This window comes from Pararhizobium sp. A13, assembly GCF_040126305.1.
In the GTDB taxonomy this organism is placed as follows: domain Bacteria; phylum Pseudomonadota; class Alphaproteobacteria; order Rhizobiales; family Rhizobiaceae; genus Pararhizobium.
In genome coordinates, this window is record NZ_CP149510.1 from 2652555 (window position 1) to 2877491 (window position 224937).

At 60.4% G+C, this 224937-nt stretch carries 231 protein-coding genes, 8 tRNA genes and 3 pseudogenes (2 of these 242 running past the window's edge); 164 read left to right on the plus strand and 78 right to left on the minus strand.

Annotated elements, in window-relative coordinates:
* On the minus strand, positions 1-628 hold the 5' portion of the coding sequence (locus WI754_RS13035) for an EamA family transporter (RefSeq protein WP_349433864.1). 209 nt of this gene lie to the left of the window's left edge; the window shows 628 of its 837 coding nt (coding positions 1-628); the start codon lies at positions 626-628; its stop codon lies off the left edge, out of view.
* A 213-nt stretch (positions 629-841) separates the two neighbouring features.
* On the opposite strand from WI754_RS13035, the gene WI754_RS13040 reads away from it, so the two are divergent.
* The 3 genes from WI754_RS13040 (at position 842) to WI754_RS13050 (ending at position 3078) form a co-directional block, all read left to right on the plus strand.
* Positions 842-1270 (plus strand): CoA-binding protein, encoded by a 429-nt coding sequence (locus tag WI754_RS13040; RefSeq protein ID WP_349433865.1) that lies wholly within the window; start codon positions 842-844, stop codon positions 1268-1270.
* Between the two features lie 132 nt (positions 1271-1402).
* The gene (locus WI754_RS13045; RefSeq protein ID WP_349433867.1) at positions 1403-2683 is read left to right on the plus strand and encodes an O-acetylhomoserine aminocarboxypropyltransferase; all 1281 of its coding nucleotides are present in this window, start codon (positions 1403-1405) and stop codon (positions 2681-2683) included.
* Between the two features lie 50 nt (positions 2684-2733).
* Entirely contained in the window at positions 2734-3078 is a 345-nt protein-coding gene (locus tag WI754_RS13050) for a cupin domain-containing protein (RefSeq protein ID WP_349433868.1), read from the plus strand.
* A gap of 64 nt (positions 3079-3142) precedes the next feature.
* Here WI754_RS13050 and WI754_RS13055 read toward each other — a convergent pair whose 3' ends face one another.
* Positions 3143-3436: a hypothetical protein gene (locus WI754_RS13055; protein WP_349433870.1), complete on the minus strand. Its 294-nt coding sequence runs from the start codon at positions 3434-3436 to the stop codon at positions 3143-3145.
* Positions 3437-3767: 331 nt separating this feature from the next.
* On the minus strand, positions 3768-5015 hold the full coding sequence (locus tag WI754_RS13060; protein ID WP_349433871.1) for a cytochrome P450: 1248 nt from the start codon (positions 5013-5015) through the stop codon (positions 3768-3770).
* 211 nt (positions 5016-5226) lie between these two features.
* Here WI754_RS13060 and WI754_RS13065 point away from each other — a divergent pair, with 211 nt between their 5' ends.
* From WI754_RS13065 to WI754_RS13105, 9 genes and pseudogenes are all read left to right on the plus strand, one after another.
* Positions 5227-6081: an endonuclease/exonuclease/phosphatase family protein gene (locus tag WI754_RS13065; RefSeq protein WP_349433873.1), complete on the plus strand. Its 855-nt coding sequence runs from the start codon at positions 5227-5229 to the stop codon at positions 6079-6081.
* 18 nt (positions 6082-6099) lie between these two features.
* Positions 6100-7659, plus strand: a complete 1560-nt coding sequence (locus tag WI754_RS13070) for a phospholipase D family protein (protein ID WP_349433874.1) — start codon at positions 6100-6102, stop codon at positions 7657-7659.
* A gap of 272 nt (positions 7660-7931) precedes the next feature.
* On the plus strand, positions 7932-8564 hold the full coding sequence (clpP, locus tag WI754_RS13075; RefSeq protein ID WP_349433875.1) for an ATP-dependent Clp endopeptidase proteolytic subunit ClpP: 633 nt from the start codon (positions 7932-7934) through the stop codon (positions 8562-8564).
* 302 nt (positions 8565-8866) lie between these two features.
* Positions 8867-10144 carry an ATP-dependent Clp protease ATP-binding subunit ClpX gene (gene clpX / locus WI754_RS13080; protein ID WP_018325989.1) on the plus strand — a complete coding sequence of 426 codons (1278 nt, stop codon included), beginning with the start codon at positions 8867-8869 and terminating at the stop codon, positions 10142-10144.
* Positions 10145-10232: 88 nt separating this feature from the next.
* Positions 10233-10505, plus strand: a complete 273-nt coding sequence (locus tag WI754_RS13085; protein ID WP_349433876.1) for a hypothetical protein — start codon at positions 10233-10235, stop codon at positions 10503-10505.
* Between the two features lie 105 nt (positions 10506-10610).
* Positions 10611-13031, plus strand: a complete 2421-nt coding sequence (lon, locus tag WI754_RS13090) for an endopeptidase La (RefSeq protein ID WP_349433878.1) — start codon at positions 10611-10613, stop codon at positions 13029-13031.
* 230 nt (positions 13032-13261) lie between these two features.
* The gene (gene hupB, locus WI754_RS13095; protein ID WP_037121853.1) at positions 13262-13534 is read left to right on the plus strand and encodes a DNA-binding protein HupB; all 273 of its coding nucleotides are present in this window, start codon (positions 13262-13264) and stop codon (positions 13532-13534) included.
* 209 nt (positions 13535-13743) lie between these two features.
* A pseudogene (tnpA, locus tag WI754_RS13100) lies at positions 13744-14169 on the plus strand (IS200/IS605 family transposase).
* 200 nt (positions 14170-14369) lie between these two features.
* Positions 14370-16562, plus strand: coding sequence for an esterase-like activity of phytase family protein (locus WI754_RS13105; protein ID WP_349433879.1), 2193 nt, complete (start codon positions 14370-14372; stop codon positions 16560-16562).
* 88 nt (positions 16563-16650) lie between these two features.
* Here WI754_RS13105 and WI754_RS13110 read toward each other — a convergent pair whose 3' ends face one another.
* Complete coding sequence (locus WI754_RS13110) at positions 16651-17118, minus strand: MarR family transcriptional regulator (protein WP_349433881.1); 468 nt, start codon at positions 17116-17118, stop codon at positions 16651-16653.
* 196 nt (positions 17119-17314) lie between these two features.
* Between WI754_RS13110 and WI754_RS13115 the strand changes: the two genes are divergently transcribed.
* The 4 genes from WI754_RS13115 to WI754_RS13130 all read left to right on the plus strand — a co-directional run bounded on the left by WI754_RS13115 (position 17315) and on the right by WI754_RS13130 (position 23191).
* Positions 17315-18592 carry an exonuclease SbcCD subunit D gene (locus WI754_RS13115; RefSeq protein WP_349433882.1) on the plus strand — a complete coding sequence of 426 codons (1278 nt, stop codon included), beginning with the start codon at positions 17315-17317 and terminating at the stop codon, positions 18590-18592.
* Positions 18592-22068, plus strand: coding sequence for an AAA family ATPase (locus tag WI754_RS13120; RefSeq protein ID WP_349433883.1), 3477 nt, complete (start codon positions 18592-18594; stop codon positions 22066-22068). Before WI754_RS13115 ends, WI754_RS13120 begins: the two co-directional genes overlap by 1 nt.
* A 142-nt stretch (positions 22069-22210) precedes the next feature.
* Complete coding sequence (locus WI754_RS13125; protein ID WP_349433884.1) at positions 22211-22609, plus strand: cupin domain-containing protein; 399 nt, start codon at positions 22211-22213, stop codon at positions 22607-22609.
* Between the two features lie 204 nt (positions 22610-22813).
* Positions 22814-23191 carry a CAP-Gly domain protein gene (locus WI754_RS13130; protein WP_349433885.1) on the plus strand — a complete coding sequence of 126 codons (378 nt, stop codon included), beginning with the start codon at positions 22814-22816 and terminating at the stop codon, positions 23189-23191.
* 116 nt (positions 23192-23307) lie between these two features.
* Here WI754_RS13130 and WI754_RS13135 read toward each other — a convergent pair whose 3' ends face one another.
* Both WI754_RS13135 and WI754_RS13140 read right to left on the minus strand, forming a co-directional pair.
* Positions 23308-23565: a hypothetical protein gene (locus WI754_RS13135; RefSeq protein ID WP_349433886.1), complete on the minus strand. Its 258-nt coding sequence runs from the start codon at positions 23563-23565 to the stop codon at positions 23308-23310.
* A 197-nt stretch (positions 23566-23762) separates the two neighbouring features.
* Positions 23763-23838: transfer RNA gene (locus WI754_RS13140), tRNA-Val, on the minus strand.
* 45 nt (positions 23839-23883) lie between these two features.
* On the opposite strand from WI754_RS13140, the gene WI754_RS13145 reads away from it, so the two are divergent.
* The 26 genes from WI754_RS13145 to WI754_RS13270 all read left to right on the plus strand — a co-directional run bounded on the left by WI754_RS13145 (position 23884) and on the right by WI754_RS13270 (position 48505).
* On the plus strand, positions 23884-24171 hold the full coding sequence (locus tag WI754_RS13145) for a hypothetical protein (RefSeq protein ID WP_349433887.1): 288 nt from the start codon (positions 23884-23886) through the stop codon (positions 24169-24171).
* 71 nt (positions 24172-24242) lie between these two features.
* A tRNA-Asp gene (locus WI754_RS13150) sits at positions 24243-24319 on the plus strand.
* Positions 24320-24368: 49 nt separating this feature from the next.
* Positions 24369-24445, plus strand: a tRNA-Asp gene (locus tag WI754_RS13155).
* Positions 24446-25052: 607 nt separating this feature from the next.
* The gene (locus WI754_RS13160) at positions 25053-25418 is read left to right on the plus strand and encodes an NADH-quinone oxidoreductase subunit A (protein ID WP_026203374.1); all 366 of its coding nucleotides are present in this window, start codon (positions 25053-25055) and stop codon (positions 25416-25418) included.
* Complete coding sequence (locus WI754_RS13165; RefSeq protein WP_037121869.1) at positions 25409-25987, plus strand: NADH-quinone oxidoreductase subunit B; 579 nt, start codon at positions 25409-25411, stop codon at positions 25985-25987. Before WI754_RS13160 ends, WI754_RS13165 begins: the two co-directional genes overlap by 10 nt.
* A 17-nt stretch (positions 25988-26004) precedes the next feature.
* On the plus strand, positions 26005-26610 hold the full coding sequence (locus tag WI754_RS13170) for an NADH-quinone oxidoreductase subunit C (protein ID WP_349433888.1): 606 nt from the start codon (positions 26005-26007) through the stop codon (positions 26608-26610).
* A 57-nt stretch (positions 26611-26667) separates the two neighbouring features.
* A complete protein-coding gene (locus tag WI754_RS13175; protein ID WP_349433889.1) occupies positions 26668-27858 on the plus strand; it encodes an NADH-quinone oxidoreductase subunit D in 1191 nt (396 codons plus the stop codon).
* Positions 27858-28121, plus strand: coding sequence for a hypothetical protein (locus WI754_RS13180; RefSeq protein WP_349433890.1), 264 nt, complete (start codon positions 27858-27860; stop codon positions 28119-28121). The genes WI754_RS13175 and WI754_RS13180 overlap by 1 nt, the downstream gene beginning before the upstream one ends.
* Before the next feature lie 15 nt (positions 28122-28136).
* The gene (locus tag WI754_RS13185; protein ID WP_349433891.1) at positions 28137-29261 is read left to right on the plus strand and encodes an NADH-quinone oxidoreductase subunit E; all 1125 of its coding nucleotides are present in this window, start codon (positions 28137-28139) and stop codon (positions 29259-29261) included.
* Positions 29262-29273: 12 nt separating this feature from the next.
* The gene (gene nuoF / locus WI754_RS13190; protein WP_349433892.1) at positions 29274-30578 is read left to right on the plus strand and encodes an NADH-quinone oxidoreductase subunit NuoF; all 1305 of its coding nucleotides are present in this window, start codon (positions 29274-29276) and stop codon (positions 30576-30578) included.
* Positions 30579-30583: 5 nt separating this feature from the next.
* The gene (locus tag WI754_RS13195) at positions 30584-31309 is read left to right on the plus strand and encodes an NADH:ubiquinone oxidoreductase (protein WP_349433894.1); all 726 of its coding nucleotides are present in this window, start codon (positions 30584-30586) and stop codon (positions 31307-31309) included.
* 113 nt (positions 31310-31422) lie between these two features.
* Positions 31423-33504: an NADH-quinone oxidoreductase subunit NuoG gene (nuoG, locus tag WI754_RS13200; protein ID WP_349433896.1), complete on the plus strand. Its 2082-nt coding sequence runs from the start codon at positions 31423-31425 to the stop codon at positions 33502-33504.
* A 21-nt stretch (positions 33505-33525) separates the two neighbouring features.
* On the plus strand, positions 33526-34569 hold the full coding sequence (gene nuoH, locus WI754_RS13205) for an NADH-quinone oxidoreductase subunit NuoH (protein WP_349433897.1): 1044 nt from the start codon (positions 33526-33528) through the stop codon (positions 34567-34569).
* 64 nt (positions 34570-34633) lie between these two features.
* Positions 34634-35125 carry an NADH-quinone oxidoreductase subunit NuoI gene (nuoI, locus tag WI754_RS13210; protein WP_037212686.1) on the plus strand — a complete coding sequence of 164 codons (492 nt, stop codon included), beginning with the start codon at positions 34634-34636 and terminating at the stop codon, positions 35123-35125.
* Between the two features lie 137 nt (positions 35126-35262).
* Complete coding sequence (locus WI754_RS13215; protein ID WP_349433898.1) at positions 35263-35877, plus strand: NADH-quinone oxidoreductase subunit J; 615 nt, start codon at positions 35263-35265, stop codon at positions 35875-35877.
* A 27-nt stretch (positions 35878-35904) separates the two neighbouring features.
* Positions 35905-36213: an NADH-quinone oxidoreductase subunit NuoK gene (nuoK, locus tag WI754_RS13220; protein ID WP_037121883.1), complete on the plus strand. Its 309-nt coding sequence runs from the start codon at positions 35905-35907 to the stop codon at positions 36211-36213.
* A gap of 7 nt (positions 36214-36220) precedes the next feature.
* Positions 36221-38218, plus strand: a complete 1998-nt coding sequence (gene nuoL / locus WI754_RS13225) for an NADH-quinone oxidoreductase subunit L (RefSeq protein ID WP_349433899.1) — start codon at positions 36221-36223, stop codon at positions 38216-38218.
* Entirely contained in the window at positions 38218-39729 is a 1512-nt protein-coding gene (locus WI754_RS13230) for an NADH-quinone oxidoreductase subunit M (protein ID WP_349433900.1), read from the plus strand. The genes nuoL and WI754_RS13230 overlap by 1 nt, the downstream gene beginning before the upstream one ends.
* Before the next feature lie 18 nt (positions 39730-39747).
* Positions 39748-41190 carry an NADH-quinone oxidoreductase subunit NuoN gene (nuoN, locus tag WI754_RS13235; protein ID WP_349433902.1) on the plus strand — a complete coding sequence of 481 codons (1443 nt, stop codon included), beginning with the start codon at positions 39748-39750 and terminating at the stop codon, positions 41188-41190.
* A complete protein-coding gene (locus WI754_RS13240; RefSeq protein WP_349433903.1) occupies positions 41187-41954 on the plus strand; it encodes a biotin--[acetyl-CoA-carboxylase] ligase in 768 nt (255 codons plus the stop codon). Before nuoN ends, WI754_RS13240 begins: the two co-directional genes overlap by 4 nt.
* 19 nt (positions 41955-41973) lie before the next feature.
* The gene (locus WI754_RS13245) at positions 41974-43641 is read left to right on the plus strand and encodes a ribonuclease J (RefSeq protein ID WP_349433904.1); all 1668 of its coding nucleotides are present in this window, start codon (positions 41974-41976) and stop codon (positions 43639-43641) included.
* 31 nt (positions 43642-43672) lie between these two features.
* Positions 43673-44077: a methylmalonyl-CoA epimerase gene (gene mce / locus WI754_RS13250; RefSeq protein ID WP_349433905.1), complete on the plus strand. Its 405-nt coding sequence runs from the start codon at positions 43673-43675 to the stop codon at positions 44075-44077.
* Positions 44078-44182: 105 nt separating this feature from the next.
* Complete coding sequence (locus WI754_RS13255; RefSeq protein ID WP_113005666.1) at positions 44183-44452, plus strand: DUF1467 family protein; 270 nt, start codon at positions 44183-44185, stop codon at positions 44450-44452.
* A 701-nt stretch (positions 44453-45153) separates the two neighbouring features.
* On the plus strand, positions 45154-46482 hold the full coding sequence (gene proS, locus WI754_RS13260; protein ID WP_349433906.1) for a proline--tRNA ligase: 1329 nt from the start codon (positions 45154-45156) through the stop codon (positions 46480-46482).
* A 10-nt stretch (positions 46483-46492) separates the two neighbouring features.
* Positions 46493-47803, plus strand: a complete 1311-nt coding sequence (locus WI754_RS13265; RefSeq protein WP_349433907.1) for a lipoprotein-releasing ABC transporter permease subunit — start codon at positions 46493-46495, stop codon at positions 47801-47803.
* An 18-nt stretch (positions 47804-47821) separates the two neighbouring features.
* The gene (locus WI754_RS13270; RefSeq protein WP_037121900.1) at positions 47822-48505 is read left to right on the plus strand and encodes an ABC transporter ATP-binding protein; all 684 of its coding nucleotides are present in this window, start codon (positions 47822-47824) and stop codon (positions 48503-48505) included.
* Between the two features lie 30 nt (positions 48506-48535).
* Here WI754_RS13270 and WI754_RS13275 read toward each other — a convergent pair whose 3' ends face one another.
* Complete coding sequence (locus WI754_RS13275) at positions 48536-49114, minus strand: hypothetical protein (RefSeq protein WP_349433909.1); 579 nt, start codon at positions 49112-49114, stop codon at positions 48536-48538.
* A gap of 420 nt (positions 49115-49534) precedes the next feature.
* On the opposite strand from WI754_RS13275, the gene dnaE reads away from it, so the two are divergent.
* Positions 49535-53041 carry a DNA polymerase III subunit alpha gene (gene dnaE / locus WI754_RS13280; protein ID WP_349433910.1) on the plus strand — a complete coding sequence of 1169 codons (3507 nt, stop codon included), beginning with the start codon at positions 49535-49537 and terminating at the stop codon, positions 53039-53041.
* Positions 53042-53060: 19 nt separating this feature from the next.
* Here dnaE and WI754_RS13285 read toward each other — a convergent pair whose 3' ends face one another.
* Positions 53061-54293, minus strand: coding sequence for a L,D-transpeptidase family protein (locus WI754_RS13285; protein WP_349433911.1), 1233 nt, complete (start codon positions 54291-54293; stop codon positions 53061-53063).
* 97 nt (positions 54294-54390) lie between these two features.
* Entirely contained in the window at positions 54391-55680 is a 1290-nt protein-coding gene (locus WI754_RS13290; RefSeq protein WP_349433912.1) for a DNA polymerase IV, read from the minus strand.
* A gap of 73 nt (positions 55681-55753) precedes the next feature.
* On the opposite strand from WI754_RS13290, the gene WI754_RS13295 reads away from it, so the two are divergent.
* On the plus strand, positions 55754-56341 hold the full coding sequence (locus WI754_RS13295; protein ID WP_349433913.1) for a GNAT family N-acetyltransferase: 588 nt from the start codon (positions 55754-55756) through the stop codon (positions 56339-56341).
* 17 nt (positions 56342-56358) lie between these two features.
* On the opposite strand, the gene WI754_RS13300 is transcribed toward WI754_RS13295, so the two are convergent.
* Both WI754_RS13300 and WI754_RS13305 read right to left on the minus strand, forming a co-directional pair.
* A complete protein-coding gene (locus WI754_RS13300; protein WP_349433914.1) occupies positions 56359-57000 on the minus strand; it encodes a hypothetical protein in 642 nt (213 codons plus the stop codon).
* 2 nt (positions 57001-57002) lie between these two features.
* On the minus strand, positions 57003-57275 hold the full coding sequence (locus WI754_RS13305; RefSeq protein WP_349433915.1) for a DUF3572 domain-containing protein: 273 nt from the start codon (positions 57273-57275) through the stop codon (positions 57003-57005).
* Positions 57276-57442: 167 nt separating this feature from the next.
* Here WI754_RS13305 and WI754_RS13310 point away from each other — a divergent pair, with 167 nt between their 5' ends.
* Together WI754_RS13310 and WI754_RS13315 are read left to right on the plus strand one after the other, a co-directional pair.
* Entirely contained in the window at positions 57443-57814 is a 372-nt protein-coding gene (locus tag WI754_RS13310; RefSeq protein ID WP_003547430.1) for a response regulator, read from the plus strand.
* Between the two features lie 85 nt (positions 57815-57899).
* A complete protein-coding gene (locus WI754_RS13315) occupies positions 57900-59267 on the plus strand; it encodes a PleD family two-component system response regulator (protein WP_349433918.1) in 1368 nt (455 codons plus the stop codon).
* Between the two features lie 718 nt (positions 59268-59985).
* Here WI754_RS13315 and rpmG read toward each other — a convergent pair.
* The 10 genes and pseudogenes from rpmG to WI754_RS13365 form a co-directional block, all read right to left on the minus strand.
* Positions 59986-60153, minus strand: coding sequence for a 50S ribosomal protein L33 (rpmG, locus tag WI754_RS13320; RefSeq protein ID WP_018325943.1), 168 nt, complete (start codon positions 60151-60153; stop codon positions 59986-59988).
* Between the two features lie 91 nt (positions 60154-60244).
* Positions 60245-61429 (minus strand): MFS transporter, encoded by a 1185-nt coding sequence (locus WI754_RS13325; RefSeq protein ID WP_349433920.1) that lies wholly within the window; start codon positions 61427-61429, stop codon positions 60245-60247.
* 13 nt (positions 61430-61442) lie between these two features.
* Positions 61443-62063 carry a hydrolase gene (locus WI754_RS13330; protein ID WP_349437808.1) on the minus strand — a complete coding sequence of 207 codons (621 nt, stop codon included), beginning with the start codon at positions 62061-62063 and terminating at the stop codon, positions 61443-61445.
* Positions 62064-62149: 86 nt separating this feature from the next.
* Complete coding sequence (locus WI754_RS13335; protein ID WP_349433922.1) at positions 62150-62611, minus strand: DUF983 domain-containing protein; 462 nt, start codon at positions 62609-62611, stop codon at positions 62150-62152.
* Positions 62612-62656: 45 nt separating this feature from the next.
* Positions 62657-65032 (minus strand): ribonuclease R, encoded by a 2376-nt coding sequence (rnr, locus tag WI754_RS13340; RefSeq protein WP_349433924.1) that lies wholly within the window; start codon positions 65030-65032, stop codon positions 62657-62659.
* Between the two features lie 2 nt (positions 65033-65034).
* On the minus strand, positions 65035-67716 hold the full coding sequence (gene topA, locus WI754_RS13345; protein ID WP_349433925.1) for a type I DNA topoisomerase: 2682 nt from the start codon (positions 67714-67716) through the stop codon (positions 65035-65037).
* A gap of 542 nt (positions 67717-68258) precedes the next feature.
* Positions 68259-69404: pseudogene (locus WI754_RS13350) on the minus strand (DNA-processing protein DprA).
* Positions 69405-69410: 6 nt separating this feature from the next.
* A complete protein-coding gene (gene plsY, locus WI754_RS13355) occupies positions 69411-70022 on the minus strand; it encodes a glycerol-3-phosphate 1-O-acyltransferase PlsY (RefSeq protein WP_349433926.1) in 612 nt (203 codons plus the stop codon).
* A 27-nt stretch (positions 70023-70049) separates the two neighbouring features.
* On the minus strand, positions 70050-71333 hold the full coding sequence (locus tag WI754_RS13360) for a dihydroorotase (RefSeq protein ID WP_349433928.1): 1284 nt from the start codon (positions 71331-71333) through the stop codon (positions 70050-70052).
* On the minus strand, positions 71330-72271 hold the full coding sequence (locus WI754_RS13365; RefSeq protein WP_037121922.1) for an aspartate carbamoyltransferase catalytic subunit: 942 nt from the start codon (positions 72269-72271) through the stop codon (positions 71330-71332). Before WI754_RS13365 ends, WI754_RS13360 begins: the two co-directional genes overlap by 4 nt.
* A gap of 200 nt (positions 72272-72471) precedes the next feature.
* Between WI754_RS13365 and WI754_RS13370 the strand changes: the two genes are divergently transcribed.
* The gene (locus WI754_RS13370; RefSeq protein ID WP_349433930.1) at positions 72472-74121 is read left to right on the plus strand and encodes an acyl-CoA dehydrogenase family protein; all 1650 of its coding nucleotides are present in this window, start codon (positions 72472-72474) and stop codon (positions 74119-74121) included.
* Here WI754_RS13370 and WI754_RS13375 read toward each other — a convergent pair.
* Positions 74103-75038, minus strand: a complete 936-nt coding sequence (locus WI754_RS13375; protein ID WP_349433932.1) for an AEC family transporter — start codon at positions 75036-75038, stop codon at positions 74103-74105. The two genes, WI754_RS13370 and WI754_RS13375, sit on opposite strands and share 19 nt — an antisense overlap.
* Positions 75039-75209: 171 nt before the next feature.
* Between WI754_RS13375 and WI754_RS13380 the strand changes: the two genes are divergently transcribed.
* Both WI754_RS13380 and WI754_RS13385 read left to right on the plus strand, forming a co-directional pair.
* On the plus strand, positions 75210-75365 hold the full coding sequence (locus tag WI754_RS13380; protein WP_349433934.1) for a hypothetical protein: 156 nt from the start codon (positions 75210-75212) through the stop codon (positions 75363-75365).
* Positions 75362-75706: a DUF6105 family protein gene (locus WI754_RS13385; protein WP_349433936.1), complete on the plus strand. Its 345-nt coding sequence runs from the start codon at positions 75362-75364 to the stop codon at positions 75704-75706. Before WI754_RS13380 ends, WI754_RS13385 begins: the two co-directional genes overlap by 4 nt.
* Here the strand turns inward: WI754_RS13385 and ruvX are convergent.
* A complete protein-coding gene (gene ruvX / locus WI754_RS13390) occupies positions 75643-76137 on the minus strand; it encodes a Holliday junction resolvase RuvX (protein WP_349433937.1) in 495 nt (164 codons plus the stop codon). The two genes, WI754_RS13385 and ruvX, sit on opposite strands and share 64 nt — an antisense overlap.
* A gap of 82 nt (positions 76138-76219) precedes the next feature.
* On the opposite strand from ruvX, the gene WI754_RS13395 reads away from it, so the two are divergent.
* The 5 genes from WI754_RS13395 to WI754_RS13415 all read left to right on the plus strand — a co-directional run bounded on the left by WI754_RS13395 (position 76220) and on the right by WI754_RS13415 (position 79906).
* Complete coding sequence (locus WI754_RS13395) at positions 76220-76924, plus strand: metal-dependent hydrolase (protein WP_349433939.1); 705 nt, start codon at positions 76220-76222, stop codon at positions 76922-76924.
* A gap of 115 nt (positions 76925-77039) precedes the next feature.
* Complete coding sequence (gene gatC / locus WI754_RS13400; protein WP_349433941.1) at positions 77040-77327, plus strand: Asp-tRNA(Asn)/Glu-tRNA(Gln) amidotransferase subunit GatC; 288 nt, start codon at positions 77040-77042, stop codon at positions 77325-77327.
* A gap of 44 nt (positions 77328-77371) precedes the next feature.
* A complete protein-coding gene (gene gatA / locus WI754_RS13405) occupies positions 77372-78853 on the plus strand; it encodes an Asp-tRNA(Asn)/Glu-tRNA(Gln) amidotransferase subunit GatA (RefSeq protein WP_349433942.1) in 1482 nt (493 codons plus the stop codon).
* Between the two features lie 23 nt (positions 78854-78876).
* Entirely contained in the window at positions 78877-79365 is a 489-nt protein-coding gene (locus WI754_RS13410; RefSeq protein ID WP_349433943.1) for a GNAT family N-acetyltransferase, read from the plus strand.
* 31 nt (positions 79366-79396) lie between these two features.
* The gene (locus WI754_RS13415; protein ID WP_349433944.1) at positions 79397-79906 is read left to right on the plus strand and encodes a GNAT family N-acetyltransferase; all 510 of its coding nucleotides are present in this window, start codon (positions 79397-79399) and stop codon (positions 79904-79906) included.
* Between the two features lie 73 nt (positions 79907-79979).
* On the opposite strand, the gene WI754_RS13420 is transcribed toward WI754_RS13415, so the two are convergent.
* From WI754_RS13420 to WI754_RS13435, 4 genes are all read right to left on the minus strand, one after another.
* Entirely contained in the window at positions 79980-80237 is a 258-nt protein-coding gene (locus WI754_RS13420; protein WP_349433945.1) for a YjhX family toxin, read from the minus strand.
* A gap of 194 nt (positions 80238-80431) precedes the next feature.
* Positions 80432-81340 carry an NAD(P)/FAD-dependent oxidoreductase gene (locus tag WI754_RS13425; protein ID WP_349433947.1) on the minus strand — a complete coding sequence of 303 codons (909 nt, stop codon included), beginning with the start codon at positions 81338-81340 and terminating at the stop codon, positions 80432-80434.
* Between the two features lie 78 nt (positions 81341-81418).
* The gene (locus tag WI754_RS13430) at positions 81419-81871 is read right to left on the minus strand and encodes an Rrf2 family transcriptional regulator (protein ID WP_349437809.1); all 453 of its coding nucleotides are present in this window, start codon (positions 81869-81871) and stop codon (positions 81419-81421) included.
* 75 nt (positions 81872-81946) lie between these two features.
* A complete protein-coding gene (locus tag WI754_RS13435) occupies positions 81947-82255 on the minus strand; it encodes a DUF1294 domain-containing protein (protein ID WP_349433948.1) in 309 nt (102 codons plus the stop codon).
* A 149-nt stretch (positions 82256-82404) separates the two neighbouring features.
* Between WI754_RS13435 and gatB the strand changes: the two genes are divergently transcribed.
* The 5 genes from gatB (at position 82405) to WI754_RS13460 (ending at position 85996) form a co-directional block, all read left to right on the plus strand.
* Positions 82405-83907 (plus strand): Asp-tRNA(Asn)/Glu-tRNA(Gln) amidotransferase subunit GatB, encoded by a 1503-nt coding sequence (gene gatB, locus WI754_RS13440; protein ID WP_349433949.1) that lies wholly within the window; start codon positions 82405-82407, stop codon positions 83905-83907.
* A gap of 3 nt (positions 83908-83910) precedes the next feature.
* The gene (locus WI754_RS13445; RefSeq protein WP_349433950.1) at positions 83911-84408 is read left to right on the plus strand and encodes a GNAT family N-acetyltransferase; all 498 of its coding nucleotides are present in this window, start codon (positions 83911-83913) and stop codon (positions 84406-84408) included.
* 30 nt (positions 84409-84438) lie between these two features.
* A complete protein-coding gene (locus tag WI754_RS13450) occupies positions 84439-84912 on the plus strand; it encodes a GNAT family N-acetyltransferase (protein WP_349433952.1) in 474 nt (157 codons plus the stop codon).
* 107 nt (positions 84913-85019) lie between these two features.
* Positions 85020-85415, plus strand: coding sequence for an NADH:ubiquinone oxidoreductase subunit NDUFA12 (locus WI754_RS13455; RefSeq protein WP_349433953.1), 396 nt, complete (start codon positions 85020-85022; stop codon positions 85413-85415).
* Between the two features lie 128 nt (positions 85416-85543).
* Complete coding sequence (locus tag WI754_RS13460; RefSeq protein ID WP_349433954.1) at positions 85544-85996, plus strand: DUF2155 domain-containing protein; 453 nt, start codon at positions 85544-85546, stop codon at positions 85994-85996.
* Positions 85997-86011: 15 nt separating this feature from the next.
* Here the strand turns inward: WI754_RS13460 and aat are convergent, their stop codons facing one another.
* The 5 genes from aat to WI754_RS13485 all read right to left on the minus strand — a co-directional run bounded on the left by aat (position 86012) and on the right by WI754_RS13485 (position 89818).
* Positions 86012-86626, minus strand: coding sequence for a leucyl/phenylalanyl-tRNA--protein transferase (gene aat / locus WI754_RS13465; RefSeq protein WP_349433955.1), 615 nt, complete (start codon positions 86624-86626; stop codon positions 86012-86014).
* Between the two features lie 8 nt (positions 86627-86634).
* The gene (accC, locus tag WI754_RS13470) at positions 86635-87978 is read right to left on the minus strand and encodes an acetyl-CoA carboxylase biotin carboxylase subunit (RefSeq protein ID WP_349433956.1); all 1344 of its coding nucleotides are present in this window, start codon (positions 87976-87978) and stop codon (positions 86635-86637) included.
* A 10-nt stretch (positions 87979-87988) separates the two neighbouring features.
* Positions 87989-88456: an acetyl-CoA carboxylase biotin carboxyl carrier protein gene (gene accB / locus WI754_RS13475; RefSeq protein WP_349433957.1), complete on the minus strand. Its 468-nt coding sequence runs from the start codon at positions 88454-88456 to the stop codon at positions 87989-87991.
* A 22-nt stretch (positions 88457-88478) separates the two neighbouring features.
* Positions 88479-88925, minus strand: a complete 447-nt coding sequence (gene aroQ / locus WI754_RS13480; protein WP_349433958.1) for a type II 3-dehydroquinate dehydratase — start codon at positions 88923-88925, stop codon at positions 88479-88481.
* A gap of 125 nt (positions 88926-89050) precedes the next feature.
* Positions 89051-89818 carry a DsbA family protein gene (locus WI754_RS13485; RefSeq protein WP_349433959.1) on the minus strand — a complete coding sequence of 256 codons (768 nt, stop codon included), beginning with the start codon at positions 89816-89818 and terminating at the stop codon, positions 89051-89053.
* Positions 89819-90041: 223 nt separating this feature from the next.
* Here WI754_RS13485 and WI754_RS13490 point away from each other — a divergent pair, with 223 nt between their 5' ends.
* Positions 90042-91199 (plus strand): aminotransferase class I/II-fold pyridoxal phosphate-dependent enzyme, encoded by a 1158-nt coding sequence (locus WI754_RS13490; protein WP_349433961.1) that lies wholly within the window; start codon positions 90042-90044, stop codon positions 91197-91199.
* Positions 91200-91368: 169 nt separating this feature from the next.
* On the opposite strand, the gene WI754_RS13495 is transcribed toward WI754_RS13490, so the two are convergent.
* Positions 91369-91584, minus strand: a complete 216-nt coding sequence (locus WI754_RS13495) for a hypothetical protein (RefSeq protein ID WP_349433962.1) — start codon at positions 91582-91584, stop codon at positions 91369-91371.
* A 161-nt stretch (positions 91585-91745) separates the two neighbouring features.
* Entirely contained in the window at positions 91746-94610 is a 2865-nt protein-coding gene (locus WI754_RS13500) for a ribonuclease E/G (protein ID WP_349433964.1), read from the minus strand.
* 808 nt (positions 94611-95418) lie between these two features.
* Here WI754_RS13500 and WI754_RS13505 point away from each other — a divergent pair.
* The 3 genes from WI754_RS13505 to prfB all read left to right on the plus strand — a co-directional run bounded on the left by WI754_RS13505 (position 95419) and on the right by prfB (position 100669).
* Positions 95419-96618 (plus strand): N-acetylmuramoyl-L-alanine amidase, encoded by a 1200-nt coding sequence (locus tag WI754_RS13505; protein WP_349437811.1) that lies wholly within the window; start codon positions 95419-95421, stop codon positions 96616-96618.
* 366 nt (positions 96619-96984) lie between these two features.
* Positions 96985-99438 carry a penicillin-binding protein 1A gene (locus WI754_RS13510; RefSeq protein ID WP_349433966.1) on the plus strand — a complete coding sequence of 818 codons (2454 nt, stop codon included), beginning with the start codon at positions 96985-96987 and terminating at the stop codon, positions 99436-99438.
* 99 nt (positions 99439-99537) lie between these two features.
* Positions 99538-100669, plus strand: a protein-coding gene (gene prfB / locus WI754_RS13515; protein WP_349433968.1) for a peptide chain release factor 2 whose coding sequence is annotated in 2 segments (ribosomal slippage) — positions 99538-99606 and positions 99608-100669 — 1131 coding nt in all. Because the reading frame shifts where the segments join, the coding sequence is not laid out codon by codon here.
* A 72-nt stretch (positions 100670-100741) separates the two neighbouring features.
* On the opposite strand, the gene WI754_RS13520 is transcribed toward prfB, so the two are convergent.
* The 5 genes from WI754_RS13520 to WI754_RS13540 form a co-directional block, all read right to left on the minus strand.
* Positions 100742-101281 (minus strand): hypothetical protein, encoded by a 540-nt coding sequence (locus tag WI754_RS13520; RefSeq protein WP_349433970.1) that lies wholly within the window; start codon positions 101279-101281, stop codon positions 100742-100744.
* A 147-nt stretch (positions 101282-101428) separates the two neighbouring features.
* On the minus strand, positions 101429-102202 hold the full coding sequence (locus WI754_RS13525; RefSeq protein WP_349433971.1) for an NAD kinase: 774 nt from the start codon (positions 102200-102202) through the stop codon (positions 101429-101431).
* Positions 102203-102421: 219 nt separating this feature from the next.
* Positions 102422-102497: transfer RNA gene (locus tag WI754_RS13530), tRNA-Thr, on the minus strand.
* A gap of 124 nt (positions 102498-102621) precedes the next feature.
* Positions 102622-103350 carry a YoaK family protein gene (locus WI754_RS13535; RefSeq protein ID WP_349433973.1) on the minus strand — a complete coding sequence of 243 codons (729 nt, stop codon included), beginning with the start codon at positions 103348-103350 and terminating at the stop codon, positions 102622-102624.
* 94 nt (positions 103351-103444) lie between these two features.
* Positions 103445-104389 (minus strand): LysR family transcriptional regulator, encoded by a 945-nt coding sequence (locus WI754_RS13540; protein ID WP_349433974.1) that lies wholly within the window; start codon positions 104387-104389, stop codon positions 103445-103447.
* Between the two features lie 145 nt (positions 104390-104534).
* Here WI754_RS13540 and WI754_RS13545 point away from each other — a divergent pair, with 145 nt between their 5' ends.
* The 3 genes from WI754_RS13545 to WI754_RS13555 all read left to right on the plus strand — a co-directional run bounded on the left by WI754_RS13545 (position 104535) and on the right by WI754_RS13555 (position 105929).
* Complete coding sequence (locus WI754_RS13545; RefSeq protein WP_349433975.1) at positions 104535-105161, plus strand: FMN-dependent NADH-azoreductase; 627 nt, start codon at positions 104535-104537, stop codon at positions 105159-105161.
* 200 nt (positions 105162-105361) lie between these two features.
* A complete protein-coding gene (locus WI754_RS13550; RefSeq protein WP_349433977.1) occupies positions 105362-105574 on the plus strand; it encodes an alkylphosphonate utilization protein in 213 nt (70 codons plus the stop codon).
* Positions 105575-105719: 145 nt separating this feature from the next.
* Positions 105720-105929 carry a hypothetical protein gene (locus WI754_RS13555; RefSeq protein ID WP_349437813.1) on the plus strand — a complete coding sequence of 70 codons (210 nt, stop codon included), beginning with the start codon at positions 105720-105722 and terminating at the stop codon, positions 105927-105929.
* 6 nt (positions 105930-105935) lie between these two features.
* Here WI754_RS13555 and rlmB read toward each other — a convergent pair whose 3' ends face one another.
* Positions 105936-106817: a 23S rRNA (guanosine(2251)-2'-O)-methyltransferase RlmB gene (gene rlmB, locus WI754_RS13560; RefSeq protein WP_349433978.1), complete on the minus strand. Its 882-nt coding sequence runs from the start codon at positions 106815-106817 to the stop codon at positions 105936-105938.
* A 216-nt stretch (positions 106818-107033) separates the two neighbouring features.
* On the opposite strand from rlmB, the gene WI754_RS13565 reads away from it, so the two are divergent.
* The 3 genes from WI754_RS13565 (at position 107034) to tuf (WI754_RS13575) (ending at position 108654) form a co-directional block, all read left to right on the plus strand.
* Positions 107034-107118, plus strand: a tRNA-Tyr gene (locus WI754_RS13565).
* Positions 107119-107141: 23 nt separating this feature from the next.
* Positions 107142-107215, plus strand: a tRNA-Gly gene (locus WI754_RS13570).
* A 263-nt stretch (positions 107216-107478) separates the two neighbouring features.
* Positions 107479-108654 carry an elongation factor Tu gene (tuf, locus tag WI754_RS13575; RefSeq protein ID WP_349433979.1) on the plus strand — a complete coding sequence of 392 codons (1176 nt, stop codon included), beginning with the start codon at positions 107479-107481 and terminating at the stop codon, positions 108652-108654.
* A 182-nt stretch (positions 108655-108836) separates the two neighbouring features.
* On the opposite strand, the gene WI754_RS13580 is transcribed toward tuf (WI754_RS13575), so the two are convergent.
* The gene (locus WI754_RS13580) at positions 108837-109637 is read right to left on the minus strand and encodes a hypothetical protein (protein ID WP_349433980.1); all 801 of its coding nucleotides are present in this window, start codon (positions 109635-109637) and stop codon (positions 108837-108839) included.
* A 180-nt stretch (positions 109638-109817) separates the two neighbouring features.
* Between WI754_RS13580 and WI754_RS13585 the strand changes: the two genes are divergently transcribed.
* The 9 genes from WI754_RS13585 (at position 109818) to rpoB (ending at position 119000) form a co-directional block, all read left to right on the plus strand.
* Positions 109818-110711, plus strand: a complete 894-nt coding sequence (locus WI754_RS13585; protein WP_349433981.1) for an NAD(P)-dependent oxidoreductase — start codon at positions 109818-109820, stop codon at positions 110709-110711.
* Between the two features lie 153 nt (positions 110712-110864).
* Positions 110865-110940: transfer RNA gene (locus WI754_RS13590), tRNA-Trp, on the plus strand.
* A 213-nt stretch (positions 110941-111153) separates the two neighbouring features.
* Complete coding sequence (gene secE, locus WI754_RS13595) at positions 111154-111354, plus strand: preprotein translocase subunit SecE (protein ID WP_037133855.1); 201 nt, start codon at positions 111154-111156, stop codon at positions 111352-111354.
* A 16-nt stretch (positions 111355-111370) separates the two neighbouring features.
* Positions 111371-111901 (plus strand): transcription termination/antitermination protein NusG, encoded by a 531-nt coding sequence (gene nusG, locus WI754_RS13600; protein WP_018325892.1) that lies wholly within the window; start codon positions 111371-111373, stop codon positions 111899-111901.
* Between the two features lie 268 nt (positions 111902-112169).
* On the plus strand, positions 112170-112601 hold the full coding sequence (gene rplK / locus WI754_RS13605) for a 50S ribosomal protein L11 (protein ID WP_349433983.1): 432 nt from the start codon (positions 112170-112172) through the stop codon (positions 112599-112601).
* A 4-nt stretch (positions 112602-112605) separates the two neighbouring features.
* Entirely contained in the window at positions 112606-113304 is a 699-nt protein-coding gene (gene rplA, locus WI754_RS13610) for a 50S ribosomal protein L1 (protein WP_349433984.1), read from the plus strand.
* A 333-nt stretch (positions 113305-113637) separates the two neighbouring features.
* Entirely contained in the window at positions 113638-114159 is a 522-nt protein-coding gene (gene rplJ / locus WI754_RS13615; RefSeq protein WP_349433985.1) for a 50S ribosomal protein L10, read from the plus strand.
* Between the two features lie 58 nt (positions 114160-114217).
* Positions 114218-114595 carry a 50S ribosomal protein L7/L12 gene (gene rplL, locus WI754_RS13620; protein ID WP_349433986.1) on the plus strand — a complete coding sequence of 126 codons (378 nt, stop codon included), beginning with the start codon at positions 114218-114220 and terminating at the stop codon, positions 114593-114595.
* 265 nt (positions 114596-114860) lie between these two features.
* Positions 114861-119000 carry a DNA-directed RNA polymerase subunit beta gene (gene rpoB, locus WI754_RS13625; RefSeq protein WP_349433987.1) on the plus strand — a complete coding sequence of 1380 codons (4140 nt, stop codon included), beginning with the start codon at positions 114861-114863 and terminating at the stop codon, positions 118998-119000.
* A 62-nt stretch (positions 119001-119062) separates the two neighbouring features.
* On the opposite strand, the gene WI754_RS13630 is transcribed toward rpoB, so the two are convergent.
* Entirely contained in the window at positions 119063-119212 is a 150-nt protein-coding gene (locus WI754_RS13630) for a hypothetical protein (protein WP_349433989.1), read from the minus strand.
* On the opposite strand from WI754_RS13630, the gene rpoC reads away from it, so the two are divergent.
* Positions 119196-123404 carry a DNA-directed RNA polymerase subunit beta' gene (gene rpoC, locus WI754_RS13635; protein WP_349433990.1) on the plus strand — a complete coding sequence of 1403 codons (4209 nt, stop codon included), beginning with the start codon at positions 119196-119198 and terminating at the stop codon, positions 123402-123404. The two genes, WI754_RS13630 and rpoC, sit on opposite strands and share 17 nt — an antisense overlap.
* Positions 123405-123485: 81 nt before the next feature.
* On the opposite strand, the gene WI754_RS13640 is transcribed toward rpoC, so the two are convergent.
* Both WI754_RS13640 and WI754_RS13645 read right to left on the minus strand, forming a co-directional pair.
* The gene (locus tag WI754_RS13640) at positions 123486-123929 is read right to left on the minus strand and encodes an NUDIX domain-containing protein (RefSeq protein ID WP_349433991.1); all 444 of its coding nucleotides are present in this window, start codon (positions 123927-123929) and stop codon (positions 123486-123488) included.
* Between the two features lie 10 nt (positions 123930-123939).
* Entirely contained in the window at positions 123940-124233 is a 294-nt protein-coding gene (locus tag WI754_RS13645) for a transcriptional regulator (protein ID WP_349433992.1), read from the minus strand.
* 573 nt (positions 124234-124806) lie between these two features.
* Between WI754_RS13645 and rpsL the strand changes: the two genes are divergently transcribed.
* The 35 genes and pseudogenes from rpsL to sugE all read left to right on the plus strand — a co-directional run bounded on the left by rpsL (position 124807) and on the right by sugE (position 147567).
* On the plus strand, positions 124807-125178 hold the full coding sequence (rpsL, locus tag WI754_RS13650) for a 30S ribosomal protein S12 (protein WP_003507760.1): 372 nt from the start codon (positions 124807-124809) through the stop codon (positions 125176-125178).
* An 80-nt stretch (positions 125179-125258) separates the two neighbouring features.
* Complete coding sequence (gene rpsG, locus WI754_RS13655) at positions 125259-125729, plus strand: 30S ribosomal protein S7 (protein ID WP_018325882.1); 471 nt, start codon at positions 125259-125261, stop codon at positions 125727-125729.
* Positions 125730-125804: 75 nt separating this feature from the next.
* Positions 125805-127500 (plus strand): annotated as a pseudogene (gene fusA, locus WI754_RS13660) (elongation factor G); the annotation flags it as partial.
* A gap of 84 nt (positions 127501-127584) precedes the next feature.
* Complete coding sequence (locus WI754_RS13665; protein WP_349437815.1) at positions 127585-127857, plus strand: hypothetical protein; 273 nt, start codon at positions 127585-127587, stop codon at positions 127855-127857.
* A 72-nt stretch (positions 127858-127929) separates the two neighbouring features.
* Positions 127930-129105 (plus strand): elongation factor Tu, encoded by a 1176-nt coding sequence (gene tuf / locus WI754_RS13670; protein WP_349433979.1) that lies wholly within the window; start codon positions 127930-127932, stop codon positions 129103-129105.
* A gap of 144 nt (positions 129106-129249) precedes the next feature.
* Positions 129250-129558 (plus strand): 30S ribosomal protein S10, encoded by a 309-nt coding sequence (rpsJ, locus tag WI754_RS13675; protein WP_003507767.1) that lies wholly within the window; start codon positions 129250-129252, stop codon positions 129556-129558.
* Between the two features lie 138 nt (positions 129559-129696).
* Positions 129697-130377 (plus strand): 50S ribosomal protein L3, encoded by a 681-nt coding sequence (gene rplC, locus WI754_RS13680; protein WP_349433993.1) that lies wholly within the window; start codon positions 129697-129699, stop codon positions 130375-130377.
* Between the two features lie 12 nt (positions 130378-130389).
* Complete coding sequence (gene rplD / locus WI754_RS13685; protein WP_018328284.1) at positions 130390-131010, plus strand: 50S ribosomal protein L4; 621 nt, start codon at positions 130390-130392, stop codon at positions 131008-131010.
* A complete protein-coding gene (locus tag WI754_RS13690; protein WP_018328283.1) occupies positions 131007-131300 on the plus strand; it encodes a 50S ribosomal protein L23 in 294 nt (97 codons plus the stop codon). The genes rplD and WI754_RS13690 overlap by 4 nt, the downstream gene beginning before the upstream one ends.
* 11 nt (positions 131301-131311) lie before the next feature.
* Positions 131312-132148: a 50S ribosomal protein L2 gene (rplB, locus tag WI754_RS13695; protein ID WP_018328282.1), complete on the plus strand. Its 837-nt coding sequence runs from the start codon at positions 131312-131314 to the stop codon at positions 132146-132148.
* A 15-nt stretch (positions 132149-132163) separates the two neighbouring features.
* On the plus strand, positions 132164-132442 hold the full coding sequence (gene rpsS, locus WI754_RS13700) for a 30S ribosomal protein S19 (RefSeq protein ID WP_018328281.1): 279 nt from the start codon (positions 132164-132166) through the stop codon (positions 132440-132442).
* A 2-nt stretch (positions 132443-132444) separates the two neighbouring features.
* Positions 132445-132834: a 50S ribosomal protein L22 gene (rplV, locus tag WI754_RS13705; protein ID WP_018328280.1), complete on the plus strand. Its 390-nt coding sequence runs from the start codon at positions 132445-132447 to the stop codon at positions 132832-132834.
* Positions 132834-133547 carry a 30S ribosomal protein S3 gene (gene rpsC / locus WI754_RS13710; RefSeq protein ID WP_349433995.1) on the plus strand — a complete coding sequence of 238 codons (714 nt, stop codon included), beginning with the start codon at positions 132834-132836 and terminating at the stop codon, positions 133545-133547. The genes rplV and rpsC overlap by 1 nt, the downstream gene beginning before the upstream one ends.
* 38 nt (positions 133548-133585) lie before the next feature.
* A complete protein-coding gene (rplP, locus tag WI754_RS13715) occupies positions 133586-133999 on the plus strand; it encodes a 50S ribosomal protein L16 (RefSeq protein ID WP_018239489.1) in 414 nt (137 codons plus the stop codon).
* 12 nt (positions 134000-134011) lie between these two features.
* The gene (rpmC, locus tag WI754_RS13720; RefSeq protein ID WP_018328278.1) at positions 134012-134212 is read left to right on the plus strand and encodes a 50S ribosomal protein L29; all 201 of its coding nucleotides are present in this window, start codon (positions 134012-134014) and stop codon (positions 134210-134212) included.
* Positions 134213-134224: 12 nt separating this feature from the next.
* Complete coding sequence (gene rpsQ / locus WI754_RS13725) at positions 134225-134461, plus strand: 30S ribosomal protein S17 (protein ID WP_018328277.1); 237 nt, start codon at positions 134225-134227, stop codon at positions 134459-134461.
* Positions 134462-134785: 324 nt separating this feature from the next.
* Complete coding sequence (gene rplN / locus WI754_RS13730) at positions 134786-135154, plus strand: 50S ribosomal protein L14 (protein ID WP_018328276.1); 369 nt, start codon at positions 134786-134788, stop codon at positions 135152-135154.
* A gap of 12 nt (positions 135155-135166) precedes the next feature.
* Positions 135167-135475: a 50S ribosomal protein L24 gene (gene rplX, locus WI754_RS13735; protein ID WP_018328275.1), complete on the plus strand. Its 309-nt coding sequence runs from the start codon at positions 135167-135169 to the stop codon at positions 135473-135475.
* Entirely contained in the window at positions 135468-136028 is a 561-nt protein-coding gene (gene rplE, locus WI754_RS13740; protein WP_018328274.1) for a 50S ribosomal protein L5, read from the plus strand. Before rplX ends, rplE begins: the two co-directional genes overlap by 8 nt.
* 31 nt (positions 136029-136059) lie before the next feature.
* Positions 136060-136365 (plus strand): 30S ribosomal protein S14, encoded by a 306-nt coding sequence (rpsN, locus tag WI754_RS13745; protein WP_018328273.1) that lies wholly within the window; start codon positions 136060-136062, stop codon positions 136363-136365.
* Positions 136366-136377: 12 nt separating this feature from the next.
* Positions 136378-136776, plus strand: coding sequence for a 30S ribosomal protein S8 (gene rpsH, locus WI754_RS13750; RefSeq protein WP_018328272.1), 399 nt, complete (start codon positions 136378-136380; stop codon positions 136774-136776).
* 43 nt (positions 136777-136819) lie between these two features.
* Positions 136820-137356 (plus strand): 50S ribosomal protein L6, encoded by a 537-nt coding sequence (gene rplF, locus WI754_RS13755; RefSeq protein WP_018328271.1) that lies wholly within the window; start codon positions 136820-136822, stop codon positions 137354-137356.
* Positions 137357-137368: 12 nt separating this feature from the next.
* Positions 137369-137731 (plus strand): 50S ribosomal protein L18, encoded by a 363-nt coding sequence (gene rplR, locus WI754_RS13760; protein WP_349433996.1) that lies wholly within the window; start codon positions 137369-137371, stop codon positions 137729-137731.
* Between the two features lie 134 nt (positions 137732-137865).
* Positions 137866-138435 (plus strand): 30S ribosomal protein S5, encoded by a 570-nt coding sequence (rpsE, locus tag WI754_RS13765; RefSeq protein WP_062582484.1) that lies wholly within the window; start codon positions 137866-137868, stop codon positions 138433-138435.
* A 13-nt stretch (positions 138436-138448) separates the two neighbouring features.
* Entirely contained in the window at positions 138449-138652 is a 204-nt protein-coding gene (gene rpmD / locus WI754_RS13770) for a 50S ribosomal protein L30 (protein ID WP_112850761.1), read from the plus strand.
* 13 nt (positions 138653-138665) lie between these two features.
* The gene (rplO, locus tag WI754_RS13775; protein WP_349433998.1) at positions 138666-139136 is read left to right on the plus strand and encodes a 50S ribosomal protein L15; all 471 of its coding nucleotides are present in this window, start codon (positions 138666-138668) and stop codon (positions 139134-139136) included.
* A gap of 236 nt (positions 139137-139372) precedes the next feature.
* Positions 139373-140713, plus strand: coding sequence for a preprotein translocase subunit SecY (gene secY / locus WI754_RS13780; protein ID WP_349434000.1), 1341 nt, complete (start codon positions 139373-139375; stop codon positions 140711-140713).
* A complete protein-coding gene (locus WI754_RS13785) occupies positions 140710-141306 on the plus strand; it encodes an adenylate kinase (RefSeq protein WP_349434001.1) in 597 nt (198 codons plus the stop codon). The genes secY and WI754_RS13785 overlap by 4 nt, the downstream gene beginning before the upstream one ends.
* A gap of 213 nt (positions 141307-141519) precedes the next feature.
* Positions 141520-141888, plus strand: a complete 369-nt coding sequence (rpsM, locus tag WI754_RS13790; protein WP_220369858.1) for a 30S ribosomal protein S13 — start codon at positions 141520-141522, stop codon at positions 141886-141888.
* A 234-nt stretch (positions 141889-142122) separates the two neighbouring features.
* Entirely contained in the window at positions 142123-142512 is a 390-nt protein-coding gene (gene rpsK / locus WI754_RS13795; protein WP_018328263.1) for a 30S ribosomal protein S11, read from the plus strand.
* A 100-nt stretch (positions 142513-142612) separates the two neighbouring features.
* Positions 142613-143623, plus strand: coding sequence for a DNA-directed RNA polymerase subunit alpha (locus WI754_RS13800; protein WP_018328262.1), 1011 nt, complete (start codon positions 142613-142615; stop codon positions 143621-143623).
* A gap of 121 nt (positions 143624-143744) precedes the next feature.
* Positions 143745-144170: a 50S ribosomal protein L17 gene (gene rplQ / locus WI754_RS13805; RefSeq protein ID WP_037133554.1), complete on the plus strand. Its 426-nt coding sequence runs from the start codon at positions 143745-143747 to the stop codon at positions 144168-144170.
* 268 nt (positions 144171-144438) lie between these two features.
* Positions 144439-145797 (plus strand): DegQ family serine endoprotease, encoded by a 1359-nt coding sequence (locus WI754_RS13810; protein WP_349437816.1) that lies wholly within the window; start codon positions 144439-144441, stop codon positions 145795-145797.
* Positions 145794-147104: a replication-associated recombination protein A gene (locus WI754_RS13815; RefSeq protein ID WP_349434002.1), complete on the plus strand. Its 1311-nt coding sequence runs from the start codon at positions 145794-145796 to the stop codon at positions 147102-147104. Before WI754_RS13810 ends, WI754_RS13815 begins: the two co-directional genes overlap by 4 nt.
* 148 nt (positions 147105-147252) lie before the next feature.
* On the plus strand, positions 147253-147567 hold the full coding sequence (gene sugE, locus WI754_RS13820; protein WP_349434003.1) for a quaternary ammonium compound efflux SMR transporter SugE: 315 nt from the start codon (positions 147253-147255) through the stop codon (positions 147565-147567).
* A gap of 90 nt (positions 147568-147657) precedes the next feature.
* Here the strand turns inward: sugE and WI754_RS13825 are convergent, their stop codons facing one another.
* From WI754_RS13825 to crcB, 4 genes are all read right to left on the minus strand, one after another.
* Positions 147658-148443: an ATP12 family chaperone protein gene (locus WI754_RS13825; RefSeq protein ID WP_349434004.1), complete on the minus strand. Its 786-nt coding sequence runs from the start codon at positions 148441-148443 to the stop codon at positions 147658-147660.
* Entirely contained in the window at positions 148436-149101 is a 666-nt protein-coding gene (locus WI754_RS13830) for an HAD-IA family hydrolase (protein WP_349434005.1), read from the minus strand. Before WI754_RS13830 ends, WI754_RS13825 begins: the two co-directional genes overlap by 8 nt.
* Positions 149101-150093, minus strand: a complete 993-nt coding sequence (locus WI754_RS13835; RefSeq protein ID WP_349434006.1) for an RluA family pseudouridine synthase — start codon at positions 150091-150093, stop codon at positions 149101-149103. The genes WI754_RS13830 and WI754_RS13835 overlap by 1 nt, the downstream gene beginning before the upstream one ends.
* A 125-nt stretch (positions 150094-150218) precedes the next feature.
* Entirely contained in the window at positions 150219-150596 is a 378-nt protein-coding gene (gene crcB / locus WI754_RS13840; RefSeq protein ID WP_349434007.1) for a fluoride efflux transporter CrcB, read from the minus strand.
* A gap of 167 nt (positions 150597-150763) precedes the next feature.
* Between crcB and WI754_RS13845 the strand changes: the two genes are divergently transcribed.
* Positions 150764-151075: a DUF1883 domain-containing protein gene (locus WI754_RS13845; RefSeq protein WP_349434008.1), complete on the plus strand. Its 312-nt coding sequence runs from the start codon at positions 150764-150766 to the stop codon at positions 151073-151075.
* Positions 151076-151134: 59 nt separating this feature from the next.
* On the opposite strand, the gene fghA is transcribed toward WI754_RS13845, so the two are convergent.
* The 5 genes from fghA to WI754_RS13870 form a co-directional block, all read right to left on the minus strand.
* Positions 151135-151968: an S-formylglutathione hydrolase gene (gene fghA / locus WI754_RS13850; protein WP_349434009.1), complete on the minus strand. Its 834-nt coding sequence runs from the start codon at positions 151966-151968 to the stop codon at positions 151135-151137.
* 29 nt (positions 151969-151997) lie between these two features.
* Positions 151998-152651, minus strand: coding sequence for a DUF1345 domain-containing protein (locus tag WI754_RS13855; RefSeq protein ID WP_349434010.1), 654 nt, complete (start codon positions 152649-152651; stop codon positions 151998-152000).
* Positions 152652-152679: 28 nt separating this feature from the next.
* Entirely contained in the window at positions 152680-153150 is a 471-nt protein-coding gene (locus WI754_RS13860; RefSeq protein ID WP_349434011.1) for a YaiI/YqxD family protein, read from the minus strand.
* 188 nt (positions 153151-153338) lie between these two features.
* Positions 153339-154466 carry an S-(hydroxymethyl)glutathione dehydrogenase/class III alcohol dehydrogenase gene (locus WI754_RS13865; protein WP_349434012.1) on the minus strand — a complete coding sequence of 376 codons (1128 nt, stop codon included), beginning with the start codon at positions 154464-154466 and terminating at the stop codon, positions 153339-153341.
* 84 nt (positions 154467-154550) lie between these two features.
* Entirely contained in the window at positions 154551-154949 is a 399-nt protein-coding gene (locus tag WI754_RS13870; protein WP_349434013.1) for a helix-turn-helix domain-containing protein, read from the minus strand.
* 232 nt (positions 154950-155181) lie between these two features.
* Here WI754_RS13870 and WI754_RS13875 point away from each other — a divergent pair, with 232 nt between their 5' ends.
* The 3 genes from WI754_RS13875 to WI754_RS13885 all read left to right on the plus strand — a co-directional run bounded on the left by WI754_RS13875 (position 155182) and on the right by WI754_RS13885 (position 158231).
* Entirely contained in the window at positions 155182-156093 is a 912-nt protein-coding gene (locus tag WI754_RS13875; protein WP_349437817.1) for a DMT family transporter, read from the plus strand.
* A gap of 180 nt (positions 156094-156273) precedes the next feature.
* Positions 156274-156876 carry a hypothetical protein gene (locus WI754_RS13880; protein WP_349434014.1) on the plus strand — a complete coding sequence of 201 codons (603 nt, stop codon included), beginning with the start codon at positions 156274-156276 and terminating at the stop codon, positions 156874-156876.
* A gap of 95 nt (positions 156877-156971) precedes the next feature.
* A complete protein-coding gene (locus tag WI754_RS13885; RefSeq protein ID WP_349434015.1) occupies positions 156972-158231 on the plus strand; it encodes a hypothetical protein in 1260 nt (419 codons plus the stop codon).
* Here WI754_RS13885 and lipB read toward each other — a convergent pair.
* The gene (gene lipB / locus WI754_RS13890; protein ID WP_349434016.1) at positions 158204-158947 is read right to left on the minus strand and encodes a lipoyl(octanoyl) transferase LipB; all 744 of its coding nucleotides are present in this window, start codon (positions 158945-158947) and stop codon (positions 158204-158206) included. The genes WI754_RS13885 and lipB overlap by 28 nt on opposite strands.
* Before the next feature lie 196 nt (positions 158948-159143).
* Between lipB and WI754_RS13895 the strand changes: the two genes are divergently transcribed.
* Positions 159144-159228: transfer RNA gene (locus WI754_RS13895), tRNA-Leu, on the plus strand.
* Positions 159229-159292: 64 nt separating this feature from the next.
* Here the strand turns inward: WI754_RS13895 and WI754_RS13900 are convergent.
* A complete protein-coding gene (locus WI754_RS13900; protein WP_349434017.1) occupies positions 159293-159793 on the minus strand; it encodes a peptide deformylase in 501 nt (166 codons plus the stop codon).
* 257 nt (positions 159794-160050) lie between these two features.
* On the opposite strand from WI754_RS13900, the gene mgtE reads away from it, so the two are divergent.
* Together mgtE and WI754_RS13910 are read left to right on the plus strand one after the other, a co-directional pair.
* Positions 160051-161478 carry a magnesium transporter gene (mgtE, locus tag WI754_RS13905; RefSeq protein WP_349434018.1) on the plus strand — a complete coding sequence of 476 codons (1428 nt, stop codon included), beginning with the start codon at positions 160051-160053 and terminating at the stop codon, positions 161476-161478.
* 166 nt (positions 161479-161644) lie between these two features.
* Positions 161645-162031 (plus strand): MerR family DNA-binding transcriptional regulator, encoded by a 387-nt coding sequence (locus WI754_RS13910; protein ID WP_349434019.1) that lies wholly within the window; start codon positions 161645-161647, stop codon positions 162029-162031.
* A 28-nt stretch (positions 162032-162059) separates the two neighbouring features.
* Here the strand turns inward: WI754_RS13910 and WI754_RS13915 are convergent, their stop codons facing one another.
* The 3 genes from WI754_RS13915 to WI754_RS13925 all read right to left on the minus strand — a co-directional run bounded on the left by WI754_RS13915 (position 162060) and on the right by WI754_RS13925 (position 164316).
* Positions 162060-162533, minus strand: a complete 474-nt coding sequence (locus WI754_RS13915) for an isoprenylcysteine carboxylmethyltransferase family protein (RefSeq protein WP_349434020.1) — start codon at positions 162531-162533, stop codon at positions 162060-162062.
* Between the two features lie 2 nt (positions 162534-162535).
* Positions 162536-163543, minus strand: a complete 1008-nt coding sequence (locus WI754_RS13920) for a DUF1624 domain-containing protein (RefSeq protein WP_349434021.1) — start codon at positions 163541-163543, stop codon at positions 162536-162538.
* 80 nt (positions 163544-163623) lie between these two features.
* Positions 163624-164316, minus strand: a complete 693-nt coding sequence (locus WI754_RS13925; protein WP_349434022.1) for a DUF599 domain-containing protein — start codon at positions 164314-164316, stop codon at positions 163624-163626.
* 257 nt (positions 164317-164573) lie between these two features.
* Here WI754_RS13925 and WI754_RS13930 point away from each other — a divergent pair, with 257 nt between their 5' ends.
* Positions 164574-165974, plus strand: coding sequence for an L-serine ammonia-lyase (locus WI754_RS13930; protein WP_349434023.1), 1401 nt, complete (start codon positions 164574-164576; stop codon positions 165972-165974).
* A gap of 71 nt (positions 165975-166045) precedes the next feature.
* Positions 166046-166483 carry a DUF1489 family protein gene (locus tag WI754_RS13935; protein ID WP_349434024.1) on the plus strand — a complete coding sequence of 146 codons (438 nt, stop codon included), beginning with the start codon at positions 166046-166048 and terminating at the stop codon, positions 166481-166483.
* Positions 166484-166550: 67 nt separating this feature from the next.
* Here WI754_RS13935 and WI754_RS13940 read toward each other — a convergent pair whose 3' ends face one another.
* From WI754_RS13940 to WI754_RS13950, 3 genes are all read right to left on the minus strand, one after another.
* Positions 166551-166817 (minus strand): hypothetical protein, encoded by a 267-nt coding sequence (locus WI754_RS13940; protein ID WP_349434026.1) that lies wholly within the window; start codon positions 166815-166817, stop codon positions 166551-166553.
* Between the two features lie 79 nt (positions 166818-166896).
* A complete protein-coding gene (locus tag WI754_RS13945) occupies positions 166897-168378 on the minus strand; it encodes a D-alanyl-D-alanine carboxypeptidase (RefSeq protein WP_349434027.1) in 1482 nt (493 codons plus the stop codon).
* Between the two features lie 196 nt (positions 168379-168574).
* The gene (locus tag WI754_RS13950; RefSeq protein ID WP_349434029.1) at positions 168575-169306 is read right to left on the minus strand and encodes a hypothetical protein; all 732 of its coding nucleotides are present in this window, start codon (positions 169304-169306) and stop codon (positions 168575-168577) included.
* 140 nt (positions 169307-169446) lie between these two features.
* Between WI754_RS13950 and WI754_RS13955 the strand changes: the two genes are divergently transcribed.
* Positions 169447-169770 carry a hypothetical protein gene (locus WI754_RS13955; RefSeq protein WP_349434030.1) on the plus strand — a complete coding sequence of 108 codons (324 nt, stop codon included), beginning with the start codon at positions 169447-169449 and terminating at the stop codon, positions 169768-169770.
* A 167-nt stretch (positions 169771-169937) separates the two neighbouring features.
* On the opposite strand, the gene WI754_RS13960 is transcribed toward WI754_RS13955, so the two are convergent.
* The 3 genes from WI754_RS13960 to WI754_RS13970 form a co-directional block, all read right to left on the minus strand.
* A complete protein-coding gene (locus WI754_RS13960; RefSeq protein ID WP_349434031.1) occupies positions 169938-170546 on the minus strand; it encodes a transglutaminase-like cysteine peptidase in 609 nt (202 codons plus the stop codon).
* Between the two features lie 642 nt (positions 170547-171188).
* Positions 171189-171797: a PilZ domain-containing protein gene (locus WI754_RS13965; RefSeq protein ID WP_349434032.1), complete on the minus strand. Its 609-nt coding sequence runs from the start codon at positions 171795-171797 to the stop codon at positions 171189-171191.
* Positions 171798-171962: 165 nt separating this feature from the next.
* The gene (locus WI754_RS13970) at positions 171963-172592 is read right to left on the minus strand and encodes a PAS domain-containing protein (RefSeq protein WP_349434033.1); all 630 of its coding nucleotides are present in this window, start codon (positions 172590-172592) and stop codon (positions 171963-171965) included.
* A gap of 421 nt (positions 172593-173013) precedes the next feature.
* Between WI754_RS13970 and WI754_RS13975 the strand changes: the two genes are divergently transcribed.
* Positions 173014-173748, plus strand: coding sequence for a rhomboid family intramembrane serine protease (locus WI754_RS13975; protein ID WP_349434034.1), 735 nt, complete (start codon positions 173014-173016; stop codon positions 173746-173748).
* A gap of 236 nt (positions 173749-173984) precedes the next feature.
* Positions 173985-174437 carry a CBS domain-containing protein gene (locus WI754_RS13980; RefSeq protein ID WP_349434035.1) on the plus strand — a complete coding sequence of 151 codons (453 nt, stop codon included), beginning with the start codon at positions 173985-173987 and terminating at the stop codon, positions 174435-174437.
* A 71-nt stretch (positions 174438-174508) separates the two neighbouring features.
* On the opposite strand, the gene WI754_RS13985 is transcribed toward WI754_RS13980, so the two are convergent.
* From WI754_RS13985 to folE, 3 genes are all read right to left on the minus strand, one after another.
* A complete protein-coding gene (locus tag WI754_RS13985; RefSeq protein ID WP_349434036.1) occupies positions 174509-175477 on the minus strand; it encodes a patatin-like phospholipase family protein in 969 nt (322 codons plus the stop codon).
* A gap of 209 nt (positions 175478-175686) precedes the next feature.
* Positions 175687-176139 (minus strand): phosphoribosyl-AMP cyclohydrolase, encoded by a 453-nt coding sequence (hisI, locus tag WI754_RS13990; RefSeq protein WP_349434037.1) that lies wholly within the window; start codon positions 176137-176139, stop codon positions 175687-175689.
* 24 nt (positions 176140-176163) lie between these two features.
* On the minus strand, positions 176164-176781 hold the full coding sequence (gene folE, locus WI754_RS13995) for a GTP cyclohydrolase I FolE (protein WP_349434038.1): 618 nt from the start codon (positions 176779-176781) through the stop codon (positions 176164-176166).
* A gap of 341 nt (positions 176782-177122) precedes the next feature.
* Here folE and WI754_RS14000 point away from each other — a divergent pair, with 341 nt between their 5' ends.
* The 5 genes from WI754_RS14000 to WI754_RS14020 all read left to right on the plus strand — a co-directional run bounded on the left by WI754_RS14000 (position 177123) and on the right by WI754_RS14020 (position 181661).
* Positions 177123-177572, plus strand: coding sequence for an iron-sulfur cluster assembly scaffold protein (locus tag WI754_RS14000; protein ID WP_349434039.1), 450 nt, complete (start codon positions 177123-177125; stop codon positions 177570-177572).
* Position 177573: 1 nt separating this feature from the next.
* Positions 177574-177963, plus strand: coding sequence for a membrane protein insertion efficiency factor YidD (gene yidD, locus WI754_RS14005; protein WP_349434040.1), 390 nt, complete (start codon positions 177574-177576; stop codon positions 177961-177963).
* Positions 177960-178499, plus strand: a complete 540-nt coding sequence (locus tag WI754_RS14010; protein ID WP_349434041.1) for a DUF1697 domain-containing protein — start codon at positions 177960-177962, stop codon at positions 178497-178499. The genes yidD and WI754_RS14010 overlap by 4 nt, the downstream gene beginning before the upstream one ends.
* Positions 178500-178617: 118 nt before the next feature.
* Complete coding sequence (thrS, locus tag WI754_RS14015) at positions 178618-180606, plus strand: threonine--tRNA ligase (protein WP_349434042.1); 1989 nt, start codon at positions 178618-178620, stop codon at positions 180604-180606.
* Positions 180607-180818: 212 nt separating this feature from the next.
* Positions 180819-181661, plus strand: coding sequence for a lysophospholipid acyltransferase family protein (locus WI754_RS14020; protein WP_349434043.1), 843 nt, complete (start codon positions 180819-180821; stop codon positions 181659-181661).
* A 9-nt stretch (positions 181662-181670) separates the two neighbouring features.
* Here WI754_RS14020 and WI754_RS14025 read toward each other — a convergent pair whose 3' ends face one another.
* Positions 181671-182669 (minus strand): hypothetical protein, encoded by a 999-nt coding sequence (locus WI754_RS14025; protein WP_349434044.1) that lies wholly within the window; start codon positions 182667-182669, stop codon positions 181671-181673.
* 112 nt (positions 182670-182781) lie between these two features.
* On the opposite strand from WI754_RS14025, the gene WI754_RS14030 reads away from it, so the two are divergent.
* Positions 182782-183366: a nitroreductase gene (locus WI754_RS14030; RefSeq protein ID WP_349434045.1), complete on the plus strand. Its 585-nt coding sequence runs from the start codon at positions 182782-182784 to the stop codon at positions 183364-183366.
* On the plus strand, positions 183366-183968 hold the full coding sequence (locus tag WI754_RS14035; RefSeq protein WP_349434046.1) for a flavin reductase family protein: 603 nt from the start codon (positions 183366-183368) through the stop codon (positions 183966-183968). Before WI754_RS14030 ends, WI754_RS14035 begins: the two co-directional genes overlap by 1 nt.
* Before the next feature lie 11 nt (positions 183969-183979).
* Here the strand turns inward: WI754_RS14035 and WI754_RS14040 are convergent, their stop codons facing one another.
* Complete coding sequence (locus tag WI754_RS14040) at positions 183980-184642, minus strand: aldolase (protein ID WP_349434047.1); 663 nt, start codon at positions 184640-184642, stop codon at positions 183980-183982.
* A gap of 138 nt (positions 184643-184780) precedes the next feature.
* Here WI754_RS14040 and WI754_RS14045 point away from each other — a divergent pair, with 138 nt between their 5' ends.
* Complete coding sequence (locus tag WI754_RS14045) at positions 184781-185920, plus strand: DUF2336 domain-containing protein (protein ID WP_349434048.1); 1140 nt, start codon at positions 184781-184783, stop codon at positions 185918-185920.
* Between the two features lie 2 nt (positions 185921-185922).
* Here WI754_RS14045 and WI754_RS14050 read toward each other — a convergent pair whose 3' ends face one another.
* Positions 185923-186468, minus strand: coding sequence for a helix-turn-helix domain-containing protein (locus WI754_RS14050; protein WP_349434049.1), 546 nt, complete (start codon positions 186466-186468; stop codon positions 185923-185925).
* A 117-nt stretch (positions 186469-186585) separates the two neighbouring features.
* On the opposite strand from WI754_RS14050, the gene WI754_RS14055 reads away from it, so the two are divergent.
* Positions 186586-187605 (plus strand): NAD-dependent epimerase/dehydratase family protein, encoded by a 1020-nt coding sequence (locus WI754_RS14055; RefSeq protein WP_349434050.1) that lies wholly within the window; start codon positions 186586-186588, stop codon positions 187603-187605.
* 9 nt (positions 187606-187614) lie between these two features.
* On the opposite strand, the gene WI754_RS14060 is transcribed toward WI754_RS14055, so the two are convergent.
* Positions 187615-188061 carry a hypothetical protein gene (locus WI754_RS14060; RefSeq protein ID WP_349434051.1) on the minus strand — a complete coding sequence of 149 codons (447 nt, stop codon included), beginning with the start codon at positions 188059-188061 and terminating at the stop codon, positions 187615-187617.
* A gap of 249 nt (positions 188062-188310) precedes the next feature.
* Between WI754_RS14060 and WI754_RS14065 the strand changes: the two genes are divergently transcribed.
* On the plus strand, positions 188311-188769 hold the full coding sequence (locus WI754_RS14065) for a GNAT family N-acetyltransferase (RefSeq protein WP_349434052.1): 459 nt from the start codon (positions 188311-188313) through the stop codon (positions 188767-188769).
* Between the two features lie 105 nt (positions 188770-188874).
* Here WI754_RS14065 and parE read toward each other — a convergent pair whose 3' ends face one another.
* Positions 188875-190950, minus strand: coding sequence for a DNA topoisomerase IV subunit B (parE, locus tag WI754_RS14070; protein WP_349434053.1), 2076 nt, complete (start codon positions 190948-190950; stop codon positions 188875-188877).
* A gap of 243 nt (positions 190951-191193) precedes the next feature.
* Here parE and WI754_RS14075 point away from each other — a divergent pair, with 243 nt between their 5' ends.
* The 6 genes from WI754_RS14075 to WI754_RS14100 all read left to right on the plus strand — a co-directional run bounded on the left by WI754_RS14075 (position 191194) and on the right by WI754_RS14100 (position 198009).
* A complete protein-coding gene (locus WI754_RS14075) occupies positions 191194-192078 on the plus strand; it encodes an alpha/beta fold hydrolase (RefSeq protein WP_349434054.1) in 885 nt (294 codons plus the stop codon).
* 128 nt (positions 192079-192206) lie between these two features.
* Positions 192207-193649, plus strand: coding sequence for a UbiA family prenyltransferase (locus tag WI754_RS14080; protein ID WP_349434055.1), 1443 nt, complete (start codon positions 192207-192209; stop codon positions 193647-193649).
* A complete protein-coding gene (locus WI754_RS14085) occupies positions 193646-194968 on the plus strand; it encodes an FAD-binding oxidoreductase (protein ID WP_349434056.1) in 1323 nt (440 codons plus the stop codon). Before WI754_RS14080 ends, WI754_RS14085 begins: the two co-directional genes overlap by 4 nt.
* Before the next feature lie 94 nt (positions 194969-195062).
* Entirely contained in the window at positions 195063-195518 is a 456-nt protein-coding gene (locus WI754_RS14090; RefSeq protein WP_349434057.1) for a transporter, read from the plus strand.
* Entirely contained in the window at positions 195515-196525 is a 1011-nt protein-coding gene (locus tag WI754_RS14095) for an NAD(P)-dependent oxidoreductase (protein WP_349434058.1), read from the plus strand. Before WI754_RS14090 ends, WI754_RS14095 begins: the two co-directional genes overlap by 4 nt.
* Positions 196526-196542: 17 nt before the next feature.
* Complete coding sequence (locus tag WI754_RS14100; protein WP_349434059.1) at positions 196543-198009, plus strand: aspartate aminotransferase family protein; 1467 nt, start codon at positions 196543-196545, stop codon at positions 198007-198009.
* A gap of 54 nt (positions 198010-198063) precedes the next feature.
* Here WI754_RS14100 and WI754_RS14105 read toward each other — a convergent pair whose 3' ends face one another.
* From WI754_RS14105 to WI754_RS14115, 3 genes are all read right to left on the minus strand, one after another.
* A complete protein-coding gene (locus tag WI754_RS14105; RefSeq protein ID WP_349434060.1) occupies positions 198064-198585 on the minus strand; it encodes an OmpA family protein in 522 nt (173 codons plus the stop codon).
* A 233-nt stretch (positions 198586-198818) separates the two neighbouring features.
* The gene (locus WI754_RS14110) at positions 198819-199400 is read right to left on the minus strand and encodes a YceI family protein (protein WP_349434061.1); all 582 of its coding nucleotides are present in this window, start codon (positions 199398-199400) and stop codon (positions 198819-198821) included.
* Positions 199397-200002, minus strand: a complete 606-nt coding sequence (locus WI754_RS14115) for a cytochrome b (protein ID WP_349434062.1) — start codon at positions 200000-200002, stop codon at positions 199397-199399. Before WI754_RS14115 ends, WI754_RS14110 begins: the two co-directional genes overlap by 4 nt.
* Positions 200003-200190: 188 nt before the next feature.
* Between WI754_RS14115 and tpiA the strand changes: the two genes are divergently transcribed.
* From tpiA to WI754_RS14130, 3 genes are all read left to right on the plus strand, one after another.
* A complete protein-coding gene (gene tpiA / locus WI754_RS14120; RefSeq protein ID WP_349434063.1) occupies positions 200191-200961 on the plus strand; it encodes a triose-phosphate isomerase in 771 nt (256 codons plus the stop codon).
* A gap of 203 nt (positions 200962-201164) precedes the next feature.
* Positions 201165-201608: a preprotein translocase subunit SecG gene (secG, locus tag WI754_RS14125; RefSeq protein ID WP_349434064.1), complete on the plus strand. Its 444-nt coding sequence runs from the start codon at positions 201165-201167 to the stop codon at positions 201606-201608.
* 144 nt (positions 201609-201752) lie between these two features.
* Positions 201753-203390 carry a CTP synthase gene (locus WI754_RS14130; RefSeq protein WP_349437818.1) on the plus strand — a complete coding sequence of 546 codons (1638 nt, stop codon included), beginning with the start codon at positions 201753-201755 and terminating at the stop codon, positions 203388-203390.
* A 225-nt stretch (positions 203391-203615) separates the two neighbouring features.
* On the opposite strand, the gene WI754_RS14135 is transcribed toward WI754_RS14130, so the two are convergent.
* A complete protein-coding gene (locus tag WI754_RS14135) occupies positions 203616-204311 on the minus strand; it encodes a TetR/AcrR family transcriptional regulator C-terminal domain-containing protein (RefSeq protein WP_349434065.1) in 696 nt (231 codons plus the stop codon).
* Positions 204312-204507: 196 nt separating this feature from the next.
* On the opposite strand from WI754_RS14135, the gene WI754_RS14140 reads away from it, so the two are divergent.
* On the plus strand, positions 204508-204996 hold the full coding sequence (locus WI754_RS14140; protein ID WP_349434066.1) for a RidA family protein: 489 nt from the start codon (positions 204508-204510) through the stop codon (positions 204994-204996).
* Between the two features lie 342 nt (positions 204997-205338).
* Positions 205339-206034 carry an alpha/beta hydrolase gene (locus tag WI754_RS14145; RefSeq protein ID WP_349434067.1) on the plus strand — a complete coding sequence of 232 codons (696 nt, stop codon included), beginning with the start codon at positions 205339-205341 and terminating at the stop codon, positions 206032-206034.
* Here WI754_RS14145 and WI754_RS14150 read toward each other — a convergent pair.
* Complete coding sequence (locus WI754_RS14150) at positions 206019-206891, minus strand: LysR substrate-binding domain-containing protein (protein WP_349434068.1); 873 nt, start codon at positions 206889-206891, stop codon at positions 206019-206021. The genes WI754_RS14145 and WI754_RS14150 overlap by 16 nt on opposite strands.
* Positions 206892-206989: 98 nt before the next feature.
* On the opposite strand from WI754_RS14150, the gene WI754_RS14155 reads away from it, so the two are divergent.
* The 5 genes from WI754_RS14155 (at position 206990) to WI754_RS14175 (ending at position 212881) form a co-directional block, all read left to right on the plus strand.
* Positions 206990-207886, plus strand: a complete 897-nt coding sequence (locus WI754_RS14155; RefSeq protein ID WP_349434069.1) for a DMT family transporter — start codon at positions 206990-206992, stop codon at positions 207884-207886.
* A 93-nt stretch (positions 207887-207979) separates the two neighbouring features.
* Positions 207980-208567 (plus strand): LysE family translocator, encoded by a 588-nt coding sequence (locus tag WI754_RS14160; RefSeq protein ID WP_349434071.1) that lies wholly within the window; start codon positions 207980-207982, stop codon positions 208565-208567.
* Positions 208568-208831: 264 nt separating this feature from the next.
* Positions 208832-209536 carry an amino acid racemase gene (locus WI754_RS14165; protein WP_349434072.1) on the plus strand — a complete coding sequence of 235 codons (705 nt, stop codon included), beginning with the start codon at positions 208832-208834 and terminating at the stop codon, positions 209534-209536.
* Positions 209537-210493: 957 nt separating this feature from the next.
* A complete protein-coding gene (locus WI754_RS14170; protein ID WP_349434073.1) occupies positions 210494-212215 on the plus strand; it encodes a GH32 C-terminal domain-containing protein in 1722 nt (573 codons plus the stop codon).
* Positions 212216-212308: 93 nt separating this feature from the next.
* Positions 212309-212881: a transglycosylase SLT domain-containing protein gene (locus tag WI754_RS14175; protein ID WP_349434074.1), complete on the plus strand. Its 573-nt coding sequence runs from the start codon at positions 212309-212311 to the stop codon at positions 212879-212881.
* A gap of 10 nt (positions 212882-212891) precedes the next feature.
* Here WI754_RS14175 and WI754_RS14180 read toward each other — a convergent pair whose 3' ends face one another.
* The gene (locus WI754_RS14180) at positions 212892-213803 is read right to left on the minus strand and encodes a LysR family transcriptional regulator (RefSeq protein ID WP_349434075.1); all 912 of its coding nucleotides are present in this window, start codon (positions 213801-213803) and stop codon (positions 212892-212894) included.
* Positions 213804-213942: 139 nt separating this feature from the next.
* On the opposite strand from WI754_RS14180, the gene WI754_RS14185 reads away from it, so the two are divergent.
* The 12 genes from WI754_RS14185 to lpdA form a co-directional block, all read left to right on the plus strand.
* On the plus strand, positions 213943-214707 hold the full coding sequence (locus tag WI754_RS14185; RefSeq protein ID WP_349434076.1) for an SDR family oxidoreductase: 765 nt from the start codon (positions 213943-213945) through the stop codon (positions 214705-214707).
* A 36-nt stretch (positions 214708-214743) separates the two neighbouring features.
* Positions 214744-215484 carry an SDR family oxidoreductase gene (locus WI754_RS14190; protein WP_349434077.1) on the plus strand — a complete coding sequence of 247 codons (741 nt, stop codon included), beginning with the start codon at positions 214744-214746 and terminating at the stop codon, positions 215482-215484.
* A 138-nt stretch (positions 215485-215622) separates the two neighbouring features.
* On the plus strand, positions 215623-216516 hold the full coding sequence (locus WI754_RS14195; protein WP_349434079.1) for a VOC family protein: 894 nt from the start codon (positions 215623-215625) through the stop codon (positions 216514-216516).
* Positions 216516-217358 carry a 3-deoxy-8-phosphooctulonate synthase gene (gene kdsA / locus WI754_RS14200; protein ID WP_349437820.1) on the plus strand — a complete coding sequence of 281 codons (843 nt, stop codon included), beginning with the start codon at positions 216516-216518 and terminating at the stop codon, positions 217356-217358. Before WI754_RS14195 ends, kdsA begins: the two co-directional genes overlap by 1 nt.
* Before the next feature lie 135 nt (positions 217359-217493).
* Positions 217494-218768 carry a phosphopyruvate hydratase gene (eno, locus tag WI754_RS14205; RefSeq protein ID WP_349434080.1) on the plus strand — a complete coding sequence of 425 codons (1275 nt, stop codon included), beginning with the start codon at positions 217494-217496 and terminating at the stop codon, positions 218766-218768.
* Positions 218769-218902: 134 nt separating this feature from the next.
* Complete coding sequence (locus WI754_RS14210; RefSeq protein WP_349434082.1) at positions 218903-219211, plus strand: septum formation initiator family protein; 309 nt, start codon at positions 218903-218905, stop codon at positions 219209-219211.
* Positions 219212-219360: 149 nt separating this feature from the next.
* Positions 219361-220407 carry a pyruvate dehydrogenase (acetyl-transferring) E1 component subunit alpha gene (pdhA, locus tag WI754_RS14215; RefSeq protein ID WP_349434083.1) on the plus strand — a complete coding sequence of 349 codons (1047 nt, stop codon included), beginning with the start codon at positions 219361-219363 and terminating at the stop codon, positions 220405-220407.
* Between the two features lie 21 nt (positions 220408-220428).
* Positions 220429-221799: a pyruvate dehydrogenase complex E1 component subunit beta gene (locus WI754_RS14220; RefSeq protein WP_349434084.1), complete on the plus strand. Its 1371-nt coding sequence runs from the start codon at positions 220429-220431 to the stop codon at positions 221797-221799.
* Between the two features lie 15 nt (positions 221800-221814).
* Positions 221815-223149 carry a pyruvate dehydrogenase complex dihydrolipoamide acetyltransferase gene (locus tag WI754_RS14225; RefSeq protein ID WP_349434085.1) on the plus strand — a complete coding sequence of 445 codons (1335 nt, stop codon included), beginning with the start codon at positions 221815-221817 and terminating at the stop codon, positions 223147-223149.
* A 75-nt stretch (positions 223150-223224) separates the two neighbouring features.
* The gene (locus WI754_RS14230) at positions 223225-223866 is read left to right on the plus strand and encodes an SGNH/GDSL hydrolase family protein (protein WP_349437821.1); all 642 of its coding nucleotides are present in this window, start codon (positions 223225-223227) and stop codon (positions 223864-223866) included.
* Positions 223867-224448: a GNAT family N-acetyltransferase gene (locus tag WI754_RS14235; RefSeq protein ID WP_349434087.1), complete on the plus strand. Its 582-nt coding sequence runs from the start codon at positions 223867-223869 to the stop codon at positions 224446-224448.
* A 20-nt stretch (positions 224449-224468) separates the two neighbouring features.
* Positions 224469-224937, plus strand: the start of a protein-coding gene (gene lpdA, locus WI754_RS14240) for a dihydrolipoyl dehydrogenase (protein ID WP_349434088.1). It continues 977 nt past the right edge of the window; 469 of the gene's 1446 nt are visible here — the first part of the coding sequence; it begins with the start codon at positions 224469-224471; the stop codon falls past the right edge of the window.

The following is a 224937-nucleotide window of genomic DNA, read 5'->3' on the forward strand; positions in this document are numbered from 1 at the left end:
TCAGCCCACGCCACCATTGATGACGGACATGGCGCAGGACGGGCTTGACGCCGCGCGTGACGAAGGCCCAGGCAAACAACAGGACTGGCGGCAGCAAGGCCATCCACAGCGTGTAGGAGATCGGATTGAGCGCGATGCGGGCGCCGATGCCGTCGACATAGGTATAGCTGGCGATGACCACGGCATTGGCGAGCGCCAGGAGGATGGCATGTTTGCCGCCCTTGCGCGCTTCGAAGGCGAGCGTCAGCACGCCGGTCGAGATCGTCAGGACGCCGGCCAAAGCGCCACTCGAAAGGTTCTCGCCGATCAGCGCGCCGCTTGTTGCCGCCACCAGCAAGGGCGCGACGCCGCGCATCAGCGGATAGACGAGACCGATATCGCCGGCGCGGTAGGAGGCGGCCACAAGCTGGAAATAGGAGAATTGGAACAATGCCGACACGAGAATGAACGGCCAGGCATCCGGATGCGGCAGCGGCATGAAGGGAAGGAAGGGCAGGGCAACGACCGCCGCGCCGAGCGCAACCATCGCCGCATCCAGGGATTTCTCCGATCCCGCCTTGACCAGCGCATTCCAGGTCGCGTGCAGTAACGCCCCGAACAGAACGAGAGCGATGACGTCGAGGGGCAAGATGAACCTTCGGGGACGCGAGGAAGATCGGATACCCGCATTTTCTGAAGGCGAGCATCGGGAAAAGCAACCCGATTCTGACGGATAGCCAGATTTGGCGACGCCGCGGACGCTGTCGCCTTTGGATTCGCATGCAAAGCGCCGCCGATTGGTTGACAGTGGAGGAGGCTATCCCAATTATCGCGCGACGATTGCTTTGGGCGGACTTCGACGATGAACCATGATGCGTATCCGGATTTTTACATCTCCGACATTCTTAAATCGACGAAGACGATTGCGCTCGTTGGCGCGTCGCCGAACCCCGAGCGACCGAGCCATCGCGTGATGGCGTTCCTGCTGCGCAAGGGCTATACGGTTTTTCCGGTCAATCCGGGCCAGGCCGGCAAGGAAATCCAGGGGCAGAAGGTCTATGCCCGGCTTGCCGATATTCCCACTCCCATCGACATGGTTGATGTCTTCCGCGCCGCCCACGCCCTTCCGGCGCTGGTCGATGAAATCCTTGCGCTGGAAGGGCGGCCGAAGGTGATCTGGGGGCAGTTATCGGTGCGCGACGATCGGGCGGCGGCAAAAGCGGAAGAGCAGGGCATAAAGGTCGTTATGGACCGTTGCCCGGCGATCGAATATCCGCGTCTTGTCGGCTGACCCCGCTCGCTGCTGACAATCCAGATTGGAAATCCTTGCTCGCGCAGCGTGCAAATCGGGCAAAACAGTCTTTGACCGAAAGGCGCAGCCTCTGAAATAGTGCGCCGAACTTGATCAAAGGGGGATACGTCCGTGAAGAACAATCCAGGTTTCAGTACGCTTGCCATTCACGCCGGCGCCCAGCCCGATCCGACCACCGGGGCCCGCGCGACGCCGATCTACCAGACGACGAGCTTTGTCTTCGACGACGCCGATCATGCCGCCTCACTGTTCGGTCTGCAGGCCTTCGGCAATATCTATACCCGCATCATGAACCCGACGCAGGCGGTGCTGGAAGAGCGTGTCGCGGCACTGGAAGGCGGTACCGCTGCGCTCGCCGTCGCTTCTGGCCATGCAGCTCAGCTGCTGATCTTCCACGCCCTCATGAGCCCGGGCGACAATTTCCTGGCCGCGCGCCAGCTCTACGGCGGCTCCGTCAACCAGTTCGGCAATGCCTTCAAATCCTTCGACTGGCGGGTGCGGTGGGTCGATACGGCCGATATCGCCTCCTTCGAAAGCCAGATCGACGAGCGCACCAAGGCGATCTTCATCGAGAGCCTTGCCAATCCCGGCGGCACCTTCGTCGATATTGCGGCGATCTCGGAGGTTGCAAAGAAGCATGGTCTGCCGCTGATCGTCGACAACACGATGGCGACGCCCTACCTCATCCAGCCGATCGAGCATGGCGCTGACATCGTCGTGCATTCGCTCACCAAGTTCATGGGCGGTCATGGCAATTCGATGGGCGGCGTGATCGTCGATGGCGGCACGTTCGACTGGTCGAAATCGGGCAAATATCCAATCCTCTCCGAGCCGCGCCCGGAATATGCCGGCATGGTGCTGCATGCGACCTTCGGCAATTTCGCCTTCGCCATCGCCTGCCGCGTCTTGGGTCTGCGCGACTTCGGGCCGGCAATCTCGCCATTCAACGCTTTCCTGCTTTTGACGGGCATCGAGACGCTGCCGCTTCGGATGCAGCGCCATTGCGACAATGCGCTTGCAGTCGCCACCTGGCTCAGCACGCATGACAAGGTCGCCTGGGTCAACTATGCCGGTCTGGAGGGCGACGCCAACTACGCGCTCCAGCAGACATATTCGCCGAAAGGGGCGGGAGCGGTGTTCACCTTCGGCATGAAGGATGGCTATGAGGCGGGAAAACGCTTCGTCGAAGGGCTGGAGATGTTCTCCCACCTCGCCAATATCGGCGACACCCGGTCCCTCGTCATCCATCCGGCGTCCACGACCCACCGGCAGTTGACGGCGGAACAGCAGACGGCGGCCGGAGCCGGCCCGGAAGTCGTGCGCCTGTCGGTCGGCATCGAGGACGTTGCCGACATCATCGCCGACCTCGACCAATCGCTTGCCAAGGTTTGATACCGTTTAAAATGGCCGGGAAACCGGCCGTTTCCTCCAGGGAGCCCATTATGACACTCGCCCTGATATTCGATCCGTCGTCGCTTGAACCGGAGATCGGCGCACCTGCGCCGGATCGCCTGATCTCCGGCAATCCGCAGTTCCGCACCTGGAATTTCGAGGAAGCCGAAGGCGGCATCTATGCCGGCATCTGGGAGGCGACGCCGGGAAAGTGGCGTATCGTTTATGAGGAGTGGGAATATTTCCACATTCTCTCCGGTCATTCCGTCGTCACCGAAGAGGGCGGCGCCGCGACGCATCTCAAAACCGGGGACAGCATGATCCTCAGACCCGGCTTCAAGGGAAGCTGGGAAGTCATTGAAACGACTCGCAAGGACTATGTGATCAGGGTTTAATTCGGCTTTGACTACCACCTTACGATGACCCCGAATTGAATCTGGCCGTCAATGGACAACAGGGTCATGTTCTCGAGGATCGCCCAGGCGGCAAGCATGCGGTCGAAAGGATCCAGGTGGTCTCCAGGTAAAAGCACGCTATGCACCATATGCTCGCTTCTGCGATCACACCTGAAAAATCTGGCAAAATCAAATTTCCCGTAGGTAATTTTCCTTTGTCGCTATCTCCCCAGGCCGAAGCGGCGCTGACGTAGATTTCGTGGGAGGGGTCCGCGATGATTTCGCGAGCGGTCTGCGAGAGAAGGGGATCGTCACTCAACCACCACAACAAAGCATGCGTATCGAGCAGAAATTTCATTCGCCCGTCAGTTCCCTGACGTCCTCTTGAGACAACGGCTCGAAGAATTCCGGGCCAACCACAAGTTTACCCTGAACCTTCTCGCCGACCTGCGAAATTTGGTTTCTTCAAGGGGAGGCTCAGAAGCAGTCGTGTTGCCAGCCTGTCTTTGATCGTTTCCCAAAATTTGACGAAGCTGCTCGAAAATCATTTCGATGTCTTCGGACGCTTGCGGTGTCGCTGCGTCGCTTTGCGTCTGTTGCGGGTTTTTGCGCTTCGCTCTGGTCACGGAAAGCCATCCTCCGACTATGACGATGACAATTGGCCCACGTCACGACGACGACAATATAGCTCACCACGCCAGCTCCAGCCGTTCCAGCCCGTGGAAATGATAGCTGTCCTTCACCTGCGGCTCGCTTTTGAGGCGCAGGTTTGGCAAACGCTCAAACAGGATCGGCAACGACAGCTTCAGTTCCAGCCGAGCAAGAGGCGCGCCGATGCAGAAATGTAGGCCTGCGCCGAAGGAGACGTGCGGACCTTCATTGCGGTCGGGGCGGAAGGTGAGGGCATCGGAGAATTTTGTCGAATCGACATTGGCGGCGGCGAGCAGCAGGCCGATCTTGTCGCCCTTTTTGAGCTGGATGCCATCCGCGATCTCGATGTCGGAAAGGGCATAGCGCTGGAATATATGAAGCGGCGCGGCATAGCGCATGCATTCCTCGATTGTCCGCTCGGTGGCGGTGTCGTCTGCAAAAGCCTGTTCCGCGTGCGTGCCTGTTTCGAGCAGGACGCGCACGGCGTTGCCGAGCTGGTGCACGGTCGCCTCGTGGCCGGCATTGAGCAGAAGAACCGCCGTCGAGATGAGTTCGTCATCGGACAGTCGCTCGCCGTCCTTCTCGGTGGTGATCATATGCGTGAGGAGGTCATCGGCCGGATTGTCGCGTTTCCAGTCGATGATGCCCTTTAGATAGGCACTGAACTCGGCGGATGCCTGGTTGGCGTCGAGCTCGGTCTCAAGCGTCGGATTGAACATGTACATGCGCACCATGCGGTGCGACCAGTCGAGCAGTTCCGGCGCCATGTCCACCGGCACGCCGAGCATGCGGGCGATCACCGTCACCGGAATGATCTCGGCATAGGTCTTCAGCAGCTCGACTTCGCCGTCCTTTTCGAAACCGTCAATGATCGAGTGTGCGAGTGCGGCGATTTCCGGCCGCAGCTGTTCGATCTGGCGCGAGACGAAGGCGCGGTTGACGAGGGTGCGAAGCCGTGTGTGGGCCGGCGGCTCCAGTTCGAGCAGCGAGTAGCTTTCCAGCCGGTCGAAATCCTTGAGATGGGGCTTCGGCTCCGACAGCCCGAGTTCCTCGCGGGTTGCCACGTGCAGGATCTGGCGGCCGAAGCGGCGATCTCGCAAAAGGCCGTTCACCTGATCGTAGCCCGCAAAATACCATTGCTGCTGCTCTTCCCAGAAGAAGGCGGGACAGTGCGCATGCAATGCGGCGTAGGCGGACAGCGGGTCCTGATAGAAGGCAGGATTGCGCACGTCGATGCTGACATGCCGGCTCGCGGGGTTGATGGAAAGTGCTGAAGGCGCAGACATGGGGCATTCTCGCTGGATGGAACGGGCGTTTGACCTGATCTATGTTTCAAGCGGTGTCCTCGGCAAGAAAATTGTCGGGGCGATGCCCAGATATCGCCTCTCGAAAGTTGGGGCATAGATGTTCAAAAGTTCGCATTTGCCGGATACCGGCTTGCCTTGCTGCGCGGCATGTCTATTTTGCACGATGAACGGCAAGGACCAGAGAGAGACTATGGCTTCGTCGCACAGCAGTCTGTCAGCGGGCATCTTGGCCGCGATCCGCGGAAAGCGCGTCTCGCTTGCGGGTCGGGATCCGGCCGGCGAGCGCGGCGACACCGTCATAGCCTCCTACAACATCCACAAATGCGTCGGCACCGACAATCGCTTCGACCCCGGGCGGACCACAGAAGTGATCGGCGAGATCGGCGCCGATATCATCGCACTGCAGGAAGTCGATCAGCGGTTCGGCGAGCGGGCAGGGCTTCTGGACCTGGAACGGCTGCATCGGGAGTGTCACCTCATTTCGGTGCCGATCGCCGCCTTTTCCTCCAAGGGGCATGGCTGGCATGGCAACGTGCTGCTGTTGCGCGAGGGCGCGGTCGCCAAGGTTCATCAACTGAACCTGCCCGGCGTCGAGCCGCGCGGCGCGCTCGTCGTCGACCTCGATCTCAAGCACGGGCCGCTCAGGATCATCGCCGCCCATTTCGGTCTGCTCAGGCATTCCCGTGCCCGGCAGGCGGAGGCGATCCTGGCCGCCATCAGCGAGGCGGAGGAGCGGCCGACGCTTTTGATTGGTGATCTCAACGAATGGCGGCTGGGGCCTCGCTCGGCGCTGCGCTTCCTCAGTCCTGTTTTCGATCACGCTGCGACTGCGGTGCCGAGCTTTCCCTCGCGTTTTCCTCTTTTGGCGCTCGATCGGGTGATGGGCAGCCCGCACAATCTGGTCACGGCCGTCGAGGTGCATAATACGCCGCTTTCGCGCGTGGCATCTGATCATCTGCCCATCAAGGCCTATATTGATCTGAAGGCCGCGCTCGCCGGCAACGGTACGACTGCAGCCGAAGCGGTTTCTGCGGCTCAATCCTGACAGACAGGTCGTCGTCTCATGCGTGCCGCCATCGTTGCTCTCTCTGTTTTCGCGTCCGGCCTGCTGGCTTTGATCCTGGTCTATGCCTATGGCCGTTTTGGGCGGCGACTGCATGGGCCGGCGTCGAGCGCGCTGAAGCCGGGAGGCGCGCAGACCAAGCTGGACCGGTTGGCGGCCCCGCTACTCGACCGTCATCCCGGGTTGAACGGTGTCGCGCTGATCGCCGACAATATGTCGGCCTTCGCGCTGCGGGCGCTGTCTGCCCGCAAGGCAGGCCGCAGTCTCGATCTGCAGTATTACTACTGGAAGAACGATCTTACCGGGCGGTTGTTGAGCCGCGAGGTGCTCGCAGCTGCCGACCGCGGCGTTCGGGTGCGCCTGCTGCTCGACGACATCAATGCCGGCCTGCACGACCGCATGTGCATGTCTCTCGACGCCCACCCGAACATCGAGGTTCGCCTGTTCAATCCGAGCCGGGCGCGGACCGATCGGTTCAAGCGCGGTTTCGAGATGATGCTGCGACCCCTTCGCACCTCACGACGCATGCACAACAAGCAATGGATCGCCGATGGCCACCTGGTGATCGCTGGCGGCCGCAACATTGGCGACGCCTATTTCGATGCGGCCGAGCAGGCGAACTTCCGCGATCTCGATGTCTGGATGCTCGGCCCCGTGGCCATGGAAGCAGCCACGGTCTTCGACGGTTATTGGAATAGCCCTGTCGTGCTGCCGATTGGATCGTTGCGCACGCTGCGCAAGCACTATCTGCCGGCGTTCAGGGCGAAGCTCGAAAGGATAGCTGCGACATCCGGCGGTCAGCACTATTTGACGCATGTTGATGCGGCGATGAAGCACGGCGGTGGGATGCCGGCAACCGAGGCTCTTCATTGGACGGGCGACGCCAGGCTCGTCTCCGATCCCCCCGAGAAGGCATTTCTGCAGAAGCACAACAACTGGATCATGCGGGAACTGATGCCGGTCCTCACCTCCGCTCAACAGGACGTGAAGATCATTTCCCCCTATTTTATTCCCGGCAGCCAGGGTATCGCCGAAATTGCGAGGCTCGTCGAGCGGCGGGTCAAGGTGGCGGTCCTGACGAACTCGCTTGCCGCCACCGATGTCGCAGCGGTTCACGGAGCCTACGCCAATTATCGCAAGGCGCTGCTGAAGAGCGGTACGACGCTGTTCGAATTGAAGGCGATCCATGAATTCGGCGATCCCAGACGCATGTCGCTGTTCGGATCGCGGGGGGCCAGCCTGCACACCAAGGCTTTCACGGTCGATGGCAAGACGGCCTTCGTCGGATCGCTGAACTTCGATCCGCGCTCGGCGTCTCTCAATACGGAAATGGGCGTGCTGTTCACCCATCCCGGGCTTGTCGATGAAGTCGAGGCGGTTTTCGAAGAAGAGACACGCCCGGCGAACAGCTTTCGGCTGACCCTCGAGAATGGCCGCCTGCACTGGCACGACAGCGAGGACAACAGGTCTCGTGTGCTTCACCGCGAGCCGGAGGCCGGTTTCTTGCGCCGCCTGACTGCAGGGGTCATCAGCATCCTGCCGATCGAATCCCAGCTTTGACCTCAATTTACCCATTTTTCACCCTGAAAGCCCGAATGCCTGTGTGAAAAGGTTTAAAAAGCGACCGAGGCCGTATCGCGCTCCTTAGGAATCACTAAAGGATCACGCATGAATGTGCCGTGGCGGGAATGTTGGGCCGCGCCGGGTATTAACGTTATGCAGAGTTCGCGACTTGAAGTGGGGTAGTTGGACACTCTATGTATGAAGTGAGATATTCCCGATGATTCCCGGCGCGCAGGAGAGTTTGCGCGCCAGCTAGACAAAGGTTTGACATGAGAAATCCCGTTGATACCGCCATGGCTCTGGTGCCGATGGTCGTTGAACAGACCAATCGCGGCGAACGTTCCTACGACATCTTCTCGCGCCTTCTGAAAGAGCGCATCATCTTTTTGACGGGCCCTGTGGAAGACCAGATGGCAACGCTGATCTGCGCCCAGCTGCTGTTCCTCGAGGCCGAAAACCCCAAGAAGGAAATCGCGCTTTACATCAATTCGCCGGGCGGCGTCGTCACTGCCGGCATGGCGATCTACGATACGATGCAGTTCATCAAGCCTGCCGTTTCGACGCTGTGCATCGGCCAGGCAGCCTCGATGGGCTCGCTGCTTCTGGCCGCCGGTCACAAGGACATGCGCTTTGCGACGCCGAACGCCCGCATCATGGTTCACCAGCCTTCCGGCGGCTTCCAGGGCCAGGCATCCGACATCGAACGGCATGCCCGCGACATCCTGAAAATGAAGCGCCGCCTGAACGAGGTCTACGTCAAGCATACCGGCCGGACCTATGAAGAGGTTGAACAGACGCTTGACCGCGACCACTTCATGAGCGCGGACGAGGCGCTGAGCTGGGGTGTCGTCGACAAGGTCATCACCTCGCGTGAGGCCATGGAATCGGCCCAGGAGGGTTGATTTTCAAGCTTTTGTGTGCGGATAGATGCATTTGTGACACATTTGTATCTCTCTTAGGGCTTTATCCGCAGGCCAAAGCCGTTAATATTGACCGTTAATGCTATGTTGAAGTTTGAGGTCCTAGCATTCGGTATTCGGTGGGAGATTCGTTGCTGCCGGACATCAAACGTGATTGTTTGAAGCCGGTTCGTACTCCCGAAAGTGCCGCATTTTCGCGCATGAAGGCGGAAAGAATTGCGGAGCGCGTTGAGTAGTCCGTTTCACCTTTCAGGAGGTGTCCGGCGTGCTGGAAGGAAAGTGATATGAGCAAAGTCAGCGGTAGCAACGGCGGTGACTCGAAGAATACCCTATATTGTTCCTTCTGCGGCAAGAGCCAGCATGAGGTCCGCAAGCTGATTGCCGGACCGACTGTGTTCATCTGCGATGAATGCGTCGAGCTCTGCATGGACATCATCCGCGAAGAGAACAAGACCTCGATGGTCAAATCCCGTGACGGCGTTCCGACGCCGCAGGAGATCATCAAGGTCCTCGACGAATATGTGATCGGCCAGCAGCAGGCCAAGCGTATCCTGTCGGTCGCGGTCCACAACCACTACAAGCGTCTGGCGCATGCGGCCAAGGGCACCGACGTCGAGTTGGCGAAGTCCAACATCATGCTCGTCGGCCCCACCGGCTGCGGCAAGACCTATCTGGCCCAGACGCTGGCGCGCATCATCGACGTACCGTTCACGATGGCCGACGCGACGACGCTGACGGAAGCCGGTTATGTCGGTGAAGACGTCGAAAACATCATCCTGAAGCTTCTCCAGGCTGCCGATTATAACGTCGAGCGGGCGCAGCGCGGTATCGTCTATATCGACGAAGTCGACAAGATCTCGCGCAAGTCCGACAACCCGTCGATCACCCGTGACGTTTCGGGCGAGGGCGTGCAGCAGGCGCTTCTGAAGATCATGGAAGGCACGGTCGCTTCGGTTCCGCCACAGGGCGGCCGCAAGCATCCGCAGCAGGAATTCCTGCAGGTGGATACGACCAACATCCTGTTCATCTGCGGCGGCGCTTTTGCCGGCCTCGACAAGATCATCTCGGCACGTGGCGAAAAGACCTCGATCGGCTTCGGTGCTGCGGTGCGCGCACCGGAAGATCGCCGCGTCGGCGAAGTCCTGAGGGAACTGGAGCCGGAAGACTTGGTGAAGTTCGGCCTCATCCCGGAATTCATCGGCCGTCTGCCGGTGCTGGCGACACTCGAAGACCTCGACGAACCGGCCCTGATCCAGATCCTGTCCGAGCCGAAGAACGCGCTGATCAAGCAGTACCAGCGCCTGTTCGAGATGGAAGACGTCGAACTGACCTTCCACGAGGATGCTCTGCGCGAAATCGCCCGCAAGGCGATCGTGCGCAAGACCGGCGCTCGCGGCCTGCGCTCGATCATGGAAAAGATCCTGCTCGACACCATGTTCGAGCTGCCGACGCTGGAAGGCGTGCGTGAAGTGGTCATCTCCGACGAGGTGGTCAAGGGCTCCGCCCGTCCGCTCTACATCTATTCGGAGCGCTCGGAAGAGAAGGCCAACGTTTCGGCCTGATCCGCACCCGACTTAAGTTGAAGAGGCCCGCCATGTGCGGGCCTTTTTTATGCGGCATGGTGCGCGGGGGAGCAGAAGAACCCCGCCGATGGCACAAAGCCGAAGCGGTCTCGCGAGCCTTGCATGGATTGCAGGGCTTGGATGCACAGAAATCGTGGCGCGGATATCGCCAACAGACCAGCAATGGGTAGAATCGACGATTGCTAAACGTGGCCAACAACGCAATTATGCTATGATTCCGTATCGGCTTATCCTGATGCGAATCGTGTGCAATCAGGACCGCGGCAAGGTCCGCGACAGGAAGATGCCATTTAATATCCGGCTGCGGCGCCCCCGCAAGCCGATCGTCGGCAAGGGTTGAAAACAGGCGTCACATACTCCACCTGACAGTGGAAAGAATGAGGACCCGAAGCGCCCTTGAACGCTTCGGGTAACGGGCCCGGAAACGGGACGGAAAGGAAATGACATGACGAACAAAACGTCTCCGGCAATTGAGAGCGCGACCTATCCGGTGCTGCCGCTGCGCGACATCGTGGTGTTCCCGCACATGATCGTGCCTCTGTTTGTCGGCCGTGAAAAATCGATCCGCGCGCTGGAAGAGGTCATGGGTACCGACAAGCAGATCATGCTTGCGACCCAGATCAATGCGAGCGACGACGATCCGGAAGCCTCTGCGATCTACCAGATCGGCACGATCGCCAACGTGCTTCAGCTCCTGAAGCTGCCCGATGGCACCGTCAAGGTTCTGGTCGAGGGCCGTTCACGCGCCGAGATCGACGGCTATACCCGTCGCGAAGAGTTCTACGAGGCAATGGCGCATGCGCTGCCGGAGCCTGCAGAAGATCCCGTCGAGATCGAGGCGCTCAGCCGCTCGGTGGTCTCCGAATTCGAGAGCTATGTGAAGCTCAACAAGAAGATTTCTCCGGAAGTCGTCGGCGCTGCCAGCCAGATCGAAGACTATTCGAAGCTCGCCGATACGGTTGCTTCGCATCTCTCCATCAAGATCGTCGAAAAGCAGGAAATGCTCGAGACGACGAGCGTCAAGCTGCGCCTTGAAAAGGCCCTTGGCTTCATGGAAGGCGAAATCTCCGTTCTCCAGGTCGAGAAGCGCATCCGCTCGCGCGTCAAGCGCCAGATGGAGAAGACGCAACGCGAATATTACCTGAACGAACAGATGAAGGCGATCCAGAAGGAACTCGGCGACGGCGAGGAAGGCCGCGACGAGATGGCCGAGCTGGAGGACCGCATCACCAAGACCAAGCTTTCCAAGGAAGCCCGTGAAAAGGCAGACGCGGAAGTCAAGAAGCTGCGCCAGATGAGCCCGATGTCGGCGGAAGCCACCGTCGTGCGCAACTATCTGGATTGGCTGCTCGGCATTCCGTGGGGCAAGAAGTCGAAGGTCAAGACCGACCTAAACCACGCCGAAAAAGTGCTCGAACACGATCATTTCGGCCTCGACAAGGTCAAGGAACGGATCATCGAATATCTTGCCGTGCAGGCGCGTTCTCAGAAGATCAAGGGCCCGATCCTGTGCCTCGTCGGCCCTCCGGGCGTCGGCAAGACCTCGCTTGCCAAGTCGATCGCCAAGGCGACCGGCCGCGAATATATCCGCATGGCACTCGGCGGCGTTCGTGACGAGGCCGAGATCCGCGGTCACCGCCGCACCTATATCGGCTCGATGCCCGGCAAGGTCATCCAGTCGATGAAGAAGGCGAAGAAGTCCAATCCGCTCTTCCTGCTCGACGAAATCGACAAGATGGGCCAGGATTTCCGCGGCGACCCGTCCTCGGCTCTGCTCGAAGTGCTGGATCCGGAACAGAACTCGACCTTCATGGACCACTATCTCGAAGTGGAATATGACCTGTCGAACGTAATGTTCATCACCACGGCCAACACGCTGAATATTCCGGCGCCGCTGATGGACCGCATGGAAGTGATCCGCATCGCCGGTTACACGGAAGAGGAAAAGCTGGAAATCGCCAAGCGGCACCTCTTGCCGAAGGCGATTGCCGATCACGCCTTGCAGGCCAAGGAGTTCTCGGTTACGGACGGCGCCCTGAGGGGAGTCATTCAGACCTACACCCGCGAAGCCGGCGTGCGCAGCCTCGAGCGCGAGCTGATGAAGCTCGCCCGCAAGGCCGTGACGGAAATCCTCAAGGGCAAGACCGACAAGGTCGAGGTGACGGCGGAGAACATCCAGGACTATCTGGGCGTTCCGCGCTATCGCCACGGCGAAGCCGAGCGTACCGATCAGGTGGGTGTCGTCACGGGTCTCGCCTGGACAGAGGTCGGTGGCGAATTGCTGACGATCGAAGGCGTCATGATGCCTGGCAAGGGCCGCATGACGGTGACCGGTAACCTCAGGGACGTGATGAAGGAATCGATCTCGGCGGCGGCCTCCTATGTCCGCTCGCGCGCCATCGATTTCGGTATCGAGCCGCCGTTGTTCGATCGAAGCGATATCCACGTGCACGTGCCGGAAGGTGCGACGCCGAAGGACGGTCCGTCCGCAGGTGTGGCGATGGCAACCGCGATCGTCTCGATCATGACCGGCATTGCGGTCAACAAGGATGTGGCGATGACGGGTGAAATCACCCTGCGCGGCCGCGTCCTGCCGATCGGCGGTTTGAAGGAAAAGCTGCTTGCTGCCCTTCGCGGCGGCATCAAGAAGGTGCTGATCCCGGAAGAAAACGCCAAGGATCTGGCGGATATTCCGGACAACGTGAAGAACAACATGGAGATCATCCCGGTCTCGCATATCGGCGAGGTTCTGAGCCACGCGCTGCTGCGGGTTCCGGTGGCGATCGAGTGGGATCCGTCCAAGCAGGTGGTTCCGATCGCGGCGGCTGATCCGGCCGATGACACCGCAGTGTCGATTGCCCACTAGGCACTTGACGTGAACGTCAAATGATGCCCGCAACCATACGGGGATCGATTTGGAACATAAATAGTGGAAGACCGGCATTTTTGCCGGTCTTTTTTATGTAAAACCTCCCGCAAAGCCTTGCATTCCTAGGGATTCGGAGCGATTGGGTTTGCCAAGGCGAGGGTCTTGCGTATGCTGCCCCCGGCTTAAAATTTGAGTCGTTTCGAACCAGTATTGAAAGGGGTGGAAACATGAACAAGAATGAGCTCGTGTCAGCAGTTGCCGAGAAGGCCGGACTTTCGAAGACGGACGCATCTTCTGCAGTTGATGCAATCTTCGACGCTATCCAGGTGGAACTGAAGAACGGCGGCGACGTTCGTCTCGTCGGCTTCGGTAATTTCTCGGTCAGCCGTCGCGAAGCATCCAAGGGTCGCAACCCGTCCACCGGCGCAGAAGTAGACATCCCGGCACGCAACGTGCCCAAGTTCTCTGCCGGCAAGGGTCTGAAGGACGCCGTAAACTAAGTTTCATGTTTCATCTGCAGCACCGTGGCGGCAACGCCGGCGGTTCGATGGCAGGTTGATTTGAGGCCCGGGTTTTCCCGGGCCTCTTTTCGTTGCATGCAAAGGAAACCTCCACCTACGGCGGAGGACTGGACGAGTTCTACACGATAGTTGAGAGACCTCCTGCTTGAACCATTGGCGTGGCCAAGACATTCAAACATGGAGGTTATATGGATGACCAATCGCTCTCACATGCGACCTGGGACTGCAAATATCATGTGGTCTTTGGCAGCAAATACCGGACGAAAAGACTCTACGGGGACGGACGGCGTGAGTTTGGTGAACTCCGACGTCGGCTGGCGCTGCAAAAGGGCTGCCAGATCGAGCAGGGCCAATTGATGCCCGACCATGTGCACATGCTGATATCGATCCCGCCGAAATACTCAGTGGCGCATATTGTCGGCTTTCTGAAAGGCAAGACCGCTCTTTATGTGCCAACAAATATGCCCGCAAGCGGCGGGTATCACTTTTGGGCACGCGGCTATTTCGTCTCGACGACGGGCTAGAATGAGCAGGTCGTCAGACAATACATCCGTAATCAGGAAAAGGCCGACAAAGCTTCCGACTTTGCCGACCTCTTCAAGCGTAGCTACTAAGCGCTAACAAAACCACTTCTCGTGGTTCAAGCGCAGCGTTTCAAACCTCCACCTCTGGTGGAGGTCATGACTTTGCGGCATCTGCTTTACCCCTGTTCGTCTCGCTTGCCCCGGCACTTCCAATGTGCATCGGCTGTCATGCGCGTGTTACACGGTGCGATCACAACCCCTTCGTATTTAATTTATCTGGAGGGATCCCCATGAAGGCATTTTCACTCACCGCAGCACTTGCCGCCGTGCTTGCCGCCTCGACTGCGTCCAGTGCCAGCGCGGAGCCGGTTTTCAATCGCATCGCCGCGTTTGCCGTCGCCGACAATCTTCCGGCCGACGCCGACAGGAAATCCGTGACCTCCGCTGAAATCATCACCGCGAGCGAAGACGGCAACATGCTCGTCTATTCCGACAGCCCGTTGAAGGCGATCGGCTTCATCGACATCACCGATCCGACGACACCGAAGGCCGGCGGCATTCTGTCTTTCGAAGGCGAGCCGACCTCGGTCGCGATCGCCGGACCAAAGGCGCTGGTCGCCGTCAACACACGCGAAAGTTTCGTCAAGCCGTCGGGCTTCCTCGCCACCGTCGATCTGGCGACGAAGAAGCTGGACGCGAAGTGCGATCTTGGCGGACAGCCGGACTCGGTCGCGATCAACAAGGACAAGACTCTGGCTGTCATCGCCATCGAGAACGAGCGCGACGAGGACGTCAATGATGGCCAAATCCCGCAGATGCCGGCCGGCGACCTTGTGATCGTCTCGCTGAAGGATGGTACTGCCGATTGCGCCTCGATCAAGCACGTGACCCTGACCGGTCTCGCGGACGTCGCAGGTGATGATCCGGAGCCGGAATTCGTCGCCTTCAATGGCCAGAACGAGATCGCGCTGACGCTGCAGGAAAACAACCATATCGTCATCATCGACGGCACGACCGGCACGGTGAAGACACATTTCTCGGCCGGCACGACGAACCTCTCTGGCGTCGATGACAAGCGTGACGGCACCCTCGCTTTCACCGGCGAATTGAAGGACGTTAAGCGCGAGCCGGATGCGGTGAAGTGGCTCGACGACAACCGTCTGGTCGTCGCCAATGAAGGCGACTACGAGGGCGGCTCGCGCGGCTTCACCATCTTCGACAAGTCCGGAAAGGTCGTGTTCGAATCGGGCAGCAGCTTCGAGCATGCGGTGGCCGCGATCGGCCACTATCCGGACAAGCGCTCGTCCGCCAAGGGCATCGAGCCCGAAGGCCTGGAGGCCGCGACCTTCGGCGAAGACAAGCTGTTCTTCGTTCTTGCCGAGCGCGCCTCCGTGGTTGGCGTCTACAAGGACACTGGTGCCGATCCGCAACTCAAGCAGATCCTGCCCTCGGGCGTTTCACCGGAAGGCGGCGTTGCCATTCCCGGCCGCAATCTGCTGGCGACCGCCAATGAGGTTGACCTGGTGGAAGACGGCGGTGCTCGCTCGCACGTCATGATCTATGAGCGGGCCGAAGGCGCCGCTGCCTATCCGCAGATCACGTCGGCCGACAAGGGCGGTTTGCCGATTGGCTTCGGCGCTCTCTCCGGTCTTGCCGCGATCAAGGACAAGCCGGGCATGCTTTATGCCGTTAACGACTCCATCTATTCCGCGCAGCCGCGCATCTTCACGATCGACGCCACGCAGACGCCTGCCGTGATCACCGATGCGCTCACCATCACCCGCGACGGCGCTCCGGCCCAGAAGCTCGACATCGAAGGCATCGTCGCCGATGGTGACGGCTTCTGGCTCGCCTCGGAAGGCAATTCCGACAAGCTCTATTCGCACGCCCTGCTGCAGGTGAATGCCAAGGGCCAGATCAAAAAGGAGATCGCGCTTCCGCAAGAGCTGCGCGCCAACGAAGTCCGCTACGGTTTCGAAGGCATCACCAGCGTCGGCGAAGGCGACGAACAGACGCTGTGGATGGCCGTGCAGCGCGAGTGGAAGGATGACGAGAAGGGCTTCGTCAAGCTCGTCTCCTACAAGCCGGCTTCGGAGGAATGGGGTGCCGTGCGCTATCCGCTCGACAAGTCAGAAGAAGGCTGGGTCGGTCTTTCGGAAATCACCGTCCATGGCGATCACGCCTATATCATCGAGCGCGACAATCTGATCGGCAACGCGGCCAAGCTGAAGAAGATCTACCGCGTGGCGCTCGCCGATCTGAAGCCGGCCAAGCTCGGCGGCGAACTGCCCGTCGTCAAGAAGGAAGAGGTCCGCGACCTCGTTCCTGACCTGAAGGCTCTCGGCGGGTATGTCGTCGACAAGGTCGAAGGCTTCACCGTCGATGCGGCTGGCAATGGCTATGTCGTCACCGACAATGACGGCGTGGACGACTCCTCCGGCGAAACGCTGTTCTTCCAGATCGGTACGATGAACGCGATGTAATCGTGTCTGTACCAGTTACGGAAAAGGCCGGGATATGATGTCCCGGCCTTTTCTGTTTCAGCTGCAATGTGACCTGCGAGATATGGTGCTATTCAGCGGCAATCTCGTCCCCGCCGTCTTCCTTGCGCTTGCGGATTTCGTCGGCCTTGGCGACGAGGCGGCTGACGATGTCGTGCATCTGGTCAAGCTGCTCGTCATCGAGCGCGGAGAAGATTTCCTCGATCAGCTGTTTCCGCGGATGTTCGGCCGCTTCCAGCACGATGCGGCCGACGTCGGTGATCGAGACAATCTTGGCCCGGCGGTCTTCCGGATCGGGTTTGCGCACCACCAGCTTGTCGCGCTCAAGCCCGTCGATCGCTTCCGTTACGGTGCGCGGCGCGAAATTGAGCGCACAGGCTATGTCGGTCGACCGACAGGGGCCGAGCTTGCTCAGAAAAAACAGGAACTTGCTACGTGCCAGCGACACGCCTTCCTCGGTCATCGATTCGTTGATGAGCCGGTGAACCCGGTGATAGAGCTCAAAGAGCTTGTCGGAGACTTCGAAAGTGGATTTCATGGGTTTTATATGGATATTATGAGGTGCCATGTCAAATGACGGCCCTTATGGGTTCATAGTCAAGCGTATTCTCACGCTCCTGGTCTCGGGTCTCATATCTCCCCAAAAATGGCGAGAAGAACGAAAGCGCTGAATAGTCGCGCGGGCAGTGTCGCCCGGCATTGACGCGGCCCCGAGGCCCGGGCCATGGTCGGCCATGCCGTTCCGTTTCGTCCACACCGCCGATCTTCATCTCGATTCCCCCTTGCGCAGTCTGGCGTTGAAAAATCCGGAGCTTGCCGAACTGCTGCGCGGAGCGACGCGGACGGCGCTCGCCAGGATCGTCGATCTGTGCCTGGCGGAAAACGTCGATGCCCTGCTGATTGCCGGTGATCTCTACGACGGCTCGCAGACATCGATGAACACGGCGCTTTATCTGGCGAGCGAACTGCGCCGACTGGAGGCCGCCGGGATCCGCGTCTTCCTGATCCGCGGCAATCACGATTCCCAGTCCACCATCAAAAAAGAACTGACACTTCCCTCAAACGTCCATCTTTTCTCAGGGCGTGTGAAACCGATATTGGCAAAGACGCTCGAGAATGGACGCGAGGTCTACATCCACGGCGTCGGCTTCGACAATCCTCACGCGCCCGAAAGCTTACTTTCGTCCTTTCAGGGGCCGGTAGCCGACGCCGTCAACATCGGCATGCTGCACACCAGCCTGGCGGGCGCCCCGGGGCACGATCCCTACGCGCCATGCAGTGTCGCAGCGCTTGCGCGGCATGGTTTCGACTATTGGGCGCTGGGCCATGTCCACCTGCGGCAGGTGCACTCTGAGACACCTCTGATTGTCATGCCGGGCATGCCACAGGGCCGCGACATCAACGAAGCCGGCCCGAAAACCGTAACGCTGGTGACTGTCGGGGACGACGGCCGGTTCGCGCATCGGCAGCGTGAGATCGGGCAGGCCGTCTTCGAGCGCGTTTTCGTCGATCTCGGCGGCGCGCAGGACTGGCGGCAGATGCTGGAGACGGTGGGGGAAGTGCTGTCGTCGCTGAGAAGCCGCTCAATGGCGGATCATCTCATCCTTCGACTTTCCCTGACGGGCTCAACGCCGCTTGCCTGGAAGCTCAGGCGCGATCCGGATTTCCTGCTGGCTGAACTCTCCAATCTGGCAGCGGGTCTCACCTGCTGCTGGATCGAGAAGATCGATATCGAATGCCGGGGCATCGAGGCGGGTGCGTCCCTGTCCGGTCCCGACCCGGTCGAGGAACTGGCGGCCCTGATCCGTTCCGACGTCCTGCCGTCCCACGCCTTTCGCCGGGAAACGGGCGCCATGTTGGACGAACTCCTGCTGCAGCTGCCGCGTGAGCTGCGCGATAGCCTGGCAGGTGACGAGGAGGCCGCGAAGCGGTTCGCGGAAGCGATTGCGCTTGCCGGCAGTGACGATGTTCTTGCCTATCTGCACGGCGGGGCAGGCGAGGCGGATCGCTGATGCGTCTCAGTCGTCTCGATCTCGTCCGCTATGGCAAGTTCACCGGACGCAGCCTGGAGTTCGGCGTTGCACCTCCCAGGCGCCCGGATTTTCACCTCGTCTACGGCCCGAACGAGGCGGGAAAATCAACGCTGTTTTCTGCCTTTCTCGACCTGCTGTTCGGCATCGAACGGTTGAGCGGCTACGGTTTCCTGCATCCCTACCAGACAATGCGCGTTGGCGGTGTGATCGAGACCGGCGGCAAGGTGCATTCTGTCTCAAGGTTGAAGCGCAATCAGAACTCGCTTCTGGGGCCGGACGACCAGCCCTTGCCGGACAACCTGTTTTCGGCGGCCCTTGGCTCGATCGATCGGGCAACCTACCAGATGATGTTTTCGCTTGACGACGACAGCATCGAGAAGGGCGGCGAAAGCATCCTGAAAAGCGAAGGAGAGCTCGGTGCCCTTTTGTTTTCCGCCAGTTCCGGCCTGCCGGATAGCAGCGCCATCCTCTCCGGTCTGAGGGCGCAGGCCGATGCCTTCTACAAGCCGCGAGGGCAAAAACATCTACTGGGCGAGTTGAAGACGGAACTGGACGCACTGAAGGAGGAAAAGAGCAAAATCGACGTCAATGCGCGTGAATTCGCCGGCCTGCGCAAGACGCGGGATGTGGCCGCGGAACGACACGAGGCTGCGGTAAAAGCGCGGGCGGAACTGCGCGTTTCCCTCGATCATGCCCGCGACCGCATCGAGGGACTGCCGCTTCTGGTCCGGCTGCGAGGCTTGCGCGCCGAGCTTGGCGCTTTCGGCGACGGGCCCGAGCCCCCTTCGGCCTGGTACACCATGCTGCCGGCGTTGCAGCGCGAGGAAGCCGAAATCGGCGCTCGGCTGGAACAGCTGGAAAGCGATATCGACCGGCGGGCAGCCGAGATCGCAGCGATCGAGCGGGACGATGCCGTGCTCGCCCTTGCGGCAGACATCCGCGACCTGGAGCGCTCAGGGCTGGAAGCGCGCCACCGGACTGCTGCGAGCGACATGCCAAATCGCCTCGATGAGCGCGGCAAGATCGATGCCGACATCTTTGTGTGTCTTGCGCGCCTGGACCGTACCGATGAGCCAGACCCGGCCGCACTCATTTTGTCGGCGGCCGTCACCGGGCGTATTCAGGATCTGGCGCAGAAGCACTCCGCCGTGAACGAGCGTCTGATCACTGCTGCACGCGAACGGCAACTTGCCGCGGAAGCAAGCGGCGAGGCCGTGAAGATCCAGGCAGCGCTGACGGAATCGGATCCTGCTGCAGGTTCCGGCGACCCGGCGCATCTTGTCGATATTCTGCAAACTCTCCGACAGAATGATTGCCTGCTGCGGCAGCAGGCGGCGAACCGGCAGATTGCCGCGCTCGCGGACCAATTGGCCGACAAGCTTGCAGCGCTCGCACCCTTCCCAATGGATGCGGACAACCTGGCGGCTCTGGCCCCCCCCGAGGATGCCGATATCGCCGAGTGGACGGCGCGGCGATCGACATTGACGGAACAGCTGAAGCGCCTCGATGACCGGGTTGCTGACGAGACTGCGCTGGCCGCTGCGGAGGAGGCCAGGCTGGCGGAACTGACCCGTACCGGGGGTTTTGCGGCCGATGATGCGGCGTTGACGCTTCGGCGGGAGAGGGATCATGCCTGGCAGGCGCATGCCGGGCGATTGGATGGCGAAACGGCGCGTGCTTTCGAAACTGCACTCAGGAAAGACGACGAGGCGGCGGCGCTGCGGCTGGCGCGATCGGAAGACCTTGCCCAGGCAAGGGCCCTTTCGCTGTCGATTGCCGAGCGCAACGGCAAGCTTGCGGCATGGCGGCAGCAGCATCAGGCCGCTCTTGGCGCGATTGCGGATCTAAGGACGGAGATTTCGACAGCAGCCCGCCGCTGTGGCCTTCCGGAGGATACGAAACTGAACCAGCTTGTGGCGTGGCTTGCCCGGCGGGCAGCCGCGCTGGACGCGCGCAATCAGCTTCGCGGGGCGCAGCAGGATTTGCGTCTTGCAGTGGCGGACGAGGAAAAGGCGCTGGTGCGTTTGACCCGGACGTTTGAAGAACGTGGCGTGAAAAATGACATGCCGAAGCGCCTGGAGGACGCGATCGCTTTCGCCGAGCGCACCATGACCGCTCTGCAGTCGGCTCATCGCGCTCATGCCGCCGCCGCCGAGACGGTGGAGCGGACGCAAGCGGCTCTGCGTGCGCGAGATGCCGCATGGTCCTCGGCCGACGCTGAAATGTCAGACTGGACAGCGCGGTGGGATGAAACGATTGGCGCAACATGGCTGGCCGGGGGCGGCCGGACTTTGTCTCCACAGGAGATCGTTCCGGTGCTTGCCGTCCTCCGGGATCTGGACAGGCTCATCCAGCGCAAGGCGGATCTGGACCATCGTATCGATGGCATGCGCAGGGATCAGGTGGTCTTTGCAGCCACCGTCGGCGCGCTCGCCAAACGGCTTTCATTGCCGACATCCGAGGAGCCATTGGTTGTTTTTCAGGCGATACGCGAACGGCTTGCCGGTGCCGACAGGCAGGAGGCTTACTTCAGGCGGCTTTCTGACGAGAATGGTGCGCGCGCAGCCGAGCGGAGTGCTTTGATCGAAACGCGGCAGCGTCATGACGTGCACAAGCGCAGCATGCTCGATCTGTTCGATTGCGCTACGCTGGTCGACGTTGGCGTGCATCTGGAGGCGGCCAAGGCGCGCGGGCGGATTCGGGAGCGGATTGCGGAAGCTGAAGCCGATCTTGCCGCCCGTCTGGGCGTCGGATTCGCCGACGAGGCAGAAATGATCTTGAGTTCGGTCGATAAGGACTGCCTGCAGCTGGAGATGGCGGAGTTGCAGTCGCGGTGGGAGCAATGCGACCGGGACGCAAGTGAACTGCATGCCGAGCGCCGAGATGCGGAAAAGGCGCTTGCTGCCATCGGCGGAGGCGATGCGGCAGCCCATATCGACGAACGCCGCCGTACGGTGCTTGCCGAAATCGAGGACCGCGCGACGGCCTATCTGCGGCTGCGCGTCGGCATCCTTGCCGGTGAAACGGCGCTCAGGCTCTATCGCGAGCGCCATCGCAGCGCGATGATGCAGCGAGCATCTGCGGCCTTCAGCGCCATCAGCGGCGGCGACTACGAGGGGTTGACGACGCAGGCGGAGAAGGGCGAAGAATTCCTGATCGCCAATGCTGCCGGTGGCGGGTCGAAAATGGCTCGGGATCTTTCCAAGGGCACGCGGTTCCAACTCTACCTGGCGCTGCGCATCGCCGGCTATCACGAGGTTGCCGCAACGCGCGAATCTCTGCCCTTCATTGCCGACGACATCATGGAAACCTTCGATGACGGCCGCGCGCAGCATGCCTTCGGACTGATGGCGGACATGGCGCAGGTCGGGCAGGTGATCTACCTGACCCACCATCAGCATTTGTGCGATATTGCCCGCGCGGCCTGCCCGGATGTGACGATCCACACGCTTTGATTGCTGATTCCCGTTTTTCCCGCTCGGTGACGGGCTCGATTCGGCGGCAGCGATATGCAAGGTATGGTCGATTGTAACGCCGCTTCCATTCCCGAAGCGGCGATGGGCATGACAGATTTGTCGAACCAAGGAGCCATTTGCCATGGAGATCAAACCCTCCGGATCCCGGCCGTCGGTCAAGCCGTCACCGGACTATTTTACCGGCAGCGTCCGGCAGGACCCGATCATGGATGCGCCGGAACCGGCCCGCATGCGCAGCGTGTCCGTCACCTTCGAACCGGGCGCACGCACGGCCTGGCACACCCATCCGCTCGGCCAGACCTTGATCGTCACCTCCGGAAGCGGGCTTGCGCAGGTGTGGGGCGAACCGATCCGCGAGATCAGCGCAGGGGACGTCGTCTGGTTTCCGCCGGGCGAAAAGCACTGGCACGGCGCGGCAGTCACGACGGCCATGACCCATATCGCCATCCAGGAGGCGCTTGATGGAAAGGCGGTGGACTGGATGGAGCCCGTGACGGACAGCCAGTATCAGGGAAAATGAGGTTTTCGGCATCGCGGCTGGTTGGCGTTGCCGAGGCGGCAGGCGTTTTCGCTTGAGGTTGATTGCATGCCAGTTCGGTGAGGCGTGCGGAGCCGGCTGTCATCACGGCGCTTTGTTCGTTGCAATGCGAGGCCGACCAGAGTTATTTGATCGTCAAGACCTTGCCGGCCGCATTCGCTTGGAGAGGCCGGGCAGAAGGATTTCGTGATGTATAATTTTCATGTCGGACAGAAGGTCGTCTGCATCAACGACACGTTCAAGCATGTTTCGATCGATCAGGGCATTCGCAAGGGCCAGATCTATACAATCCGGTGGGTTGGTCCCTACAAGCACTATATCGATGGCGAGTTCATCGGCGTCAAGCTGGCGGAAATCCACCGCGGCAACGACGACGGTCCGGAAGGCTACGGCGCGGCTGACATGCCCTATCGCGCGACGCGGTTCCGGCCGCTGCTGAAGGACCGGCTGTCGGCGTTGAAGAACCTGCTTGCGCCTATGCCGAAAGGGGAAAAGCCGTATTTGCCCGAGGCGCCGGAAGAGCCGAAGCGCAAGACGCCGGTGCGAAAGAAGGAAACCGTTTGACGGGATTCTCGCGTCTTCTCGAAGTCAGACGCGAATCGCTGAACAGCTTTTCCCCTGGAAATCATGTCTTCCTGCTGGCACACCCGTGGGCGTCGCTCAAAACGATGTTTTCCCGTTCACAGGTCGTCGAAAACTCTGTCCCTGCGCACGAGCCTCAGCGACCGGTCAGGCTGTATGACATAGGTCTCTTCGGAGGGCTGGCCGTATTCGTCGTTCAGCCGGTGGCGCACCACACTGCCAACCGGCGCCTTGGCCAGTTTTGTTGCCGGCTGGCCATTATAGGTGATGCTGCCGGGAATCGGCGCAAGTTCCGGCATGGCAGTGCAGGCGGCAAGCCCCGCGGCAAGCGCTACGGTCAAAATCGCATTCCTCATGGGCATCCCCTGTTATTTGTAACCCCGTCAACCATGACGCACCGGCGGACGGAACGCGATCGCCCCCACCTTTTCATCCGCCAACACATGGCGATGTCGCCGTCTATTGGCAAGGGCGACGAGCACCGCTCACAAGAAAGCTTTTGCGACCATGCGTCGTGTCGTGATGAAAACCAGTGATGTGCTTAGGGGATAAATGGTGGGCGATGAGAGACTCGAACTCCCGACATCCTCGGTGTAAACGAGGCGCTCTACCAACTGAGCTAATCGCCCTTCGCGAAGCAGGACCAGTGTCCGCCGCGTCGGTGGCCGTGATCTATGCGTATCGGCGAAAAACCGCAAGAGTGTTTGCAAAGATTTTTTGATTTTTTTGCAGGCGGCCGCGAACAAACCCGGCAACAAGGCGATGAACGCGTTGTGGAAAACGGCAGGGACTTCGATACGGCGAAAGGCGGCGCGCCGGTCGATGAACGCGTCAGGGAGAGGAGCGGCTCCCCAGTCTCTGGCGCAATTTCCATTGCGCTTTTTCGCCCCTGTGGAAACAATTCGCCGGCTGTCATCGTTTTGTCTCCAAACCTGCTTGACACTAAAAGACGAACCCCGTAGTTAGCCGCTCATCGAAACGGCCAGTCCGGTTCGAGCGGATGCGAAAGCATTCGGATTGCTTGAAATGAAGTGCGGGTGTAGCTCAGTCGGTTAGAGTGCCGGCCTGTCACGCCGGAGGTCGCGGGTTCGAGCCCCGTCACTCGCGCCATTTCAAGGAAAGCGCTTTTGCGCCAATCCGGGTTTTCCATCCACAGTGCGCGGGTGTAGCTCAGTCGGTTAGAGTGCCGGCCTGTCACGCCGGAGGTCGCGGGTTCGAGCCCCGTCACTCGCGCCATTTTTCTCTTTAAAATCAAAAAATTCACGATACGGAAAACAGCGAAGCGGCTCTGCCGCGCGCAGCCGCTCGGACCGATCTTTCAGATGTCGATCGATCGTGGTTTGAGGTGGATGCAAAGCTCTATGGCCGCTGCGATGATTTTCTGCCGCACGGTTTCCGCGGGTGAGTCTTCGATGTGCGGCGCGCGCTCGCGGGAAGGCAGATGCCTTGCGCCTATGCAAATCCAGGATAGTGGCTATGCGGTATTGCGGCATCTCCAAGGTCGTAAGGCAGCGCCATCGGCTCACCCCCATTTTTGCGTCCAGCCCACGATTTCAATCGATTTTACCGCGCGCGACCATATGTCTCTGGGTTGTCGGGCAAGGCGGTTGCGGTCTGTGGTGCCTCCTTCCGTGGAGGTTTTGCGGGATTTGCGCGTGCCTGCGCGGGATGCTAGCTTTTGGCCGGCCTTCATTCCGCCCGTAGAAGGGGATGAAAACCGTTCTGAAGGCTTGCACAGCGGCGCTGGCTGCGCTAACGACGGTGGCGTTGCAACATAATTTTTCGGCCTGTGAGCTTTGTTTTTGCGCTTCTCCAGCGCGCCTCGCAGGCAGGGACGGATACAATGACAGACCTTCTCGGCTCCTATATTCCGATTGCGATTTTCATCGGCATTTCGTTGGTTATCGGCCTGGCGCTGCTGATTGCGCCGTTTGCCGTTGCCTACAAGGCGCCCGACGATGAAAAGCTGTCGGCCTACGAATGCGGCTTCAACGCATTCGACGACGCCCGCATGAAGTTCGACATCCGATTCTATCTCGTGTCGATTCTCTTCATCATCTTCGATCTTGAAGTGGCGTTCCTGTTCCCCTGGGCCGTTTCGTTCAAGGAGATGGGCTGGTTCGGTTTCTGGTCGATGATGGTCTTCCTCGGTGTCCTCACCATCGGCTTTATCTATGAATGGAAGAAGGGAGCGCTGGAATGGAACTGACCTCCGGCACCACGCTCGTTGCGCCAAAGCCGAAAGGGATCGTCGATCCCTCGACCGGCAAGCCGATCGGCAGCAATGACAAATTCTTCGGCGAGATCAACAATGAGCTCGCCGACAAGGGTTTTCTGGTTACCTCGACGGACGAGCTGATCAATTGGGCCCGCACCGGCTCGCTGATGTGGATGACCTTCGGTCTGGCCTGTTGCGCGGTCGAAATGATGCAGATGTCGATGCCGCGTTACGACGCCGAGCGCTTCGGCTTTGCGCCGCGCGCCTCGCCGCGCCAGTCCGACGTGATGATCGTCGCCGGCACGCTGACCAACAAGATGGCACCCGCTCTGCGCAAGGTCTACGACCAGATGCCCGAGCCGCGCTACGTCATCTCGATGGGCTCCTGTGCCAATGGCGGCGGCTATTATCATTATTCCTATTCGGTGGTGCGCGGCTGTGATCGCGTCGTGCCGGTCGATATCTATGTGCCAGGCTGTCCTCCCACGGCGGAGGCTCTCCTCTACGGGGTGCTTCTGCTGCAGAAGAAGATCCGCCGCACAGGCACGATCGAACGGTAAGGGCAGGGGACCTGATCATGAGTGAAGCCCTGAACGCACTGGCGACCTACATCCGCGAAACCCGCGGCGCGCTGATTTCCGACGCCACCATCACCTTCGGCGAACTGACGCTGACGGCGACCTCGGACAATCTGATTGCGCTTTTGACCTTCCTGCGTGACGACGCCCGCTGCGGTTTCGTCAATTTTACCGATATCTGCGGTGTGGACTGGCCGCAGCGCCCCGACCGTTTCGATGTCGTCTATCATCTCCTGTCGCCGAAGCAGAACCTGCGCATCCGCATCAAGGTCGCGACCGGCGAAGACCAGCCGGTCCCGTCCGCCTGCGCCGTCTATCCGGGCGCCGACTGGTTCGAGCGGGAAGCCTACGACATGTACGGCATCCTCTTCACCGGCCATCCGGACCTGCGCCGTATCCTCACCGACTACGGTTTCGAGGGGTATCCGTTGCGCAAGGACTTTCCGACGACCGGTTTCGTCGAAGTGCGCTACGACGACGAAGCCAAGCGGGTCGTCTACGAGCCGGTCGAACTGAAGCAGGAATTCCGCAACTTTGACTTCATGTCACCTTGGGAAGGGACGGACTACGTTCTGCCCGGTGACGAAAAAGCAAACGCGAAGTGACAAGGAAGGCCGGCGGTCCCGCAAGAGCGAGGGCCTTTCCGGCTTGGAGCAAGCGGCATGAACGAACATAACGTCCGTAATTTTAATATCAATTTCGGACCGCAGCATCCGGCGGCGCACGGCGTGCTGCGTCTCGTGCTGGAGCTCGATGGCGAAATCGTCGAGCGTGTCGATCCGCATATCGGCCTGCTGCACCGCGGCACCGAGAAGCTGATCGAGACCAAGACCTACCTGCAGGCCGTGCCCTATTTCGATCGGCTCGACTATGTCGCGCCGATGAACCAGGAACATGCCTTTGCGCTGGCGGTCGAGAAGCTGACCGGCACCGAAGTGCCGATCCGCGGCCAGCTGATCCGTGTTCTCTATTCGGAAATCGGCCGTATCCTGTCGCACCTTTTGAACGTCACGACGCAGGCTATGGACGTCGGCGCGCTGACGCCGCCGCTCTGGGGCTTCGAAGAGCGCGAAAAGCTGATGGTTTTCTACGAGCGGGCCTGCGGCGCGCGCATGCACTCGGCCTATTTCCGTCCCGGCGGCGTGCATCAGGACCTGCCGCATGAACTGGTGGAAGACATCGGCAAGTGGATCGACCCGTTCCTGAAGACCGTTGACGATATCGATGAGTTGCTCACCGGCAACCGCATCTTCAAACAGCGCAACGTCGACATCGGCGTCGTCAGCCTCGACGACGCCTGGGCCTGGGGCTTCTCAGGCGTCATGGTGCGTGGCTCGGGCGCCGCCTGGGACTTGCGCAAGGCGCAGCCCTACGAATGCTATGCCGACATGGATTTCGACATCCCGATCGGCAAGAATGGCGATTGCTACGACCGTTACCTGATCCGTATGATCGAGATGCGCGAAGCGGCCAAGATCATGCGCCAGTGCGTCAATCGCCTGCTCGGCGACGCCAAGATCGGACCGGTTTCGTCGCTCGACGGCAAGATCGTGCCGCCGAAGCGCGGCGAGATGAAGCGCTCGATGGAAGCGCTGATCCACCATTTCAAGCTCTATACCGAAGGCTATCACGTGCCCGAGGGTGAGGTTTACGCGGCCGTCGAAGCACCGAAGGGTGAATTCGGCGTCTATCTCGTCTCCGACGGCACCAACAAGCCCTACCGTTGCAAGATCCGTGCCCCAGGTTACGCGCATCTGCAGGCGATGGATTACATCTGTCGTGGCCACCAGTTGGCCGACGTATCGGCCATTCTTGGCTCGCTCGATATCGTATTCGGCGAGGTAGACCGTTGATGCGTTTGATTGCCCTGATGCTTTGCGGATCGATGCTTGCGGCAGCGCCGGCTCTCGCGCAGGAGACTGCGCCGGACACCGGTGATCCAAGCATCAGCGGTTCGTCGGGCAGCGGCATCGGCCGGCTTCTGGGCCAGGGCTATGAGATCAGGGCCGCGGTGCCGAACGGCACGCGCTACATCGTATTTTTGCAAAAAGACCAGTCAGCCTATGCCTGCGAGTTCGTCTCCCTGACGAAGTCGCGGTGCGGTTCGATTAACTGATAAGGTGCGGGAAGAATGTCCGTTCGTCGACTAGCCGAGGAAAATGTCCAGCCAGCGAGCTTTGCCTTCAGCAAGGACAATGCTGTCTGGGCAAAGGCAACGATCAAGAAATACCCGAAGGGTCGCGAGCAATCAGCGGTCATTCCGCTGTTGATGCGGGCGCAGGAACAGGACGGCTGGGTCACCAAGGCGGCGATCGAAAGCGTCGCCGATATGCTCGGCATGCCCTATATCCGCGTGCTCGAAGTTGCGACCTTCTACACCCAGTTCCAGCTGAAGCCGGTCGGTACGCGCGCCCATGTGCAGGTCTGCGGCACGACGCCCTGCATGCTGCGCGGCTCCGAGGACCTGATCAACCTCTGCAAGAAGCGCATCCATCCCGAGCCGCTGACGCCGAATGAGGCGGGTACGCTTTCCTGGGAAGAGGTGGAGTGTCAGGGCACTTGCGTGAACGCGCCGATGGTGATGATCTTCAAGGACACCTATGAAGACCTGACGGTTCCGCAGCTGGAATATATCATCGACCGTTTCGACGCAGGCAAGGGCTCCGACGTCAAGCCGGGACCGCAGATCGACCGTATCTACTCCGCGCCGGTAGGTGGCCCGACAACGCTGCTGACACCTGAAAAGAAGCCTGCTGCGCCGCGCGCCAAAAAGGCGGGCGGGGAGGCGGCTGTAAGCGTGCCTCCGTCCTATGCGGCGCGTCCGAAGACCGATGCGCCTGAAACCGATCCGACGCTGAAGACGCCGGCAACGGCAAAGGCGGAATCCGCGGCGAACGACAAGGTTGCCGGTGACACCAAGGCTGAAGGTGCCGTCGCCGCCAAGCCGACGGCAGCTGCCGCAAAGCCATCGCTCCAGGACAAGAACCGTCCCGCTGGCGTCGAGAGGCCGGCGACCCCGGATGACCTGAAGCTGATTTCGGGCGTCGGTCCGAAGATCGAGGCGACCCTGCAGGAACTCGGCATTTTCACCTACGCGCAGGTCGCCGGCTGGAAGAAGGCCGAGCGCGAATGGGTGGACGGCTATCTGAATTTCAAGGGCCGCATCGACCGTGACGACTGGGTCAAGCAAGCCAAGGCGCTGGCCAAGGGCGGCGAAGCCGAATACATCAAAGTCTTCGGCAAGAAGCCGCGATAAGTTAGGTGAACCATGCTCGACGATAAAGATCGCATTTTTACCAATATCTACGGCATTCACGACAAGTCGCTGAAGGGCGCGATCAGCCGTGGCCATTGGGATGGCACCAAGCAGATCCTGGAAAAAGGCCGTGACTGGATCATCAACGAGATGAAGGCGTCGGGTCTTCGCGGCCGTGGCGGCGCCGGCTTCCCGACGGGTCTCAAATGGTCCTTCATGCCGAAGGAAAGTGACGGCCGGCCGCATTACCTGGTCGTCAACGCCGACGAGTCGGAGCCGGGCACCTGCAAGGACCGTGACATCATGCGCCACGATCCGCATACGCTGATCGAAGGCTGCCTGGTCGCGAGCTTCGCCATGGGGGCGCATACGGCCTATATCTACGTTCGCGGTGAATATATTCGCGAACGCGAGGCGCTGCAGGCGGCGATCGATGAATGCTATGACGCCGGCCTTCTCGGCATCAACAACAAGCACGGCTGGGACATGGACATCTACGTCCATCACGGCGCCGGCGCTTATATCTGCGGCGAAGAGACAGCACTTCTCGAAAGCCTCGAGGGCAAGAAGGGCCAGCCGCGCCTGAAGCCGCCGTTCCCGGCCAATATGGGTCTCTACGGCTGCCCGACCACCGTCAACAACGTTGAATCGATTGCCGTTGCGCCGACGATCCTGCGCCGTGGCGCTGGCTGGTTCTCCGCGATCGGCCGTCCGAACAACGTCGGCACGAAGCTGTTCATGGTTTCTGGCCACGTCAACAGGCCGTGCACCTTCGAAGATGCGATGGGTGTGCCGTTCCGAGAGATGATCGAGCGCCATTGCGGCGGCATCCGCGGCGGCTGGGACAATCTTCTGGCAGTCATTCCGGGCGGCTCGTCCTGTCCGGTGGTCAAGGCCGAGGACATCATCGATGCGCCGATGGATTTCGACGGCATGCGCGATGTGAAGTCGTCCTTCGGCACGGCGGCCGTGATCGTCATGGACCGCTCGACCGACATCATCAAGGCAATCTGGCGGCTGGCTGCCTTCTACAAGCATGAGAGCTGCGGCCAGTGCACGCCGTGCCGCGAAGGCACCGGCTGGATGATGCGCGTCATGGAGCGCATGGTCCAGGGCCGCGCCCAGAAGCGCGAGATCGACATGCTGTTCGATGTGACGAAGCAGGTCGAAGGTCACACGATCTGCGCGCTCGGCGACGCGGCGGCATGGCCGATCCAGGGCCTGATCCGCAATTTCCGTCCTGAGATGGAAAAGCGCATCGACGAATACACGCGGAATTCGACATCGCATGGGGCGGTGCTGCAAGCGGCGGAGTAAGCGATATGAACAGGCCGGAACAGGAAGCAGACAAGGGTACACGGGCAGGATCTGCCGGTCCTTCCATCGGCTCCCCGGCCGGAAGAAACGACCCGTTCGGCATGACCGAGTGGCTGAAGGACATGCCGAAGGTGCCGCTGCATCCGCTGATGCAGCATCCGGCGGTGGCGATGGCGGCAGCAACCGCGATCGGTCTCGGTGTCACCAGCCACATCGCCGGCTTCATGTTCGGGGCGATGCAGGGAATGGCCGGGACGGCGCAGAAAACCGGCGCCGCAGCGGAGGAAAAACCCGCGGCGGAGCCTGCCGAACTGGTAGCAAGCACTGCCAAGGCGGCGGATACGGCGCCGGTGGCGGAGACTGCGAAGCCAGTTGAGGCAGAGCCGATCAAGCCTGCCCCGGTTAAGTCTACACCGGCGAAGTCTGCGCCTGTAAAGACTGCACCAGTCAAGGCCCAGCCGGTAGAGACCGCTCCGGCAACGGCTGAAAAGCCGAAGCGACAGAAGGCTACGGCCCGCGTTGTCGAAACGCAGGCCGATGACCTGAAGCGGATTTCGGGTATCGGCCCGAAGCTGGAGCAGGTGCTGAACGGCATGGGCGTCCGGCGTTATGCGGATGTCGCGTCGTGGAGCGATAAGGACGTGAAGCGTTTCGACGAGCAGCTCGGTTTTGGCGGCCGCATCGCGCGCGACGGCTGGGTCGAGCAGGCAAAGACCCTGGTGAAGGGTTGAGATTGAGTTTCGAACGGCAATCGGAAACGGTTTTCGTTCAAGAGGTTAGCGTGCCTTTATAATATCTGTTCGCGGCTTTGGCTGGCGAATGAACGACAGGATTGAGTGCGAAGATGGCAAAGCTGAAAGTCGACGGAAAAGAGATCGAGGTACCGGATCATTTCACGCTGCTGCAGGCGTGCGAAGAGGCCGGCGCCGAGGTTCCGCGCTTCTGTTTTCATGAGCGGCTGTCGGTCGCCGGAAACTGCCGCATGTGTCTGATCGAGGTGAAGGGCGGGCCGCCGAAGCCGGCAGCCTCCTGCGCCATGGGTGTGCGCGATCTGCGTCCCGGCCCGAATGGCGAAGCGCCGGAAGTCTTCACGACCACGCCGATGGTCAAGAAGGCCCGCGAGGGCGTCATGGAATTCCTGCTGATCAACCATCCGCTCGACTGCCCGATCTGCGACCAGGGCGGCGAATGCGATCTGCAGGACCAGGCCATGGCCTTCGGCGTCGATTCGACCCGCTACAATGAGAACAAGCGCGCGGTCGAAGACAAATATATCGGCCCGCTGGTCAAGACCGTGATGAACCGCTGCATCCACTGCACGCGCTGCGTCCGCTTCACCACCGAAGTTGCCGGCATTGCCGAACTCGGCCTGATCGGCCGCGGCGAAGATGCCGAGATCACCACCTATCTCGAGCAGGCGATGACCTCGGAGCTGCAGGGCAACGTCGTTGACCTCTGCCCGGTCGGCGCTCTGACCTCGAAGCCCTATGCCTTCAACGCCCGGCCGTGGGAACTCGGCAAGACCGAATCGATCGATGTGATGGACGCAGTCGGCTCGGCGATCCGCGTCGATACGCGCGGCCGCGAAGTGATGCGCGTCATGCCGCGCGTCAATGAAGAGATCAACGAAGAGTGGATTTCCGACAAAACCCGCTTCATCTGGGATGGCTTGAAGACCCAGCGTCTCGACCGTCCCTATGTGAAGAAGGACGGCCGCCTGCAGCCTGCGAGCTGGAACGAAGCCTTTGCCGCGATCAAGGCTGCCGTCGCCAAGACCAGCGGCGACAAGATCGGTGCCATCGCCGGCGATCTGGCCTCGGTCGAGGAAATGTATGCGCTCAAGGAACTGATCTCTTCGCTCGGCTCGAAGAACATTGACTGCCGCCAGGATGGCGCAGCGCTCGATCCGTCGTTCGGCCGTTCGAGCTACATCTTCAACCCGACGATCCAGGGCATCGAAAGCGCCGACGCGCTGCTGATCATCGGTTCGAACCCGCGCTTCGAGGCCTCGGTTCTGAACGCCCGTATCCGCAAGCGCTTCCGGATGGCCAACTTCCCGATCGCCGTGATCGGCGAGCAGGCCGAGCTTCGCTATTCCTACGAATATCTCGGTGCCGGCACGGATACGCTTGCCGAACTGGTTGGCGGCAAGGGCAAGTTCCTCAGCGTCCTGAAGAAGGCGCAGCGTCCGATGATCATCGTCGGCCAGGGCGCCATCTCAGGCGGCAATGGTGCTTCGGTTCTGGCCGCAGCAGCCAAGCTCGCTGGTGCTGTTGGCGCGGTCACTGCCGACTGGAACGGTTTTGCCGTCTTGCACACCGCAGCTGCCCGCGTCGGTGGTCTCGATCTCGGTTTCCTGCCGGGTGAGGGGGGCAAGACTGCCGACGAAATGCTGACCGCGACCGATGTTCTGTTCCTGCTCGGCGCTGACGAAATGGATTTCTCGGGCAAGACCGCCGGCTTCACTGTCTATATCGGCTCGCATGGTGACGAAGGTGCGCATGGTGCCGACGTGATCCTGCCGGCCGCGACCTATACGGAAAAATCGGGTACCTGGGTCAATACCGAAGGCCGCGTCCAGATGGGCAACCGCGCCGGCTTCGCACCGGGCGATGCCCGCGAGGACTGGGCGATCATCCGCGCGCTGTCAGACGTGCTGGGCAAGCGCCTGCCGTTTGATTCGCTGAGTGAATTGCGCGCGAAGCTCTATGCGACCCATCCGCATTTCGCCGAGATCGATACGATTGCACCTGGCGCCAGCGGTGAAATTGCCGCACTCGGACAAAAAGCCGGTGAGATGGCCAAATCGGTATTTGCGTCTCCGGTCAAAGACTTCTATTTGACGAACCCGATAGCACGCGCATCCGCCGTCATGGCCGAATGTTCGGCTTTGGCACGCAACAACTTCAAAGCTGCGGCGGAATGAGCGCGAGGGAATAAGACGAAAATGGACGCTTTCATTTCGACCTATGTGTGGCCAACGGCCCTCATGATCGCGCAGTCGCTTCTGCTTCTGGTCGCGCTCCTGATCTTCATCGCCTATATTCTGCTCGCCGACCGCAAGATCTGGGCGGCGGTGCAGATGCGCCGTGGACCGAATGTGGTAGGCCCCTGGGGTCTTTTCCAGTCCTTCGCCGATCTTTTGAAGTTCGTCTTCAAGGAACCGGTTATCCCGGCGGGCTCCAACAAGGTGCTGTTCCTGCTGGCGCCGCTGGTTTCCGTCACCTTGGCGCTGGCTGCCTGGGCCGTCATTCCGCTCAATGCGAACTGGGTGATGGCAAACATCAATGTCGGCATCCTTTATGTATTCGCCATATCTTCCCTTGAAGTCTATGGCGTCATCATCGGCGGCTGGGCATCGAACTCGAAATATCCGTTCCTCAGCGCGCTGCGCTCGGCAGCGCAGATGGTCTCCTACGAAGTCTCGATCGGCTTCGTCATCGTCACCGTTCTGCTTTGCGCCGGTTCGCTGAACCTCACCGATATCGTCGATTCGCAGCGTGACGGTCTTGGCACCATGATCGGGCTGCCCGGCTCGTTCCTCGACTGGTACTGGCTGCCGCTGTTCCCGATGTTCATCGTCTTCTTCATCTCGGCACTGGCTGAAACAAACCGTCCGCCCTTCGACCTCGTCGAAGCGGAATCGGAACTGGTTGCCGGCTTCATGGTTGAATATGGCTCGACCCCATACATGATGTTCATGCTCGGCGAATATGCCGCCATCTGCCTGATGTGCGCGCTGACGACGATCCTGTTCCTCGGCGGCTGGCTGCCTCCGGTCGATGTCTGGTTCCTCAATTGGGTCCCGGGCGTCATCTGGTTCATCCTGAAGGCGTCGATGGTGTTCTTCATGTTCGCCATGGTGAAGGCTTTCGTGCCGCGCTACCGCTATGACCAGCTGATGCGGCTCGGCTGGAAGGTCTTCCTTCCGCTGTCGCTCGCCATGGTCTTCATTGTTGCAGTCGTGCTGAAACTGGTGGTGTGGGCCTGATGTCCGTTTCCCGTTTCGCAAAATTCGCCGGCGCCTCCCAGGCCGGCATGTTTGGAGGTTGATGATGGCAAGTCTGTCGCAAGCCGTCAGTTCGCTGTTCCTCAAGGAATTCGTCGGCGCGTTCTTCCTGTCGATGCGCTATTTCTTCGCGCCGAAGTCGACGCTGAACTACCCGTTCGAAAAAGGCCCCGTCAGCCCGCGCTTCCGCGGCGAACACGCCCTGCGCCGTTATCCAAACGGCGAAGAACGCTGCATCGCCTGCAAGCTGTGCGAGGCGATCTGTCCTGCCCAGGCGATCACCATCGAAGCCGGCCCGCGCCGCAACGATGGCACGCGCCGCACGGTCCGCTACGACATCGATATGGTGAAGTGCATCTATTGCGGTTTCTGTCAGGAAGCCTGTCCGGTGGACGCGATCGTCGAAGGCCCGAACTTCGAGTTCGCCACCGAGACACGCGAAGAGCTGTATTACGACAAGGATCGTCTTCTTGCCAACGGCGATCGTTGGGAACGGGAAATCGCCCGTAACATCGCAATGGACTCGCCTTACCGCTGAGACCGTTGGAGAGACCGCGCCTGCCTCGTCGGCAGGCGTAAAACAGATTTTGGGCGTGGCCGGGAAACCCGGTTCGCCAGTGGGAAGGGTGGCCTGTCGGTCATGCCTGCCCGGGGAAGACGAAAAAGGCACCGATCATGGGTCTGCAGGCTCTTTTTTTCTATCTTTTTTCATTCGTCGCGGTTGCGTCGGCGTTCATGGTCATTTCCGCGCGAAACCCGGTTTATTCCGTGCTGTTTCTGATCCTGACGTTCTTCAATTCGGCCGGTCTGTTTCTGCTGACGGGCGCCGAATTCCTCGCGATGATCCTGCTGGTCGTCTATATCGGCGCGGTTGCGGTTCTCTTCCTCTTCGTCGTGATGATGCTCGACATCGACTTCACCGAACTGAGGGCAGGGGTGCTTGACTATGCGCCGGTCGGCGCGCTGATCGGCCTTGTGCTTGCGGCCGAACTGATCATCGTGGTCGGCGGCAGTACGCTTTCGCCGGAAATCGCCAAGTCGATTTCGATGCCGATCCCGGCTGTGACGGACCGAACCAACACCGCCGCACTCGGTGACGTGCTCTACACGCACTATGTCTACTTCTTCCAGATCGCTGGTCTGGTTCTGTTGGTTGCGATGATCGGTGCCATCGTGCTGACGCTGCGCCATCGCGAAAACATCAAGCGTCAGGATATTCCCACACAGGTTGCCCGTACGCCGAAGACCGCTGTCGAAGTGGTCAAGGTAAAGTCGGGACAGGGTCTTTAAGACAGGCGGGGTCAAGGAACAATCATCATGGAAATCGGTATTTCCCACTATCTGACCGTTAGCGCCGTCCTGTTTACGCTCGGCGTCTTCGGCATCTTCCTCAACCGGAAGAATGTCATCATCATCCTGATGTCGGTGGAACTCATCCTGCTTGCGGTGAACATCAACATGGTCGCCTTCTCGTCGTTCCTGGGCGACATCACCGGCCAGGTGTTTGCCTTGTTCATTCTGACCGTGGCGGCCGCGGAAGCCGCGATCGGTCTTGCAATTCTCGTCGTCTTCTACCGCAACCGCGGTTCGATCGCCGTCGAAGACGTCAACATGATGAAGGGCTGAGCGGGCAATGAATACGATTATTCAAGCTATCGTCTTCCTGCCGCTGATCGGCTTTTTGATCGCCGGTCTGTTCGGCACCTCGATTGGCGCCAAGGCGTCGGAATATGTCACCAGCGGCTTCATGGTCATCGTCGCCGTGCTGTCGTGGTTCGTCTTCTTCAACGTCGCGCTGGGCGAGACGGAGATGATCAAGGTCACCGTCATGCGCTGGATCCAGTCCGGCAGCTTCGACGCCGAATGGGCCTTCCGCGTCGACACGCTGACGGCCGTGATGTTCGTGGTCGTCAACACGGTGTCGTGCCTGGTTCATATCTACTCGATCGGCTACATGCACCACGATCCGAACCGGCCGCGCTTCTTCGCCTATCTGTCGCTGTTCACCTTCGCGATGCTGATGCTGATCACGTCTGACAATCTCCTGCAGATGTTCTTCGGTTGGGAAGGCGTGGGTCTGGCGTCGTACTTGCTGATCGGCTTCTGGTACAAGAAGCCGTCAGCCAACGCCGCGGCGATCAAGGCCTTTGTCGTCAACCGCGTCGGCGACTTCGGTTTCGCACTCGGCATCTTCGGCGTCTTCGTTCTGTTCGGTTCGATCAATTTCGAAACAATCTTCGCGGCGGCCGCAAGCTATCTGCCAGCGGAGGGTGCAGCGGAAGGTGGCGAAGCCGTCATCAACCTGTTCGGCATGCATCTCGACAAGGCGCACGCCATCACCGCTATCTGCCTGCTGCTCTTCATGGGCGCGATGGGCAAGTCGGCGCAGTTCCTGCTGCACACCTGGCTGCCGGACGCCATGGAAGGCCCGACACCGGTTTCGGCGCTCATCCATGCCGCGACCATGGTCACCGCCGGCGTCTTCCTCGTCGCCCGTATGTCGCCGCTGTTCGAACTGACCGAGGATGCCCGCACGGTCGTCGTGCTGGTCGGCGCGATCACGGCCTTCTTCGCAGCGACCGTCGGCCTCGTGCAGAACGACATCAAGCGCGTCATCGCCTATTCCACCTGCTCGCAGCTCGGCTACATGTTCGTGGCGCTCGGCGTCGGCGCCTATGGCGCCGGCATCTTCCACCTGTTCACGCACGCCTTCTTCAAGGCGCTGTTGTTCCTGGGTGCCGGCTCGGTCATCCATGCCGTCGATGGTGAACAGGACATGCGGTTCATGGGCGGCCTGCGCAAGCACATTCCGATGACGTATTGGACGATGTTCATCGGCACGATTGCGCTGACGGGTGTCGGTATCCCGGGTACGGTTATCGGTACGGCAGGCTTCTTCTCGAAGGACGCGATCATCGAATCGACCTTCGCCTCGCACAGTGTGCTTTCCGGTTTGGCGTTCTCGCTGCTGGTGCTCGCCGCGCTGTTCACGAGCTTCTATTCCTGGCGTCTGACCTTCATGACCTTCCACGGCAAGCCACGCGCTTCCCATGAAGTCATGCACCACGTCCATGAATCGCCGCAGGTGATGCTCGTGCCGCTCTACCTTCTCGGCACTGGCGCGCTCCTCGCGGGCTTCCTGTTCCACGATTATTTCTTCGGCCATCACTATGTCGAGTTCTGGCAGGGTTCGCTGTTCACGCTGCCGGAAAACGAGCTGCTCGAGGAATACCACCACGTACCGCTCTGGGTGAAATGGAGCCCCTTCTGCGCCATGGCGCTCGGCCTCATCACCGCCTGGTACATGTATATCCGCTCGCCTGAAACGCCGAAGTATCTGGCCAATCAGCACCGCGTTCTCTACCAGTTCCTGCTCAACAAGTGGTACTTCGACGAGATCTACGACTTCCTGTTCGTCCGTCCGGCCAAGCGCATCGGCACCTTCCTCTGGAAGGAAGGTGACGGGCGGGTCATCGACGGCTTTGGCCCGAACGGCATTGCCGCGCGCGTCATGGACGTCACCGACCGCGTCGTTCGCCTGCAGACCGGTTACCTCTATCACTACGCCTTCGCGATGCTGATCGGCATTGCGGCGCTCGTTACCTGGATGATGCTCGGGAGCTCCTTCTGATGACCGATTGGCCCATTCTTTCCGCGGTCACCTTCCTGCCGCTGGCAGGCGTTGCTCTTCTGCTTCTGATGCGTGAAGACAGCGCTTCCGGTCGCCGCAATATCCTGAACATCTCGCTCCTGACGACGATCGCCACTTTCATCCTGTCGCTTTGGATATGGTGGAGCTTCGACTACACCAACCCGGGCTTCCAGATGATCGAGAAGCACGCCTGGCTCGGTACAGGCATTTCCTATCATCTCGGCGTCGACGGCATTTCGGTGCTCTTCGTCGTCCTGTCGGCTTTCCTGATGCCTTTCTGCGTGCTGGCGAGTTGGGTGACCATCGAGAAGCGCCTGAAGCAGTACATGATCGCCTTCCTGCTTCTGGAAGTGTTCATGGTCGGCGTCTTCGTGTCGCTCGATATCGTTCTCTTCTACGTCTTCTTCGAAGCCGGCCTCATTCCGATGTTCATCATCATCGGCGTCTGGGGCGGCAAGGAGCGTGTCTATGCGTCCTACAAGTTCTTCCTCTACACGCTGCTCGGCTCGGTGCTGATGCTGCTCGCCATCATGGCGATGTACTGGCAGGCCGGCACGACGGATATCGCCGAACTGCTTGCCTACAACTTCCCGCGCCAGATGCAGACCTGGCTATGGCTGGCCTTCTTCGCCTCCTTCGCGGTGAAGATGCCGATGTGGCCGGTCCACACCTGGCTTCCTGACGCGCACGTCCAGGCGCCGACGGCGGGCTCGGTCATCCTGGCGGGCATCCTCCTGAAGCTCGGCGGCTACGGCTTCCTGCGCTTCTCGTTGCCGATGTTCCCGCTGGCGTCGGAATATTTTGCGCCCATGGTCTTCTCGTTGTCGATCGTCGCCATCATCTACACCTCGCTGGTCGCGATGATGCAATCCGACATCAAGAAACTGATCGCCTATTCGTCGGTCGCCCACATGGGCTACGTCACCATGGGGATTTTCGCCGCCAATACGCAAGGCGTACAGGGCGCGATCTTCCAGATGCTGTCGCACGGCATCGTCTCGGGCGCGCTCTTCCTTTGCGTCGGCGTCGTCTATGACCGTACCCACACCCGCGAGATCAGCGCCTATGGCGGCCTCGTCAACAACATGCCGAAATATGCGGTCGCCTTCATGGTCTTCACCATGGCCAATGTCGGTCTTCCCGGTACCTCCGGCTTCGTTGGCGAAATCACCACGCTTCTCGGTGCCTTCCGAGCAAACACCTGGGTCGCCTTCTTCGCAACGAGCGGTGTCATTCTCTCCGCCTGCTACGCGCTCTGGCTCTATCGCCGCGTGATCTTCGGCGCGCTCGAGAAGGACAGCCTGAAGTCGCTGCTCGACCTCTCCGGCCGGGAAAAGGTCATCCTCTACCCGCTGGTCGTGCTGACCATCTTCTTCGGCGTCTATCCGGCTCCGGTTTTCGATGCGACGGCAGCCTCGGTGGATCTACTCGTGAACAACTACACTGCCGCCGTGCAGGCCGCGCAAGACGTTGCGCTTTCGGCGCAATGACGACAGGACGGGATTGAAATGACTGCTGAAACATTCCTCGCTAGCCTGCACCTGTCGACGCCGGAGCTGATCCTTGCGGTCGGCGCCATGGTCCTGTTGATGATCGGTGTCTTCTCGGGCGAGAAGTCTTCTGGGCTGATCACCGGCCTTGCCGTTGGCCTACTTGCCGTTTCGGGTGCCTGGCTGGTCTGGCAGACCGGCGACGGTGAGGCCTATGGCGGTGTGTTCCTCTCCGACCCATTCGCCAAGTTCATGAAGGTGCTGACGCTGGCCGGCTCCATGGTCACGCTGATCATGTCGGCGGGCGAGGCGCGCTCGGCGGGCATCGACCGCTTCGAGTTCCCGGTGCTGGTGGTGCTGGCGACGCTCGGCATGCTGCTGATGATTTCGGCCAACGACCTCATCTCGGTCTATCTTGCGCTCGAACTGCAGTCGCTGTCGCTCTATGTCGTTGCCGCGATGCACCGTGACAACCTCCGTTCGACCGAAGCGGGCCTCAAATATTTTGTTCTCGGCGCGCTGTCATCGGGCATGCTGCTCTACGGCATGTCGCTGGTTTACGGCTTCACCGGTCATACCGGCTTCGAAGCCATCGCGTCGGCGCTGACGGCGGAGGGCCGTTCGCTCGGTCTGGTTTTCGGGCTCGTCTTCATTCTTGCCGGCGTCGCCTTCAAGATTTCGGCCGTTCCGTTCCATATGTGGACGCCGGACGTCTACGAAGGTGCGCCGACGCCGGTAACGGCATTCTTCGCTGCCGCGCCAAAGATCGCGGCGATGGCGATGCTCATCCGTCTGGTGATCACGCCATTCGAGCCGATTGTTGCCGACTGGCGGCAGATCATCGTCTTCATCTCAATCGCTTCTATGCTGCTTGGCTCGTTCGCGGCGATCGGCCAGAAGAACATCAAGCGACTGATGGCCTATTCGTCGATCGGCCATATGGGCTACGCGCTCGTCGGCCTTGCCAGCGGCTCGATGGCCGGTGTGCGCGGCGTGCTGATCTACATGCTGGTCTATATGGTCATGACGCTTGGCACCTTCGCCTGCATCATGGCGATGAAGCGCAAGGACGGCAACCATGTCGAGAACGTCGATGACCTCGCCGGCCTGTCGCAGACCAATCCTCTCATGGCGACGGTATTGACGGTGATGATGTTCTCGCTGGCCGGCATTCCGCCGCTGGCCGGCTTCTTCGCCAAATATTTCGTGTTCATGGCGGCGATCGAGGCGCAACTTTACGCACTGGCGATTATCGGCGTTCTGGCCTCGGTCGTGGGTGCCTATTACTACCTGCGCGTCATCAAGCTGATGTGGTTCGATGAAGCCAAAGGCGAGTTCGCGCGCCCGTCCGGCGTGCTGCGCCTCGTTTATGGTCTCTCCGGTCTGTTTGTCGTTGCCTATGTGCTGATCGGCGGACCGATCGGCACGGCGGCCGAAGTTGCAGCGCGGACCTTCTTTTGATCAGCGAGCACCGGATCGGCAGGCTCTCGCTCGATGACTTCCGGCACACTGCCCTTGGCGATGTCGGGTCGACGAACACCGAATGCCTGATCCGCGCCCGCGCCGGTGATCCGGGACTCCACTGGATCACCGCGACACGGCAGATCGAGGGGCGGGGGCGGCGCGGCCGGGCCTGGTCCTCGGAACCAGGCAATCTCTATGCGTCGCTGCTGCTGATCGACCCGGCGCCGATGGACAAGCTTCATTCCCTGCCGCTCGCTGTTGCCGTCGCAGTGCATCGGGCGATCCAGGCGGTCATGCCGCCGGGATCCAACCCGGTCTCGATCAAATGGCCCAACGACATTCTGATTGCGGGCAAGAAGTGCTGCGGTATCCTGCTCGAAGGCGAGGGGTTGGCTGACGGCAGGCACGCGCTGGTCATCGGTTGCGGCATCAATGTCGCGCTGGCGCCGGACCACGGGCTTTATCCCGTGACCAGCCTGCAGGCAGAAGGCGCAGCAGTTTCACCGGAAGAATTGTTTGCCCATTTGTTTCGCAGCATGGGCGAGGCATTGAATGTCTGGAACCGCGGGCAGGGCATAGCCGAGATTATTGCAGAATGGCGGTCCGCAGCAGGCGGTATAGGCCAGAAGATCACGGTCAACCTGCCGGACCGCTCGCTTTCCGGACGGTTCGAAGGCATAGATGAAGACGGCCGGCTGATGCTCGATGTCGGAGCAGGCATGGTCCACCGCATCGCCGCGGGCGATGTATTTTTTGGATGAAACAAGGCGCAATCATTAAATGAGCAAACAAGACGAACTCGTCTTCCTGCCGCTGGGCGGAGTTGGGGAAATCGGCATGAACCTGGCCCTTTACGGCTATGGTGCGCCCTCCAGCCGTCAGTGGATCATGGTCGATTGCGGCGTGACCTTTCCGGGGCCGGACCTGCCAGGTGTTGATCTGGTTCTGCCGGATATCCGATTTCTGGCAGAGGAACGCAAGAACCTCAAGGGCATCATCATCACCCATGCCCATGAAGACCACTACGGCGCGCTCGCCGATCTCTGGCCGGGCCTGAACGTGCCTGTCTATGCGTCGCCGTTTACAGACGGCATGCTTGACGCCAAACGCAATTTCGAGCGGACGCGCGCCGACGTGCCGATCACGATCTTCAAGCAGGGCGACCGGATCAATGTCGGTCCGTTCGAGATTGAAGCGGTCGGCGTCAACCATTCGATCCCCGAGCCGATGTCGCTGGTCATCCGCACGCCGCTCGGCAATATCGTCCATACCGGCGACTGGAAGATCGATCATGCGCCTTCACTTGGTCCGTTGACGGACGAGGCGCGGTTCCGCGCGATCGGCGACGAGGGCGTGCTCGCGCTGATGTGCGACAGCACCAATGCGATGCGCGATGGCGTATCGCCCCAGGAAGAGGAGGTTTCGGCGAGCCTCACCAAGATCATCGAGAACGCCACCGGCCGCGTCGCGATCACCACCTTCTCGTCCAATGTCGGCCGTATCCGCTCAATCGCCAAGGCATCCGCCTCCGCCGGTCGCGAAGTCCTTTTGCTCGGTAGTTCAATGAAGCGCGTCTGCGACGTCGCCCGCGATGTCGGCCTGATGGAAGGATTGAACCCGTTCATCGCCGAAGACGAATTCGGCTATATCCCGCGCGACAAGGTCGTTGTCATCCTCACCGGCAGCCAGGGAGAATCCCGTGCGGCGCTGGCAAAGATTTCTCGTGACGAGATGCGCAACGTTGCCTTCACGGCTGGCGATACCGTGGTGTTTTCTTCCCGCGCCATTCCCGGCAACGAGAAGGCGATCAACGACATCAAGAATGGCCTCGTCGAGCAGGGCATCCATATCGTCACAGACTCGGAAGCCCTCGTGCATGTTTCCGGCCACCCCCGCCGTCACGAGTTGCAGCAAATGTACGAATGGACGCGGCCGCAGATCCTCGTGCCGGTTCACGGTGAGGCGGCGCATCTGACGGCCCAGACCGAACTCGGCCTGCAATCCGGCATCAAGACGGTTCCGCGCGTGCGCAATGGCGACATCCTGCGGCTTGCGCCCGGTCCGGCAACGGTGATCGGCACGGCGCCGCATGGCCGTATCTACAAGGATGGCAGCCTGATCGGCGACTTCGACGAGATGGGCATCGGCGAGCGCCGCAAGCTTTCTTTTGCCGGCCATGTGTCGGTCAATGTCGTGCTTGACGAACGGTATGATTTCAACGCCGATCCCGATGTCGTCACCATCGGTCTGCCCGAGTTCGATGACGAGGGTGAGGATATGAACGATACGCTCTATGATGCCGTGCTTGGCGCCGTCGAAAGCATCCCGCGCGGCAAGCGCAAGGATCTCGCCATGGTACAGGAAGCGGTTCGACGCGCGGTTCGCGGCACGGCCAATGAGGTCTGGGGCAAGAAACCGGTCGTCACCGTGTTCATTAACAAGCTCTGACGCCTGGATGGATCGCGCGAAAGGCAAAACCATGCTTGGACGTGTCAATCACATTGCGCTGGCCGTTCCAAACCTCATCGAGGCGGCGGAAAAATACCGCTCGGTGCTGGGTGCCTCGGTAACGGCGCCGGATGCCTTGCCTGAGCACGGTGTCAGCGTGGTTTTCGTCACGCTTGCAAACACCAAGGTGGAACTGCTGGAGCCGCTGGGTGAGGACTCGCCGATTGCAGCCTTCCTTGCCAAGAACCCCGCCGGCGGCATGCATCATATCTGCTACGAGGTCGATGATATTGTAGCAGCGCGCGACAGCCTTGTTGCTGCGGGGGGACGCGTTCTTGGCGACGGCCAGCCGAAGATCGGCGCGCATGGAAAGCCTGTGCTCTTCCTTCACCCCAAGGATTTCTTCGGGACGCTGATCGAACTGGAGCAGGTGTGACAGAAGGGCGCGAGCCTGAGGTTTGTCGGACAAGCCGGAAAGCGGTATAACGACCAACAATGCCAAAGAGAGCCCCTTCGGTTCCCTTCGCCGTGAGAGACCACGATGCCGATCTTTTCCATCTTTGCGATCTACTTCATCATCTGGTGGTTGACGCTGTTCATTGTCCTGCCGATCGGCCTGCGCACCCAAGCCGAGGAGAACGAGGTCGTGCCAGGCAGCGTCGAGAGCGCGCCGGCGCGCTTCCGGGCGCTGCGGGTTTTTCTGCTGACCTCGGTGCTTGCGGCCATTATCCACTTCGCGTGGTATATCCTCTCCGTGCGCCTTGGCTACGGTTTGGACGCAATCCCCCAATTCGCGCCAAAATTCTACTGAGATCAAATCGGGCGTGTTGCCGTTGCGACATTCGCTTGTGTGATAGCGACGACTTACGGACGGTCGGGTCAAAGCCGCTGAGGCGCGCGCCACGGAATTGACACGATTGACGCGCTCGCTCTTCTTCTTTCAGAATCGGTTTTGTTGAAAAGCAAAAAAAAACAAGGCTAAAAGCCTTGTTCTTAAAGTATCGCGTGATCCTTATCCGTTACCGGTGGCTGCGTATGACCGCGCCTAAGATCTTATCCTCCCAAGACTTGACCGCGAAATCGACAAGAATTTAATCTCCCTGCCTCTTTTGTGAGCCGAAACTAGCTCAAACATTATGCGTTGTCATCTGATTTTTTTGCATTTTTGCTACAGTCGAGCAAAATTTTTCCGTTGACAATATCTGTCGGATTCCTGTTACTACCGTGCCTTTTTGCCGTACCCGTCAATCGCTTTTTCAGCGCCCGAAACGCCGGCTCGTTAAGCCGTGACGTCAACAAAGATGACGGGTTTTCTTCCTGTCGCGAAGCGTCTATGAACGCTTGAGCGCGGTGCATCCTTCTTCCTGAATCGGCCGGTCGGAGCGTCGCGACACATAGTCAAACGGCAGTGCCCGTTCGCATGCTCGTCGAGCGTGCAGGGGCTGCAAGCTCAACGTTATTTCGCCCGAATCCAACGATAGTGCGAAGTGCATAAAGTTCCGGAACCCGTTCATGCGCCTGTCCCGCTTTTTCATGCCCATTCTGAAGGAAAACCCGAAGGAAGCGGAGATCGTGTCGCATCGCCTGATGCTGCGTGCCGGCATGGTTCGACAGCAGTCGGCTGGCATCTATACCTGGCTGCCGCTGGGTAAGCGGGTGCTGGACAAGGTCAACGCCATCATCCGCGAGGAACAGAACCGGGCAGGCGCCGTCGAATTGTTGATGCCGACGCTGCAATCGGCCGAACTCTGGCAGGAAAGCGGCCGTTACGACGCTTACGGCAAGGAAATGCTGCGCATCAAGGACCGCCAGGAACGGCCGATGCTCTACGGTCCGACCAACGAGGAGATGATCACGGATGTGTTCCGCTCCTATGTGAAGTCCTACAAGGACCTGCCGCTCAATCTCTACCATATCCAGCTGAAATTCCGCGACGAGATCCGCCCGCGTTTCGGCACCATGCGCTCGCGCGAGTTTCTGATGAAGGACGCCTATTCCTTCGATCTCAACCGCGAAGGCGCGGTGGATTCCTATAACCGGATGTTTGCCGCCTATCTGCGTACCTTCTCACGCATGGGTCTGCGGGCCATACCGATGCGTGCGGACACCGGTCCCATTGGCGGTGACCTCAGCCACGAATTCATCATCCTCGCCGATACCGGTGAATCGGAAGTCTTCTGCCACAAGGATTTCCTGAACTTCGACATTCCGGCCGAAGATACGAATTTCTGGGACGCAGCTGCAATGAAGGCGATCTTCGACAAGTGGACGTCGCTCTATGCCGCCACCTCGGAGATGCACGACGAGGCCGCCTTCAACGCTGTCGATGACGCCTCGAAGGTTTCCGCGCGCGGCATCGAGGTCGGCCATATCTTTTATTTCGGCACCAAGTATTCCGAAGCCATGGGCGCCCGGGTTCAAGGCCCCGACGGCAAGGAACATACCGTGCATATGGGCTCCTACGGCATCGGCCCGACCCGGCTGGTTCCGGCGATCATCGAGGCCTCGCATGATGAAAACGGCATCATCTGGCCGGCTTCGATCGCGCCCTTCGATGCGGTCGTGATCAACATGAAATCCGGCGACGCTGCCTGCGACACAGCCTGCGAAACCATTTATGGTGCGCTCAACAAGGCGGGCCTTGATCCCCTCTATGACGACAAGGATGACCGCGCCGGCACCAAGTTTGCCACGGCCGACCTGATCGGCGTGCCGATGCAGATCATTGTCGGTCCGCGTTCCGTCGGAACCGGCGAGGTCGAGCTCAAGGATCGCAAGAGCGGCGCCCGCGAGACATTGACCATCGAGGCTGCGATCAACAAGCTGACTGCGTCGAAATAAGGGAGCCGGGATGAGCGCCACCACGCTAGAGCAGGACAAGGCAGCGGCCGCCGTTCAGCCGCCGTCGAGCCGTCCGTTTTCGACGTTCGAGCGCATGGTGGCCTGGCGCTATCTGCGCTCGCGGCGCAAGGAAGCGTTCATTTCGGTGATCGCCGGCTTTTCCTTCATCGGCATCATGCTTGGCGTGGCAACCTTGATCATCGTCATGGCGGTGATGAACGGCTTTCGCACCGAGCTCATCTCGCGCATTCTCGGCATCAACGGCCACATGATCGTGCAGCCGCTCGACGGGCCGCTGGACAACTATGCGGACCTGGCGACGAAATTTTCCGGCGTCAAGGGCGTCACCATGGCGATCCCGATGATCGAGGGCCAGACGCTTGCCTCGGGTCCGGGTGGGGCAGGCACCGGTGCTTTGGTCCGCGGCGTGCGGGCCGACGATCTCGTCAAGATGAAATCCATCAGCGACCACATCCAGTCCGGCGATCTGGTCGGCTTTGCCGCCGGAACCGGCGTCGCCATCGGCTCGCGCATGGCCGAACAGCTCGGCATCACGGCGGGCGGCACCATCACGCTGGTGGCGCCCGAAGGCGACGTTACCCCGATGGGCGTCAACCCGCGCGTCAAATCCTACACCGTCTCGGCGATCTTCGAGATCGGCATGTCGGAATATGACGCCTCGATCATCTTCATGCCTCTTGAGGAGGCGCAGCTCTATTTCAACGCCGAAGGCATCGCCCAGTCGATAGAACTCTTCGTTACCAATCCGGATCTGGTTGATGACCTGCGCCAGCCGATCGAAGACGCAGCTGGCCGTCAGGTGCTGATCAGCGACTGGCGCGACCGCAACAAGACGTTCTTCTCCGCCCTTCAGGTCGAGCGCAACGTCATGTTCATGATCCTGACGCTGATCGTGCTGGTGGCGGCACTCAACATCGTCTCCGGCCTGATCATGCTGGTGAAGGACAAGGGCAGCGACATCGCTATCCTGCGCACCATGGGCGCGTCCTCCGGTTCTATCATGCGCATCTTCTTCATGACGGGTGCGGCGATCGGTATCGTCGGCACACTCGCGGGTGTTCTTCTCGGCATCATCGTCTGCCTCAATGTCGAATCCATCCGGCAGTTCTTTTCCTGGATTTCGGGCACGACGCTGTTCAACCCCGAACTCTATTTCTTGAGCCAGCTTCCGGCCGACATGAACCCTGGCGAGACCATTTCGGTCGTCGTCATGGCGATCAGCCTGTCCTTCCTTGCCACGATCTTTCCGGCCTGGCGCGCCTCGCGCCTCGATCCGGTTCAGGCTCTGCGCTACGAATAAATAAGGATTTTAGACACGATGAATGCGCGCGTGGCATTGCAGCTTTCCGGCGTCGAGCGTCATTACACCCAGGGCGAGGGGGTTCTGTCGATCCTCAAGGGGGCGGACTTTTCCCTGCATGGGGGGCAGACGGTCGCGCTCGTAGCGCCGTCGGGCACCGGCAAGTCGACGCTTTTGCATCTGGCAGGGCTGCTCGAGCGGCCGGATGCCGGCGAGGTGCTGATCAATGGCCAATCCTGCGGCACGCTCGGCGACGAGCAACGCACGGCGATCCGCCGTAACGACATCGGCTTCGTCTACCAGTTCCACCATCTGCTGCCGGAATTCACGGCGATCGAAAACATCATGATGCCGCAGCTGATCGCCGGCCTCGCGAAGGCCGAGGCGCGTGAACGGGCCGCTGCGCTGCTCGACTATATGCGCATCGGCCATCGCGCCGAGCATCGCCCCTCGGAGCTCTCGGGTGGTGAACAGCAGCGCGTCGCGATCGCCCGCGCCGTCGCCAATGCGCCTCTGGTGCTGCTGGCCGACGAGCCGACCGGCAATCTTGATCCGGAAACCGCTGGCTACGTCTTCGAGGCACTGGAGGCTCTGGTCCGCCAGTCCGGCCTTGCGGCCATGATCGCCACGCACAACTATGAGCTCGCCTCGCGCATGGACCGCCGCGTCACCATCGAGGACGGCAAGGTCGTCGAGCTGTAAACAATCGAAAGACAGCGCTGCCAGGCAACGCTATTGGGTGCCACAAACTGCCTGGCCGCGATCGTCCAACCAATCCTTCAAGAGCACGATTTCACCTTTCGTCGCGACCGGCTTGCCGTTGCTCTTGCCCTTGCCGGTCAGCACGTTGAAATCGCATTCCGTGGTGTTGTCGAGATCGAGCGTGTCGTAGGACGTGTAGGTGTAGCCCGCGACCACGAAGTCGAAATTGCGGTAGGCGATCGTGAGCTTCTGCTCCCAGCGGTCGCGGCCGATGGAGTCGTTGTGTGAGGTGATCAGGATCGAGCCGTTTGGCAACGCCTCGATGAACGGTTCCTGCCCATAGGTCGCCACACTGCCCCAGACCTTGCTAGGGGCAAAGGTCTTCAACTGAAGGCGGTTGGTCTCGCCCTTCAGGTAGATGTAGATTCCGTGATCATCCTCGCTGCCCTCCGGCGGTTCGGTGAGCAAGGCAAGGTCAGGGCTGCCATCCTTGTCCCAATCCCCTGTCGCCGCGGAAATGATCCGGCTGGGATCGATCATGTCTGCCGCCTGCGCAGTCAGTGCGGAAAGGCAAAAAAACAGCGTCGCGGCGGTCCGTGGCATTTTCATCGTTCGTTCCCTGATGGTCGTGGCGGTGAAATTAGTCGGCCAATCGGAAGACGTCCAGATGCCTCGAAATCCGGAGAGAGGAAATGTTTACCATGCCATTTCCCTCCGCGGACAACTTCCAAACTGCTGCTTGACGCGCGAACATAAATAGAACATAAAAAGAACATAACGAAAAAGGAGCCTTCAAATGACTGACTTTATTCGGGACCTCGCTGCTTTCGCCTCGATCGCCATGTTCGTGGCCAGCTTTTCGATCATCGTTATGGGCATGTGATTTTTTCGCAGCCAGTTGCTTCAGGCTTTCGTCCCTGTGGACAAACGGCGGATGGCCGGGAAAAGCCCGCAGCTGCCAGATGAAATCTGGACATCGAAAGACGGAAACAGGATATCCTGAGCCCTCACGGGAATCGGGGTGCGCAAATGGCGGACGCAACAGGCGACAAGCGACAGGATAGCAGCGTTTCAGGCAACGCGTCGCCGCAATTCGTTCATCTTCGCGTTCATTCGGCATTCTCGCTGCTCGAAGGCGCTTTACCGATCAAGAAGATCATCGGCAAGGCCGTTGCAGACGGTCAGCCGGCGATCGGCATCGCCGATACCAACAATCTGTTTGCAGCGCTCGAATTCTCGCAGAAATGCATGGACGATGGCCTGCAGCCCCTGATCGGCTGCCAGCTGTCGATCGACATGGAGGATGAGGCCGAAGGCGACAAGCGCGGACACGCGCAGCACTTGGCGAAACTTCCGGCGATCGTGCTGATCGCGGCGACGGATGCCGGCTATGTCCGTCTCGTCGATATCGTCAGCCGCGCCTATCTCGGCGGCGAAGGCAACCAGTCAGTCCGCATTGCGCTGTCCTGGCTGCAGGAAGGCGGGACGGAGGGGTTGATTGCGCTCACCGGCGCGTCGGGTGGACCGGTCGACATGGCCCTGAAATCGGGTCATGCAGCTCTGGCTGAGACGCGGTTGAAAACGCTGGCCGCTTTGTTCGGCAACCGCCTTTACGTCGAGCTTCAGCGTCACGGCAAATACGACCGCCGCCACGAAGGGCGGATCATCGATCTTGCCTACAAGCTCGATCTGCCGCTGGTGGCGACCAACGAGCCGTTCTTTCCGTCGCCGGCCGAATTCGAGGCGCATGACGCGCTGATGGCTGTCGCGCACAATGCGATGGTGTCGGATGACAGCCGCTTCCGCCTGACGCCGGATCACTACCTGAAAAGCCGCAAGGACATGGCGGCTTTGTTTGCCGATCTGCCGGAAGCTCTGGAAAACACGATCGAGATCGCCAGGCGCTGCGCGTTTGTCTTGAAGACGCGCGGACCGATCCTGCCGCGCTTCACCGGCGCATCCGATGATCCGAAGGAAGCCGAGCGCGCCGAGGCGCTGGAACTGCGCCGCCAGGCCGTCGAGGGACTGGAAGACCGGCTGCAGAAGCTTGGACTTTCCCCCGGCTACACCGAGGCGGACTATCGCGAGCGGCTCGACTTCGAGCTCAGCGTCATTGAGAAGATGAAGTTCCCGGGTTACTTCCTGATCGTTGCCGACTTCATCAAATGGGCAAAGCTTCAGGATATCCCGGTCGGCCCGGGCCGCGGCTCGGGGGCGGGATCGCTGGTCGCCTATGCGCTGACCATCACCGACGTCGATCCCCTGCGTTTCTCGCTGCTGTTCGAACGCTTCCTCAATCCGGACCGCGTCTCGATGCCCGACTTCGACATCGATTTCTGCCAGGACCGCCGCGAAGAGGTGATCCGCTACGTCCAGCGCAAGTATGGCCGCGAGCAGGTGGCGCAGATCATCACCTTCGGATCGCTGCAGGCGCGCGCCGCCCTACGCGACGTCGGCCGCGTTCTCGAAATGCCCTATGGCCAGGTCGACAAGATCTGCAAGCTCGTGCCGAACAATCCGGCCAATCCGACACCTTTGTCGAAGGCGATCGAGGAGGAGCCGCGCTTCCAGGAAGAGGTCGACAAGGAACCGGTGATCGGCCGCCTGCTCGATATCGCCCAGAAGATCGAGGGTCTCTACCGCCACGCGTCCACCCATGCCGCCGGCATCGTCATTGGCGACCGGCCGCTGTCGCAGCTGGTGCCGATGTACCGCGATCCGCGCTCGGACATGCCGGTCACCCAGTTCAACATGAAATGGGTCGAGCAGGCCGGTCTCGTCAAGTTCGACTTCCTCGGCCTGAAGACGCTGACGGTGCTTAAAGTCGCTGTCGATTTCATCAAGAAGCGCGACATCGAGGTCAAGCTCGAAGCGCTGCCGCTCGACGACCAGAAAACCTACGAGATGCTGTCGAAGGGCGACACGGTCGGCGTGTTTCAGGTGGAAAGTGCCGGCATGCGCAAGGCCCTGATCGGCATGCGGCCGGACTGCATCGAGGACATCATTGCGCTCGTGGCGCTGTATCGTCCGGGTCCGATGGAAAACATCCCGGTCTACAACGCCCGCAAGCATGGCGAGGAGGAGATCGAATCGATCCATCCGAAGATCGATTACCTCTTGAAGGAGACGCAGGGCGTTATCGTCTATCAGGAACAGGTGATGCAGATCGCCCAGGTGCTGTCGGGCTATTCGCTCGGCGAAGCCGACCTTCTGCGCCGCGCCATGGGCAAGAAGATCAAGGAGGAGATGGACAAGCAGCGCGCCCGTTTCGTCGACGGCGCCGTCGCCAACGGTGTGTCCAAGGCGCAGTCTGACATGATCTTCGATCTTCTGGCCAAGTTCGCCAACTACGGCTTCAACAAGTCGCACGCGGCTGCCTATGCTATCGTCTCCTATCAGACCGCCTATCTGAAGGCGCATTATCCGGTCGAGTTTCTGGCAGCGTCGATGACGCTCGACATGTCGAACACCGACAAGATCAACGATTTCCGTCAGGATGCGGCGCGCCTTGGTATCGCCGTCATCCCGCCGTCGGTCCAGTCGTCGTTCCGACGGTTCGAGACGGGTGACAACCGCATCTACTACTCGCTGGCCGCCATCAAGGGTGTCGGCGAGGCAGCGGTCGATCACATCGTCGAGGTGCGCGGCGACGAACCCTTCGCAAGTCTCGAGGACTTCTGCCTCCGGATCGATCCGAAGCTTCTCAACCGCCGCGTCTTCGAAAGCCTGATCTGCGCCGGCGCCTTCGATTGTTTCGGCTACGACCGCGCCGAACTCGTGGGTGGTCTCGACCGCATCCTCGGTTTTGCGCAGATCGCCCAGGCGAACAAGGTCAGCGGCCAGAGCGACATGTTCGGAGCAGGCGCAGCCACCGGGCCAGAAAAGATCAGCCTGCCGGCCTATGCGCCCTGGCTGGCGTCGGAAAAGCTGCACCGCGAGTTCCAGGTGCTGGGCTTCTATCTCTCCGCCCATCCGCTCGACACCTATAACGACCTGCTCGCCAAGATTCGCGTCCAGACCTTTGCCGATTTTGCTGCCTCCGTGAAAAAAGGCGCGACCGCCGGCCGGCTTGCGGGAACAGTGACCTCCAAGCAGGAACGCAAGACCCGCACCGGCAACAAGATGGGCATTATCGCGTTCTCCGATTCCACCGGCCAGTTCGAGGCGGTGCTCTTTTCCGAGGCGCTCAACCAGTATCGCGACCTGCTGGAGCCAGGCAAATCGCTGGTGATGACCGTACAGGCCGAAGAGCGGCCCGAAGGCATTGGCTTGCGCATCCAGACGCTGCAATCTCTGGAGGAGCGCTCGCTGCAGCTGCAGAAGGCGCTCAGGGTCTATGTCCGCGATTCCGGCCCCCTGCGCTCCGTCGCTACACATCTGAACATGCGCGGCGACGGCCTGGTGTCCTTCATCGTCATCAAGGACAATGGCCAGCGCGAGATCGAGGTGGAGCTCAGCGAGAAATACCGGATCTCGGTCGAGATCGCAGCCGCGCTCCGAACAGCGCCCGGCGTGATCGACGTCGAACTGGTGTAACGGAAAGCCGCAATGCGGCTCAGGATTTCGGCGCCACGTGCGTGATCGTCACGAAATCCGTGCCGTCGCCGGTTTCCTGTCCAAGGCCCATGTCGGATATGGTCAGCGACGATCCCTCGGTCAGCAGCTGGTTGATCCGCTGGCGTGTATCGTCCGGAATGGTGATGCGGCCCATCGTGCGCTGGACGGCATTGAACGCCATCGCATCCTCTTCCAGGGTGATGCCCAGCCGTTTCTTCATCGGGCCGGGCAGGGCGTTGTCGAGCGTCATGGCGAACCACTCGCCCTTGCCGGTCGAGGTGTCGATGTTCTGGAACTGCAGGAAATGCGTGCCGAGCGCGATCTCGGACTGCGCGATCACCACGGACGTTTCGAACAACGGCTCGAAATTGCGACGAACGAGAAGCTGGCCGTTCGGCGGCTTGCCCTTGCCGGCCTTGGCATAGAGGGCTTCCACAAAGGCGGGCGTCATCCTGCCGTCGATGGCGAGCTTTTCCGCCGTCTGGAAGGCCTTGATGGCCTCCACGGTCTGCATGCCCGCATAGCCGTCCGGGATTCCGGCGGCATAGCCGAGTTGATTGAGCAGCGTCTGGACATCGTGCGTGATTTCCCGCTGGCCGCGATGGGTAATCAGCATGCGGATCGGCGGTTCCCGTCCGGTTTCGACCGCCGCCGTTTGGGCCGGTTCCGCCTGAATCGTGGCGACTTCAACCGTTTTCATATGAACCTGCGAGACGCTGGGCCGCAGCGTGACATCCGAAAGCAAAACGGGTTCTACGACTGCCGGCTGAAAGAGGAAGGGATCGGCAATGGCAACCGGCGTCAGCTGGCGATCGGAGATCAGCACATGCAGGCCGCGCTCGGTCATCTTGAACAACTGTTTGGCGAAATCGTCCGGCAGGCGCACACAGCCGTGCGAGGCAGGATAGTCCGGAACGTGATTCGACGCATGCAGAGCGATGCCCGACCAGGTCAGGCGCTGCATGAAGGGCATCGGTGCGTCCGAATAGATGTTCGACCTGTGGAAGCGGCGCTTTTCCAGAATGGAGAAGATGCCGGTCGGCGTCGAATGACCGGCCTTGCCGGTCGAGACGTTGGAGGTCGCAACCACCGTGTCGCCATCATAGACGACGAGCGACTGCTGGTCCTTGGAGACGACGATCTGCAGCGGGGCCTGTGCGCCGGCCGCAAGCACGGTGCTGGCGGACATGGCGAGAGCAAGGCCGATGCCAAATGTAAGACGCAAAACCATGGATACATCCGGACGCATTCAACGAACGATGACCCTAGCCTGAGAGATTTAAAGAAACTTTGCTGTTCCGGCTGGAACACGCGCAGAGTTGCATTGGCTATTTTCCGCGCCGGCCCTTGCCGAACGTGTAGCCGGTCTCGACCGTCGCCTTGCCGAACTTGTCGCGCAGCACGTTGATCGCCGCTTCCGCCGCCGCGCGGCGCGTCGCCTGGGCATCCACAAGGTCGGGCGGGTCGGCAAGGCCGGTGTCGGAGAGATCGCTGACGCCGATGCCGATCAGGCGGAATTTCGTGCCGTCGGTTTCCCTGTCGAGAAGCTGCATGCCGGTGCGGAAGATGCGGTCGGCCAGCCGGGTCGGGCTGTCGAGGCGGCGGTTGCGTGTCCGGATCTTGAAGTCGGCGGTCTTCAGCTTCAGCACGACGGTCTGGCCGGCGATATCGGCTTTCCTCAGCCGATGCGCCACCTGCTCGCTCAGCCGGCGCAGATGCGAAACCAGGGCGTCATAGTCGCAGAGATCGTCGTTGAAGGTGGTTTCCGACGAAACGCTTTTCGCTTCACCGTTGATTTCCACCGTGCGCTCGTCCTGGCCACGCGAGAGACGATAGAGGCGCTGGCCCATCGTGCCATAGCGCTTCATCAGCTCAGTTTCTTCCATCGTCTGCAACTGGCCTATGGTGCGGATGCCGTCGCGCTCCAGCGTCGTGGCAAAGGCCTTGCCGACACCCCAGATCAGCGTGACTGGCTTCTCCCTCAAGAAGTCCAAAGCCTCGGCAGCGCCGATGACCGAAAAGCCGCGCGGCTTCTGCAAGTCGGAGGCGACCTTGGCGAGGAACTTGCAATAGGAGAGGCCGACCGAGACGGTGATACCGATCTCCTGTTCGACGCGGCGGGCGAATTTTGCAAGCGTCCGGGCAGGGGGATCGTGATGCAGCCGCTCCGTTCCCTTGAGCTCAAGGAAGGCTTCGTCGATCGAAAGCGGTTGCACGAGGGGCGTCAGCTCCTGCATCAGCGTGCGCACTTCACGCCCGACCCGGACATATTTTTCCATGTCCGGCTTGATGACGATGGCCTGCGGGCAGGCCTCCAGCGCCTTGAACATGGGCATCGCGGAGCGCACGCCATGGATGCGGGCGATATAGCAGGCGGTCGAGACGACGCCGCGCTTGCCGCCGCCGATGATCACCGGCTTGTCGGCGAGCTCCGGATTGTCGCGTTTCTCCACCGAGGCATAGAAGGCGTCGCAGTCGATATGGGCAAGCGTCAGCTGATGAAGTTCGGCGTTATAAAGCAGGCGCGGACTGCCGCAGGCCGTGCACCGTCGTCCGGTCGTCGCCTGTTGCAAGCAGTCGCGGCAAAATCCCGGGATGGCAGCCTCGTTCGCGGTCATGGTGAGAACAAATGTTGAACGCGGCGAGATTACGCCGTAAACTTCCGAGTCTCAAGACGAAAAGGAAGGGAACGTGACGCCGGGAGATTTCGAAGCACGGCCGCTTACGCCGGATCGCTGGGATGATTTTGCGACGCTTTTCGGACCACAGGGCGCCTGCTATGGCTGTTGGTGCACCTATTTTCGCGTCTTAGCGAAAGACCGACAGGAAATGAATGCGGATGCCAAGCGCATGTTCATTCACAAGCGGGTGGCAGAAGGGCCGCCGCCCGGCCTGCTCGGCTATTGCGACGGGCAGGCCATCGCCTGGGTGCAGGTCGGACCGCGCGCCGATCTGCCGCAATGGAACTCGCCGAAAACGGTATCGAGGCCGCTTTCTCCCGGGGACGCGACGGATCCCGCGGTCTGGGCGGTCAGTTGCTTCTACATGCCGCGCCAACAGCGCGGGAAGGGGGTGAGCCACAGAATGCTGTCGGAAGCCATCGCCTTTGCCAAGGACAATGCGGCGCGCGTTCTGGAGGCCTGTCCGATCGACAGGACCAAACAGTCGAAATCGATTGGCCTTTTTGTCGGTTCGACCCGCATTTTCGAGGCCGCCGGCTTTGCGGAGGTGGCCAGGCGCAAGGATGGGCGGCCGCTGATGCGTCTGGAGCTGCGGTGATGGAAACGACGCCGAAGCTAGCGGGAAATATGGGCGCGGATGATCCGCGCCACTTCCGTCCAGTCGCCGGCTTTGGTCACGCCTTCCCCGGGATCCGGCGCCAGCGGTCGGAAATCAGCATTGACCATGAGATTGACGAGAAGGCAGTCTGGGGCGTGTTCGCGAACGGAATGAAGGTTGCGCGAGATATCATCGATGAAAGCGAAGGGAAGCTTGCGTCCGGCGTGCAGCCGCTTGACGATGGGACCTTTCGCGTCCTCGGTGGCAACCAGCGGATAGCGAAGACTGAAACGGTCGAGCAGGGCGCGGCGAACGGCAGCGTGGCGAGGCGGCATGGCTGTGAGGAAAACGATATCCGCCTCTCCGGCGAGTTCGGCCAGCGTCTCGACCGCGAGCGCCGCCGGCGTCTGCCAGTCCTGCTGCCGCAAGAAGAATTCCTCCTGCAGGGCCGAGACCAGATCGTCGGCAACCGTCTCGCCGCTCTCGATTTGCACGATATTGCCATGCAGGCGAAACGATCGCGGCAAGAGGTCGCGGCCGGAAGCGCGCAGGAAATTGCGGAACGGCGTCAGGAATTCGAGCACCACCTCGTCGATATCGCAGATGATCAGCGGCCGGTTCGTCAGCCGGACATGGTCCAGGGAGAGCACATCCGCCACCGTCAGAAATCCCCCGGATTGTCGGGGCCGGACAGAACCATGTGCGCGCGCACGACGTCTTCCGGCGGCGTGCCGGTCGCCGCGCAGAAGGAAAGCAGCGTCGGCTCATGGCCCATCAGGAAATCGACAACGCCTGCCAGAAAGCCGGGATCGGCTGCGGCATGGCGCAAGGAGGATGCATCGGTCCCCGTCAATGCCAGGAAACGTCCAAGCAGCTCCGGCTCGTTTGCCAGCCATGAGAGGACGGTGATCGCTGTTTCTTCTGCGGGTGTCAAGGGCGTCTGTCCTATCTTTCCTTCCGGTGATTTTTTCACCGAATATTACCTGTTTTTCAACCAAATAGCTTTAGCGTCAGGTTTCCGGGAACAGGTGAAATCATCCGCGCGCAACTTATCTGGATGCGCCGGGCTTGCAAGCCGGAGCCGCAAAACAAGGGATCGAAATGCCCAAGCAGGTGATGATTGTTGAAGATAACGAGCTGAATATGAAGCTCTTTCGTGACCTGATCGAGGCGTCCGGTTACACGACCATCCAGACCCGCAACGGTATGGAAGCCCTTGATCTTGCGCGAAAACATCGCCCGGACCTGATTCTGATGGACATCCAGCTTCCGGAGGTTTCCGGGCTCGAGGTGACCAAGTGGCTGAAGGAAGATGACGAATTGCACGTGATCCCCGTCATTGCCGTCACGGCCTTTGCCATGAAGGGCGACGAGGAGCGTATCAGGCAGGGAGGCTGCGAGGCCTATGTCTCCAAGCCGATCTCGGTGCCGAAATTTATTGAAACGATCAAGACTTATTTGGGCGACGCCTGAAGCGGCGCCGAGCGGCTATCGGAGGCCGCTTTAACGAGTTTTGCGTTTGATGCAACGTCAAGCGCTCATTGGCAGGAAAGATTGCATGACCGCGCGTATTCTTGTCGTCGATGACATCCCGGCCAATGTCAAGCTGCTCGAAGCGCGGCTCGTGGCCGAGTATTTCGACGTGCTGACGGCCGCCGACGGTTATCAAGCGCTGGCAATCTGCGACCAGCAGCCGGTCGATCTGATCCTGCTCGACATCATGATGCCCGGCATCGACGGCTTCGAAGTCTGCGAGCGCCTGAAGGCGAATTCTCGCACGGCGCATATCCCTGTGGTCATGGTGACGGCGCTCGACCAGCCGTCCGACCGGGTGCGCGGCCTGAAGGCCGGCGCCGACGATTTCCTCACCAAGCCGGTCAACGACTTGCAACTAATGTCGCGCGTCAAGAGCCTCGTGCGGTTGAAGAACGTCAGCGATGAGCTGCGCCTGCGCGCCGAGACGGCCCATAGCGTCGGTCTGCAGGATCTGACCTTCACCGATCGGCCCGACGAATTCGGCAATGTCCTCTTGGTCGATGGCCGCGGCAGCTCACAGGAGCGGCTTACCCGTGCGCTGCAGCCTGTGGCTCGGGTGACGGCGATGTCCGATCCGCAGGCCGCACTTTTCGAGGCGGCCGAAAACAGCTTCGATCTCGTCATCATCAATTCGAATTTCGACAGCTACGATCCCTTGCGGCTCTGCTCGCAGCTCCGCTCGCTGGAACGCACGCGTTATATTCCGCTCCTGCTGATTGCCGAGCAGGGGCATGAGGAAATGGTCGTGCGCGCGCTCGATCTCGGCGTCACCGATTATCTGATGCGTCCGGTCGATCCCAACGAGCTCGTCGCGCGCAGTCTGACGCAGATCCGCCGCAAGCACTGCAACGACCGGCTTCGGGCGAGCGTCAGACAGACGATTGAGCTTGCGGTCACCGATGGGCTGACCGGGCTGCACAATCGCCGTTATCTCGACAGTCATCTGAAGCTGCTGGTCGATCGTGCCATTGCTCGCGGCCGGCCCTTGTCGATCTGCATCACCGATATCGACCGGTTCAAGAGCGTCAACGATACCCATGGACATGACGCCGGCGACGAGGTGCTGCGCGAATTTGCGCACCGGGTCCGCTCGACAGTGCGCGGCGCCGATCTCGCATGCCGGTTTGGCGGCGAAGAATTCGTCCTGGTCATGCCGGATACGCCCGCCGATGCGGCTGCCGCCATTGCCGAGCGTCTGCGCACGATCGTCGAAGACAGGCCTTTCTCTCTCCAGAACGCCGACACTATTCTGTCGATAACCGCGTCTCTTGGAATAGCCACGCTCAATCCGGGGGGCGACACGCCGGAGGCATTGTTAAAACGCGCTGACACCGCGCTCTACCAGGCCAAGAACAACGGCAGGAACCAGGTGGTTGCCGCCGCAGCCTGAGCCGAACTGGCACAAAATTTCCGCATATGGCGCAGTTTTCCACAGAAAAACGGATTTAGCTCGCTTGGTTTACCTGGCTAAGCGTCAAACGCGTCGGCGTCGCACACTGCATGTCATGATTGCTGTCCAAAGCCATGGGATATCGGCGCGGCGTGCATTGATGAATTGTCTGTTTCTAAAATTAAAATAATGAATTCAATATATTATGGCGATTGAAATAGCTGCCTGATTTTTTCATATTGCTATTCGCCTATTTTATGAAAATATCATATTACTTTTACGAAGCAGTGATCTGGGGCCAGGCACAGTTCGAAAATCGTGTAGCGCATATGTAAGGCAATGGTAAAATTAACCATGTCTGCGCTCCCCCTTGGGCTTTGGTTAAGAATTCATTGATTTTTTTTTATTTTAGGTCAATTCTCATCGGTAAGGGAGGATCAACTCCCGTCGACTACCCCATGATGTCAGGTCCGCCGCATCTCCTGGGTCGTGGGGTTTGTCGGCTGATCTGTAACCAATGCGGTTCCTCGTGCCGCGGTTTCGATCAGTCGACACCCATTGAAACGCCGTCCCTGCCCGGGGACGGCGTTTTGATTCGCGGCAGCGCCGGCGAGGGGGATCGCGAAGTCACCAGACCGACACACCTTCCGGCACAAGCGCAAAAAAAAAGCGCCGGGCTTTTCAGCCGGCGCCTTTGCATTCCAAATGGAACCAGATCTTACTTGATCTTGGTTTCCTTGAATTCGACGTGCTTGCGTACGACCGGGTCGTACTTTGTAAAGGACATCTTGTCCGTCTTGGTGCGGCTGTTCTTGGAGGTTACGTAGAAGAAACCCGTGTCGGCCGTCGACAGCAGCTTGATCTTGATTTTTGCAGCTTTCGCCATGGTCGTCCTGCCTTTATAAAAAACAAAGCCGCGGACATCCAAGGCGGGTCCCGGCAAACTTGGCGCGAAACTACAAATCGCGCCCGAAAAGTCAAGTCCGTTTTGGGTTGAAAACGATCCTGATCACGGAAAGTACCACATATAGCCCGAAGAAAGCGGCGATCGCCCAGGCAAAACCGTCGTTGCCGGTAATGTCCATGGCGGCTCCAATGGCCTGCGGGCCAGCCACAGTGCCGACCGCATAGGAGAAGATGAAGGCGGCATTGGCGGCCGCAAGGTCGGCGCCGTGCAGGCGCGAGCCGAGATGGCTCAGACCCACGGTATAAAGGCCCGAGACGCTGCCGCCCCAGAACAGGAGTACGACCGCCATCAACCACCAGTTGCCTTGCAGCATCGGCAGACACAGCGCGCCGACCAACCCGACGACAGTCATCATAGCCAGAAGATTGCGGCGGTCCTTCATGCGGTCCGACAGCATGCCGAGCGGGATCTGGAAAATCACATTGCCGACGCCCATGACGGTCAGGAGCAGCGCTGCCTGCGATTCGGTGAAGCCGCCGCGCGTTCCGTAGATCGGGAAGAGCGAGAGGCCGCCTGATTCGACGGCGCCGAAAATGAAGACTGCGGCCGTCGCGGTCGGCACGAGGAAGACATAGCGCATGAAATGCAGTTCCGGCTTCTCATTAAGCTCCGGGCTTTCATTGCGGGCGATAAAGATCGGGATGGCGGCAAGCAGAATCACGCCGGCGCCAACCGCGAAGGGCAGGATGCCCTCGCTGCCGAGGATCGAGAAGAGCAGGGGCCCGGTCGCAAAACCCAGCGACAGGACGGTGCCGTAGATGCCGAGGACGAGCCCCCGGCGGCTCGGCGGCGCGGTGGCGTTGATCCAGAACTCGGACAGCACGAACAGAACGGTGATCGCACCGTGGAAGACGACGCGCAGCGGGAACCAGAGCCAGAAATTCTCGATGTAGTAGAAACCGATGGCGCTCAGGGCGGACAGGAGCACTGCCATGAGCATCGTGTTGGCGACGCCGTAATCGTGGGCGATTTTCGCCGTAACGGCGGCCGCTGCCATGGAGGCAAGGCCGGCCATGGCCGAGTTCAGGCCGATCAGCGTCGAGGAAATGCCGCGCTTCTCCATGATGATGCTGAGCAGCGGCAGGCCGAGGCCGATCGCGATGCCCACCGCCGTAATGGCGGCGACCGCAGCGATCAGCGATAGCCAGTGTATCTCCTCAACCGGCGCTGGCGTGCCGGACGGCGGCTGTGACATGCAATGAAATTCCTTAGAGAAGGTCTCGGACGAATCGCCCATGACGCGTGTAATAGAACGGCACCGGCCTTCCAAAGGGCAGAGACGCATCGGATTCAAGGCTTGCCCTCAAATCGGCGAGGATGATCCCGGTGATGTCGGGCATGCGCACGGCCGAAACATCGTTCACATCAATCCATCTCAAATCTTCGAGCTCCCGGCTGTCGCGGATATCCGCGGGTCCCACACCTGCCTCGTCCGTGAAAAGGGCGAAAAAGTGGGTGTCGAACCGGCGCGGAAATCCCGGAGGGGTAATCGCCCGTGCCATATAGCGCAAGTTTGTGAGATCGGGAAGGAAAGGTAACTGAGTGTTTCCGCACTCTTTGCGGCCAACAGCGATGCTGGCCTCTTCGTGGAGTTCGCGAAGGGCGGCAAGGGCGAGGGCGCGTAGCCGGCTTTCGGAGGCGCGTGGCCCGCAACAGGCTTTCAGACGTTCCAGCACGGCCGGATGAATATCGCTGGCCCAGGGGAGTTTATAGTCCGACCTGTCCCTGCGTCCGCCGGGGAACACGTGCAGATCCGGCATGAAGACATGCGCCTTGTTGCGCCTGCCGACAAGCACCCGCACCTGAGCCTGTGAACGATCGAGCAGCATGATCGACGCGGCATCGAGCGGCCGCGGCGAACGAGGTCTCTGCGTGGTGGAGAGCGGGCCTTCGGCCGGCCCGCCGCCGCTGCCCGTCACGCAGTACGGTCCGTGAGGGGCAGAACGTCTTCCGGCGCATCCTCATGGCCGCCGAAGCCGTGCATGCGCAGCGCCCATTGCAGGCCGACGACACCACCCTTGACGGGCTGCATCAGGCCGAGCGAGCCGAGGATGGTGATCGGCACCCAGATGGCCAGGTGGCCCCAGTTGGAGAGCGGCAGGATCATTTCGGTCATCATGAAGCCGCCGAGAACGATATGGCCCATGATCGTCACGACGATGTAGGGAGGAAAGTCGTCGGCGCGATGCTCGTCGAGCCGTTCGCCACAGGCTTCGCAGGCATGCACGGTCTTCAGGAACCGGCCGAAAAGCCTGCCGCTGCCGCAGGCCGGGCAGGTGTTCAACAGCCCGCGCTTGATCGACCGTCCGACGGGTCGCTCAGCCTCGCGTGCCTGTTCGAAGTGGACTGTTTCCGGAGTGCTGCCAGTTGCCTGCATGTCCATATCCTCAATCTGCGGACGCAGGCTTTGCCTTCACGTCCCTTATCGCCTGCCGCGCGGTGGTCGCGTTCCCGGCATCTTGCGGGCGCCGCTGCGATCCCGGCGGCCGGATTTGTGGAAGGAGCGGGTCGCCGTCGGCATCTTGCGTCCTTCGCTGAGCATCTCGAAGCGGAGCGCGCCGGCAAGCGGCACGGCTTCCACCAGTTTGACGCGGACCGGATCACCGAGGCGATAACCGAGCCCGGTTTTTTCACCGGAAAGGGCCTGATGCGCCTCGTCATAGATGAAATAGTCGCGTCCCAGCGTAGATATAGGCACGAAACCGTCCGCGCCATAGGCCGGAAGGGTGACAAATAGTCCCGATTTGGTCACGCCTGATATGCGCCCGTCAAATTCCTCGTTGACCCGGCCGCTCAGGTGATGCGCGATCAGCCGGTCGACGGTGTCACGCTCCGCCGCCATCGCGCGGCGCTCGAAGGTCGAAATTTCCGCAGCGATATCGTTGAGGGCCGTTTCCTCGGCCGGCGTGATACCGCCTTCGCCGAGCCCAAGCGTGCCGACCAGCGCCCGATGCACGATCAGGTCGGCATAGCGGCGGATGGGCGAGGTGAAATGCGCGTATTTCATCAGGTTGAGGCCGAAATGGCCGATATTTTCGGGGCTGTAGATCGCCTGGCTCTGGGAGCGCAGCACCATCTCGTTGACCATGGTCTCGTAGGGCTGGCCTTCGGCCTTCGACAGGATGCCGTTGAAATGGTTGGAGCGCAGGTTGCCGCCCTTGACCAGGGAGAGGTCCAAAGTGGCCAGAAACTCGCGCAGGCTTTCCTGCTTGGCGAGCGACGGCGCGTCGTGGACCCGGTAGACCAGCGGCTGGCGCTTGGTTTCCAGCGTTTCGGCTGCTGCCACATTCGCCTGAATCATCATCTCCTCGATCAGCTTGTGAGCATCGAGGCGTTCGGGCACGAGAACCCGATCGACGGTGCCGTCCGGCTTCAGGATGATCTTACGCTCGGGCATATTGAGTTCGAGCGGCTGGCGGCGTTCGCGACCGCGGGTCAATATGCCGTAGGCATCCCACAGCGGCTTCAGGATGGGTTCGAGCAGCGGCCCGGTCTGGTCGTCCGGATTGCCGTCGATCGCCGCCTGAGCCTGTTGATAGGAGAGCTTCGCCGCACTCTTCATCATGATGCGGTGGAAGGTGTGGCCGGCCTTGCGGCCTTCTTTCGAGAAGCGCATGCGGACGGCAAGCGCCGGCCGGTCGACACCTTGTTTCAGCGAGCAGAGCTCGTTGGATATGCGTTCCGGCAGCATCGGCACGACGCGGTCGGGGAAATAGACCGAATTACCACGCTTCAGGGCTTCCTGGTCGAGTGCCGATTTCGGCCGCACATACCAGGAGACGTCGGCGATCGCGACGGTAACGATGACGCCGCCCGGATTTTCGGGTGATGTATCGGGCTCCGCATGCACCGCGTCGTCATGGTCCTTGGCGTCGGCCGGATCGATGGTGATCAGCGGCAGCGAGCGCCAGTCCTCCCGGTGCGACATGGTGGCGGGACCGGCCGCCTCGGCTTCGCGGATAACGCTGTCGGGGAAAATATAGGGAATGCCGTGAGCGTGGATTGCGATCATCGAGATCGCCTTTTCCGTAGCGACCGAGCCGATGATCGATTTCACCTGCGCGCGCGGCAGGCCGAAGCGGCCGATGCGGGCGATTTCCACCTCGACCAGATCGCCGTCCTGCGCCTGTCCCTCATGACCGGAATCGACCTGCAGTTCCTCGCCACGCTTCTCGATCGGCATGATGCGACCGCCGCCGTCGGGTGACGCACGGAAGACGCCGAGCGCGGCGTTGCCGCTGCGTTTCCTGTCGAGAACCTTGATGATGCGTGCCGTGTAGGCTGGCCCGGCGCGGTCCTTGGACGGGAAAATCTTTGCCAGCACGCGGTCGCCAAGCCCGCCGACCTGCGTCTTGCCCTTGGCCTTGCCGACGGTGGATTGGCGAATAGCGACAGCCGGCGCGACGCCCGCATCCTCCGGCCATTCGGCGGGGCGGCCGATCAGTTCGCCGTCCTTGTCGCGGGTGGTGATGTCGAGCACGGTGACCGGCGGCAGGGCGCCGGGACGCACCAGCGACTTGCGCTTCTTTTCGAGCATTCCCTCTTCTTCGAGCTCACGCAAAAGCGCCTTGAGCTCGACGCGCGTTTCACCCTTCAGGCCGAAGGCCTTGGAAATCTCGCGCTTCGACGCCTTGTCCGGATTGTCGGCGATGAAGCGCATCAGCACGCCGCGCGGCGGCACGGCGCCGTGAATGATCACGGTGTCGTCAGCTGGAACCGGCATCTTCTTGCCCGCGCGTCCGAGGCGGACTGCGGGTTTGCCGGGCCGTTCGGGTCGATCGTGCGGTGTCCTGGTCACGTTCAGCCCTTCTTGGCTTTTGCTGCCGTCTTCGGCTTGGCGGCCGCCTTGGGTTTGGCTGCCGCTTTCGGCTTGGCCGTCTTCGTGGCGACGCCTTCAGCCTTTGCTGCGTTGGGCTTTGCCGTTTTGGTCGCCTTCGCCTTGGTCGTCTTGATACCGCCCTTGGCGATGCGCTCCGCAATGAGGAGAAGCGCATCTTCCAGCGTCACCGCCGCGGGGTCCTTGCCCTTCGGCAGCGTCGCGTTGACCTTGCCCCAGTTGACGTAAGGACCGTATTTGCCGTCGCGGACGGTGATAGCCCCGCCATCCGGGTGGTCGCCGATCTCCTTCAGAGCCGCTGCCGCGGTGCGACCGCGGCCACCAGGCCCCTTCGACTGTTTGTCGGCGAGCACGGAGACGGCGCGGTTGAGACCGATCGAGAAGACGTCCTCGATCGAATCGACATTCGCATAGGTACCGTCATGCAGGATGAACGGTCCGTAGCGGCCGAGGCCGGAGGAGATCATCTTGCCGGTTTCCGGATGGGCACCGATGTCGCGCGGCAAGGAGAGAAGCGCCAGCGCCTTCTCGTGATCGATGGTCGCCGGTGTCCAGCCCTTGGGCAGGCTCGAACGCTTGGCTTCCTTGCCGTCGCCGCGCTGGACATAAGGCCCGAAACGACCGGAGCGCAGGGTGATTTCCTCGCCGGTGTGCGGATCCTTGCCGAGCGACTGCGGTTCGTTCGATACGGAAGCCTCGTCGCCGCCGTTGCTGTCGGAGGAGAGCTGTCGGGTGAAGTTGCATTCCGGATAGTTCGAGCAGCCGACGAAGGCGCCGTATTTGCCGAGCTTCAGCGACAGCTTGCCGGTGCCGCAGACTTGGCAGATGCGCGGATCGCTGCCGTCCTCGCGCTTCGGGAAGACCAGCGGTGCCAGCTCTTCGTTCAAGGCATCGAGAACGTTGGTGACGCGAAGTTCCTTGGTGTCCTCGATCTGAGCGAAGAAGTCCTTCCAGAAATCGCGAAGAACATCCTTCCAGTTCAGCTCACCGGCGGAAATCTGGTCGAGCTTTTCTTCCAGCGACGCCGTGAAATCATATTCGACGTAGCGCGAGAAGAAGCTCTCGAGAAAGGCCGTCACCAGGCGGCCCTTGGCCTCCGGGATCAGCTTGCGCTTGTCGATGGTCACATATTCGCGGTCCCGCAATGTGGCGAGCGTCGCGGCATAGGTGGAAGGACGGCCGATACCGAGTTCTTCCATCTTCTTGATCAGTGTCGCTTCCGAATAGCGCGGTGGCGGCTCGGTGAAGTGCTGGGTCGAGTTGACCTTCTGCTTGGCGAGGTTTTCGCGGGCGTTGATCTCGGGGAGGCGGCCATCCTCGTCGCCGTCATCGCTCTGCTCGCCGTCTTCCTTGGCGTCGGTATAGGCCGCGATGAAGCCGTCGAAGCGGATGACGGAGCCGACGGCACGAAGGCCAGCCTTCTGTCCATTGTTATCGGCAAGGATCTCGACCGTCGTGCGCTCGATCTCGGCCGATGCCATCTGGCTGGCGATACCGCGTTTCCAGATCAGGTCATAGAGGCGCAGCTGGTCGGCATCAAGGAAACGCTTCACCTGGTCGGGCGTGCGGTTGAAATCGGTGGGACGTACGGCTTCGTGCGCTTCCTGGGCATTCTTCGCCTTGGTCGAATAGAGCCTTGCCTTTTCCGGCACGTAACGGCTGCCGAACTGACTGCCGATCGCACTGCGGGCTGCATCGATGGCTTCCGCGGCCATCTGCACGCCATCGGTACGCATGTAGGTGATCAGACCCACTGTCTCGCCGCCGAGATCGACACCCTCGTAGAGCTTCTGCGCCACCTGCATGGTGCGGGACGCGGAAAAGCCGAGCTTGGAGGAGGCCGCCTGCTGCAGGGTCGACGTGGTGAAGGGCGGCGATGGGTTGCGCTTGACCGGCTTCGCCTCGATGCTTTCGACCACGTAAGCAGCACCTTCGAGCAGGGCCTTGAGCTTGCCGGCATCCTCGCCATTGGTAACGGAACGGGGCTGTAGCCGCCTGCCTTCGGCCGATACCAGCCGTGCCTCGAATTCATCGCCGCGCGGCGTCTTCAGGAGCGCCGAGAGGTTCCAGTACTCTTCCGAAACGAAGCGCTCGATTTCGGATTCCCGGTCGCAGACAAGGCGCAGAGCGACGGACTGTACGCGGCCAGCCGAACGGGCACCCGGCAGCTTGCGCCAGAGAACCGGCGACAGGTTGAAGCCGACGAGATAGTCGAGCGCGCGGCGGGCCAGGTAGGCATCGACCAGCGGTACGTCGATATCGCGCGGATTGGCCATGGCATCGAGCACGGCCTTCTTGGTGATGGCGTTGAAGACAACGCGGCTTACCGGCTTGTCGCCGATCAGCTTCTTCTTTTTCAGAAGATCGAGCACGTGCCAGGAAATCGCTTCTCCCTCGCGATCCGGGTCGGTTGCAAGAATGAGGCCGTCCGAGGTCTTCAAGGCATCGCCGATGTCCTTCATGCGTTTGGCGGACGAGCTGTCCACCTCCCACAGCATGGCGAAATCGTCATCCGGCAGGACGGAACCGTCCTTGGCCGGCAAGTCGCGGACGTGGCCGAAGGAGGCAAGCACCTTGTAGCCTGGCCCGAGATACTTGTTGATGGTCTTCGCCTTTGCGGGCGATTCCACGACGACAACATTCATGGTCATATTCTTAGAGCAACCGTTCAAAGCTGTGCCATGCCGGGAAGAGGCGGCACAATGGGAAATATCGAAGCCCCGACATGGACAGGGATTCGCCTGCGGTCAAGTGCCGGGCTGAAAATAAGCCTATACAGCGCTATGCAACCCATGGGAGATTTTGTACGTATTGCAATTAGAGATAAATGCGTTATCGTCTTTGAAGTGTAATCGACCTGGCTGGAAAGAGGCCGAACGGGAGCTTTCAGCCTTCCGATGCGCGCGGCGGCGATGTCACAACCGAAGGGCGTTGAACTGGGTTCCGCTCGGGCATATGCGCCCTGTTTGCGGGCGGAGTTGAATGCACAGCAGGGAAAACCGATGATTCCGAATTCACCCGGCGCCGGCAAGAGAGACGCTCAGACACGTGACAAGATCATCTATATCCGGCAGATCTGGGCGAACTGCGTGGTGTCGCCAGCAACGAGGGCGCTGACATGTTGTGTTACCTGATCGAGATGGCCTTCGTCGAGGCCGGCGACATCCTGTCGGGCAAGCGGCAGCTGTCATTCGCCAATGGCGAGCGAAACAAGGCCGCCGGGATGCCGGTGAAGCCGTCCGGCAAGATCCAGTTCTAAAAGGACGAGGTAGACGGCCGACGCGGAAAGGCCGGTGTGGCCGATGATGTCGTCGATCTCGACGGGCGTTGGCCCAAGCGCATCGGTGATCCGCACGCGATCATTCTCATTCGGCGGCGGCGCCATCGGCTTGGCATCATGTTCGCCCGGTTCCTCCGCCTGCGGCGGCGTGAAAAGGTCGATACGGCTAAGGGGCGCCAGTGCTTGCAGGAATCCTGCGCTTCCGTCGTTACGATCGCCCCCTCCTTCAGGAGACCATTGGTGCCGTGGCAGCGCGGATCGAGCGGCGAGCCGGGCACGGCAAAGACCAGCCTGCCGAAATCGGCGGCATAGCGCACAGTAATCAGCGAGCCGGAGCGGGAGGCTGCCTCGACCACGGCAAGCCCGAGGCGGCGATCAAGCGGTTGCGGCGTGGAAAATCACGGGCACGCGGTTCCCAGCCGAACGGCATCTCGCTGATTGCCAGGCCATTGCCTTCGGTGATCTCGTCCAGCAGACCGCTATTTTCGGGCGGATGGGGCTGGTCGAGACCGCCGGCAAGCGCCGCGATCGTGCCCGTGTCGAGGCTGGCGCGATGTGCCGCCGTATCGATGCCGCGGGCGAGCCCCGACATAATAATGGAGTAGCCCGCACGGCCGACGTCGCGCGCGATCATCGCGGCAGATTTGGTGCCGCTGATCGAGGCGTTGCGCGAACCGACGATGCCGAGCGAGGGCACGGTGCCGATGGCCGGATTGCCCTTGACGGCGAAGAGGGGCGGTGCGTCGTCGATCTGGCGCAGGGCCTGCGGATAGTCGGGCTCCCCGATGCCAAGGAAACGGGCGCCGAAACGATGGGCGCTAGCCAGCTCCTTTTCCGCTTCGGCCACGGTGGCGACACGGATCGCGCGGGTGGAGCCGCCGCCGCGCGACAGTTCGGGCAGCATTTCGAGCGCCGTTTCGGCGGAGCCGAAATGATTGATGAGATCACGAAACGTCACGGGCCGACATTGTCGCTGCGGATCAGCCTCAGCCAGGCAATCCGTTGTCGTTCTGTCAGCGCAATCCCGTTTCGTCCCGCGCTGGCGTTCGATATGCGGTCCTATCCCTTCTGCCCGATCTTGCTTTCCGTTCCGGCCAGCAACCGCTGAATATTTGCCCTATGCTTGATCCAGGTGATGATGGTCATCACCACGAAGAGCAGGCTGATTTTCCCGTATCCTGAAACCAGCAGTACAACCGGAACGACGAGCGTTGCAACCAGTGCCGAAAGGGAGGAGTAGCGTGTCAATCTGGCCATAGCGAGCCAGACGGCGGAAAAGACGAGAACGATGATCGGTGCGAGCCCGAGCAGTACGCCGATATAGGTCGCAATACCCTTGCCCCCCTTGAACCCGAGCCAGACGGGAAAGAGATGGCCGAGGAACGCGGCAAAGCCGGCGGCGATGCCGGCTTCGATCCCCCAGCGTGAAGCGATTGCCGCTGCGGCAGTTCCCTTCAGGGCATCAAGCAGCAAAGTGGCGGCAGCGAGTTTCCTGTTGCCGGTGCGCAGAACATTGGTCGCGCCGATATTGCCGGAGCCGATTTTGCGGACATCGCCAAGGCCGGCCATGCGGGTCAGGATGAGGCCGAAGGGGATGGACCCAAGCAGATAGCCGAAGACCATGCAGCCCAGCGTCGACGCCAGCCCGAGTTGCCAGACAAAAAGTTCCACCGGTTCCCCTCCCGTGGTCCGTCTCGCCTAGATGGCGTGGACCAATTTTCCCGCAACATAAGTTTGAACCGCCCGGCCGGTAAAGCGCGCATTTTCGAACGGCGTGTTTTTCGAACGGGACACGATGGCGTCTTTCGAGACGATCCAGGGTTCGTCGAGATCGATCAGCGTGATGTCGGCCTTGGCGCCCGGTTTCAAAGTTCCGGCGTCGAGGCCGAAGATCTGGGCGGGACGCGTGGACAGGGCATCGATCAGGCGCAGCAGCGGCACGTCGCCGCTGTGATAGAGGCGTAAGGCGGCGGCCAGCATCGTCTCCAGACCGATCGCGCCGTCGGCGGCATCGGCGAAGGGCAGCCGCTTGGTATCGACATCCTGCGGATCGTGCGAGGAGACGATGATATCGATCGTACCGTCGGCAAGCGCCTGGACCATCGCCACCCGGTCGTCTTCACCGCGCAGTGGCGGCGAGAGCTTGAAGAAGGTGCGGTATTCGCCGATGTCGTTCTCGTTCAGCGTCAGGTGATTGATCGAGATGCCGCAGGTGACATTGGTGCCGCGCTTGCGGGCAGTTGCAATCGCCTCGGCGGATTCGGGCAGGGAAATCTTGGCGGCGTGATAGGCGGCCTTGGTCAGGCCGGCGATGCGCAGATCGCGCTCGAGCGGGATAATCTCGGCTTCGCGCGGTACGCCGGAAAGGCCGAGCCAGCTGGCGAGCAGCCCTTCGTTCATCACGCCGTCGGCGCCCAGATACTTGTCACGGGTTTCAAGCGCGATGACGGCGCCGAATTCGCGGGCGTAGGTCATGGCGCGGCGAAGGACGAGCGTGTCGTGCACCGGCCGGCGGCCGTTGGTGAAGCAGACGGCCCCGGCTTCGCGCAGCAGGCCGAACTCGGTCATCTCCTCGCCGTCGAGATGCTTGGTCAGCGCCGCCGCGGGATAGACATTGACCAGCGCCTTGTCGCGCGCCGTCTTCTGCACGAACTGGACCAGGGCGATGTCGTCGATGACCGGATCGGTATCCGGCATGGTGATGATCGAGGTGACGCCGCCAGCGGCGGCTGCGCGCGAGGCGGATTCGATGGTTTCGCGATATTCGCCGCCGGGTTCGCCGACGAAGACGCGGGCATCGACCAGGCCAGGGACCGCGACGAGGCCGCTGCAATCCTTGACTTCGGCACTTTTCGGAGCGCCCTGGGCGCTCTTGCCAGCAGCGAGGATAACGCCGTTTTCGACGATGATCGTGCCTGTCTCGTCGAGGCCGCGCGAAGGGTCGATGATGCGGAGGTTTTTCAGGGCGAGGGAATTGGTCATGCGCGCGGCCCCTGGTTCTGCGAGAGAAGAAGCGTTTCCATCACCGCCATGCGCACCGCGACCCCCATTTCCACCTGTTGCTCGATCACGCTCTGCGGCCCGTCGGCGATCTCCGAGGCGATCTCGACGCCGCGGTTCATTGGGCCGGGGTGCATGACAAGCGCATCGTCCTTGGCAGCTTTCAGCTTTTCAGCGTCGAGCCCGTAATAGCGGAAATATTCGCGCACCGAGGGCACGAAGGAGCCGGCCATGCGCTCGCGTTGCAGACGCAGCATCATCACCACATCGGCGTCCTTTAGCCCTTCTTCCATCGAGTGATAGACCTCGGCGCCCATATCGGCGATGCCGGAGGGCAGAAGCGTCGCAGGGGCGACGACGCGAACGCGGGCGCCCATCTGGTTCAGAAGCAGGATGTTGGAGCGGGCGACGCGCGAATGCAGCACGTCGCCGCAGATGGCGACGATGATGCGCGAGAGCTTGCCCTTCGCGCGGCGGATCGTCAGCGCGTCGAGCAGCGCCTGCGTCGGATGCTCGTGCTGGCCATCGCCGGCATTGACGACGGAGCAGGAGACCTTCTGCGCGAGCAGAGCAGCGGCCCCGGCTGAGGAGTGGCGCACGACCAGCACGTCGGGATGCATCGCATTCAGCGTCATCGCCGTGTCGATCAGCGTTTCGCCCTTCTTCACCGAGGAATTGCTGACCGACATGTTCATGACGTCGGCGCCGAGGCGTTTGCCGGCAAGCTCGAAGGAGGATTGCGTCCGGGTCGAGGCTTCGAAGAAGAGGTTGATCTGCGTCAGGCCGCGCAGCGTCGAGGTCTTCTTTTCTCTCTGGCGGGAAATCTTGACGGCTTCGTCGGCCCGGTCGAGCAGGAGCGTGATGTCCTGTTCCGTCAGGCCCTTGATGCCGAGCAGGTGGCGATGCGGAAAGAAATCCATGGGGAGCCGCCTCATATGGTGAAGTTGCGTGGGTCTATAATGACTGTGGGGCGAACCGGCAAGGCGGAGGCTATGCAAACAGGGCGCATTCCAGTGCTTTTGTGGCCGTTCGGGAGCTTCCCTGAAAATGTTGCGGGAAGCGGCGTTTATCCCGCCCCGGTGCTGTTCCTAAGCACAGGGACTTGGGTTAGAAACGCGACATGACTCTGAACCGAAATGAACAGAAACTCGCCGAACTGAACCAGCCAAAACCCTGGTCGGGAATCAACGCCTTCAGGTCCGATCCGCTCGTGGTCGACATTGCCGCGTCGATGCCGCGGCCTCTGCGCGATGACTTAGAGGCGCTTGGCCGCTATGCGACATCGCCGGAGGCGCAGGACCTGGCGCGCATGGCCAATGAGGGCGTGCCGAAGCTGCGCACCCACGGGCCGCGCGGCGAACGTCTCGACGTGGTCGAATTCCATCCCGCTTGGCACGCGCTGATGCGCCGTTCGATGACGTCGGGACTGCATGCCTCGGCCTGGGAAAACATCGCCGACGAGCGCGGGCGCTCGCACAAAGCGCGGGCGATCCGCTTCTATCTGACGGCGCAGCTCGAATGCGGCCATCTCTGCCCGCTGACCATGACCAGCGCCTCCGTTGCGGCGATCTCGGCGTCGCCGGCGGTTCAGAAGGAATGGGCGCCCAAAATCCTGTCGCGCAAATATGATTCGTCCAATCGCCCTTGGATGCAGAAGTCCTCGGTCACCATCGGCATGGGCATGACGGAGAAACAGGGTGGCACGGATGTGCGCGCCAATACCTCGACGGCCGAGCGGGTCGGCGAAGGCATCTATCGCTTGAACGGCCACAAATGGTTCATGTCGGCGCCGATGAGCGACGCCTTCGTGATGCTGGCGCAGACCCGCGACGGTCTCGGCTGTTTCCTTGTGCCGCGCCTCCTGGAGGACGGCTCGGCCAACGGTCTGCGGTTCCAGCGGCTGAAGGACAAGCTCGGCAATCGGTCGAACGCCTCGTCGGAGGTGGAATTCTCTGACACGTTCGGCTTCGTGCTCGGCACGCCCGACGCCGGCATCCGCACGATTCTCGACATGGTGACGCTGACGCGGCTCGATTGTGCTTTGGCCTCCGCCGGCATGATGCGCGCCTCGCTCGCCGAAGCCGTGCATCATGTGCGTGGCCGCAAGGTGTCCGGCAAGGCGCTGATCGCGCAGCCGATGATGACGCGGGTTCTGGCCGACATGGCGCTCGATGTGGCGGCGGCCAGCGCATTGTCCTTCCGTCTCGCAGAAGCCTTCGACAAGGCCCGCGACAGCGCCGAGGATGCGGCCTATGCGCGGATCATGACGCCGGTTGCCAAATACTGGAGCTGCAAGATCGCGCCCGCGCTGATCTATGAGGCGATGGAATGCCTCGGCGGCAGCGGCTATGTCGAGGAGCGCCCGATCGCCCGGCATTATCGCGAAGCGCCGGTCAATGCGATCTGGGAAGGCTCGGGCAATGTCATGGCGCTCGACGTGCTCAGGGTGCTGACACGCGGCAAGGATCTGTTCGAGCTGCTTTTCCAGGTGATCAGCCGCGATCTCGGCCCGGCTGCGAAAAAGACGGTCGACGTGCTCAGAGCGGCGATGTCGCTCTGCGAGCGCGACGAAGGGGCAGCGCGCATGCTGGTCGAACAGTTGGCGCTCGCTGCCGCCGCGGCCGAACTCTATCGGCTTGGGGCAGGGCGCATTGCCGACGCCTTCCTCGAATCCCGTCTCGCTGCGGGCTGGCGATCGACCTACGGCATGCTCGATTCGCGCTTCGATTCCGCCTACATCGTCGATCTGCTTTATCCGGCGGCGATATAGCCGGTCACGGTCAGCACCAATGGGATTGTGAAGAACGAGACGACCGTCTGCACGGTGGCGACAGCCGCATAGAGCGGCGCATCGCCACCCATCTGCTTGGCGAGCAGATAGCCGTTCATCGCCGTCGGCACACTGGCGCCAAGCGCGATCACCAGCAGGCTGTCGCCGCGAATACCGAAAGCATAGGCCGTGCCGACCATGAAGACCGGCATGACGATCAACTTTAGAAAGACGGCGAGAAGGGCGACAAGGCTCGGCCGCAGCGCGTCCGAAACCTTGAGGCCTGCACCGACCATGACGAGGCCAAGGCTGAGGGACGCGGCGGCCAGCATCTCGATGGCGTTCAGCACCGGTCCGTAGACCGCAATCCCCAAAACGTTCAGCACGATGCCGAGCGCCGAGGCGACGATCAGCGGATTGGTGGCGATCTTGAACGCGAAGAACCTCAGCCCCTTCGGCCCGCCGTTGAAGCCGATGAGAACACCGACATTGTAAAGATTGATCGGGATGATCACCAGGGTCATGACCAGCGCCGTCAGGCTGAGGCCGAGCGGCCCGTACAGCTTCTGCGCGATGGCGAGCGCCATGAAGCCGTTCCAGCGTGTCGCCGTCTGGAAGATGGAGGTGAAGGCGGCGGACGAGACGTGGCGGGCACGAAGCATCGGCCAGAGCAACAGCAGCGCGGCCGACATCAGCGTGACGCTGCCGATCGTCGCCAGCGCCGTTGCATCCGTCTTCATGCCGGCAAAATCGGCTGTCGCCAGCGTCGAGAACAGAAGGGCAGGGAACAGGACGTAGTAACCGAGCTGCTCCAATCCTTCCCAGAGCGTGATGTCGACCAGCGGCGAACGCTTCAACCAGACGCCCAGCGACACGAGCAGGAAGATCGGCAGGATGCTTTCGAAGATGATCGTCATGAAGGGGCCTGAAGGAGGGAGAGACCCATCGATAGACCCTTGTCCACAGGACGGCAACCGCGTCGCGCGGAAATTAACCTTAACGGATGGTTTACGTTGCGTGGTTGGGGTTAAGGGGCAAGAGTGAGGCGCGAAGAAGAATTTAATGATTTCCAGAATGGAGCACGTTCGGTGAGAACTGGCTTGACGATCATCATGATGATGTTTTTTGCGAGCCTCGCGCTCGATCTGACGATCCCCGCCGTCATTCTGGTCGGCGCCATGGCGCTCGACTGGGCATCGTTGCAGCTCAAGCGCGGCGTGATGATTGAGGGGAGAGCGACATGAAATGGTTCCTGATCCTCTGGGCCTGCCCCGTCATCCTGCTCACCGGCTGGTACGGCCTTTCCTACTACGACATGAGCTTCGGCATCTTCATGCTGACCCGCCAGGCCCATGATCTCGTCTTCGCCGTCTACGGCCACGTGCTCGGCCTTCCGCCGGAAACTATCCCGCCGCTTGTCGCCCGCGCCATCGCCTTCGACAGCTTGGTTGTCTTTGCGATCATCGCTTTCCGCAAACGCCGCGAGATTCGCGCCTGGTACAACAGCCGCTTTCCGGCCGTTCAGTCTGCCGAATCCTCAGCTGCGTCCTTCGCCAACGACGTCAATCTGTCGAGCGCCCCTTGAAGAATGAAGGAGGCGGCGGCCGAATCAATCCGGTCGGCGCGTTTCTTTCGAGAGACATCCATCTCGATCAGCACCCGTTCCGCCGCCACCGTCGAAAGCCGTTCGTCCCAATAGACGAAGGGGATGTCGGTCCTCTGCGCCATATTGCGCACGAACGCCTTGGTTGCCTGGGCGCGCGGGCCTTCGGAACCATCCATGTTGATCGGCAGCCCGATGACGAAGGCAGCGATCCTCTCCTTGGCCGCCATGGCGAGCAGCGCTTCGGCGTCGATGCCGAACTTCACCCGCTTGATCACTTCGCGCGGCGTCGCAAATCGCCGGCCGAGATCAGAGACGGAAATGCCGATGGTCTTGGTGCCGAGGTCGAGGCCGCCGATCGCCTGGCCGGGCAGGAGGGTGGATGCGAGTTCGTCTATGGTGAGAACAGCCATGTGATTTGCCGATTCGGTCTTTAAGGACTAGTCGGCAGATCCATATCCGCATCCAGCCGACAAATCACCAAGGAGTATTTTCATGAAGATCAAATGGCTCGGGCATTCCGCCTTTCACATGGAAACCGCCAGGGCGAAAATCCTGATCGATCCGTTCTTCACCGGCAATCCGTCCTTTGACGAATCGACGCGCAAGGATGCGGCGGCCGGACTGACCCATATCCTCCTCACCCACGGCCACGGCGACCATGTCGGCGATACGATCGCGCTCGCCAAGGAGACCGGTGCGACCGTTGTCGCCAACGCCGATCTGGCGGCCTGGCTCGGCTCGCGCGGCGTCAAGGCGCTGGAAATGGGCAATACCGGCGGCACCATTCACCTCGATGGCTTCTCGACCACCTTCGTCAATGCGCTCCATTCGTCGGCGCAGATCACTGAAGACGGCGTCTCGCACTCACTTGGCAACGCAAACGGGCTGGTCCTCCATTTCGAAGACGAGCCGACGCTTTACCACATGGGTGACACCGACATCTTTTCAGACATGGCGCTCATCAACGAGCTCCACCAGCCGGAAATCGGCCTCGTGCCGATCGGCGATCGCTTCACCATGGGCGGAGCCGTGGCCGCGCTCGCTTGCCAGCGCTTCTTCAAGTTCGGCACGGTTATCCCCTGCCACTACGGCTCGTTCGGCATCATCGACCAGACGGCCGACACGTTCGTCGCGGCAATGGACGGCGGAGAGGCGAAGGTCGAGGTCCCTGCCGTCGGCGGTACCGTCTCGTTCTAACCTCTTCTACCCCGCGGAAATGCTCGACGAGGTACGCAACGGGGCGATTCCCCCGTTGCGTGGCGGATGCTTGGTCATTATAGCGGGTAGGAAATTTCGTACTCGGAGAATATCCATGTCAGTTGATCTCGCCACCGTGAAGCGCGTCGCGCGCCTTGCCCGCATTGCCGTCAGCGAACAGGATGCGCAGCGCATGACCGGCGAGCTGAACGGCATCCTCGGTTTTGTCGAGCAGCTCTCCGAGGTGAATGTCGACGGCGTCGAGCCGATGACCTCGGTGACGCCGATGGAGATGAAGAAGCGGGCGGACGTGGTCACCGATGGCAGCAAGGCGGACGATATCGTCGCCAATGCACCGAACGAGGACCGCAATTTCTTCCTCGTCCCGAAAGTGGTCGAATAAGCCCTTCGCCGCCGCCCGAACGTCTCTGATTTTGAAAGCCTGCCATGACCGACCTGACCCGCCTGACTATCGCTGAAGCGCGCAGCAAGCTTAGCTCCAAGGACATCACCGCCGTCGAACTGACGGAGGCCTATATTGGTGCGATCGAGTCAGCCAATGGCGCTCTGAACGCCTATGTCGTCACGACGCCTGACAAGGCCCGCGACATGGCGAAGGCCTCGGACGCCCGTATCGCCGCCGGCAAGGCTGGCGCGCTCGAAGGCATTCCGCTGGGGATCAAGGACCTGTTCGGCACCGAAGGGATCCACACCCAGGCCTGCAGCCATATCCTCGACGGTTTCAAGCCGCGCTACGAATCGACCGTTACCCAGAACCTCTGGAACGACGGCGCCGTCATGCTCGGCAAGCTCAACATGGACGAGTTCGCCATGGGCTCGTCGAACGAGAGCTCCTATTACGGGCCGGTGAAGAACCCGTGGCGCGCCAAGGGCTCGAACCTTGATCTGGTTCCGGGCGGCTCTTCCGGCGGTTCGGCTGCAGCCGTGGCAGCATTCCTCTGCGCCGGCGCGACGGCGACCGATACCGGCGGCTCGATCCGCCAGCCGGCCGCCTTCACCGGTACCGTCGGCATCAAGCCGACCTATGGCCGCTGCTCGCGCTGGGGCATCGTCGCCTTCGCATCCTCGCTCGATCAGGCCGGCCCGATCGCCCGCGACGTGCGCGATGCGGCGATCCTGCTCAAGTCCATGGCGAGCGTCGATGCGAAGGACACCACGTCCGTCGATCTGCCGGTGCCGGACTACGAAGCCTCGCTCGGCCAGTCGCTGAAGGGCATGAAGATCGGCATCCCGAAGGAATACCGCGTCGACGGCATGCCGGAGGAGATCGAGACGCTCTGGCAAAAGGGTATCGCCTGGCTGAAGGACGCCGGTGCCGAGATCGTCGATATCAGCCTGCCTCACACCAAATACGCGCTTCCGGCCTATTACATCGTCGCTCCGGCCGAGGCCTCGTCCAACCTTGCCCGTTATGACGGTGTTCGCTACGGCCTGCGCGTCGACGGCAAGGATATCGCCGACATGTACGAGAAGACCCGCGCCGCCGGTTTCGGCCAGGAAGTCAAGCGCCGCATCATGATCGGCACCTACGTGCTGTCGGCCGGGTACTACGACGCCTACTATCTGCAGGCCCAGAAGGTCCGCACGCTGATCAAGCGCGATTTCGAGCTTGCCTTCCACGCCGGCGTCGATGCGATCCTGACGCCTGCGACACCGTCCTCGGCCTTCGGCATCGCCGACGAGGACCTGGCCTCCGATCCGGTGAAGATGTACCTGAACGACATCTTCACGGTGACGGTGAACATGGCCGGTCTTCCGGGCATTGCTGTTCCCGCTGGCCTCGACCACAAGGGCCTGCCGCTCGGTCTTCAGCTGATCGGCAAGCCGTTCGAGGAGGAGACCCTGTTCAAGACGGCGCATGTCATCGAGCAGGCGGCCGGAAAATTCTCGCCCGCCAAGTGGTGGTGAAATCTGGTTTCCGTCTTCGTGACATGGCTGTCTCGGATGCCGAGGCGGTTGCGCGGGTAGGATTTGAGGCTTGGAAGTCGAACCGCGTTCACCAGCGCTGGTATGTTGAGGATATCGAAACGCGTGTTGAAGAGGGCTTCTTGACGTTTGCCAGAAGGCCGGATGCGGAAGTTGTCGTGGCCTTCGCGGCAAGTGAAGTTGTCGGTTGGGGAGCCCGCGACAGTCGCGAGCATCCCGGCGACCGGGCACGCGGCTGGGACTATATCTCGGATATCTGGGTTGCGCCGCACTGGCAGGGCAACGGCGTCGGCTCGGCGCTGATTGGCGAGTTGCTCGTCAGGATGCGCTTTGAAAATTTGGGTGTCGCGAGCATCGAAGCCGATGCGTCCAACGCGGCGGCTCTTTCTCTTTACAAAAGACGGGGTTTTGCGGAGATCTGGCGAGGCACGGATTTTTCTCCGTCGCTGGGATTGGATCAGGCCAAGGTACGTCTGGAAAAAGCGTTGCTGTGATGCTCTACTTGCGGCGGAAAGGACACGTCGCATGATGATCGTCCGCCTTGCGCGCGAAGATGAAGTTCCAGCCCTTGCGGCCATCGGGCTCGAAGCCTGGGAGAAGGCCGTCTCCGGCGTTGCCGATGCGCAAACGATGCGCCGTGTGGCGGAACTGGCGTTCCTTTCCTTCCTGCGCTCCAAGTGGTTTTCGGTCAGCGTCATCGAGTTCGGCGGTGAAGCCTCCGGCTGGGCCGCGCGCGAAGACAATGACGGCCATATCTCCGATCTCTGGATAAGGCCTGCAGTGCAACGGAACGGCCTTGGCTCTGTCCTGCTGGCCGAACTGGAGCGCCGTATTCTCGCTGATGGGTTCGAAGCGGCCGTCATCAAGACCCATTCGCAAAATGTCCCGGCAATCGGCTTCTTCCGCAAGCACGGATATTCGATCAGCTGGCTTTCGACGGCCTATGCGCCAAAACTCGACAGGGACGTCGAGTCCGTCGGGATGAGCAAGTCGCTGGAAGAGCCTGCTGCCCAATCGGGCCAGCAGTGGTTTTGAGCTGAACGGCAGCGTATCACCTTGTTTTGAAATCCGGCGAGAGCGGCAATTCGCTCTCGCCGGTATTTTCCTGTCAGCGGTTGTTCAACTGCGCACGCACGAGCACGAGGCCGCGTTGAGTGATCCGGTAGGGCTTGCCGCCGGATGATGAGATTGCCTTCTTTCTTTTCAGCTTGCGGAACATCTCCAGACCGAAGCCCGGGTAAAGCCAACCGTCGCGGGTGAAGCAACGGGCACCGTCGATCGACTTGCCGTCCGAGCGGATGATTTCGATGCAGCCGCCCTGGGCCATGAGGTGAAGAATACGCTGTTCGTCGCGTGAAATGTCCATTGATGGTGAGATCCGAGAGGCGTTCGGTTGAACGCATGAAAACGGGTCTGGCGTTCTGTCGAACGTCAGGGCTTCGTTTTCCGGCCCGTGCGCGCAAAGAAACTTGCGGGCAGGGCCCTCAGGCAATCTCAGACAAGGAGAACATCAAAACTCCATAAGGACGGCCGCTTTTTAAGCGAAAGACGACAACGTCGTCAAGAATGCGCGGCTGCGAACATCAGCGACTGATGCGCCCCGAGGCCGGCCATGACACCATCGGCGGAGGCCAACGTGATGTTGCCAAAGGCGCGGGCGATGTCTCCGGCGGCATAGATGCCTGCCACGCTGGTCGCCTTCGATACATCCGTGGCGATGATTTTTCCGGCAGGCGTTTCTTCCAGCGCGCAACCGAAATTTTCAGCAATGGAGCCGCGAATATGCATGTCCGGTCCGACGAACAGCGCCCTGACCTCGAAGTCCCGTCCATTCGCCAGACATATCCGCATCATCTTGCCCGCACCGGTCTCAATCGCGCTGACAAGGCCTGCCTGCAGGCCGACTTGGCGCCTTTCCAGCAGGGCAAGCGCCGCATCGTCCGGTTCCGGCATCCCATTGGTGAACAGGGTTACGTCGCCCCAGTCGGCAACGACGGATGCCTGGTGCGCCGACATGGGATGGGTGGCCAGAACCCCTATCGGGCCGCCACCGATTTCATAGCCGTGGCAATAGGGGCAATGCAGCACCGTCTTGCCCCAACGCTCCTCCAGGCCCGGAATATCGGGCAGTCGGTCTTCCATGCCGCTTGCCAGCAGCAGCCGGCGGGCTGCGATGGGTTTTTGTCCGGCAATGCGAACGTGGAAGTCATCAATGACGCCTTCCGCAGAGTCAGCCTCTCCTTCGACGAAGGTCACGGTCGGATAGGTGGCAAGCTGAGTTCTCGCCTCGGCGAGGATTTCACGGCCAGACTTTCCGTCAAGCGCCAGCGCGCCGTGCGAATGGGCGGCGAAGCGGTTGCGCGGCTCTCCGCTGTCGATGATGGTCACTTTCCGCCGCGCCCGGGCGAGAATATAGGCTGCCGACAATCCGGCAAAACCGCCGCCGATGATGATGGCGTCCTGTTGCATCTGGTTTCCTTTCATGGCTCCGCCCGCCGGAACCTCGGAGGCGAGGTCGGATCGGGCATTCTCTCCAGTGTGGTGCAGTCAGCCGTGCTGCTTCACGGCGGCCCGGTGCTCGGCGAAGCGCCGCTTGAAATCCTCTGCAAGCGTGGCGAGGGTGACTTCACCGAGCCTTGCGATCAGCATTGCTTCGGCATTGCGAAACGCATCGTCCAGCGCATGATTGACGGCCTGCTCGACAAGACAGCCGGGGCTTTCGGTGACGTTGCCCATCTGGAACAGCATCGGCTCGCCGAGCGCTGCATAGATGTCGCGCATGGTCACCTCTTGGAGCGTGCGGGCAAGCATCCATCCGCCGCCATGACCGCGGCCGGACGTGACAAGCCCGGCCTCGCGCAGACCGGCCATGGTTCGGCGAACGACGACGGGATTGGTGTGAAGACAGGCGGAAAGCTCCTCCGAGGTCATCGGGCGATCGCGTTCTGCCATGTGAAGCAGCGCATGCAGCACTGCGGAAAGGCGGCTGTTTCGTTTCATGTAATAATAATAGTTACGAAAAGCAATGCGCGTCAAGCCATGAATGTCGTACTGCCAACCGACGCACGCAACGCCTCAGGACGGAAAGCCGTGAGTAACAAGCACCCATGGCAACGCCAGAAGCCCCACCGAAAGAACTGCGGCGTGCAAGACGAGGATCGTGATCAATCGGGTACGGAACGGTTCCTTGCGGGTCTTGTGCCGCAGAAGCCGCTGGGCGGCCCACGCTCCAATGCTGCCACCGAAAAGCGCAAGACTGAGCAATTGGCTCTCGGCGACCCGCCATGAATTCCCGCGAGCAGCTCTCTTGTCCCACCAGAAGACGCAGAACGTTATGACGTTCAGAAGGAGGAGCACGGCTGCGAGGGACAAGGTTGTCGTCATCGAACTATCTTGCCGGGAATTATTGAATAGATCGCAAACGCCCGAATCTCAGCCGTCAATGAGTCAAGCGGGATGCGACAAGCCTTGCACCCCCAAGCCAATTGTTCTACCCAGAGAAACACGATTTTAAGCTTACAGAAGAGCCTTCCATGACCCTTGTCGATGTCCGCATTTCCGATCCGAAACGCTATGTTCCAGGCGCCACCGGCGACTGGGAAATCATCGTCGGCATGGAAGTGCATGCCCAGGTGACGAGCAATTCGAAGCTGTTCTCGGGTGCGTCCACGACCTTCGGCAATGCACCGAACTCCAACGTCTCGCTCGTTGATGCCGCCATGCCCGGCATGCTGCCCGTCATCAACGAGGAATGCGTCAAGCAGGCGGTGCGCACCGGGCTTGGCCTGAAGGCGCAGATCAACAAGCGCTCGATCTTCGACCGCAAGAACTATTTCTATCCGGACCTGCCGCAGGGCTACCAGATTTCGCAGTTCAAGGACCCGATCGTCGGTGAGGGCAAGATTGTCATCTCGGTCGGCCCGGACCGCCAGGGCCAGTTCGAGGATGTCGAGATCGGCATCGAGCGGCTGCATCTGGAGCAGGATGCCGGCAAGTCGATGCACGACCAGAACCCGACCATGTCCTATGTCGACCTCAATCGCTCGGGCGTGGCGCTGATGGAAATCGTTTCCAAGCCCGACATGCGCTCGTCCGACGAGGCCAAGGCCTACATGACCAAACTGCGCTCGATCGTGCGCTATCTCGGCACCTGCGACGGTAACATGGACGAGGGCTCGATGCGCGCCGACGTCAACGTTTCGGTGCGCCGCCCGGGCGAAGGGTTCGGCACGCGCTGCGAGATCAAGAACGTCAACTCGATCCGTTTCATCGGCCAGGCGATCGAATACGAAGCCCGCCGCCAGATCGGCATTCTGGAAGATGGCGGCACGATCGATCAGGAAACCCGCCTGTTCGATCCGAACAAGGGCGAGACGCGGTCGATGCGCTCCAAGGAAGATGCACATGACTACCGCTATTTCCCGGATCCGGACCTTCTGCCGCTCGAATTCGATGACGCCTTCATCGAGGATCTGAAGGCGCATCTGCCGGAACTGCCCGACGACAAGAAGGAGCGCTTCGTGCGCGACCTCGGCCTGTCGATCTATGATGCCTCCGTACTCGTCTCGGAAAAGGCGATCGCCGACTATTTCGAGGCCGTTGCCGCCGGCCGTGACGGCAAGATCGCCGCCAACTGGGTGATCAACGACCTGCTGGGCGCCTTGAACAAAGCCGGCAAAGGCATTGAAGAAACTCCGGTTTCTCCCACCCAGCTTGGCGGTATTCTCGACCTGATCAAGTCGGAAGTTATCTCCGGCAAGATCGCCAAGGACCTGTTCGAAATCGTCTGGAACGAGGGCGGCGATCCGGCGGAACTGGTCGAATCGCGCGGCATGAAGCAGGTGACCGACACCGGCGCCATCGAAAAGGCCGTGGACGAGATCATCGCCGCGAATCCGGACCAGGTCGCCAAGGTTCAGGCGAAGCCGTCGCTCGCCGGCTGGTTCGTCGGCCAGGTGATGAAATCGACGGGTGGCAAGGCCAATCCGCAGGCCGTGCAGGCTTTGGTCAAGGCAAAGCTCGGGCTCGAGGACTAACCGGTGTTCTTCGTCCGCTCAGCTTCGGAGCGCGATCTTGCCAGGGTGAGCGCGCTTCTCAGCGAAACATGGCACGCCACCTATGACACCCTTTATGGCGTTGAAAAGGTCGCGCAGCTGACGGCGAGATGGCATTCGGTGCCGGCGCTGAAGGCAAGGCTTTCCCGCAAGAATGCTGAGTTCGTGGTAGCGGACAACGGCAAGGATATTGGCGGCATGGGCTTTGCTGCGATGTCGGAAACCCTCAAGAAGGGCGCGGTCCTGCATCAGCTCTATGTCCTGCCGAAATTCCAGCGCCAGGGCATCGGCCGCGACATGTTCGCCGAACTCGAAACCTGCTTTCCCGACGCCGAGTTCATGCAGCTCGAAGTGGAGCCCGAGAACCACGCGGCCGTGGCCTTCTATGAAGCACACGGTTTCGTGAAAATCGGCGAGACGGCCAATTGCGGCGACGGCCAATCGGGCATTCCCGCGATCATCATGGAAAAGCCGCTCGGCTGAGCAGACAGCAAACGCAGCGGGAATCTGACAATGCACGGAACAAAACTTCAAATATCGATAAGGAAGGCAAAGCGGGACGATCTGCCCGATATCATTTCGCTGTTCGCATCCGATGTGCTGGGCGGTCACGGCGATACCAGCGAACCGGATGCCTACTCCGATTATCTCGCGGCATTCGAGCGCATCGCGGCGGCGCCCAACGAAGCGCTCTATGTCGCTGAGCTCGACGGCGAAGTCGTCGGCACGTTCCAGACGACCGTCCTGACCAGCCTTGTCGGTCGCGGCAGCTCGAACATGATGATCGAGGCGGTGCAGACCCGGCAGGAGATGCGGGGAAAGGGGATCGGCGAGATGATGATGCATTTCGCCATCGGCGAGGCCCGCCGCCAAGGCCTTTCCAAAGTGCAATTGACCTCGAACAAGGACCGCCGGGACGCGCATCGGTTCTATGAACGGGTCGGCTTCGAACCTTCTCACCTCGGCTTCAAGATGCGTTTGAAATGACGCTGCGGCAACGGAATCACTGGACATTGAACAGGCTGCGCGGCATAAGCGGAACAGCACTCTAGGATATCCCGCGCGGTTGTTTGGCGCGGTCAAGGACGGACATCATGAAGTCTCTGTTGCAGATTTTTACCTGGTGGAATGGACAGACGATCGGCACGCGCTTTCATACCTGGCGCTTCGGCAAGCGGGTCGGCGAAGATACTGCCGGTAACGTCTATTACGAGGGTGGCAAGGACTCCGAAGGCCGCACCCGCCGCTGGGTGATTTACAACGGTTATGCCGATGCTTCCGCCATTCCGCCGGGCTGGCATGGCTGGATGCATCACCGCACCGACGTTTCGCCCGCCGACGAAAACTATCAGCCACGCGAATGGCAGAAGCCGCATCGCGTGAACGGCACCGGCACGGCGGATGCCTATCGTCCCCAGGGCTCGATCAGCAATAACGGCGAGCGTCCGCGCGTAACCGGCGATTATGATGCCTGGACACCACGTTCCTGAGCCGAATTTTTAAGGCGAGGCCTTTCCTGACTTTCGATTGCACCCGGGGCACCATGCCTCGGCCACATTTCATGTTTAGCGCCTGATACCCGGTACTTTGATCGGGATCGCGCGGGAGACGGGCGTAAATGGTAGTTTTAAATCAGCGAATTGAGATGTGCCGGGCCTTTGCAGCGGCTGCCCTGTTCGCGATTGCCGGTGCCTCGCTTCTGTCCATGACCGCTGCTGCTGAGGCTGCGCGGATCACCAATCCGGTCGCAGTCTTTTCAGGCATCGACAAGATCACCGGCCGCATCACTACCTTTGACGTCTATATCGGCGAGACCGTCCAGTTCGGCGCCCTGCAGGTGACACCGCGCGTCTGCTACAGCCGCGACGATACCGAGGCGCCGAAGACCGACACCTTCGTCGAAGTCGACGAGATCACCCTCGACCGCAAGATCCGCCGCATCTTCACCGGCTGGATGTTTGCTGACAGCCCAGGCCTGAACGCCGTCGAACATCCGGTCTATGACGTCTGGCTGAACAGCTGCAAGGCAAAGTCCGACCTGCCGCCACCGGACGCCGCGGCCAACCAGTAGACAAAGTCCCGATTTTCAGAATTTGATGTGCGGCGAGGCGATGGCGCGCGCCAGCATCTTTTCGTAGCGCGCTTTGGGCACGTCGATGGCGCCGAAGCTTTTCAGATGTTCGGTGGTGAATTGCGTGTCGAGCAGCGTGAAGCCGCGCTTGCGCAGGCGCTCGACCAGATGGACGAGGCAGATCTTCGAGGCGTCCGTGCGGCGCGAGAACATGCTTTCGCCGAAGAAGGCCGAGCCAAGCGAAACCCCATAGAGCCCTCCGACCAGTTCGTCACCCTGCCATGCTTCCACGGAGTGTGCGTGTCCCATGCCGTGCAGCGTCGCATAGAGCGAGCGGATTTTGGCGTTGATCCAGGTTGTCGGGCGGTCCGGGGCAGGCGCCGCGCACCCTTCCATGACCTCTTCGAAGGCCGTGTCGTAGCGGATATCGAAGGGTGCACGCCTTACCTTTTTCGCGAGGCTTTTCGAAATGTGGAAGTTATCGAGCGGGATGATGCCACGCAGTTCCGGCTCGACCCAGAAAAGCTCCGGGTCGTCGGCGGAATCGGCCATTGGGAACAGGCCGATGGAATAGGCCCGCAACAGCAAGTCCGGGGTGATGTCCGGCTGCCGGCTGCGGGGTCCTTTCATTCAAAACCTCATTCGGACGGCTGGGCCAGATAGTGCTCCAGCCAGTGGATGTCGTAATCGCCGTTGGCGATGTCCTGATTGTTGATCAGGTCCTGGAACAGCGGCAGCGTCGTCTTGATGCCGTCGATGACGAATTCGTCCAGCACGCGGCGCAGGCGCATCATGCATTCGACGCGGGTACGTCCATGCACGATCAGCTTGCCGATCAGGCTATCGTAGTAGGGCGGGATCCGGTAGCCCTGATAGGCGCCGGAATCAACGCGCACGCCAAGACCGCCGGGCGCATGGAAATGCGTGATCGTGCCGGGCGAGGGCACGAAAGTACGTGGGTCCTCGGCATTGATGCGGCATTCGATGGCATGGCCGGAGAAGACCACCTCTTCCTGTGTCACCGACAGGCCGGCGCCGGAAGCGACGCGGATCTGCTCGTGGACAAGGTCGATGCCAGTGATAGCCTCGGTGATCGGGTGTTCCACCTGCAGGCGGGTGTTCATCTCGATGAAGTAGAACTCACCGTTCTCATAGAGGAACTCGATGGTGCCGGCGCCGCGATATTTCAGCTTGCGCATGGCGTCGGCGCAGACTTCGCCGATCTTCATCCGCTGCTCGACGTTGAGCGCGGGGGAGTTGGCTTCCTCCCAGACCTTCTGGTGGCGGCGCTGCAGCGAGCAGTCGCGCTCGCCGAGATGGATGGCATTACCTTCACCGTCGCCGATGACCTGGATTTCGATATGGCGCGGCTTGCCAAGGTATTTTTCCATGTAGACGGCGTCGTTGCCGAACGCAGCCAGAGCCTCCGAACGGGCAGTGGAAACGGCTTCGGACAGATCGTCCTCGCTACGGGCCACCTTCATGCCGCGTCCGCCGCCACCGGCCGTCGCCTTGATCAGCACCGGGAAGCCGATTTCGCGGGCGATAGTCAGCGCGTTCTCCGGCTTTACCTCACCGGCGGAGCCGGGAACGACGGGAATGCCAAGGGACTTGGCGGTCTCCTTCGCCGTAATCTTGTCGCCCATGATGCGGATGTGATCGGCGGTCGGGCCGATGAAGGTGATGCCATGCGCGTCGAGAATATCGGCGAACTTGGCATTCTCCGACAGGAAGCCATAGCCCGGATGCACGGCATCGGCGCCGGTGATCTCGCATGCCGCGACGATCTGATGGATGTTCAGATAGCTGTCGCGCGATGGCGGCGGGCCGATGCAAACGCTCTCGTCGGCAAGGCGGACATGCATTGCATCGGCGTCGGCCGTGGAGTGGACGGCAACTGTCGCAATTCCGAGTTCCTTGCACGCACGCAGGACCCGAAGGGCGATTTCGCCGCGATTGGCGATGAGGATCTTGGAAATCATCTGTGATGGCCTATTCGATGATGATCAGCGCTTCGCCGTATTCGACCGGCGCGCCGTCTTCAACGAGGATTTCGACCACGCGACCGGAACGCGGCGCGGGAATCTGGTTCATCGTCTTCATGGCTTCGATGATCAGGATGGTCTGGCCTTCCTTGACCGTGGCGCCGGCTTCGACGAAGGGGCGCGAACCCGGAGCGGGCGACAGGTAGGCGGTGCCCACCATCGGCGCGGTGACGGCGTTCTTCGAGGCCCTTGCGCTCTCCGCAGCAGTGGCCTGGGCCACAGCGGCTGAAGCAGCCTGAACCGGTGCTGCCATGGCCGGAACCGGAGCGGAGACGTATTGCGGTGTCCCCGCGCGTGATACGCGGATACGCAGGTCTTCCTGTTCCACTTCGATTTCGGTGAGATCGGTTTCGTTCAGGATGTTGGCGAGATCGCGGATCAGCGTCTGGTCGATGCCGGGTTTCTTGTCAGCCATGGATGAGAGCCTCGTGTTCTTTTTATTTCGTGTGTTGCGTGAGTGTCTTTAGCGCATTGAGCGCGAGAATGTAACTGTCGGCGCCGAAGCCGCAAATCACGCCCTTTGCCGCCGGGGCAAGCATCGACTTGTGCCGGAATTCTTCGCGGGCGTGGACGTTGGAAAGGTGCACTTCGATGACCGGGATGCCGATGGCCTTCGCAGCATCGTGCAGCGCGATCGACGTGTGGGTATAGGCGCCGGCGTTGACGACAATGCCCTGCGCCACGTTCCCCGCCTCGTGAAACCAGTCGACGAGGTCGCCCTCATGATTGCTCTGACGGCAGATGACATCGAGACCGAGCGTTTTGCCATGTTCCACGCACATTGCCTCGATATCGGCCAGCGTCTGCCCTCCATAAATCCCGGGCTCACGTTTGCCGAGCGCGTTGAGGTTGGGGCCGTTCAGCACGAAAATTGTCGATGGCATAGGGGGTCTGGTCCGATAATCGAGCGTTACCTATAGACGGATGGTTCCGCGAGGAAAAGCCCTACGGCCCCTCGTGGCTGTTGTCCACAAGCGATAACGTGCGATCCTGCTGGCAAAATCGGCTTTCAGCAGCTGGTCTTGCCGCAAGCGCGGACATTCGCGACCTTCGTTTCCAGTTCCTCTGCGCCAACCGCGCCGAAAACGGCCTCCCGGCCGACGACATAGGAGGGCGTGCCGGTGATGCCGAGGTTATTGGCAAGCGTATACGCTTCCTTGACGGCTTCGTCCTGTGTGTTCTCGTCCATCTTCTTGCGAAGGTCGGCTTCCGCAACGCCGAGCTTCCCGGCAACGGCGATTGCCGTTTCCTCCGTTGCACGTTCCTCGCCGCCGAGCAGCGCGCGGTGGAAATTACCGTATTTCTCCGGCGCAATCTCACGGAAGGCGGCACTTACCTTGTGCGCGGCCATCGAATCCGGTCCGAGGATCGGCAGTTCCTTCAGCACGAAACGGACGTTCTTGTCTTTTTCGAGAATGGCGTCCATGTCGGACAGGGCGCGTTTGCAGTAGCCGCAATTGTAGTCGTAGAACTCGACGATGGTCACGTCGCCGTTCGGATTACCGAGCGTGACATCATATTTCGACTGGAAAATCGCTTTTTCATTGTCGCTGATGGCAGCTTCCGCCTGCTGCAGCTGCTCGTCGGCCTGTTTCTTCTTCAGCGCCTGCTGCGCTTCCAAGAGGATTTCCGGATTTGCGACGAGGTATTCCTTGATGAATTGGCCGATCTCCTGCTTCTGCTTGTCATCCAGCGCCTGCGCTCCTTGAGGCAGCGCAGCCGTCGCCGAAAGCAGGATAAGCGTTGCGGCGATGGTCTTTCGAGCGTTGAATGCCATGTCTTCCTCGTAGCCTTTTGTCTGTGTTCGGTCTGTCGTTCAATTGCCGAGGCGGGGTCAACAGGCTTGTTTGAAAGACAACAGAATTTCTGCAGCCAGCATAGGGGCGCACGGCGCCAAACGAAACTGCAAAATCGGCGGAAATGCGGCGCTCGCGCACTTGTGAAGCCCATTGTGATCAGGCACATGGCTTGCAGAGATCAAAAATATCGAGGATGTGCTGTTGAAGCCGCTTTCCACCCGCAGCTCCGTCGAACCCTTCCACGCCATGGATGTTCTGGCCGAAGCAACGAAACGCCGTGAGGCCGGATATCCGGTTATTTCCATGGCTGTGGGGCAGCCGAGCCATCCGGCGCCGAAGGCCGCATTGGAAGCTGCGCGCGCGGCACTCGTGCACGGGCGGTTGGGCTATACGGATGCGCTTGGAACCTCCTCGCTCCGGATCGCGATCGCCAAGCACTATCGCACGCGCTACGGCGTGGAGGTCGATCCGCAGCGGGTCGCGGTGACGACGGGATCGTCGGCCGGCTTCAATCTGGCGTTCCTGGCCCTGTTCGATCCCGGCGACTGCGTTGCCATCGCCCGGCCTGGCTATCCGGCCTACCGCAACATCCTGGCAGCGCTCGGCCTGACGGTCGTCGAAGTCGAGGCGGATGCCGAAAGCGGGTTCACGCTGACGCCGCACAGTCTCGAGGCGGCCGCGGCAAAAGCCGGAAAACCACTGAACGGTGTTCTTTTGGCAAGTCCTGCCAATCCGACCGGCACTGTCACGGGCAAGGATGGGCTGAAGGCGCTGGCCGATTACTGCCACGACCGCGGCACGGCCTTCATCTCCGACGAGATCTACCACGGCCTGACCTTTGCGGGCGAGGAGACGACCGCGCTCGCCGTCACCGATGAGGCAGTGGTCATCAATTCCTTCTCGAAATACTATTGCATGACCGGTTGGCGGATCGGCTGGATGGTGCTGCCGGAAACGCAGGTGCGTGCCTTCGAGCGCATCGCCCAGAGCCTCTATATCTCGCCGCCGGAACTGTCGCAGATCGCCGCCGAGGCTGCCCTTGGGGCCGAGGCCGAGCTTGACGTCTACAAGGCATCCTATGCCGCGAACCGCGAGCTCCTGTTGAAACGCCTGCCTGAGATCGGCTTTTCCATCGCCTCGCCGATGGACGGCGCCTTCTACGCCTATGCCGATGTCAGCCGGTTCACCAATGACAGCATGGATTTCGCCAGGAGGATGCTGGCGGAAATCAACGTCGCGGCAACGCCAGGGCTGGATTTCGACCCGCTCGAAGGGCACCGTGCGATGCGGTTTTCCTATGCCGGCGCAGAGGCCGACATGGCCGAGGCGATGGATCGCATCGCCCGCTGGCTGACGTAATTGTTGAACGATATCAGATGATTGCCGGATTTTCCGGATTCAGATAGCGATGATACTGAATCAAACTGTGAAGCGTTGAGCTGCTTCGCGGGCGGTGGAGCTTGAGGTCTGCGATGCGCGCCCCAACGGACGCGCAATGGTTTGATATCCTCTATGAAGACAGGAGGCCTCAGCGGCAAATGCGGACTTTCCGGACGACCGGATTGCCCCGGTCGTCAACCGAACGGATTTTCCGGACCACACAGATCGGTTCATATGCGGTGTCATAGCTCTTATAATAATAGTCATTGAAGCGTTGGCGACTGTAGCTGTCGGCGTGGATTGGTGCTGCCAAGGAAACCGCCGGGACGGCGGTAAGGGCCGCGGCGATAACGAAGCGTCGCATGATTGTCTCCTCCGGTTGGCGTCGGACGAGCCCATCTCGTCTACTGAGGCACGATCCCATGAGAGTGGTATTTTCGCTGTTCCTTATGAAACAGGAGCGGACACAAAAAAACCGGCCAATCGCTTGGCCGGTTTTTTCAGTTTCGGTTTGTCAGATGTCGCTCAAAAGAAGCCGCGCTTCTGCCACCAGCCGCCCTTCTTGGGCTTCGGCGGTTCGCCGCCGTCTTGAGTGGCGGAGGATGATTTTACCACCGGTTCGCTGGCAATCGAATCGATGTCGCGGTTGGCACGAACCGGCTTCGTCTCGTCAAGGGAAGCTGCTGCCTTTTCGATGACGGGCTCCTCAGCAACGACGACGTCCTGCGGCTGTGCCTCGATAGCTGTCTGCACCTCTGCATCGGCGGTCGCGGCAGGCGCTTCCTCGACAGGGGCTTCCTCAACAGCCGCGGCGACGGCCTTCTTGCTGCGGCCGCGCTTCGGCTTGGCGGGTTTTGCCTCTTCTTCGGCGACGACAGGTGTCTCGGACGCCGCTTCTGTTGCTGCAGCCGATACAGTCGCCTCTACAGTCGCCTCGGCCTCGTCAGCCGGCGATGCGTCGAATTCAGTCTCCGACAGTTCATCGTTCACCGTCTCGCCACTGACGGCAAGGTTTTCGCCCTCGGCTTCTTCCGGCCGGTTGCGTCGGCCGCCACGCTTGCCGCGGCGGCGCCGCTTGCGCTTCTGGCGTTCTTCCTCGCTCAACCCGGCATTCTGAGCATCATCGGCAGCTGCCAGAGCGGCATCGTCGTCGCCTTCGTCCTCGTCGCCATCCTCATCCGATATGTCGTCGGAGGCGGCGCCGGCTTCCGTGGACGTTTGTTCGCCATTCGGGCCGGTACCGCGGCCGCCACGACGCCGGCGGCGGCGCTTGCGCTTACGGTTGCCCTGGTCGTCGCCCTGTGCGGCCGGTTCGCGCTCGGCGCGCTCGGCCTTGGCCTCGACCACGGCTTCTTCTTCGTCCTCGATATCCTCTTCGATGACGATATCATCGTCATCCTCGGGCTCGGGCTCGAAGTGGATGATCTGCTCGATCTTGACCGGATTTTCGACGGCTTCGCCACGATCGATGGCAAAATGCTGCGCACCGACATGGGCGTCGGCTTCGACGATGATCTGCACGCCGAAACGCTCTTCGTAATCAACGATCGTGCCGCGCTTGTGATTGAGCAGGTAGAGCGCAATATCCGGCGTCGTGCGCACGGTGATGTTGTGCGTGGTGTTCTTCAGCAGATATTCTTCCACGCCGCGCAGGACATGCAGGGCGACGGAAGACTGCGAACGGATGTGGCCCGTGCCGTTGCAATGCGAGCAGACCTGCATCGTCGATTCGAGAACCGATGCGCGAATGCGCTGCCGCGACATTTCGAGCAGGCCGAAATGCGAGATGCGGCCGACCTGGATGCGGGCCCGGTCGTTCTTCAGATGATCCTTCAGACGCTTCTCGACAGCGCGGTTGTTGCGCTTTTCTTCCATGTCGATGAAGTCGACGACGACGAGACCGGCAAGGTCGCGCAGGCGCAGCTGTCGCGCGACTTCTTCGGCGGCTTCGAGGTTCGTCTGGAGTGCGGTATCCTCGATCGAATGTTCACGGGTTGAGCGGCCGGAGTTGACGTCGATCGCCACCAGCGCTTCGGTCTGGTTGATGATGATGTAGCCGCCGGACTTCAGCGTCACCTGCGGCACCAGCATGCGGTCGAGCTGGGCTTCGATGCCCGAGCGCGAGAAGATCGGGTGTACATCGCGATACGGCTGAACCACCTTGGCGTGGCTCGGCATCAGCATCTTCATGAAGCCCTTGGCTTCCTTGTAACCTTCCTCGCCGGCAACGATGATCTCGCTGATGTCCTTGTTGTAAAGGTCGCGGATCGAGCGCTTGATCAGGCTGCCTTCTTCATAGACGAGGCAGGGAGCGGTCGAGGACAGCGTCAGCGTGCGGACGTTTTCCCACAGGCGCATCAGATATTCGAAGTCACGCTTGACCTCGACCTTGGTGCGGTTGGCACCGGCGGTGCGCAGGATGACGCCCATGCCCTGCGGCACGTCGAGCGCGCGGGCGATTTCCTTCAGGCGCTTGCGGTCCGGCAGGTTGGTGATCTTGCGGGAAATGCCGCCGCCACGCGCCGTGTTCGGCATCAGTACCGAATAGCGGCCGGCAAGCGACAGGTAGGTGGTCAGTGCCGCACCCTTGTTGCCGCGTTCTTCCTTGGCCACCTGTACCAGCAGGATCTGCCGGCGCTTGATGACTTCCTGGATGCGGTACTGCTTGCGCGGCTTGCGAACCTGACGATCCGGCACTTCTTCCATGGCGTCTTCTGCGCCGACGGATTCGATGACTTCCTTCTCTTCCGGATGGCCATCGTCATCGTCATCGTCATCGGAGTTGCGGCGGCGGCCACGTGTCTCTTCCGAGATGCTGTCGGTATCGACCATGGCGGCCATCTCGCCGGTCGAACCTTCCTCGCCGTCGGCGTCGGAAACGTCCGCGGCGGCTTCTGCCGTCTCGGCTGCCGCCTTCTTGGTCCGGCGCGGGCGCTTTGCCTTGGCCTTCGGCTTTTCCTCGACTGCGGCTTCTTCCGGCTCGGCAGCGGTCTCGGCTGCCTCGACAACGGTTTCTTCCGTTGCAGCTACTGTTTCCTCATCGAAATCAGGGCCGAGATCCGTGCCGGTCTCGACATGCTCGATATCGTCATCCCGGCGCGCTTCCTCAGCTTCCGCCTTCAGCAGTGCCTGCCGGTCGGCGAGCGGGATCTGGTAGTAGTCGGGGTGGATTTCGGCGAAGGCCAGAAAGCCGTGGCGATTGCCGCCGTAATCGACGAAGGCGGCCTGCAGCGACGGCTCCACGCGCGTGACTTTCGCGAGGTAGATGTTGCCGCGGATCTGTTTCTTGTGTTCGGATTCGAAGTCGAATTCTTCTATGCGGTTTCCGCGTACGACAACGACGCGCGTCTCTTCAGCGTGAGACGCATCGATAAGCATTTTCTCTGCCATGTAAGTGGTGCTCCTCGGCGCAACCGAGAAACGGTAGGAAAATCACGCCCCGGAGGACACGTTCCATACAGCTCAGGTTTTTCGCCGGATGTGAATGTTCCTGCATGGTCGGGGAGATGGTCCAACAGCCAGACGGCAGCCGGAACGGTTTCGTTCCGGGGCCTGTTTACTTCTGACCGATACTGCTGAGACAACGTCAATGACCAAACAAGAATGCCAATGTACTAGGCCTTAAGGCCCGATGAATGTGCCCGGTCACGGGCTTTCGGTGATCGTCACCATAAACGCACCGGCCACCGCCGGAATTTCACGATTCAGTATGCGAGGAGAAGGTGGAGCGACGGCGGATGAAGCGCGACTGCTTGTCCGAGACATGATCCACGCTGAACCGGTCTTACCGGTTCCGATCAGGCTCTGGCGCCAGGGCTTCAAAAACCCTTTGGCTGCCGGTCGTCGATTCTATCCCGTCAACACTTTCTCCCTCTGAAGCTTTTATGTTTTCTATGTCACAATGGCAAGGGAAAAGCCGGAACGGCCATAATATTGATTGATTCGCTTGTCGGGGTATGCACTGCCAGGATGCCGGTTTTGGCAGCTTCGGGGCATGTTTTTCGCCGCGGCGACCGGCCGCCGGAGGTGTTTGTCGCGTTTGGCAAGGCTTGGTTAACCATATGGGGTCATGGATGATCGGAATGGCAACCGGCGGTGTGCATGGCCAGATCCTGAATCAGGAGGCGGTGTCCGAATTGTCCGTGACGCGCCGGTCGCGCATCCGGCGAAGCGCTGGCGACAAGGAAAAGCGGGTTTGATCCAATCTGTGATGATGCGGCAATGTTTGCTCTGGCTTTTCGTCCTGTGTTCGGCACTGGGAGCGCAAGCCGCCGAAGCACCGTTGCTCGCTTATGGCGCACGGATCGCGGGTGATGACGCCCGTACCCGGGTGGTCATCGATTTCGACAAGAAGCCGGTCTTCTTCGTTCACTATGTCGCCAACCCGACGCGCGTCATTGTCGATTTGCCCGAAACGTCGTTCGGATTGAAACCGGAGGACCTTGCAGCGCGTGGCCTGTTCACCGAAATCCGTTACGGTGCCATGGGAGCCGGCAGCGCGCGTGTCGTGCTGACGGCAAACAAGCCGGTGGAGATCACCGTCGCGGATGTGAAGGCCGACGAGGAGGGCAGGGGCTTCCGTCTGGTGCTCGATGCGGAGCGTGTGACAGACGAGCGCTTTTCCGTGCTTATTGACGAGCAGAAATGGACAGGTACCGTCACGGCCACCAAAACGGACCGTGTCGTCCAGCCGCCGACTGCAGGAGAATTTGTGATCGCCGTCGACGCCGGGCATGGCGGCATCGACACCGGCGCGATCGGGACCGATACCAAGATGGAGGAGAAGAGCGTGACGCTGGCCTTCGCGGGCGAACTCGTGGAGACGCTCAACAAGGAAACGGGTGTCAAGGCGTTCCTGACGCGGGAAAAGGACGAGTTCCTGTCCTTGCCGGAACGGGTGCAGATCGCTCGCCAGCACGGCGCCAACCTGTTCATTTCCGTGCATGCCGATACGCTCAAGCAGCACGACATCCGCGGCGCGACCGTTTACACCATCTCCGACAAGGCATCCGACCATCTGGCGGCCAATCTTGCCGAGCGCGAAAACTTGTCCGACGAGATTGCCGGAATGACGTTGCAGAGTGAACCCGCCGAGGTCGCCGACATTCTTATCGATCTGACGCGCCGCGAGACGCAGGCGTTCTCCGTCAATCTTGCGCGCTCCGTGGTCTCGTCGTTCGAGGGGCAGATCAACCTCATCAACAATCCTCATCGCTATGCCGGCTTCAGAGTCTTGCAAGCACCCGATGTTCCGTCGATCCTGCTGGAGCTCGGATTTTTGTCCAACAAGCAGGACGAGAAACTGCTGGTCGATCCGGTCTGGCGCAAGAAAGTCGCGGGCCTTTTGGCCGGTGCGGTGCGCACCTATCGGGGCGGGACGGTGGCAAATGGTGGTTAAGGCATGGTCGTGGAGACTGCGGCCTGATCTGTTCCCCGTTTTCTAAAGCAATAACGTTTGATGTGATTTGTGTCGCTGGAGTAACAGCGATATCGTTTTCAAGGGGATGCGGCGTGTTAATGCGTCGAAAGCCCTATTTTGCTCACAATCCGGTCGCTATCCGGAAACCTGAATTTTGCGATTGGCAGTCTGGAAGAAGGTGGCCGATCGTAAACGTGAAGGCGAGGGCTGCGGGACAACCGGCACCGGCGTTCTTTGCGGTTTAATTCGTTCGGCGTGATTGCATTCGGACAAGGTGCGGGGTAGGCCCACCGTGCTCGCGTGCTCCGCACAGAGAAACGACAACAGGGTACCGGTATCTGGCTGATGATCAGACTGATTGGATATTTCTTCGGCATTGGCGCATTTCTGGTGCTCGGCGTGGCCGCAGCGGCCGCCGTCTATCTTGGCCATGTTACCAAGGACCTTCCGGACTATGAGGTTCTCAACAGCTATGCGCCCCCGGTAACGACCCGCGTTCACGCCGGCAATGGCGCCCTGATGGCCGAATATGCCCGCGAGCGCCGCCTTTATTTGCCGATCCAGGCGATTCCGGACCGCGTCAAGGCCGCCTTCATCTCGGCCGAAGACAAGAATTTCTATCAGCATCCGGGTGTCGATATCACCGGTCTTGCCCGCGCCATCACGGTCAACCTGCAGAACTTCGGTTCCGGCCGTCGGCCCGTGGGCGCCTCGACGATCACCCAGCAGGTTGCCAAGAACTTCCTGCTTTCGGCCGACCAGACGATCGACCGCAAGGTCAAGGAAGCGATCCTGTCTTTCCGCATCGAGCAGGCCTACAGCAAGGACCGCATTCTCGAACTCTACCTCAACGAGATTTTCTTCGGCCTGAATTCCTACGGCATCGCCGGCGCAGCACTCACTTATTTCGACAAATCGGTGACGGAACTGACGATCGCCGAGACGGCCTATCTGGCGGCACTGCCAAAGGGCCCTTCCAACTATCACCCGTTCCGCCGTGAAAAGGCGGCGCTCGAGCGTCGCGACTGGGTCATCGACCGCATGGTCGAGAACGGCTACGTCACCAAGGCCGATGGCGAGGAAGCCAAGAAACAGCCGCTGGGCGTCAGCGTCCGGCGCGGCGGCTCGCACCTGTTCGCCTCCGAGTATTTTGCCGAGGAAGTCCGCCGCCAGATCATCCAGCGCTACGGCGATAATGCACTCTATGAAGGCGGCCTGTCCGTTCGCACCTCGCTTGATCCCCGGCTGCAGGTCGAAGCCCGCAAGGCGCTGCAGAACGCACTGGTCTCCTATGACGAGCGGCGCGGGTTCCACGGCGCGCTGAAGACGATCGAAATCGGCGGCGACTGGGGTGGGCCGCTGGGCAAGCTTGAAGCGCTTTCCGATGTGCCGGAATGGAAGCTTGCCGTCGTGCTCGCCGTCGATGACAACGGCGCCGAAATCGGTATCCAGCCGGAAAAGGATGGCGGCGGCAAGGTTGGCGCCGACCGCCTGACTGGGCACATTACCGCAAAGAACATGCAGTGGGCCTATCGCTCGTCGACCGGGGATCGCAAGTCGGCAAAATCACCGGAAGGCGTGGTCGGTCCCGGCGATGTCGTCTATGTCGAGGCGACGGACGTGGACGGCGAATATCGCCTGCGCCAGCCCCCGAAGGTGCAGGGTGGCCTCGTTGCCATGGATCCGCAGACCGGCCGCGTCCTGGCCATGGCAGGTGGCTTTTCCTATGGGCAATCGGAATTCAACCGCGCGACCCAGGCGATGCGCCAGCCCGGATCGTCCTTCAAACCTTTCGTTTACGCGGCCGCGCTCGACAACGGCTATACGCCGGCTTCCGTCATCCTCGACGCGCCGTTCGAACTGGTCACTGGCGGTCAGGTCTGGCGCCCGGAAAACTACGGCGGCGGCTCGGCCGGCCCCTCGACGCTGCGTCTCGGCATCGAAAAGTCACGCAACCTGATGACCGTGCGGCTTGCCAACGACATGGGCATGAACCTCGTTGCCGAATATGCCGAGCGGTTCGGGATCTACGACAAGATGATGCCGGTGCTGGCGATGTCGCTTGGTTCGGGCGAGACGACGGTGCTGCGGATGGTTTCGGCCTATGCCGTGCTTGCCAATGGCGGCAAGCAGATCAAGCCGTCGATGATCGACCGGATCCAGGACCGCTACGGCAAGACGATCTTCCGCCACGAGGAGCGCACCTGCGACAATTGCAACGCTGCCGATTGGGAGGACCAGGAAGAGCCGGTTCTCACCGACAATCGCGAGCAGGTCCTTGATCCGATGACCGCCTACCAGATCACCTCGATGATGGAAGGCGTGATCGCGCGCGGCACCGCTGCCGGCAAGATCAAGCTCGATCGTCCGGTGGCCGGCAAGACCGGCACGACCAATGACGAGAAGGATGCCTGGTTCGTCGGTTACACGCCGGACATGGTCGCCGGCCTCTATCTCGGTTTCGACAATCCGGCGCCGCTCGGACGCGGTGCGACGGGCGGCGGTCTTGCAGCCCCCGTTTTCAACGATTTCATGCAGGCGGCGATGCAGGGCACCCGCCCGGTCAAGTTCGTGCCGCCGGAGGGAATGAGCCTTATTCCAGTCAACCGCAAGACCGGCATGGCGGCGGCCGAGGGCGACCCGGACACGATCATCGAAGCCTTCAAGCCCGGGACAGGCCCGGCCGAGACCTTCTCGGTCATCGGTGGCGCCGACGAGTATATTCCGCCGGAGGAAATCCTGAAGGCTTCGCCGCAGGCAAACGACGCCATCAACCGCGGCTCAAGCGGGCTGTTTTAACGCCCCTAATCTGCCTTTACCGGCGCCCGCCGTCTTTACAGGAGCGGCGGGCGTCGTTATTCACGGCGCACATTTCATTCCAGTGCAAGAAGCAGGACAATGCGGACCGAAATCGAGAATATTGTCGACGAAATCAAGCAGGCCATAAGCCTGCTGAGGAGGCATCTTTGACTGGGACCAGGCGGTAAGACGACTGGACTGGTTGAACAACAAGGCCGAGGATCCAAACCTCTGGAACGATGCGAGCGAAGCGCAGAAACTGATGCGCGAGCGCCAGCAGCTCGATGATGGCATCAACAGCGTTCGCTCTTTCGAACGGCAGATGCAGGACGCCATCGATCTCATCGAACTCGGCGAGGAAGAGGGCGATGCCGATATCGTCAAGGAGGCGGAAGAAGCGCTGAAGGCGCTTCGGGCCGAAGCGGCGCGGCGCCAGGTCGAAGCCATGCTCTCGGGCGAGGCCGACAGCAACGACACCTATCTTGAAGTGCACTCCGGTGCCGGCGGCACCGAAAGCCAGGACTGGGCAAACATGCTTCTGCGCATGTATACCCGCTGGGCCGAACGGCAGGGCTTCAAGGTCGAGCTGATGGAAATCCATGATGGCGAAGAAGCCGGCATCAAATCGGCGACCTTGCTCGTCAAGGGCCACAATGCCTATGGCTGGCTGAAGACCGAATCGGGCGTGCATCGCCTGGTGCGCATCTCGCCCTATGACAGCAATGCCCGCCGTCATACCTCGTTCTCGTCCATCTGGGTCTACCCGGTGGTCGACGATTCGATCCAGATCGACATCAATGAGAGCGATTGCCGCATCGACACCTATCGCTCGTCCGGCGCCGGCGGCCAGCACGTCAACACGACCGATTCGGCCGTGCGCATCACGCACATGCCCTCCGGCATTGTCGTGCAATGCCAGCAGGAACGCTCGCAGCACAAGAACAAGGCCAAGGCCTGGGACATGCTGCGCGCCCGCCTCTACGAATCGGAACTGAAGAAGCGCGAAGACGCGGCCAACGCCGAAGCCGCATCGAAGACCGATATCGGCTGGGGCCACCAGATCCGCTCCTACGTGCTGCAGCCCTACCAGCTGGTCAAAGACCTGCGCACGGGGGTAGCGAGCACCGCGCCGGACGACGTGCTCGACGGTGATCTCAACGAGTTCATGGAAGCGGCCCTGGCCCATAGGGTCAATGGCGGCGCCGATGCCGTGGTCGACGATCTCGCTTGAGGCAAACACGTGGTGACAAACAAAAAAGCCGGGCGCCTCGATCGTCCGGCTTTTTGCTTCTGTGCATGCCGATCAGTTAGTTTCGCGCTCGACCTTGATGTCACCGATGTCGTCGATCAGCACGGTCCAGGTTTCCGGTTCCGTTGCCGCAGGATCGGTCTTCAGATAGACGGTGGCAAACAATCCCGGCTGCCGGGCAACGCCATCCGATGTTTCCGGCCGGATGTCGGTCACATACACCTTCATAGCGGAAAACTCTTCGAGTTCCGCGGACGAAACCACCTTCGGCCCCGCGGCGCCAAGTGCGATCTGCTGCAGGAAGACGTGGGTATTTCCCTCGGGCTGACGGACGGCGACAATCTTGTAATATCCGCGCTGCGCCGCCGTGGGCGACGAACTCGCTGCCGGTGCGTTTTCCGTCTTGGCGGCGTTCGGATCAAGCACGCTCAGCGGATCACCGCTCTCTTCCCAATATCCGGTGCTTGTCACGAAAATGATATTGTCGGGCATGAGAACGGTGTCGTCGGCATGGGCGAAAGACCCGACGGCGAGGAGCAAGACCAGACAGCAGGCGGAAAGCGGGGCTGTCCTAAAATTTCGAAGCTGGAGCATCGTCTTCGCCTTTGGTGCGCTTACGTGACAGCAGGATGCTCGGGTGCCAGCATCCCTTGCGGGCCTGGAGGCACACTGAAGTGTTGCACACCTTCAACTGGAATCGATTCCAATTCAAGAGATTGCTGGATGTGCGAGGCGACGGTGCTAGTTCGAGAATTGCTCGGCGAGAATGCGGTCCGACCAGGAGTAATCCGGATCCGAAAGAATATGGGCCGTGATGTTCTCCGATTCGGCGATGCGGACCTTGACGACAGATTTGACTTCGACGTGATCGGCCACTGCGTTGACCGGGCGTTTATCCGGCTCGAGAATGGCGATATCGACCGTGACCTTGTTGGGCAGGAGTGCACCGCGCCAGCGCCGCGGCCGGAAGGGGCTGACGGGGGTGAGTGCCAGCAGCGGCGCTTCGAGCGGCAGGATGGGGCCGTGGGCGGAGAGGTTGTAGGCGGTGGAGCCTGCCGGCGTGGACAGCAGTACGCCATCGCAGATCAGCTCCTCTAGCCTGACACGGCCATCGACGACGACGCGCAGTTTGGCGGCCTGATAGGACTGGCGAAAGAGATAGACCTCGTTGATGGCAAGCGCCCGGAAGCGCTTGCCATCGGTATCGACGGTCTGCATTTCCAGCGGCCGGAAAGTGTTTTCGACGGCCTCGGCGAGGCGCTCGTGCAGATTTTCGGTACTGTAACGGTTCATCAGAAAGCCGATCGAGCCGCGATTCATGCCGTAGACGAGCTTGCCGGAATTCATCGTCTCGTGCAGCGTGTGCAGCATGAAACCATCGCCGCCAAGGGCCACGATCACATCCGCTTCGTCCGGATCATGCTGGCCGTAAAGAGCGATCAATTCCTCTTGAGCCTTTTGCGCCTCGACTGTAGCGGAGGCCGCGAAGGCGATGGTTTTGAACGTGCGAGCCATGAAATGCCTGTATGTTTATGAAAAGGGCGGCCGCGGACTGTAAGCTCCGAAGAAATCCTGCGCGTCCGTTCTTCAACTGACGGCAGTGTCACCGCCGCCGATACCATCGGTATCATGCATAAAAGATCAAGGTGTGAAAGGAAAAGAATGTGCAGCGGAGTGGAGCGATGTCGAACCCGCGCAATGGGTTAGTAGGAGGCATCGCGCAAAAAAATGAAATGGTGCCCCCACCAGGACTCGAACCCGGGACCCCCTGATTACAAATCAGGTGCTCTACCAACTGAGCTATAAGGGCAGCATGTGCGGCAGGGAGTTAGCATATTCTGATCGTGTGTAAAGGGAAAATGCAGTCGCCCGTCTGCTTTTCCAGCTTCGACGGTCGCAGCGGCGCTTTGGTTCTGCAGAGCCTAAGGGTGTGATCATAGACCGGATCTCGGCCGAATGTGTACTGGCGGCGGCAGCGAGCGATGGGCGTGACGTTTCTGGAGCCGCGGCGGAATGAAGAAGACGACAATCGCAATGAGCGCCGACAAAGCGCAGGCGAGCCAGAGCACGCTGGCGCCCAACGCCCGTTCGAGAAAGGCGCCGCAGATACCGCCGGTCGCCATGCCGAGCCAGGGGACAATTTGCATGATCCAGTCGCGCCGGGGCGCACCGACGATCCAGCTGCCGAGCCCTCGGCCGAATCGCGAAAGGCCGCCAGTCACATAGGTCAGTCCGATGGGCAATCCCTCGATGTGTTCGACGGCGGCATTGACCAGTCCCATGGCAAGCACAATCGCGTAGAACTGAAGCGTTGCAAAATCCGGGCCTGTCACGATGGCAGCAACGCCCAGGATGACGGTAACCCCGGTCAGGACGCGGAAGGTGCGCCGTGTCGCATTATGGGCGATGATGATGCCGAGCGCGTTGCCGGCGACAAACATCAGGAGGGCGCCCAGCAGGATCACCGCATATCCCGTTTGCCCATCGGCGAGCGCGACGGCGGCGCGGGTCGTGTTGCCGCTCATGAAGGAAACGAAACTGCCAGCGATAAGCAGCCCTGCGGCGTCGGTCATGCCGGCGAGAAACGAGATTGCAGCGACAAGAACAGTACCGATAGCGGTTCTGCGCCTGCGGATGATGCGCCGCCTCCGTTCTATCGTCATGTTTCCTGCTCCCCGCCGCCGCCGATTCGCTGATGGAGTCAGATTGCTCGCTCCAGAACCGTTCGAACAAGGGGGCGCCGAGCCGCCGCTTATATTATTCCGCGGCGTCAAGCATCGCCGGGGCCGGATCGATTTCCTTGCAACGAGACATGGCGCCGGGCAGGTTTTCGGCGAGGAAATCGATGAGCGCCCGGACGCCGGGCAGGATGCCGTGGCGCGAGGTGAAGACCAGGTGCACGATGGCGTCGTTGGAAGACCATTCGGGCAGCACCGGCAACAGTACGCCGGTGCGGAAGGCGCGTGCACACAGATGATCCGGCAGGAGCGCGATGCCCACGCCTTCGATCGCCGCGCGTTCGAGAATGCCGAAATCGCTGCAGCCGATGATCGGCTGGTGAACAATATCGCGCTTCGTGCCATCGGTGTGATTGAGCTGCCAGGTGTCGGAACTGTGCTGTTCGTTCATGGAAAGCGTCGGCATCGTGCCGAGCGTGTCGATCGTCACGTTGCCGATCCGATCCATCAGCGCCGGGCTCGCTGTCAGGAACTGGCGGGCTTGACCAAGCTTGCGCACGATCAGATGGTTGTCGGTATCGAGTTGGTCGCGGGCCCGAAGGGCGATATCGATGCGCTCCTCGACCAGGTCGATCCGGCGATTGGTCGTCGTGACGAGCAGCCGCACGCCGGGATAAAGCCGGTGGAAGGCGGGCAGAATATGGGCGACCATCGGCGTGAACCCGATCGGGCAGGCGAGGCGGACGATGCCGGTCGGCTCGCTCCTGGCCGCCGCGACCACCGCTTCCGCGGCTTCGACGCCGGAGAGGATTATCTCGCAGCGCTCGTAGAAGGCCTGACCGATCTCCGTCACGCGCAGCTTGCGCGTCGAGCGTTCGAGAAGGCGAACGTCGAGCTGCTGCTCCAGCCGTGCCACATGCTTGCTGAGCTTGGATTTCGGAATGTTGAGAACACGAGCGGCGGCGGAAAAGCCCTTGTGCTTCACCACGGCAGCAAACAGCGCGAGGTCGTTCAGGTCCTGCATGTCACACCTTCCATTTCGTCCAACGTCGAGACTGGATTGTCTCTATCAGGAAACAGTCTGTCAACGAAGGGCGGACTTCTCGGCTCATTGTTTTGAATTCATATGTGACGCACCCAAACGCCACTCAAGACACGAAGGTGCCACCATGAACATTCTCCATATCGACTCCGGTATCCTGGGAGATCATTCCGTATCCCGTCGCCTGACAGCGTCGATCGTCGCTCGCATCAAGGCAGAGCGCCCGGGTGACACCGTTACCTACCGCGATCTCGCCGCTGCTCCGCTGGCGCATCTGAACGGTTCGCACCTGATGGCGGCCTCGGCCAATCCGGAAGGCCTCGACGCCTCGCTTGTTTCCGAGCTTGACGCCGGCCGCGCCTCGCTCAACGAATTCCTTGCTGCCGACGTCGTCGTCATCGGCGCACCGATGTACAATTTCGCCATTCCGAGCCAACTGAAGACCTGGATCGACCGCATCCTTGTTGCCGGAACCACCTTCCGCTACACCGAAGCCGGTGTCGAAGGTCTGGCAAAGGGCAAGAAGGTGATCGTCGCCTCGACCCGCGGCGGCCATTATTCGGGTGCTTCGCCGATCAGCGCCATGGACCATCAGGAAACCTACCTGAGCACAGTGTTCGGCTTCATCGGCATCACCGATGTCGAGTTTGTTCGCGCCGAGGGGCTCGCCATCAGCCCGGATTCGAAGGAAGCAGCGATCACCGAGGCTGAAAAGGCGATCGCCGACCGCGGTCATTTCGATATCGCCGCCTGATCATCTGCGGGATCGCATAACTTTGAAAGCCGGGCACGACGCATGTCCGGCTTTCTTATATCTTGCGCTAGACCCTTCATGGGCTCACGGATGGACGCGCTTTACCCGCCGCCTTTCGAGGCTGACTGGACAGGCACCGGCGGAGGCGGTAGAGCCCGATCACAGGCTTTGGCCAACGGTATCATGATTGGAATCGAAAAGTGGACGTCAGGGACAGCAACGGCACGATCCTCGTTGAGGGCGACAACGTCACTCTGATCAAGGATCTGAAGGTCAAGGGCACATCGGAGACCCTGAAGCGCGGCACGATGATCAAGGGCATCCACCTGACTGATGATCCGGACGAGGTCGAGTGCCGCCACGCCAAGATCAAGGGCCTGGTGCTGCGCACCGAATTTCTGAAAAAGGCCTGAGCACCGGCACCGGAGGGTCTTGCCGGCATGCTCTCTTACCCTGCTTGGAGGCAGGGCATTTTTGTATTAATCTACGCTTATGAAAAGCGTTCAGACATTTTTGGTGGCGACGCTTGTTTCGGCCTTCGCCGGAACGCTTCCAGGCATGTCGCTTGCATCGCCGCCGGACGCGCGTTGTACCTGCAGAAATCGCGACGGTTCGAAACTCGAACTCGGCCAGACCGTCTGCATCCGGATCGGTGACGTGGCCTATCTGGCGCGCTGCGAAATGGAACTCAACGTCACCACATGGCGCAAGCTCCGGGATGGCTGTCCCGAAGCGCGATTGTCGGTCGGCACTAACCTCACCCAATAGTGCTGGTCAGGCCTTTGCCAGGTAACTGCGCGCAGCATACATGGCGATCGCCGCCGCGTTCGAGACATTGAGCGACTTGATGGCGCCGGGCATATCGAGCCGGGCGAGCGCGTTGACGGTCTGGCGGGTCTTCTGCCGCAGCCCCTTGCCCTCGGCGCCGAGAACAAGCGCGATTTTCTCACCGGATAGCGTCTGCTCGAGCGGCGCGGGGCCTTCCGAATCAAGACCGACGGAAACGAAACCGAGCTTGTGCAGTTCTTCCAGCGCATCGGCCAGATTGGTAATCTGGATATAGGGGATCATTTCCAGCGCGCCGGAGGCGGACTTGGCCATGACTCCCGATTCCGTCGGGCTATGGCGCATGGTGGTGATCAGCGCACCGGCATTGAAGGCGACGGCGGAGCGCATGATGGCGCCGACATTGTGCGGGTCGGTGACCTGGTCGAGGACGAGGATCAGCGGGCTGTCCTTCAGCGCCGAAAGGCGGCGAACGGGCAGGGGCTCGGTTTCCAGCATCGCGCCCTGATGGATGGCATCGGGCCCGAGAATCTTGTCGAGATCCTGCGGTGTGACGATCTCCACCGGAAAGCCGAGCGATTCGACCGGACCGGTTTCCAGCCGGACAAGCGCGTTCTGCGTCACCGACAGCTTGGTGATCTTGCGTTCAGGATTATCGAGCGCGGCGCGAACGGTGTGGATGCCGTAGAGCAGCACCTGGTCGGGTGCCAGCTGCGGTGCCTTCCAGTCGGCATTTGATGCTTTCTTGCGGCGATCCTGGACGGGCGTCGGAATTTCGCCGCGCTCGCGCCGGGCGTCGCGATGGGCGCGGCGGAGAGTGGCGTAATGGGTGTCTTTGGCGCTCTTGTCGCCGGGAATATCTTTGCTCATGCCTGCCTTATACTGGTGATAGCGGGCACGGGGAACCGTTTTTCGCGAAATCGATGGCTCGCAATCTTTATGGCGAATTTCGCAACTTTTTCTGACCGATCGTGTTGACAGGATGAAACGGGGCGGTCATATACCCGGCGCAGATCGAAGGGGCGTCTTGCTCCGGCAGAGTGCTTCGATCTGAAATGCTTGGTCGCTTGATCCCGACAGAATAATGGAGGGATGCCCGAGTGGTTAAAGGGGACGGACTGTAAATCCGTTGGCTCAGCCTACGTTGGTTCAAATCCAACTCCCTCCACCATTCTGTCAGACGGATCTTGACCCGCGGGTATAGCTCAATGGTAGAGCAGCAGCCTTCCAAGCTGAATACGCGGGTTCGATTCCCGCTACCCGCTCCAGCAAAATAACCAAACAATCCCGTCGTCTAAAGTTTTTCTTTAGCAATCGCGCACAAGTCGTTGATTTGCGCTGACTTCCGCCTTTGGCGTCGGCGGCGTTGGAATCGCGCTCGGCAATCCCCACATAGACATCAGCAAGAGGCCAAGGTCTTGGAAGGGCGCAAAATAATTAAGTCTTGCGCAATTCTTCCGAAACCCTTAAACGCCTCCCCAAACCGGCGCCGCCGGACGATCCATTCTCATTGATCACAGGAAACGTACCCATGGCAAAGAGCAAATTTGAGCGCAACAAGCCGCACGTTAACATTGGCACGATCGGCCACGTTGACCATGGCAAGACGTCGCTGACGGCAGCGATCACGAAGTATTTCGGCGAATACAAGGCGTATGACCAGATCGACGCCGCTCCGGAAGAAAAGGCGCGCGGCATCACCATCTCGACGGCGCACGTCGAATATGAGACGCCGGCCCGTCACTATGCGCACGTCGACTGCCCCGGCCACGCCGACTACGTCAAGAACATGATCACCGGTGCGGCCCAGATGGACGGCGCGATCCTGGTTTGCTCGGCTGCCGACGGCCCGATGCCGCAGACCCGCGAGCACATCCTGCTTGCCCGTCAGGTCGGCGTTCCGGCGATCGTCGTGTTCCTCAACAAGGTCGACCAGGTCGACGACGCCGAACTGCTCGAACTCGTTGAGCTGGAAGTGCGCGAACTGCTGTCGTCCTACGACTTCCCGGGCGACGACATCCCGATCATCAAGGGTTCGGCTCTGGCTGCGCTGGAAGATTCGGACAAGAAGATCGGCGAAGACGCGATCCGCGAGCTGATGGCAGCGGTTGACGCCTACATCCCGACGCCTGAGCGTCCGATCGACCAGCCGTTCCTGATGCCGATCGAAGACGTGTTCTCGATCTCGGGCCGTGGCACGGTCGTCACCGGTCGCGTCGAGCGCGGCATCGTCAAGGTTGGCGAGGAAATCGAAATCGTCGGCATCCGTCCGACGACGAAGACGACCTGCACCGGCGTTGAAATGTTCCGCAAGCTGCTCGACCAGGGCCAGGCCGGCGACAACATCGGCGCGCTGCTGCGCGGCGTCACCCGTGACGGCGTCGAGCGTGGCCAGATCCTGTGCAAGCCGGGTTCGGTCAAGCCGCACAAGAAGTTCATGGCTGAAGCCTACATCCTGACGAAGGAAGAAGGCGGCCGTCATACGCCGTTCTTCACCAACTACCGTCCGCAGTTCTACTTCCGCACGACGGACGTGACGGGCATCGTGTCGCTGCCGGAAGGCACGGAAATGGTCATGCCGGGCGACAACGTCACCGTTGCCGTCGAGCTGATCGTGCCGATCGCGATGGAAGAAAAGCTGCGCTTCGCCATCCGCGAAGGCGGCCGCACCGTCGGCGCCGGCATCGTCGCATCGATCGTCGAGTAATCGCTTAAGATTGCCGGAATTCTGGAAGGCCCCGCTGGAAACAGTGGGGCCTTTTTGCGTTATCTTCTTGCCTGCATGAAACTGCAAGGCGTCGCGTGATGTTTGCAACGTGCTTTCGTGTATTCAGCGGCACGGGACTTTGGCGCCCTGCAACCTCGCACTTTCCTCGCAGTATTGCGGGGTCAGTGGCCGAATCTTTTGAAGCGCTTGAAGAAGCCGCGGATGCGGCGCTCGAGCTTCGTCTTCGACCAGAGCTTGGCGACTTGCCGTTCAATCCCGGTGAAGCGGTTGGCAAGCACATTGTTGGCAACGAGCGCGATCGTCGCTTCGCTGAATTCGGGAAACCGGCTGTGGATGCGGGCGAGGCAACCGGCCGGTTCGCTGAGTTTTTCCTCAAAACGCCGGATGCGACCCTTCTTGACGAAAAGCTGCAGCATGATCTGCTCGAACGTCCAGTCATGTTCGGTGTACATGCTGAACTGCAGGCCGGCAACGCCCGTGAAGCCGCAAAGGCAGACATTGGCATGCGGCATCTTCTCGGCAAGCCAGACGGCAATGGCAAAGCCCGTGGTCGGCATCCGTTCCACCGGGTAGAGCGGGCCGAACGTGTAGTCGAAATCGAGCGTATGCGGCACCAGGTCGCTTTTGCGCGGCGACGTCACTCCAGCCCCTCCATCCGCAACCCCACGATCGGCGATCACGCCAATTTCAGCCTTCAGGCTACGCGTAAAAAGACTGTAGGCCGTGTCGAAATGCTTCTGCGACTTCAGGAAGCGCGTACCGCCGGCGACGAGACGATGACAGAGTACGGCGTCCTTGTCGAAAGGGCGGGAGAGGACTTTGGCGCAACCCGTGAAGAAGACGTAAAGTGTTTTCTCCGGCAACGTGCTCGTGATTACGTCGATATCGACGCTTTCGCTGTTGGCGATCAACGCCACCATTTCATAGCCTGAGAGAAGTGCTTCGAAATCTTCGGCTTGCATCGACATGTTTTCGTGGCCGTCCGGACTGTTATACCTTGTGCAATACGACATAGATGACGCCGCGCCTTCCGTCATCCCTTGCCGCGCAGAAATAACATTGCGGCTGCGGAACGGACAGGGCATATCGGTTTTGACGAGGAAAGCCGCCTGTTTGGGTGGCCAGCAAGCGGAGGATGTCCCATGAACAAGCGGATTCTGTTCACCGGCGGTGCGGGCAAGGCGGGGCGGCATGCCGTGCCATATCTGGTCGAGGCCGGCTATGAGGTTCACAATGTCGATCTCGTGCCGCTCGATAGCCCCGGTGTCACCAACCTCATCGCCGACATCACTGACAGCGGTCAGATGTTCAACGTCATGTCGATGCACCGGGACTTTCCGGATCTTGAACACGGGCAGGGGCCGCAGCCGTTTGACGCCGTTGTTCATTTCGCCGCCGTACCGCGCATCCTGATCAAGCCGGACAACGAGACCTTCCGCATCAACACGATGGGCACCTACAATGTCATCGAGGCGGCGGTGAAGTTCGGCATCCGCAAGATCATCGTCGCGTCAAGCGAAACCACCTATGGCGTCTGCTTTGCCGAAGGCCACCGCGACTTCCATCAGTTTCCGCTGGAAGAGGACTACGACGTCAATCCGATGGACAGCTACGGCCTGTCGAAGGTGGTCAACGAGAAGACGGCGCGCGCCTTTGCCGAGCGTTCCGGCTTCGATATCTATGCGCTGCGCATCGGCAATGTGATCGAGCCGCATGAATATGAGCGATTCCCGGCCTATTTCGCCAATCCGGAGATCCGCAAGCGCATCGCCTGGAGCTATATCGACGCGCGCGATCTCGGCCAGATCGTCAAGCTCTGCATCGAGAAGGACGGTCTTGGCTTCGAGGTCTTCAACGCGGCGAACGACACGGTCTCGGCCGATACGCCGTCGCGCGAGCTTGCAGCCCGCTATTTCCCCAACGTACCGTTCACGCGGGAGATCGGCGAATTCGAGGGGCTCTTGTCGAACCGGAAGATTCGCGAGGTGCTCGGGTTCAAGGAAGAGCATGACTGGCGGAAATATGTCAGCAGGTGAGCGAGGCTCATTTGCTCGGTAAAAAAGAAAGCCGGATATCACCGAATTCTTTCTCTTTTTCCGGTAAAGACGCTTGTCATCGCCGGGCAAACTGAATAATAAGCCGCAGACTTACCGCGGCACACAGCCTTTAAGGCATCGGCGCTGCGGTCTAGGGGTATAGCTCAGTTGGTAGAGCGGCGGTCTCCAAAACCGCAGGTCGCAGGTTCGAGCCCTGCTGCCCCTGCCATTCGGACCAGCGCAACATATGCAGCGGCGGCATGGCAGCACATACAGATGGCAGCACATACAGGAAAAGGGCTTGCCTTTTTCCGGCTAATTTCGCAAAAAGACCGTTGACCTCTTGTGATTTATAGAATCGGTCTTTATGTAGGGTTCAAACAGACACGCGGCGCGTGGGGCTGATCGTCAGCTTTACGGGCCGTTAAGGCGTGAGCATTCAATGGCATCCAAAACAAATCCATTTACGTTTCTGCAGCAAGTGCGCTCCGAGACGTCGAAAGTGACATGGCCTTCCCGGCGCGAGACGACGATCTCGACGCTGATGGTGTTCGTCATGGTCTTCTTTGCGGCACTCTTCTTTTTTGCTGCGGACCAACTGATGGGCTGGCTGATCGGCCTCGTCCTGAATGCTGGTATCTGAACGGGTGGGGATGAATATGGCAGCGCGTTGGTACATCGTTCACGCCTACTCGAATTTCGAGAAGAAGGTTGCGGAATCGATCGAGGAGAAGGCCAAGCAGAAGGGTCTCAGCCATCTGTTTGAAAAGATTCTCGTCCCGACCGAAAAGGTCGTTGAGGTTCGTCGTGGCCGCAAGGTCGATGCCGAGCGCAAGTTTTTTCCCGGCTACGTGCTCGTGCGTGCCAATCTGACGGATGAGGCCTATCACCTCATCAAGAATACGCCGAAGGTGACCGGCTTCCTCGGATCCGACAACAAGCCGGTTCCGATTCCGGATTTCGAGGCCGAGCGCATTCTCGGTCAGGTTCAGGACGGTGTCGATCGTCCGAAGCCTTCGATCTCGTTCGAGATCGGTGAGCAGGTTCGCGTCTCCGACGGTCCGTTTGCCTCGTTCAACGGCATCGTGCAGGACGTGGACGAAGAGCGTTCGCGCCTCAAGGTCGAGGTTTCGATCTTTGGCCGTGCGACGCCGGTAGACCTTGAATACGCTCAGGTCGAGAAAGTCTGATTTCTGATTGCCGCAGCGCTGGGATAACCGGCTGCGCGGCATTCTTTTGTTTTCCGGATATTCGTATCCGGTAAAGGCGGGGTGACCCGCAATCCGCGTGGAAGGAAACCGGTCTTAGCCGGACCGGCGCTCCGCACCACGCAACCGCAGCCGCCACTCCCTTTGACGAGGGATGGCATGAAGGGCCGGGAAACCGGTCGGAACGTTTCCTGGTCCAGTTCGTCATCTGACGGGCGGTGAGGCAGGAAAAACCAAAAGGCAGAGAGAAATGGCTAAGAAAGTTGCAGGCCAGCTCAAGCTTCAGGTCAAGGCAGGATCGGCAAACCCGTCCCCGCCGATCGGCCCGGCGCTTGGTCAGCGTGGCATTAACATCATGGAATTCTGCAAGTCGTTCAACGCGGCTACGCAGGAAATGGAAAAGGGCATGCCGATCCCGGTCGTCATCACCTACTACCAGGACAAGTCCTTCACCTTCGTCATGAAGCAGCCGCCGGTCAGCTACTTCCTGAAGAAGGAAGCAAAGATCCAGTCCGGCTCGAAGACGCCGGGCAAGGGTGCGACCGCAGGCAAGCTCACCAAGGCTCAGATCAAGTCGATCGCCGAAGCCAAGATGAAGGACCTGAACGCAGCCGATATCGAAGGCGCAATGACCATGATCGAGGGCTCGGCCCGCGCCATGGGTCTGGAAGTGGTGGGCTAAGATCATGGCAAAGCTTGCAAAGCGCGTACAGAAGACCCGCGAAGGCATCGACCCGACAAAGCTCGTGGCCCTGCCGGAAGCAATTTCCCTGGTGAAGGCCCGTGCCATCGCCAAGTTCGACGAAACCATCGAAGTTGCGATGAACCTCGGTGTCGATCCGCGTCACGCCGACCAGATGGTCCGTGGCGTCGTCAACCTGCCGAACGGCACCGGCCGTGACGTTCGCGTCGCCGTTTTCGCCCGTGGCGCCAAGGCTGATGAAGCCAAGGCTGCTGGCGCTGATGTCGTTGGCGCAGAAGACCTTGTCGAAATCGTTCAGGGCGGCAAGATCGACTTCGATCGCTGCATCGCGACCCCGGACATGATGCCGCTCGTTGGCCGTCTCGGTAAGGTACTCGGCCCGCGCGGCATGATGCCGAACCCGAAGGTCGGAACGGTTACGATGGACGTCGCCGGTGCTGTCAAGGCATCGAAGGGCGGCGCAGTCGAGTTCCGCGTCGAAAAGGCCGGTATCGTTCATGCCGGTATCGGCAAGGCTTCCTTCACCGCTTCCGCCATTGAAGAAAACATCCGTGCGTTTGCGGATGCGGTCATCAAGGCAAAGCCGGCAGGTGCCAAGGGCAACTACGTCAAGCGCGTGGCGATTTCCTCGACCATGGGCCCGGGCGTCAAGGTTGATCCTTCGTCGGTCACCGCCGCTTAGTGATTTATCCGGACTTCGGTCCGGTCACAGATTTCCGGCCCTTCGGGGCCGGGAATTCCGGGATCAAACCCGGAACTCCTGTCCGAGATTGCAGGTGGTTATCCCTTAATCACTTCAGCCTGCATGAGACGGGTGAGTCCCGAATTTCATTTGACGCGCTTTAAGCGTGGGAATTCGGTTCGAACCTCGGCTTGCCTTGTGCCGGACCCGCTTAAAACGGGAACGCGCAGGGGACAGGATCCTCGAGCGTCGCTTGGGATCAACTCTGATCCCATGTGGCAAAGGCAAACCGACTGGGCTGTGTTTTGCGGTCCAGTCAACTGGAGATAGGCAGTGGAAAGAGCGGAAAAACGCGAATTCGTCACGGAGCTGAACGAGTCCTTCAAGGGCGCCGGTTCGGTTGTCGTGGCCCACTATGCTGGTGTCACAGTCGCACAGATGAACGACTTCCGTTCGAAGATGCGCGCTGCTGGCGGCACCGTCAAAGTCGCGAAGAACCGCCTGGCCAAGATCGCCCTTCAGGGTACGGAAGCCGAAGGGATGTCCAATCTCTTCAAGGGTCAGACGCTGGTTGCATTCAGCGCCGACCCGATCACGGCTCCAAAGGTTGTCATGGATTTCGCCAAGACCAACGACAAGATCGTTGTTCTGGGCGGCGCCATGGGAGCAACGACGCTCAATGCGGATGCAGTCAAGTCGCTTGCGACCCTGCCTTCGCTGGATGAACTGCGTGCAAAGCTGCTGGGCATGATCCAGACCCCGGCTACCCGCATCGCAGGCGTTGTTGCAGCACCGGCAAGCCAGCTTGCCCGCGTGTTCGCGGCCTACGCCAAGAAGGACGAAGAAGCCGCATAAGGCGGTTTTTCGTTGTTTATATCTAACCAAGTTCGAACCGAACAAAAGGAACTAAAAAATGGCTGATCTCGCAAAGATCGTAGACGACCTGTCCTCGCTGACCGTTCTGGAAGCTGCAGAACTGTCGAAGCTTCTTGAAGAAAAGTGGGGCGTTTCCGCTGCTGCTCCGGTAGCAGTTGCTGCTGCTGGCGGCGCCGGTGCTGCTGCTGTTGTTGAAGAAGAAAAGACTGAATTCGACGTCATCCTCGCTGATGCCGGCGCAAACAAGATCAACGTCATCAAGGAAGTTCGCGCTATCACGGGCCTCGGCCTGAAGGAAGCCAAGGACCTCGTTGAAGCCGCTCCGAAGGCTGTCAAGGAAGCTGTTTCCAAGGCTGAAGCAGCTGATCTCAAGAAGAAGCTCGAAGACGCTGGCGCCAAGGTCGACGTCAAGTAATCGTGCCTATTTCTAAGGAGAGGTGGTCCGAAAGGACCGCCTCTCTTTGACCGCTTTCTGAACATATTACCCAAAAGCCTATTGAAAACGGCTTTTGGGTAATGGGTTCTTCAAAAGGATGGTCTCGATCCAAGGACAGCACAGCAATCCGCGCTGAGCGTTTTTGGAGGTTGGACGAGATTGGACAACCCATTGATTGACGGGATCGACTGGCCATCGGTTCCCGTCCGTTGCAGGCCCGGATGCAAAATTTGAAGGAGCGACGATGGCTCAGACCCTTTCATTCAATGGTCGTAGGCGCGTACGCAAGTTTTTTGGTAAAATTCCCGAAGTCGCAGAAATGCCGAACCTCATCGAGGTTCAGAAGGCATCCTACGACCAGTTCCTCATGGTCGACGAGCCGCAGGGCGGCCGTCCGGACGAGGGGCTTCAGTCCGTTTTCAAGTCCGTTTTCCCGATCACGGATTTCTCCGGCGCATCGATGCTCGAATTCGTGTCCTACGAATTCGAACAGCCGAAGTTCGACGTCGAGGAATGCCGTCAGCGCGATCTGACCTACGCAGCGCCACTGAAGGTGACGCTGCGCCTCATCGTGTTTGATATCGACGAGGATACGGGCGCCAAGTCCATCAAGGACATCAAGGAACAGAACGTCTACATGGGCGACATGCCGCTCATGACCAACAATGGTACGTTCATCGTCAACGGCACCGAGCGCGTCATCGTTTCGCAGATGCACCGTTCGCCGGGCGTGTTCTTCGATCACGACAAGGGCAAGAGCCACTCGTCGGGCAAGCTGTTGTTTGCTGCCCGCGTCATCCCGTATCGCGGCTCTTGGCTCGACATCGAATTCGACGCCAAGGACGTTGTCCACGCGCGTATCGACCGCCGCCGCAAGATCCCTGTCACGTCGCTCCTGATGGCGCTCGGCATGGACGGCGAGGAAATCCTCGAAACCTTCTACACGAAGTCGTTCTACCAGCGCGACGGCAAGGGCTGGCGGATTCCGTTCCAGCCGGATACGCTCAAGGGCCAGAAGGCTCTGTCCGACCTCATCGATGCCGATACCGGCGAAGTCGTGGTCGAATCCGGCAAGAAGCTGACGCCGCGCCTGCTGAAGACGTTGAAGGAAAAGGGCCTCAAGGCCATCAAGGCGTCCGACGACGATCTCTACGGCAACTTCCTTGCTGAAGACCTCGTCAACATGTCGACGGGTGAAATCTTCCTCGAAGCCGGCGATGAAATCGACGAGAAGACGCTCGGCGTCATCCTCGCGGCCGGTTTCGACGAAATCCCGGTTCTCGACATCGACCACATCAATGTCGGTGCCTATATCCGCAACACGCTTTCCGTGGACAAGAACGAGAACCGTCAGGACGCTCTGTTCGATATCTACCGCGTCATGCGTCCGGGCGAGCCGCCGACCATGGATTCGGCGGAAGCCATGTTCAACACGCTGTTCTTCGATGCGGAGCGTTACGATCTCTCCGCCGTTGGCCGTGTGAAGATGAACATGCGCCTTGACCTCGATGCCGCCGACACGGTCCGCATCCTGCGCAAGGAAGACATCCTGGCTGTCGTCAAGATGCTGGTCGACCTGCGCGACGGCAAGGGCGAAATCGACGATATCGACAACCTCGGCAACCGCCGTGTGCGTTCGGTCGGCGAACTGATGGAAAATCAGTATCGTCTCGGTCTGCTGCGCATGGAGCGTGCGATCAAGGAGCGTATGTCGTCGATCGAAATCGACACCGTCATGCCGCAGGATCTGATCAACGCCAAGCCGGCTGCTGCTGCTGTCCGCGAGTTCTTCGGTTCCTCGCAGCTGTCGCAGTTCATGGACCAGGTTAACCCGCTGTCGGAAATCACCCACAAGCGCCGCCTCTCGGCTCTTGGCCCGGGCGGTCTGACGCGCGAACGCGCAGGCTTCGAAGTCCGAGACGTTCACCCGACCCACTATGGCCGTATCTGCCCGATCGAAACGCCGGAAGGCCCGAACATCGGTCTGATCAACTCGCTCGCGACCTTCGCTCGCGTCAACAAGTACGGCTTTATCGAAAGCCCGTACCGCAAGATTGTCGACGGCAAGGTGACGCGTGAGGTCGTCTATCTGTCGGCGATGGAAGAAGCCAAGTATCACGTCGCGCAGGCAAACTCCGAGCTCAACGCGGACCAGTCGTTTGTGGAAGAGTTCGTGGTCTGCCGTCACGCCGGCGACGTTATGCTGGCGCCGCGCGACCAGATCAACCTGATGGACGTTTCGCCGAAACAGCTCGTGTCTGTTGCGGCCGCCCTCATTCCGTTCCTCGAAAACGACGACGCCAACCGCGCGCTCATGGGCTCGAACATGCAGCGTCAGGCCGTGCCTCTGCTGCGTGCCGAAGCACCGTTCGTCGGTACCGGCATGGAGCCGGTCGTTGCGCGCGACTCCGGTGCTGCCATCGCAGCCCGCCGTGGCGGCGTAGTCGACCAGGTTGACGCGACCCGTATCGTTATTCGCGCAACGGAAGACCTCGAAGCCGGCAAATCCGGCGTCGATATCTACCGTCTGCAGAAATTCCAGCGTTCGAACCAGAACACCTGCGTCAACCAGCGCCCGCTGGTCACCGTCGGTGACATCCTGAACAAGGGCGACATCATCGCTGACGGTCCGTCGACCGATCTCGGCGATCTAGCGCTCGGCCGCAACGCCCTCGTCGCGTTCATGCCCTGGAACGGCTACAACTACGAAGACTCGATCCTGCTCTCCGAGCGCATCGTTCGCGATGACGTGTTCACCTCCATCCACATCGAAGAGTTCGAAGTGATGGCGCGCGACACCAAGCTCGGTCCGGAAGAAATCACCCGCGACATTCCGAACGTTTCGGAAGAAGCGCTGAAGAACCTCGATGAAGCCGGTATCGTCTACATCGGTGCGGAAGTTCAGCCGGGCGACATCCTGGTCGGTAAGATCACGCCGAAGGGCGAAAGCCCGATGACGCCGGAAGAAAAGCTTCTGCGCGCCATCTTCGGCGAAAAGGCCTCCGACGTTCGCGACACCTCCATGCGCATGCCTCCGGGCACCTTCGGCACCATCGTCGAAGTCCGCGTCTTCAACCGCCACGGCGTGGAAAAAGACGAGCGTGCGATGGCGATCGAGCGCGAAGAGATCGAGCGGCTGGCAAAGGACCGCGACGACGAGCAGGCGATCCTCGATCGCAACGTCTATTCGCGCCTTCTCGACATGCTGCGCGGTCACGTAGCGGTCGCCGGTCCGAAGGGCTTCAAGAAGGGCACCGAGCTTTCGAACGCCGTCATCTCCGAATACCCCCGCTCGCAGTGGTGGATGTTCGCGGTTGAAGACGAAAAGGCTCAGGGCGAAGTCGAGGCCCTGCGCGGTCAGTACGACGAATCCAAGTCGCTTCTCGAGCACCGCTTCATGGACAAGGTCGAAAAGGTCCAGCGCGGCGATGAAATGCCTCCGGGCGTCATGAAGATGGTCAAGGTCTTCGTCGCTGTGAAGCGCAAGATCCAGCCGGGCGACAAGATGGCCGGCCGTCACGGCAACAAGGGTGTGGTTTCCCGCATCGTGCCGATCGAAGACATGCCGTTCCTCGAAGACGGCACGCATGTCGACGTCGTTCTGAACCCGCTCGGCGTGCCTTCGCGCATGAACGTCGGCCAGATCCTCGAAACCCATCTCGGCTGGGCTTGTGCCGGCATGGGCAAGAAGATCGGCGCGATGCTCGATGCCTATAAGGCGGGCGCTGACATTCAGCCGCTGCGCGATACCATCGACAGCGTCATCGGGTCCGGTCCGAAGGGCGAGCCGATCAAGCAGTACGACGATGAATCGATCGTCCGCTTGGCCGAGCAGACCCGCCGCGGCGTGTCAATCGCAACGCCGGTTTTCGACGGCGCGGTGGAAGCCGACGTCAACGAGATGCTGGAACAGGCAGGCCTGAAGGTTACTGGTCAGTCGACGCTGTATGATGGCCGTACCGGCGATCAGTTCGACCGCCAGGTGACCGTCGGCTACATCTACATGCTGAAACTGAACCACCTTGTCGACGACAAGATCCACGCTCGTTCGATCGGTCCTTACTCGCTCGTTACCCAGCAGCCGCTGGGCGGCAAGGCGCAGTTCGGCGGTCAGCGCTTCGGGGAAATGGAAGTCTGGGCTCTGGAAGCCTACGGCGCCGCCTACACCCTGCAGGAAATGCTGACGGTGAAGTCGGACGACGTGGCGGGCCGTACCAAGGTCTACGAAGCGATCGTCCGTGGCGACGATACGTTCGAAGCCGGTATTCCGGAGAGCTTCAACGTTCTCGTCAAAGAAATGCGGTCCCTGGGTCTCTCCGTCGAGCTGGAAAACTCGAAGCTTGAAGAGCTGCAGCCGACGCAGCTGCCTGACGCCGCCGAGTAAGACATCATCAAGGTGCGTGCCGCTCCCCAAGCGGCGCGCACCGTTTCCGCCAGGTCCGGTGTTCAAGCGGGCAGGGCAGGAAATGCGGCCGCATAAAATGCGGTTTTATCCATTTTCAGGCTGCGGTCCGGCGCCCGGGATTTGCCGGAACCGTCCAGCCAAGAAGAGGGCGATACGCCCACGAAGGAGATAGGCATGAACCAAGAGGTCATGAATCTTTTCAATCCGCAGGTGCCTGCACAGACATTCGATTCCATCCGGATCTCGATTGCCTCGCCGGAGAAGATTCTCTCCTGGTCTTACGGTGAAATCAAGAAGCCGGAGACGATCAACTACCGCACGTTCAAACCGGAACGCGACGGTCTGTTCTGCGCGCGCATCTTTGGACCGATCAAGGACTACGAATGCTTGTGCGGCAAGTACAAGCGCATGAAGTACAAGGGCATCATCTGCGAAAAGTGCGGCGTCGAAGTTACGCTGTCGCGCGTTCGCCGCGAGCGCATGGGTCATATCGAGCTCGCCGCTCCCGTTGCCCATATCTGGTTCCTGAAGTCCCTGCCGAGCCGTATCGCAACGTTGCTCGACATGACGCTGAAGGATATCGAGCGCGTCCTCTATTTCGAAAACTACATCGTCACCGAGCCGGGTCTGACGTCCCTCAAGGAAAACCAGCTCCTCTCGGAAGAAGAATACATGATCGCCGTCGACGAGTTCGGCGAAGATCAGTTCACGGCGATGATCGGCGCGGAAGCCATCTATGAGATGCTCGCTTCGATGAACCTCGACAAGATCGCCGGCGATCTGCGTTCGGAAATGGCTGACACCACGTCCGAGCTGAAGCAGAAGAAGCTGATGAAGCGCCTGAAGATCGTTGAGAACTTCATGGAATCCGGCAACCGTCCGGAATGGATGATCATGAAGGTCGTCCCGGTGATCCCGCCGGATCTGCGTCCGCTCGTTCCGCTGGATGGCGGCCGTTTCGCGACGTCCGACCTCAACGATCTCTATCGCCGCGTCATCAACCGTAACAACCGTCTGAAGCGGCTGATCGAGCTTCGTGCGCCTGGCATCATCATTCGCAACGAAAAGCGCATGCTGCAGGAATCCGTCGATGCGCTGTTCGACAACGGCCGCCGCGGCCGCGTCATCACCGGCGCCAACAAGCGCCCGCTGAAGTCGCTGTCCGACATGCTCAAGGGCAAGCAGGGCCGCTTCCGCCAGAACCTGCTCGGCAAGCGCGTCGACTATTCCGGCCGTTCGGTCATCGTGACCGGTCCCGAACTGAAGCTGCACCAGTGCGGCCTGCCGAAGAAGATGGCGCTCGAACTGTTCAAGCCGTTCATCTACGCTCGTCTCGACGCCAAGGGTTACTCCTCGACCGTCAAGCAGGCGAAGAAGCTGGTTGAGAAGGAAAAGCCGGAAGTCTGGGATATCCTCGACGAGGTCATCCGCGAACATCCGGTTCTCTTGAACCGCGCACCGACGCTGCACCGCCTGGGCATCCAGGCCTTCGAACCGACCCTGGTCGAAGGCAAGGCGATCCAGCTGCATCCGCTTGTCTGCACGGCGTTCAACGCCGACTTCGACGGCGACCAGATGGCCGTTCACGTTCCGCTGTCGCTCGAAGCGCAGCTGGAAGCGCGCGTGCTGATGATGTCGACCAACAACATCCTGCATCCGGCAAACGGCGCACCGATCATCGTTCCGTCGCAGGACATGGTTCTCGGTCTCTACTATCTGTCGATCATGAACCAGAACGAGCCGGGCGAAGGCATGGCCTTCTCCGATCTGGGCGAGTTGCATCACGCGCTTGAAACCAAGTCAGTGACGCTGCATGCCAAGATCCGCGGCCGCTTCAAGACTGTGGATGCCGAAGGCAAGCCGGTTTCGAAGATCTATGAAACGACGCCTGGCCGCATGCTCATCGGCGAACTTCTGCCGAAGAACGTCAACGTGCCGTTCGACGTCTGCAACCAGGAACTGACCAAGAAGAACATCTCCAAGATGATCGACACGGTCTACCGCCATTGCGGCCAGAAGGACACGGTCATTTTCTGCGACCGCATCATGCAGCTCGGCTTCGCCCATGCCTGCCGCGCCGGCATTTCGTTCGGCAAGGACGACATGGTCATTCCGGACACCAAGGCCAAGATCGTCGGCGACACCGAAAGCCTGGTGAAGGAATACGAGCAGCAGTACAATGACGGCCTCATCACCCAGGGCGAAAAGTACAACAAGGTTGTCGACGCCTGGGGCAAGGCGACCGAAAAGGTCGCCGACGAGATGATGGCACGCATCAAAGCGGTCGAATTCGACGACAACGGCCGTCAGAAGCCGATGAACTCGATCTATATGATGTCGCACTCCGGCGCCCGCGGTTCTCCGAACCAGATGCGTCAGCTGGGCGGCATGCGCGGCCTGATGGCCAAGCCTTCGGGCGAAATCATCGAGACGCCGATCATCTCGAACTTCAAGGAAGGCCTGACCGTCAACGAGTACTTCAACTCGACCCACGGTGCCCGTAAGGGTCTTGCAGACACCGCCTTGAAGACCGCGAACTCCGGTTACCTGACCCGCCGTCTCGTCGACGTTGCGCAGGATTGCATCGTCAACTCGGTGGATTGCGGTACCGAAACCGGCCTCACCATGACCGCCATCGTCGATGCCGGTCAGGTCGTGGCTTCGCTCGGCGCTCGCGTTCTCGGCCGCACGGCCCTCGACAACATCGATCATCCCGTCACCGGCGATCGCATCGTCGATGCCGGCAAGATGATCCTCGAAGCCGACGTCGTCGAAATCGAGAAGGCTGGTATCCAGTCGATCCGCATCCGTTCGGCGCTGACCTGCGAAATCCAGACCGGCGTCTGCGGCGTCTGCTACGGCCGCGACCTGGCGCGTGGTACGCCTGTCAACATGGGTGAAGCTGTCGGCGTCATCGCCGCTCAGTCGATCGGCGAACCGGGCACCCAGCTCACCATGCGTACGTTCCACCTTGGTGGTACCGCAACGGTGGTCGACCAGTCGTTCCTCGAAGCGTCGTACGAAGGTACCGTGCAGATCAAGAACCGCAACATGCTGCGCAACTCGGACAACGTTCTCGTTGCCATGGGCCGCAACATGGCGATCCAGATCCTCGACGAACGCGGTGTCGAGCGGTCCTCGCAGCGCGTCGCCTACGGCTCGAAGATCTATGTCGACGACGCCGACAAGGTGAAGCGCGGTCAGCGTCTGGCCGAGTGGGACCCCTACACGCGTCCGATGATGACGGAAGTCGAAGGCACGGTTCATTTCGAAGATATCGTCGACGGTATCTCCGTTCTGGAAGCGACCGACGAGGCGACCGGCATCACCAAGCGCCAGGTTATCGACTGGCGTTCGACGCCGCGCGGTATCGACCTGAAGCCGGCGATCGTCATCAAGGACAAGAATGGTGCCGTTGCCAAGCTTGCCCGTGGCGGCGAAGCCCGCTTCATGCTCTCGGTCGACGCCATTCTGTCGGTCGAGCCGGGCACGAAGGTCTCCCAGGGTGACGTGCTTGCACGTTCGCCGCTGGAAAGCGCCAAGACGAAGGACATCACCGGCGGTCTGCCGCGCGTTGCCGAACTCTTCGAAGCGCGCCGTCCGAAGGATCACGCGATCATCGCCGAAATCGATGGTACGATCCGCTTCGGCCGCGACTACAAGAACAAGCGCCGCGTGCTGATCGAGCCTGCGGAAGACGGTGTGGAGCCGGTCGAGTACCTGATCCCGAAGGGCAAGCCCTTCCATCTTCAGGATGGCGACTATATCGAAAAGGGTGACTACATCCTCGACGGTAACCCGGCACCGCACGACATCCTGGCGATCAAGGGCGTGGAGGCACTCGCTTCCTACCTGGTCAACGAAATCCAGGAAGTCTACCGTCTGCAGGGCGTTGTGATCAACGACAAGCACATCGAGGTGATCGTTCGCCAGATGCTGCAGAAGGTGGAAGTGACCGACGCCGGTGACTCGACCTATATCGTTGGCGACAGCGTCGACCGCATCGAGCTGGAAGATGTTAACGATCAGCTGATCGAACAGGGCAAGAAGCCGGCTTACGGCGATCCGGTCCTGCTCGGCATCACCAAGGCGTCGCTGCAGACGCCGTCCTTCATCTCGGCCGCTTCCTTCCAGGAAACGACCAAGGTGCTGACGGAAGCTGCGATTGCCGGCAAGACCGACGGCCTGCAGGGTCTGAAGGAAAACGTCATCGTCGGCCGTCTGATCCCGGCCGGTACCGGCGGCACGATGACCCAGATCCGCCGTATTGCGACCGCGCGCGACGAGATGATCCTCGAAGAGCGCCGCAAGGGAACGGGAGCAGAGGCCGCAACACCGATGCTCGCCGACATGGCGGCGAAGGAAGAAGCCGCGGCCGAATAAGGCCGAACGGAAAGGGCGGTTCGGCCGCCCTTTCCGACCCAATTGAAAAAGCCGCCCCGAGCGATCCGGGCGGCTTTTTTCTTATATGGAAATCCTCGCGAGATGTTGTTCCATGCCGTAACCGAGCTTCAGAGCGGCGTGCTCGATCCGCATCCAGAAGAACCGGAAGCGGATTGGCGGCCCGCCGCCGAAGGGCGTCATCTCCCTGTGGATCCAGGTTTCCGCCAGTTCGCCGGTAAGCTTGACGTGAAAATAGGAGCGCCGGTGCCAGATTTCCCTTTCGCCGCGGACAAAGCGATGATCGTCCGTCGCAAGCAATGCGAAGGGGGCGTCGCACTGAATGCCGGTCTCCTCGGCAAACTCACGCTGGGCCGCAGCCAGGATATCCTCCCCCGGTTCGATCGTACCTCCTGGGACTTGCAACGCGACTGCGGGAAAATCCGGTTCATCGAAAACGAGAAGGAAATCCTTCCTCGTTGCGTAGATCAGAACCTTGAAGGCATCCAAAACTGGTTGATCAACCATCTGAAGAAGATCAGCCGAACTTGATGATCGCCACTTCGCCGGTGAGCGCGCCCTGATAGGCGGAGGCGTGCGGTTCTTCGTCGGGAATGTCGGTGAGAGTGCCGATCTGGTCGAGGTCGGCCTCGAGAAAACCTTCTTCAGCAAGCGCGTTCAAAGCTTCGCGCACTGCGGTGTCGTCGTCCGGCGCGCGTAGCATGACGTGGATATCGATGCCCTCGTCGCCATCCTGCTCATAGGCCTTACCGATGATGATGAAGATCATTGGGCCCTCGAGGTTGTTGTCGTTGTCAGGGATGGCAGTCATGGCAATGTCCTTGTTCGAAAGATGTGTGTACCGACCTTACAGCGTATTGCCGCGCGGTGCGCCCTAAAAAGCAATCACCCAAGACGAATCGCGTCGGACAGGCGGCCGATTCTGTCCTGACGGCTGGATTGTGAAATTGCTTTATGATTCTTTAAGTTGAGGATTGGGCATTGGCGATTCAGCCCTGCCGGATGTTTGGCCAGGGCTGGTTCGGTCGCAAAAGCCTTGTTTTACAGGCATGTCAGCCGTGCGCCGGGAAGAATATTTGTTAATTCCCCTTGACGGGACACCCCGAAATCAGTACACCCCGCCCCATCGGAGCCCATGTGAGGCTGGCTGGTTCGGAACGTCTCGTTCTGGAGTTCGCCTCAAACAAGGTTCGAAACGCACGCTGAAGACCAAAATGCTGCATGCAAGACGCTGAAATACGGCGTCCTCTGCTTTTTTTGCGGGCCATCTGCCGAAAGGCGGATCGGTCCTCGTTTTGCGCATTTATCAAGCGTTCGAAACCGCCGGCGACGGCATCGATCCGCCCGCAAGGGTAATGAGACAGATTTTGTAAGGGATGGTTATATGCCTACCGTAAACCAGCTGATCCGCAAGCCGCGTCAGGCACAGGTAAAGCGCAACAAGGTTCCTGCTCTGCAGGAAAACCCGCAGAAGCGCGGCGTTTGCACCCGCGTCTACACGACGACCCCGAAGAAGCCGAACTCGGCTCTGCGTAAGGTTGCCAAGATTCGCCTGACCAACGGCTTCGAAGTCATCGGCTACATTCCGGGTGAAGGTCACAACCTTCAGGAGCACTCCGTGGTCATGATCCGCGGTGGCCGCGTAAAGGACTTGCCGGGCGTTCGCTACCACATCATCCGCGGTGTTCTCGATACCCAGGGTGTCAAGAACCGCAAGCAGCGCCGCTCCAAGTATGGTGCGAAGCGTCCGAAGTAATTCGGTTTTCTTAGGAATTCGGCGCTGCGCGAGGTTCTCCGCGTGATAAGGCGCCCGTCAACAGTTGAGAGACAAAACGTATGTCCCGTCGTCATAGTGCAGAAAAGCGCGAGATCAATCCGGACCCGAAGTTCGGCGATCTGGTCGTCACCAAGTTCATGAACGCCATCATGCTTCATGGTAAGAAGTCCGTTGCTGAAAACATCGTTTACGGTGCTTTCGATGCGGTTCAGGGCAAGCTGAAGCAGGAGCCGGTCGCCGTGTTCCATTCGGCTCTCGACAACATCGCTCCGCACGTCGAAGTCCGTTCGCGTCGCGTTGGTGGTGCAACCTACCAGGTTCCGGTCGATGTTCGCCCCGAGCGCCGCCAGGCTCTTGCCATTCGCTGGCTGATCGCCGCTGCCCGCAAGCGCAACGAGACCACCATGATCGATCGCCTTTGCGGCGAACTCATGGATGCTGCCAACAACCGTGGCAGCGCCGTCAAGAAGCGCGAAGACACGCACAAGATGGCTGACGCGAACCGCGCATTCTCGCATTACCGCTGGTAATCGACGAACAATTTTCGAAAGGCAGTCACTATGGCTCGCGAATATAAAATCGAAGACTACCGCAATTTCGGTATCATGGCGCATATCGACGCCGGCAAGACCACGACGACTGAGCGCATCCTGTACTACACGGGCAAGTCGCACAAGATCGGCGAAGTCCATGACGGCGCTGCCACCATGGACTGGATGGAGCAGGAGCAGGAACGCGGCATCACCATCACGTCCGCTGCCACCACGACCTTCTGGAAGGGCCGTGACGGCAAGATGCGCCGCTTCAACATCATCGACACCCCCGGCCACGTCGACTTCACCATCGAAGTCGAGCGTTCGCTGCGCGTTCTCGACGGTGCCATCGCTCTGCTCGACGCCAACGCCGGTGTTGAGCCGCAGACGGAGACCGTCTGGCGTCAGGCCGAGAAGTACAACGTTCCGCGTATGATCTTCTGCAACAAGATGGACAAGACCGGCGCCGATTTCTATCGCTCGGTTGACATGATCAAGTCCCGTCTCGGTGCGATCCCGGTCGTCATGCAGCTGCCGATCGGCGCTGAGAGCGACTTCAAGGGCGTCATCGACCTGATCGAAATGAACGCTCTCATCTGGCGCGACGAGTCGCTCGGCGCACAGTGGGACGTTGTCGAGATCCCGGACGACATGAAGGAAAAGGCCGCGAAGTATCGCGAACTCCTCATCGAAACCGTTGTCGATATCGACGAAGCCGCCATGGAAGCTTATCTGGAAGGCGTCATGCCCGACAATGAGCAGATCCGTGCGCTCGTTCGTCGCGGCACCATCGACGTGAAGTTCCACCCCATGTTCTGCGGTACCGCGTTCAAGAACAAGGGCGTTCAGCCGCTTCTCGACGCCGTCGTCGACTATCTGCCGTCCCCGGCAGACATCCCGGCGATCAAGGGCATCGACGTCAAGACCGAAGCCGAAATCGAGCGTCATGCTTCTGATGAAGAGCCGCTTTCGATGCTCGCGTTCAAGATCATGAACGACCCCTTCGTTGGCTCGCTGACCTTCGCACGCATCTACTCCGGCAAGCTCGAAAAGGGCACGTCGGTCATGAACACGGTCAAGGAAAAGCGCGAACGCGTCGGCCGCATGCTGCAGATGCATTCCAACTCGCGTGAAGACATCGAAGAAGCCTTCGCAGGCGACATCGTTGCTCTCGCCGGCCTCAAGGAAACCACCACCGGCGATACGCTCTGCGATCCGCTGAAGCAGGTTATCCTCGAGCGGATGGAATTCCCCGAGCCGGTCATCCAGATCGCGATCGAGCCGAAGACCAAGGGCGACCAGGAAAAGATGGGCCTCGCGCTCAACCGCCTGGCTGCCGAAGATCCTTCGTTCCGCGTCAAGACGGATGAAGAATCCGGTCAGACGATCATCGCCGGCATGGGTGAACTTCACCTCGACATCCTGGTCGACCGCATGCGCCGCGAATTCAAGGTTGAAGCAACGGTCGGCGCGCCGCAGGTTGCCTATCGTGAAACCATCACGAAGAAGCACGAGGAAGACTACACGCACAAGAAGCAGTCCGGCGGTACCGGCCAGTTCGCGCGTCAAGATCGTGTTCGAGCCGAACGAAGAAGGCGAAGACTTCAAGTTCGAGTCCAAGATCGTCGGCGGTGCTGTTCCGAAGGAATATATCCCGGGCGTTCAGAAGGGCATCGAAAGCGTTCTGTCTTCGGGTCCGCTCGCAGGCTTCCCGATGCTCGGCGTCAAGGCGACCCTCATCGACGGCGCCTTCCACGATGTCGACTCGTCGGTTCTCGCTTTCGAAATCGCCTCGCGCGCCTGCTTCCGTGAAGCGGCAAAGAAGGCCGGCGCTCAGCTTCTTGAGCCGATGATGAAGGTCGAAGTCGTAACGCCGGAAGACTATGTCGGCGACGTTATCGGCGACTTGAACTCGCGTCGTGGCCAAATCCAAGGCCAGGAATCCCGCGGTGTTGCCGTTGTCATCAACGCAAACGTCCCGTTGGCGAACATGTTCAAGTACGTGGACAACCTGCGCTCGATGAGCCAAGGCCGTGCCCAGTATTCGATGACGTTCGATCACTATTCGCCGGTTCCGTCGAACGTGGCGCAGGAAATCCAGGCGAAATACTCCGGTCAGAAGTGACCGGAGCCTACGCCATCTGACAGAAACAAGAGAATTACCCCCTGATTGGGGTCAGAAAACGGAGAGCCGGAAATGGCAAAGAGCAAATTTGAGCGCAACAAGCCGCACGTTAACATTGGCACGATCGGCCACGTTGACCATGGCAAGACGTCGCTGACGGCAGCGATCACGAAGTATTTCGGCGAATACAAGGCGTATGACCAGATCGACGCCGCTCCGGAAGAAAAGGCGCGCGGCATCACCATCTCGACGGCGCACGTCGAATATGAGACGCCGGCCCGTCACTATGCGCACGTCGACTGCCCCGGCCACGCCGACTACGTCAAGAACATGATCACCGGTGCGGCCCAGATGGACGGCGCGATCCTGGTTTGCTCGGCTGCCGACGGCCCGATGCCGCAGACCCGCGAGCACATCCTGCTTGCCCGTCAGGTCGGCGTTCCGGCGATCGTCGTGTTCCTCAACAAGGTCGACCAGGTCGACGACGCCGAACTGCTCGAACTCGTTGAGCTGGAAGTGCGCGAACTGCTGTCGTCCTACGACTTCCCGGGCGACGACATCCCGATCATCAAGGGTTCGGCTCTGGCTGCGCTGGAAGATTCGGACAAGAAGATCGGCGAAGACGCGATCCGCGAGCTGATGGCAGCGGTTGACGCCTACATCCCGACGCCTGAGCGTCCGATCGACCAGCCGTTCCTGATGCCGATCGAAGACGTGTTCTCGATCTCGGGCCGTGGCACGGTCGTCACCGGTCGCGTCGAGCGCGGCATCGTCAAGGTTGGCGAGGAAATCGAAATCGTCGGCATCCGTCCGACGACGAAGACGACCTGCACCGGCGTTGAAATGTTCCGCAAGCTGCTCGACCAGGGCCAGGCCGGCGACAACATCGGCGCGCTGCTGCGCGGCGTCACCCGTGACGGCGTCGAGCGTGGCCAGATCCTGTGCAAGCCGGGTTCGGTCAAGCCGCACAAGAAGTTCATGGCTGAAGCCTACATCCTGACGAAGGAAGAAGGCGGCCGTCATACGCCGTTCTTCACCAACTACCGTCCGCAGTTCTACTTCCGCACGACGGACGTGACGGGCATCGTGTCGCTGCCGGAAGGCACGGAAATGGTCATGCCGGGCGACAACGTCACCGTTGCCGTCGAGCTGATCGTGCCGATCGCGATGGAAGAAAAGCTGCGCTTCGCCATCCGCGAAGGCGGCCGCACCGTCGGCGCCGGCATCGTCGCATCGATCGTCGAGTAATCGAGACGGCCAAAGGGCCGTTGGTGGCAGGGACATGGTTCTCCATGTCCCTGCGATTTTTGACAAAACGGTCTGCTGAATAATTGAAGTTCTTTGTGTTTTGCCGTATTGGCGGGCACAGAATCACGAACAAGGACAAGTCGAATGAATGGCCAGAATATCCGCATCCGCCTGAAGGCGTTTGATCACCGGATCCTCGATGCCTCCACGCGCGAAATCGTGTCGACGGCCAAGCGTACCGGTGCAAGCGTACGCGGCCCGGTACCGCTTCCGACCCGGATTGAAAAATTCACGGTCAACCGGTCGCCCCACGTCGACAAGAAGAGCCGTGAACAGTTCGAGATGCGCACCCACAAGCGCCTTCTCGACATCGTCGATCCTACGCCGCAGACCGTTGACGCGCTGATGAAGCTCGACCTGGCTGCCGGCGTGGACGTGGAAATTAAGCTTTAATAACAAGGAAGGTACGTGGATTTCGGTCCAACGGCTTCCAAAAACGGGCGACCCTTTGATCGGATGATCCAAGGGAGACCTTAAACCAGAGATGTGAAGGGGTTCGCTCCGACACTAACTCTTAAGAGGAATGAACCAATGCGTTCAGGTGTGATTGCACAGAAAGTGGGAATGACCCGCGTCTATAACGACGCCGGTGAGCATATCCCAGTAACAGTATTGCGGATGGAAAACTGCCAGGTAGTTGCCCATCGCACAGAAGACAAGAATGGCTACACCGCAGTTCAGCTCGGTGCTGGTCAGTCCAAGGTCAAGAATACGAGCAAGCCGTTGCGCGGTCAGTTTGCTGCCGCAAGCGTTGAGCCGAAGGCCAAGGTCGTCGAGTTTCGCGTTACGTCGGACAATCTGATCGATGTCGGCGCCGAACTCACTGCAAACCATTTCGTCGCGGGCCAGCTCGTAGACGTTACCGGTACATCTGCCGGTAAGGGTTTTGCCGGTGCGATGAAGCGCCACAACTTCGGCGGTCTGCGTGCAACGCACGGCGTGTCCGTATCACACCGTTCGCATGGTTCGACTGGTTCCAACCAGGATCCGGGCCGCGTCTGGAAGGGCAAGCGCATGGCTGGTCACATGGGCCAGACGCGCATCACCACCCAGAACCTGGAAGTGGTCTCCACCGATGAAGACCGCGGTCTGATCCTCGTCAAGGGCGCCGTACCCGGCTCCAAGGGCGCATGGATCGTCGTTCGCGACGCCATCAAGTCCGGCACCCCGGCTGACGCTCCGCGTCCTGCCGCCGTGCGCGCAGCCAAGTAAGGGGGCCAGATCATGGATCTCAAAGTCACCACCCTCGAGGGAAAAGAAGCGGGCCAGGTCTCCCTGTCCGATGCGATTTTCGGTCTCGAGCCTCGCGAAGATATCATTGCCCGCGTCGTTCGCTGGCAGCTCGCCAAGAAGCAGCAGGGCACGCACAAGGCCAAGGGTCGCGCCGAAGTTTCGCGCACCGGCGCCAAGATGTTCAAGCAGAAGGGTACGGGCCGCGCTCGTCATCATTCGGCTCGCGCTCCGCAGTTCCGCGGCGGTGGTAAGGCTCATGGCCCGGTTGTTCGCAGCCACGCTCATGACCTGCCGAAGAAGGTTCGCGCTCTCGGCCTGCGCCATGCGCTGTCGGCCAAGCTTCGTGCTGAAGAACTGATCATCGTCGACAACCTGGTTGCCGCCGAAGCCAAGACGAAGACGCTGACCGGCGCTTTCGCAACGCTCGGCCTGACCAACGCACTGTTCATCGGTGGCGTCGAACTCGACAGCAACTTCAAGCTCGCAGCCCAGAACATCCCGAACGTGGACGTTCTGCCGGTCCAGGGCATCAATGTTTACGATATTCTGCGCCGCGGCAAGCTCGTGCTGTCCAAGGCTGCAGTTGAAGCTCTTGAGGAGCGGTTCAAATGACTGACCTTCGCCACTATGATGTGATCGTTTCTCCTTCGATCACCGAAAAGTCGACGCTGGTTTCTGAACAGAACCAGATCATCTTCAACGTCGCCAAGGGTGCGTCGAAGCCGGAAATCAAGGCTGCCGTCGAAGCACTGTTCGGCGTCAAGGTGACGGCTGTGAACACGCTGCTCCGCAAGGGTAAGCTGAAGCGTTTCCGCGGCTTCGCCGGCCGGCAGAAGGACGTCAAGAAGGCGATCGTCACACTTGCTGACGGTCAGACCATCGACGTCTCCACCGGACTCTGAGGAATAGAACAATGGCATTGAAAAGTTTCAATCCGACGACCCCGAGCCAGCGTCAGCTGGTCATCGTCGACCGGTCCGGCCTCTGGAAGGGCAAGCCCGTCAAGGCGCTGACCGAAGGCCTGTCCTCCAAGGGCGGTCGTAACAACACCGGTCGCATCACGGTGCGCTTCCAGGGCGGCGGTCACAAGCGGACCTACCGTCTGATCGACTTCAAGCGTCGCAAGTTCGACGTCGAAGGCACGGTCGAGCGCATCGAATACGACCCGAACCGCACCGCGTTCATCGCGCTCATCAACTATGCCGATGGCGAGCAGGCCTACATCCTTGCTCCGCAGCGTCTTGCTGCCGGCGACAAGGTGATCGCTTCGGAAAAGCAGGTTGACGTGAAGCCGGGCAACACCATGCCGCTTCAGTACATGCCGGTTGGTTCGATCGTTCACAACGTCGAGATGAAGCCGGGCAAGGGCGGTCAGATCGCCCGTTCGGCCGGCGCCTACGTCCAGCTCGTCGGTCGCGACCAGGGTATGGCGATCCTTCGCCTCAACTCCGGCGAACAGCGTCTGGTGCATGGTTCCTGCCTTGCAACGGTCGGTGCTGTATCGAACCCCGATCACGGCAACATCAACGACGGCAAGGCCGGCCGTTCGGTGTGGCGCGGCAAGCGTCCGCACGTTCGCGGCGTCGTCATGAACCCTGTTGACCATCCGCACGGCGGTGGTGAAGGCCGCACCTCGGGTGGCCGTCATCCGGTGTCTCCGTGGGGCAAGCCCACCAAGGGCAAGCGCACGCGTTCGAACAAGTCGACCGACAAGTTCATCATGCGCTCGCGTCATCAGCGTAAGAAGTAAGAGAGGAAGTCTCCAATGGCTCGTTCAGTATGGAAAGGTCCGTTTGTTGACGGCTATCTTCTCAAGAAGGCTGAGAAGGTTCGTGAAGGCGGTCGTAACGAAGTGATCAAGATGTGGAGCCGTCGCTCCACCATCCTGCCGCAGTTCGTCGGTCTGACCTTCGGCGTCTACAATGGCAGCAAGCATGTGCCGGTTTCCGTGTCGGAAGACATGGTCGGTCACAAGTTCGGTGAATTCTCTCCGACCCGGACCTATTACGGTCACGGTGCGGACAAGAAGGCAAAGAGGAAGTAATTATGGGCAAGGCAAAAGCCGAACGCCGGCTGAAGGATAATGAGGCGCAGGCAATTGCGCGCACGATCCGCGTCAGCCCCCAGAAGCTCAACCTGGTTGCCGCGATGATTCGCGGCAAGAAGGTCGACCGGGCTCTGGCCGAACTGGAATTCTCGCGCAAGCGCATCTCGGACACGGTCAAGAAGACCCTTGAGTCCGCAATCGCAAACGCAGAGAACAACCACGATCTCGACGTCGATAGTTTGATCGTCGCCGAAGCCTACGTTGGCAAGTCCATCGTCATGAAGCGGTTCCACGCTCGTGGCCGTGGCCGTGCATCGCGTATCGAAAAGCCTTTCGCGCATCTGACGATCGTTGTTCGCGAAGTCGAAGCCAAAGGGGAGGCCGCATAATGGGTCAGAAGATCAATCCAGTCGGCTTCCGCCTCGGCATCAACCGCACCTGGGACAGCCGCTGGTTCGCAGACAACGCCGAATACGGTCAGCTTCTTCATGAAGACCTGAAGATTCGCGCTTACCTGATGGAAGAACTGAAGCAGGCCGGTATCGCCAAGGTGGTCATCGAGCGTCCGCACAAGAAGTGCCGCGTCACGATCCACTCGGCTCGTCCGGGCCTGATCATCGGCAAGAAGGGCGCAGATATCGAAAAGCTCCGCAAGAAGCTTTCCGAGATGACCAACTCCGAAACGCACCTCAACATCGTTGAAGTTCGCAAGCCGGAAGTTGACTCCACCCTCGTTGCCCAGTCGATCGCCCAGCAGCTGGAACGCCGCGTTGCTTTTCGCCGTGCGATGAAGCGCGCTGTTCAGTCGGCCATGCGTCTTGGCGCCGAAGGCATCAAGATCACCTGCGGTGGTCGTCTCGGCGGAGCGGAAATCGCCCGTACCGAATGGTACCGCGAAGGCCGCGTGCCGTTGCACACGCTTCGCGCCGACATCGACTACGGTGTGGCTGAAGCCAAGACCGCTTTTGGTATCTGCGGCATCAAGGTGTGGATCTTCAAGGGCGAAATCCTCGAGCACGATCCGATGGCTTCCGAGCGTCGTGCGTCCGAGAGTGACGCCCAGGGCCCGAGCAGCAGCAACCGCCGTCGCGAAAACGCGTAACAGTCGTTCCTGGCAGCTAATATCGGAGAAGTAAAAAAATGTTGCAGCCAAAGCGTACTAAGTACCGCAAGCAGTTCAAGGGACGCATCAAGGGCGTTGCCAAGGGCGGTTCCGACCTTGCTTTCGGTGAATTCGGCCTGAAGTCTCAGGAGCCGAACCGCGTTAACGCGCGCGAGATCGAAGCGGCCCGCCGCGCGATCACCCGTCACATGAAGCGTGCCGGTCGCGTGTGGATCCGCGTATTCCCAGACGTTCCGGTCACGGCCAAGCCGACCGAAGTCCGCATGGGTAAAGGTAAGGGTTCGGTCGAATACTGGGCTTGCAAGGTCAAGCCCGGCCGAATGATGTTCGAAATCGACGGCGTCAGCGAAGAACTCGCCCGTGAGGCGCTTCGCCTTGGTGCTGCGAAACTCTCTGTCAAGACGCGCTTCGTACAGCGCATTGCAGAGTAAGGAGTAAAGCCCATGAAAGCCGAGACCGTTCGCGCACTGAGCGCAGATCAGCTCAACGAAGAGCTTGCCAAGCTGAAGAAAGAGCAGTTCAACCTGCGCTTCCAGAAGGCCACCGGCCAGCTCGAAAAATCGTCGCGCATCAATGAAGTCCGCAAGGATATTGCGCGCGTGAAAACCATTGCCCGCCAGAAGGCGGCAGAAGCCAAGGCTTAAGGACCGAAGAATATGCCAAAACGCATTCTGCAGGGCACAGTCGTCAGCGACAAGAACGACAAGACCGTAGTGGTCCGCGTCGAGCGTCGCTTTGCGCACCCGATCTTCCAGAAGACCGTTCGCCGGTCGAAGAAGTACAAGGCGCACGACGAGAACAACCAGTACAAGGTCGGCGACGTCGTTTCCATCGAGGAATGTGCGCCGATTTCCAAGGACAAGACCTGGACGGTCGTTTCCGTTCAGGCCTAATTGCGATTGATTTGCGCTTGGCCCTTGCGCCGGGCGCAAAAATCTGTATGAAGCAGCGTCAGAACGCTCCGGTGTCGAGCGTTCTTTTGCTTTGAGCGCACGGAAGGTCCCGTCTGGGAAACCACCCTGGCAACGATCCATCCCGCGCGACTGTACGATTCCCTCATTCGGAATCGATTTGAAGACGAAACGTGCAGCTATTCAAAGTGCTGTAGCGTCATTGCGTGCCCGTTCGGCGCGCGGCGCTGCGGAACAAAGTTTTCATAAGCCGGAGAAGGGGGCAGTTGCCCAACCGGTCCGGTAACAACAAGAAGGCGACCTGACATGATTCAGATGCAAACAAACCTCGACGTGGCGGATAATTCCGGCGCACGTCGTGTCATGTGCATCAAGGTGCTGGGCGGCTCCAAGCGCAAGTACGCTTCGGTCGGCGACATTATCGTCGTTTCGATCAAGGAAGCGATCCCGCGCGGCCGCGTCAAGAAGGGTGATGTGATGAAGGCGGTTGTCGTTCGCACCGCCAAGGACATCCGTCGTCCGGACGGCAGCGTCATCCGGTTCGATAACAACGCAGCTGTTCTTATCGACAACAAGAAAGAGCCGATCGGCACCCGTATCTTCGGACCGGTTCCGCGCGAACTCCGCGCCAAGAACCACATGAAGATCATCTCGCTGGCTCCAGAAGTGCTGTAAGGAGCGATTGAGATGCAAAAGATTCGCAAGGGCGACAAGGTCGTCGTATTGACCGGCAAGGACAAGGGCCGCTCCGGAGAAGTTCTCCAGGTGCTGCCGAAGGAAGACCGGGCTGTTGTGCGTGGCGTCAACATGGTGAAGCGTCACCAGCGCCAGACCCAGAGCCAGGAAGCCGGCATCATCAACAAGGAAGCTTCGATCCACCTGTCCAACATTGCTGTTGCCGACAAGGATGGCAAGCCGACCCGCGTCGGCTTCAAGGTTGTCGAAGGCAAGAAGGTCCGTGTGGCCAAGCGTTCGGGAGAAGTGATCGATGGCTGACACCAAGAAGTACGAACCCCGTCTGAAGACGGAATATGTTGAGCGCATCAGCAAGGCGATGCAGGAGAAATTCTCCTACGCAAACGTCATGCAGATCCCGCGTCTCGACAAGATCGTCATCAACATGGGTGTTGGCGAATCGACGGGCGACTCCAAGAAGCCGACTGTTGCTGCTGCCGACCTCGCAGCGATTGCTGGCCAGAAGCCGGTCATCACCCGTGCCCGCAACTCCATCGCCGGCTTCAAGCTGCGCGAAGGCATGCCGATCGGCGCCAAGGTTACACTTCGCGGCGCTCGCATGTACGAATTCCTGGACCGCCTGGTGAACATCGCTCTTCCGCGTGTTCGCGACTTCCGCGGCCTGAATCCGAAGTCCTTCGATGGCCGTGGCAACTTCGCCATGGGTATCAAGGAACACATTGTGTTCCCTGAGATCAACTACGACAAGGTTGATCAGATGTGGGGCATGGACATCATCGTTTGCACGACGGCAACGAACGACGACGAAGCACGCGCTCTGCTCACAGAGTTCAACTTCCCGTTCCGCCAGTAAGCCGTAACGACAAGCAGAAGGATTAAGTTGAATGGCGAAGACGAGCGCAATTGAAAAGAACAATCGCCGCCGTAAGTCGGTTGCCCAGGATGCCTCCAAGCGGGCAGCCCTGAAGGCAATCATCATGAACCAGTCTCTTCCGATCGAAGATCGCTTCAAGGCGACCTTGAAGTTGGCGAGCCTCCCGCGCGACGGATCCAAGACCCGCGTTCGCAACCGTTGCGAAGTCACCGGTCGTCCGCGCGCGTATTATCGCAAACTCAAGATGTCGCGTATTGCGCTTCGTGAACTGGGCAATTTCGGCAAGGTGCCGGGCATTGTCAAGTCGAGCTGGTAAGGAGACGGGCACATGGCAATGACAGATCCGCTGGGCGATATGCTCACCCGTATCCGTAACGGTGCTGCACGCCGCAAGTCGAGTGTTTCCACTCCGGCTTCCAAGCTGCGCGCACGCGTTCTGGATGTCCTTCAGGCTGAAGGTTACATCCGCGGATACTCAGAAGTCGAATTTGGTAACGGCAAGTCCGAGATCAACATCGAACTGAAGTACTACGAAGGTGCGTCGGTGATCCGTGAGATCGGCCGCGTATCGAAGCCGGGCCGCCGAGTTTATGTCTCGGTCAAGTCCATTCCGCAGGTCGCGAACGGTCTCGGTATCACCATCCTTTCGACCCCGAAGGGTGTGATGGCCGATCATCAGGCACGCGAACAGAACGTTGGTGGCGAGGTTCTCTGCTCCGTATTCTAATACGGCAGCAGTGATCTCCATAACGGACAGACAGGTTTGAAATATGTCTCGTATCGGTAAAAAGCCCGTTCCGGTTCCTGCAGGTGTCACGGCCACGGTTAGTGGCCAGACGGTGACTGCAAAGGGCCCGAAAGGCGAACTCTTCTTCGTTGCTAACGACGAAGTCGTCGTAAAGCTGGAAGACAACAACGCGGTGTCGGTGACCCCGGTTGACCAGTCCAAGGATGCTCGCTCGAAGTGGGGCATGTCCCGCACGATGATCGAAAACATCTTCAAGGGCGTCAAGGACGGTTACGAGCGCAAGCTCGAAATCAACGGCGTCGGCTATCGTGCGTCCATGCAGGGCAAGAACCTGCAGCTGGCACTCGGCTTCAGCCATGACGTGGTCTATCAGACTCCGGAAGGCATTTCGATTGCTGTGCCGAAGCCGACGGAAATCGTCGTCACCGGCATCAACAAGCAGCAGGTCGGCCAGGTTGCCGCGGAAATCCGCGAATACCGTGGCCCCGAGCCCTACAAGGGCAAGGGCGTCAAGTATGCCGGCGAGCGGATTGTCCGCAAAGAAGGCAAGAAGAAGTAAGGATCACGCGAAATGGCTACAAGGAAAGATACACTTGTGCGCCGCGCCAGCCGCGTGCGCCGTCAAATCAAGGCAGTCGCCAATGGCCGCCTGCGCCTGTCGGTTCATCGCTCGTCGAAGAACATCTACGCACAGGTTATCGATGACGTTGCAGGCAAGACGGTTGCGTCTGCCTCCACGCTCGACACCGATCTGCGTTCGTCTTTGAAGACGGGCGCTGACACGGCAGCTGCTGCTGCCGTTGGCAAGCTCCTTGCGGAGCGCGCTTCCAAGGCCGGCGTCAAGGACGTCGTCTTTGACCGCGGCGCCTTCATCTATCACGGCCGCGTCAAGGCGCTCGCCGAGGCAGCCCGCGAGGGTGGCCTGAACTTCTGATGCAATTTTCCAGGCGTTAACGTCTGGACTCGAACAAATTGCACGGATAATACCCGGTCGCTTCGGTTCAATGAAACCGAAGCGACTTTTGTCAATCTGCCGATTGCACCCGGAAAAGAAAAAGGAAAAGGACAATGGCACAAGAAAAAAGAGGTTCTCGCGAAGATCGCCAGAACCGCGAGGAGCGCGACAGCGAATTCGTTGACAAGCTCGTAGCAATCAACCGCGTTGCCAAGGTGGTAAAGGGCGGCCGTCGTTTCGGCTTCGCTGCTCTCGTCGTCGTCGGTGACCAGAAGGGCCGCGTTGGCTTCGGTCATGGCAAGGCACGCGAAGTGCCGGAAGCTATCCGCAAGGCAACCGAAGCTGCCAAGCGCGAACTGATCTTCGTTCCGCTGCGCTCGGGCCGCACGCTTCATCATGACGTTCATGGCCGCCATGGCGCCGGCAAGGTCCTGCTGCGCTCCGCCAAGGCTGGTACCGGCATCATCGCCGGTGGTCCGATGCGCGCCGTTTTCGAAACGCTCGGCATGCATGACGTCGTTGCGAAGTCGACCGGTTCGTCGAACCCGTACAACATGATTCGCGCTACGTTCGATGCCCTGAAGAACCAGGCGCATCCGAAGGACGTCGCGGCACAGCGCGGCCTGAAATACGCCACGCTCCAGGCCCGTCGTGCGTCCGCCGGCGTCGCTTCCGAAGAATAAGGGAGTCTGAACAATGGCCAAGAAAGAAGTTGCAAAGAAGACGGTTACGGTCGAGCAGACCGGTAGCCCCATTCGCCGGCCTGCCGTACAGCGCGCGACGCTGATCGGTCTCGGTCTCAACAAGATGCACCGGGTCAGCACGCTGGAAGATACGCCTTCCGTTCGTGGCATGATCCGGGCCGTCCAGCACCTCGTTCGCGTCGTCGACGAGAAGTGAGGGGGATACCATCATGAAACTGAATGAAATCAAGGACAACGAAGGTTCGACCAAGAACCGCAAGCGTCTCGGTCGCGGCATCGGCTCCGGCTCGGGCAAGACTGCCGGCCGCGGTGTCAAGGGTCAGAAGGCTCGTTCGGGCGTTGCCATCAACGGCTTCGAAGGCGGCCAGATGCCAATCTACCGCCGCCTGCCGAAGCGCGGCTTCAACAACATCTTCCGTTCGGACTTTGTTGTCGTATCGCTCGGCCGCATCCAGACCGCCATCGATGCCAAGAAGCTCGATGCTTCGAAGACCGTCGATGCCGCCGCTCTCCAGGCTGCCGGCGTCATCCGCCGCGCCAAGGACGGCATCCGCGTTCTGGCCGACGGCGAACTGAAGGCGAAGCTTTCGCTCGAAGTTGCCGGTGCTTCCAAGCCGGCGATCGAAAAGATCGAAAAGGCTGGCGGCTCGATCAAGCTCCTTTCGGGCGCTGCTGAATAATTGTTGCTGATGAACCGCCCGGGGTGCTTCACACCGGGCGGTTTTGCTCCCATATGAGAGCCTCACGGATTCGCGGCCGGATTGATCCGCCGCAAAGCATTTAACGGGGAACCACGGTGAGGCGCATGATTGCGGATGCGATCGTTCCCGAGCCGGTTTTCACAAAAAGAAGATAGCTTTTTCCGGAGCTGACCGGGTTTTCCCGCGGGTTCCGAACTGGCTACGCGGAGAATTGCATGGCTTCTGCAGCGGAACAGCTCGCCTCCAACCTGAATTTTTCGACTTTCGCCAAGGCGGAAGATCTGAAAAAACGCCTCTGGTTCACCCTTGGCGCCCTTCTGGTTTATCGTCTCGGCACCTATATTCCGCTTCCCGGTCTCAATCCGGAAGCCTTTGCCCAGGCCTTCCAGGGCCAGAGCGGCGGCATCCTCGGCCTTTTCAACATGTTTTCGGGCGGCGCCGTATCGCGTATGGCGATCTTCGCCCTCGGCATCATGCCCTATATTTCCGCCTCCATCATTGTTCAGCTGATGACCTCCGTGGTTCCGTCGCTTGAGCAGTTGAAGAAGGAAGGCGAGCAGGGTCGCAAGGTCATCAACCAGTATACGCGCTACGGCACGGTGCTGCTCGGCACGCTGCAGGCCTACGGCATCGCGGTCGGTCTTGAGAGCGGTAACGGGCTCGTCGGCGATCCGGGCTGGTTCTTCCGCATCTCGACCGTCATCTCGCTGCTCGGCGGCACCATGTTCCTGATGTGGCTCGGTGAACAGATCACCTCGCGCGGCATCGGCAACGGCATCTCGCTGATCATCTTCGCGGGTATCGTCGCCCATCTGCCGACGGCTCTTGCCGGTACGCTCGAACTTGGCCGCACCGGCGCGCTTTCGACGCCGCTTATTCTTGCCATCATCGTCATGGTGGTTGGCGTGATTGCGTTGATCGTCTTCGTCGAGCGCGCGCAGCGCCGTCTGCTGATCCAGTACCCGAAGCGCCAGGTCGGCAACCGGATGTTCCAGGGCGATACCTCGCACCTGCCGCTGAAGCTCAATACGTCAGGCGTTATACCGGCGATCTTCGCGTCCTCGCTGCTGCTTCTGCCGGCGACGCTCGCAGGCTTTGCCAACACGGCTTCGATGCCCTCCTGGGCGACGACGATCGTTGCAGCGCTCGGTCATGGCCGGCCGCTCTATATGGTGCTCTACGGTGGCATGATTGCGTTCTTTGCCTTCTTCTACACGGCGATCGTCTTCAATCCGAAGGATACGGCCGACAATCTGAAGAAGCATGGCGGCTTTATCCTCGGTATCCGCCCGGGCGAGCGCACCGCTGAATACATCGACTACGTGCTGACCCGCATCACGGTGATCGGCGCGATCTACCTGATGTTCGTCTGCATTCTGCCCGAAGTCCTGATCGCGCAGACCGGCGTGCCGTTCTACCTTGGTGGTACGTCGCTTTTGATTGTTGTCAGCGTGACCCTTGATACTGTAGCACAGGTGCAGGGTCACCTGATTGCTCAGCAGTATGAGGGGCTGATCAAGAAGTCGAAGCTGCGTGGAGGGAAGAGGGGCCGATGAGACTTATATTTTTGGGACCGCCGGGAGCAGGCAAGGGAACACAGGCCAAACTTCTGACGGAAAAATATGGCATTCCGCAGCTATCTACCGGAGATATGCTGCGCGCCGCCGTTGCCGAGCAGAGCGATGTCGGCAAGCGTGCCAAGGCCGTGATGGATGCCGGCCAGCTCGTTTCGGATGAAATCGTCAATGAAATCGTTTCTGATCGCATCGATTCGACCGATTGCGCCAAGGGTTTCATCCTCGATGGCTATCCGCGCACCGTTCCGCAGGCGGTGGCGCTCGGCAAGATGCTCGAAGGCAAGGGGCTTCGGCTCGATGCCGTGATCGAACTGAAAGTCGATGAAGGCGCGCTTGTGCGGCGGATGGAGAATCGCGTAGCAGAAACCATCGCCGCTGGCGGTACGGTTCGCTCCGACGACAATCCGGAAGCTTTCAAGAAGCGTCTTGTCGAATATCGCGAAAAGACGGCGCCGCTGTCGCAGCACTATGCGGCTACGGGCGAACTCAAGACTGTTGATGGGATGGCATCGGTTGAAACGGTGACGTCGGAAATCAACAAAATACTGGCATCGGCTTCTGCCGACGCCTAAAAAGGACTGCCAGGGAGTTGACTTTTGTGGCCGATTCCTTCAAAGACCGCGCTAACTCGCTACATGCAAGGGATCGGCGCGGATTTCAAAACAACGAAGTCCGGGCGCGATTCTTTTGACGTGTTCCGAACACCACTTTAACAGTTGGCCTTTTCAAGGCTGCATAACGAAGCACCTATTGCCGGATGGCAACTGGAAGCAAGGAGAACAGGCGTGGCTCGTATCGCTGGCGTCAACATCCCGACGGCAAAGCGCGTAGTAATCGCGCTCCGTTACATTCACGGGATCGGTCCGAAATTCGCACAGGAAATCGTCGAGAAGGTCGGTATCCCGGCTGAACGTCGCGTGCATCAGCTGACGGATGCTGAAGTCCTTCAGATCCGCGAAACCATCGACCGTGATTACCAGGTCGAAGGTGACCTGCGTCGCGAGACCTCGATGAACATCAAGCGTCTGATGGACCTCGGCTGCTACCGCGGCCTGCGTCATCGCCGCTCGCTGCCGGTTCGCGGTCAGCGCACGCATACCAATGCCCGCACCCGCAAGGGCCCGGCAAAGGCGATCGCTGGTAAGAAGAAGTAATTTCCCTGTAAGGGGAAGTGCAGAGGCTGGCGCCCGGCGCCGGCCTCTTTTGTGGTTTCGGAAGGGCGCTCAAATGCGGCCTCCGGTGGAGCTGCTGGAATTACGGCAGTGACGATATCGCCGCGCTGATCGGGCCGTCCGTTGGCGCATAGTGAAAATTCAGGGCAGGGGGTTTCCTCTTCCCGGTGGAGCCGCTGGTGTTACGGCGGTGCAGAGATCAACGAAAGGTATATCATGGCCAAGGAAGCCACACGCGTTCGCCGTCGCGAGCGTAAAAACATTTCCACGGGCGTTGCTCACGTCAACTCGTCGTTCAACAACACGATGATCACCATCACCGACGCACAGGGCAACGCGATTGCCTGGTCGTCGGCTGGTTCGAAGGGCTTCAAGGGCTCGCGCAAGTCGACCCCGTTCGCGGCTCAGATGGCTGCCGAAGATGCGGCCAAGAAGGCTCAGGAACACGGCATGAAGACGCTGGAAGTCGAAGTTTGCGGTCCGGGTTCCGGCCGTGAATCGGCTCTGCGCGCCCTGCAGGCTGCGGGTTTCATGATCACCTCGATCCGTGACGTGACCCCGATTCCGCACAACGGCTGCCGCCCGCGCAAGAAGCGCCGCGTCTGATCAGTGACATTCATCAAGCCGGTGGAGGCCATGCTTCCTCCGGCGCTTCAAGGCTCGGTTGCCACGATTGGATGGTGGCAACGAACGGAAGGCAAGACATATGATTCAGAAAAACTGGCAGGAACTGATCAAGCCGAACAAGGTCGAGTTCTCCTCCTCGGGCCGTACCAAGGTTAGCCTTGTTGCCGAGCCGCTGGAGCGTGGCTTTGGCCTGACCCTCGGCAACGCGCTTCGCCGCGTTCTTCTGTCGTCGCTTCGCGGCGCTGCGGTGACCGCAGTGCAGATCGACGGCGTACTGCACGAGTTCTCCTCGATCCCGGGTGTTCGGGAAGACGTCACAGACATCGTGCTCAACATCAAGGAAATCGCCATCAAGATGGATGGCGATGACTCAAAGCGCATGGTCGTGCGCAAGCAGGGTCCGGGCGTCGTAACCGCCGGTGACATCCAGACGGTTGGCGATATCGAAATCCTCAACCCGAACCATGTGATCTGCACCCTCGACGAGGGCGCCGAGATCCGCATGGAATTCACCGTCAACAACGGCAAGGGCTATGTGCCGGCTGACCGCAACCGTTCGGAAGATGCTCCGATCGGCCTCATCCCGGTCGACAGCCTGTATTCGCCGGTCAAGAAAGTGTCCTACAAGGTGGAAAACACCCGCGAAGGCCAGGTTCTCGACTACGACAAGCTGTCCATGCAGATCGAGACCGATGGTTCCGTCACCGGTGAAGATGCAGTCGCTTTTGCGGCCCGCATCCTTCAGGACCAGCTCGGCGTCTTCGTCAACTTCGACGAGCCGCAGAAGGAAGCCGAAGAAGAAGCCGTTACCGAACTGGCGTTCAACCCGGCACTCCTGAAGAAGGTCGACGAACTGGAACTCTCCGTCCGTTCGGCCAACTGCCTGAAGAACGACAACATCGTTTACATCGGCGATCTCATTCAGAAGACCGAGGCCGAAATGCTTCGCACTCCGAACTTTGGTCGCAAGTCGCTGAACGAAATCAAGGAAGTTCTCGCTTCCATGGGCCTGCACCTCGGCATGGAAGTGCCGGCATGGCCGCCCGAGAACATCGAAGATCTCGCCAAGCGCTACGAAGACCAGTATTGAGCAAACAAAAGGCAGGTTAACCCTCTGCCTTTCCCCGTCAAACAGCAGGTTTCGAACCTGTATGTGCCAGGAAACGGCAGGCCCATAAAGTTAAGGGCACCTGCATTTAAGGAGAATAGCAATGCGCCACCAGAAAGCCGGCCGCAAGCTGAACAGAACCGCCAGCCACCGCAAGGCAATGTTCGCCAACATGGCTGCCTCGCTCATCGAACATGAGCAGATCGTCACCACCCTGCCGAAGGCAAAGGAAATCCGCCCGATCGTCGAGAAGCTCGTCACGCTCGGCAAGCGCGGTGACCTGCATGCCCGCCGCCAGGCCATCTCGCAGATCCGCGACGTCGCTGTCGTTTCGAAGCTGTTCGATGCCATCGCATCGCGTTACGCAACCCGCAACGGCGGCTACCTGCGCATCATGAAAGCCGGCTTCCGCCACGGCGACAACGCGGCTTTGGCCGTCGTTGAATTCGTCGATCGCGACACTTCGGCCAAGGGCGCCAAGGACATCGCTCGCGTTGCCGCCGAAGCAGAAGCTGCAGACGCCGCATAAGCTTTCCGATTTTTTCGGAAGATCGAGACAGCCGGGCCGAAAGCCCGGCTGTTTTGCGTTGAGGGACCGCCTTTCACGTTTCCGCCGTCTTTGCTTTTTATCGCTGACGTCCTATCTGTCTTTTCCAACAATCGATTTCGGCAGGATGCCCCGCATGATCCGTTCGCCCCGTACTCTCGTCCTGTCCACCATGGCCGGGCTGGCGCTCCTTGCCAGTGTCGTGCATTTCGGTTTCCCGGGGGAGGACGCCTCCGACGGCGTGGAGAACATGACGACCGGTGCTGTCGTCGCGCAGGCGGACACGCAGAAGGCGCTGCCGCAAAGCCGCACGGAAATGCAACTGTCTTTTGCGCCGCTGGTCAAGCAGACGGCAAACGCGGTGGTCAACGTCTATGCTGAAAAGACGGTCGAGCGCCGCTCGCCCTTCGCCGACGATCCGTTCTTCGAGCAGTTTTTCGGCCAACAGATGCCGAACCGCTCGGAAAAGCAGTCGTCGCTCGGCTCCGGTGTCATCGTCGGCAAGAACGGTATCGTGGTGACCAACAACCACGTGATCGCGGACGCGGACGACATCAAGGTCGCGCTTGCCGACGGCCGGGAGTTCGCGAGCACGATCGTGCTCAAGGACGACCGCCTGGATCTGGCCGTCCTGAAGATAAAATCGGACGGTCCCTTCGAAACCATCCCGCTTGGCGATTCCGATGCGGTCGAAGTCGGTGACCTCGTGCTGGCGATCGGCAATCCCTTCGGCGTTGGTCAGACGGTAACCAGTGGCATCGTCTCGGCGCTCGCCCGCAATCAGGTCGTGTCGGGTGATTTCGGCTTCTTCATCCAGACCGATGCGGCGATCAATCCGGGCAATTCGGGCGGCGGCCTGATCGACATGAACGGCCAACTGATTGGTATCAACACGGCGATCTTTTCGCGCGGTGGCGGTTCCAACGGGGTTGGTTTTGCCATTCCCGCCAATCTTGTGAAAGTCTTCGTGGCATCGGCCGAGGGCGGCAATGGCAGCTTCACGCGACCGTTCATCGGCGCGAGCTTCGAGCCGGTGACATCCGAAGTTGCCGAGGCGCTCGGGCTCGACCGGGCGAGGGGTGCTTTGGTGAGTTCGGTGATCGAAGGCGGGCCGGCTGAAAAGGCAGGCATGAAGCCGGGCCAGGTGATCGTCGCCGTCAACGGCATCCCGGTCGAACATCCGGACGCGCTCGGCTACCGCCTGACGACCGTCGGCATTGGTCATGAGGCCAAGGTTACCGTGAGCGAGAGCGGCAAGACCCGCGACCTGTTGTTGACGCTATCGGGAGCCCCGGAAACGTCGCCGCGCGACGAGCGGCTGATCGAGGGGCGTAATCCTTTCGCTGGCGCCGTGGTCGGCAATCTCTCGCCGCGCCTGGCCGACGAACTGCATATGCCGACCTCCTTGCAGGGCGTCGTGATTACGCAAATCAATCGCGGATCGCCTGCCGCGCGTGTTGGCTTCCAGCCGAAGGATATCGTCATCGCCGTCAATGGTACACCGATCGACAAGACCGCCACGCTGGAGGCGCTCGCCAAGGACGATCCGTCGCTGTGGCGCGTCGAGATCGAACGCGATGGCCAGCGCATCCGCCAGTTCTTCCGATGAGCGACCTGTTTTCCCCGACCGAACCCGCAGGCATGAGCGAAAAACGACCGCTGGCCGATCGGCTGCGGCCACAGACTTTGGCGGGGGTCACCGGCCAGGCACATCTGACCGGCGAGGACGGTGTTCTCGCTCGCATGATCGCGTCCGGATCGCTGGGCTCGATGATCTTCTGGGGCCCGCCGGGAACGGGCAAGACGACGGTTGCCCGACTGCTGTCGGGCGAAGCGGGACTTGCCTTTGAGCAGATATCGGCGATTTTCTCCGGCGTTGCGGATTTGAAGCGTGTGTTCGAATCGGCCCGTGCGCGCCGCATGTCCGGGCGGCAGACACTGCTGTTCGTTGATGAGATCCACCGCTTCAACCGCGCCCAGCAGGACAGTTTTTTGCCGGTCATGGAAGATGGCACGGTCATTCTGGTTGGCGCCACGACGGAAAACCCGTCCTTCGAGCTGAACGCGGCTCTGCTGTCGCGCGCCCGGGTCCTGACGTTCAAGCCGCATGACGAGGCGAGCCTTGCCGAATTGCTGGCGCGCGCCGAACAGGTGGAGGGGAAGCCGCTACCGGTCGATGCCGATGCCCGCGCCAGCCTCGTGCGCATGGCCGATGGCGACGGGCGGGCCGTGCTGACGCTTGCCGAAGAGGTTTGGCGGGCCGCGCGCAAGGACGAGGTGTTCGATGCCAACGCCGTGCAGGAGATCGTCCAGCGGCGCGCGCCGGTCTATGACAAGGGGCAGGACGGCCACTACAACTTGATCTCCGCCCTGCATAAATCGGTGCGCGGCTCGGATCCTGACGCAGCACTCTATTATCTTTGCCGTATGTTCGATGCTGGCGAGGACCCGCTTTATCTCGGACGGCGGTTGGTGCGCATGGCGGTGGAGGATATCGGCCTTGCCGATCCGCAGGCGCTGGTGATCTGCAACGCGGCCAAGGATGCGTATGACTATCTCGGTTCGCCGGAGGGTGAATTGGCGCTGGCGCAGGCCTGCGTCTATCTCGCGACCGCACCGAAGTCGAACGCCGTCTATACAGCCTACAAGTCCGCCATGCGCGCCGCCAAGGAGAACGGCTCGTTGCTGCCGCCCAAGCACATCCTCAATGCCCCTACCAAATTGATGAAGGGCGAGGGCTATGGGGATGGCTATCGTTACGACCATGACGAGCCGGACGCGTTTTCCGGCCAGGACTATTTCCCGGAGAAGATGGGCCGCAAGATTTTCTACGATCCGCCCGAGCGTGGCTTCGAGCGCGATATCCGCAAACGTCTCGAGTGGTGGGCAAAGCTCAGGAAAGAGCGTGGCCAGTAGGGCAGGTCAGCCATGCATGCCGGGCTCTTGCAAGCGTCAAGCCGGGATGGCATAGGTTGCCCATGCAGACGGCTGCACGGGATCAGGCCATTGTTTGATAACCGAACATCCGCGAGGACGGCCTCGCTCCTTTGAACGGAGTTAAATCGTGGCCTGGATCATTCTTTTCCTCGCAGGACTTCTCGAAATCGGCTGGGCGATCGGCCTCAAATATACCGACGGTTTTGCCAAGCTGGTGCCGACGGTTCTGACCATGATCTCTATGGTGGCAAGTGTCGTTCTGCTCGGTATCGCGGTCAGAACCTTGCCGCTCGGGACGGCTTATGCCGTGTGGACCGGTGTCGGTACGGTCGGAACGGTCATTCTCGGTATCGTGCTTTTCGCCGAACCGGCGACCGCGATCCGCCTTGGCTGCATCTCGCTGATCATTGCCGGCATCGCCGGGCTCAAGCTGACGGCCTAAAGTCTTCCGCACCGATGCATTCGCGACCGCGTTGCGCCAAAACCGACGCGGTGCGGTCCTTTAATTCCGCTCGGAGTGCTGTCTGATTTTTCAGCGCAGAGCGTCGAGCGTCGCGGTGGCGGCCTGCATCTCCCGCCAGCGGTTTTCACGACGCTGGAAGGCTTCGTCGTCGGTACCCCAATGCTCGATCTGCCAGTCCTCGTCGAGATGGGCAAGCGCCCAGGCTTCCTCGGCCGAAAGGTGTTTCTCGGCGAAGGCGATCGCGAGCAGGGCGGACCCCGTGAGTGTCGTGATCGTGTGCAGGCAGGCGAGTCCGAGCGGGGTCGCATAGGCGCGCAGCGCCTCGGCAACGCCGTTGATCGCCGCGCGCGGCTGCACCTGATGCACGACGCCCTCGACGAGGATGAAGCGCGCGCCCAGTTTCTCCGCCGCCCAGCTGATCACCGGGTCCCAGCGTTCCGATTGGCGGGCAACCAGCCCTTCCGGCTCGCTGGCGCGGTAGCACAGGAGATCGGTTCCGGCAAAATTGAGGATGTCGTCGAAGACGGCGCGAATGTCCTTGGAGACACCATCGATCGCCGTGTTGGCCAGCCGGGTGACCGGCATCGTCGCCGGGTCGATGTTTTCTTTCTGCGCATCCCACTCGACAGCCAGCAGTTCGGCGACGGCTTGCGTCGGCACGGTCAGCGGCTGCTTTGCCGGTGTGCGAACGGTCCTGCCGTCGAGCAGGATCGTATGGCCGCCGTCTTCCGCGGCGCCGACGCTGACGGTCGTATAGAACCGCTTCGGTAGCGGCTTGTGCATCTGTATCTGCGCACGGCGCACGGGATCCGGGTCGCTGAGGGCTTCCGACAGATCGTCGCGAATATCAGGCATGATGTGTCTCCATCCAGTCCAGAATATCGTGCGGGGTGCGGGCGATGTGGTCCGCGCCGGCCTCGATAAGCTCGGGAACGGAAGCATAGCCCCATGCGACACCAATTGCTGAAGTACCGGCATTCTTGGCCATCTGCATGTCAAAGATGGCGTCACCGATGACGACAGTGTCCTTCGGGTCGATGCCGGCTTCCGCACAGCATTCCGTCACCATCGCCGGATGCGGCTTGGAAGGACAATCGTCGGCCGTCCTTGAAACGAAGAATGTCTTTTCATAGCCGTGGCTTGCACAGATCTGATCAAGTCCGCGCCGCGACTTTCCCGTTACGGCACCCAGGAGCAGTTCGTCGCGGTCCGAAAGCGTGGAGATGAGCGATGCGATGCCCGGAAACAGCGGCTCGCGAAAGTCCATCTCGGCGCGGACGCCGCCATAAAGCTTCTTGTAATGCGCGGTCATGGCCTGGGCGCGATCGTCCACATGCGGCTGGTGCATCAGCCGGGCGATGGCGATATCGAGCGTCAGGCCGATGATGCTCTTGGTCGCGTCAAGCGTGACGCGGGTCAGGCCAAAGTCCTCGAAAGTGCGGGCCATGACCTCGTGAATCAGGCCGGCGCTGTCGACCAGCGTGCCGTCACAATCGAATAGAACCAGCTTCATCAGTCGTCGTCTTCCTCGGCGCTGGCCATGTCGAAGCCGATCAGGTTCCAGCTCTGGACCATGTGTTGCGGCATCGGCGCGGTCACGCGCAGGCGCCCGCCATCGGGATGCGGAACGTCGATGCGGCGGGCATGCAGATGCAGCTTGTTCTGCACGCCGCCGGGAAAGGCCCAATTGAATTCGGCATCGAAATATTTCGGATCGCCGATGATCGGATGACCGATATGGGCGGCATGGACGCGCAGCTGATGGGTACGGCCGGTATAGGGCTCCATCTCCAGCCAGGTCAGATTCTGGCCGGCCTGCTCGATGATCCGGTAGTAGGAAACGGCATGGTCGGCACCGTCCTCGCCGTGCTTGGCAATGCGCATGCGGTCGCCATCCGGCGTCTGTTCCTTGACGAGCCAGGTGGAAATCTTGTCCTCGCGCTTGCGCGGCACACCCTTGACCAGGGCCCAATAGGTTTTCTTCGTGTCGCGCTCGCGAAATGCGGCCGTCAGCTTCTGCGCGGCGCCACGGGTGCGGGCGATGACCAGAACGCCGGAGGTATCGCGGTCGAGCCGGTGCACGAGGCGTGGCTTCTCGCCCTTGGGACTGGTCCAGGCTTCGAGCATCTCGTCGATATGACGGTTTATGCCCGAGCCGCCCTGAACGGCGATACCTGGAGGCTTGTTGAGGACGATGACCTTGGAATCCTCGTGCAGCAGCATGCGCGACAGGAGTTCGTGGTCCGACGCATGACGCAGGTCCCGGCCGGCGATCGGGCCGGTTTTCGATTTGGCATCGACGTCCATCGGTGGAATGCGCACGACCTGCCCCGGCTGGACGCGTGTATCGGATTTAACCCGACCGCCATCGACACGCACCTGGCCGGAGCGCAGCAGCTTCTGCAGCGGGCCGAAGCCGAGACCCGGATAATGTACCTTGAACCAGCGATCGAGCCGCATGCCCGCCTCGTCGGTTTCTACCTGCTTGTGTTCAATGCCCGCCATCTTGCTTTTACCTGCATCCAATTGTCATAGCGCCTCGACAATGGTGCCGACAGGAAACCCGTGCGCAAACTGATATGATAGAGCAGGCCGGTCGAAGGGACGCGCAGCGCTCTGAGATGGTCCCTTTAGACCATTGCGCGCATAAGGGCCAGCCCAGCAAACACGGCGATTGCCGAAAGAAGCACGCTTGAGCCCACATAAATCGCCGCCGTGACCATCTCACCGCGTTCCATCAGCGTCATCGCATCGAGCGAGAAGGCGGAGAAGGTCGTGTAGCCGCCGAGGATGCCGGTGATCAGGAACACGCGCATCTCGACCGATGCGCCGACTTTGCGCGCAATCGCTTCGGCAAAGACGCCGATCAGGAAGGATCCCGTAACGTTGACGATCAGCGTCCCCCACGGGAAGGACGGTCCGAAACTGCGCAAGGTCCACAGGCCCACGAGGTAACGGAGCACGGAGCCGAATGCACCGCCGAAGGCAACGAGGAGAAGGTTTGTCATGGGAAACCCCATAGCCGAAACCGATGCTGCATGGAAGCCGGTTGCCCATTTTGGCGCAGATTGGAAAGCGTCAAACGCATGCGGTCACGGTTGGCGAGGAACCATTCTTTAACGCGCAATCCCTAATATAGAAGCTTCAGGCGGGGCAGCTTTCAAACGGGCATGACATGACGAAACTGAAGTTCAACTTCACCCATTACGACCTCAAGCAACAACGCGCCGGTGTGACCATCGAGATCACCCTGTCGGCGGTCGCCAATGTCCGGCTGATGACGGCGAATAATTTTCAACTCTACAAGGAAGCAATGAAGCACCAGTTCGTCGGCGGCGTGGCGCGCAAGTCGCCGATCCGGCTGGTCATTCCGCAGTCCGGCCACTGGCACGTGGTCGTCGATATGGAAGGTCATCACGGACATAGCGAATCGAGCATCCGGATCGTCGAGACCGCGACTCCGCCCCGTTTCCAATCGGCATCCTGAAAGAGCTGAAAACCGCGGCGTTATGCACGACGCGGTTTTTGAATATCTCTGGCGAAGGCTCAGGCCAGCCGCTCGGCGTGCCATTTCAGATGATCGTCCATGAGGGACGAAATGAAATAGTAGGAATGGTCGTAGCGCTCGTGCATCCTAAGCGTCAGGCCGATGCCGGTGCCCGTGATAGCGTCCTTGAACAGCCAGGGACGCAGGCCGTTTTCCAGGAAATTGTCGGCCTTGCCCTGATCGATGAGGAATTCCGGAAAACGGGCGCCGTCCTTCACCAGTGCGCAGGCGTCATATTGCCGCCACGCGGCCTTGTCGGCGCCGAGGTATTTTTCAAAGGCGCCGATTGACCAGTCAGCCGTTGAGGGCTCGACGATCGGTGCGAAGGCCGAGCAGCTCCTGAAACGCTCGGGGTTCTTCAGCGCGATCGTCATGGCGCCATGGCCGCCCATCGAATGGCCGAAGATCCCCTGGCTGCCCATGTCGACGCGGAAATGCTGGCTGACGAAAGCGGGCAGTTCCTGCGTGATGTAGGTGTACATCTGGTAGTTCTCGGCCCAGGGCGTCTCTGTCGCATCGAGATAGAAACCGGCTCCCTTGCCCATCTGCCAGTTGGTGAGTTCGTCCGGAACATCGTTGCCGCGCGGGCTCGTATCCGGGCAGACGATGATCAGGCCGAGTTCGGCTGCCATGCGGCGATACTCGCCCTTTTCCATCACATTCGCATGGGTGCAGGTGAGGCCGGAGAGATACCAGAGAACCGGGCAGGGTGCCGAGATCGCCTGCGGTGGAACATAGACCGCGAAGGTCATTTCGGTCTTGCAGGCCTGCGAGTCGTGCGAAAAGACGCCCTGCATGCCGCCGAAGGCGGTGTTCTGGGAAAGGACTTTCAAGCTGTGCTCCTTTGAAGCTGAATATGTCGTTATGCCAGCGACACTGCCGCATTGACCGCAGCCGCCACCAGCACGGTATTGAAGAAGAAGGATACGACCGCGTGCAGAAGATTGATCCTTCGCATTGCAGTCGAGGTGATGGCAATATCCGAGGTTTGTGCCGTCATGCCGATGATGAAAGCGAAGTAAAGGAAATCGTAGCCGCCCGGCTCTGCAGTGCCCGGGAAATCGAGGCTGCGGCCGTCGCCCTCGTTATCCCCCATTTCCGGACTCCAATAGCGGTGCGCGTAATGCATCGCCGCCATCGTATGGATGGTCAGCCAACCAAGCACAACCGAGGCAAAAGCCAATATGAGTTCGATGACAGTTTCCGTACCGCCGGCATTCATCGCCTGGAACAAAGATACGGTGGAAACGCCGACAGCGATGAGCGTGACAGCAAAAATAACGATCGCGGGCTCGTCGGTCCCCGCAGCGTTGCGCTTCAGATAGGCTCCCGTCAATCTCGGCAAACGACGGCCTATCAGCAGCAGATAGACTGAAAAGAAGACGGCAGCCGACAGCCCCACCGCGAATTTGGGTGCAACAAGCAGACAAAGAACAGCGGTGATGACGGCGCAAATGCCACCCGTGTAGAAAGGCGCATGGCGGCGATGGGCGATCTTCCTGTCTACCTTGCTCATGAACGCTCCCCGGCGCTTTTGTCCACAACTAGCGCTGTTTGACACGGCGGCAAAGCCGGTCGAGCGTTTCGAGAAAAGCGGAACGGTCACGGGGCGAGAAGGCGGCGTTGTAGCCCTTGCTTTCGCCGGTTTCGCGCAGGTGAGCCCCGAGATCGCGCATGGCTGTCGCCATGCCGATATTGGCCTTGTCGAAGATCCGGCCGGTCGGCCCCGTCACGTGCGCGCCGGCGGCGACACAGCGGCCGGCAAGCGGTACGTCAGCCGTGACGACGATATCGCCTTCGCCGGCTCGTTCGGCGATCCAGTCGTCGGCCGCATCGAAGCCGGCCGAGACGATGACATTGCGCACCATCGGGTCGCGGGATGGCCGCAGGCCCGAATTGGCGACGAGGACAACGGGCAGGCTATGGCGCTCGGCGACCTTGAGGATTTCCGGCTTGACCGGGCAGGCATCGGCATCGACGTAGATGGTGCTGGTCTGTGGCGTTTCATCTGACATGCGCTATACCCCGATCATCGCTGTCATGGCCGCGCGACCGAATTTCCCATCAGTTTATCGCTTGTGGCGATCAAAAAACGCGTCAGCATCGAATTCCGCCGGTGTAAGTGGCTTCCGCGCCCCTCGGTGGGACGCGGCGCCGCGGATTTTTGAGATCTCCCAAAATCGATGCAGATTTTGAGGCGATCCTAGTAGATCACGACACTACGGATGCTTTCGCCGGCATGCATCAGGTCGAAGCCCCTGTTGATGTCCTCGAGCGGCATGGTGTGGGTGATCATCGGATCGATCTGGATCTTGCCGTCCATGTACCACTCGACGATCTTCGGCACGTCGGTGCGGCCGCGTGCGCCGCCGAAGGCGGTGCCCATCCAGTTGCGGCCGGTGACCAGCTGGAAGGGACGGGTGGAGATTTCCTGGCCGGCGCCGGCAACGCCGATGATGACCGACTTGCCCCAGCCGCGATGCGACGATTCCAGTGCCTGGCGCATCACCTTGGTGTTGCCGGTGCAATCAAAGGTGTAGTCGGCACCACCGATCGTGTCGCCATTACGCTTGGTCATGTTGACCAGATAGGGCACGATGTCGTCGCCGACCTCCTTCGGATTGACGAAATGCGTCATCCCGAATTTCTCGCCCCAGGCCTTGCGGTCGTTGTTGATATCGACGCCGATGATCATGTCGGCACCGGCAAGGCGCAGGCCCTGCAGAACGTTGAGGCCGATGCCGCCGAGACCGAAGACGATGGCCGTCGAACCGATTTCCACCTTGGCCGTGTTGATGACGGCGCCGATGCCGGTGGTGACGCCGCAGCCGATATAGCAGATCTTGTCGAACGGCGCGTCCGGGTTGACCTTGGCGAGCGCGATCTCCGGCAGCACGGTGAAGTTGGCGAAGGTCGAGCAGCCCATGTAGTGGAAGATCTTGTCCTTGCCGATGGAGAAGCGCGAGGTGCCGTCCGGCATCAGGCCTTGCCCTTGCGTGGCGCGGATCGACGTGCAGAGGTTCGTCTTGCGCGACAGGCAGGAATAGCATTCGCGGCATTCCGGCGTGTAGAGCGGAATGACGTGGTCGCCCTTCTTCAGCGACGTCACGCCCGGGCCGACATCGACGACGATACCGGCGCCCTCATGGCCGAGGATCGCCGGGAAGATGCCTTCCGGATCGGCGCCGGACAGGGTGAACTCGTCGGTGTGGCAGATGCCGGTCGCCTTGACCTCGACCAGCACTTCGCCGGCCCGCGGACCTTCCAGCTGAACCGTCATGATTTCCAATGGCTTGCCGGCCTGAACGGCAACAGCGGCGCGTACGTCCATGGTTCTTCTCCCTGAATGAATTGGCGCCACAATCGCAGAGTGGTGTGCGGCGCTCAAGCCTGAATCGGCTATTTGAGTCGTGATTTACTGCATGTCCTGTAGGACACGGTTGATCTCCATCTCAAGGGCGGAGATCGCTTTTCCTGTCTGCTCGTGCAGTTTCTTCACCTGCGCCAACTGGTCACGCAACTGGCCGGCAACACTGTTGGAAAGATCGTCCTTCGGCGCTTCGCCGATACCGGCAATCAGCCAGGCTGGGCTCACGCCAAGCACGCCCGCCAGCGTGAACAGCCGGTTGGTGCGTGGCTCCGACCGGTCGCGCTCCCAGGCGGAAATCGTGTCGGCGCGAACGCCCAGCCGGTCCGCCAGTTCCTGTGCCGAGAGGTTCAGCGCGTCGCGCGCACGCCAGATTCTGCCTCCGAGCGTATCGTTGTCGCTTGGCCGGCGAATCATGGCTAAAAAGGTATCGGTTGATAAGCGCATCGGTCTCTCCTTTTGCCTTGCTGGCTTGGATGGTCGAGTTCCGCGGCGGCCGCGCTGTTGCGGTCGGGTCGTTCACTCAGCCAGTCTATATGGCCCTGCACATAACGGGACACTCCAGCACGTCAAAAATGCCGCCAAAAACGCCTTCGCTTCCGTGGTTCGACAACGAAGAAATGGGAACTCCAGTTTGAGCACGCCACCTCGTACAACCGACGCCCCCGCCACCACCGTCATGCAGGGGCTTGCGATCATGCTGTTCGCGATGATCATCCTGCCGTGCATGGACGCGATCGCCAAATATATGGCGGTCTATCAGGACATGTCGCCGGGGCAGGTGACGTTCTACCGATTTTTCTTCCAGCTCGTTTCGGTGCTGCCGCTGCTGCTGACGACCGGCGGTCTCAGTGCGCTGAAGCCCAGGCGGCTCTGGTTCAATCTGCTGCGCGGCGTCCTGCTTGCCGGGGCGGCACTGTTGTTCTTCGTCTCGGTCAAATACATGCCGCTCGCCGACGTCTTCGCCATCTATTTCGTCGAACCGTTCATCCTCACCTGCCTTTCGGCACTGGTTCTTCGCGAAAGGGTCGGGTGGCGGCGCTGGCTTGCCATCATCATCGGCTTCGGTGGCGCGATGATCGTCATCCAGCCGAGTTTCGAACTCTTCGGGGCGAAGTCATTGTTGCCGGTCCTCTGCGCGTTCCTGTTCGCCTGTTATCTCCTCTTGAACCGGCTTGTCGGCACCGCCGACACGCCGCTGGCAATGCAGACGATCGCCGGCGTTGGCGGGTCTCTGTTCATGATCGTGGCGATCGCCGTCGGCCACAGTGCTGGAGCGGTGGATTTCGTGCCGTCGTTGCCGCATTCCCCGCTGGGCTGGATTCTGGTCATCGTTCTCGGCACGATTTCCGGATACGGCCATCTCCTCGTCGTCAAGGCATTTCAGGCAGCGCCCGTCTCGCTTCTCGCACCATTCCACTATTTCGAGATCATCACGGGAACCGCCCTGGGCTTCCTGATCTTCGGGGAATTTCCGACAGCGTCGAAATGGCTTGGCATCGCCATCATCGTCGGTTCCGGTCTTTTCATGATCTGGCGGGAGCGGCGGGCGGGGCAACTGCATAGTTCCTTAAATCGGGAATCGATTTAAGGAACTATGCAGCCGTTCAAAGTGTCGCTGCGTCCTTAGCGCGTCTCGAACGACGCGCGGCGCAGCAATGGTAAAATTTGAATGAATCGTACAAGCCCTTGTTAACGCCTATTCTTTTCTGAATGGAAACGGGTTACGCCTACTCTACTTCCAGTTTCATGATGAAATGGGAGAGAAAAGATGAGTGAACTTCGTCTTTCTTATCCGGCATGTGTGATCGCCGGGAAGACGCGCCTGACGGCCGAAGATATCGGCATTCTGCGCGAGCATGTTTTCGCAGGAGGTCTGACCTCGTCGCAGGATGCGATGATCCTTCTGGCGATCAACAGCTCGTGCAGCGAAAAATGCCCTGAATGGCATCACTATTTCATCGAAACGATGACGAACTTCATCGTCCACCGCAACGATCCACAGGGCGCCATGGACGCATGGAAGGCCGACTGGCTGGTTGCGATGATCTCGACGCGAGGCGTGATCAATTCGTCCATCGAACTCGATCTGCTGTTTCATGTCATCGATATCTCGTCCCACATTCCCGACAACCTTTCGATCTTCGCGCTTAACCAGATTCGCCTCGCAATCATCGACGAGATTGGCGCCTGGGCTGGAATGCGCGGCAGCAGCCAGCATGGCCTGCAGAAATCGGATGTCATGCTGATCACCCGCGTGATGAGTGCGATCGCGCGCTCGCGCGGCAGCCGACTGACGGCGCGCGAGCGCCGCATACTCGACCAGATCGGCGTTCTATCCGGCGTGTCAGGCGATCATGCGGCGGCGGCATAGCCTTGGGAAACAGGATAGCCGGTCGATACCGGCTCTCGCACGATTTGTTCATGCTCTGCAGCTAGCGTTCGGCTGAGGCAAGGCGGAGGACGCGTATGGCGGCGCACATTTCGGTAATCGTGCTTCTGGTCATCAATATCGGCCTTGTCTGGCTTCTGATGGCAGCGCCGGTCGGGCGACGCACTGTGCGGCTACATGCGACGTTCCGGGCCGGAGCGGACAGGGTCTGGGGCGCCGTCTCGCCGCTCGGCGCATCGGCCGATTGGCATCACTCCGTCCTGACCAGCCGTGTGTTGCCCGGTGCTGAAAACCACGTGCAGCAGACCTACACCCATCTCGACCGGCATGGCCAGCCGACCGTTCGGACCTTCGCGATCACCGAAAAGACCGCTCACGCCTACGAGGCCCACGTCATCGACGACAGTGCCGTTGACGCATCGTTCTGGAAGGATTTTCGCGAGCGTCGCGGCATCGAGGAAGACGGCGATATGGTTCATCTGACGATCGAGCAGAGCGACCGCTATCGTGGCTTCGCCTTCCTGATTTTCCGCTTCTTCGCCTTGCGGCGGGAAGTGAGGGCGCTGCAGCAGTGGCTGGAGACTGGGACGAGCAAACCCGTGCGCGCCGGCTTCGAGCACCCGCCCGTGCAATGCGCTCTGGCGCTTCTCTCGACATTGCTTCTCTGGCCGTTTTTCGGTCTGACCAGCGACGGCCTGATGCTGTCGGCACTGCTGACGCTGGTCATCGTGCTGCACGAGCTGGGTCACATGGCCGCCTACCGTGCCTTCGGCCACAAGACGGTGCGGATGATCTTCGTGCCGCTGTTGGGCGGCATCGCCATCGGCGGCAGGCCGTATAATTCCCTGTTCGAAGTCGCCACCTGTGCCCTGATGGGAGCCGGTATGTCGGCTTTCGTCATTCCAGTCGCGATCGCCCTGCATGAGGCGGGCGGCGAGGGCGTGCTCGCCCTCGTGCCACGGCAGTCGATCCTGGTATTTCTGCTGATTCTCGGCGCCTTCAACCTGCTCAATCTCCTGCCTATGAACCGCTTCGATGGCGGGCAGGTGCTGCGCCAGATATTCCGCTCCCGGACAAGCCTGATGACCGGAAGTTTTCTTCTGACGTTGGTCATTCTCGGGGTAGGCTGGCGCATCGGTCTGTCGTCGCAGGTGCTGTTGGCGGGGCTCGCCATCTTCGCTCTGCTGAGCCTTGTGGGGCAGGGCGGCGTCAAGCCGCGGCATCGCCTGGACGAGATGACCGGCGGCCAGCGTATCGTCAGCGGCCTCGGCCTCTATTCAGCCGTCGCCCTGCATGGCTATGCCATCGTCTACGCGACGGACCGGCTGTTTTCCTGAGCGCCGTCGTTGATTGTCGGGCCGAAAATATCCTCGAACGCCTGACGCAGCTTGATGTCGACATCGGTCATCATCACCGGCAGGCCGAGGTCGACGAGGCTGGTGACGCCATAGCCGCGGATGCCGCAGGGCACGATGCCGCCGAAATGATCGAGATCCGGATCGACGTTCAGCGAAAGCCCGTGAAAGCTCACCCATTTGCGCAGGCGGATACCGATGGCGGCGATCTTGTCTTCCGCCATCGAACCATCGGGAAGGGGTTGGCGCTCCGGCCGGCGTACCCAGACGCCGACGCGGTCCTCGCGTCGTTCGCCTTTGACATTCATACTGGCGAGCGTGTCGATGACCAGGCTTTCGAGTGCGGCGACAAAGGCGCGAACGTCCTGCCTGCGCCGCTTCAGATCGAGCATGACATAGACGACGCGCTGTCCCGGCCCGTGATAGGTGTATTCGCCGCCACGGCCGGTCTGGAACACCGGGAATCGGTCGGGCATCACAAGGTCCGATGCATCGGCGCTGGTGCCGGCGGTATAAAGCGGGGGATGCTCGACCAGCCACACGAGTTCGTCCCCTTCGCCGGCTGAGATTGCGGCCGCTTCGCGCTCCATCGTTTCCACAGCCTCGGCATAGTCGACGAGCGAAGGCGCGATTCTCCAGCGTACCGGCGCTGATCCTTCGGCAGAGAAGAATGTCTTTTCAAGGCTTTCGCGTTGCATGGCGCGGGTAATCCTGTTTGCAAGTGTTTTCTAAATGGTACGCGAAAGGCCAAGAGTCCAGCATTCTCAACGGGTGTGGTATGGGCCTGTTGAAATAGTTGCTGTTACCGTCAACTTTCTGGCATCCTGCCCTTGTGCACCCCAAATGCTTTTGCTACATGCACCCCCGCCGGAGCAATCAGGCACCTACCACGATGCGGTCGTGGCGGAATTGGTAGACGCGCAGCGTTGAGGTCGCTGTGGGGCAACCCGTGGAAGTTCGAGTCTTCTCGACCGCACCATTGGCTTTCAAGCCGAGCAAAAAGAGCCCGCTTTCAGCGGGTTTTTTTATGTCCCGCAAAGGGTTTAGCCATTCCGGGCAAGCTTTGCGAAACGCTTTGTCGCGCGCTCGCGCTTCAGCCGCGATAGGCGCTGCAGCCAGAAGATACCGTCGAGCTGGTCGATCTCATGCTGCAGGCAGACAGACAGGAACCCGTCCGCTTCTGTTTCCACCACATCGCCGGAAAGCGTCTGGTAGCGGACATTGATCAGACGCGGCCGAACGACGTCGTCGGTGATTCCGGGCATGGAGACGCTGCCTTCGGCGTGCGAGACCGTGTCATCGGACGACCAGATAATTTCCGGATTGACGTAGATTTTCGGTCCTGACGCGGGATCAAGCTCGATGACCGTGAGGCGCTGCAGGATGCCGATATGCGGTGCCGTGATGCCGATGCCCGGCGCTGCGCGCATCGTTTCCAAGAGATCATTGGCCAGTGCGGCGAGATCCGCATCGAACCGTTCCACGGGCGCTGCCGCCATGCTCAGCCGCGCATCGGGAAATCGCAGGATCGATCGTATCGGCAAGGGTCAGGTTCCGCATTTTCAGGCTGTGTCAGAGCTAAACAATTCCTGTGATTTTGCAACAGCTTGGGCAAAAGTGATGGCATGATCGGTCTGAGGACGAATCGGATGGTGGACCTTGCCGGTGTGTTGGGCTAGCAGGGAGGGGCGGTTCCCATCACCGGGTCTCCGCGACCACCGATATGTGATATTGCCTTCCTGTTCCCGCCGGGCCTTGTACTGGCGTTTTGGATGGCTGCAATTCTTTCGAGGGCGGGCCCATGAGCAGCACCGGCGATCAGGAAAATGAGCGCAACGCGGTGGGCGAAGACGCCTATGACGGCTCCGATATCTATGCCGAGGACGGTTCGGTGCGCTCCGACTACCTGATGCATGTCGGCGCGGCCATCGCCGACCGCGATCTGCTTTATCTTCGTCAACATGTCGCCCGCCTGCACGCCTCGGAAATGGGCGACGTGTTGGAGGCGATCCAGCCGGACCAGCGCCGGGCACTCGTTTCCTTGCTCGGCGAGGACTTCGACCTTTCGGCACTGACCGAAGTGGACGAGGCGATCCGCCTCGATATCGTTGAGCACCTTCCGAACGAGCAGATCGCCGCCGCAATTGGTGAAATGGATTCGGACGACGCCGTCTACATTCTGGAAGACCTCGACCAGGAAGACCAGGAAGAGATTCTGTCGAAGCTGCCGTTCACCGAACGGGTGCGGTTGCGGCGCTCGCTCGACTATCCCGAAAGCACGGCCGGCCGCCGCATGCAGACGGAATTCGTCGCGGTGCCGCCGTTCTGGACGGTCGGCCAGACCATCGATTACATGCGCGAAGACGACGATCTACCGGAAAGCTTTACGCAGATTTTCGTGATCGACCCGACTTTCAAGCTGGTCGGCGCGCTTGATCTTGACCGCGTGCTTCGCACCAAACGCTCGGTCAAGGTCGAGACGATCATGCGCGAAACCAATCATCCCATACCGGCCGAAATGGACCAGGAAGAGGCGGCGCAGCTGTTCGAGCAATACGATTTGCTCTCCGCAGCGGTCGTCGACGAAAACAATCGGCTCGTCGGCGTCTTGACCATCGATGACGTCGTCGACGTCATCCAGGAAGAAGCCGAAGAAGACCTGATGCGCCTCGGCGGCGTCGGTGATGAAGAACTCTCCGATTCGATTGGTAGCACGTCGCGTTCGCGCGTGCCGTGGCTGCTGGTCAATCTGCTGACGGCGTTTCTGGCCGCATCGGTCATCGGGCTTTTCGAAGCGACGATCCAGCAGATCGTCGCGCTTGCCGTGCTGATGCCGATCGTTGCGGGCATGGGCGGCAATGCCGGCTCGCAGACGATGACGGTCACGGTGCGCGCGCTCGCGACCCGTGATCTCGATATTCACAATGCTTGGCGCATCGTTCGCCGTGAGGCCGGTGTCGGCCTTTTGAACGGGTTGTTGTTCGGCATGTTGATCGGCATTGTCGCCGGCGCCTGGTTCCAGGACCACAATATCGGCGGCATCATCGCTGCTGCCATGCTGATCAACATGATCGCCGCCGCACTTGCCGGGATCATGATCCCGCTGCTGCTCGACCGTTTCGGCGCCGATCCCGCCGTTTCTTCGGCGGTTTTCGTCACCACGGTAACGGATGTGACCGGATTTTTCGCCTTCCTCGGCCTGGCAACCTGGTGGTTCCACGTTACCTAGGGCTTACGTGAAAATTTGACTTTTACGTCAAAGTCAATCAGATTGACGAGGGACAACGCGACGGCCTCGTTTCGGGCGGGCTAACCGGCGCGATACTTAAACCGCATCTGTGAATATGGGCGCCTTTTGCGCTGTCTTTCCAGCTGCGGTTCCGAGCGAGGCTGGCGTGAACAAATACTATACCATTACGGAACTGACACGGGAATTCGGGATTTCGACCCGCACGCTGCGTTTCTACGAAGATGAGGGGCTCATCCATCCAGAACGTCGCGGTCGTACCCGGCTGTTCCGCTCGGCCGATCGCCGGCTGATTATGGAAATCCTGCGTGGCCGCCGTATTGGCTTCACCATCGCCGAGATCCGAGAAATCATCCAGGTCTATAAGGATCCGCCCGGCGAGGCCGGGCAGCTGCGCCTGTTGATGAAGCGTGTCGAGGAAAAGCGCGAAGAACTGATACAGAAGCGCAAGGACATCGAAGAGACCCTGGAAGAATTGAGCAATGTCGAGGAAGCCTGTCTAACCCGGCTCGCCGAAATCGGTGTTGGCACCTGAACCGCATGGGCTCGCGCCATGGTCCGTGTCAAATCCACCGGCTGGTGGCGCGGCAATAGCGTTCGAACTCGAAGCCGAAGCGCGATAGGAGGTGCAGTTCTTCCTTGCGGATCGCGAAAGCGGTCGTCAGCGCTACAGCCAAACTGGCCAGAATGAAGAACCATGGATTGAGCGTGATCAGGCCTAAGCCGACCATCATGATCGTGTAGCCGAGATAGATCGGATTGCGGGTGAGGCGGAACGGTCCGCAGGTGACGAGATGCGACGAACGTCGGTGCGGCAGAACGGCGGTGTGCCGTTCGATCAGTGTCTTCAGTGCCCATATATCCAGCGAGACTGCGACGAGGATGAGGGCCGCGCCGGCGAGCCAGGACAGCCAGCCGTGGCTGTGAGCGACCGAAATCGGCACCAAACGCCCCAAGGCCACCGCAGCCAGCATGGCAACCACATAGAGAACGGGTGGCCAGGGGTAGGTCAGCGGCTTGGCGCGATAGGCGTTCATGGCTATTCCTTCGCTTGTGCGTCCACGGTGCATTGACCGGCGATGCGCGCAATGCGCTCGTCGGTGGTGATGTCGATTTTGCCTGCGTTCAGTGGCTCGAAAAGATTTTCTTCCATCAGCTTGTCTAGCGTGCAGCCACAGAATTTCGCGCAGATGGCCGCCGTCTCCTGTTTGCTGCAGGTCACCTCGCAATTTGCGCGAAATGCCTCGACGGGGTCCGGCTTGGCTGCGGGAAAACCGAGAGAGAAGAGGTAGACGAGTGCGAACAGCAGCGGCTGATGCAGAAGGTAGATGATGAGACTGTGACGGCCAGCCGTGGTGAGCACGGTTTTCCACCGCGCGCTGCCATCGGTGCGCAATTTGTCGAACCATCCGAAGCGCGACGCGATGCGCGCCGCCGCAATGCCCGCAAGGAACGGAGCAAGCCACGGAAGCAGCGGCACATAGTCGTTCGAGCGGGGCAACGTTTCCGCGAGGCCAACCCACAAGAGCGCCGGCGTGTCGAAGACCGGCGATCGCAGGATGAGCGGTGTCGCAAGGGCAGCGGCCGCCGCCGCCAATGTCAGGACGACGGGCAGTCTCAGGAAAATCAGGCCGATCGCGCTTGCCGCGGCGATCGAATGCAGGATGCCGAAGAAGATGAAGCTGTCGGGAAAGACGAACCAGGTGACGCCGGTGATGGCGAGGGCAGCCGCTGCTATTTTCGCAAAGCGGATGGTGAAGGAGCGGACGCGAATGAAGGGGTAGTGTCCGAGCACGAGGCTGACACCGGCTAGAAACAGGAAACTGCCGGCGATCAGCCGGGCATATATCTTGAATGCACCAGTCCCGACGGTGCCCGGTTCGATATAGCCGAAAAATTCCAGGTCCCAGGAGAAATGATAGGTCGCCATGGCGATCAGGGCAACACCACGCAGGGCATCGATCGCCCAGATCCGGCCCCCTTTTTCGGCGGTTGCCGGTGGCGCTGTCCCTTTGTCGCTTGCGGTGACTGCGTTGGGAATCGACATGGCTCTACTTTCCAATCATCAGAACATACGGCGGCAAGCTTGCGTCAGGCGCAACGGTTCACCGTGCTGTCTCAAGAATCTCAGGGGTTTGTGTCGTCAAGAAGGGCTTCGCGCGCTTCCGAATAGAATTGCCGCCGCGTGAGGACGAAGATGACGAAGACGGTTAGGGTGATGAAGACATAGGGGCTGACGAACCAGCCGAGATAGCCGATCGACAGGAAGATGCTGCGCAGACCGGCATTGAAGTGCTTGGCGGCGAGGATGTTCATCTTGACTGCCCGTCCGGCTGCCCTTTCGGCTCCGACGCGGTCCTGCAGCATGTCCGACATCATCGGGATGCCGCCGATCAGGATGGAGCAGTAGTTGAACAGGCGGTAGGACCAGGCGAACTTGAAGAACGCATAGGCGAACAGGCAGGCAAGGCCGCCAACCTTCAGCTCGAAGGCGCTGCGGCCGCCATGAAAGACATAAGGCAGGTCGTTCATGATAGTCTGGACCTGGTCGGTTGCTCCAAGCAGGGCGAAACAGCCGCCGAGCGCGAAGATCGTCGTCGAGGCGAAGAACGCCGTGCCCGCCTGCAGCCCGGCGACGATCTGGGTATCGATCATCTTCAAATCGCGAGTGAGCGAATTGAGAATCCACCGGCGCCGGTTTTCCATCATCAGGCGGGTCAGGCTGATCCGCTTGAGATGCACCTTGCCGTCCGTGGCCCAGTTGTACCCGGTCCATAGCAGCGCAAAAACCGCCAATGCGATATAATCCGTAAGTGTCATGCCTGCGTTTTTGGCATGGTTTGCCGAAATTGCAAGGCGTGGCGAAAGTTTGTAGCGCCCCTTGAAATCCGGTGCCGCGCATGGCGACTTATGCATGAGGAATCACCGCGTCGGCAAGGGAGCGGCAAAGCGTGTCGCACGCGCGGGAGCGGATGTCGGTCGATCGCCTGATGGCAGGCGCAGGATAGCCTAGTTTCATAGATATGATGATGGTCCGGCAGTGTTTCCTGCCAACCAGTGCCCAAGGCGGAGTTCGAATGTTTCTTTCGGTTTTTGATGTCTTCAAGATCGGTATCGGTCCTTCAAGCTCGCACACCATGGGCCCGATGTCGGCGGCGAATCGCTTTCTCGACCTGATCTTGTCGAGCGACTGGCCGCGGCCGGCCAATGCTGCCGTCGCCTCCATCAAGTCGAGCCTTCATGGTTCGCTCGCCTTTACCGGCGTTGGACACGGAACGGGCAGGGCGGTGATCCTCGGCCTGATGGGCGAGCGCCCAGATCAGGTCGATCCCGATCGCATGGATGGGATCATCGAAACGGTCGAGCGCACCGGTCGCATCACGCCTCCCGGACATCCAGCCTATGACTTCCAGCCCAAGACTGACTTGGTCTTCGACAAAAAAGTGCCTCTGCCGGGCCACGCCAATGGCATGTCCTTTTCCGCTTTCGATAAAGACGGAAGGCTGTTGTTGAAGCGTGTCTATTACTCGATCGGCGGCGGCTTCGTCGTCACCGATACCGAACTTGAGGCGATGAAGGCGAGCAAGACCAAGCCGGGCGGCGTCAAGGTTCCCTATCCCTTCGCAACCGCCAAGCAGATGCTGGAGATGGCGCAGCGCTCCGGCCTGTCGATCGCCCAGATGAAGCGGGCGAACGAGGAATGTTCGATGTCGCGGGAGGAGCTCGACGAGGGCCTCGACCGCATCTGGGCGGCGATGAAGAGCTGCATCGACCGTGGCCTGACCGGCGGCGGTATCCTGCCCGGCGGGCTGAAGGTGCGCCGCCGCGCCGCCATGATCCACGACAAGCTGCAGGACGAATGGCGCTCCAACAAGGTCAATCCGTTGCTCGCCAACGACTGGCTGAGCGTCTATGCGATGGCGGTCAACGAGGAGAACGCCGCAGGCGGTCGGGTGGTGACCTCGCCGACCAACGGCGCGGCAGGCGTGGTCCCCGCCACCATCCGCTACTACCTGCACTTCCACGACGATGCGGACCATCATGGTATTCGCGATTATCTTCTGACCGCGGCCGCGATCGGCGGCATTATCAAGTTCAACGCCTCGATCTCCGGCGCCGAGGTGGGCTGTCAGGGCGAGGTCGGGTCGGCCTCCGCGATGGCGGCGGCCGGTCTCGCTGCCGTGATGGGCGGCACTCCGGAGCAGATCGAGAACGCCGCGGAAATAGCGCTCGAACATCATCTCGGCATGACCTGCGATCCGATTGCCGGCCTCGTCCAGGTGCCCTGCATCGAGCGCAATGCGCTCGGCGCGGTCAAGGCTGTCACTGCCGCATCTCTGGCGATCAAGGGCGACGGACAGCATTTCGTGCCGCTGGATGCCTGCATCGAGACGATGCGCCAGACCGGGGTCGATATGCACGACAAATACAAGGAAACGTCCACCGGCGGTCTCGCCGTCAATGTCGTCGAGTGCTGAGCAGTCTCGTGTTGTGGAGCGGTCAAGAACAAGCTTGACCGCGATGGGCGACTAGGTGTTCAACTCCGGCCATGGCCTTGCATCTCATCAAGCTCTGCGTCGGCGCGGAATCGATCGAAGACCTTCGCGAATGGGTTTCGCGACGGGCGCTGACGGCGATTGCCGCCGGCCTCGAGCCGCACTCCTCCCACACGACCCGCATGGTCCCGAAACGCGTCGAGGAACTGCTCGATGGCGGATCGCTCTATTGGGTGATCAAGGGGCAGGTGCAGGCGCGCCAGCGGCTGACCGGCATCGAGACGTTTACGGACGCCGACGGCATCGGCCGCTGCAACCTCATTCTCGGTCCAGAAGTGATCGAAACGGCCTACCAGCCGCGCCGCGCCTTCCAGGGCTGGCGGTATCTGGAGGACAAGGATGCGCCGCGCGATTTGATGGCCTTGGGCGGCGGCGCGATGGAAATGCCACTTGAGCTGCGGCGCGAACTCGCTGAACTCGGCCTCCTCTGAAAGTCAACGGCCAGAACAACAAAAGCCCGGCGATGCCGGGCTTTTGTTGTTGGGCGGATGAGCATTCCTACCGGATTTTGATCCGGATCGGATAGCGTCCAGAGGGCGATGTGACATGCACATGGATTTGCGCGGCGGGTTGGGTCGAGCGCCAGGCCCGCGCGCCATGTGTCAGGAGCAGCGTCACCAGATCCTTCGTTTTCGACTTGGGGCGACTGCCGAGTTCGGCGATGCGCATGGCCGCTTCATGCAGAGGATGCAGGCCGTAGCGCGGCGCCTTCCTTTTCTTGTCCGGAGCGGGCGTCATGCCCGGCCCATTCTCGTTCATTCCCATAACTGACCTCGTTACGCAAAACCAAATCCGAGGAGGACCGCCGGCAAACGCTCGCCGGCGATCGAAACTTCAATACACGCTATTGCAGGCTGGCCCAGCAGGCGAAACCCTTGCGCTTCAGCGTCTTACAGGCGTTCACGGCCTTGTCCTGATTGGCGAACCCGCCGAAGCGCGCCCGATAGAGATGACCGTCGCCACTGGCAAAGGCCACGGTAAAGGGCGTTGCGCCGCGCAGGGCCTTGCCGCCCTTGTCCTTGGCGTTTTCGAGCAGCGTCATTGCCTGGTCCTTGTCCGGTGTCGCGCCGATCTGGATGACCCAGCCGGCAGGCGTCGATTCGGTGGCGGCCGGCGTTTCGGTTGCAGCCTTGGCAACGGAATTAGTGATCTGGTTGTCGACAGCGGCAGCCGGGACCGGTGCAGCCTTGGCAATCTTGCGGCTCTGGGCTTCCAGTGTATTCGGCACGATGGTTTCGTTCAGGACCGGATTGGCGCCGACCTTTGCCGGCTCGGCATAGGCGACTTCGATGCTCTTGGTGGTTTCGCCACTGTAGCGGAAATCCGGGACGGGGCCGTCGTTCGGCAGGTTGAAGCTGCCGCCGGTCGTGGCAACCGCGGCTTCGGCCGGCTGCTCTACGGCTTGCGCCTGCATGGTCGGCGCATCAGCCGTTTGCGCAATCAGGTCACCGCCGCCGCGGCGCGAGGCCGCCGGCAGGTATTTGGCGACGAGGGAGCGCATCTGCGCGTCGCGGGCGCCGCCGGATTTGCCGCCGAGCACAACGCCGACAATGCTGCGGCCATCGGCTTGGGCGGATGTCACAAGGTTGAAGCCAGCGGCGCGAGTGTAGCCGGTCTTGATGCCGTCGACGCCGCGGACATTGCCGAGGAGACGGTTGTGGTTGCCGATCGTCTGCTTGCCGAAGCGGAAGCTGCGTGTTGAGAAATAGGAGTAGTACTGCGGGAAGTGCTGGCGAAGCGCGATGCCGAGGCGCGCCTGATCGCGCGCCGTCGTCATCTGCGCGGTGTTCGGCAGGCCGTTGGCATTGCGATACGTGGTGCGGGTCATGCCGAGCGCACGAGCCTTGTTGGTCATGATCCGACCGAAACGATCTTCCGAGCCGCCGAGCAGCTCGCCGAGCGCGGTTGCAGCATCATTTGCCGAGCGGGTAACCAGGGCAAGGATCGCCTGTTCCACGGTGATCGAATTGCCGGCGCGCACGCCAAGCTTCGACGGTGGCTCGGCTGATGCATGCTTGGAGAAGGGAACCGGTGTGCTCGTGCTGATCTTGCCGGCTTCAAGCGCTTCAAAGGTCAGGTAGAGCGTCATCATCTTGGTAAGCGAGGCCGGGTAGCGAAGGCTATCGGCGTCCTCGCTGTAGAGGACCTTGCCGGTCTTGGCGTCAACGACGATGCCGGCATATTGCGCTGCTGCAGCGGTGGAGATGGTCGTCAGCGAAGCGGCCAGCGAGACCAGCAGCACCCGGCAGGTTTTCTGCAAGAATGGGACAATGGTGCGTTGAACGGAACCGTTGAATATGGATTTGGACACTACACTACTCTTCATTCTTTTTCACAAATGTCGTCCGGGCGTGGCCTCCAGAAACGACCGTTCTCAAAACTCTATCGGGATAGCGTTACCAATCGGTTTATGATGAATGATTGGTTTCCGTATTCCGCCGGTTGAATTGCATTTCGCTACAAAATCAGCCGCAGGTCTGGCCGAGAGAATGACGGGCGAAGCCACCGAAAAATGGGGAATGTCATGGGGCGAGCTTGCTATTCACGTAGTTGAGGACGGCCGTCTCGATGGCTTGCCATTGTGGCAGCAATTGGCTCGAAAAGCGGTAAAGCACAACAAGATCGTGACCCGCATGAATATCGCGCTGGCAATCGGCGCTGGTGGACATCGCGGGCGTCGCCGGCAGGATACAGCGCACGGTATAGGCCGTGTCTCTGTTACGGTCCGCCGTGAAGAAGACTTCCTGGCCATAACCGGAATTCTCCTTCATCGCATGGCGTTGCAGACCGGCCGGGCCGGGCAGGGCCGCACCTTCGAAAAGATGCTGATAGATCGGCTCCAGCCGCCCCGACATGTCGCGCGACATCGTGCTCTGGGAAATTTCGAGAAAGACCAGCGATTCCGGACGATTGACATCGTTGAAGAGCGAGCGGGTCTTGTCGGTGTAGCCCTGCATGCCGGGCCACGTGAGATAGAGGTCGGTCCGCTCGGCCACGCCGGTCATGCGTTGCTCTTCAAAGCGGATCACGTTGGACGGCAGCCGAAGGTGATCCTGTCCAATGAAGATATCATTATTTTCGGTACTCGTCGTATGTCCCGCCAGCGCCAGGTTTTCACCATACCAGCGCCCGGCAACGCTAATGCCCGCGGTCAATAGGGCGAGGCTGGCGACCATGGCCGTCAGGCGATAGACAAACCGCGGGGAGATCAGCGGCCCGTGATCCTCAGCGGTGGTTGCAGGATTGGCTGTCATCGGTGGGTCGCAACCTTGCTCTCGTTAACAGGTGGTATAAATTCCAGCCGGATGCGTCCCGAAATGAAACAGCCTGGACGGCACGGAACTTGCTGATTGGCAGGGTGACTTCAAGGCTGCTGCAACATGGTTAATTTTCAATGAATTTTGCGACGATCTTCCTTCTGCTGGCTGCCGGATTTGGCGTCTCTTTCATTGTTCTGGATGTCAGCCGGGTCGCGGGCCGCCGCCACTGGCCATCATCGTATGATGTGACGAGTGACAATTTCCGGCCGTTCGCCATATTCCTGGCACTGTTTGCCGGGCCGGCCCTGTTCGTGCAGGCGCTGTGGCGGATGCTCTTGTCCGGCGGTGCGCGGATCAGCGACGGTATCCTTGGCGTCGCGATCGCCTGCGGATGGGCCTGCTGCTACGGGCTATTGATTGTACAATGCGTCCGTCTCTCCGGTCTGCCGGCACCCTGATTTTTGCTGCAATTGGCCGCGCGGCGCAAAGAAGAGGCCGGTTCCGGGGACAGCGGAACCGGCCAAGAAGGCTTGGTCTGGGACGGGGATTGGGGACTGACCGAAGCCCTCTCAGACGCGGGCCGGGCATCCTGAGCCGACCCGCGAATGTCTCATGTCCGTGAGGACTACTGGGTCACGCTGCCGACGGCGACCGTGCGGCCATCCTGAAGCTTTACCCACCGGCCGGAATTCTGTTCCGATTGCCGCTTGAGAAAGGTGTATTCGGTCTCCGACCACAAAAGCACCTTGTTGCGCATGTTGTCGAGCACGAAGTCGCCGCGATCGGTGCGCACGGTGAGAACCGCGTGGCCGTCGCCGTTCGGTTGCAGCACGACGGTGATCAGAAGGTCGGAGGGCGAAAAGCCGGCGTCAATCAACCGCTTGCGCTTCAAAAGCACGTAATCTTCGCAGTCGCCGACTTGGTCGGGATAGGCCCAATACTCTTCGACGCCGTAGATTTCCTTGTCCGTCATCGGCGTCACCGCCTGATTGACGTCGTAGTTGACCTCAAGGATCTTCTTCCAGCCGTCGCGGGTCAGGACGGCCGGTGCCGAACCGCCCGGATTGGACCGGCACTCCTGCGGCAGGTTGCGGCAGAATTCGTAGTGCCCGACCGGCGGATTGGTCGCGCCATCGGTGGTCATGTTCGCTGGAAACGCGAGCGCCGAATGCGCTGCGACTGCAGAGAAGAGTGCTCCGATGAGGCCCGCCTTCAGGAACGTTTTCGTTGTCATGCTTGTCTCCCCGTTGTGGCTAGACAATGACACCGAGATTTTTATTGCTCGCGAAAATTGGAAGTAAAATAAAGTACAAAACAGATTGAAATAAGTATAAAAGTCGAACTTAACTTGATTAAATGTTGCGATTCATTTGATTCAATTATGTGTAAATTTTGATGCATTTTCCGCGTGCATATGGGCGGTTTAAGCGATGGGAAACCATCTATATGGCGGAAAAATCGATGTTTTCGACAATCAGCATGTGCGGCGAAAGGTGGGGCAGCGGCGTGAACTCGAATGGCCGGCGCTATTCGGGGCGACAGGGTCGTGTCCCGGATAGACTTTGTTTACCAGAATGTTTGCTGCCTTTGACCGGAAGTAGCGGTAAAACAGGCGAAATTATTTTTTGTTCCGGCACGAAAAATTGTGGCCGGATGAAGAAATCTGAAAAATCGGGGCCTTTGCGAGCTGGCGTATGTACCAGATTGGGGCGTTTTTCGGCGGGCCTCCGCGCGTCGGCGGACGTGACTTGGCGCTTGCCCGTCGGAGGCACGCCGCGAAGCGCGACGCCATGCGGGTCCGCATGGCGATCTTGCGCCGAGATGTGCGTGGTTGCGTCGTATCTGCCGGGGCGAGGCTCGGTACGTTACGGCGTGTCTAGAGAAACTCTCTCAGAGCTTCGCGCGATTGGACCCCGAGGAATTCGATCGCCATGCCTTCCTGGAAATGGCGGACGACGCGGCCCTTCATGCTGCCGAGCAAGACGGCTGTGCCGAGTGGCAGGCGGGTTTCGATGTCGACGGCAGCGCCGGACAGCGACAGGTCGATGATGCGGCAGACATATTTGCTGCCGTCGTCGAGCGTGATTTCGGTGCGGGTCTTGCGGGGCGCAAGACGATCATGCCGCCGATCTTCCGGCAAGCCGAGCTCGTGCTTGTTGGCAATCCAGGTCAACTGGGCGGCGAGCTTTTCGCGCTTTCGGTCGGTCGCATTGATCTGGATGACGAAGGCGTTTTCGGCAAGACGCGAAACAGTGCCTTCCAGGCGGCCGACATGATCGACATAGGCGATGATGCGTTCGCCGGTGCGCGGCCGCGCGTCGCAGGTGAAAAGAACGTCGCCCGGTGACATGTCGATCGCGGTGCATTCGAATTCGTCGTGGTTCGCAAGCATGAGCCGACCGGTCAGGTTCACCGAAACGCGTTGAAATGCGCTTTCGTTGTGCTGCTTGGGGCCGGCAGTCTGCGGTTGCTGAAACGAATACATGACCACACTTATGCGATGTCCATCCAAGTCACAGCTTTACCCTCTTCCGGTTAACAGAAGGTTTTTTTCGTGCTTCCGGTTGCAATTCGTGATTCCGGTTGCAAGCGGTTCGATGCCCAATGCATGTCGCCCAAAAGTGCACAGCGGTTTTGGGGGCGACATGCGCTAGTCGCGCCGACCGCCTTCGAAGACGCGCAGATGAAGAACGCGGCGGATCGCGCCGGCTAGACCGTTGTCCGCAACAGGGCGCGGACTTGCGGGCAGGGAGATTTCGGGACGGTTCTGTAAAAATGGGCTGGTCTTTTCGATATCGAGTACACGAATTCCGCCAAGATCGAGGAAGTTGACGGGGGTCGCCCCAAGCCAATGTGGCCGCGACAGCGGAACGAGCGCACCGATGATGCGATCGACACTGCCGTCGGGAGACCTCAGCGGCAGCAGGACAAGTTCGGTTGGCAGATGATCGGCCGTGCCGGCGATGGCCGCGGCCGTCAGGACGACGGGAGCCTTTTGTGCCATGACGTCGCCGGCGATTCGCTCAAGCCGGGTCGTCTGTTCGCCAAGCCACAGCGCGTCGAACCTCGAGCCGCGCAACTCGCGGGCAAACAATGCACAGATGCGCGTACCGGCCAATCGGAAGCGAATTTCACCCCGTGGCGTTTTTTCCAGGATGAAGAGATCCGGCAGAATATGCCGAATGTCGGCAGGCTCGATCTGGCCGCGGGCCGGCACGTCGCGATGTCCTCGCAACTCGTCCCAGTAGGCGTAGACCTCGATTGTGGTTTTGCTGCGCATTCTCTTATTCCGTTCGAAACACTCTGTGCCGCTTTGGCACATTTGGCGGCGCGAAACTGGCCCCGCAGGAACTACGACGCGAATTCCGTGCCAGACGGATATTAAGGTTAATGTTTGGTTTAGATTGAAGGCGGAGTGTATCGGTGGCATTCAAGGACATCACTTCACGAAGGGTTGCCTTCGGCACACAAACTTGGGCTCGGGGTTTTGGGGGCTCACCGGCCGTTCAGTTTTTGACTGGACGGCCTTTTTTCGTCGACAACGTCGGATGCTTTCTGGAAAAACAGGGGTATGAACGTCGTGCGAACTGCGCGAACAGATGCCGCGCCTTCGGTCGCTTTTGGCGCGCGTGTGAATCGTGTAGAGCGAGGAAATCAACGATGCGGCAGCGGATGGAACCGCAGAAGGAATTGTGAGCAGCATGACAGACCAACCGGAGGGCGCGACGCCGCCGCAGGATGCCGAAACGGAAAAGCCGGCGCGCGTGCGCGAACCGGCATTCAATCTGCCTGCAGGCTTGGTCGGTATCCTGGCGGTCCTGGTGGCCGTTCACGCCGTCCGCACCTATCTGCTGCCGCATTCTGTCGATGAAGAACTGATCTTCAATTTCGCCTTTCTGCCTGCGCGCTACGACCATCCGCTGGCGGAGCAGGGCCTCGCCTGGCTCTGGAGCCCGATCACCTATTCGTTCCTGCACGGATCCTGGGAACATCTGATTTTCAACGGCTTCTGGATGGTGGCCTTTGGGGCGCCCGTCATTCGCCGGATCGGTATGGCGCGTCTCGCAGTCTTCTGGTGCCTGTCGGCCGTGGCCGCGGTCGCGTTACATATCGCATTCCACTGGGGCGATATGGCCGTTGTCGTCGGAGCCTCGGGCGTCGTTGCCGGCCTGATGGGGGCTGCTGCCCGCTTCGTCTTTTCTCCCAGCGGCCGCATCAGCCGGCAGTTTGCCCATCTGAACCGCCGTCTGTCTGTCGGTGAAGCGCTGTCGAACCGTTCGGTCGTGTTCTTCGGCGGCATATGGTTCCTCACGAACTTCCTGATCGGTTTCGGCGTCTTTGCCTTTGGCGGCGCAGCAAGCATTGCCTGGGAGGCACATATTGGCGGTTTCCTGTTCGGCTTCCTTCTGTTTGGCTTTTTTGATCCGCGGAATTGACCTTGGAAAGATCGGCGGTCTCGCCGAGAACCCTTGATTTTCCCAAAGCTGTAGCGCACCATTCCTGTCCGAAGGCAGCAAATCAAGAGGAGATCGATGAGCTGCCGGATGGGCAAAAAACGCGACAGGAATGACATCTGTCTTGCGGATTGGTCCCCGACCGGAAAGGCGCGAATGCGCGTTTGCGGTTCGCCACTATCCCGGTCAGACGAGGTCGCTGAAACGGGAGGTCGTGAATGTCAGTCACTGCAATTCTGAATGAAAAAGGCCGTCAGGTGTTTACCGTCGATCCGCATTCGCTGGTGCGCGCTGCGGTCCGGTTGCTCCATGAAAACCGTATTGGTGCCATCGTTGTCGTCAAACCCGGTGACCGGATCGCTGGCATTTTGACGGAGCGCGACGTGGTCGCCGCTATGGACAAGTACGGCGCGGCATGTTTGGACAAGCCGGTTTCCGCCTTGATGTGGTCCAAGGTCCATAGTTGCACGGAAGAGATGAGCATCCACGACATCATGGAAATCATGAACAGCATGCGCGCGCGCCATCTTCCGGTCGAAAAGAACGGTCGCCTCGTGGGTATCGTCTCGATCGGCGACGCCGTAAGGCATCATATCCGCGCGATCGAAAGCGAGGCCGAGCACATCAAGGCCTATATTGCCGGGCAGGACGGCAAGACTGTCCACCTATAGCAGGGTATTGCTGCAGACGGCGCGGCGAAGTGTCGGATACTCCCGGCTTCGCCTGCGGCGTGCGGCCGCCGTTACGAGCGCACCATCACGTCCTGCAGCCGCTTGAGCTCACTGAGCCTCGACTTGGTTTCGTGATAGCCGCGATCGATCGCTTCGCCGGCGCGGTGAAATTCCGACAATCCGATGTCGTTCAGCTTGGGGTGCAGCGCCAGATCCGGCGGGTCTCCGGCAAGGCGGGCGCGTGAGATGCGGTCCTGAATGATGTTGAAGGCCTGAACCATGACACCGGTCATGCCAAGACGCGTCGTCGCGTGGCGCGCCGGCTGAGGCTGATTGTCAATCGCCTGATTATCGGCGCGATGCTTGATCACCGCGGAGCGGCCATAGAGATCGTAATTAAGGTTCACGGCAACGACGAGTTGCTGCTCATAGGCGCGGCAGACCGATACCGGCACCGGATTGACGAGTGCGCCATCCATCAGTGTACGGTTGTTGGACTTGATCGGCTCGAAGATGCCGGGCAGCGCATAGGAGGCGCGGATCGCGGTGATCAACGATCCTTCGCCGATCCAGACCTCGTGGCCGGAGTTGACCTCGGTCGCGACAGCAACAAATGGCCGGTCCAGGTTTTCGATGGAAATATCCTGCAGATGTTCCTGCATGCGCTTCGTCAGGCGCAAGCCGCCGAACAGGCCGCCGCCGCCAATGGCGAAATCGAGCAGGCCGGCAATGCGCCGCATGGTCAGCGAACGCGCGAACGTTTCGAGTTCATCGAGTTTTCCGGCAAGATAGCAGCCGCCCACCAACGCGCCGATCGACGTACCGGCGATCATGCCGACTTCGATGCCTTCTTCATCCAGCGCCTTGAGGACGCCGATATGGGCCCAGCCGCGCGCGGCACCGCCACCAAGGGCGAGGGCGATCTTGGATTTTGGCGGCTTCATTTGTTCGGGAGGAGGTGAGGTTAGCGAGTGGGAGGGACCGCCGGGCGCCGACGCGTCTGCTGTGATCCCGCTGCGATTAAATGTCCAGTTCAACATCCGGCACCTCCATGCCGCAGAACATCCTGTTATGGGCCGTCACGTCTCGCATTGCTGCGTTGCAAGCGCATCCGGTAGACAGAGTCTACATCACGCCATTCCGAGCCGTTGTTCCCGCCGGAACGCTTCCGTATTGACGAGATTACGCGCCCAGTCTGGTTGCGAAATCGTGAATCCACGAAAAAACTGATCCAAAAAGCGTCAGATGCTTAATTTTTGCCGTAGACGTCGTCTGGATGGAAATGAATTTCGGTATCAACAATGTTAAGTGTCGTGACACCGTCCTTGGCGTCAACGACACGGTAGAAGCAGGAGCGGCGGCCGGTGTGGCAAGTCGCATCATGACCGGCAACACGAACCTTCAGCCATAATGCATCCTGGTCGCAATCGGTACGCAGTTCCACAACATTCTGCAGGTTACCGGAGGTTTCGCCCTTCTTCCAGAGGCTTTTGCGCGAACGGCTGTAGTAGTGAGCAATACCGGTCTCGACGGTGAGCGCGAGCGCTTCGGCGTTCATATGCGCGACCATCAGAAGCGTGCCGTCGCCGGCATCTGTGACGACGGCGGTGATCAGTCCGTTGCTGTCGAAACGGGGCGTGAATGCGGAACCGGATTCCAGTTCCACCTTGTCGGCGGGCGGTGGGGCAAATTCAACGGTCATTGGAAAAGCTCCGTTTGACGGAGCTTACTTGAAGCCCCTGAGCAAGGTCATGAAGCGGGCCTGTTCGGCGGGCTCGGTCTTGAAGACACCGGTAAAGGTGGTGGTCAGCGTTGTCGAGCCCTGCTTTTGAACGCCGCGCATCGCCATGCACATATGTTCGGCCTCGATCATCACGGCGACGCCGCGCGGCTGCAGCGTATCGTCGATCGCCTTGGCGATCTGGGCGGTCATGGTTTCCTGCGTCTGCAGGCGGCGGCCATAGATGTCGACGACGCGGGCAATCTTCGACAGGCCAAGTACCTTTCCGTCAGGCAGATAGGCGATGTGCGCCTTGCCGATGATCGGCACCATATGGTGTTCGCAGTGGGAGAAAAACGGAATGTCCTTGACGAGCACGATGTCGTCATAGCCGCCAACTTCTTCGAAGGTACGGCCAAGAACGTCCTCGGCGGCGAGTTCGTATCCCGAGAACAGTTCCTTGTAGGCCTTGGCAACGCGCGCCGGCGTATCGAGAAGCCCTTCGCGTTGCGGGTCGTCACCGGCCCAACGCAAGAGAACGCGAACGGCGTCCTCAGCCTCCTTCTGGCTCGGTCTGCCATCGGTGGCAGGCAGGGCAGGAAAATTCTTGACTATGGCGTCCATAATGGCCCCTTGATGTAACACGGGTTACTTGACGTTTTATCTTTTCGGACAACTCGCCACTGGCCATTTACCTGACGCTCTCAGGCCTGGTTTCCGTCGGCGGGCTCCGGGGCTTTCAGATTTGCAGAGGTTAAGGGCTCTGGATCATCCGGCACGGTTTCCCAAACAACAGGCGACTGTTCGCTCTTGCGAACCTGTCGCCTCCACACGACATACCATATAATATGCCGGGATACATGTGAAAGGGGCGCAGGCGAAGACACTGTGTTTTTTTCCCGGATACGATAGAAAATCATGCGCGGATTGCCTGAAAACGCGCAAAATCAACCGGATCGCGTCGAATGATGGATGAAATTTATAACAGCAGGATTCTCGAGTTCGCCGGGAATATCCCGCGAAGCGGCAGGCTCGAGCATCCCGATGCCGAGGCGAGCGCGCATTCCAAGCTCTGCGGCTCGAGGGTCCGCATCGGCTTGAAAATGGAGGGTGATGTTGTCACCGACTTCGCCCATGAGGTGAAGGCATGCGCCCTGGGACAGGCTTCTTCATCGATCATGGCGCGTTACGTTGTTGGTGCGACAGCCGGTGAAATCCGTCAGGCGCGGGAGGACATGCTGGGCATGCTCAAGGCGGACGGCGAGGGGCCATCCGGCCGCTTCGAGGACATGCGGTTCCTGAAGCCCGTGAAGGACTACAAGGCCCGCCACGCTTCGACGATGCTGACTTTCGAAGCCGTGGTCGATGCGATCGGCCAGATCGAAGCTGCCCGTCTCGTCAAGGCGGCTGTCTGAGATGTGCAGCGAGCCGGGATTCCCAGGCCATGACGTTCAGGCGGCCCATCGGCCCTATTCCGGCCGGAACTATGCGGGGCCGTTTCGCAAGACGCCCGGGCGGCTCTTCGGCATGGCCTTTATCCGGCTCTATCAACTGACGCTCTCCGGCTTCATCGGCAATTCCTGCCGGCATATCCCCACCTGTTCGGAATACGGCTACGAGGCGATCGCCCGCCATGGCTTCTGGCCGGGTGGCTGGATGGTTTTGTTTCGTTTCATGCGGTGCGGACCAGGCGGAACGAGCGGTTTCGATCCGGTCCCGGAGACGCTTGACGCGACCAAACATTGGTGGACGCCCTGGCGTTACTGGCGCCCGAGCACTGCGAAAATCGGCACTGCGAAAAAATGACGACCTATGTCGCCTTGCTGCACAGCATCGTTCTCGGCGCCGGACGCCGCGTCGTCATGTCGGAATTACGGTCGACGGTTGAAAGCATCGGCTTCCGATCGCCGCGCACGCTGGTCGCCACCGGCAATCTGGTCTTCGAAGCCGACAATGAAGCGGTGGTCGACGTGGAAGCGGCGTTGGAAACGGCGTTCGCCCGCGATTTCGGCAAGCATGTCGATATCATCGCGCGAACGGCTGACGATTGGATCGGGCTTGCTGCGGGCAACCCGTTTGCGGCGGCAAGCGGAGCGGATGCGCAGAATGTCATCGTCCGGGTGATGCGCGCGCCGCTCACCGACGATATCCCGACCGCTCTCAAGCGCTATTGCGGCGGCGGCGAACAGATCCGGCTCGTCAATGGCGATCTGTGGATTCATTTTCCCGGCAAACCCAGCACATCCAAGCTGCTGTCGGCACTGACGACGAAGCGCCTCGGCGCCGGCACGTTGCGCAACTGGAACACGGTGCGCGGGCTTGCCGATATGATCGAAGGCTGATCAAGCCTGTTCTTTACTCCGTCGCGAAAACGCTCTATCACCCGCGCGTCAATTTGCCGGGCCACCGGCCTTTAAAAACCACCCGCATTCGTTGGCGGGACTGGACAAGGAAGAAATCATGTCTGACGCTGTTTCCCTTACATTTCCCGATGGTTCCGTCCGCGGTTACGCCGCGGGCACGACGGGCCGTGATGTCGCCGAATCGATCTCGAAGTCGCTTGCAAAGAAGGCCATCGCGATCGCGCTGGATGGCGAGCTGCGCGACCTGTCCGACCCGGTTGCGACCGGCCGGCTTGAGATCGTCACCCGCGAGGACGCCCGCGCGCTGGAACTGATCCGCCACGACACGGCCCACGTGATGGCCGAAGCCGTGCAGGAATTGTGGCCGGGAACGCAGGTGACCATTGGTCCGGTGATCGAGAACGGCTTCTACTACGATTTCGCCAAGGACGAGCCCTTCACGCCGGACGATCTGCCGAAGATCGAAAAGCGGATGAAGGAGATCATCCAGCGCAACAAGCCCTTCACCAAGGAGGTCTGGTCGCGCGACAAGGCGCGCCAGGTGTTTGCCGACAAGGGTGAGAAGTACAAGGTCGAACTGGTCGATGCCATCCCCGAGAACCAGGACCTGAAGATCTATTATCAGGGCGACTGGTTCGATCTCTGCCGCGGGCCGCATATGGCGTCCACCGGCCAGATCGGCAACGCCTTCAAGCTGATGCGGGTGGCCGGTGCCTATTGGCGCGGTGACTCGAACAATCCGATGCTGACGCGCATCTACGGCACGGCCTGGCGCACGCAGGAAGAGCTGGACCAGTATCTTCATGTTCTGGCGGAAGCCGAGAAGCGCGACCACCGCCGCCTCGGCCGCGAGATGGACCTGTTCCATTTCCAGGAAGAAGGCCCGGGCGTCGTGTTCTGGCACGGCAAGGGCTGGCGCGTCTTCCAGACGCTGGTCGCCTATATGCGCCGGCGCCTGGCTGGCACCTATCAGGAAGTCAACGCACCGCAGGTGCTCGACAAGTCGCTGTGGGAAACCTCCGGCCACTGGGGCTGGTATCGTGACAACATGTTCAAGGTGACGGTCGCCGGCGACGACACCGATGATGACCGCGTCTTCGCCCTGAAGCCGATGAATTGCCCCGGCCACATCCAGATTTTCAAGCACGGCTTGAAATCCTACCGTGAACTGCCGATCCGGCTTGCCGAGTTCGGCAATGTGCATCGCTACGAGCCCTCGGGCGCGCTGCATGGCCTGATGCGCGTGCGCGGCTTCACGCAGGACGATGCGCACGTCTTCTGCACCGACGAGCAGATGGCAGCAGAGTGCCTGCGCATCAACGACCTCATCCTGTCGGTCTACGAGGACTTTGGTTTCAAGGAAATCGTGGTCAAGCTCTCGACCCGTCCGGACAAGCGCGTCGGCGATGACGCTCTGTGGGATCGTGCCGAAAGCGTGATGATGGAGGTGCTGAAAACCATCGAGGCACAGTCGGAAGGCCGCATCAAGACTGGCATCCTGCCGGGCGAGGGCGCTTTCTATGGACCGAAGTTCGAATATACGCTGAAGGACGCCATCGGCCGCGAATGGCAGTGCGGCACGACGCAGGTGGACTTCAACCTGCCGGAACGGTTCGGCGCCTTCTACATCAACCAGAATTCGGACAAGCAGCAGCCGGTGATGATCCACCGCGCCATCTGCGGATCGATGGAGCGCTTCCTCGGAATCCTCATCGAGAATTTCGCCGGTCACATGCCGCTGTGGATTTCACCGATGCAGGTCGTTGTCGCGACCATCACCTCCGAGGCCGACGACTACGGCCGAGAAGTTGCCGAGCTGCTGCGTGATGCCGGGTTGAATGTCGAGACCGACTTCCGCAACGAGAAGATCAACTACAAGGTCCGTGAGCATTCGGTGACCAAGGTGCCGGTGATCATCGTCTGCGGCATGCGGGAAGCGGAAGAGCGCACCGTCAACATCCGCAGGCTGGGATCGCAGGCGCAGACGCCGATGACGCTCGACGAGGCGATTGCCTCGCTCGTTTCGGAGGCAACGCCGCCGGATCTCAAGCGGAAAGCGGAGCGGCGAAACAAGGCTGCTGCCTGATCTGCTGCCAGGGCGTGAAGTGACAAAGCAAGAGAGGGGTGCTGTGATGCACACCTCTCAGTCTTGTGTCAGAAAACTGTAACATTCGCGCACTATCCAATTAAAGTCCGGGCAGCGGGAACGGAACACCCGCCGCCGGAACGAAAATCCGGATAGATTACGCCTCTCCGCAGCGCCCCTCTGGACGCGCCGTTGATGAAACGAGGAACAAGGTGCAGTTCAAAGAGCTGTCTTACGCCAACGAGAATGATCGACGGCTGAAGCGTTGGTTCATACGCTCGATGGAAGGCCTTGCCGGGCGCAACCGCTACGCCAAGCTCTATAATCAGTGGCGCCATGACATCGTCGGCAAAAGCGACCGCATTTTCGGCGAGATGCTGGAACTGATCAGTGTGCGCTTGCGCGTCCAGGGTGAATGGCCCCCGCGTCATCTGCCGGATACGCCGGTGGTGATCGTCGCCAACCATCCCTTCGGCATCGGTGACGGCATCGCGGTCCTGTCGCTCGCCGAACAGCTCGGCCGTCCATTCCGGGTGCTGATCAACAATGAGCTGATGAAGGTGCCGGAGATGGCGCCTTATTCGCTGCCGATCTCGTTCGAGGAAACCAAGGAAGCGCTGGCGCTCAACATGCAGACACGCCACGAGGCTGTTCGTCTCTTGAAGGAAGGCGTAACGCTGGTCGTTTTCCCGGCCGGCGGCGTCGCGACCGCCAGGAAGGGCTTTGGACGCGCGGAAGACCTTCCATGGAAGATGTTTCCGGCAAAACTCATCCAGGCCGCCAAGGCGAGCGTCATTCCGATCTATTTCGAGGGCCAGAACGGCCCGCTGTTTCATCTCGCCAGCAAGGTATCGATGACGCTGCGCATTTCGCTGCTCATCCGCGAGTTTCGCCGTCTTTCGGGAACCACGATTTCATCGCGCATCGGCAATCTGATTGCCTGGGAAGAGCTCGGCGCCATTGCGGATCGCAAGGATATCCTGACCCGGATTTACGACGCCGTCTTTTCCATGGCGCCGCCGCGCCGCCGGTTCCTCGGCAAAACGGTCTCCTGAGCGTCTCGCTCAATCCTGCGCGTCGGCCGCTCCATTCGCTGCCGCCTGCGATCCCTTGTCGTTCAGCAAGACCTCGACGTCGGTGTTGACGCCCGCTTTCACGCTAAAGTCTCGCTGGAAAATCTTCTCTTTGTTACGGGCGATCGCGGTATAGCCGCCCTCGGCGAGAACCAGCGTCGGGAAAGCGCCGACGCTTTCGCTGACAACGTCGCCGGACGACGTAAGGATCGACCAGGCCGTATCGGCGATCGCTTCGCCGCCCGGTTCCGACACCAGCTTCAGGGTCAGCTTCGCGGCCCGGTGCTGGATCGTCGCCTCCGTCAGCTTTCCCGCCTCGACCTGGATATCGGCGCGAATCACCGCATTCACCGAACCGTAATTGGAAACCACGTGATAGGTGCCGGTGTTCAACCGAACGACAGTGTCGGGCTTCACGTCGGCGACGACGAGCGCGCGCTCGCCATCTTCCTTTTCATCCGCGGAGAAAATGGAGAAGCTCAGTTCGCCCGGCGGAATGCGCACGTCGCTGCCGGAGACCGCGTTCAGCATGACGCCGCCGGCATCGAGAACGAGAACCTGCTTTTCGACCGGTCCGGCTTCGGCAATCCTGATCTTGCGGGTTGCGCCGGCGCGTCCGAAGGCGACATTGACGAAATATTCGCCGGGAATGAGCTGGAATGCCGCCGATCCGCCTTCCGATGTCGCCAAAAGCGGCAGCTTGCCGTCCGATCCGGGGATTGGGTTGAAGACGCGCCAGGTCAAGCCCTGCTCCACGGGTTTGCCTTTCTCCGTCAGCAGCGCCTCAAGCTGGATGTCCTTGGCCTTGACGCCCTCGGCCTCTGGGACCACGGGATTGAAGCTGTTCAGCTTCGGCATCTTTTGCGGGGAGGATATCGCGGGGAAGCTTTTGAAGGGATCCGCCAGATCCTGCGCGTGTGATCCGGAGCCACCTGCAACAAAAATAAGTGCTGTGAAACCTCTGAGAAACTGACCGGCCGTGATGCGCATGAGGTGGTTGACATCCTGAGTGTGTGGCTCCACTTGAAGCGCCGGTATGGCAATTTCGTGGCTACCCTTGCGATGGCGATGTGCGGTGGCAAACTAGTGGAAACGGACGGCGATGAAAACTGAAATCAGTCTGCGTGAATATCTGGCGACCCGCCGCTCCATTCCAGCCTTTCAGATGGGCGGCCCAGGCCCCGGAACGGCCGAAATCGAGGAGATGTTGAAGCTCGCATCCCGCGTTCCGGATCACGGCAAGCTCGCGCCCTGGCGCTTCATCGTCTACCGCGGCGAGGAGCGGGTGCGAATCAGCGCCGAGCTTGCGAAGATGGCGCTAGCCGCGAAACCCGACCTCTCTGAAGAGATGATCAAGGTAGAAAATACCCGCCTGACCCGAGCGCCCGTTGTCGTTGCCGTCGTCAGCAAGGCGGCGCCGCATTTCAAGGTTCCGGAATGGGAGCAGCTGATGTCCGCCGGTGCCGTCTGCCTCAACCTTCTGATGGCCGCCAATGCGCATGGCTATGCTTCCAACTGGCTGACGGAATGGTATGCCTTCGATGAAAAGGCCTATGCGTTGCTCGGCGTGCAGCCGGGTGAAAAGATTGCAGGCTTCATCCATGTCGGCACGCCGCAAGTACCGCCGACGGAGCGCCCGCGACCTGAACTGGCCGACATCGTCACCTGGGTCGGCGAGGACAACTGATGTTTTACGAGACCGCGCAAAACGCCCACGGACTTGCCCATGATCCTTTCAAGGCGATCGTCTCGCCGCGACCGATCGGCTGGATCGGCTCACGGGCAGCGGACGGCAGCCTCAATCTGGCGCCCTATTCCTTCTTCAACGCGATCAGCGACACGCCGAAGCTGGTGATGTTCTCGTCATCCGGCCGCAAGGATTCGGTCCGCAACATCGAGGAAACCGGCGAATTCACCGCCAATTTCGTCAGTCACGACCTGAAGGACGCGATGAACGTGACATCGGCTCCGGTGCCCCATGGAGAGAGCGAATTCGCTCTTGCCGGATTGACGCCGGTCGAGGGCAGGCTGGTCCGGGCGCCGTTTGTCGCCGAGGCTTATGCGGTGCTCGAATGCAAGGTGACGGAGACGTTTCGGCCTAAGGCGCTTGATGGTTCGGCCTCCGAAAGTCATGTCGTCATCGGCCAGGTTGTCGGCATCCATATCCGCGAGGAAGCGATAAGCGACGGGCGCTTCGATATGGCCAAGGCCAGGCCGATCGGGCGTATGGGCTATATGGACTATTGCGATGCCGGCGACGTCTTCGAGATGTTCAGGCCAAAGCGGTAGGTCAGTCCTGTCTAGCCCGCCGCGAGCATTGCCAGCTGGGCGGCGCTGCACGCGATCACGCCGGAAAAACCGTCGGCAAGGCTGATGTCTCGCTTCGCCCGCAGTTCCTCGAGGGACAGCGGTTCCTGCGTAAGCAATTCATAACACGCAAGATCGGCTTGCCTGGCCTTCAGGACGGTAGCCGCGCGGGCAAACAAGGCCGGTGCGCCGGGCCTTCCGGCCATCGCGTTGTTCGTCTGGCTTGCCGTCGCCCGTGCCAGCGCCGCGCCGTCGAAGATCAGGCCCTTCAGCCGTGCCGATATGCCGCGAAGGGAATGGGACGACAGAAAGAACTCCGGCATCTCTCCGACCTCGGCAAGAATTGCGACCGATCCGGCCTGCAGCCCGTTTTCCGCCTCGGCGACCCGCAGCATTGCGTCGAGTTTCTGGATATCGGCCAAGCCGCCACAGCCCGACAGAACGAAGCCGGCCGGCTGCAAGGTCACGAGCGGTGAAAGCGCATCCTGACCATTGTCATCGTCCGGCATGCCGATACGCAGCAGCGTCGGCCCCTTGGCGCTGTCTGAAGCACGTCTATCGAGGATCGGCTGTACCCTGCTGTTGGCTGTCGTCCAGTCCTCGCAGATGTCAACAATCACGGTTCCGGGACGACCCGCCGGGATATCTGCCGACACCAACGCCTCCGCCGGCGCACAGAGCAGCAAAGGCATGATTTCAAAGCGGTTAACGGACATGGTGAACCAATCTTAAACCTTTAATCGCTAACATACATCGACACTAGGATATGGTGGTTGGTGTGTAGTGAGGCGTCGGTGATCATTCAAGCATTTCTTCGTTGGGTCGAAACCGCGAAAACGGGGGATCGGGTTAGGGCAGCGGCGGCTTTGGGTCGGGCCTACGTGACGGCGGAGATGAACACGCTCGACCATCATGCCGCCGAAATGGCGATGACGTTCCTGCTTGATGACCCCTCTCCGAAAGTGCGCCTCGCGCTTGCGGAGGCCGTGGCCGATTGCGGCCGAATCCCGCGCGCGATCATCCTGTCGCTGGCCGAAGACCAACCTGAAACGGCGTATGCCGTGATTTCCCGCTCGCCTGTGCTGAACGATATGGATCTCGTCGATCTCGCCGCCAAGGGAACGACGGAGACACGCGCCGTCATCGCTGCGCGCCAGGCCATGTCCCGGCCGGTTGCCGCCGCAATCGCCGAAATCGGTGGCGAGGAAGAAGTGCTGATCCTGCTTGAAAACGAGCAGGCCAGATTTTCCTGCCGGACACTGAAGCGGTTGAGTGACCGGCTCGGTCATCTTTGGTCGATCCGCAACCGTCTGCTCGAGCGCGAGGACCTGCCGGCGGACGCCCGTCACGCGCTGGTTGAGAAAGTCGGCGCCGCCTTGTCCAGCTTCGGCCTGGTGCAGGCAGCGATCGGCGGGCGCCGTGTCGAGCGCATTACCCGTGAAGCCTGCGATCGGGCTGCCGTCGACATGGCTGGTGCCGTAGGAGCCGATCAGATTCCGCCCTTGGTCGAACATCTGCGCGCGACCGGGCGCCTGACCCCGGCCTTCCTGCTGCATGTCCTCTGTTCGGGCAAGATCGATTTCTTCGCTGCTGCCATTGTCAATCTGTCGGGCGTAACCGACAAGCGGGTGCGTTCGATCCTCTCCGATGGGCGGGTCCACGCCGTTCGCGCACTGTTCGAGAGCACCGGCCTTGGCCGCGATGTGAGCGCACTCTTTGCCGAGGCGATGATGATCTGGCGGAAGGAAAACCGGTCCTCTTCTTCGGGTGCGACCGCCTCTATTTCCTCTGTCCTGCTGTCGAAGCTGCGCGGTAATAGGCATGCCTCGGAAGCATCCGGCGGCCTTGCCGATATCATCGAGAAATTGACGATCGCCGAGCAGCGGCAAACGGCACGCGACTACGCCCTTCTTGCCGCCAGGGAAGCTGCCTGAGGTCAGACGCGGGTTGCGGCGCCGAGCAGCCGTATCAGCGCGGAGAGACGCTCGTTGAGCTTGTCCAGGCCATTCGGCGCCTTCTTGATGCCGTCCAGGCAAACGTAGAGAAGATCAGTCAGAGTCGCTGGGGAAAGCCCGGCGGTTGACAGCGAGATTTCCTCCTTGGAAACCGCCTCTGTCACGGCATTTTCCATCAATCCACGCAGGCGGGCGGAGGTCGCCGCCGTCGTATCGCCCGCGAGAGCCATATTGGCCTCGAACAGTTCCTGCCCGTGCGTGCTGGCCCTCACCGGACCGAACAGGACCATCGTGAAATCCGTCAGCGCCGCCTCCAGGCGGACAAGGAAGGGTTTGTCCGAGGCAAAGGCCGCCTCCGCCGCCTTCAATGCCTCTCCGTGATGCCATTGCATCAGCGACCGGAACAGATCGTCTTTGTTTCGGAAGTGAAGGTAGAGCGCGGCGCGCGACATCATCGCGGCATCGGCGATATCCTGCATCGATGCTTTCTTGAAGCCGTAGCGGGTAAAGACCTCCGCCGCGGCCATGACGATGTGCTGTTTCCTTTCGTCCATTCCACTGAATTGACACTTTGGACTAAAAATGTCAAACTGACAAAATAGACGAAAAACGTCAGAATGATAGTTCGGAGAGGAGATCACACAATGCAGAAAGAAACCGGGTTGGTCGTTGTCACCGGTATTGGCGGGTTCCTCGGAACGCACGTCGCGGCGCAGTTGCTGCGCGCCGGTTACGACGTTCGCGGCACGCTGCGGTCTTTGAAGCGGGCGAAGGTCGTCGAGGCGGCGATCCGCTCGGCGGAAGGCGCCACTGCAGGCAAGCTTTCTTTCGTCCAGGCTGATTTGCTGTCTGACGATGGCTGGGAGGCGGCTTTTTCGGGAGCTGCTGGCGCGATCCACACCGCATCACCATTCCCCTCGAGCGTGCCCAGGAACGAAGACGAGCTCATTCGGCCGGCGCGTGAGGGAACGCTGCGTGTACTGCGGATCGCGAAAGAGGCGGGCATCCGCCGCGTCGTCCTGACGTCGTCGATCGCGGCGGTCAACTATGGTTCGGGGAGGGCGCCGTTTACCGAATCCGACTGGACCGATGTCGATGGCCCGCTGGCCACGCCTTATTACAAGTCCAAGACCCTCGCGGAGCGGGCCGCCTGGGATTTTGCCCGTGAGAATGGTCTGGAACTCGTGGTGATCAATCCCGGCATGATTCTCGGGCCTATCCTCGGCAAGGATTCCGGGACGTCGGTTGGCGTCGTGCAAAGCCTGCTGAAAGGTCGCTATCCGGCCATGCCCGATTTCAGTGTATCGGTGGTCGATGTGCGCGATGTTGCCGAGGTGCATGTCCTTGCGTTGACCGTGCCGGAGGCGGCGGGTGAACGCTTCATCGCCGGGGGCGAGGCCCTGTCGGTGAAGGATATTGCCAGCGTGCTGAAACGCGATTTCCCCGCCTACGCGCGCAAGTTGCCGAAATTCGTATTGCCCAATTGGCTGGCCGGCCTTGCCGCGCGTTTCGATCCGGGTCTCAAGCTGATTATCCGCGAACTGGGCCGCGATGCACGTGTCTCCAACGAAAAGGCGAGACGAGTCCTCGGCTGGAAGCCGCGATCGGAAGAGGACGCCATTCGCGCCAGCGCCCACAGCCTGATCGCCGCCGGTCTGGTGTAGTGGCTAATATTACTTCGCGAACTTTCGTGCCACCCAGGAATAGCCGTCCTCGATATAGTGGACCGGTTTGGTCACCGCATCGCGCAGCTTGGACGTATCGGGCAGGGCGCCTGTGACCAGCGCCAATGTGCGGCGCGGCAGGCTCGGCTGCTGCTGTTCGGCGACGGGCGGCGTTGGGACTGGATCCGGCGTCACCGGATGTGTCTGATCAAGCTCTGCCTGAACTGCGGGCAAGGGTGCCGGATCCTGCACCTTCGCCATCTGTTTGTCCGATGTCTCGCAAACGGCGACGATCACCGGGTAGTTGCTGTTGGAGAACTTCGGCAGTTGCTTCTGCGATTCGGCATCGCATATCGCAACTGTTTCCCAGGTGCCGTTCACTGTCGATACGTAGTGGCATTGGCTGACACTGTCATCGCAGCCGAGGATTGTCATGACGATCAGGGCAGGAACCATCGCGAATATGTCTCCAGTTCGATTTCGGCATCAGCCGCCAAGGGCTCGATTCGTGTTTCGCTGACGTAACTGTCCGTTTGCCCCGGAAGTAAGGCAGGCCGGGAAAATCTTCGAAACAAATTGTTTCTGTTCGTTTCGAGGGGTGAGCGGCGGTTGCCGCTGTGCGAAAATTGCCGTCTGTTCCGCTATGCAAACTGCTCATAGTATCGACATAGCTGAGTGAATCGATCTGTGAAAGAATACCGCCAAGTGACCGTCGTCATTGCAAAAGAACCGCCCCGCCAGCCGGGTGTTCTGCATCTGCTGGAACAATCCGATGCCTATGCGCAATCGCTTTATCCCGCCGAAAGCAATCATCTGGTTGATGTATCGACACTGGAAAAACCGTCGGTGGCTTTCTTCGTGGCGCGGCATGAGGGCGAGATCGTCGGCTGTTGCGCGCTGGTGGATGCGGGCGACGGCAGCGCCGAGATCAAGCGCATGTTCGTCGATCCAAAAGCGCGTGGCCTGAAGATCGGCCGCAAGCTCTTGGAGACGATCGAGAGCCATGGCCGCAATGCCGGCCTGTCGGCCATTCGGCTCGAAACGGGTATCTATCAGCCCGAAGCCATCAGCCTCTACAGGACCGCCGGGTATGTCGATATCGGTCCGTTCGGTTCCTACCAGCCGGATCCGCTCAGCCTGTTCATGGAAAAGACGATCGGTTGACGCAGCGTCAGCCAAAACATCGAAAAATCGTTTCCGCTCCGTTAGTTGAAGCGGAAACCTGAATCAATTCAACAGCGTGTTGAATCCAGCTGTGAAGCGACCTGCCTAGATATCAAGGTTTTCCGCAAACACCGCGCGTTCCTGGATGAAGCGGAAGCGGGCATCCGCCTTGGTTCCCATCAGATTGTCGACGGCCTCGCGGGTGCCTTCGAAATCGATCTCGTCGATGGCAACCTTCAGCAGCGTGCGCTTGGCCGGGTCCATGGTGGTTTCCTTGAGCTGCGCCGGCATCATCTCGCCGAGACCCTTGAAGCGGCCGATCTCGACCTTGCCGCGGCCGTTGAACTCCGTTTCCATCAGTTCCACCCGATGGGCGTCGTCGCGGGCATAGAGCGTCTTTGCCCCTTGCGTGATGCGGTAGAGCGGCGGTACGGCCAGATAGAGATGGCCGCCACGGATCAGTTCCGGCATCTCCTGATAGAAGAAGGTGATCAGCAGCGATGCGATATGAGCGCCGTCAACATCCGCATCGGTCATGACGATGACGCGCTCGTAGCGCAGGTCTTCTTCGCGGTATTTGCTGCGCGTGCCGCAGCCGAGCGCCTGCACAAGGTCGCCGATCTGCTGATTGGCACCAAGTTTTTCGCGGCCGGCGCTGGCGACGTTGAGGATCTTGCCGCGCAGTGGCAGGATCGCCTGGTTGGCGCGGTTGCGCGCCTGCTTGGCCGAGCCGCCGGCCGAATCCCCTTCGACGATGAAGAGTTCGGCGCCCTCGGCCGAATTCTGCGAGCAGTCGGCGAGCTTGCCCGGCAGGCGCAGCTTGCGCACGGCGGTCTTGCGGCTGACTTCCTTTTCCTTGCGGCGGCGCACCCGCTCGTCGGCGCGCTCGATTACCCATTCGAGCAGCTTGGCCGCTTCCTGCGGGTTGTCGGCGAGGAAATGGTCGAACGGGTCGCGCAGCGCGTTCTCGACGATGCGTTGCGCTTCGACAGTCGCCAGCTTGTCCTTGGTCTGGCCGACGAACTCCGGCTCGCGGATGAAGACCGACAGCATGCCGGCGGCCGAAATCATCACGTCTTCCGTCGTGACGATTGCTGCCCGCTTGTTCTGCGTCAGCTCGGCATAGGCCTTGAGCCCCTTGGTCAGCGCGATGCGGAAGCCGGCCTCATGCGTGCCGCCTTCCGGCGTCGGGATCGTGTTACAGTAGGAATGCACGACGGAATCGCCGCCATACCAGGTGACAGCCCATTCCAGCGCCCCATGACCGCCGGTCTTTTCGGTCTTGCCGGCAAAGATTTCCCGGGTGACGGTAAATTCCTTGCCCATTGTCGCCTGGAGATAGTCCTTCAGGCCGCCGGGGAAGTGGAAGACGGCCTTTTCCGGCGTCTCCGTGCCTTCGATCAGCGCGGGATCGCAGGACCAGCGGATTTCGACGCCGCCGAACAGATAGGCCTTGGAGCGGGCCATGCGAAACAGCCGTGCCGGATCGAATTTCGCGTGCGCGCCGAAAATCTCCGGATCCGGATGGAAGCGTACCTTGGTGCCGCGCCTGTTCTGGATGTCGCCGAGCTCCTCCAGCCCGCCCTGCGGAATGCCGCGGGAAAAGCGCTGGCGGTAGAGCTTGCGGTTGCGGGCGACCTCGACCTCGAGAATGTCCGACAGCGCATTGACGACCGAGACGCCAACGCCGTGCAGACCGCCGGAGGTCTCATAGACCTTGCTGTCGAACTTGCCGCCGGCATGCAGCACCGTCATGATTACTTCGAGTGTCGACTTGCCTGGAAATTTCGGGTGGTTCTCGACCGGAATGCCGCGGCCGTTATCGGTGACGGAGAGGCAGCCTTCCGCATCGAGATAGACGTCGATGAAATTCGCGTGTCCAGCGACCGCCTCATCCATCGAGTTGTCTATGACTTCAGCGAACAGGTGATGCAGCGCCTTTTCGTCCGTGCCGCCGATATACATGCCCGGACGGCGGCGCACCGGCTCCAGCCCCTCGAGCACCTCGATGGCCGACGCATTGTAATCGCCATTGTCCGTTTTCAGCGCAGGCGTGGCATTGGTGCGCTGTTCAGCTGTCGGCTCGGCGACGACCGGCGTAACCGGCTTCGGCACAACGGGTTCCGTCGCACGCTTGGGTTTCTCGGGAAATGCTGAAAAGAGATCGTTGCTGTCGGTCATAGTCTGTTCAGAGGTCTTTCCGTGGTGGCGACTTTTCGCACGATCAAGGTTGCGGATGAAGCCGCCATGAATGTCTGCGCGAATCGCCGGAATTCTGCCAGACTCTTGGCGTCAGAGCGACCGACCTCGCCATATCGTTCGGCCGGATGCCTGCATATACACCAATCGCGCCTTCAATAGCGTCAACTGTTGCGTTTCGGAAGGCCCGATGGCAAGGCCTGGACCAAAAGAGGAACATCCCGAATGCACCTGTCCACAGCTCATTTGATCTTTCGCAGCCTTCTCGCCTGCGCCGCGATGGCCGCTCTGACTTTTCCAGCTGCGGCCGGACAGCTGAAGCCGTTCAAGGACGAGCTGTTTTCCTATGGAATCGTCCTCGAAACGGTGGATGGCGGCGACTACCGTGTCGTCGACTACCAGGAGATGCGCGATATCAACGGCCGCGATCAGGTTCCCGAGCGCAGGGCAAAGCGCGCCTATGTTTCGCTGGGCGTGAAAAGCGAACAGGCCAACGAGACAATCGACGCGGCAGGACGGCCACTCGATGTTACCCGTGTCGGCCGGGAGCGCGGTGCGGCGTTTTCGGTGATTTTCATCCATGGCCGGGGCGGCGACCGGCGCCTGGGGGCCAACGACTGGTCCTTCGGCGGCAATTTCAACCGCCTCAAGAACCTCGCCGTCGAAAACGGCGGTGTCTATTATGCGCCGAGCGTCCGCTCCTTCGACGACAACGGCGTGGCCGACATTGCCGGACTGATCGCCCACGCGCAGCAGCAATCTCCGGGTCGGCCGGTGGTGCTGGCCTGCGCTTCGATGGGCAGCTTCATCTGCTGGGGCATCTCGCGCAATCCACAGGCGGTAGCGGCTCTCAACGGCATGATGATCATGGGTGGCCCCACCGATCAGACGTTCATGAAGAGTGCCGCCTACAAAAAGAAACTCCCGATGTTCTTCAGCCATGGCAGCGCCGACAGCGTCTACGCCGCAGCCGATCAGATCGCGCTCTACCGATCGCTGAAAACGGCTGGCTATCCGAGCCGCTTCGTCCTGTTCCAGACCGGATCGCACGGAACGCCGGTTCGCATGACCGATTGGCGCGATGCGTTGAACTGGATCGGACTTGATTGAATTCTCTTATTTATATCGGGGAATCGTTAACCACCGCAGTAGTTTGATACTCGTGAAGCGTGCACTGTTTGCTTTTCTTAAAGCTGATCATGGGACTGTCCCGGCACGTATTCTCGGGGTTTGATCTTATGGATGCTCGCACTGAAGCACGGCATATTCCGCTGTGCGTCGATCTGGACGGCACGTTGCTTGCGGCCGACACGCTCTGGGAGGGCGTGGCGATTATTCTTTTGCGCAATCCGCTGATGCTGTTTGCTGTTCTGTACTGGATGTCCAAGGGTAAGGCGCGGCTAAAATATGAAGTCGCGGCCCGCTCCGGACGCCAGGCAGCGGACTGGCCCTATCGCGAGGCGGTCCTCAAGCGCCTGGAGCATGAGCGCGAGACCGGCCGGCAGGTGGTCCTCGTCACCGGCGCGGCGGAAAGCGTTGCACTCGGGGTCGCAGCCCATGCTGGCGTTTTTTCGTCCGTTCTCCACAGTTCCCCGGAAATCAACCTCACCAGTCGCCGCAAACGCGAAAAGCTGATCGAGCAGTTCGGCGAGGGCGGTTTCGACTACATGGGCAACAGCCGCGACGACGTTCCGGTGTTCGACGCAGCCCGCAAGGCGATTGTCGTCGCGCCGGACGCCGCTGCCGAGAAATGGCGCCGCGCGCACGACGCCGAGCGGCTCGACATCGGCAAGACCAACCGTCTCGCAGCCTTGAAGTCGATCCGCGTGCATCAGTGGGCAAAGAACGTGCTGATCGGCGTGCCGATGGTGCTCAATCATGACATCCTGCATCTCGATGCGGTGATCAACGTCATCCTCGCCTTCTTCGCCTTCAGTTTTCTCGCTTCCGCCGTATACGTGATCAACGACCTCTCCGACCTTACCAATGATCGGCGCCACCCAACGAAGCGCAACAGGCCGTTGGCGAGCGGCCAGATGTCCGTGCCGATGGGGCTGACGATCGCACTCTGCCTTCTCGTCGCGTCTCTATCGCTGACGGCTGTCTTGCCTCATGATTTCGCGCTCGTGCTTGGGTTTTACGCCGTCGCGACCACCGCCTACACGTTCGTGCTGAAGCGCAAGCTGCTGGTGGACGTCTTCACGCTGGCCGGCCTTTATACGGTTCGTATCGTTGCCGGTTCCGCCGCCACGGACACGGTGCTATCCTTCTGGCTCCTGTCCTTCTCGATCTTCTTCTTCCTCAGCCTGGCGCTGGTGAAGCGTTATGTCGAGCTCGATGAATATGATGGACGCGAGGGTAACCAGGTACCCGGGCGCGGCTATGTGGCCGTTGATTTCGAAATGGTCGGGCAGGCCGGCGTTTCCTCGGCCTTTGCCTCCGCGCTGGTGCTGGCGCTCTATATCCACAGCAAGGAAATGCAGGAGATGTACACGCTGCCCTGGGCGCTGTGGCCGCTTTGCCCGCTGGTGCTCTATATGCTCCTGAGGATCTGGATGCTCGCCCGCCGCCGCATGCTGCACGAGGATCCGGTCGTGTTCATCATGCGCGACTGGCGCAGCCTTGTGACGATGGCGCTGGGCGCCATGCTCATTCTCGCAGGTACGCTGGGCCCGCAATGACCGATGGTGATTTCGACAGCTGGGGGCGGATCGACTGCCATCCCCGTAAAAGCGTATCGCCGGATGTCTATGAGAACCTGCGATACGAGGCGGCGTCCGGCGCCTTCCTGCCTTTCGGCAATGGCCGATCCTACGGCGACAGTTGCCACAATGACCAGGGCGCCCTGATCGACAGCCGCTTGCGCAGCCGCATCCTCGGCTTCGATCAGGGGACTGGAATTGTCTCGTGCGACGCGGGCGTCACGCTTCATGCCATCCTCGGACAGGCGATCCCGCACCGCTTCTTTCTGCCGGTGACGCCTGGAACCGCCGCGGTGACGGTGGCCGGCGCGGTTGCCAACGACGTTCACGGCAAGAATCACCACGCGCGTGGCACATTTGGCAGGCACATCCTGCGATTGACGCTGCTGCGCTCGACCGGCGAATTGCTGACCTGCTCGGCAACGGAAAATCCCGAGCTGTTTCGCGCCACCATCGGTGGCATGGGGCTGACCGGGCTGATCCTGTCGGTCGATCTGCAATTGATGAAAGTGCCGTCGCCCCATATCCAGCGACACGCAATCCGGTTCGACCGCCTTGAGGACTATTTCGGCATGGTCGAGCGGGTGGATGGCGAGCATGAATATTCGGTAGCCTGGATCGACCAGCTGGCAACGGGGAAGCGCGCGGGCAGAGGCGTCCTGCTTGCCGGTGACCACGCGGATGCGTCCTGCGAATTTCCCGATATGCCACGCTCCGCGAAACTCTCGGTGCCGTTTTCCCCACCGTTCAATCTCTTGAACCGGGTGACGCTGAAGGCATTCAACGAATTCTACTTCCGCAAGGAAAAACGCGTCGAAACGGTTACGACCGTAAAATGGCCGGGCTATTTCCACCCACTGGACGCCATCGGCCAGTGGAACCTGCTCTATGGACCGAAAGGTCTTTACCAGCATCAGAGCGTCTATCCGGCGGACAATGCGGCGGAGATCACCGCCCGGCTGATGGAAACGGCGCGCCAGGCCGGCCATGCCTCCTTCTTGACCGTTCTGAAGAAGTTCGGCGAGCAACGGTCGCCAGCACTTTTTTCATTTCCGCGGCCCGGTTTTACGCTGACGCTGGATTTCGCCAATCAGGGTGAACAGACGCTTAAGCTCCTCGACAGGCTCGATGCCATCGTCATCGAGGCCGGCGGCGCCATCAATCCCTACAAGGATGCCCGCATGAGCCCGCAAACCTTTGATTCTTCGTTCCCGCAGTGGCGGAAACTTGAAGCGCTGCGCGATCCGGCAATGGTCTCTAATTTCTGGAAAAGAACGGCCTTGGCTTTGCCGAAATGAGAATAGCGACAATTTGAATTAAATAAATACGGGAATTTCACGGAATTTACGGCTCTTGCGTGTAGGTATCGCGGCGGGAACAGGAAACATCGACATGAAGTATATCGTATTCATTCTCTTCACCGTGCTTACCAATGCGGCCGCACAGCTCATGCTGAAACAGGGCATGCTGTCGCTTGGACCTTTGAGCTTCACGGCTGATACTTTTATTGCCCGCATCTTCCAGGTGGTCTTCACCCCCTGGGTCTTCGCCGGACTTGCGACCTTCGTCATTTCGATGGCGTCGCATCTCTATGTCCTGTCGAAGGTGGAACTTTCCTTCGCCTATCCATTCCTCAGCCTCGCCTATGTGGCAGTGGCCGTCTTTGCCTATTTCGTCTTCCGCGAGGACCTGAATGCCTGGCGCATCGCCGGCATTGCGTTCATCTGCGTCGGAACAATCCTTATTGCCCAATCCGGTATGTCTGGGGCAGGCATGCCTTCCCATGACGGCCAGTCGTCGCTGGAAGCCGCGGGCGCAAAAACAGCAAAAATCGGGAGCGCATCATGAAGCATATCATTTTCGGCGGTGACGGCTTTGTCGGCCGCTATCTGGCTGAACGCCTCGTGCAGGACGGAGAAGACGTTCTTGTCGCCGATATCGTCAAGTCCGATCTGCCACATTATGCCCGCGCCCGGTTCGTGCGCTGTGACGTGACCGATGCGGACGACGTGATGAAGGTCGAGATCGGCCCGGACGACATGGTCTACAACATGGCGGCCAAGATGCTGTCGCCGTTGCAGGTGCGTGCCAAGCGCTGGGAATTCTTCTGGCCGGTGAATTACTACGGTGCCGAAAACATCATGAAGGCGACGGCCAAATCCGGCGCCAACCGGCTGGTGCAGTTCACCACCGACATGATCTACGGCCACACCGTACAATCGCCACAGACGGAAACCCATCCGGCCAACCCGCTCGGTGAATATGGCAAGTCGAAATGGGCGACCGAACAGCTGGCGGCCGAATGGCGCAAGCAGGGCATGAACATCTCGATTTTCCGCCCGCGCCTGATCATCGGCCCCGGTCGTCTCGGCATCCTGGAAAAGCTGTTCAAGCTGATCGACGCAAACCTGCCGGTGCCGATGATCGGTTCGGGCAAGAACCCGTATCAGTTCATCTCGGTGTTCGACTGCGCCGAAGCAGCCCGGCTTGCCTGGGAGGGCGGCGTGCCGAACGAGGCCTATAATCTCGGCTCCGACAGCCCGCCATCCGTGCGCAAGCTGCTGGGCGACCTGATCGTCCATGCCGGTTCGAAATCGTTTCTGCTGCCGACTCCGGCGTTTGCGGTGAAGGCGACGCTCGCGGCGTTCGATTTCATCAACATGCCGATCATGGACCCGGAACAATACTTGATCGCCGATGAAATGTGCATTCGCGAAACCGGCAAGCTGAAGCGCGAACTCGGCTGGAAAGCTGAGTACAATGATGGCGCCATGCTGATCGCGGCTTACGACGAATATCGCGCCAAGAAGGCCGGAAAAGCTTACGCGCACACGTCGACTGTGCCGGCGGAATGAACGAGGGGATCACCACAATGCTCGATAAGCCAGCCCGCGTCACCGTCGACGCGCCCGCCATTGATGCCCCTGCTCTTGGCGGCGGCATCAGGAAGCCTGACCTCATCACCGTCGAACAGGCCAAGACCATGAGCCTTGCCGACATGACGACGCTCTTCAAGGATCACCTGAACCCGGGTCAGCTTCACTTCATGAAGTTGCTCGGCTTCAACAAGGTGAAGGTCGAGAGCGCCGAGGGCATGTACTACACCGACCAGAACGGCCGGAAGATCCTGGATTTCTTCGGTGGCTTCGGTTCACTCGCCTTCGGCCATAACCATCCGCGCATCCTCTCGGCCCGCAAGAAATTCCAGGACGAAAACCGTCACGAGATCGCGATTGCCTTCATGTCGCAATATGCGTCGGCGCTCGCCAAGAACCTCGCAGCCATCGCGCCGGGCGACCTCGACATGGTCTTCCTCGGCTCCTCCGGTTCGGAAGCGATGGAAGCGGCGCTGAAGGTGGCCGAGCGTGCCGCCGGCCCGAAGCGTCCGCGGATCGTCTATGCCGAGAACTCGTTCCACGGAAAGACCAAGGGTGTGCTGTCGATCACCGACGGCCCGCTGTATCGCGGCGAGTTCAAGCTGCTCGACAACAATGTCAAGGTGCCGTTCGGCGATATCGATGCCATCCGCAACGCCTTCGAACGCGATCCGACCATCGGCGTTCTCGTGCTCGAAACCATCCAGGGCGGCGGCGGCATCATCTCGGCCCCGCCGGATTTCTGGCGCGAGGTGCGTGCGCTCTGCGACAAGCATGGCGTCATCTGGGTCGCCGATGAAGTCCAGTGCGGCATGGGCCGCTCCGGCCGCTTCTTCGCCTTTGAACATGCCGGCGTCGTTCCGGATGTGACGGCGCTTGCCAAGTCGCTTGGCGGCGGCAAGTCGGCCATGGCCGCGATGATCGCCAGGCGCGACGTCTACATGAAGGCCTATGGCACGAAGAATACCGCGATGATCCACGCCCAGGCCACGTTCGGCGGCATCGGCGAGGCGTGCATCACCGCGATCGAAGGCCTCAACATCATGTACGACGAGGACTTGATCGAGAATGCGGCAGTGCAGGGGGACTATCTGCTGGAGCGCCTGAATACACTGAAGGCGAAATATCCGAAGATCATCAAGGATGTCCGCGGCCAGGGCCTGATGGTTGGCCTGGAATTCCAGGATTTCAGCCAGACACTGCCGATGGTCCTGCGCCCGGTCGTCGGCGTGCTTGATGACAAGCTGAAGGGCTCGCTCTCGGGATTCATCGGCGCCCTGCTGCTGAAGGACTACGACACGCTCGTCGCCTTCACCGAGTACAATCGCAACGTCATCCGGCTCGAGCCGCCGCTGATCTGCGAACGTCAGCATGTCGACCAGTTCGTCGATGCGCTCGACGATTTGCTTGGCCGCGGCATTATCCGCATCGTCAAGGATTTCATTGGCAGCCAGTTCGGCTGAGTTCCCGTGCATTCCCAAAAAAGAGGCCCGGCATTCGCAATGCCGGGCCTCTTCTTATTTGAGTGTCGAAATCTCGACCCGGCGGTTGCGGCCGTCCTCCGGGCTGTCCGGAAAGAGCAGGGCGGTTTCGCCGAAAGCGCGCACGACCAGCCGCTGCGGGGCGATCTTGTAGTGCGAGACCAGATACTGCGTCGCCGAGGCGGCGCGTGCCCGGCTGAGCTGGAGATTGTCGCCGTCTGCGCCGGTCGCATCCGTATGGCCGCCGATCACGAAACGGTAGGTGGCCAGCTCGCTCGATTGCAGCGCCTTGCCGACATTGTCGAGAAGCCGTTGCGCTTGCGGCGTCAACTCGGCGGACCCGAAGTGAAAGTTGACGGCGAGATTGACCGTTGCCGCGAGCTTGTCGCCATAGCTGTTGATCGTCGCCAGTTCCTTGGCGCCGACGATCTTCAAGCCGCGTGTCTTCTCCTTCTGCGCCAGGACGGGATCGAGCGAGCGGACAAGAACATCCGGCGTTGCCGTCGTCAGCACCTCCTGAGCGCTTGCCGCCGCCGGAAGAATGCTGAAAGTCAACATCAAGGATGTGAAGAGTTTACAATGCATTGATCCGCCCCGAGTTGGCCGGGCCATGAAATAAACGAGTCATTGTCAATTTTTTTGAAGGATAAGAGCCCATCTATACACCGTCAATTCCCAAGTGGGATGCTGGATTTCCGGCGCATTATGGGATTTGAAATGTTTACAGGCTTGTTACCGTGGTAACAAGCCTGCAGATGCTGGAACGACATGCCGCCGGAGCGCAGCTGATCCTAATGCTTCTGACCATTCACTGTCATGTCGAATTGCACGATGTTGGAGTAGATCGGCAAACCGGCAGACATGCTGTAGCGGTCGCGATAAATGCCCCCTTGGATATGAAAGCTGATGACGCGGCGGTTCCATTTCGTCAATTTCGCGCTGAAATGCTCGGTTTTGGTCGTGCCCTTTGCCGTCAGCTTGCCCTCGATCTCGGCAGTGTCTTCGCCGGTCTGGGTGATCTTCGTCGAGCGGAACACGATTTCGGGATAGTTGGCAGTATCGAAAATCGCTGACGAGCGCAGAAACTTCTCAATGCGCGGCTCGCCGGTCTGCACGGTGTCGGGGAAGAGCGAGAATTCGACCACCGATTTGCGGATGTCACTGCCATCCAGTTGGAATGTGCCGGAAAACTTGCCGAATTTTCCAGAGATGCCGCCACCGCCGGTTTGCGCGACCGAGAAATTGATCTGTGATGATCCATCGATATCGTATCGCCCGGCTGCGTCATCGAGCGAGGGCGCACGCGCTTGAGCGCTTGTCGCCACGAGGACCAGCGCCCAGGCGGCGAGGCATGGTCCGTAAAATTGTCTCATCGATCGGTTCCTTCCGGCTGTTGATGGGCGTTGGACGCCGCACCCCGCCGAAATATTCCAAGCATCCGCCGCAAAACCACGTCCCGGTGCCAGAAGTGATGCAGGAAAGCGGCGCCCGCATGCAGGGCCACGAGACCGGCCAGGCCGTAGGCGAGCCAGGCATGCGCGTCGCTCCAGAATGTTTCGGCAGCCTCCGACTTTTCCATCGGCAGATGCGGAATCAGCACGCGGTTGAAAAACAGGGTTGGAATATTGAGCGTCGAGGTCGAGGCGATCGCCCAGCCGGCCAACGGCACGGCGATAGTCAATACAAGGAGAAGCGCGTGGGTCACCGAGGAGCCTCGCCTTTCCAAGGCGGAAAGGCTGGCAACGGGGTCCGGATGGATATTGGAGAGCCACCAGATGAGCCGGATGAATGCCAGCGCCAGCGCCGTCATGCCGAAGGATTTATGCCATTGATAGAGAGAGAACTGCAGTTCCGGATCGATATCCGGCCGGGTCATGACGTAGCCCAGGATGATCAGACCCACGATGAGGAGGGCGATCGCCCAGTGGAGGACGATCGTGCCCCATCCGAAAGTATCCTGCCGGTTGCGTAGCATCGTCGGTCTCCGGTTATGCAATAGCAAAAGCCAACAATCGTTCTTTGGTGATCGTCGGGCAAGCGGCAGCGTCATCACAGTTTCGATATCGGAGCGTCATGGATCTCTCTCGCTCAGCGGCGCTTTCCTTTGCCCGGCATATTTGCTAGGCCGTTGCCGGGAAACGACTATTGCAGTGAGGAGATCGCATGACGCCCGAAATACGACCGCTTGTGGCCGGAAACTGGAAGATGAACGGTCTGCGGGCGTCGCTCGACCAGATCAAGGCGATGGCGGAAGGCGTCAAGGGCGAGTTGTCCGAAAAGGTCGAGACGTTGATCTGCCCGCCGGCGACGCTGCTCTATGTGGCAACCGCCCTTTGCGATGACAGCCCGCTTCTGATCGGCGCCCAGGATTGCCATGAAAAGGCCTCCGGCGCCCATACCGGCGATATCTCGGCCGAGATGATCGCTGATTGCTTCGGCACCCATGTGATCGTCGGCCATTCCGAGCGCCGCACCGACCATGCGGAGACCGACGCGCTGGTGCGCGCAAAGGCCGAAGCGGCGTTCGCCGCCGACCTAGTGGCCATCATCTGCATCGGCGAGACCGGTGACGAGCGCAAGGCAGGCCGGACGTTGGATGTCCTGAAACGCCAGCTCGCCGGTTCCGTACCCGACAGCGCCACCGCCGAAAATACCGTCATCGCCTATGAGCCGGTCTGGGCGATCGGCACGGGCCTGACGCCGACGGCCAAGGATGTCGAGGAGGCGCATGCTTTCCAGCGTTCGGAGCTTGCCGCGCGGTTTGGCGCGGCCGGGGCGAAGATGCGCATTCTCTACGGCGGATCCGTCAAGCCGGGCAATGCCAGGGAATTGATGGGCGTCGCCAATGTCGATGGCGCGCTGATCGGCGGAGCGAGCTTGAAAGGCGAAGACTTCCTCGCCATCTACCGGGCGTATGAAGAATTGACGGCTTAAGTTCGCCGAACAGCGGGCAGGGGCTTTTATTGCGCGGTGGCTTGGTATATGCAGCCGCCAACACTAATTTTCCCGCGTGGTGCGGGCGCTGAAACCTGCCTTGGTTTCCGTGCGTCTCCCATGCTGGGCGATCACTCGATTGCGCGTCGGTTCCGGGCTCCCCACAGCCGGGCGAGGCGCGATCCAAGGCAGGACTGGACAAAATGCAGACCGTATTGCTTGTCATCTATCTCATGGTTGTGCTGGCGCTGATCGGCGTCGTGCTCATTCAGCGCTCCGAAGGCGGCGGTCTCGGCATCGGCGGCGGTTCCGGCTTCATGTCCGCCCGCGGCACTGCCAATGCGCTGACCCGCACCACGGCGATCCTTGCTGCTCTTTTCTTCGTGCTGGCCCTGGGCATGGGCATTCTCGCCCGTTACCAGCCGGATGCGACCGACGTTCTCGACCGGATCCCCGGCACGACCAACAACGGCAAGGGTGTTCTTGATTCGCTCGGCGGTGGCACCACCCCGCCGGCCGGTCAGACCCCAGCGCAGTCTGGCGCGAATACCCAGACGCCGGCAACCGAGACCCCTGCGACGCAGACCCCGGCATCGACCGAGACCAAGCCGGCAACGTCCAGCTCGGATGTTCCGACCGGCCAGTAAGGCCAATGCAAGATTGAACCGCCGGCGGAAGCCAGTCTTCCGCCGGTTTTCTTTTGTTTGAATTCTGCCGCCTGAGCCTTTTGAACGGAAAAATTCTGGAAGATGAATTTTTCGGTGGCGGAATCATTTTTGAAACGGTATCCGGTGAAGCCCATGGCGCGATATGTATTCATCACTGGCGGCGTGGTTTCTTCCCTTGGAAAAGGGATTGCCGCAGCCGCTCTCGGAGCGTTGCTGCAGGCCCGGGGCTACCGGGTGCGGCTTCGCAAACTCGACCCCTATCTCAACGTCGATCCAGGCACCATGAGCCCGACGCAGCACGGCGAAGTGTTCGTGACCGATGACGGCGCGGAGACGGACCTCGATCTCGGTCACTACGAGCGCTTTACCGGCCGCTCGGCGACCAAGACCGACAACATCACCACCGGCCGCATCTACAAGAACATCATCGACAAGGAACGCCGCGGCGATTATCTCGGCGCGACCGTCCAGGTCATTCCGCACGTCACCAACGAGATTAAGAACTTCGTCACCGAAGGCAATGACGACTACGACTTCGTCATCTGCGAGATCGGCGGCACGGTCGGCGATATCGAGGCGATGCCGTTCATGGAGGCGATTCGCCAGCTCAAGAACGATCTGCCGCGCGGCACCGCGATCTATGTGCACCTGACGCTGATGCCGTATATCTCGGCGGCCGGCGAACTGAAGACTAAGCCGACCCAGCATTCGGTCAAGGAACTGCAGGCGCTCGGCATCCATCCCGACGTCCTTTTGGTGCGCGCCGATCGCGAAATCCCGGAAGCCGAGCGCCGCAAGCTGTCTTTGTTCTGCAACGTCCGCCCGTCCGCCGTCATCCAGGCGCTCGATGTCGCCTCGATCTACGACGTGCCGATCGCCTATCACAAAGAAGGCCTCGACAATGAGGTCCTGGCCGCTTTCGGCATCGAGCCGGCGCCGGCGCCGCGCATTGAAAACTGGGTGGACGTCGCCAACCGCATCCGTACGCCGGAAGGCGAGGTGACCATTGCCATCGTCGGCAAGTACACCGGCCTCAAGGACGCCTATAAGTCGCTGATCGAGGCGCTGTATCACGGCGGTATCGCCAACCGCATCAAGGTCAAGCTCGAGTGGATCGAATCGGAAGTCTTCGAACAGGAAGACCCGGCACCGTATCTGGAAAAAGTCCACGGCATTCTCGTGCCCGGCGGTTTCGGCGAGCGCGGCTCGGAAGGCAAGATTCTGGCTGCCCGCTTCGCCCGCGAGCGCAAGGTGCCGTATTTCGGCATCTGCTTCGGCATGCAGATGGCGGTCGTCGAAGCGGCCCGCAACCTTGCCGGCATCGAAAAGGCCTCCTCGACGGAGTTCGGCCCAACCGGCGAGCCGGTCGTCGGCCTGATGACGGAGTGGGTGAAAGGCAACGCGCTGGAGAAGCGCGCCGCTTCCGGCGACCTCGGCGGCACGATGCGCCTGGGCGCCTACAAGGCAAGCCTCAAGAAGGGCACCAAGATCGCGGAAATCTACGGTTCGACCGAAATCTCCGAGCGTCATCGCCACCGCTACGAAGTGAATGTCGACTACAAGGACCGGCTGGAGGCCTGCGGCCTCGACTTCTCAGGCATGTCGCCGGACGGCGTTCTGCCGGAAACCGTCGAATACCCGGATCACCCGTGGTTCATCGGTGTCCAGTACCATCCCGAACTGAAAAGCCGCCCGCTCGACCCCCACCCGCTGTTTGCGAGCTTCATCGAGGCGGCTGTGGAGCAGAGCCGGCTGGTTTGACGATTGTAAATGTGCAGACGTAAAGCCGGCCGCTGATCCAAATATGGAATCCAGCCTCAGGATGCCAGACCCGCTCACAACAAGGCGTTGCGAGCGGGTTTTTCCGTCAGGATATTCTTTTGAGGTATCTTGGGAGACTGTCGCGGCAGTACCCCCGATACCCACGGCACTAGCGCGGAATGTCGAGTTAATCCGGCACCGTCTCGTCCAGGAAATGACGAATATTCATTGTCTCGGAGCGAGGCCATCAAGCAGGAAGTCGAGGCCTTTCCTGAAAGCGCCGTCCCAATCGTTATCCAACAGCAGACGAGAGCGTTCGATTGTCGGGTAGTGTTCGCTGAGACGTGTAAGGCGCTGCTGCGCGGCGGCCCTGTCGTCGTCCGAGAGGTCGAAGCTCGCCCGGGTGATGGTGGCGCCCATCACATAGTTCCAGAGCGACCATATCGCGACGTTCAGATCTGCGTCCGCTACACCGGCTCTGGACAAGGTCTTGCTCAGTAGTTCTAGGCGACCGAGGATGTTCGGGCCGAGCGCCCGGCGCGGCAACAGCGATGCCGACCAAGGATGGCGCAGCATGCTGGCGCGCCAGTCTTCGAGCATATGAACGACTTCCCCGCGCCAGTCTTGAGACTCGACTATTTGCGGCGGACCGCGATATTCGAGCACCGAGTCGAGCGCCAGATCAAAGACCTCCTCTTTGTTGTCGACGTGCCAATATAGGCTCATCGCTCCCGAGCCGAGGCGATCGGCCAGCCGACGCATCTTCAATCCGTCGACTCCTTGGGCGTCCAGCAGTTCTACCGCGGTCGCCACGATACGTTCCAGAGAGAGAGGCGGTTCACTGCGCGGCTCCTGCGCGGACTGTGACACACTTATCCGTTGAGACCGTTTGCTCTGCGCGCCGCTACGTTTGGTTGCCATCCGTCTTCCTTGCTGATCAGACCGTCTGATTTAAGCCGACAATCGACGAATGTCGATCCTGACCGATTGACTCGTACGACGTACGATGCAATTGAATCGTACGTCGTACGAGCCGCTTGTATGGCGATGGGTTAAAGTTCAATCCTGCCGGCTGCGAGGGTACGTTTCTCGCGGTCCGCAGAGCCAAGAGAAAATCATGTCACGCGCAATCAAGCATCTGCTTATCGGAGGGCTAATCATCATGACCATGGGAGTTCCCACCGCGACGACAGCGAATGAGAATGATCTCAAGCTGACCATCGTCAATCCCAAAAAACTCTATGACCCGACGCCGAATGGCTACAGCACGGCGGTGATTGTGCCCCGCGAAGCCCGGGTGGCCTACATCTCCGGACAGGGCGGCCAAGACATCACTGGAGCCTTGTCGCCCGATTTTTCGGTCCAGGTGGAACAAGCATATGCGAACCTGCGCACTGCGCTTGAAGGAATCGGTGCGAAATCGGATCAGGTCGCCAAGCTCACGGTCTTCGTGGTCGATCACGATATGTCCAAGCTTGAGGTGTTGACCAAGAACGTCAAGGCAATGTTCGGCGAGGCGCTGCCGGCGCAGACTCTGATTCCCGTTCCCAAGCTTGCAATTGACTCCATGCTCTTCGAGATCGAAGCCGTCGTCATTCTGGAATAGTGGCGGCGACGGATCAGGCGCGGTTGCCAACTGTGATACCGGGTAGCGATGGGTACATATGGGGAACGTCGTCGGGCCAATATGCAAGCCATGTCCGCTCGTGGCGCATTTGGGACCTCAGCCAAGGTCACGAGATGGCCTCAGGGCGGACGCTGATCATACTGGCGCAGTCCACGTTTGGCTGCGGAAAATGGTCACGGAAGTGGTGCGTAATGCCTAATTTAAACGCCGCTTAGCTTTGTCGGGAAGCGTGGCTGGTCATGAGTGACCGGAATGCTATGATCTTCAGCGATGCACTCTCGGGATGACGTCGCGCATCGCCATCAACAGAAAATTACAACAATGCATATCGTAATTGTCTCCGGTTTTATGACTGACGCCGAACTTTGGGATGATGTCTTGCCGTCACTTCAAGCGTTGGGGTCGGTCACCCATGCCGATGTGAGCCGCGCGGCGACGATCCTCGAAATGGCCCAGCACGTCGTAGCAGGTGCGCCAGAGCATTTCGCGATAATCGGGTTTTCAATGGGCGGCTACGTGGCACGAGAAGTCGTGCGCCTCGCGCCGGAGCGTGTTCAGGCGCTCGTTCTCGTCGCAACCTCGGCCCGTGCTGATACCCCTGAGCAAGCAAGCCGTAAATTGGCTTCGGTCAAAGCCGTGAACCCTCTTCGGTTTCGTGGCCTCAGCCGGACGGCCGTGCTCGGCTCGCTGCATCCAGATCGCGCCGGGGACGAACCTATGATTGAGCGCGTGCGAGCGATGAGTGAACGGGTTGGTGCAGAGGTCTTCATGCGACATGCCGCACAGGTGCGTGAAAGCGATCTTGAGCACTTGGCCGCCATTCACTGCCCTACACTCATTGTCGCGGCTGATGGAGACGCTCTGCGCAGTCTTGAGGAAGCCAGAGAGCTAAGGGACGGGATTGAGGGAGCTACACTGACCATGGTTGAAAAGTCTGGCCACATGATCCCGATGGAGCAGCCGGAGAAGTTGGCTGCCGCCGTCGCTCCCTGGCTCCATCGTCAAGTGCCTACATAATCAAGACCCATGTGCGACAGATCACGTCTCAGCGTATTATAGAGGTGGTCAACCGCCGCACCATCAGACAACGGGTTTCGAACAATCCCGATTTCCAGGTCGTCGAGCGTTGGAAGCCCTTCGTTTTCCCCTATTATCCTCAGCGAGTCCGGCACGCTGCATAACGCCAATGCGGCTACGGAGAGTCCGGTCTGAACGATTGTCACCAAGCCAAGCAGGCTGGGACTTGAATAAGTGCACCGATAGGCGCGGTCATTGTCGGCAAGTGCGCGGAGAACATGGGCGCGTGCGGTAGAGTTTTCGAACAAGGCGACAGGTAGCGGATCAGTTTCCCAGGCCATATGCGTCAAAGACGAAACCCATACCAACCGTTCACGCCTCAATATCTCTATCGGCTGGTTCGCTTTTCGGGTGACGATTGCCAGATCGACGCGGTTTTCGCGAATGGCCAAATTGAGTTTGTCGCTTGGTTCGCAGACGAGGTCGACAGCAATCTGCGAATGTTCGTTTGCAAACCGTCTCAGGACTTTGGGAAGCAAGGATGCCGCGTAATCATCAGGAACACCGAGACGAACGCTTCCAACATCCGACTTCCCTGTAACGCTGGTCCACGCCTCATCAGATAGCTTCAGAAGGTGGCGTGCAAACGCCAGGAGGTCGTTGCCAACCGCATTCGGAATGACTGCTTTGGGAGTCCGGACGAGAAGCTGTTTCCCAATGGATTGCTCCAATCGCTGCATCTGCATGCTGACGGCGGACTGGCTGCGCCCGACGCGCGGGGCGGCGTTCGTGAAGCTGCCGGTCTCGGCGACGGCGACGAAGGTGTTCAGGAGCTCTAGGTCAAGGATTTTGGTCATGGCGCTATCAGCATATCGAATAACACTCACCAAATCTATTCGTTTGATTGGTGAGTGTGCATTCGTAAGGATGGGGGCAGACCTGATTGGAGACTTGAATGCCAGCGCCCATAGAACGCCGATCTGCAACGATAAAGCTCGCAGTCGGCATGGCCATCATTGGAACCGTCGGTGCCTTTGGCGTCGAATCCGGCGTTGACGCTGTCACCATCGTATTCTGGCGCAGCGTGTTCGGGACGGTGTTCCTGTTGGTCTGGTGCCTGATATTTGGCTACTTGCCTGACAGGTCGCTTTCTCTCCGGAAGCTCGCCCTCAGCGCTGCCGCCGGGTCCTGCCTTGTTTTGAGCTGGGCCGCATTCTTCGCAGCCATCAGCATGACGTCAATTGCAACGACAACCATCGTCTTCCACATCCAACCCTTTTTCGTCGTCCTGATCGGAGCCCTTCTTCTCAAGGAACGGGTGACGCGGGATCAACTTTTGTGGATGACGGCCGCCTTTGTCGGCGTCATCCTCGCCAGTGGTCTAGGCTGGTCATCGGGGTCTGTCGACCGTGTATGGATGCTCGGGATAGGCGTGACGATATTGGGAGCACTTTGCTATGCGATCACCGCAGCTCTTGGGAAAAAACTGGGTGACCAAAGACCAGAAGTCACCTCGCTCTGCCAGACGATAATGGGCGTTCTGATCTTCGCCCCGTTCGTTCATTTCGCCCAATCCATTTCGCTCCCGTCGTGGGGCTGGCTTGTCGGCATTGGCATCATTCATACGGGCATCGCGTGGGTTATCATCTACTCCGCCTATCCACAGCTATCGACCCCGGTCATCGGCATATTGAGTTTCGTCTATCCGATTGTCGCCATCGTCATCGACTGGGCGGTCTACGGCCATCCCCTTGGTTTGTCACAAGCGACCGGGATGCTTCTCATCGCGATCTCGACGCTTGGCGTACGCCTCGGATGGCGGATCAGGATGCGGACAGGGGCGACCGCCTGATGCCCCAGGGATGACTCCAAAGTGTCAGGCGACGATCTTGTATTCGAACAAACTGGGTGAGGCTAGGCTGTGACTGTGAGTTGGATTTTATCTGTGGTCTTCTTTGCCGTGGCTTCATCCGGGTCGCCTGGACCGAACAACATGCTTCTGACGACAACCGGCGCAAACTACGGCCTCGCGCGTTCGTTGCCGCACGTCTTTGGCACGGGTGTCGGCATCTGTCTCATCCTGCTGGGGCTGGGTATGTTTGGCAGCCAATTGTTGGAGAATGAGACCTTTCGGAACATGCTGAAGTGGGGTGGCGTTGCCTACCTCGCTTGGCTCGCTTTTAAGATCGCCACGAGCCGTCCCAACGCAGCATCGCAAGGAGATGCGGATAGCGCCCAACCCCTGACCTTCGTTCAGGCAGTGCTGTTTCAAGCGCTCAATCCGAAGGTCTGGTTGGGTGGCGCAAGTGGCATCCTGACCTACGGCGCGGTGTCAGACGGGTGGAGCGCCCTGGCGATGAGCGTCGCATTCGCGCTTCTGTTCGCATCGATCAGCATGCCCTGCGGCGCAAGCTGGGCGCTGATTGGCGCATCGGCCCGCCACGTGTTGCGTTCGGACCGTGCTCTGAGGATATTCAACATCGCGATGGCGATCTTGCTTCTCGCTTCGCTCGTTCCAGTGGTGCTGAACTGATGGGGCGTAAAACAAAAACTCGATCAGCGCAGACAATTTGGCCGCTCTCCTGCCCTACGCTAAACCGGCTCCGAGCTTGACGGCAATGCCCCTCAAGGACAGCACGTCGGTCGCGATGGTCGGGCAGCAATCGCGATTTGATGAGCTGGGAAATGTTAGCGTCGGTGGATCGTGTGTCGCTTACGTCGATGGCAATCTGGCGTACGAATTTCCTCAAACCGTCTTGACCCGGCCATCAGTCGCTAGCAACACTATGGAGTTAAAATGAAAACCATCGGTATAGTTGGCGGTGTCGCTTGGCCCAGCTCGATCATTTACTATCAGACCATCAATGAACTGATAGCGAAGCGAATGGGCGGCAGCGGTCGGCATTGTGCAAAGCTGGTAATGGCCCAGACAGACTTCGATGAAGTCGAAAGTAGACAGGTTGAAGGCCGATGGGATTTGGTCGGAGGTTTGATCGCTGAAGAGGCCAACAAGCTAAAGGCGGCCGGAGCGGATTTCTACATCGTCGCCTGTAACACGGTCCATACAGCGGCTGATGTGTTTGAGGCACGGGTTGACCTGCCGTTTATTCATATCGTCGATCCGGCAGCTGAGCAGGCACTGGCGAGCGGGTTCAAAACAGTCGGATTGCTTGGCAGCAGGTATACGATGACAGGAACGTATTTTGTTGACCGGCTGAAGGATCGCTATGGCCTGAAGGTGCTTGTCGCAGAAGGTGAGCATGAAGCGAATGTCCACAATGCTCTCTATGAGGAACTGACCAAAGGAGTCTTCCGGCCGGAAACGCGGGTCAAGTTCAAGGCTGCCTTGGAATCTCTAGCCAGCCGAGGCGCGGAGGTCATTATTCTGGGCTGCACCGAGTTTGGCATGCTCATTAAGGCAGAGGACAGCCCGGTCCCCTTAATTGACACAACAATTGCTCACGCCGAGGCAGCAGTCGAGAAGGCACTGCATTCTGATTGAACTCAACGTCAGCAGTCGTGGAGGCGGCGTGGTATAGGAGCGACAGACGCGGTGGCTTAAACTCGCCCTTTACTTGTCGCGCCCGGCGCTGAAGAAAGCGTTTAATCGGATCACGGGTGGCATTTTCGTCGGTTTTGCTGCGATGCTAGTCTGAGCGCGGCTCTGATAGAAACCTAGTAACGACCGCTTCGCGGCGCAAAGCAGAAGAACGCGTCGCATAAATCCTTAACGGTAATACTGGCTCTGAAATCATAAGGGATATCGGTCGCAAATACCGCCGAGACCGCCCTTGCGACCTCTCCGGTTTGCGACCAGGCGATGTCTTCCCTGCGAAAATTCATCCCCGCCGATCCCCGAAAATCCCCGCCTGGAAAAGCCGTGCGATGATCATGGCGTCCTGTCGCGGATACACCGCAAGACGTTTGCGGCGAGCCAGGGCTGGCACTCCACGGGAAACCTCGTGGCTTCGATGAGGAGGCTGCGAACGTCAGGCGGACCGGAAGGAGAGCCCCCGGAAAATGGATCCCCTCCGTCCTCTGGGGCGGGCGTGCCTGTGGGCACACATGTCGGGATGGGAAGCGTGACGTACCGGAGCTGCGATGCTGAATGCCGGCACCGGAGACCTGCGATACGACGATCGTCCCGAGGCAGAGGGTCCGAAGTCGGGGTCTGTAGGGAGGAAAGCTCCCGAGAGAACGCCAAACGGGGCGCTGGAAGGCGTCACATATACTTATTCATTAGAGACGGTTTCCAGTGCCCGTCCGATTGAGTGCATGTTTGAAAAACCACGGCGGCGGCGCGCGGGGATGTTTTCGGCTGTCTTCCGCTTCGGATCGTCTTCTTTACATCCCGCTCCTCGGCACTAGGTCGTCGTTAGATGCGAGCTTTCGGGAAAAGCGTGAGGCGGTTTTTCGTTTGGAATTGCTGCTACGCGCCGGATGAAGGAGTGGAACGGAGATGGCGAACGATATCGTGCAGGTGGTCGAGACGCTTCGGACGTTGCGGGCCGAGGTGCCGGTTAGCGCGACGCTGCATGTGTGGTTGAAGGCGACGCGCAGCGATGAGCCCGGCATGATGGCCTTCATTCTCAATGGTGAGAAGATCGGTGAGGTGTCGGTCAGCAACTCCGAGGAATACGTCTTCCGCACCTTCATCGCGGTGAGCGGCGGTGATCTCTCCTGCGTCTACGATACCGCAACCACGGCTGTTTCCGTCGCCTACGTCTTCAATGCGGCGGAGGTTGTCGACAAGGGCATTACGGTCATGCACACCAGCGTGGCCAACGCGCCGGCGCCGGTGCCGCACGGTTATCATTTCCGCCCGCCCTTCGGCTGGATGAACGATCCCAACGGTTTTGGCCGCTTTGGCGGGCGTCCGCATCTGTTCTATCAGCACTATTCGCACGGGCTTCGCTGGAACACGATGCATTGGGGACATGCTATCTCCACCGATTATGTCCATTGGCATCACATGCCGATCTTCCTCTTTCCCTCCGAGGACCTGACAGCCCGCCCGGATCGGCGCGGCGGGGCCTTTTCCGGCTCGGCCATTCCGCTGGAAAACGACGCGGGCATCCGTGTTTTCTTCACCGAGCAGGTGAGCGAACGGATTCCGGAAACACAGATCCAGTTGACGGCGACCTCGCACAACATCATCACCGCCAGCCAGGCCGAGGTGATCTTGGCAAACCGGCCGTCCGGTCTAGGACTAACGCTCGATTTCCGCGACCCTTACGTGGTCAAGGGCCCCGACGGTCTCTGGAAAATGGTTCTTGGCAGTCTCAGCCATCAGGGCGGCGTCATCCTGCTTTACGAGACGGATGATCCGGCGGCCGCGACAGGCTGGCGTTTCGTCGGCACGCTGCTGCTGGAAGAAAGGTTCGGCACGGCCGTCATCGAATGTCCCTGTTTGATCCCGCTGGATGGACCGGCGGACGGAAATGAGACCCGTTGGGGACTGATCTACGGCCTGATGAACAGCCTCGAAAAGAAGACGGGACGCAAGAATTTGACCCTCATTGCTGTCGGTCGGTTCGATGGCGTCCGATTCCATCGCGAATTTGAACAGGAAGTGGATTTCGGGACCGACAACTATGCCTTCCAGGCTTTTGTCGACCATGGTACGGCGGTCGGCATCGGTTGGCTGGCAAATTGGGCCGATGTTTCCCATACGATCGATTTTCCCACGGCCATGACCCTGCCGCGCAATCTTCTGCTGCAAGGCAACGAAATTTTGACGCCGCCCGTCCCGGCGGTCGAGACTTTGCGGGCGGGGCTGATCGATGAAAGCCGGCTGATGGCCGGAGAGGTGGTGGCGTTTGACAATGGCGTCGTCGAGATTGTTATCGACCTGACCAAGCCGGGCGCCACCTTCGAACTGGTATTTGACCATCTGTTGGTTACGCTTGGCGTCAGTGTCAGCGAGCAGGGGCTGTCCATCAACTATGCTGCGCGGGAGCAGGAAACGGGGCCGAGCTACATCGCTGCCGGTGCGAAACCGCAGAGCCTGCGCATTTTCCTCGATGTCGGCTCGATCGAGGTCTTCGCCGACGGCGGCCGCTGGGTTGGAACGAAACGGATCGAGGGCTTCGAGCCGGTGCAGTCCGTCCGTGTCGCCTCGGGTGTGGGTGCCATCCGATCGGCCCGCATCTATGCGTTGAAACTGAATCGTGCAGGCTGAAGGCAGGCCAAAACATCGCTTCAAAATTTATCTAAAAACGTCTCTTTAACGTTTACCGGTTAGTAATCTCTCCAAGTGTGAGAGATCTGAGCGATGCGTATTGCGTTTATCGTCGCCCTTCTGCTTCTGGCGGGGTGCGCGACCGCGCCGAGAGAAACAAGAAACGCCTGCGCGATTTTCGAGCAGCGCGATGGCTGGTTCAACAACTGGCGCCGGGCGGCCGAGCATGCGGAGCGGCAATATGGCATTCCCGTGCCGATCCTGATGGCGACGATTTATACCGAATCCGGCTTCCGCCCGAATGCCCGGCCGCCACGCACGAAGCTTCTCGGCTTCATTCCCTGGAAACGCCAATCGACGGCCTATGGCTTCTCGCAGGCGCTGAACGGTACGTGGTCGCAATACAAGCGGGAGACCGGCCACTGGATGGCACGCCGGACGAAATTCTCCGACGCGGTCCATTTCGTTGCGTGGTACCACAACCAGAGCAGCAAGAAGAACGGCATTGCCCGCAACGACGCCTACAGTCTCTATCTCGCCTACTATCTGGGAGATGGCGGTTATGCGAAGGGCGCCTGGCGCGGCAATGTCCAACTTCAGCGCGCCGCGCAACGCTCGGCAAATATTGCCCGCACCTATGCCCGGCAGTTGCGCTCCTGCGATTGACCCAGATGCCTTACTTTGAAAACGCAGGATCCCAATAGGGCGGGATGCCGAACGCGGCACGCAGATGATCGGCGAGCGCCCGCAGTTTGACGGAGGGGCGCCGGCCTTCCGGGTGCGCGATGTGGATATATTCGAGCTCGGGCTGAACGCCGATGTCGATGGTTTCAAGTGTGCCCGCTTCCACCGCTTCCCCGACCGCGAACATCGGCACAAGCGCAATCCCCAGCCCGGCGACGGCCGCGTCCCTTATCATGTCGCCATTGTTGACGCCGAATCCCATCTGCCCGCGGACGAGGACTGTCCCGGCGGCAGTAGGAAAGCGCCAGTCGGCGACGCCGCGGTTGGTGTAGAAGATGCCGCGGTGCCGTTCGAGCTCCTCGATGGAACCCGGCTTTCCATTTTCCCTGATATAAGCCGGGGAGGCGACGAGCACCCGGCGGCTCGGCGCCAGCCGCCAGGCCATCAGCCGCGAATCGGCGATCGGTCCGTTGCGCACCACGGCGTCGTAGCCGTCAGCGGCCGCATCAACCCGCCGGTCATCGAGGTCAAGCGTCAGATGAAGCTTGGGATGCGCGGAGAGGAACGGGTAGAGCGCCGGCCCGAGATGCATGCGCCCGAAGGTCACCGGCGCCGAGATCTGCAAGGGGCCTGAAATCGTCCCACGCCGCTCGGCCATGTCGGCTGTCGCCTCCTCGATCTCCTGCACGATGCGATTGGCGCGCCCGAGGAAGGCGTTGCCATCTTCTGTGAGCGTCAGCTTACGCGTCGTGCGGTGCAGGAGCGTTGCACCCAGGCCACGCTCCAGCTCGGCCAGCCGTTCGCTGACCACCGACTTCGATAGCCTCAGACGCCGCGCCGCCTCGCTGATCGAACCGCTTTCAGCGACTGCGACAAAACTTGCAATGCCGTCGAGCTTCATCATCGTTCGGTTTTTCCGGATACGAGTTCCATGATTTGCAGACTAATCCGAACGAAGAAAGAAGGCCATATTCGCTTCAAGCAAGGGGTTTGAAGAGACTGCCAGACGGCGCCTCGGCCCAAAGCAAAAGAGGATGAAGATCATGGAACGCCTGTCTCAGAAAGTTGCAATCGTCACCGGTGCCAGCGCCGGCATCGGTCGCGCCACCGCCAAGCTGTTCGCAGCCGAAGGTGGCAGGCTTGTCGTCGGCGCCCGCCGTCAGAACGAGCTCGATGAACTCGTCGCAGAAATCAAGGCCGAAGGCGGCGAGGCCGTCGCCCTTACCGGTGACGTCCGTTCGGAGGATTACGCCAGGGGTCTGGTGGAACTGGCCGTCAGGACCTATGGTCGCCTGGATATCGCCTTCAACAATGCCGGAACGCTCGGCGAAGCCGGTCCTTCAACCGGTGTCTCCGAGCAGGGTTGGAACGACGCCATCGCCATCAATCTGACCGGCTCCTTCCTCGGGGCCAAGCACCAGATTGCCGAAATGGCCAAGCATGGGGGCGGCTCGGTGATCTTCACCTCTACGTTCGTCGGTTACAGCTTTGCCTTCCCGGGTGTTGCCGCCTATGCAGCCTCGAAGTCCGGCCTGATTGGCCTGACACAAGCTCTTGCTGCCGAATTCGGCCCGCAGGGCGTGCGTGTTAACGCGATCCTGCCCGGTGCCGTCGATACGGCGATGTACCGCGAGATGAACAACACGCCGGAATCGCAGTCCTTCATCACCAACCTGCATGCCCTGAAGCGCGTCGCAGCCCCGGAAGAGCTCGCCCGCTCGGTTCTGTTCCTCGCCTCGGACGATTCCGCCTTCGTGACCGGCACCGCCTCGCTCGTCGATGGTGGCGCCTCGATCACCCGCACCTGAGCTCTTTGCCAGAACGCAAACAGAAGGAACTTCATCATGTCACGCTTGCAGAACAAGACAGCGCTGATCACCGGCGGCACCAGCGGCATCGGCCTTGAAACAGCCCGCCAGTTCATTGCCGAGGGTGCCCGCGTTGCGGTCACCGGCACCAACCCGGCAACCATCGAAGCCGCACGCGCCGAGCTCGGCGACAAGGCTCGTATCATTCAGGCCAACGCCGGCGATGTCGCCGGACAGAAGGCGGTCGCAGAAGCGATCGAGAACGCCTTCGGCCATCTCGATATCCTGTTCGTCAACGCAGGTGCCGCCGATTTCCGCCCGATTGAACAGTTCGACGAAGAGGCCTTCGATCGCTCGGTTGCCGTCAATGTCAAAGGCCCATTCTTCCTGATCCAGGCGCTTATGCCGATCCTTGCCAATCCGGCCTCCATCGTGCTCAACACTTCGATCAATGCCCATATCGGCATGCCGAACACCAGCGTCTACGCCTTGACCAAGGCTGCGCTCCTGTCGTTCGCCAAGACGTTGTCCGGAGAGCTGATCGGCCGTGGTATCCGCGTTAATGCCGTCAGTCCCGGCCCGGTTGCAACGCCCCTTTACGGTAAGCTCGGCATGTCCGACGCAGACACCGATGCCATGGCGGCGGCGAAGATCCCAGCCGGCCGATTTGGCAATCCGAGCGAAATCGCCAAGGCCGTGGTTTTCCTCGCCTCCGACGAATCGACTTACACCGTGGGCAGCGAACTCGTCATCGATGGCGGCATGAGCAATCTCTGAACCGGCGTTCTGCGTGGCCCGGCATTTTCAAGCCGGGCCACGCAGTGGCGACTGCAACAGCACACAATTCAACATTTCCTTGAAATCGACGGTCAAAACGGGCAAAGCACCAGCCACCGACCAGTTTCAGGGAATTCCATGAACGCCGCGTCCCGCATCCCCCGCCAGCTCGATCATCTCGTATTGCCGGTCATTGACCTCGCAACCGCCCGAGATCGCTATGTCAAACTCGGGTTTACCGTCGCCACCGATGCGCTTCACCCCTTCGGGACCGAAAACGCCTGTGTCTTCCTTGCCGACAAGACGTATCTTGAGCCGCTCGGGATCGCCAAGCGCGAGGAATGCGAAGCGGCGGCGCTTGCCGGCAACGTCTTCGTCGCCCGCGATCAGGCCTATCGCTTTCGCCGGGGCCATGACGGGTTCTCGGCAATCGTGCTCAGCACCGATGATGCGGCGGCCGATCATGCTCGCTTCCACAAAGCGGGTATTTCGGCCGGCGAGATGCTGGAATTTTCCCGCCCGATGAAGCTGCCGGATGGATCGCAGGCAACCGGTAGTTTCCGCCTTGCCTTCGCCGCTGATCTGCGTTCGCCGGATTTCTTCTTTTTTACCTGTCAGCGCGTGATGCCGCTTCCGTCCGACAGGTCCGCGCTCGAAACCCATGCCAACGGCGTGATCGGCCTCAGTGAAGTCGTTCTGTCCGAGCCGAACCCCACCGATTTCCAGTACATCCTGCAGGAAGCGGTCGACGAGCGCGAGGTTTCCGCGCATTCCTTCGGCATGGACATCGAAACGCGCAACGGCGTCAAGATTTCCGTCCTCAACCAGGCCGGCATGTCCGGCTTCTTCGATCGCAAAACGCCGGGTCATTCCCGTGGTCTGCGCGGCCGCGCCGTCGTCTTCAAGGTGGCCGACTTGTCGGCGACCGAGCAACTTCTCACTGCCAACGCGGTGTCCTTCATCAGAAAAGACAATCGCCTGATCGTTCCGGAAACGCTGGGACAGGGTGTCATTTTCGCATTCGGAGAGTAATCATGCAGGCAAATGCAAATGTGGTGGCCGGCAGCGGTGCCGGCCAAGTGGTGTTTTCCAACACCCAAAAACTGTCGCTGATCGCCGGGCCCTGCCAGATGGAAAGCCGCGAGCATGCCTTCATGATCGCCGGCAAGATGGTGGAACTCTGCAAGTCGCTTGGTATCGGCCTTGTCTACAAATCCTCCTTCGACAAGGCCAACCGCACGTCGATCGCTGGCAAGCGCGGCATCGGGCTTGAAAAGGCGATGGAAATCTTCGCTGATCTGAAGAAGGAATACGGCTTTCCCGTCCTGACCGATATCCACACCGAGGAACAGTGTGCTCTCGTTGCCCCGACGATCGATATCCTGCAGATTCCGGCCTTCCTCTGCCGCCAGACGGACCTGCTGGTCGCAGCTGCCAAGACCGGCCGTGTGATCAACGTCAAGAAGGGCCAGTTCCTCGCCCCCTGGGACATGAAGAACGTGCTCGCCAAATTCACCGAGAGCGGCAATCCGAACGTGCTGCTGTGCGAGCGCGGCGCCTCCTTCGGCTACAACACGCTCGTCTCCGATATGCGCTCTCTGCCGATCATGGCCGGCCTCGGTGCGCCGGTCGTGTTCGATGCAACACACTCCGTGCAGCAGCCGGGCGGGCAGGGCTCGTCCTCGGGCGGCCAGCGCGAATTCGTCGAGACGCTGGCTCGTGCGGCAGTTGCGGTCGGTGTCGCCGGCGTCTTCATCGAGACGCACGAGGATCCGGATAACGCGCCGTCCGACGGACCGAACATGGTGCACCTCAAGGACATGCCGCGGCTTCTCGAGACGCTGCTTGCCTTTGACGCGATCGCCAAGCGCTGAATGCGGCAATTGTGAAATTTTCTTGAAGGCCGGGGCGCAGGGGAGCAATTGCCCGCGCCCGCCATTGTAATTTCCGGTCCATGAATTATGACAGGGCCATCCGTCCACCACCATGTTTGAAGCAGGGAAGAGATCATGACTGCAATCATCGACATCATCGGCCGCGAAATTCTCGACAGCCGGGGCAATCCGACCGTCGAAGTCGACGTCCATCTCGAAGACGGCAGCTTCGGCCGCGCCGCCGTTCCCTCGGGCGCTTCCACCGGAGCGCATGAAGCCGTCGAACTGCGCGATGGCGGCACGCGTTATCTCGGCAAGGGTGTCGAGAAGGCCGTCGAAGCTGTCAACGGCGAGATCTTCGAAGCCATCGGCGGTTTCGATGCCGAGGATCAGATCCTGATCGACAACACCATGATCGAGCTTGACGGGACGCCGAACAAGGCGCGCCTCGGTGCCAATGCGATCCTCGGTGTTTCCCTCGCCGTTTCCAAGGCCGCCGCCTCCGCCGCCGGCCTGCCGCTCTACCGCTACGTCGGTGGTCCGAACGCCCGTCTTCTGCCGGTTCCGATGATGAACATCATCAATGGCGGCGCCCACGCCGACAATCCGATCGACTTCCAGGAATTCATGATCGTGCCGGTTGGTGCCGACACGGTGCGTGATGCCGTCCGCATGGGTTCGGAGGTGTTCCACACGCTGAAGAAGCAGCTCGCTGCCGACGGCCACAACACCAATGTTGGCGACGAGGGCGGCTTTGCGCCGGGTCTTGCATCGGCGCCCGCCGCGCTCGATTTCATCATGAAGTCGGTCGAAAAAGCCGGCTATCGTCCGGGTGAAGACGTCTTCATCGCGCTCGACTGCGCCTCGACGGAATTCTTCAAGGACGGCAAGTACGTTCTCGAAGGCGAGGGCCGCACGCTCGAGCCGGGCGCGATGGCGGAATACCTGGCGGAACTCGCGGGCAAATATCCGATCTTCTCGATCGAAGACGGCATGGCAGAAGACGATTGGGAAGGCTGGAAGGCGCTGACCGACAAGATCGGCAACAAGTGCCAGCTCGTCGGCGACGATCTGTTCGTCACCAATTCCGCTCGCCTGCGCGACGGCATCAAGATGGGCGTCGCCAACTCGATCCTCGTCAAGGTCAACCAGATCGGTTCGCTGTCGGAAACGCTCGATGCCGTCGAGACCGCACACAAGGCCCGCTACTCGGCCGTCATGTCGCATCGCTCAGGTGAAACCGAGGATTCGACCATCGCCGATCTCGCCGTTGCTACCAATTGCGGGCAGATCAAGACCGGTTCGCTGGCGCGCTCCGACCGCACCGCGAAATACAACCAGCTGATCCGCATCGAAGAACAGCTTGGCCCGCAGGCAAAATATGCCGGACGGTCGATCCTGCGCGGCTGATCACTCGCTGCTCTGACCAACGAAACCCGCGTCTGGAAACGGATGCGGGTTTTTTGTTGCCGCCTGTTATGGTCAACGGTCGGTTAATCAATGGCCGGTAGGATGCCTTTGTATTGCGTATCAGGGCATGATCGATGTGGACAAAACACCATAAGAAACGGAAGCTCGGGCGGTTTGTCATGCCGCTGATCGCCGTCGCCTTTCTCTCCTATTTCGGCTATCATTCCATCCACGGCGAGTTCGGCCTGAAGGCGACGGAAAAGTTCGACCGCCAGCGCGTCGAGCGCCAGACGCGTCTGGACGAACTGACGGAGCAGCGCAAGACGCTGGAAAAGGAAGTGGCGCTGTTGAGCGACGGTTCGCTCGAACGCGACATGCTGGACGAAAAGGCTCGCTTCGGGCTGAGCATGTCGCGCGCCGATGAAATCGTGATATTTCACTGACTTTTCCAATTAACCAAAATCTGGTTAATTGGAAAATAATAAATAATATCATTAGCTTATAAAGAATATAAGCCATGCAAATATGGCATTGCTGTGGCGTCATTCTTTCCCTATGGTACCGGCAAAAGGCAACCATTAGGGAGGAATGAATGGCCCCGCGAAAAACCGCGTCCGTTTCCAGCCGCAAAACAGCCGCCAAGCCCGCAAAGAAGGACTTCGTCAACGGTACTGTTGCCGAGTTCGATCGCGATGCCGATATGAAGGCTTACCGCGAAATGCTTCTTATCCGGCGTTTCGAGGAAAAGGCCGGCCAGCTCTACGGCATGGGCTTCATCGGTGGTTTCTGTCACCTCTACATCGGCCAGGAAGCCGTCGTCGTCGGCATGCAGATGGCGCTGAAGGAAGGCGATCAGGTCATCACGGCCTATCGTGACCACGGCCATATGCTGGCCTGCGGCATGAGCGCGCGTGGCGTCATGGCGGAGCTCACCGGTCGCCGCAGCGGGCTTTCCCGCGGCAAGGGCGGCTCGATGCACATGTTCTCCAAGGAGAAGCATTTCTACGGCGGCCACGGCATCGTCGGCGCGCAGGTATCGCTCGGCACGGGCCTCGCCTTCGCCAACCGCTATCGCGGCAATGACAATGTCTCGCTCGCCTATTTCGGCGATGGCGCCGCCAACCAGGGCCAGGTCTACGAGAGCTTCAACATGGCTGCTCTCTGGAAGCTGCCGGTGATCTACATCGTCGAGAACAACCGTTACGCCATGGGCACGTCAGTATCGCGCGCCTCGGCCGGCCATGATTTCTCCCAGCGCGGCGTCGCGCTCGGTATCCCGGGTCTCCAGGTCGATGGCATGGATGTTCGCGCGGTAAAGGCCGCCGGCGACGAGGCTGTCGAGCATTGCCGCGCTGGCAAGGGGCCGATCATCCTTGAAATGCAGACCTACCGCTATCGGGGCCACTCCATGTCCGACCCGGCGAAGTATCGCTCGAAGGACGAAGTGCAGAAGATGCGCTCCGAGCATGACCCGATCGAACAGGTGAAGGCGCGCATTCTGGAAAAGGGATGGGCGAGCGAGGACGAACTGAAGCAGATCGACAAGGACGTTCGCGACATCGTCGCCGACAGCGCCGATTTCGCCCAGGCCGATCCGGAGCCGGATGTATCCGAGCTCTACACCGACATTCTGCTTTGATTTCGCGGCGAGGAAACCATCATGCCTATTGAAATTCTGATGCCCGCTCTGTCGCCGACGATGGAAGAAGGCACGCTCAGCAAATGGCTGAAAAACGAGGGTGACAAGGTCACCTCGGGCGACGTGATCGCCGAGATCGAGACCGACAAGGCGACCATGGAAGTGGAAGCCGTCGATGAAGGCACCATCGGCAAGATCCTGATTGCCGCCGGTACCGAAGGCGTCAAGGTCAACACGGCGATCGCGGTCCTGCTGCAGGACGGCGAAAGTGTCGGTGACGTTGCCGCACCGAAGACTGCACCGGCCGCCGAGCCTACGAAGGCTGAAGCGCCTGCTCCGGCTGCCGCACCCGTTGCCGCCCAGCCGAAGGTCGAAGTCGCTTCCGATCCGGATATTCCAGCCGGTACCGAAATGGTCTCGACCACCGTGCGCGAAGCGCTTCGCGACGCGATGGCTGAGGAAATGCGCCGCAGCGACGACGTCTTCGTGATGGGCGAGGAAGTCGCCGAATACCAGGGCGCCTACAAGATCACCCAAGGCCTGCTGCAGGAATTCGGTCCCCGCCGTGTCGTCGATACCCCGATCACCGAGCACGGTTTTGCCGGCGTCGGTGTTGGTGCTGCGATGACCGGCCTTAAGCCGATCGTCGAGTTTATGACCTTCAACTTCGCCATGCAGGCGATCGACCACATCATCAACTCGGCCGCCAAGACGCTTTATATGTCCGGCGGCCAGATGGGTGCGCCGATGGTGTTCCGCGGCCCAAGTGGTGCTGCTGCCCGCGTCGGCGCCCAGCACTCCCAGTGCTACGCTGCCTGGTACAGCCACATTCCAGGCCTCAAGGTCATCATGCCGTATACGGCTGCCGACGCGAAGGGGCTGCTCAAGGCCGCAATCCGCGATCCGAACCCGGTGATCTTCCTCGAAAACGAAATCCTTTACGGCCACTCCTTCGATGTGCCGAAGCTGGACGATTTCGTCCTCCCGATCGGCAAGGCACGGATCCACAAGGTCGGCAAGGACGCGACCATCGTCTCCTTCGGCATCGGCATGACCTACGCGGTCAAGGCGGCGGCCGAACTGGAAAAGGACGGCATCGACGTCGAGATCATCGACCTGCGCACCATCCGTCCGATGGACATGCCGACCGTGATCGAATCGGTGAAGAAGACCGGCCGTCTGGTCACCGTCGAGGAAGGCTTCCCGCAGTCCTCCGTCGGCACGGAAATCGCCACCCGCGTCATGCAGCAGGCCTTCGATTATCTCGATGCGCCGATCCTGACGATCGCCGGCAAGGATGTGCCGATGCCCTATGCCGCCAACCTTGAAAAGCTGGCCCTGCCAAATGTCGGCGAAGTCGTCGAGGCGGTGAAGACCGTCTGCTACAAGTAACCGGGAGGGAAGGTCATGCCGATCAATATCACCATGCCAGCCCTTTCGCCGACCATGGAAGAGGGCAACCTCGCCAAGTGGCTGGTCAAGGAAGGCGACAAGGTTTCGTCCGGCGACGTGATCGCCGAGATCGAGACCGACAAGGCGACGATGGAAGTCGAAGCGGTCGATGAGGGCACCGTTGCTAAGCTCGTCGTTCCCGCCGGCACTGAAGGCGTCAAGGTCAATGCCGTGATCGCCGTGCTCGCTGCCGAAGGCGAGGATGTCTCGGCCGCGGCCTCGGGCAATGGCGCTGCTGCGCCCGCTGCCAAGGCGGAGGCAGCTCCGGTTGCAAAGACAGAAGCCGCACCGGCCGCTGTTCCGGCACCGGTCGCGGCCAAGGCGCCAGCACCTGCTTCATCCGATAATCGCACCTTCGCGTCGCCGCTTGCACGGCGGCTCGCCAAGGAAGCCGGCATAGACGTCGCCGTCATTTCCGGCACCGGCCCGCACGGCCGCGTCGTCAAGAAGGACGTGGAAACAGCCGCCGCCGGTGGTGGACTGAAGCCGGCCGCTGCGGCTGCTCCGTCTGCTGCTGCTCCGGCACCGGCGGCAGCACCGCTCGCCAAGGGCCCATCCGACGAAGCTGTTCTCAAGAACTTCGCCGAAGGCTCCTACGAGCTCGTGCCGCATGACGGCATGCGCAAGACGATTGCCAAGCGCCTGCAGGAATCCAAGCAGACGATCCCGCATTTCTACGTCTCGGTCGATTGCGAACTCGACGCGCTCCTGGCGCTGCGTGCCCAGCTCAACGCCTCGGCACCGGAAAAGGACGGCAAGCCAGTCTACAAGCTCTCGGTCAACGACATGGTCATCAAGGCCATGGCGCTTGCCCTGCGCGACGTGCCGGAGGCCAATGTCTCCTGGACCGAAGCCAACATGGTCAAGCACAAGCACGCCGATGTCGGCGTTGCCGTGTCGATCCCCGGCGGCTTGATCACGCCGATCATCCGCTCGGCCGAGACCAAGACCCTGTCGGCCATCTCCAACGAGATGAAGGACCTCGGCGCCCGCGCCAAGAGCCGCAAGCTGAAGCCGGAAGAGTATCAGGGTGGCACGACCGCCGTGTCCAACATGGGCATGATGGGCGTCAAGAACTTCGCCGCCGTCGTCAATCCGCCGCACGCGACGATTCTCGCGGTCGGCGCAGGCGAGGAACGCGTCGTCGTCAAGAAGGGCCAGATGGTCGTCGCCAACGTCATGACCGTGACGCTCTCGACCGACCACCGCGCCGTCGATGGCGCGCTTGGGGCAGAACTGCTCGGGGCCTTCAAGCGCTACATCGAAAACCCGATGGGGATGCTGGTCTGAGCATTTCGGATGATCCGGGAGGCCGCCGGCCTTCCGGATTTCTGCGGCGCATGCAGTTTGAGGCGTGACGTGACGATGAAAACAGTCCTCTGCTACGGTGACAGTCTGACTTGGGGCTACGATGCCGAGGGGCGCGACCGTCATGCGCTTGAGGATCGCTGGCCAAGCGTCCTGCAAAAGGCTCTCGGTGGCGGCGTTCACGTGATAGCCGAGGGGCTGAACGGCCGCACGACCGCTTTTGACGATCATCTCGCGGATTGCGACAGGAACGGCGCCCGCATTCTGCCGACGATCCTGCACAGCCACGATCCGGTTGATCTCGTCATCATCCTGCTTGGCACCAACGACATGAAACCGGTGATCTGCGGCACGGCTGCGGGCGCGACGCAGGGCATGGAGCGGCTGATCGACCTGGTGCGGCATCATGCCTGGTCGTTCGACAGCGAAAACCAGCCCGAAATTCTGATCGTTGCACCACCGGCCGTCCGCGAGACGGCAAACGCTGCCTTCGCGGCCATGTTTGCCAGCAGCATCGAGCAGTCGGCGATGCTTGCCTCGCTCTATGCCGATCTCGCCGACGAAAAGGGATGCGGCTTCTTCGATGCCGGGTCGGTGGCGGCAACCACGCCACTCGACGGCATTCATCTCGATGCCGAAAATACACGCGCCATCGGACGCGGCCTCGAGCCGATGGTCCGGATGATGCTCGGTCTCTGAATGACGGCGGCTCTTGTCCTGCGGGCGGCGGAGCGGCGGGACGCGGCGGAACTGGCTGTGCTGGTCGATATCGCCTCGCACGGTTTTGCGACCTGGCTCTGGTACGGAGCGGTGATGCGGGGGAACAAGGATACCGCCATGGAGCAGGGGCGGTCGAGAATGCGCGAGGACCATGAGCCCGGCGCCTGGAAGGACGCGACGCTGGCGGAATGGGACGGTGAAATTGCCGGCGTGTCGATCGGTTACGATCTGGATGAGAGGGTCCGCGATATCGTCGCGCCGCATCCGGTGATCACGCCGCTGCTGGATCTGCAGGTGACCGTGATCGGCAGCCGCTTCGTCGACAGTCTCGGTGTCTACCGGCACCATCGCGGCAAGGGTATCGGGCGGGCGCTGCTCGCCAATGAAATCGAAAAGGCGAAAGGCAGGCAGGTCAGCCTGATCACCGAGAGCCATAATGAAACGGCGCTGACGCTCTACGCGGCCAGCGGATTTGTGGAGAAGGCGAGGCTTCCGGCCGTGCCGCTCTTTGAGGACAGCAAAAGGCATGACTGGGTCTTGTTGACCCGGAACATGACCTAAGGAAGAGGCAGGAAACAAGAATGGCAAATTCCTACGACGTCATCGTTATCGGCTCCGGCCCCGGCGGCTACATAGCTGCGATCCGCGCCGCACAACTGGGCCTGAAGACGGCCGTGGTCGAGCGTGAGCACCTGGCCGGCATCTGCTCCAACTGGGGCTGCATCCCGACCAAGGCACTGTTGCGGTCCGCCGAAGTGCTGCATCTTGCCGAACACGCCAAGAATTACGGCCTGACGCTCGAAGGCAAGGTGACGCCGGATCTGAAGGCGATCGTCGCCCGCTCGCGCGGCATTGCCGAGCGCATGAATGGCGGCGTCGGCTTCCTGATGAAGAAGAACAAGGTCGATATCATCTGGGGCGAGGCCAAGCTCACCAAGCCGAATGAGATCGTCGTGGCGAAGACCACCAAGGCGATCGTCCAGCCGCAGGCGCCGCTGCCGAAGAATACGCTGGGCGAGGGGACCTATACCGCCAAGCACATCATCATCG

Excerpts from the sequence above, each read along its gene's own strand:
- rpsS (WP_018328281.1), top strand. The coding sequence starts at position 132,164 with ATGGCTCGTTCAGTATGGAAAGGTCCGTTTGTTGACGGCTATCTTCTC.
- clpX (WP_018325989.1), top strand. The coding sequence starts at position 8,867 with ATGAGCAAAGTCAGCGGTAGCAACGGCGGTGACTCGAAGAATACCCTA.
- gatA (WP_349433942.1), top strand. The coding sequence starts at position 77,372 with ATGACCGACCTGACCCGCCTGACTATCGCTGAAGCGCGCAGCAAGCTT.
- rlmB (WP_349433978.1), bottom strand. The coding sequence starts at position 106,817 with ATGAGCAAAGATATTCCCGGCGACAAGAGCGCCAAAGACACCCATTAC.
- nuoI (WP_037212686.1), top strand. The coding sequence starts at position 34,634 with ATGGCAAGTCTGTCGCAAGCCGTCAGTTCGCTGTTCCTCAAGGAATTC.
- nuoF (WP_349433892.1), top strand. The coding sequence starts at position 29,274 with ATGCTCGACGATAAAGATCGCATTTTTACCAATATCTACGGCATTCAC.
- ruvX (WP_349433937.1), bottom strand. The coding sequence starts at position 76,137 with ATGGCTGTTCTCACCATAGACGAACTCGCATCCACCCTCCTGCCCGGC.
- rpoC (WP_349433990.1), top strand. The coding sequence starts at position 119,196 with ATGAACCAAGAGGTCATGAATCTTTTCAATCCGCAGGTGCCTGCACAG.
- WI754_RS13325 (WP_349433920.1), bottom strand. The coding sequence starts at position 61,429 with ATGTCACAGCCGCCGTCCGGCACGCCAGCGCCGGTTGAGGAGATACAC.
- WI754_RS14195 (WP_349434079.1), top strand. The coding sequence starts at position 215,623 with ATGAACGCCGCGTCCCGCATCCCCCGCCAGCTCGATCATCTCGTATTG.
- WI754_RS14210 (WP_349434082.1), top strand. The coding sequence starts at position 218,903 with ATGTGGACAAAACACCATAAGAAACGGAAGCTCGGGCGGTTTGTCATG.
- WI754_RS13875 (WP_349437817.1), top strand. The coding sequence starts at position 155,182 with ATGCAGGGGCTTGCGATCATGCTGTTCGCGATGATCATCCTGCCGTGC.
- WI754_RS14030 (WP_349434045.1), top strand. The coding sequence starts at position 182,782 with ATGAAAACTGAAATCAGTCTGCGTGAATATCTGGCGACCCGCCGCTCC.
- WI754_RS13365 (WP_037121922.1), bottom strand. The coding sequence starts at position 72,271 with ATGGATTTCTTTCCGCATCGCCACCTGCTCGGCATCAAGGGCCTGACG.
- lipB (WP_349434016.1), bottom strand. The coding sequence starts at position 158,947 with ATGCAACGCGAAAGCCTTGAAAAGACATTCTTCTCTGCCGAAGGATCA.
- WI754_RS13535 (WP_349433973.1), bottom strand. The coding sequence starts at position 103,350 with ATGACGATAGAACGGAGGCGGCGCATCATCCGCAGGCGCAGAACCGCT.
- WI754_RS13915 (WP_349434020.1), bottom strand. The coding sequence starts at position 162,533 with ATGAACGCCTATCGCGCCAAGCCGCTGACCTACCCCTGGCCACCCGTT.
- secG (WP_349434064.1), top strand. The coding sequence starts at position 201,165 with ATGCAGACCGTATTGCTTGTCATCTATCTCATGGTTGTGCTGGCGCTG.
- rpmG (WP_018325943.1), bottom strand. The coding sequence starts at position 60,153 with ATGGCGAAAGCTGCAAAAATCAAGATCAAGCTGCTGTCGACGGCCGAC.
- hupB (WP_037121853.1), top strand. The coding sequence starts at position 13,262 with ATGAACAAGAATGAGCTCGTGTCAGCAGTTGCCGAGAAGGCCGGACTT.
- WI754_RS13275 (WP_349433909.1), bottom strand. The coding sequence starts at position 49,114 with ATGAAAATGCCACGGACCGCCGCGACGCTGTTTTTTTGCCTTTCCGCA.
- WI754_RS13945 (WP_349434027.1), bottom strand. The coding sequence starts at position 168,378 with ATGAAGAGTAGTGTAGTGTCCAAATCCATATTCAACGGTTCCGTTCAA.
- rplD (WP_018328284.1), top strand. The coding sequence starts at position 130,390 with ATGGATCTCAAAGTCACCACCCTCGAGGGAAAAGAAGCGGGCCAGGTC.
- WI754_RS14175 (WP_349434074.1), top strand. The coding sequence starts at position 212,309 with ATGCGTATTGCGTTTATCGTCGCCCTTCTGCTTCTGGCGGGGTGCGCG.
- WI754_RS13185 (WP_349433891.1), top strand. The coding sequence starts at position 28,137 with ATGTCCGTTCGTCGACTAGCCGAGGAAAATGTCCAGCCAGCGAGCTTT.
- rplR (WP_349433996.1), top strand. The coding sequence starts at position 137,369 with ATGGCTACAAGGAAAGATACACTTGTGCGCCGCGCCAGCCGCGTGCGC.
- tuf (WP_349433979.1), top strand. The coding sequence starts at position 107,479 with ATGGCAAAGAGCAAATTTGAGCGCAACAAGCCGCACGTTAACATTGGC.
- WI754_RS13460 (WP_349433954.1), top strand. The coding sequence starts at position 85,544 with ATGGTAGTTTTAAATCAGCGAATTGAGATGTGCCGGGCCTTTGCAGCG.
- WI754_RS13880 (WP_349434014.1), top strand. The coding sequence starts at position 156,274 with ATGAGTGAACTTCGTCTTTCTTATCCGGCATGTGTGATCGCCGGGAAG.
- WI754_RS13050 (WP_349433868.1), top strand. The coding sequence starts at position 2,734 with ATGACACTCGCCCTGATATTCGATCCGTCGTCGCTTGAACCGGAGATC.
- WI754_RS13195 (WP_349433894.1), top strand. The coding sequence starts at position 30,584 with ATGAACAGGCCGGAACAGGAAGCAGACAAGGGTACACGGGCAGGATCT.
- rpsH (WP_018328272.1), top strand. The coding sequence starts at position 136,378 with ATGGCAATGACAGATCCGCTGGGCGATATGCTCACCCGTATCCGTAAC.
- gatC (WP_349433941.1), top strand. The coding sequence starts at position 77,040 with ATGTCAGTTGATCTCGCCACCGTGAAGCGCGTCGCGCGCCTTGCCCGC.
- WI754_RS13055 (WP_349433870.1), bottom strand. The coding sequence starts at position 3,436 with ATGAAATTTCTGCTCGATACGCATGCTTTGTTGTGGTGGTTGAGTGAC.
- WI754_RS13540 (WP_349433974.1), bottom strand. The coding sequence starts at position 104,389 with ATGCAGGACCTGAACGACCTCGCGCTGTTTGCTGCCGTGGTGAAGCAC.
- WI754_RS13175 (WP_349433889.1), top strand. The coding sequence starts at position 26,668 with ATGAACGAACATAACGTCCGTAATTTTAATATCAATTTCGGACCGCAG.
- WI754_RS13425 (WP_349433947.1), bottom strand. The coding sequence starts at position 81,340 with ATGCAACAGGACGCCATCATCATCGGCGGCGGTTTTGCCGGATTGTCG.
- WI754_RS13520 (WP_349433970.1), bottom strand. The coding sequence starts at position 101,281 with ATGCTCCAGCTTCGAAATTTTAGGACAGCCCCGCTTTCCGCCTGCTGT.
- WI754_RS13800 (WP_018328262.1), top strand. The coding sequence starts at position 142,613 with ATGATTCAGAAAAACTGGCAGGAACTGATCAAGCCGAACAAGGTCGAG.
- WI754_RS14115 (WP_349434062.1), bottom strand. The coding sequence starts at position 200,002 with ATGCTACGCAACCGGCAGGATACTTTCGGATGGGGCACGATCGTCCTC.
- crcB (WP_349434007.1), bottom strand. The coding sequence starts at position 150,596 with ATGACAAACCTTCTCCTCGTTGCCTTCGGCGGTGCATTCGGCTCCGTG.
- rpsE (WP_062582484.1), top strand. The coding sequence starts at position 137,866 with ATGGCACAAGAAAAAAGAGGTTCTCGCGAAGATCGCCAGAACCGCGAG.
- WI754_RS13835 (WP_349434006.1), bottom strand. The coding sequence starts at position 150,093 with ATGGCGGGCATTGAACACAAGCAGGTAGAAACCGACGAGGCGGGCATG.
- WI754_RS14180 (WP_349434075.1), bottom strand. The coding sequence starts at position 213,803 with ATGATGAAGCTCGACGGCATTGCAAGTTTTGTCGCAGTCGCTGAAAGC.
- WI754_RS13920 (WP_349434021.1), bottom strand. The coding sequence starts at position 163,543 with ATGTCGATTCCCAACGCAGTCACCGCAAGCGACAAAGGGACAGCGCCA.
- WI754_RS13245 (WP_349433904.1), top strand. The coding sequence starts at position 41,974 with ATGAGCAAACAAGACGAACTCGTCTTCCTGCCGCTGGGCGGAGTTGGG.
- WI754_RS13555 (WP_349437813.1), top strand. The coding sequence starts at position 105,720 with ATGTCGCTTGCATCGCCGCCGGACGCGCGTTGTACCTGCAGAAATCGC.
- WI754_RS13870 (WP_349434013.1), bottom strand. The coding sequence starts at position 154,949 with ATGCGCTTATCAACCGATACCTTTTTAGCCATGATTCGCCGGCCAAGC.
- WI754_RS14135 (WP_349434065.1), bottom strand. The coding sequence starts at position 204,311 with ATGGCAACCAAACGTAGCGGCGCGCAGAGCAAACGGTCTCAACGGATA.
- WI754_RS14230 (WP_349437821.1), top strand. The coding sequence starts at position 223,225 with ATGAAAACAGTCCTCTGCTACGGTGACAGTCTGACTTGGGGCTACGAT.
- WI754_RS14090 (WP_349434057.1), top strand. The coding sequence starts at position 195,063 with ATGAAGTATATCGTATTCATTCTCTTCACCGTGCTTACCAATGCGGCC.
- WI754_RS13415 (WP_349433944.1), top strand. The coding sequence starts at position 79,397 with ATGATGATCGTCCGCCTTGCGCGCGAAGATGAAGTTCCAGCCCTTGCG.
- hisI (WP_349434037.1), bottom strand. The coding sequence starts at position 176,139 with ATGACCGTTGAATTTGCCCCACCGCCCGCCGACAAGGTGGAACTGGAA.
- WI754_RS13690 (WP_018328283.1), top strand. The coding sequence starts at position 131,007 with ATGACTGACCTTCGCCACTATGATGTGATCGTTTCTCCTTCGATCACC.
- WI754_RS13160 (WP_026203374.1), top strand. The coding sequence starts at position 25,053 with ATGACAGACCTTCTCGGCTCCTATATTCCGATTGCGATTTTCATCGGC.
- tpiA (WP_349434063.1), top strand. The coding sequence starts at position 200,191 with ATGACGCCCGAAATACGACCGCTTGTGGCCGGAAACTGGAAGATGAAC.
- gatB (WP_349433949.1), top strand. The coding sequence starts at position 82,405 with ATGACCCTTGTCGATGTCCGCATTTCCGATCCGAAACGCTATGTTCCA.
- nuoK (WP_037121883.1), top strand. The coding sequence starts at position 35,905 with ATGGAAATCGGTATTTCCCACTATCTGACCGTTAGCGCCGTCCTGTTT.
- WI754_RS13630 (WP_349433989.1), bottom strand. The coding sequence starts at position 119,212 with ATGACCTCTTGGTTCATGCCTATCTCCTTCGTGGGCGTATCGCCCTCT.
- rplO (WP_349433998.1), top strand. The coding sequence starts at position 138,666 with ATGAAACTGAATGAAATCAAGGACAACGAAGGTTCGACCAAGAACCGC.
- WI754_RS13510 (WP_349433966.1), top strand. The coding sequence starts at position 96,985 with ATGATCAGACTGATTGGATATTTCTTCGGCATTGGCGCATTTCTGGTG.
- rplV (WP_018328280.1), top strand. The coding sequence starts at position 132,445 with ATGGGCAAGGCAAAAGCCGAACGCCGGCTGAAGGATAATGAGGCGCAG.
- WI754_RS14220 (WP_349434084.1), top strand. The coding sequence starts at position 220,429 with ATGCCTATTGAAATTCTGATGCCCGCTCTGTCGCCGACGATGGAAGAA.
- WI754_RS13430 (WP_349437809.1), bottom strand. The coding sequence starts at position 81,871 with ATGAAACGAAACAGCCGCCTTTCCGCAGTGCTGCATGCGCTGCTTCAC.
- dnaE (WP_349433910.1), top strand. The coding sequence starts at position 49,535 with ATGGCGGACGCAACAGGCGACAAGCGACAGGATAGCAGCGTTTCAGGC.
- WI754_RS13985 (WP_349434036.1), bottom strand. The coding sequence starts at position 175,477 with ATGTTGAACTGGACATTTAATCGCAGCGGGATCACAGCAGACGCGTCG.
- rpsQ (WP_018328277.1), top strand. The coding sequence starts at position 134,225 with ATGCCAAAACGCATTCTGCAGGGCACAGTCGTCAGCGACAAGAACGAC.
- WI754_RS13830 (WP_349434005.1), bottom strand. The coding sequence starts at position 149,101 with ATGAAGCTGGTTCTATTCGATTGTGACGGCACGCTGGTCGACAGCGCC.
- WI754_RS13105 (WP_349433879.1), top strand. The coding sequence starts at position 14,370 with ATGAAGGCATTTTCACTCACCGCAGCACTTGCCGCCGTGCTTGCCGCC.
- WI754_RS13980 (WP_349434035.1), top strand. The coding sequence starts at position 173,985 with ATGTCAGTCACTGCAATTCTGAATGAAAAAGGCCGTCAGGTGTTTACC.
- WI754_RS13085 (WP_349433876.1), top strand. The coding sequence starts at position 10,233 with ATGGCACAAAGCCGAAGCGGTCTCGCGAGCCTTGCATGGATTGCAGGG.
- rplK (WP_349433983.1), top strand. The coding sequence starts at position 112,170 with ATGGCTAAGAAAGTTGCAGGCCAGCTCAAGCTTCAGGTCAAGGCAGGA.
- WI754_RS13330 (WP_349437808.1), bottom strand. The coding sequence starts at position 62,063 with ATGCTGCTCGATCGTTCACAGGCTCAGGTGCGGGTGCTTGTCGGCAGG.
- nuoG (WP_349433896.1), top strand. The coding sequence starts at position 31,423 with ATGGCAAAGCTGAAAGTCGACGGAAAAGAGATCGAGGTACCGGATCAT.
- nuoN (WP_349433902.1), top strand. The coding sequence starts at position 39,748 with ATGACTGCTGAAACATTCCTCGCTAGCCTGCACCTGTCGACGCCGGAG.
- WI754_RS13665 (WP_349437815.1), top strand. The coding sequence starts at position 127,585 with ATGAAGGTCGAAGTCGTAACGCCGGAAGACTATGTCGGCGACGTTATC.
- rplP (WP_018239489.1), top strand. The coding sequence starts at position 133,586 with ATGTTGCAGCCAAAGCGTACTAAGTACCGCAAGCAGTTCAAGGGACGC.
- WI754_RS13825 (WP_349434004.1), bottom strand. The coding sequence starts at position 148,443 with ATGCCTGATATTCGCGACGATCTGTCGGAAGCCCTCAGCGACCCGGAT.
- nusG (WP_018325892.1), top strand. The coding sequence starts at position 111,371 with ATGGCAGCGCGTTGGTACATCGTTCACGCCTACTCGAATTTCGAGAAG.
- WI754_RS13965 (WP_349434032.1), bottom strand. The coding sequence starts at position 171,797 with ATGTATTCGTTTCAGCAACCGCAGACTGCCGGCCCCAAGCAGCACAAC.
- rpsJ (WP_003507767.1), top strand. The coding sequence starts at position 129,250 with ATGAATGGCCAGAATATCCGCATCCGCCTGAAGGCGTTTGATCACCGG.
- WI754_RS13370 (WP_349433930.1), top strand. The coding sequence starts at position 72,472 with ATGACTCTGAACCGAAATGAACAGAAACTCGCCGAACTGAACCAGCCA.
- WI754_RS14000 (WP_349434039.1), top strand. The coding sequence starts at position 177,123 with ATGATGGATGAAATTTATAACAGCAGGATTCTCGAGTTCGCCGGGAAT.
- parE (WP_349434053.1), bottom strand. The coding sequence starts at position 190,950 with ATGACCGACAGCAACGATCTCTTTTCAGCATTTCCCGAGAAACCCAAG.
- WI754_RS14060 (WP_349434051.1), bottom strand. The coding sequence starts at position 188,061 with ATGGTTCCTGCCCTGATCGTCATGACAATCCTCGGCTGCGATGACAGT.
- rplX (WP_018328275.1), top strand. The coding sequence starts at position 135,167 with ATGCAAAAGATTCGCAAGGGCGACAAGGTCGTCGTATTGACCGGCAAG.
- WI754_RS13315 (WP_349433918.1), top strand. The coding sequence starts at position 57,900 with ATGACCGCGCGTATTCTTGTCGTCGATGACATCCCGGCCAATGTCAAG.
- rplN (WP_018328276.1), top strand. The coding sequence starts at position 134,786 with ATGATTCAGATGCAAACAAACCTCGACGTGGCGGATAATTCCGGCGCA.
- aroQ (WP_349433958.1), bottom strand. The coding sequence starts at position 88,925 with ATGCCATCGACAATTTTCGTGCTGAACGGCCCCAACCTCAACGCGCTC.
- WI754_RS13070 (WP_349433874.1), top strand. The coding sequence starts at position 6,100 with ATGCGTGCCGCCATCGTTGCTCTCTCTGTTTTCGCGTCCGGCCTGCTG.
- WI754_RS13395 (WP_349433939.1), top strand. The coding sequence starts at position 76,220 with ATGAAGATCAAATGGCTCGGGCATTCCGCCTTTCACATGGAAACCGCC.
- rplB (WP_018328282.1), top strand. The coding sequence starts at position 131,312 with ATGGCATTGAAAAGTTTCAATCCGACGACCCCGAGCCAGCGTCAGCTG.
- lon (WP_349433878.1), top strand. The coding sequence starts at position 10,611 with ATGACGAACAAAACGTCTCCGGCAATTGAGAGCGCGACCTATCCGGTG.
- mgtE (WP_349434018.1), top strand. The coding sequence starts at position 160,051 with ATGAGCAGCACCGGCGATCAGGAAAATGAGCGCAACGCGGTGGGCGAA.
- rpmD (WP_112850761.1), top strand. The coding sequence starts at position 138,449 with ATGGCCAAGAAAGAAGTTGCAAAGAAGACGGTTACGGTCGAGCAGACC.
- WI754_RS13525 (WP_349433971.1), bottom strand. The coding sequence starts at position 102,202 with ATGGCTCGCACGTTCAAAACCATCGCCTTCGCGGCCTCCGCTACAGTC.
- WI754_RS14190 (WP_349434077.1), top strand. The coding sequence starts at position 214,744 with ATGTCACGCTTGCAGAACAAGACAGCGCTGATCACCGGCGGCACCAGC.
- WI754_RS13500 (WP_349433964.1), bottom strand. The coding sequence starts at position 94,610 with ATGGCAGAGAAAATGCTTATCGATGCGTCTCACGCTGAAGAGACGCGC.
- accB (WP_349433957.1), bottom strand. The coding sequence starts at position 88,456 with ATGGCTGACAAGAAACCCGGCATCGACCAGACGCTGATCCGCGATCTC.
- WI754_RS14105 (WP_349434060.1), bottom strand. The coding sequence starts at position 198,585 with ATGTTGACTTTCAGCATTCTTCCGGCGGCGGCAAGCGCTCAGGAGGTG.
- folE (WP_349434038.1), bottom strand. The coding sequence starts at position 176,781 with ATGGACGCCATAGTCAAGAATTTTCCTGCCCTGCCTGCCACCGATGGC.
- pdhA (WP_349434083.1), top strand. The coding sequence starts at position 219,361 with ATGGCCCCGCGAAAAACCGCGTCCGTTTCCAGCCGCAAAACAGCCGCC.
- tuf (WP_349433979.1), top strand. The coding sequence starts at position 127,930 with ATGGCAAAGAGCAAATTTGAGCGCAACAAGCCGCACGTTAACATTGGC.
- WI754_RS14170 (WP_349434073.1), top strand. The coding sequence starts at position 210,494 with ATGGCGAACGATATCGTGCAGGTGGTCGAGACGCTTCGGACGTTGCGG.
- WI754_RS13040 (WP_349433865.1), top strand. The coding sequence starts at position 842 with ATGAACCATGATGCGTATCCGGATTTTTACATCTCCGACATTCTTAAA.
- WI754_RS14140 (WP_349434066.1), top strand. The coding sequence starts at position 204,508 with ATGTCACGCGCAATCAAGCATCTGCTTATCGGAGGGCTAATCATCATG.
- secY (WP_349434000.1), top strand. The coding sequence starts at position 139,373 with ATGGCTTCTGCAGCGGAACAGCTCGCCTCCAACCTGAATTTTTCGACT.
- WI754_RS13410 (WP_349433943.1), top strand. The coding sequence starts at position 78,877 with ATGGCTGTCTCGGATGCCGAGGCGGTTGCGCGGGTAGGATTTGAGGCT.
- WI754_RS14235 (WP_349434087.1), top strand. The coding sequence starts at position 223,867 with ATGACGGCGGCTCTTGTCCTGCGGGCGGCGGAGCGGCGGGACGCGGCG.
- WI754_RS13885 (WP_349434015.1), top strand. The coding sequence starts at position 156,972 with ATGGCGGCGCACATTTCGGTAATCGTGCTTCTGGTCATCAATATCGGC.
- rpsG (WP_018325882.1), top strand. The coding sequence starts at position 125,259 with ATGTCCCGTCGTCATAGTGCAGAAAAGCGCGAGATCAATCCGGACCCG.
- WI754_RS14145 (WP_349434067.1), top strand. The coding sequence starts at position 205,339 with ATGCATATCGTAATTGTCTCCGGTTTTATGACTGACGCCGAACTTTGG.
- WI754_RS13230 (WP_349433900.1), top strand. The coding sequence starts at position 38,218 with ATGACCGATTGGCCCATTCTTTCCGCGGTCACCTTCCTGCCGCTGGCA.
- WI754_RS13165 (WP_037121869.1), top strand. The coding sequence starts at position 25,409 with ATGGAACTGACCTCCGGCACCACGCTCGTTGCGCCAAAGCCGAAAGGG.
- WI754_RS13580 (WP_349433980.1), bottom strand. The coding sequence starts at position 109,637 with ATGCAAGCCGAAGATTTCGAAGCACTTCTCTCAGGCTATGAAATGGTG.
- mce (WP_349433905.1), top strand. The coding sequence starts at position 43,673 with ATGCTTGGACGTGTCAATCACATTGCGCTGGCCGTTCCAAACCTCATC.
- WI754_RS13495 (WP_349433962.1), bottom strand. The coding sequence starts at position 91,584 with ATGCGACGCTTCGTTATCGCCGCGGCCCTTACCGCCGTCCCGGCGGTT.
- WI754_RS13265 (WP_349433907.1), top strand. The coding sequence starts at position 46,493 with ATGAGCGCCACCACGCTAGAGCAGGACAAGGCAGCGGCCGCCGTTCAG.
- WI754_RS14080 (WP_349434055.1), top strand. The coding sequence starts at position 192,207 with ATGGATGCTCGCACTGAAGCACGGCATATTCCGCTGTGCGTCGATCTG.
- WI754_RS13940 (WP_349434026.1), bottom strand. The coding sequence starts at position 166,817 with ATGGGAATGAACGAGAATGGGCCGGGCATGACGCCCGCTCCGGACAAG.
- secE (WP_037133855.1), top strand. The coding sequence starts at position 111,154 with ATGGCATCCAAAACAAATCCATTTACGTTTCTGCAGCAAGTGCGCTCC.
- WI754_RS13955 (WP_349434030.1), top strand. The coding sequence starts at position 169,447 with ATGAATTTTGCGACGATCTTCCTTCTGCTGGCTGCCGGATTTGGCGTC.
- WI754_RS13125 (WP_349433884.1), top strand. The coding sequence starts at position 22,211 with ATGGAGATCAAACCCTCCGGATCCCGGCCGTCGGTCAAGCCGTCACCG.
- WI754_RS13960 (WP_349434031.1), bottom strand. The coding sequence starts at position 170,546 with ATGACAACGAAAACGTTCCTGAAGGCGGGCCTCATCGGAGCACTCTTC.
- WI754_RS13970 (WP_349434033.1), bottom strand. The coding sequence starts at position 172,592 with ATGCGCAGCAAAACCACAATCGAGGTCTACGCCTACTGGGACGAGTTG.
- proS (WP_349433906.1), top strand. The coding sequence starts at position 45,154 with ATGCGCCTGTCCCGCTTTTTCATGCCCATTCTGAAGGAAAACCCGAAG.
- WI754_RS13255 (WP_113005666.1), top strand. The coding sequence starts at position 44,183 with ATGCCGATCTTTTCCATCTTTGCGATCTACTTCATCATCTGGTGGTTG.
- WI754_RS13375 (WP_349433932.1), bottom strand. The coding sequence starts at position 75,038 with ATGACGATCATCTTCGAAAGCATCCTGCCGATCTTCCTGCTCGTGTCG.
- WI754_RS14075 (WP_349434054.1), top strand. The coding sequence starts at position 191,194 with ATGCACCTGTCCACAGCTCATTTGATCTTTCGCAGCCTTCTCGCCTGC.
- WI754_RS14155 (WP_349434069.1), top strand. The coding sequence starts at position 206,990 with ATGCCAGCGCCCATAGAACGCCGATCTGCAACGATAAAGCTCGCAGTC.
- WI754_RS13135 (WP_349433886.1), bottom strand. The coding sequence starts at position 23,565 with ATGAGGAATGCGATTTTGACCGTAGCGCTTGCCGCGGGGCTTGCCGCC.
- rpsC (WP_349433995.1), top strand. The coding sequence starts at position 132,834 with ATGGGTCAGAAGATCAATCCAGTCGGCTTCCGCCTCGGCATCAACCGC.
- WI754_RS14055 (WP_349434050.1), top strand. The coding sequence starts at position 186,586 with ATGCAGAAAGAAACCGGGTTGGTCGTTGTCACCGGTATTGGCGGGTTC.
- WI754_RS13145 (WP_349433887.1), top strand. The coding sequence starts at position 23,884 with ATGCGTATCGGCGAAAAACCGCAAGAGTGTTTGCAAAGATTTTTTGAT.
- WI754_RS13645 (WP_349433992.1), bottom strand. The coding sequence starts at position 124,233 with ATGACTGCCATCCCTGACAACGACAACAACCTCGAGGGCCCAATGATC.
- WI754_RS13975 (WP_349434034.1), top strand. The coding sequence starts at position 173,014 with ATGACAGACCAACCGGAGGGCGCGACGCCGCCGCAGGATGCCGAAACG.
- WI754_RS14010 (WP_349434041.1), top strand. The coding sequence starts at position 177,960 with ATGACGACCTATGTCGCCTTGCTGCACAGCATCGTTCTCGGCGCCGGA.
- WI754_RS13170 (WP_349433888.1), top strand. The coding sequence starts at position 26,005 with ATGAGTGAAGCCCTGAACGCACTGGCGACCTACATCCGCGAAACCCGC.
- WI754_RS13925 (WP_349434022.1), bottom strand. The coding sequence starts at position 164,316 with ATGACACTTACGGATTATATCGCATTGGCGGTTTTTGCGCTGCTATGG.
- rpsL (WP_003507760.1), top strand. The coding sequence starts at position 124,807 with ATGCCTACCGTAAACCAGCTGATCCGCAAGCCGCGTCAGGCACAGGTA.
- nuoL (WP_349433899.1), top strand. The coding sequence starts at position 36,221 with ATGAATACGATTATTCAAGCTATCGTCTTCCTGCCGCTGATCGGCTTT.
- WI754_RS13785 (WP_349434001.1), top strand. The coding sequence starts at position 140,710 with ATGAGACTTATATTTTTGGGACCGCCGGGAGCAGGCAAGGGAACACAG.
- WI754_RS13935 (WP_349434024.1), top strand. The coding sequence starts at position 166,046 with ATGGCCTTGCATCTCATCAAGCTCTGCGTCGGCGCGGAATCGATCGAA.
- WI754_RS14025 (WP_349434044.1), bottom strand. The coding sequence starts at position 182,669 with ATGCGCATCACGGCCGGTCAGTTTCTCAGAGGTTTCACAGCACTTATT.
- WI754_RS13845 (WP_349434008.1), top strand. The coding sequence starts at position 150,764 with ATGACGAAACTGAAGTTCAACTTCACCCATTACGACCTCAAGCAACAA.
- WI754_RS14100 (WP_349434059.1), top strand. The coding sequence starts at position 196,543 with ATGCTCGATAAGCCAGCCCGCGTCACCGTCGACGCGCCCGCCATTGAT.
- WI754_RS14110 (WP_349434061.1), bottom strand. The coding sequence starts at position 199,400 with ATGAGACAATTTTACGGACCATGCCTCGCCGCCTGGGCGCTGGTCCTC.
- WI754_RS13065 (WP_349433873.1), top strand. The coding sequence starts at position 5,227 with ATGGCTTCGTCGCACAGCAGTCTGTCAGCGGGCATCTTGGCCGCGATC.
- WI754_RS13310 (WP_003547430.1), top strand. The coding sequence starts at position 57,443 with ATGCCCAAGCAGGTGATGATTGTTGAAGATAACGAGCTGAATATGAAG.
- WI754_RS13060 (WP_349433871.1), bottom strand. The coding sequence starts at position 5,015 with ATGTCTGCGCCTTCAGCACTTTCCATCAACCCCGCGAGCCGGCATGTC.
- eno (WP_349434080.1), top strand. The coding sequence starts at position 217,494 with ATGACTGCAATCATCGACATCATCGGCCGCGAAATTCTCGACAGCCGG.
- WI754_RS13455 (WP_349433953.1), top strand. The coding sequence starts at position 85,020 with ATGAAGTCTCTGTTGCAGATTTTTACCTGGTGGAATGGACAGACGATC.
- WI754_RS13110 (WP_349433881.1), bottom strand. The coding sequence starts at position 17,118 with ATGAAATCCACTTTCGAAGTCTCCGACAAGCTCTTTGAGCTCTATCAC.
- rplF (WP_018328271.1), top strand. The coding sequence starts at position 136,820 with ATGTCTCGTATCGGTAAAAAGCCCGTTCCGGTTCCTGCAGGTGTCACG.
- rpsN (WP_018328273.1), top strand. The coding sequence starts at position 136,060 with ATGGCGAAGACGAGCGCAATTGAAAAGAACAATCGCCGCCGTAAGTCG.
- WI754_RS14225 (WP_349434085.1), top strand. The coding sequence starts at position 221,815 with ATGCCGATCAATATCACCATGCCAGCCCTTTCGCCGACCATGGAAGAG.
- topA (WP_349433925.1), bottom strand. The coding sequence starts at position 67,716 with ATGAATGTTGTCGTCGTGGAATCGCCCGCAAAGGCGAAGACCATCAAC.
- rplC (WP_349433993.1), top strand. The coding sequence starts at position 129,697 with ATGCGTTCAGGTGTGATTGCACAGAAAGTGGGAATGACCCGCGTCTAT.
- rplE (WP_018328274.1), top strand. The coding sequence starts at position 135,468 with ATGGCTGACACCAAGAAGTACGAACCCCGTCTGAAGACGGAATATGTT.
- WI754_RS13585 (WP_349433981.1), top strand. The coding sequence starts at position 109,818 with ATGAACAAGCGGATTCTGTTCACCGGCGGTGCGGGCAAGGCGGGGCGG.
- WI754_RS13215 (WP_349433898.1), top strand. The coding sequence starts at position 35,263 with ATGGGTCTGCAGGCTCTTTTTTTCTATCTTTTTTCATTCGTCGCGGTT.
- WI754_RS14085 (WP_349434056.1), top strand. The coding sequence starts at position 193,646 with ATGACCGATGGTGATTTCGACAGCTGGGGGCGGATCGACTGCCATCCC.
- WI754_RS13435 (WP_349433948.1), bottom strand. The coding sequence starts at position 82,255 with ATGACGACAACCTTGTCCCTCGCAGCCGTGCTCCTCCTTCTGAACGTC.
- accC (WP_349433956.1), bottom strand. The coding sequence starts at position 87,978 with ATGATTTCCAAGATCCTCATCGCCAATCGCGGCGAAATCGCCCTTCGG.
- rpoB (WP_349433987.1), top strand. The coding sequence starts at position 114,861 with ATGGCTCAGACCCTTTCATTCAATGGTCGTAGGCGCGTACGCAAGTTT.
- WI754_RS13855 (WP_349434010.1), bottom strand. The coding sequence starts at position 152,651 with ATGAGCAAGGTAGACAGGAAGATCGCCCATCGCCGCCATGCGCCTTTC.
- WI754_RS13865 (WP_349434012.1), bottom strand. The coding sequence starts at position 154,466 with ATGGACGTACGCGCCGCTGTTGCCGTTCAGGCCGGCAAGCCATTGGAA.
- WI754_RS14165 (WP_349434072.1), top strand. The coding sequence starts at position 208,832 with ATGAAAACCATCGGTATAGTTGGCGGTGTCGCTTGGCCCAGCTCGATC.
- WI754_RS14150 (WP_349434068.1), bottom strand. The coding sequence starts at position 206,891 with ATGACCAAAATCCTTGACCTAGAGCTCCTGAACACCTTCGTCGCCGTC.
- WI754_RS13385 (WP_349433936.1), top strand. The coding sequence starts at position 75,362 with ATGAAATGGTTCCTGATCCTCTGGGCCTGCCCCGTCATCCTGCTCACC.
- rplL (WP_349433986.1), top strand. The coding sequence starts at position 114,218 with ATGGCTGATCTCGCAAAGATCGTAGACGACCTGTCCTCGCTGACCGTT.
- WI754_RS13360 (WP_349433928.1), bottom strand. The coding sequence starts at position 71,333 with ATGACCAATTCCCTCGCCCTGAAAAACCTCCGCATCATCGACCCTTCG.
- WI754_RS14095 (WP_349434058.1), top strand. The coding sequence starts at position 195,515 with ATGAAGCATATCATTTTCGGCGGTGACGGCTTTGTCGGCCGCTATCTG.
- WI754_RS14050 (WP_349434049.1), bottom strand. The coding sequence starts at position 186,468 with ATGGCCGCGGCGGAGGTCTTTACCCGCTACGGCTTCAAGAAAGCATCG.
- yidD (WP_349434040.1), top strand. The coding sequence starts at position 177,574 with ATGTGCAGCGAGCCGGGATTCCCAGGCCATGACGTTCAGGCGGCCCAT.
- WI754_RS13290 (WP_349433912.1), bottom strand. The coding sequence starts at position 55,680 with ATGACCGCGAACGAGGCTGCCATCCCGGGATTTTGCCGCGACTGCTTG.
- aat (WP_349433955.1), bottom strand. The coding sequence starts at position 86,626 with ATGAAAGGACCCCGCAGCCGGCAGCCGGACATCACCCCGGACTTGCTG.
- WI754_RS13180 (WP_349433890.1), top strand. The coding sequence starts at position 27,858 with ATGCGTTTGATTGCCCTGATGCTTTGCGGATCGATGCTTGCGGCAGCG.
- WI754_RS13120 (WP_349433883.1), top strand. The coding sequence starts at position 18,592 with ATGCGTCTCAGTCGTCTCGATCTCGTCCGCTATGGCAAGTTCACCGGA.
- WI754_RS14035 (WP_349434046.1), top strand. The coding sequence starts at position 183,366 with ATGTTTTACGAGACCGCGCAAAACGCCCACGGACTTGCCCATGATCCT.
- WI754_RS13815 (WP_349434002.1), top strand. The coding sequence starts at position 145,794 with ATGAGCGACCTGTTTTCCCCGACCGAACCCGCAGGCATGAGCGAAAAA.
- WI754_RS13485 (WP_349433959.1), bottom strand. The coding sequence starts at position 89,818 with ATGGCATTCAACGCTCGAAAGACCATCGCCGCAACGCTTATCCTGCTT.
- WI754_RS13115 (WP_349433882.1), top strand. The coding sequence starts at position 17,315 with ATGCCGTTCCGTTTCGTCCACACCGCCGATCTTCATCTCGATTCCCCC.
- WI754_RS13270 (WP_037121900.1), top strand. The coding sequence starts at position 47,822 with ATGAATGCGCGCGTGGCATTGCAGCTTTCCGGCGTCGAGCGTCATTAC.
- WI754_RS13335 (WP_349433922.1), bottom strand. The coding sequence starts at position 62,611 with ATGCAGGCAACTGGCAGCACTCCGGAAACAGTCCACTTCGAACAGGCA.
- rplA (WP_349433984.1), top strand. The coding sequence starts at position 112,606 with ATGGCAAAGCTTGCAAAGCGCGTACAGAAGACCCGCGAAGGCATCGAC.
- rpmC (WP_018328278.1), top strand. The coding sequence starts at position 134,012 with ATGAAAGCCGAGACCGTTCGCGCACTGAGCGCAGATCAGCTCAACGAA.
- WI754_RS13420 (WP_349433945.1), bottom strand. The coding sequence starts at position 80,237 with ATGGACATTTCACGCGACGAACAGCGTATTCTTCACCTCATGGCCCAG.
- WI754_RS13860 (WP_349434011.1), bottom strand. The coding sequence starts at position 153,150 with ATGTCAGATGAAACGCCACAGACCAGCACCATCTACGTCGATGCCGAT.
- nuoH (WP_349433897.1), top strand. The coding sequence starts at position 33,526 with ATGGACGCTTTCATTTCGACCTATGTGTGGCCAACGGCCCTCATGATC.
- thrS (WP_349434042.1), top strand. The coding sequence starts at position 178,618 with ATGTCTGACGCTGTTTCCCTTACATTTCCCGATGGTTCCGTCCGCGGT.
- WI754_RS13285 (WP_349433911.1), bottom strand. The coding sequence starts at position 54,293 with ATGGTTTTGCGTCTTACATTTGGCATCGGCCTTGCTCTCGCCATGTCC.
- WI754_RS14185 (WP_349434076.1), top strand. The coding sequence starts at position 213,943 with ATGGAACGCCTGTCTCAGAAAGTTGCAATCGTCACCGGTGCCAGCGCC.
- WI754_RS13930 (WP_349434023.1), top strand. The coding sequence starts at position 164,574 with ATGTTTCTTTCGGTTTTTGATGTCTTCAAGATCGGTATCGGTCCTTCA.
- WI754_RS13545 (WP_349433975.1), top strand. The coding sequence starts at position 104,535 with ATGAACATTCTCCATATCGACTCCGGTATCCTGGGAGATCATTCCGTA.
- rpsK (WP_018328263.1), top strand. The coding sequence starts at position 142,123 with ATGGCCAAGGAAGCCACACGCGTTCGCCGTCGCGAGCGTAAAAACATT.
- clpP (WP_349433875.1), top strand. The coding sequence starts at position 7,932 with ATGAGAAATCCCGTTGATACCGCCATGGCTCTGGTGCCGATGGTCGTT.
- rplQ (WP_037133554.1), top strand. The coding sequence starts at position 143,745 with ATGCGCCACCAGAAAGCCGGCCGCAAGCTGAACAGAACCGCCAGCCAC.
- WI754_RS13450 (WP_349433952.1), top strand. The coding sequence starts at position 84,439 with ATGCACGGAACAAAACTTCAAATATCGATAAGGAAGGCAAAGCGGGAC.
- WI754_RS13640 (WP_349433991.1), bottom strand. The coding sequence starts at position 123,929 with ATGGTTGATCAACCAGTTTTGGATGCCTTCAAGGTTCTGATCTACGCA.
- WI754_RS13810 (WP_349437816.1), top strand. The coding sequence starts at position 144,439 with ATGACGACCGGTGCTGTCGTCGCGCAGGCGGACACGCAGAAGGCGCTG.
- WI754_RS13950 (WP_349434029.1), bottom strand. The coding sequence starts at position 169,306 with ATGACAGCCAATCCTGCAACCACCGCTGAGGATCACGGGCCGCTGATC.